The organism is Staphylococcus taiwanensis (genome assembly GCA_020544305.1).
Lineage (GTDB): Bacteria > Bacillota > Bacilli > Staphylococcales > Staphylococcaceae > Staphylococcus > Staphylococcus taiwanensis.
This window is the reverse complement of sequence record CP058667.1, coordinates 1,268,769-1,499,454: the sequence shown is the minus strand read 5'-3', so window position 1 is coordinate 1,499,454 and position 230,686 is coordinate 1,268,769. Positions and strand designations below refer to the sequence as shown.

The window sequence follows — 230,686 nt, the reverse complement described above, 5'->3', positions numbered from 1 at the left end:
GAAAAATGATTAAAACGCCAACCATATTCAATATTATGGGCCCATTAATTAATCCGTACAAATTAACATACCAAGTAATGGGAGTTTATGATGATAGTAAATTAAAAATGATAGCACAAACACTACGAGATTTAGGTCGACGTAGAGCGATAGTGTTGCACGGGGCAAATGGTATGGATGAAGCTACATTATCTGGAGACAATGAAATTTATGAAGTGAAAGAAGATGGATTAATTGAACACTATTATATCAACGCTAAAGATTTTGGGTTAAAACAGACTGATAATAGCGCGTTACAAGGTGGTAATGCTCGCAAAAACCGACACATAACGCTTGATATATTGAGTGGGCGAGACCGATCTTGTAAACGAGACGTAGTAGTTTTAAATGCTGCACTTGGTTTATATATTGCTGAAAAAGTAGAGACAATTGAGAATGGTATAAAGTATGCTCAAGATTTAATTGATACTGGCAGCGCAATGAAACAATATTTGTTGATGGGAGGCATTCCATATGACCATACTTGATGAAATTGTAATTTATAAGAAAGAACTGTTAAAAAATGGCTATTATAACGACAAATTGAATTCGTTAAAAAAGATAAGTTTCTCTGATAAACCAACATTAGAAAACGCTCTAAAATACAATAACACTTTAAGTTTAATTGCTGAGATTAAGTCCAAAAGCCCTTCTGTCGATGCATTCAACGATCGTAATTTAATACAACAAGTTATGGATTATGAACGTTATGGCGCACAAGCCATATCTATTCTTACTGATGAGAAATATTTTGGGGGTAGCTTTGAAAGATTACAAGAATTATCAGTTTGTACAAAGTTACCTGTACTATGTAAAGACTTTATCATTCATCCGCTTCAAATAGATGTAGCTAAAAAAGCAGGAGCTTCAATTATTCTATTGATTGTTAATATATTATCCGATGCAGAATTAAAAACATTATACGATGATGCTACTTCTAAAGGCATGGAAGTATTAGTTGAAGTACATGATAGTAATGAACTAGCTCGTGCATATCAATTAAATCCTAGAATAATAGGCGTAAATAATCGTGATTTGAAAACTTTTAAGACTAAAGTAGCGCATACAAATCAAATTTTAAAACATAAAAAAGAGGGCTACCTCTATATATCTGAAAGTGGTATTCATTCTGAGGATGATGTACAGCAAATTGTCGGAAGTGGCATTGATGGATTACTAGTAGGTGGAGCACTCATGAACTGTAATCATTTAAAGTCTTTTATTCCGTCTTTAAGATTGAAAAAGGTGACACTATGATTTTAAAATATTGTGGTTTTAAGTCTGAACAGGAAGTTTTAAATTGCATAGATTTAAATATAGATATGATAGGTTTCATTCACTATCCTAAAAGCAAACGGCATGTAACTCTAAATCAATTAAATGCGTTATCGCGTTTAGTTCCTAAGCATATAGATAAAGTAGCGGTATTAGTTAATCCATCATATCAAGAAGTTCAACAAATTATACAATACACTTCGATTAATTCAATACAACTTCACGGTGATGAATCATCTCAATTCATAAATAAAGTTAAGTTGAATTTTAAGAATATTAAGATAATTAAAGCATTACCAGCTAATGAAAGTTTGAAAATGAATCTCACCAAATATAAAAATGATGTTGATTTATTTATTATTGATACACCTTCAGAACATTATGGAGGCACAGGCAAATCATTTGATTGGCAACGATTGCGTCATATCAATATAGAGATTCCTTACCTTATTGCAGGGGGGCTAAGTGCTAGTAAAATTGAAAAAATTCAAAAGTTAAATATCAATTCGCATAGTGGTTATGACATTTCAAGTGGAATTGAAACGAATAATTATAAAGATAAATCTAAAATGATACAGATTATTAATCAAGTGAAAGGAGCAGTATAAATGACTAACATACAAACTGAAGTTGATGAATTAGGATTCTTTGGAGAATACGGAGGACAATATGTCCCAGAAACATTGATGCCAGCGATTATTGAACTCAAAAAAGAATATGAAAAAGCAAAACAAGATGATTCGTTTCAAAATGAAATAGCATATTATTTAAAAGAATATGTTGGGAGAGAAACACCATTAACATACGCGAAAGCATACTCTGAGAAACTTGGTGGTGCTAAAATCTATTTGAAACGTGAAGACTTAAATCATACAGGCGCACACAAAATTAATAATGCGATTGGTCAAGCCTTACTTGCTAAACGCATGGGCAAAAAGAAATTAGTTGCTGAAACTGGCGCAGGTCAACATGGCGTTGCAAGTGCTACAGTTGCTGCACTTTTTGATATGGAATTAGTTGTCTTTATGGGTAGGGAAGATATTAAGCGTCAACAATTGAACGTCTTTCGCATGGAGTTACTCGGTGCGAAAGTAGAAGCAGTAGATGATGGCCAAGGAACACTCTCAGATGCAGTGAACAAAGCACTTCAATATTGGGTGAGTCACGTTGATGATACACATTATTTACTTGGCTCTGCTTTAGGACCAGATCCATTTCCAACTATGGTCAGAGATTTTCAAAGTGTAATTGGAAAAGAAATAAAATCTCAAATAGTTGAAAAAGAAGGGCGATTGCCAGATGCAATCGTTGCATGTATAGGTGGTGGATCAAATGCGATTGGTACATTCTATCCATTTATTCAAGACGCTGTTAAATTATATGGCGTTGAAGCAGCAGGTAAAGGTATGAATACAGATAAACATGCACTTGCTATTGGAAAAGGAAAACCAGGCGTACTTCATGGTTCAAAAATGTACCTTATACAAGATGACCATGGGCAAGTAGAGTTAGCACACTCTATTTCGGCAGGATTAGATTATCCAGGGATTGGTCCTGAACATTCATATTATCATGATATCGGACGTGTTCAATATGAGAATGCAAATGATATTGAAGCTATGGAAGCACTCATCCGCTTCAGCAAAATTGAAGGTATTATACCCGCAATTGAAAGTGCACATGCGCTTAGTTATGTAGAAAAGTTAGCGCCAACTATGAAACAGAATGAAATTATAGTAGTAACGATTTCCGGTAGAGGAGACAAAGATATGGAAACAATTCAACAATATATGCAACAGAGAGGTGAAACGAATGACTAAATTATTTGTGCCTTATGTTATGGGAAATAAGCAATTTATTAAAAATGTAAAATTATTAGATAAGTGTGGGGCCAATATTGTAGAGATTGGCGTGCCATTTTCTGATCCAGTTGCTGATGGCCCGATTATAATGGAAGCAGGAAATAAAGCAATTAAAGAGGGGGTAACCATTGACTATATTTTCAAAGCATTAACAACGCACCAACATGAATTACAATGTCAATATGTATTGATGACATATTATAATATTATAGTATCTTATGGAGAAAAAGCATTTTTCAAAGAATGTGAAAATGCAGGCGTTTATGGTGTGATAATTCCAGATTTACCATATGAATTAGCAGAAAAGTTAAAAGTCAAAATAGCTAATATCAATGTGAAACTGATTTCACTTGTTGCAATGACTACAAGTGATGAACGTACTAATGAAATTATCAATCATGCAGAAGGCTTTATCTATACAGTGACGATGAATGCTACTACAGGTGAAAATGGTACATTCCATCCGGATTTAAAAGAAAAGCTAAAAAGAATTAAAAAGAAAGCGAATGTACCAGTAGTAGCAGGTTTTGGTATTAGAACTGTCGACCATGTTAAAGACATCGCTAATATTGCCGATGGTGTAGTCATAGGTAGTGAAATAGTTAGACGTTTTAATGAAGAAAATATAGACAAAACAGAACAATTTATTAGAGACATTAGAGCAACGTTAGATGAGTTTTAAGAGAAGGGGGTACCTTGGTGGAAATATAATTTCCAATCACCTTCATACCAAAGCCAAATTGAGCTTCTTCGACTTTTACTTTGTTTAGTATGATTAATTAAAGTGTAAATACACAAACGTGCATCTTTAGAAATTGATTTCCATTCAAAATCAACTACATCGTATTCAAATATAGCCAATGTATTAGATTTTAAATCAGATTGAGTAAACGTCTTTCCGGATTGTCCAATTTCTATAAAATCTGGATGAATATAATCTAAAAATGAATTTGTTTTACGGTTATTCGGGTCTAAATGAATGGCTTCATAATTAATCATTTGATTTATCTCCCTTATTGGTGAAATACAATAATTACTAAAAGTTATGATATTTAGCATGCTATAGAATATATAAAGGCTGTTTGTTATATTTAGGAGCGAACAATAAATTCAAAAGAGAATTGTGTTTCGCTCCTGTTTAGCGTGTAATACATATTTTTAGAAGATGGATAATTCTATCAAATAAATGGTTTGTATTTTAGTTTTATTCATATCTATTGTATACTTAACATGACTAGATATATATAAATTTTTATTAAAGATATATTTTAAAACTTTAATATATATGGTGAGCAAAAATCGAGATATAGATTCTTTAAATTAGGAGTTATAAATGATGAAGTTTACAAATTTAACAGCTACAGAGTTCGGTGCTTTTACTGATAAAATGCCTTATAGTCATTTTACACAAATGACTGAAAGTTATGAAATGAAGGTTGCTAATAAAACAGAAACTCATTTAGTTGGTATAAAAAATAAAGAAAATGAAGTTATAGCTGCATGTATGCTTACAGCAGTGCCTGTAATGAAATTTTTTAAATATTTTTACTCAAATCGTGGACCTGTAATTGATTATGATAATAAAGAACTTGTTCACTTTTTCTTTAATGAAATGACTAAATATTTAAAACAACATAATTGTTTATACCTTCGAGTAGATCCTTATTTACCTTATCAATACTTAAATCATGATGGTGAAATTACTGGTAATGCTGGAAATGATTGGTTCTTTGATAAGATGAAACAACTTGGTTTCGAGCATGAAGGATTTACTACTGGTTTTGATCCGATTAAGCAAATCAGATTTCATTCTGTCTTGGATTTAAAAGGGAAAACATCTAAAGATATCTTAAATGGCATGGACAGTTTACGTAAAAGAAACACTAAAAAAGTTCAAAAAAATGGTGTTAAAGTTAAGTTCTTAACAGAAGAGGAATTACCAATATTTAGATCATTTATGCAAGATACAACTGAAACAAAAGAGTTTCAAGATAGAGATGATAGTTTTTATTATGATCGTTATAAACACTTCAAAGATCGCGTATTAGTTCCTTTAGCTTATATGAAATTTGATGAATATATTGAAGAACTTCAAAATGAACGCGACACTCTAAATAAAGATTTAAATAAAGCTATTAAAGATATTGAAAAGAGACCCGATAATAAAAAATCTCTTAATAAAAAAGAAAATCTTGAAAATCAATTAGCAGCAAATCAACAGAAAATGGATGAAGCAACTAAATTACAAAATGAACATGGTAACGAATTACCTATTTCAGCAGGTTTCTTCTTTATTAACCCATTTGAAGTCGTTTATTATGCTGGTGGTACATCAAATGAATTTAGACATTTTGCTGGAAGCTATGCTGTTCAATGGACGATGATCAATTATGCAATTGATCATGGCATTGATAGATATAATTTCTACGGCATTAGTGGTGATTTTAGTGATGACGCTGAAGATGTTGGTGTTATTAAATTTAAAAAAGGTTTCAATGCAGATGTAATTGAATATGTCGGAGACTTTGTGAAACCTATTAACAAGCCTATGTATTCAGTTTATAAAACACTTAAGAAGCTAAAAAAATAAATTTAATTAGAGGGGAATAGACCAATATGAAATTTACAGAGTTAACAGTAAAAGAATTTGAAAACTTTGTACAAAATCCATCATTAGAAAGTCATTACTTCCAAGTAAAAGAAAACATCCAAACTCGTGAAAATGATGGCTTTGAAGTTGTGCTATTGGGTGTTAAAGATGAAAGTAATAAAGTCATAGCTGCCAGTCTTTTTTCTAAAATACCGACAATGGGAAGTTATGTATATTATTCAAATCGTGGTCCCGTAATGGATTATTCTGATCTAGGGCTCGTAGATTTTTACTTACGTGAATTAGAAAAATACTTACATCAACATCAATGTTTATATGTCAAAATTGATCCATATTGGATTTATCAAATTTATGACAAAGACATTAATCCACTTGAAGGTCGAGAAAAAAATGATGCAGTTGTAAACTTATTTAAATCGCATGGTTACGATCATCATGGGTTCACTACAAAATATGATGCTTCAAGTCAAGCGAGATGGATGGGTGTTAGTTATCTCAAAGGGGAAACACCTGATTCATTAAAAAAACAATTCGATAGTCAACGTAAACGAAATATTAATAAAGCGATAAACTACGGAGTAAAAGTTAGATTTCTTGGAAGAGACGAATTACACTTATTCTTAGATTTGTACCGTGAAACAGAAGCGCGTACAGGGTTTGTATCTAAAACTGACGAGTACTTCTATAATTTCTACGATACTTATGGAGATAAAGCGCTTGTTCCACTTGCATATATTGATTTAGATGAATACATAAAATCATTGCAAGATGCTTTAAATGATAAAGAGAGTCGTCGTGATCAAATGATGGCAAAAGAAAACAAAAGTGACAAACAACTTAAAAAAATTGCCGAATTAGATAAGCAGATTGATCATGATAAAAAAGAACTCTTACAAGCTAGTGAATTGCGTCAAACAGATGGCTCAATTTTAAATCTAGCATCTGGAATTTTCTTTGCGAATTCATATGAAGTGAATTATTTCTCTGGAGGTTCATCAGCAAAATACAATAATTATATGGGACCATATATGATGCACTGGCATATGATGAACTATTGCTTTGAACATGGCTATGATCGCTATAATTTCTATGGTTTATCTGGTGATTTTACTGAAGATAGTGAAGATTATGGTGTTTATCGCTTTAAACGAGGTTTTAATGTTTATATTGAGGAATTAATTGGAGATTTTTATAAACCAATAAACAAATTGAAATACTGGTTATTTAATACACTTAATAGCATTCGCAAGAAGGTAAAAAAACAATAAATTAATATTAACAAAGGTTGAGACAATTTATCTTGTCTCAACCTTTGTTAATTTTTGGCAATAATATATGAAGTTAAAGCATATATAATGAGCATTTAATTTACACAATTATCGCCAGGCGAAGCTACCATATCAAATTATATTAATAAGATTTATGTAGCACGCCTTATAATCGTAACGAGTGATAGAGACAAGTTACAATATAGTGTAGGTATTATTCTAAGATGTTAAAACATGTTGCTCCCTACAATTTAATATTACCATAAGTCGTGTTTTTAGCAATAATATTCCAAAACAAATTTATATTTTATTTTTTAAAATGTATTAAAAATTAAGTCTTAGCAAATATCATTTGATTTGAGGATTATAAAAGTATGCATCTCCTGAAAACGAAAACATTACGATTTATACTAATGGGTAGTACTGATTTATATATAAAATGATTAAATAGTCACTGTAATAGCAACATATAAATCAACACCCAAATAATAAGCATTAGTAGTCTAAAGATAATAACTACATGTTAATGTTAATACAAATACGGAAATAAATTTCTTAAGTTTTCATGTATTTAAATATTAACTGCTAAAAATTAAATAAACTAAAATAGTTTAATAGCTAAAGTTTATGAACATTAAATTGTGAATTTCAATCAATAATAATATGTGAGTTATGTATAATGATATGAATAAACGATTACAAATGCTCAGAAATCGTTCTGACAGCGTGTTAAATTACTAGAGTTTTAATTGTAATATATAAAACGACTATTTAGTTTACATAATATATATTATAGGAAGTTGTGTATTGAACTCCAGGGGACCTATTCTTCTATGGATTAATTCACTTCTGATTAAATAGCGTTTATGATTTTTTTTTTAGTTAATATATACTTACATTGATATCATTTAACCACAATATTGTTTTACATGCTAAACTATATACATACTTATATATAAAGGAGTTATATATGAATATCATATTAGATATTGACGGTACGATTTGTTTCGATGGACAACAAATTGATCAAGATATTGTCGATCGTTTACTTAGTTTACATAATATAGGACATAGAATTATTTTTGCTTCAGCAAGACCAATACGTGATTTATTGCCTGTTTTACCTTCACAATTTCACAGATTTACCCTTATCGGCGGTAATGGTTCTATCGTTTCTAACAATCATGAAATACATACACTTGCAACGATTCAGCCAATAGATTTTGAAGTGATTAAGCATGTTATAGATAAATATCATCTTCATTATATTGTCGATGATGAATGGAATTATGCTGCCGATGTTGATGCTACGAATGTTATTTTTCGGCGTCTAGATCCTCACCATTTAGCTCAGCAACTACCGATATCTGAAATAACGACACCAATTAAGACAATATTATTGAATATACCTGAGGACAATTTTAAAGCAATTGCAACGTATTTAAGCACACATGCGCCTAATTTATCACTTATCAATCATTCTGATGAATTTAATATCGATATTACCGCGCAACATATCAATAAATATACTGCTATTCTGCATATTCTTGGTGCTCAACCCACATATATTGCTTTTGGTAATGATCATAATGACATTGAAATGCTACAACATGCTGAAGTTGGCTATTTTGTTACTAATAAGTCAATTGATTCTTCTATTTTTGAAAATAATAATACAATACATCGCATCGCTGCCAATACAAAGTCAATTTGCTATACTCTAGATAGTCTGATACATAAAGACATTTAACTTCCATTGCTTCTACTATGCGACAATAGTTATTGATAAAGGCATAATTAAACAAAACTTATCATTGAAAATGATTATCATTTGCAAGTATAATGGTAATCAGGAGGTTTAATTATGAAAAATTCATTTAAATATATAGCTATACTCTTTTCATTAGTACTATTACTATCTGCGTGCGGAAAGGATTCAAATTCAAAATCATCTAATTCAAAAGATACGATTACTGTAAAAAATACATATGAATTTAAAGATAAAAATAACACGCACAATAAAGGAGAAATGAAAACTGAAAAAGTAAAGGTACCTGTTAATCCAGAGCGTGTTGCAGTGTTGGATTATGGTGCGTTAGATACTATGAAACAAATGGGATTAAAAGATAAAATTGTGGCTATTGCTAAAGGTAAAGGTGCATCATTTTTACCATCTTCCCTATCAGAATTTAAAGATGACAAGTACTTGAATTTAGGAAATCCTGGTCAACCTAACTATGATAATTTAGCAAAAGCTAAACCAGAAATTATTTTCGCGTCGTTTAGACAAGCACATACTAAAACGTTAGATGAAATGAAAAAGGCCGCTCCAAACGCCAAAATTTTATTTGTGAGTCCAGATAATGACCATTATATTGATTCTATAAAAAACAACACAACTATGTTTGGAAAAATTTTTAAAAAGCAAAATAAAGCTAAAGAACTTAATAGTAAATTAACTAAAAAAGTAGAAGAAACCAAAAAAGTGATAAATAATGATACTGTATTATTCTTAAATGTGGATGATAAAGGTGTTAAAGTGTTCGGCCCTACTGGTCGTTTCGGAGGATTCTTAAATAAAGATTTAGGAATTAAGCATGCTGATAAAAGCATGAAAGCCAATTCTGCTGGGAATACCGTTACATATGAATATTTAAACAAAGTAAATCCAGACAAATTATTTGTTATAGATCGTACGCAAAAAGGCAATGATAAATCATTACCATCAGCACTTAATAATGATGTGATAAATAAAATGAAAGCCATTAAACAACATCAAGTTTATCAATTTGAATCTAACGCCTGGTATTTCAGTGAAGGTGGAATAGAAACGACTATTGAGCAATTAGATAAAATTGAAAAAGCATTTAAAAACTAATCTCTAATCACATATATAAATAAACAGCAGTGGATAGATTCCCCACTGCTGTTTATTTTCTATCACGACGACGATACGTTTGATTATGATCGCTCTCGTATTTATGAATTTCTTTTTCTAATTGTTTTTGTTTACGTTCACGACGCCAATTTCTAGTGAAATACCATAATAAAAAGCTAATCAGTAAACTCATGATTGCTAAGAAAGCAGCATAACCTAGTAATGGTTGAAACGAAATGTCGTAAAAATTAGGTATAAAGAATGATAAAACGGCTAACACGACAAACGTTATTACAGCAGCTGAGAACCACTTTTTCAAAACAAGTGAACAAAACACTGTTAAAATAATCATTGCTACTATGGTAACCCACATATAAGTAGGCATATCAAAAATAGTCATGTCAATCTCCTAACATAATAAAATAATTCAATATTCACTATACAATATTGTGTATCTAAATTATACCCCCTTTATCTTGAAGAAGCACTCAGGCTAGAGGCTTAATAATGTGATTAAAATTAATATTATGTATAATGGTTGTGAAAGTTAGTTTAGGGAGTGATAAACATGACTACAGGACTACCATTTAGAAAAGATGTTCCTGAACAAGAAACATGGAACTTAATTGATTTATTTGAAAGTGATAAACAATTTTATGAAACGTTAGAAACTGTGTTGGATGAATCCAAAGCCTTTAATCAAGAATATAAAGGTAAAATTAAGGATGCATCCACTGTTAAAAAAGTTCTGTCTAAATTTGAAGAAATCTTAATTCAATTAGATCGTTTAGGAAATTATGCTGAATTGAGATTAAGTGTAGATACCGCAAATGCAGAAGCGCAAACGTTAAGTGCTAAATTATCAACGAGTTATGGGAAAATCACAAGTCAATTATCATTTGTAGCGTCTGAAATTCTATTATTACCTGATAGTGAAATTAAAAAGGCAATCGCTGAATCCGAGGTACCTCATTATTTAGAAAAATTGATTGAAAGTAAACCATATCAATTGTCTCCAGAAGTTGAGGAAGTATTGGCGAGTCTGTCCCCTACTTTTCAAAGTGCATACGAATTATATGGTACGACTAAAATGTTGGATATCGCATTCGAGACATTTGAGCATGATAACAGTACGTATCCAATGGATTATGCAACATTTGAGAATGAATACGAAGATAATCCAGACCCTGACTTTAGACGTAAAAGCTTTAAAAGCTTTAGCGATGCAATAAGAAAATATCAACATACTACTGCTGCAACATACAATCAACATGTTCAACAAGAAAAAATTGAAGCTGATTTAAGAGGATATGATTCTGTTATTGACTATTTATTGCATGATCAAGAAGTAACTCGAGACATGTATGACAGACAAATCGATGTTATTATGAGCGATTTGGCTCCAGTTATGCAAAAATATGCTAAATTATTACAACGTATTCATGGATTAGATAAAATGCGTTTTGAAGACTTAAAAATCTCAGTTGATCCTACGTATGAACCTGAAATATCAATTGAAGACTCTAAAGAATACATTCATGGTGCATTAAAAGTACTTGGGGAAGACTATATTAAAATGGTCGATAATGCATACGATGACCGATGGATTGATTTTGCTCAGAATAAAGGAAAAGATACAGGTGCGTATTGTGCAAGTCCCTATTACACTCATTCTTATGTATTCATTTCATGGACTGGTAAAATGACTGAAACGTTTATCCTAGCTCATGAATTAGGTCATGCAGGTCATTTTACACTTGCACAACAACATCAAAATTTATTAGATTCAGAAGCATCAATGTATTTTGTTGAAGCACCATCAACTATGAATGAAATGTTAATGGCGAATTATCTCTTTAGTAATAGTGATGATCCGAAATTTAAGCGTTGGGTCATTGGTTCAATATTATCACGTACGTATTATCATAATATGGTGACGCATTTGTTAGAAGCGGCTTATCAACGTGAAGTTTATCGTAAAGTAGATAACGGAGAATCCCTAACTGCACCTGTTTTAAACAACATCATGTTAGATGTTTATGAACAATTCTTTGGTGATGCGGTTGAACTGACAGATGGTACTGAATTAACGTGGATGCGTCAACCACATTACTATATGGGTTTATATTCATATATTTATTCTGCAGGATTAACGATTGGTACAGTCGTTTCAGAGAAAATTAAGCAAGAAGGCCAACCAGCTGTCGATGCTTGGTTAAATACACTTAAAGCTGGAGGAAGCAAGTCACCAATTGAGCTTGCTAAGATTGCAGGAGTAGATATAACAACTGAAGCACCACTTAAAGCAACGATTAAATATATTTCTGACTTAGTAAATGAGGTCGAAGCACTGACAAATGAAATAGAAAAAAATAATTAGTATTTAAAGAAGCCAGTAAATGAATTTATAAAAATCATTTACTGGCTATTTCTCTGGGATTATGTCTCGGACTCAATGTATCCTCTAATTTTGGGTTAATTTAGGATTAATGAATTGATATATATTATTTTTCGAAATGTTCTCCAGTGAAGTAGTAATAAACACTTTCAGCAATGTTTCTAACATGGTCTCCTACTCTTTCAAGATTTCGTGCAGCCAAATGAGCTTGACCTGCAACAAATGGATCGTTATCAATAAGATAAGTCGTATTAACAATATTAATATATAAATCATCGATATCTTTATCTCGTTCGATAATTTCTTTAAGTAGCGTAACATCTTCATGTTTTACGGCAGTGTTTAAATCTTGTAGCATTAACATTGCTAACTTACCCATCGTTTTTAAACGTGTTAATACATAATGGTCAGTGATTTTAACTCTTAGACGTATATGAGCTATATTTGTAGCATTATCCCCCATACGTTCGAAGTCTGTAGAAATCTTTAAGGCAGCCATCATCATTCTTAAATCAGTGGCAATCGGCTGTTGCTTTGTAATTAACATGATTACTTCTTCATTAATTTCATAATCTAAATTGTTAATCGTTTTATCTTTTTCAATAACTTCTCTAGCAAAATTTTTATCATCTTCACTTAACGACACCAATGCATTCTCAAGGTTAAAATAAACACGAAGACCAAGGCGACGAATATCTTTAATTAAATCGCCAAGTTGACCTTCGTATTTTTGTCTAATGATTGTCATAGACGAATATCAACCAAAACGTCCTGAAATATAGTCTTCAGTTTGTTTATCAGAAGGATTAGAGAAGATTTTATCAGTGTCGTCGTATTCGTTCACATAACCATTAAGGAAGAATGCAGTTTTATCAGATACACGTGCAGCTTGTTGCATGTTATGTGTAACCATAATAATAGAATAGTTTTCTTTTAATTCTTGTACTAGTTCCTCAACTCTTAATGTAGAGATAGGGTCTAATGCTGATGTTGGTTCGTCCATTAAGATAACATCTGGTTCAATCGCTAAACATCTCGCAATACAAACACGTTGTTGTTGTCCACCAGATAAACCATAAGCATTAGTGTGTAATCTATCTTTCAACTCATCCCAAATTGCAGCGCCACGTAAAGATTTTTCAACGATTTCATCTAATAGTTTCTTATCTTTGATACCGTGTGTTTTAGGGCCATAAGTGATGTTATCATAAATTGATTTTGGGAATGGGTTTGGTTGTTGGAATACCATACCAACATTCGTTCTTAATTTTTCTTTAGAATTTTCATCAAAGATATTTTGATCACGGTAAAGAATTTTACCAGCAGTTTTTACTGAAGGTACTAATTCAACCATACGGTTTAATGTTTTAATATAAGTTGATTTACCACAACCTGATGGCCCGATAATAGCAGTTACATTATTTTCTAAAATATCTAAATTGATATTTTGTAATGCGTGTGTATCGCCATACCATAAATCTAAATTTTGTGTAGAATATACTACTTTTTTATTGCTATCAGTTTCTTTATTATGTTGTACTTCGTTTGATGAAACTACTGTAGAAATAGGTTCTTTAGTTTGATCAGTGTGTTTTGCGACTTCTTGCTTTTTATCTTTAAGATTTGTATTTGCCATAATTAAAACTCCTTTATATCTGTAAGGTGAAATCCTTTATTAACCAGCCTCTGTACAAGTTAAATGTTCATTTCATCCTTCATTCCCTGATTTATGAGTAAAGTTAGTCGATTAATATTTTCTAGAGAATTTATTTCGTAAGAAAATAGCTACTGCGTTCATTAATAATAAGATGACAAGTAAAACAATGATTGCACCTGAAGCAACGTTTTGGAATTCAGCTTGAGGCATTTTAGCCCAAGTGTAAATTTGTGTCGGCAATGCTGTGAACATTGACATGATGCTTGTTGGCGTTGCTAATAAGATTGTAGGAATACCGATTAAAATTAACGGTGCTGTTTCACCTAATGCACGAGATAGAGATAGGATGAAACCAGTTAAAATACCAGGTAATGCTGCTGGTAATACTACACGTCTAATTGTTTGCCATTTATTTGCACCTAAGCCGTATGACGCTTCGCGGACTGAATTCGGTACTGCACGAATCGCCTCTTGGCTTGATACGATTATAATAGGTAAGATTAGTAATGACATTGTTAATGCTGCCGCGATAACACTATTACCTAAAGATAATGCTTGGATACCACCGCCACGTACGAATAAAGTTAAACCTAATAAACCAAATACGATAGATGGAACACCTGCTAAGTTAGAAATACTAATTTTTATAAAACTAGTGAAAAAGTTTGCTTTAGCATATTCTTCTAAATAAATGGCTGTACCAACACCTAGTACAATAGAAATTGGAATAATACTAACCATTAACCAGATTGTACCTGCCAATGCACCTTTAATACCTGCTTGTGACGGTGTTGAAGATGAGAAATTTGTGAAGAAACTTGGTGTTAAGTAACCTACACCTTTAACAAATGTTTGAACTAAAAGTGCAACAAGTACTAATAGTGCTATTACGATACATGCAAAGAATAACCATTTGTTTATTTTATTAGTCGTTCCACGACTTGAGATATTTTTTTCGACTTTATTTTGGTCAATGAGTGATTTTGCTTTAGGATTTGTAGTAGCTGTCATATTAATACTCCTCTCTGAAGCGTTTCGAAATCCAATAAGAAATTAAGTTCATAATCAACGTGAAGATAAATAATGTGAAACCAACAGCGTAAATACTGTAGTAAACATCTGAACCGAAAGTTGCATCACCAGTAGCAATTTCAACAATATAACCCGTCATTGTTTGAATTGAACTTGTTAAACTTAATGAAGCTGTAGGCGAACTACCAGCGGCTAATGATACGATCATTGTTTCACCGATTGCTCTTGAAATGCCTAATACGATAGATGCAACGACACCAGATGCTGCTGCCGGTAAAACAACTTTAGTAGCAACTTCAAATTTAGTTGAACCTAAACCATAAGCACCTTCACGAATTTTGTTAGGTACAGATGCCATTGCATCTTCACTCATACTTGTGATAACAGGAACAATCATAATACCTACTACAATACCTGGGCTGATAGAGTTGAAACTATCTAATGCTGGGATAATTGTTCTTAATACAGGTGTTACGAATGTTAATGCGAAGAAACCAAATACGATAGTTGGAATACCAGCTAAAATTTCTAGAATTGGTTTAATAATGCGTCGTGCTTTGTCGCTTGCGTATTCACTTAAATAAATAGCAGCGCCTAATCCAATTGGAACAGCAACGATTGTTGCGATAATTGTAATTTTCAAAGTACCGATAACTAATGCCCAAATACCATATTTAGGATCAGAACCAGTTGGATTCCAGTCTTTAGTGAATAAGAATTCAACGATAGATACGCGTGTGAAGAATGTTATTGTCTCAGTGATTAGAGTAAATAAAATACCGATTGTAGTTAGTATAGAGATAGCAGCTATAATTCCTAAAATAATGGGAACTATCTTATCACTGAACCCACCCTTTTTGGCGTTATTCTTAGCTATCATTTCTCTAACATTAGTTTCTGATGCCATATATAACCCTCTCTTTTTCTCCCAATAAATTTAAAAAAGTTGGAAATTGATAAGGTGATTTATGAGTTCAAATTAATTTAAAACGTTTAACAATCACTCATATATTTGAGAACAAGGTGGTAAAAATACCACCCTGTCATACCCCTTAAATAATTCCCAACCCTTTGATATTAATTATGATTATTTTTTATCTGATTTTTTATCATATTTATCTAATTCTTTAAGTTCATCTTTGTAAACTTTGCTTGGTGCAGCTACATAGCCAGCATCTTCAGCAGATTTACCTTTATCATCTAAAGTGAATTTTAAGAATTGTCTCATTACATCGTTATCTTTTAATGATTTTTCTTTAACATATAAGAATAATGGTCTACTTAAAGCGTAAGAACCGTCTTTGATTGTTTTCTTAGTTGGTTCAGTAGTTTTACCTTTGTCGTCTTTGATTTTAACTTCTTTTAATTTATCTTTGTTTTGTTCATAGAAGTTATAACCGAAGTAACCGATACCTTGTTTGTTTTTCTCAACTGATTGAACGATGACGTTAGTGTCTCCGTTTTTCTCAGCTTTGATATCACCTTTGTTCATTACTTCCTCTTCGAAGAAGTCATAAGTACCGTGACTTGAGTTTGGAGAGAATGCTTTAATCTCTTTGTTAGGCCAGCTTGAATTTACATCTTTCCAAGTTTTAGCTTCGCCACTGTAGATTTTTTTCAATTGATCTTTAGATAATTCTTTAACGAAGTCATTATCTTTGTTAACTGCAACGGTTACACCATCTTGTGCAATTTTGAATTCTTTATATTTAATGCCTTTATCTTCCAATTTTTGTTTTTCTTCATCTTTAATAGGTCTAGAAGCTTGAGAGAAATCAGTTTCGCCAGCGATGAATTTTTCAAAACCAGCACCAGTACCTGCTTGACCAGAAGAAATAGTTGCATTTGGATGATCTTTAGACCATTTTTCGTTTAATTTTTCAACGATTGGTGCTACTGTAGATGAACCTTCACCTTTTGCTTCACCTTTAAGATCTTTACCATCGCCAGATCCAGAACCGCCGCTATTTCCACCACCACATGCGCCTAATAATACCGAAGCGCCTAAAACAGTTGTACCAACTAATTGCCATTTTTTCATTAAAATATCCTCCTAATAAATAACCCAAAATGTTATATGTATTTCTTACAATGCTTATATTACATACCTTTTGTTAATATAAAATGGTTTAAATGTAAATATTTTGTTAAGATGACAAAAAATAAATACTTTTCATAAAAAAACTCTATATATTGAAAAAACACCTAGTCACTAAGGGAAGTACCTTAATGGCTAGGTGTGATGAAACATTCTATTTTATTTATACTTATGTGAAGAGAAAACGCCTATTTAAATAGAAGTAAGTCGTTTATTTTATTCTTCAACACGGCTCCAACCTTTTTTAGTAAGGGTTATTTTACCAGTTTCGATGTTAATAATTTTTTGTTTATAAAGGTGACCAATTGCACGTTTAAATGAACCTTTACTCATGTTAAATACTTCCTTGATTGCTTCTGGACTTGATTTATCCCAAAATGGTAATTCACCATCGTATTCTACTAATAAATCAAAGATAATTTGCCCATCATCATCTAAACGTTCGTGTGCTAAAGGTAAAAATGAACCATTTAATTCACCTTTATCATTATGACCGATAATACGTACGTCAACTTCTTCACCTAAACGTGGTTCTTCTTTTCGTTCAGATTCATGAACAAATATTTTGTAGCCGTCTTCTGATAATAAGAAACTACCTATACGTAATAAACGGTATGGTCTAGCTTTGATAAGTTCATTTTGCTTCGAATCATCTAATACTGGCGTGAACATATTCACTACGATTGTTTCACTCGCTAAACGCGCAAACATTTGGTTCTCTCTATCGATTCGTAATGTTACAAGAACATAATCTCCAACTTGTGGCCATAGCGACTTAACTTTTGGTAAATCTTCCCACGGTATTAGTACTTCTCTAGGCAATCCAACATCTACTCGTGCACCATCACGATCTGTTTTTAAAACTTTTGCAAAATCGTATTTATCTTTAGTAATGTCAGGCATATTTTGAGTTGCAAATAATTCGCCTGAACGATTTGGATATATGAAGAAACTATATTCTTCTCCTACTTCTAGTTCGTCTTCATCATTGATTTCAGATTGATTTAATTTTACTTGTTCATTATTCGGTCCTTTTAAAAGATAAGTAGAACCTTCTAATCCGACAACTTCTAAGAATTCTATTGAACCAACGATATCTTTATCTAATGCCATAATATTCTCCTTCAAGGGTTTGTATTCTTTCATATTATAACATGCCTTATTAAAACAAGCATTCACGTGTTTAGGTTCTCATTAGGTCGAAAGTACCATGAGAATATGATATAATTTTTGCGTTAGATAAACGATGAATAAAGGAGTAAATGCATGTTACAAGTAACTGATGTAAGTTTACGATTTGGTGATCGCAAACTATTTGAAGATGTAAATATTAAATTTACAGAAGGTAATTGTTATGGTCTTATTGGTGCGAACGGTGCTGGTAAATCAACATTCTTAAAAATTTTATCTGGAGAAATTGATTCTCAAACTGGCCATGTTTCAATGGGGAAAGATGAACGTTTAGCTGTCCTAAAACAAGACCACTTTGCCTATGAAGACGAACGTGTATTAGATGTTGTGATTAAAGGTCACGAACGCTTATATGAAGTAATGAAAGAAAAAGATGAAATCTATATGAAACCAGATTTCAGTGATGAAGATGGTATTCGTGCTGCTGAATTAGAGGGTGAATTTGCAGAAATGAATGGCTGGAATGCCGAAGCAGATGCAGCTTCCCTACTTTCAGGTCTAGGTATTTCAACAGATTTACAAGATAAATTAATGTCTGAATTGGAAAACAATCAAAAAGTTAAAGTGTTATTAGCACAAAGTTTATTCGGTGATCCAGACGTATTATTACTAGACGAACCTACCAATGGTTTAGATATTCCAGCGATTAGTTGGCTTGAAGACTTTTTAATTAACTTTGATAATACTGTAATCGTAGTATCCCATGACCGTCATTTCCTCAACAATGTATGTACACATATTGCCGATTTAGACTTCGGTAAGATTAAACTGTACGTTGGTAACTATGATTTCTGGTATCAATCTAGTCAATTAGCTCAAAAAATGGCTCAAGAACAAAACAAGAAAAAAGAAGAAAAAATGAAAGAGTTACAAGACTTTATCGCTCGTTTCTCTGCTAATGCTTCTAAATCAAAACAAGCAACAAGTCGTAAGAAACAATTAGAGAAAATCGAATTAGATGATATTCAACCTTCATCAAGACGTTATCCATATGTTAAATTCACACCTGAACGTGAGATTGGTAATGATTTATTATCAGTCGAAGGACTTTCTAAAACAATCGATGGCGAAAAAGTATTAGACAATATTTCATTTACGATGAATCCTAATGATAAAGCAATTTTAATTGGAGATAGTGAGATTGCGAAAACGACATTATTAAAAATTCTAGCTGGTGAAATGGAACCTGATGAAGGAACATTTAAATGGGGAGTTACAACATCTCTAAGTTACTTCCCTAAAGATAATTCAGAATTCTTCGAAGGTGTAGATATGAATCTAGTGGATTGGTTACGTCAGTATGCACCAGAAGATGAACAAACTGAGACTTTCTTACGAGGCTTCTTAGGTCGTATGTTATTTAGTGGTGAAGAAGTTAAGAAAAAAGCAAGCGTGTTATCAGGTGGTGAGAAAGTACGTTGTATGTTAAGTAAAATGATGCTTTCTAGTGCGAATGTATTATTACTTGATGAACCAACAAATCACTTAGATTTAGAGAGTATCACTGCAGTTAATGATGGCTTAGCATCATTTAAAGGTTCTATGATCTTCACTTCATATGACTTTGAATTTATCAATACCATTGCAAATCGTGTCATTGATTTAAATCCTAAAGGTGGATTATCGAAAGAAGTACCATATGAAGAATATTTACAAGAAATTGGTGTATTACAAAAATAATTCAAATCCTTCTTTACGCACTTCCCTATTATAAAATGAGGGAGTGCGTTTTTTACATCTAACATTGAGTAGAATTCGTAAGTACACATACATTAACTCAATGTTCATTTACGCTTTTTAATATATCTTTACAATCATATGGTAAAAAAACTTTTAATTTTTCAGTCTATTTCAAAAAATCACAATTATCGGTTTACAGACACAATTGCCTTATGTATAATGTAAAACATAGCAATTGAATAAGAAATTGATGAGGCGCATCAATCATGAGTATATATTAGATATACCGTCTGCAACGGCTAATATAGAAAGGGTGAGATGCCGAAACGGATGATAATCGCAGATAACATTCGTTGGACTTTATGGTTAAGAGCTGAAAGTTTGTCATTATTATTTAATAATGGAGTGCATCACTTGTATATAAATTATGAGCAAGTTCGCACATTCCGAACTTGTTCTTTTTTTATAGCGTGTGCCTCCCTACATTTTAGGAGGTAAAGTTTTGAAACGAAGTGTTTTAAAGTTCGGTGGTTCATCCGTCGCTGATTTTACAAAAATAAAAAATATTGCAGAAATGCTTAAAAACCGTGTGGATGACGGTGAACAATTAATCGTTGTTGTTAGTGCTATGGGTAAAACAACAGATCGATTAATGGAAAATGTATCAAATCTTACCACAACACCAAAAGATGAAGAACTTGCCCTACTTTTAACTACTGGTGAACAACAAACGGTATCGTACCTATCCATGGTATTAAATGATATCGGAGTTAGTGCTAGAGCCATGACTGGTTATCAAGCTGGAATTAAAACAATTGGGCATCATTTAAAAAGTAAAATTGCTGAAATCAATCCTGAAACGTTTGATAAAGCATTCGCTGAAAAAGATGTATTAGTCGTCGCTGGCTTCCAAGGTATTAATGATGCATTTGAACTTACAACGTTAGGACGTGGAGGTTCAGATACGACGGCAGTTGCAATTGCTGCAAGTAATCAAATTCCGTGCGAAATTTACACTGATGTTGATGGCGTTTATGCCACTGACCCTCGAATATTAAGCAAGGCAAAGCGTTTAGATTATGTATCTTATGAAGAAATGATGGAAATGAGTGCACTAGGCGCAGGCGTTCTTGAAACTCGAAGTGTAGAGCTCGCTAAAAATTATGATATACCACTGTATCTCGGTAGAACTTTATCAAATGTGAAAGGAACATGGATTATGTCAAGAACAGATTTATTAGAGAAAAAAGCTGTAACAGGTGTAGCATTAGATAAGCATATGATGCACGTGACAATAAGTTATCCCCTACCTGATAATCGTCTTTTAACTCAGTTGTTTACAGCATTAGAAGAAGGATCGGTAAATGTGGATATGATATCACAAATTGTAAATGTTGAAGGCTTGCAATTATCATTCTCAATTAAAGACAGCGATGTGCATCAAATTTCAACAATTTTAAGTAATCTATCTTCTACATTTGAGGCATTGGATTATAAACTTAATGAAGAATACGTTAAAATTTCGCTCATTGGTTCTGGTATGAGAGACATGTCAGGCGTTGCATCAAAGGCTTTTATTACATTGATTAATTCAAATATTCCATTCTATCAAACTACAACATCTGAAATTAGTATTTCATATGTGATTGATGCTAATAATGGAGAAAAAGCAGTTGAAGTATTATACGATGCATTTGATATTTAAAAATCAATATGCTATTTATAAATAATTTTTTTAAAATTCAAACAAAAGATATTGGAGTGACTTTTATGACAAGATTAGCAGTAGTCGGAGCAACAGGATTGGTTGGAACAAAAATGTTAGAAACAATTGATCGTAAAAACATCAAGTTCGATGAATTAGTATTATTTTCATCAGCAAGATCAGCAGGCAAAGAAATTGAATTTCAAGGTCAAACTTATGTTGTACAGGAACTAACAGAAGATGCAGCAAGTGAGAAATTTGACTACGTTCTAATGAGTGCTGGCGGTGGCACAAGTGCACAATTCGCCCCAATCTTTGAAAAGGCTGGCGCAATCGTTATTGATAATTCAAGTCAATGGCGCATGACTGAGGATATTGACTTAATTGTACCTGAGGTTAATCAACCTGAATTCAAACGAGGCATTATTGCCAACCCAAACTGTTCAACAATACAATCTGTCGTTCCATTAAAAGTATTGCAAGATAAATATGGTCTTAAACGTGTAGCTTATACGACTTATCAAGCGGTTTCAGGTTCTGGGGTTAAGGGTAAAAGAGATTTAGCCGAGGGTGCAAATGGTAAAGCGCCTGAAGCCTATCCACACCCTATTTATAATAATGTGTTACCACATATCGATGTATTTTTAGAAGATGGTTACACTAAAGAAGAACAAAAAATGATTGATGAAACACGAAAAATTTTACATGAACCTGATTTACGTGTAACAGCAACTTGTGCACGTGTTCCTGTTCAAGATAGTCATAGTGTTGAAATCGACGTTACGTTAGATAAAGATGCAACAGTACAAGATATTAAAGATTTATTTGATCAAGATAATCGTGTCGTATTAGTTGATAATCCAGATAATAATGAATATCCTCAAGCAATTAATTCAACTGGTAAAGATGAAGTCTTTGTTGGACGTATTCGACGTGATGATTCATTAGATAATACATTCCATGTATGGTGTACATCTGACAATTTATTAAAAGGAGCAGCATTAAATGCTGTGCAAGTATTAGAGCAAGTAATCAATTTAAAAGGAGCTAGATAATATGCCACATTTATTCGAAGGTGTAGGTGTAGCACTTGCTACCCCATTTACAAATAATGAAGTTGATTATAACGCATTAAAAAGACATGTAGATTTCTTATTAGATAATAATGTACAAGCGATTATTGTTAATGGAACAACAGCTGAAAGCCCTACGTTAACTGAAGATGAAAAAGAAAGTGTTTTAGAAGCTGTAGTTAAACAAGTTAATCATCAAGTTACGATTATTGCTGGTACAGGTACAAATAATACTACGAAATCAATTGAAGCGTCATTACGTGCGAAAGAATTAGGTGCAGATGCAATTATGTTGATTACACCTTACTATAATAAAACAAATCAAAGAGGATTAATTAAACATTTCGAAACAATTGCGAATGAAGTGAAATTACCAGTAGTGCTTTACAATGTTCCTTCTCGTACTAACATGACCATTAACCCTGAGACAGTTGAAACGTTAAGTCATAATCAATACATTGTTGCCATAAAAGATGCTACTAATGATTTCGAATATTATGGAGAAGTAAAAAAACGTATTAATCAAGATGAATTTGCACTCTATAGTGGTAATGATGATAATGTTGTAGAGTTCTTTAATCGAGGTGGCAATGGCGTTATTTCAGTAATTGCAAATGTGATTCCTAAAGAATTCCAGGATTTATATGATGCTAAACAAAGTGGACAAGATATTTCAACAGCTTTCAAACCTATTGGTACCCTATTAGATGCATTATCAGTGGATGTTAATCCTATTCCTATTAAAGCGTTAACAAGTCATTTAGGTTTTGGGGAATATGAATTACGATTACCACTGCTTCCACTAGAAGATGCAGATGCTAAAGTTTTAATTAAAGCTTATGACCAATTTAAAGCAGGTGAACATTAATGAAGATTTTATTAATTGGTTATGGTGCAATGAACCAACGTGTTGCTCGTCTGGCGGAAGAAAAAGGACATGAAATCATTGGTGTAATTGAACCGGAACATAAAGAAGCAACACCCTATCCCCACTTTGATCACATTGCAGATGCACAAAGTGAAGCGGATGTGGCGATTGATTTCTCTAATCCTAATTTGTTGTTCCCATTACTTGACGAAGATTTCAAGTTGCCATTAGTTATAGCTACAACTGGTGAAAAAGATAAATTGATTGAAAAATTAAATGAATTAGATCGCGAAATGCCTGTCTTCTTTAGTGCAAATATGAGTTATGGTGTACATGCTTTAACTAAAATTTTAGAAGCGGCTGTTCCACTTCTACAAGATTTTGATATTGAGTTGACTGAAGCACATCATAATAAAAAAGTAGATGCGCCAAGTGGAACACTTGTTAAATTATATGATGTCATTAAAGAATTACGCCAGAATATTACACCAGTATATGACAGACATGACCGCACTGAACAACGCACTAAAGACGAAGTTGGAATTCATTCCGTTCGAGGTGGAACAATCGTCGGTGAACATGATGTACTATTTGCAGGTACAGATGAAACAATAACTATTTCTCATAAAGCACAGTCAAAAGATATTTTCGCTAATGGAGCAATCACTGCTGCTGAGAAATTACTTAACCAATCAAATGGTTATTATACATTTGATAATTTATAAATTAGAAAATTTCTATCTATTAATAAGGAGAGACTTAAATTATGGTACAACACTTATCAGCTGAAGAGATCATCCAATATATTAGTGATGCGAAAAAATCAACACCTTTAAAAGTATATGTTAATGGACATTTTGATGGTGTTACATTCCCAGACACTTTCAAAGTATTTGGTTCTGAAGAATCTAAAGTTATATTTTGTGAAGCAGATGATTGGAAACCCTTCTATGAAGCAAATCAAAATGCGATAACTGAACTTGAAATTGAAATGGATCGTCGTAATTCTGCCATTCCACTTAAAGATTTAACTAATACAAATGCACGAATTGAACCAGGCGCATTTATTCGTGAACAAGCAATTATTGAAGATGGTGCTGTTGTCATGATGGGTGCAACAATTAACATTGGTGCTGTTGTTGGTGAAGGTACAATGATTGATATGAATGCGACTTTAGGTGGTCGTGCTACAACTGGTAAGAATGTACATGTGGGTGCCGGTGCTGTTTTAGCAGGTGTGATTGAGCCCCCTAGTGCCTCTCCTGTAGTTATTGATGATAATGTACTAATTGGTGCCAACGCAGTCATTCTTGAAGGTGTGCATGTTGGTGAAGGTGCGATTGTCGCAGCGGGCGCGATTGTTACTCAAGATGTGCCAGCAGGTGCTGTCGTTGCAGGTACGCCAGCTAAAGTTATTAAACAAACTTCGGAAGTTGAAGATTCTAAACGTGAAATTATTTCAGCATTAAGAAAATTAAATGACTAATGATATGCGTATTTAATAAGTGGCTGTGACGAAACTTACTATTATATAGCTACACTGCCATTTCACTGTAGCTGACTGAACTGAGAAGGCGCTTAATACAAGCTCTTCTCAGTTTTAGTTATTTACGGTGGTCTAGTTCTAGAATAATGAATCATTCTACCCTTTCACCCTCAAATGGGAACAATATTTTAAATTAAAGTCAGCTCATACATAGAAAGATGAAATAAGTTACAATATTAATAAGAAGATAATAAAAGTTAACAAAGGACTGATACGATGAGTGAATTAGAGTTTGTAACTAAACATAGAAGACATTTACATCAACATCCGGAATTAAGTTTACATGAATTTGAAACTACAAAGTATATTACACAGTTTCTTGATGAATTAGGCATATCATACGAGCGCCCTCTTGAAACTGGTGCAATTGCTTACTTAAAAGGAAATAGCGATCATACAATTGCTTTTCGTGCAGATATTGATGCGTTGCCTATTTTCGAAGAGAACGAAGTGGAATATCGAAGCCAAACGGACAATGTTATGCACGCATGTGGTCACGACGGACATACGACGGCACTCATGCTATTTGTTAAACGATGCAAGGAAATGTTTGATAAAGGAACACTGCCACACAATGTTGTTTTTATCTTCCAACCTGCCGAAGAAACTGGGGGCGGTGCCAATCGTCTAATCAAAGCTGGTGCTTTTAATAACTATCCTATTGAAGCTGTGTTTGGCGTTCACGTAAACCCTTTTGCAGATGAAGGACAAGTTGTTATTCGTGATGAAGAAATTACAGCTAGTGCCACTGAATATCGTTTCTTTTTAAAAGGATTATCAAGTCATGTCGCAGATAAAGAACAAGGTCACTCTTGTGGTGAAGCTATGTTACTTGTGTTAAATCAAGTTGGTCAAATTCAACAGTATCATCTTAATGGTTTAAAACGTAATATTGTTCATATGGGCCATTTCGAGGCCGGTGAAGCTATAAATACAGTAGCTAGCCACGGATATTTAGAAGGTACAATTAGAACGTATGATCCAAATGATTTGAATGTAGTTAAAACTCAAATGCATAAAATTGCTGAAAGTGTAAGCTTATTATTTAATGTGGATTGTGAAGTGAAATTTGAAGAAGGCTATCCACCTACGATGAATAGTCCTAAACTACGTGCAAGTGTAGAACAAGCAATTAATGCTGCGAATTTAGAAGTAATAGATAAACCCCTACCATTCTTATTTGGTGAAGACTTTAGTTTCTATGGCCAACAACTTGCGCCTGCTTACTTTGCATTTGTAGGTACACGAAATGAAGACAAAGGTTTTGTAACTGGACTTCATACGTCTCATCTTAATTTTGATGAAAAAGTATTAATCTATGTGGCAAATTATTATGAACAATTATTAATGCATTATGGAGAGGAGTAATTCACATTGACAGCAATATGGTCCGTCGATAAAGAAGCGTTTTTACAAAATGCTATTCAAGTTAAAAATGATAATTCAATTATGGCTGTGGTGAAGAACAACGCTTATCATTATGGTTTGGAGTTTGCTGTTACTTCTTTCTTAAAAGCTGGAATTAATACTTTCAGTACTACCTCTTTAAAAGAAGCCATTAAAGTACGAGAAATAGCACCTGATGCCACTATTTTCTTGATGAACGCTGTTTATGATTTTGAAAAAGTAAGACATTATCAAATTCAAATGACACTACCGTCATTAGCCTATTATTATAAATATAAGAATGATTTAAGTGGTATCAAAGTACATTTAGAATTTGAAAACTTACTTCATCGTTCTGGATTTAAAACATTAGAAGAAATTAAAGAAGTACTCAACGATCATCATAATAACTCAAATGAAGACAAAATGATTATTAGTGGCTTATCGACACACTTTGGTTACGCAGATGAATTTGATGTTCCAGAGTATGGTGTAGAACGAGAGGCTTGGATAAATGTGGTGAATGCATTGTTAAAAGATGGTTATCAATTTGATTTCATTCATGCGCAAAATAGTGCAAGTTATTATCGAGAAGGTCAAATACTTCTACCACATCATACCCATGCGCGTGTAGGCATTGCTTTATATGGTTCTCGTCCTTATAGTCTATTAGATGAAAATAGTATTAAGCAATCACTGACTGTTAAAGGTAATGTCATTCAAGTGCGTGAAGTGAATGCAGGAGATTATTGTGGTTATAGTTTCGCATTTGAAGCGACTCGTGATCACACACGATTAGCAGTTGTAGACATCGGTTATGGTGATGGCATTCTTAAATCAAGAGCTAAACATGAAGCGTTAATTAATGGTAAACGTTATCCCATACGTACTTTGATGATGAGTCATATGTTTGTCGAAGTTGATGATGAAGTCGATGCACAAGATGAAGTGATATTATATAATAACGATATACGCATTGATGAATATACATTCAAAGGTGTAGGCGCTAACTCAGAACAACTTAGTGCGATGAATCATGATTCTCTCATAAAGGAGTATAGATAAAATGGCAGTAAAATATAATGATTATGGTGAATTAACAATGGCAGGTACGAGTTTAAAGACACTTGCACAAAGCTTTGGTACCCCTACAATTGTTTATGATGAAGATGAAATCCGCAATCAAATGCGCAGATACCATAAAGCTTTTCAAAAAAGCGGTTTAAAATATAATATTTCTTATGCTTCTAAAGCATTTACTTGTATACAAATGGTTAAATTAGTACAAGAAGAAGACTTACAATTAGACGTTGTGTCTGAGGGAGAATTATATACAGCATTAGAGGCAAAATTTGATCCTAGTAAAATTCACTTCCATGGTAATAATAAAACAAAACATGAAATTCAATATGCTTTAGAAAATGGCGTTGGGTATTTCGTCATCGATTCACTTGAAGAAATTGAATTAATCGATAAATACGCAAGTGATACGGTGAATGTAGTCATACGTGTTAACCCAGGCGTTGAAGCGCATACACATGAGTTTATTCAAACAGGACAAGAAGATAGTAAATTTGGTTTGTCTATCCGTTATGGTTTAGCGATTGAAGCGGTTAATAAAGTACGTGATTCTAAACGATTGCATTTAAAAGGTGTTCATTTCCATATTGGTTCTCAAATTGAAGGCACTGAAGCAATGATTGAGACGGCTAAGATTGTATTAAAATGGCTACATGAAAATGATATTCAAATCGAATTACTTAACTTAGGTGGAGGTTTCGGTATCAAATATGTAGAGGGAGATGTAAGTTTCCCTATTGAGGAAGGCATCGCAGAAATAACTAACGCAATTAAAGTGGAAACTGAACGTTTAAATTATGAAGTGCCAGAAATAGGTATTGAACCTGGTCGTTCAATCGTTGGTGAAGCTGGTATAACATTATATGAAGTTGGCACTATTAAAGAAATTCCTAATGTGAATAAATATGTATCTATTGATGGCGGTATGAGTGATCATATTAGAACAGCTTTATACGATGCCAAATATCAAGCTTTATTAGTGAATCGTCATGAAGAAGCTAATGATACGGTAACGATTGCTGGTAAATTATGTGAATCAGGCGATATTATTATTCGCAATGCGAAATTACCTTCTTCTGTTAAACGTGGCGATTATTTAGCAATTTTATCTACAGGTGCTTACCACTATTCTATGGCATCAAATTATAATCAAATGCAGAAACCACCTGTGTTTTTCTTAAAAGATGGTAAAGCACGTGAAGTTATTAAACGCCAATCATTACGTCAATTGATTATTAACGATACTAAATAACAATTACCAATTTTAAAAATAATAGCTCTATAATAAATTGGACTGAGGACAAAATTCATCAGTCCAATTTTTATGTTTTGAATACAAAAATAGCGCAATTACCTCTATAATTATTAGCTACCAAACACAATAAAAAAGAAAGGTAATGCGCCTATGTGTAATTCTATATTAAATACATTAAAAGTTAAAGATAAAATCTATATTTTCAGACGAAGTGACTGAGAAAAAACATAAAGGACGAATGAGCATGTTTTACTTTGCCGAGCTCACTTATCAACCTACACATTGTGAAAATTGTTTAACTAAAAATGAAAATTTCTCTATAGTAAAAAATGGTAAGAAAACATCAACGATTATTTTACTTAAAATTATAGAAATGCCCGCTTAATTATAGAAATTATGATAATTTACGTAATCGAATTATTATAACTTCGCAACTATTTGCCTCAAACACAAAATAAGAGATTAAACAACGAAAGGTTGCTTAATCTCAATATTAGGACTCATCAGTCCGATTTGACGTAGAGCCAAAAGTAATCCTATCTTTTAGAATCAAAAAAAACACCCTACATCTTGGTAAGGTGTTACTAAAGTCAATATTTAACAATCTATTTATTATAGTTTTACAACGTTTGCAGCTTGAGGACCGCGGTCGCCTTCAACTACTTCAAATTCAACTGATTGACCTTCTTCTAATGATTTGTAACCATCTTGGTTAATTGCTGAGAAGTGTACGAATACGTCGTTTTCACCTTCAACTTCGATAAAACCAAAACCTTTTTCAGCGTTAAACCATTTAACTGTACCTTGTTTCATAATTCTGAAACCTCCAAGACTAAAATTCATTCAATATGCGTTATTCGCATATTACAAAAAATACATGTGACAATTATGTATCAATAACAGTGTGCTATAAATAACTCTTACAGATATTCTTTGCAATATGGAATAAAACTATTGCTTAAACCCAATTATATGTTAATTCTTACTAAATTGCAATACAATTATAGAAAATTACCTTTTAATTAATTATTGGTAGATTATAATAAACTTCTTTATTATTTAATACAATAAAACTATAAAATATTTGTAAATCTTCATCGCAATCTTCACAAAAATTTAAATCACAATTATTATAAAAAGCGTGAATATTGTACTTTCCTACAACATAATTATCATAAAAACGTTTACTTTTATTAATTAAATTTCTATAGTTATCAAGCATTTCATCATAGTTGTCAAACTGATGTTGTTCTATAATCTTATCTGTCCAGTCGCTAAATAACCACCATCCCTCGTAGTCAGCTCGAATCTTTGCAACTGTCCACATACATATTTCCCCTCTCAATTTAGCCTATAAATATTATTTTAACTTTTTTACATTTGAATTCAAGTTTAATGGCTCATACTTTTGACCGATAAGACAACCTTTTCAATAGTAAATATTAGTTTTTTAGTATAAAACTTCGTATAATATAAATAAGAGGTGATACTATGCAACTTAAACATTTACAAGTTTTTGGTACGGTTCAGGGTGTAGGTTTCCGTTATTATACACAAAGATTAGCAAATCAATATCATATTGTAGGAACAGTACAAAATGTTGAAGATTATGTGGAGATATATGCTCAAGGTGAGAACAAGGATTTAGAGCAATTTATCAATGCAGTCATTAATGGTGCATCACCTGCTTCTTCAGTAAATGATTATAAAATTGAAGATTTAGAAACTAGTAATCAATATACAGAATTCAAATCGATTTAATTATATAAAGGAAGATGTAATTTGAGATATAATATTTCTCGACTATTAGGCGTTATTGTAGGTATTCCAATAGCTATTATCTCATGGACGATTAGTGTCTTTGGTTTTGATCTCTCGTTCATCATTGATGGTTTAGTAGGTATTGGGATGTTTTTTATATCATACTTCCCTACTCAGAGATTGACGTCTAAAAAGTACTTGACTGAAATTGGATTGTCACGTAGAGATTATCGTTTTGTTAGAAATCAACTAAACCAATCACAAGATAAAATTAGAAATTTGCTAAAGTCGTTTGTTAATGTAAGATCTTTAAAAGATTTTCGACAAATTAATGATATATACAGAATTTCTAAATCAATTCATTTTGCAGTTAAACAAAGACCGGCTTTATTCTTCAAGGTTGAAAGTTTCTTTTACTCTCATATTGATAATGCATTAAACTTAATTGATTCCTATACTCGTTTGGCTAAAATGCCTAAAAAGACTTATGAAGAGAAACAAAAATTAGAGCAAACGCGAATCACTTTAGATGAAGTGAAACGTACTTTAATTGCTGATTTAAAGCGAATCAATGAAGATGATTATGAGCGATTAGATATGGAAATGGAACTTAATCGACTTGAGCAAAAGCGTCATAAAGATATTTAATTTAAAGAAATGGAGCGAATTTTTAAATGACTCGACAAGAACAATTTAACAACTCACATCCATTAGATGACTATATAGAACAACAAAGTCTTAAAGATTTAAATCATAATGGTAGTAATATGAACCTTACGCAACAAAATACCGTTGTTGAGGATTTTGAACATCAGTTTTCAGAAAAAGAATTAGAGAAAATAGACACTATAAGTAAACAAATTAAACCTTTAGATAATGAAGGTTTATTATCATTTGGCTCACATTTACAAGAAAATATGTCACAGTTTTCTCATCGAATGTTAGATGAAGTTCAAACCAAAGATGTTGGTCATGTTGGTGACTCACTAAATCAATTGATGTCTAAACTTAAAGCTGTAAATCCTGATGAATTAAATCCAGAAAAGCAGTCTAGATTAAAACGTTTATTTAAAAGAACAAAAGCTTCAATTAATGAAGTGTTCTCTAGAATGCAGTCTGTTAGCTCTCAAGTAGATCGCATTACGATTCAATTGGAAAAACATAAGCGTAACTTATCTAAAGATATACAATTACTTGATGGATTGTATGAGCAAAATAAAAATTATTTTGATGATGTGAATTTATATATAGCTGCTGCGAAACGTAGAAAGCAAAGTTTGCAAACCAATGATATTCCAAAATTACAACAACAAGCGGAACAATCTGGCAATCAAATGGATATCCAATCCGTAGCTGATATGGAACAATTTGTTGATCGTTTAGATAAACGTATTTATGATTTGCAGTTATCGCGTCAAATTGCAATTCAAACTGCTCCCCAAATACGTATGATTCAAAATGTAAATCAAGCTTTGGCTGAAAAAATTCAAAGTTCTATTTTAACTAGTATTCCACTTTGGAAAAATCAAATGGCTATTGCCCTAACATTAATGAGACAACGTAATGCAGTTACAGCTCAACGTGCAGTAACAGATACAACAAATGATTTGTTAACTCAAAATGCATCTATGTTAAAACAAAATGCAATTGAAACAGCCACAGAAAACGAACGTGGCATTGTTGATATTGAAACGTTAAAAACAACTCAAAATGACATCATTGAGACAATAGAACAAACGTTACAAATTCAACAAAATGGACGTCAAAAACGTCAAGAGGCAGAAAAAGAATTGGTTGGTTTAGAAAATGAATTAAAGCAACATCTTCTGTCAATGAAAAAAGAATAATTATACGAAAAAAGCACATCGCTCCCACTGGCCTGATGTGCTTTTATTATTATATTTGTAATAAATCCATATTATTCTTTTTGATAGACGATATGATTTTGTTTAACAAATTTAGCTACAATATAACCAATAATTGTTGCTATCGCAGCGATTGGCAACCATTCTAAAGAATATTGTTTTAAAGGTAAAGCATCAATAAAAGGCATTTTTACCCACCCATTAGTACTAATAACACTGAGTATTGAAACAATACTAACTACAATGAGTGGAATTTGTTGAGCAATAGGTTTCGTCGGAATAAAACGAGCAATTAAAATAAGTAATACCATTGTAATGGCTACTGGATAAATAATACTTAATACGGGAACCGACATGCCAATGACTGAGTTTAATCCTAAATTTGCTAAAATAAAGCTAATTACAGTAAAGAATATTGTATATATTTTATATGAAATTTTAGGAAATACACGATGAAAATATTGACTCACAGATACAATTAGACCACAAGCGGTAGTTAAACAAGCTAACGCGACAATAATTCCTAATAAGTATTTTCCAAAGAGACCAAAGCCACTCGCAGCCATCGTTGTTAAGAGATAAACCCCTACATTTTGGTTGTTGTTTGCTAATTCTTTTAAAGTGTTATTAGATAAATACATATGATTGCCAATATAACCTAATGAAACATATATAAAGACTAAAGCTACTGCTGCTATTAGGCCTGCCATCACGGTCTGTTTAAAAATTTGATTAGCATGTTTAACCCCTGTAGCTTTAATAGCGTTAACCACAATCATTGAGAAAGCAATCGCTGCAATTGCATCCATGGTCAAGTAGCCATCTGTAAAACCTTTTGAAAAGCTTCCAACAGTTGAACTATAGGCATCAGGATTGCCATGTGACGCTTTATTACCACTATAATCTACAAAGCCTTTTATAATCATTGCCAAGATTGTAATCAAAAGTAATGGCGTCAACAATGATCCGATTCGGTCGACAATTTTGCCAGGATTAATACATAAATACAACACAACTAAAAAATAAATTAAGGTAAAAATAAATAATGCCACATTACTATTTGTATGCGCAATTGGCGTAATTGTCATTTCGAATGAAGTTGAAGCTGTTCTTGGAATCGCAAATAATGGTCCAATCGTCAAGTAGATTATAACTAAAAAGACAATTTAAAATTTAGGAGAAATTTTATTTAGTGAACCAACATAACCTTGTTTATCAAGTGCGCCAACAATGACACCTAGTAAAGGTAAACCAATTCCTGTTAAACAAAATGCGATTACTGCTGGCCAAAAGTATTGCCCACTATCTTGACCTAAATTTGGTGGAAAAATCAGATTACCTGCCCCAAAAAACATGGCAAACAAAGTGAATCCAACTATCCATGTATTCTTATTCATAGAATTGCTCCTTTTTATGTATATGTTTGCAATAGTTAACATTCTAGCATAAAAAGGATTTACAAGTCTATGCAATTTCAGAAAATTTAAAAAGTTGATTTAAATTAAAATACAATAATATCTATAAATTAAAATGATTTTAAAAGTAATTTTTTCAATAAAGGAGATAAATGACTTGGTAAGTTTTCAACACCTTCAACGAATAGTGCGTATTGACCATATATATTATGGATGGTTTGTTCAATATCTTCAGTAATAGCATCTTGACTTAAAAAGACGTTAAACACTTCTATACCATACTTTCTTGCCATTTCTACAGCTTCGTAAGTATCTAAAATACCATCTTGTGCATAATTATATGCTGAGGGTTCTCCATCTGAAAAAACAATTAAAAAGCGTTGGTTATGACTTCTTCTTAACAAACGTTCGCTTGCGATGCGTATAGCTACACCGTCACGATTGTCATCTTGAGGATGCAATGCCATAATACGTGGGCCACTTTTTTCCATTGTAGAATAATCGTAATGAACGATTTCATCAATTATATTTGGTTGTTTATGATCATCAGAATCAAAAGCGTCTTCGTTGAATGCTAATATTTCATGTTTAACATTTAATGATTTCAATGTTTCATGGAATAATACAACACCTTTGATGGTTTCTTCCATTTTATCAAACATGCTTGCAGAGGCATCGATTAATAAAGTGAAAGTGGCATCAAACGTTTTACTTAAATCTTGTTTTTTATAGAACAATTTGTATTGATCATCAATAAACCAATTTGTTAAATCGCGTTGCAAGCGTCCTTTTGTTAAATTATGACGCTCATCCACATGCTCTCGATCAATCGTTTTCTTGATAATTTGAATTAAATCTTTTGTTTCTAATTGGACGTCTTTTTTCATATTTTGATATTCAGGGATATATTCTGGTTCTATGTCAGGCACTTTCCAGTCGATTTCGACATTTTCATTAATACCTTTAAGTGCAAATGACGTATTTTGACCTATTGAGCCGCCTTCATCATTATCTAATGTACTATCCGAACCACGCCCTTTTTTCGTCATCATATCAGTCATATCATCCGTAGAATCACCTTCACGTGCAGTGTCGTTATCGCTTATAACTTCACTGTTTTCACCTTCGTGTAATTCCATTTCAAGATAGGCGCCGCCTTCTGATTTACTATCTTGGGCGTTAGTTTCTGCTTCTGCTGATTCTGTGTCAGTGTCTTCTGATGTATTATCTTGCCCATCAACATTACTCGCATCAGTACGTTTTAGATCTTCAAACGACATTTCATGAATTGCTTCATATACTCTACGTGGAAGATGATAGTATTCATTTAACATATCTTTGTTTAACATATCATCAATTTGGAACATAATTCGTTGAGCTAGATACATATTATCTTCAGAAGTTTCATTTTGGAAAAAGTTTGGCAAATATTGAAACATATTGTTCAAAATATCATCTAATTGCGCATGCATCGTCGGTATATCAAAGAAATTTTGACTTAAAAATGCACGTTCTAAGTATAAAAACAATAAATCTGTATAAACAGTCTTCGTTTTATAAAATTTAATTTGTGATTCAGTATATGCCAAACGCGTTTGTAAACGTAAATCAATGAGCTTAGCTGTACTTGGACGTTCATTACGAATATGGTTAAATACGCGCATATCCTCAAGTAATCTAAAAAGTTGATGATAAAATTTAGGATGTTCAAATTCTTTCTCATGAAGTACCTCATTGACAATGGATTCATCCATCATTTGGTAACCATAAGCTGCTAATAAGACATCTGTTTTTAAGCCTGCATTTTCAACATGTGATGGACGATGAGACCAGAACCAACTCGTAATCAAAGTATTATTGATGGGATCATAATAAGGGAATTTTTGTATCTTAACTTGTGTTTGTTCGTTTTTTAGTAGCAAACGTGCTAAGTCTTGTAGCATCATGACTTGTTTAGCATCTAATTGCTCGTCATTGAATTTGATAAAACGATCACTCATATTAATCCCTCGCTAAAAGTTTAATTCTATTGCATTTTTAATCGCTTGTTGTTCACGTTCGTCTTCTAATTTATCAATAATTGTACGTTGAATCGCACGTTCGATTGGCATAACTGTGATTAAATCACTTAAGTCAATTAAAGCACGAATACTTGCAGCCTCTTCAGATATTTGTCCCTGTTTAGACATTGTACGTAAGTCTTCATTGAATTTAATGATTTGTGCGATGATTTTGTCGTCTTGTAGCTTACTTTGCTGTTTGATAACTTCTTTTAAAATGTCACCATCAATGTAATCAACTTGAATCACAACAAAACGGTTTTTTAAAGCTTCATTCATTGGTAAAGTCCCTACGTATCCTTCGTTGATGGCAGCAATAACGTTAAATCCTGGAGCAGCTTTTACCACTTCACCTGTAAAAGGATTAGTTAACTGGCGACGATAGTCTAATACACCATTTAAGATAGGTAAAGTCTCTGGCTTTGCCATGTTGATTTCATCGATATATAAAATATGGCCTTCACGCATTGCTTTAATAACTGGACCATCAATAAAAACAATTTCTTGTTGTCCTTGTTCATTCGTTTTAATTGTCTTGAATCCTAATAAACTTTCGGCATCTAGGTCAACTGAACAGTTAACCTGATGCATAGGGGTATTAACCGTTTGGCTAAGTGTTTCTGCTAATTTTGTCTTACCAGAACCTGTAGGCCCTTTTAATAAGATATTTTTATTTAAATTAAATAACGCTTGGGCATCATTGAATACTGATTCATCTGAATTGATATATTGATTATGTGCCATTTATTTATATGTCGCTCCTTTTTTGAAAAAATGAAAAATAGACCAAGAGTTTAAATTGAAACGTATTAATCGAACTAAAAAGAATAATAGCTCAATTAATGTAATTAGCAATTTATAACCCTTAAGTCTTATAAGTGATAATTTGATAGAGATGTACAAAAAGAAGTAGTAAATTAAAATTATACTTCTTTAAAATAATCTTTATAATAGCCACCAACTAAACCAGAATTATCAATAATTTGATAGTACTCTTCAGTTTCATTGATAACATCATATTGTTTACCAACAGTTAACATATCAGAAACTGTAAATTTTTTAGCATCTGTATTCGTAACTTCTACTTTTTTAATTGGTGTTCTTTCTTTCCATGTTTCATGTAACATAGCCATTTTAATATTCCTCCAATAATATAATTATTTATTATCCAAAGTATAAATGAATGAAATCCCGCTATTTTCAGTGATACGCAATGATTTAGAGTCGCCTTGATCCAATGTTTGATAAGGAATTCCGATTTCATCTAACGCTTGTTGAGCTTTAGAAAATGCTTCAGTTGAGTTTGCACTAAATTCAACTTGTTCAACGATTGCATCCTCTTTTAATTCAACAGCCTCATCAGGTTGATAAAGATGAATCTCCCCACCTAAACCACCTTCGCCAATTCTGAATACTTGAATGACTTGTTCAGGAAATTCAGTAGATTCATATTCAGCATAGTGTGTTAAGTTAAATACATTTTTGAAAATAGAAGCCGTTACAGGTAATTCATTAACTTTTATAATTACAGGTCCCAGTCCTTGAACTTGATGAAGCGGATTTACAGAACTTTCAAATGTAGGTGTTCCTAAACTCACACCTGTATTATGTTCATTTGAATAAATATCGAATATTTGATGATTATCATCTTTAAAGTTGAAATGTTTATTACCGTTTAGTTCGGTAATATCACTATATTCAATTTGATTTTCTTGTAAAATAGTTTGATATTCTTCTAATCCCGCATCACTTGGTGTTCTTAATCCAACACTAGCGATATGTTGGTTTTCATATTCAGTATTTGGCACTTCAACAAAATGAATTCGAGTACCTGGACTTAAATCGGCATCACCAAAACGTAAAGCTTGGTTTTTGGATGCTACGTTTAATCCTAGAATATCTTTAAATAATTTCTGTGATTTAGAAAGATCGCTTGTCCCTATTGTGACACTTCTAAGTCCACTCATGTATTGACACCCCTAATATTTGTCTTTTCTTAAATATTATAACGTATTTTGAATACGATTTATATGATGAACTATTGGGCATGCACAGTTTTAAAATAAGATAAGTTTACGAATGATATAAAATACACTTTGTAATATATACGTATTTATAATTTTATTATTAATATATCAATAATTTAACTAACCCCTCCCCTATCCTTTTATTTATTGAAAGGGGGACGTGATAATTCTTATTTATCTAATGATTTAATCTCACTTAACATTTTAATATAGTTCGTATTTTGCGAAAAGTGCTATTTAAGATGTTATTAATAAAATTATTAATCACATAATAAAGCTAATATTATTTACGGATTAACTATTTATTATCTACATTAGTTAGTTTGATGATAATAGAATTTATTGGTTAATGTTAATTAGTTTACATTTTCAATAGCAGGTTTGCGTTTTATTTTACCTAACGTTATTTATTAGGCCGTGTATGTTAAAATCCGTTTTAAAAATATTAGCCTCTATCTAAGTCAGTTTGCAATGTATTTCATTTTTGTACAATGAAATTGATTTAAAGCGTTTCTAAAGAATGCTTTTAAAACTGGGTTTGTTTATTGAAGTGAATCTCAAAATATCATGTCACAAACTAAATACTTAATAAACAGAATGCGAGAGTTAGGTTGATACTCTTTAAAGTACGTATACAACACTTAGTCTTCTATCTCGTCTATAATATTGAAAAAGCTAACAAAGCCATATTTACTTTGGCTTTGTTAGCTTTTATACAAATAACAATAATATATGAGGTTTTATTCCTTTAGGATTAGCTTTCTAGTAATAAATCTTCAGGACTTTCAATTAATTCTTTAATTGTTTTTAAGAATCCTACTGCTTCTTTACCATCGATGATTCTATGGTCATAGCTTAATGCGATATACATCATAGGTCTATTCTCAATTGTATCTTTATCAATCGCAATTGGACGAGTAATAATTGAATGCATACCAAGAATAGCAGCTTGGTTACCATTAATGATTGGTGTACTCATCATTGAGCCAAATACACCGCCGTTAGTGATTGTGAATGAACCGTTTACCATGTCATCTAAACCTAGTTTCTTATCACGTGCTTTAACAGCTAAGTCAGCAATAGCTCTTTCAAGTTCAGCAAAGTTTTTCTTGTCACAATCTCTTACAAATGGAACTAATAAGCCATCGTCAGTAGAAACCGCAACACCGATATCATAATATTGTTTAGTAATCATGTCATCGCCGTCAATTTCAGCGTTTACTTCTGGATATTTTTTCAATGCAGCTACAGCAGCTTTAGTAAAGAATGACATGAAACCTAATTTAGTTCCATCATGATCTTTAATAAATTGTTCTTTTTTACGTTTACGTAATTCCATAACATTTGTCATGTCAACTTCGTTGAAAGTGGTTAACATTGCTGTGTTATTAGAGACTTCTAATAATTTTTTAGCAGCTGTTTTCTTTCTACGTGACATTTTTTCACGAATAACTGGTTTATTAGGTGCAGTTGAAGATTTTTTAGATTCTTGTTTATTTGATTCGTTTGATTGTTTAGATGATTGTGATTGGCTAGGTTTTTGACTATTTTCTACATCTTCTTTACGTAAAACGTCATTACCTTTTCCAGATACTGAACTTAAGTCAACGCCGTTTTCACGCGCGTGACGTCGTGCTGATGGAGTTGCATTTACGCGTTGTTGATTAGAAGTATCTTCAGATTTTGTGGCATCCTCTTGGCTATCGTCTGAAGATTTAGAAGCATCTTCTTTTTCTTCTAAATTATTAGCGTCAGATTTAGCACTAGCGTCCTCTTGGTTACTTGATGATGCATTGCCGCTGCCTTCACCAACAGTTGCAATTACTTGACCAACTTCAACAGTGTCACCTTCAGAAGCTAATTGTTCTTGTAGAACACCTTCTTCTTCAGATACAACTTCAACATTAACTTTATCTGTTTCTAATTCAAGGATAGCTTCACCTTTTTCGACGCAATCTCCCACATTTTTTAACCATTCTGCAATGGTACCTTCTGTTATAGATTCTGCTAATTCTGGAACTTTTACCTCTGGCATGATATTTCCCCCTAGTTATTTTTAATGCTACTTTCAATAATTTTATTTTGAACAAGTTTGTGAATTTCTCCATCGCCTTCAGCCGGAGCTGCACGTTGGATTCTACCATGATAGCTTAAGTTATATTTATTACCTACAAGAGATTTTAAGTATGGATATACAAATAACCATGCACCTTGGTTTTTAGGCTCTTCTTGAACCCATGAAACTGTTTCAAGATTTGGTAATTCATTTAATACTTCTTGAATCTCTTCTTCAGGGAATGGATATAATCTTTCTACAGCAACTAAAAGAATAGAATCATCAGGATTTTTCGCTAAACTTTCTTTCAAGTCAATAAGCATTTTACCTGATGCTAAAATAACTTTAGTCACTTTCTCTTTATTAGCTTCTTCAACAATGATTGGTTTGAAGCGACCTGAAGTAAACTGATCAATTGGTTGTGCAACCGTCTTATTTCTTAATAAACTCTTAGGAGACATAACAATTAATGGTCTCATAGCTTCAGTACCTAAGCTTTTAGCTTGCGCTCTTAATAAATGGAAGTAGTTGCTTGAACTTGATAAGTTCACAACTGTACTGTTATTTTCAGCTGCAAGTTGCAAGAATCTTTCAAGACGTGCAGATGAGTGTTCAGCACCTTGACCTTCAAAAGCATGTGGTAAGAATAAAGTTAAAGCACTACGTTCTCCCCATTTAGCACGTGCAGATGACATAAAGTTATCAAATATCATTTGAGCCATATTTGAGAAGTCTCCATATTGTGCTTCCCAAATATTCATACTATTTTTATTTTCAACATTATAACCATATTCGAAACCAACTACTGCTGCCTCTGATAATGGACTGTTATGCACTTCAAATGTCGCCTTTTGATCTGGTACGTGATGTAATGGTGTAAATGTATCACCATTTTCTTCATCGTGTAGTACAGCGTGACGGTGACTGAATGTACCTCTCTCACTATCTTGACCAGTTAAGCGCACTGAAGTACCATCTTGTAAGATTGTAGCAAATGCGAGTTGTTCAGCTTGAGCCCAATCGACTAAACCATCTTCTTTTTCAAATGGCTCTCTGCGTTTTTCTAAGACCTTGTTTAGCTTTTTCAACACATGGAAATCATCTGGATAAGTTAACATCGCATCATTGATTTCTTTAAGATGTTCAAAAGAAAAGTCTTTTTCATCGCTTTGTAATGGTTGTTGTAATGACTCAGGTTTTTCCATATCTGGGTTGTCCATTTTGTCATTTTTATCGATTTTATCTTGTGCTGAACGCATTTCTTTTTGTACTTTGTCCATGACTTCGTCCATTTCTTCCTTAGAAATGATACCTTCATCTACTAATTTATTACCGTAGATAATTTCAACAGAATCATGTTTACGTATATTTTGATAAGGTAGTGGATTTGTAATAGATGGTTCGTCCATTTCATTATGCCCGTAACGACGATAACCTACTAAATCAATTACAAAATCTTTATGGAACTCTTTTCTGAATTCCATTGCAATATCAATTGCTTCAATTGTTGCTTCAACATCATCTGCATTTACGTGAAGGATTGGTACATCATAACCTTTTGCAATATCTGATGAATACGTTGTAGAACGACCATCTACTGGCTCAGTTGTGAAACCAATTCTATTATTTGTGATGATATGTAACGCACCACCAGTTGAATATCCATCAAGATTGCTTAAGTTCATTGTTTCAAAATTGATGCCTTGACCAGGGTACGCAGCGTCCCCATGAATAATAATTGGCATAGCTTTATGGAAATCTTGAGTCGGTCCACCAGCATGATGTGTATCATCTTGAGCTGCGCGTGTTTTACCGATTACAACTGGAGCAACAATTTCCAAATGACTTGGGTTATTCGCTAATGAAATACGTTGTTCTAAACCATATGAAGATGTTGTTTTAACACCACCTAAGTGATATTTAACGTCTCCCGTCCAACCAGCAGTTAATTTTAAACTGCCATCTTCAGGTAAAAACTTCATTGGATCAGTATGCATAAATTCAGAAATCATCATTTCATATGGTTTTTCGAGAACGTGAGTTAACACATTTAAGCGTCCTCTATGAGCCATACCAATTTGGATATTGTTAATTTCAACTTCAGCTGCACGTTTTAATGTATGTTGTAACATAGGAACTAATGTATCGACACCCTCAATAGAGAATCGTTTAGCACCAACGAAATTTTTGTGTAAATATTTTTCAAAACCTTCAACATGCGCTAATGTATCGAATAATTTCTTTTTCTCATCATTATTAATGTTAGCTCGATAAGGTGTTTCGATACGACGTTTTAGCCATGTACGCTCTTTATTATTATTAATGTGATTATATTCAAACGCAATCGGCCCTTTGTAACGTTTCTCCATACGTTCGATTGCTTCGTAGGCATTGTCGTAAATATCACTGAAGTGATCAGAGACAATGTCTGCTGAAATACTTTCTAAAGTTTCTTTATCTAAATTAAAATCTTCAATTTCTAATTTAGGAACATTCGTTCTTTTAGGAGCATTTATAGGATAGATATCAGCTTTAAGGTGACCATATTGACGAATATTGTCGATTAATCGCATAATGCGTTTGATTGTGTCATCACCTGCTGATGAACCACTCCCTTCAGTGGTAGGCTTAGCTTGAACACTAGCTTCACCGTTTTTAATCGTGCTGAAAAGAACTTGTAAATCATCTGGTACAGATGTCGGGTCTTGTAGATAATCATCATATAAATCTAACATAAGACCTAAATTTGCACCAAAGTTTACAGGAGCCTCCGTAACATCCTTGTTATCCTTTGCCATAGTATTACCCTCCACAAAATAGTTAAACCGCTTACAGGTCAATAATAGCACTATTTGAGTCATTGATAAAGTCTATTGACTGAATATTATGGAAAAATAAATCAATTAAGAAAATTAATATTATAATGATATTTTTTACATCAAATCAATTTTATTATTCAATCAAATTAACAATTCATATTAAAAAAGTAAAAGCGGCTAGTCCATAAAGATTGTATTTTTGGAGAAAACGAAATGTAGAGTGTTTGAGGCTAAAATAATATGATGAGGTTACATTGAAAATTTACAGTAGCTAACTAAATTGAGAAGACATTTATATGGTTTTTTCTCAACACTAATAACCCTTTCGGGCGGGACAAAAAATTCAAAATGAATTTTGTCCCAGTCTTATTTGAATATAATTTTAAAGGTTGTATATTTATTGATTTCACTATCTACGGTTATATATCCACCATATTGTTGAACAATTTTTTCAGCAATAGATAAGCCTAAGCCATTACCACCTTGATTTCTAGCGCGAGATTTATCTACCCTATAAAAACGATCAAATATAAATTCTTGATCATCTTTGGGGATACCTAGGCCATGATCAGTAATTTCTATGCTAGTTTGTTTATTACGTAGTTCTGTACTTATAGTGATATGCTTATTTTCTTTATCATATTTCATAGCATTATCTATAAAAATGAGTAACAGTTGTTCAAATTGGTGACGATTGATCTTTAATGTTAATGGTTTTTTTGATAAATTGACATCAAATTGATACTCAGGGTGTAATTGTTTTAATGAATTAATACGTGATTGTATTTCTTCGTTTATATTTACATCTTCAAACTCTAGAGCTTGGAGGTTTACTTTATCTTTAGTTAAAAGTAAAAGTTCTTCCACAAGTTTAGTAATTCGATTCATTTCTTCTAAAGAAATATTGAGCGATTCTTCTAATACGTCTGGGTCTTTCTTTCCCCATCTTTGTATCAAATTAAGATGACCTTGTATGATTTGTAACGGTGTACGTAATTCATGAGAGGCATCTTCTACAAATTGTCGTTGTTGATTAAAAGACTCTTCTATTTGATACATCATATCGTTAAACGTATCAATTAGATTATCAGTTTCTTCATAGTTGGTATTTAGTTCTAATTTCTTCTGGAAACCATCTCGACGAATTTGGTTCATTTTATTAGACATAGTTATAAGTGGCTTAGTTAATTGCGTAGAGAAAAGATAACTAATACCTCCTGTAATAATGGTTGCTAATAAACCAAATGCTATTGCGACAAAGTATAGTGAACGTACTACATTATTGTATCCCTCTAATGAGTGAACCAATATAATAAATCCTTCAAAATGATTACTGTGAATAGGTTCAATTATAACTAAGTATTGAATACCACTATTTCTAACAATCTGTACGTGTTTCGGATTGTCAATATTTAGTTTGGGTTTGAATGTAATGACATTTTCATTAGATGTTTGCATTAATTCTTTCCCATGCTTATCATATATTAACGCTTCTTCAAAATTTTCCAATGAAGCACTTAAATCTAAAGTAGAAATATTATGAATAGGTCTAGTTTCAAGTAAATTTGCTATATCACTTATACTATGTTCAGCTTCATCAATTTCACCGTTACGTAACGTGTCCTTTAAAAAGAAGATAATTACTAAACAAAATAAAATAATTGTACTGAACATAATTAAAGTGGTTATCATCATCCATTTATATTTTAAGGTCCGTCTTTTAATCATCTAATCACATACCCAACGCCACGAACAGTTTCAATAATCTTATCTTTTCCGAAAGGTTTTAATTTATTTCGTAAATAACGAATATAGACATCAACTACATTTGTTTCAACTTCACTATTATAACCCCATACATGATCAAGGATTTGCTCTCTTTGTAGAACATGATTGCGGTTTGTAGCTAAAAGATAAAGCAAATCATATTCAGTTTTTGTAAAGTCTAATTGATCACCATTTACAGTTACTTTAAACGCGTCAATATCAATTTGAATGCCATTTATATCAATAATGTCTTTTTGAGGTTGTCGTCTAAGAACCGCTCTGATACGTGCAAATAATTCTTCTATTTCAAAAGGTTTAACAATATAATCATCAGCACCATAATCTAATCCAGTTACTTTATCATATGTATCACTTTTAGCTGTAATTATGATAATTGGCGTTGATTGCTTTTGACGTACTTGTCGACAAATCTCAAGTCCATTAATGTTAGGTAACATTAAATCTAATATGATTAAATCGTAACTATTACTTAAAGCTTTGTCCAAACCATCTTGTCCGTCATATTCAATATCAACTTTATAATTATCATGTGTTAGTTCTAGCTCAAGGAAACGAGCTAAATTTTGTTCATCTTCTACGATTAGTATATTTGTCATTTAATCATACTCCTCTTTTTTGAAAATGTAGAAATCATAAAAATTAATAAAATTTAACTCACTTTTAAAAAGGTAATAAGCAATTTTAAAGGTTTACAATACCACAATATCAGACATATTTTAACACACTAAAGATTAGAAAATATGTATTCAGAAAAAAATGTAATATGAGCGTAAAAAATGAATGAATTTAATTGAGAATATTTCGCAATTATAATTGACAATCATTATCAATCATGTATAATAGTATTTGAAAATGATTATCAATACCGACTAAGACATTCCCCCCACATATATTTCGTTCTTATAGGATTGATCATTTTCAAGTTATTCCCCTTTTATATGCCCGTAAAAGACTAACGTTAAAGTTTCAAATTACTTTGAACGTTTTAATAAAAAGCAGTGAATCTAATGCCGAGGTTCACTGCTTTTTGATTTATATAAAAATAATTTTCAATTAATCGATAATAATGCTTCCACGTAACTATAACTTTAAAAATATAAAGCTCTTACAATTGAATTATTGTGTTACGGTCAAAATAATATAGTTATATGTTCCAGTTGAAAGAAGCATGATCAAAAAAAGAGAGATGCCATTCGAAGAATTAAACATCTCTCTAAAATAATTAATCTATATTAAGTGTACAATTGGTTTTTAAGTATTAATGTTGATAGAACAATACAGAATACGCCACCAATTATTCCTGCAATAACATCAGTTGGATAATGTACGCCTAAATACACTCTTGAGATAGAAATAAGTAGTATAAATAAAGCACATAACCCAATAATTATACCTTTGTTTATGCCAATCGTACGTCTACTTGCGATAAACATTGCACTACCAAAGAAAGAAGTAGATCCCATTGCATGACCACTTGGAAAGCTAAATCCTGAAATATCAATTAGACGCAATAAAGTTGGACGTTCACGGTCAAAGATATTTTTTAATAAAGGATTTAAAATACTAGACAATGCCATAACTATAACGAAAAATAATGTTTCAATCTTGAAACGCTTAAGCATTAGGTATGCAACAAGCATTAATGATAAACATACCATTGCCCATACTTCACCAATCTTAGTTGCACCTAGTAAAATAGAAGTCGTGATGAAACTTTCTGACGAATAAATGAACTCATAAACTTCGGTATCAATCCACTTTCCTAATCGAGACTCATGGAAAAATGCAATAATACCGAATATTAATGTGAAAATGATGAGCAAGGTAATTCGCTTTGTGCGATTCATTGTGAGTACCTCCTGACCTTATAAAGCGTCTTTCAAGATCTTGTTGAATAAGTCTTCTCTAGTATAACTTTCTTTATATGTTCCCATTTGTTTAACAATTGAATCACGATTGTGCTCAATATCTTTAAGTTGTTCTAAAAGTTTTACTTGTGTTAATTGATCTTCAGGTATCGTTCTACCGTACCCTTTTGATTCAAAGTTTTTAGCATTATCAATTTGATCGCCACGTGATTGGTCAAGTCCAAGTGGGATTAAGAGCATTGGAATACGTAATGTTAAGAATTCATAAATTGCATTTGAGCCTGCTCGACTTACTACTGTATCAGTAATGGCAAGCAAATCAGTTAATTCCTCTTTTACAAATTCAAATTGTACGTATCCTTTATTTTGATATGAATCATCAACTAAGCCATGACCAGTTAAATGAATAATTTGGTAATCTTGAAGTAAGGCATCTAAATTTTCACGAATAGATTGGTTTAGCTTTTTACTTCCTAAACTACCGCCCATTACTAGAAGGACTTTTTTATGATTATCAAAGCCAGTTAAATGATAGCCTTTGTCTTTATTACCTTCTTTTAAATCTTCACGAATTGTAGCCCCCACAAAATCAGCTTTGTCTTTTGGTAAATATTGAAGGGTATCTTCAAATGTTGTATAGATTTTTTTAGCAAATTTTAAAGATATTTTATTTGCTAATCCTGGAGTTAAATCTGATTCATGAATAATTGTTGGAATTTTTAATGAACGCGCAGCGATTACTACTGGTACAGACACAAATCCACCTTTTGAAAATAATAAATCAGGTTTTTCTTTTTTTAGTACTTTACGTGCATCAAGAACACCTTTTAAGACTTTAAATACGTCTTTTGCATTATTAACAGATAAATATCTACGTAATTTACCGCTAGATATTGGATAATATGTCACGTTCGGTAATTGAGATTCAATCATTTCACGTTCAATACCATCTTTAGATCCAATATAAAATGCTTCGTGGCCTTTATTTGTAGCTGTTGGAATTAGACTCAAGTTCACTGATACATGTCCAACGGTACCGCCACCGGTAAATGCTATTTTAGCCATAGTTATTAACCTCTATTCTTATATATTTTTATAGTATGCGTAAAATGGTGCGCCTCTATCAAAAGGATGATAATCCATTTCAGCTTCGCCAACTTTTTGGAAACCAAATTTCTCAAATAATCCTTGAGCTGGTTTGTTTAATGCAAAAGTATCAGTTAGTAAGACATGTACACCATGGTCTTCTGCTAACTTAACAGCAAAGTCAAATAGCTTTGTAGCTGCACCTTTATATTTTTGTGACCCTGCAAGTCTATGAATGACATAGGCTCCTTTTCGATCGACAGGCCATTCTAACTCATCATACCATTCTGATTGTTGTTGGTCGACCACAATAAAGCCATAAATAGTGTCATCTTCTTCTAATACGTAAAGCGTCTCGGTCTTAATGTCTTGTTCAAAATGTTCAGTTACTGGGTATTTGTCATCCCATTGATTGTTATTAAATTCTTTCATCAATGCTTTAGCTTCTTCTACTAACGTTTCAATCTGTGGAATATCGTACATTTGACTTAATCTAATCATTGGCTCTAAACACCTCTTTATTTTAATTTATTAAGTAATTTGTCAAGAACAGTATCTTCTTTGTTAGACTTTTCAACTAATAATTGAGTGAATTTCTCGTTTGTTTTTTTATCAAATTTGCCAGTTGAAGTCAAATGATTATCAGACTGGAACTTTTTAATAGCAGATTGTAATTCTGAATCAAATTGATTCGTCTCATTATCAATATGGTATCCTAAAGCGTCTAATCCTATCTTCATTGATTTGATATTTTTATTACTATCTCCCATAGAATAGGTTTTATCTGATGGAATAACCGAAATAGATTGATATTTAGGAGAAGCAATTTTTACATCTGGCTTAATTCCTTTCCCATGAATATAATGACCATCAGGTGTTAACCATTTCATTTGCGTATATTTGAGTAATGAACCATCTTTAAATTCACGAGTTGTTTGAACTATTCCCTTACCAAATGTTTTTGAACCATAAATTTTAGCTTTATCATAATCTTTCATAGCTCCAGTGAAAACTTCTGATGCACTCGCAGAACCCTCATTAACTAATATACTGACTTTCATATCTTTAGCTTCTTTTAAAGAATCGTTGGAAGTTTTAATTGATTCGGTGTCATTACCTTTTTCCAATTTAACTACAGTTTTGTTTTTATCAATAAAGATATTGGCCATTTTGACAGCTTCATCTAATAGACCACCAGGATTGTTTCTTAAATCTAAAACGATATTACGAACGCCATCTTTATGTGCTTTAATAATTGATGATTTAAGTTCACTTGCTGTGTTTTCTTGGAATTTATTAATAGTGAAGACGCCGATGTTACCTTTTTTCTTATACTCAACACTTTTAACATGAATTTTTCCACGTTTGATATTTATATCTTTCTCTTGAGAACCTCGTTTTATTGTAAGTTTAACGTTAGTTCCTTCTTTACCTCTTACCATTTTTACTACTTGGTCTAGCGGTTTATCAATAATAGATTTACCATTGACTTTCGTAACAACATCTTTGGGTTGGATACCTGCCTTTTCAGCGGGTGAATCTTTCATTGGACTAGTAATCATGATTTGTTTATTTTTCTTTTGCATTTCTGCACCAATTCCAACGAAATCACCTGATACATCTTCATTAAAACTCTTAGTTTCATCTTTAGTCATGTATTCAGAATAAGGATCTTTTAATTCTTTAACCATTCCATCTATGGCAGCTTCAGACAACTTACTTGAACTTTGCTTTTTATAGTAATCATTGTTAAGTGTCTTATAAGCGAACTCTATTTTTTTCATTTCTTGACGTTCGTCTTTTGTTAAACCACTTATTTTATGACTAATGCCAATTGTAGCAGCCACAGTTATAGCTGCTGTGACAAAAACGATGCCTAATAATAAAATAATAAAATGCCAAACTTTGAATTGAACTCTTTTTGCTGAAGATTTATTTTTTTGCTCTGATTCTTCCTTTTTATTACTATCGTCAGAGTTATTATTCATAAAATCACTTCCTCATATAACACATATGTATTTATTGTTAATCTTTTTGAAAAAAGATATTACTAGTATGTCGCTATTTTATAGCAAACGCAACTTATAAGAGCTACACAGCGTCATTTTAACAATCGATTGAATAAAGGAAAATTATTTATAATTTTTCAGGTTAATATAAAACCATATGCATATAAGTAATGCTTTGCTTAATCAAACACATAACTAGTTTAACTATTTATTTAGGATTCACGAAACGTTAAAAAGTCTGAGACATGTACTTTAAGTCTCAGACTAAAATGTAATATTAATCAAAATTTTAACCATTCTGTATATTCATCATATAAATCATCAAAAACAAACATTGGCAAAGTAATATCACTTTGCATTTCAATGTATTCTGATAATTTATTAAAGTCGCGCTCATGTTTAGGGAAAGATAAATCACGAAAGATTTCTTCGGCTAAATCACCTTTACTATCTTTACGACCTCTTGCAGTTAAAGCAAATTGATAAAATGAATGATCTTTCATTAGCTCATTGTCACATCAATTACTTTAGTTTCACCTTTGACTACGGCTTTTACATCATTAGTATGAATAGATTCAGTTTGGTCAGAGTTTGTAATGATAATTGGTGAAATAACATCTTTAGCATTATTTTTAATATATTCTAAATCAAACTTGAGAAGTGGGTCTCCAACTTGAACTGTATCTCCACTACTAACTAAGATTTCAAAACCTTCACCATCTAATTGAACTGTATCTAAACCAATATGAACTAAAATTTCTAATCCATTATCTGCTTTTAATCCAATCGCATGTTTAGTTGGAAAAACATTATCTACTTTGCCTTCAATTGGTGAAACGACTTCACCTTCAGTTGGATTGATACCGAAACCTTCACCCATCATTTTTTGTGCAAATACTGGGTCAGGAATATCTTCAATTTTTACATATTCACCTGTTAGTGGTGCATAAATTTCAATTTCTTTATTAACTTCTTTACCTTTACCAAATAATTTTTTAAACATTTATTGTCACTCCTATTTCTCAAAGTGTGGGATTAAATCGCCATAACCAAGTTCTTCTAATTTGTCATATGGAATAAATTGAATAGATGCAGAATTAATACAATAACGTAATCCACCACTTTCTTTAGGACCATCATTAAATACATGTCCCAAATGACTATTAGCATCTTCAGATCTAACTTCTGTTCTTATCATACCAAATGTTTTGTCTACAAGCTCAATGATTTCTTCATCATTGATTGCTTTTGAAAAACTAGGCCATCCACAATCTGACTCGAATTTTTCTTCGGAAGTAAATAATGGTTTACCAGAAATTTTATCTACGTAGATACCCTTTTCAAAATGATTCCAATATTCGTTTTGAAAAGGAGGTTCAGTACCATTTTCCTGTGTAACTAAATATTCCATTTCGTTAAGTTCACTTTTATCTTTTTTAATCATTCTGAGTCCCCCAATGTGATTCTATAAATGCCTTTCTACCTGATCCACGTTGGTATTGTTCATAATGAGTAGGATTTTTTTTATAATAATCTTGATGATAGTCTTCAGCTGGATAAAAATTCTTATATGGAAGAATTGGTGTGACGATTGGGTCCTTAAAGACACCTTCCTCATTGAGCTGTTGTATTTTTAATTCGGCTGCTTTCTTTTGTTGCTCATCATGATAAAAAATGGCTGGTTCATAACTTTCACCTCTGTCGAAGAATTGTCCACCCTTATCTGTTGGATCGAATGTTTTAAAATAAACATCCAGAATATTCTCAAAAGATGTGATTTCAGGATTGAAAGTGATTTGAACTGCCTCTCTATGCCCGGTTTGATTTGTGCATACTTGCTCGTATGTGGGATTTTCTACATCTCCACCACTGTAACCAGACACGACTTCGTCAATTCCTGGATATGATGTGAATGGTTTAACCATACACCAAAAACATCCGCCTGCTAGTGTTGCATAAGCCATATTACTACCTCCTCTATCATTATTTAAATTTACGATATTGTTAATAGAAATTAAAGTAATTTACTCATGATTATATCGCTATATCATTTTATAAATAGAAAGAAGTGATTTTAAATCGATTCACGTACAACGACAAGACCAATTGCACCTTTCCCAGTATGTGTGGAAATAACTGGCGTTGTTACGTTGACATCATAATCATGTTGACCAAATGCTTCATCAAATTGAACTTTAAGTTTTTCAACAAATTCAATAACATTAGCATGAGCTACACCTATCGATTTAATTTTGTGTTTATCAATAAATTCTGAAATTTCTTTCTTTAGATATTGTATGCTTGAATTTTGAGTCCGAGAATTGTGAACGATTGCTAAATATCCATCTTCAAGTGTACCGACTGGCTTAATCTTCATCATATTCCCAATGAAACCTTTCGTTTTGCTAATGCGGCCACCTTTTATTAACTGATTTAATTGTCCTATTACAACGAATAACTTAATGTTTTTTTGTAACTCTTTCAGTTGTTCAACAATTTCATTCGGAGTAAGATTAGTATTTATAAGTTCCACTAGACGTTGAATTTGATAGCCAAGTCCATAAGAAATTGATTTAGAATCAATAACTGTTACATTGGCATCAACCATATTACTAGCTTGAAGTGCTGTTTGATACGTACCACTTAATCCTGATGACATGTGGATACTGATAATTTCAACATCTTCTTGTCCAAGTTGATTATATAATTCAATGAACTTACCAATTGGTGGTTGGCTTGTTTTAACATCTGCATCTTCTTCAATACGTTGGATGTATTCCTCAGAAGAAATGTCTACTTGGTCTACATAAGATTTACCATCTATAGTTAAACTTAAAGGAATAACGTGTATATTATGAGTTGATAAATAGTCTTGCGATAAATCTGAGGTTGAATCGGTAACGATAATTTGTTTAGTCATAAAAGCCTCCGCAAAATCATTTTGAATTTTTATCTTTACGTATTAAATGTAAAAAGGTATGAGGAATAGTGTTTTTATCATCTAATATTCCTTCAATTGAAGATGCTACTTCCCAATCTTCAAATGTGTAAGGTGGAAAGAAAGTATCACCTTGATGTTTACCATCAACTACTGTGATATACATATCATCTACTTTATCTATCATTTCTTCAAATAGTGATTGACCGCCAAAAATAAAAATATGTCCTTCTAGATTATAAATGTCATCGATGGAATGAATGACATCTACGCCGTCAACTTTAAATGAAGTATCACGTGTCAACACTACGTTTCTTCTATTCGGAAGCGGTTTACCAATTGAATCATAAGTCTTTCTCCCCATAACTAAAGTGTTTCCAGTAGAAAGTTTTTTAACATGCTTTAGATCATTCGGCAAGTGCCAAGGTAAATCATTTTTATAACCAATAACACGTTGCTCATCATGAGCTACTAATATTGATAAAGTCATTGAATAACCTCCACGTTTATATTTGAACTTTTAATAAAGTAGTGTATATATACTAATTATATTATAAACCCTGAAAATGAATCATTTTATTGCTTATTTCATTTTCAAGGTTTAAAAATGAATCTCTTTCTTTAAACTGCAATAGGTGCTTTGATAGCAGGATGTGATTCATAGTCTACAATTTCTAAGTCTTCATAATTGATATCAAAAATAGATGCATCTGAATTAATCTTCAATAAAGGCGGTGCGAAACTCTCTCTTGCAAGTTGTGTTTGAACCGCATCAATGTGATTTGAATAAATATGTGCATCACCGAAAGTATGCACGAAATCACCCACTTCAAGATTACATTCTTTAGCGATTAAATGCGTTAATAACGCATAGCTTGCAATATTGAATGGGACACCTAGAAAAATATCGGCACTGCGTTGATAAAGCTGACAACTCAACTTTCCGTCTTGAACATAAAATTGGAACATAGTGTGACAAGGCGGTAAAGCCATAGTATCAATTTCGGTAGGGTTCCATGCCGATACAATATGACGTCTAGAATTTGGATTTTCTTTTATTTGTTGAATCACTGTTTTAAGTTGGTCAAAGTGATTTCCTTCTTTATCTACCCAATCTCGCCATTGTTTACCATAAACATTACCTAAATCTCCATGTTTTTTTGCAAAAGCATCATCATTAAGTATATTAGCTTTAAATTTTGCCATTTCCTGTTTGTAGATGTCTTTAAATGCTTCATCTTGGAGCGCTCTATGCCCAAAATTTGTCATGTCTGGACCTTCATAATCACTAGATTGAACATATTTTTCGAATGCCCATTCATTCCAAATATTATTATTATATTTAAGTAAATATTGGATATTTGTATCACCTTTAATAAACCACAATAATTCAGTAGCCACGAGTTTGAAAGATACTTTCTTTGTAGTTAATAATGGAAACCCTTGAGATAAATCAAATCGCAATTGATGACCAAATTTTGAAAAAGTTCCTGTATGCGTTCGGTCATCACGTCGATTACCTATGTCTAAGATTTCTTCACATAAAGCGTGATAAGCTGAATCAAATGGATTTAACATATAATTCATCTCCTAGAATTATTTATATTAACTTTCATTATACTAGAAAATCAGTACTTATAAAGTTAAAATAAAAAATCCAGATGATAAATTATCATTAAAAAGATAAATTTATATCTGAGTTTTTTATATAAGTATGATTAAAGATAGTTATTTAAAAATTGACTTAGCAATTTTCATCAAAGGCATCTTTGATATCCATACAAATATCTTGAATATCACGTCCTTCAATATGTTCACGAGGAATGAAGTGCTTTAATTCGTTACCTTTGAATAGTGCATAAGAAGGACTAGAAGGTACTTGTTGAATGTATTCTCTCATCGTTTGAGTCGCATCTTTATCTTGTCCAGCGAAGACCGTAATTTTATGTGTTGGTTTTTTATCATTTTGTTCTGCAACGGCAACAGCTGCTGGTCTTGCTAGACCTGCTGCGCATCCGCAAGTCGAATTAATGACAACGAATGTTGTATCATCTGCGTTAACATTTTCCATAAAATCTTTAACGTCCTCACTTGATTCTAAGCTCTTAAAATCATTATCAGTTAATTCAGCTCGCATTTGTTGAGCAAGTTCTTTCATATATTGTTCATAAGGATTCATCATTTTTCACTCCTAATATCTACTAATATTCTAAATTTAGTTAATTATTGCGGTTTGCTATTTGTTTCCAAACAGAGCCTAACGCTTCATCACCATTTTCAATCCTAGAAATCGCCATTTCAATTTGCAATTTTACTTCATATGCTTGATCATTAACATGTGCTTTTAAGCTAGGTAATTGCTCAGGTCCGCCTTCATCAAATATAAACATTGCTGCTCTCCAACGTACAATTTTTTGAGGATCATCAAGCGCATGTTCCATTTCTGGAAGTGCTTCTTTATAGCCAAGGTCACTTAAGCAATCGCCAGAAGTTCTTCTTACCGCAGGACTTTTATCATGAAGGCCTTGATATAACAGGGGTAATACTTTTTTATCTTCTAGCATTCCTATTAATACAACAGCTTGACGTCTAAGTGGTGCTTTTTCTTCTTTTAAAGCAAGCTCTAATAAAGATAAATCATCTAATGTTGGCTTCGGAAAATCTTTAAGCATACGTAAACGTGCTTTCCAATTTTCAGCTTGTTTATAATCTGAAATAGTAACATGAGTGTATTGTTGCTGTGGAACGATGATATCGGTAGCAAGTGCAGTTTCTACCAACTCATTTAATCTTTGTTCAGGATATAAAGCTACAATTTCCTCATAAACTTCATCCATAACTTGTTCTAAATCGCCATATCTAATTCCAAGATCTTGCCATTTGCGAAGAAAGACAATGTTATCGCCTTCTTTTTGTGCTTTGAGCATGCTATCAACAAAAATATCTGGTAATTGGCTGCGCTTTTCCTCATTAGTAGAAGTGAGTTTTATCTGATACGGAATCCCTTTAAACATAAGCGTTTCGGCTTTAATTTCACCAAAATGGTCATCTGGTGTATAGGAACCCTCTGATACTACCTCACTGTTTAATGTTGACGTTATATTTGGTAAGACTTCCTCCCAATCCGCTTTGGGCTGTTTATCAATTGCTAGGAAATCCATGACATAAAAGATAGATTTAACACCATCTAATGATAATAAATCATTAATGAATGTAGGCTGAGATTCATTCACTTCAGTATAAGTGTTAGATTTATTATCTTCTCTTTTTTTAGTCAATACAATTTTCATTGTATTAGGACTCGGTGTGGGTTCTACTCTTAATATTTCCATAAATACATATCCCTCTTTTATATATATGAATTAGTTAAAAGATGATTGGATTTTAGGTAGTACTTCATCCCAATTAGCAGTATCCTCTTTATCAACAGATATAAAATCCATAACATAAAAAACTGATTTTACACCATCGATGTCGAATAAACGATTAATAAAATCAGGTTGACCATCTTTAGCAGAAGTAAACGTATTTGATTTATTATCTTCTCTTTTTTGGTCTAAATTTATTTTCATAGTATTTTGATTAGGTGTTTCTTCGATTGATACGATTTGCATATTTAATAGCCTCCTATTGCAGTTCATTACCTAATTGTTTAATCTGTTTGCCAATTGAACATTCAGAAATACAAAAGTGATGTGCTTGCGTTTTACCTTCTGTTTTTCTGATATGTGTTTTAAGTAAACAATTGTCACAATAAGTATTCATTAGTTCATCTATTTTATCAATTGCATTTTGTTCGGAATGCGTAAGTATAACAGTCACTCCTTATATACTGTATTAACAAGTAATAATCATGGAGTCATTATAACTTACTTCACCCATTTTTTGAAATAATCGATTTTATCTACACTTGTTAAGCATAATGATTTACAAGTCAACTATTGCAACTACGATTATTTTACTATAAAATAATTAAGTTGTTTTTGCGGTTTCTAAACACCCGCATTATCAAAATTTAGGAGGATAATTATATGTATAATGAATTATTTGGTGTAGCTACGTTTTTAGTTACATTTATTTTAATGGTATTAATGTTTAGATGTTTCGGTAAACAAGGGTTAATTGCATGGGTAGCTATTGGAACGATTATTGCGAATATTCAAGTGATAAAAACAGTAGATATTTTTGGTATATCTGCAACGTTAGGTAATGTTATGTTTGCTTCTATATATTTGGCAACAGATATTCTTAATGATATTTATGGACGTAAAGTTGCTAAACGAGCAGTTTGGTTAGGATTTTCATCTACATTAGTGATGATTATCGTTATGCAAATGTCTCTTCACTTTATACCTGCACCCGAAGATATGGCGCAAAAATCTTTATCAACGATATTTGATTTAGTACCAAGAATTGCTTTAGGTTCAATCATCGCCTATATTATCGGTCAGCATGTAGATGTTTTTATTTTCTCAGCAATTAAAAAGATCTTTAGTTCTGACAAGACATTTATTATCAGAGCTTATGGAAGTACTATTCTAAGTTCAATTATAGATACTGCTTTATTTGTAACGATTGCTTTCGCTGGAAACCTACCGACTAGTGTCGTATTCCAAATCTTTATAACTACTTATTTCCTAAAATTAATTTTAACTATTTTTAATGTACCATTTGGATATATTGCGAAATCAATGTATCGTAAAGGTCATATTGATAAATTGGATAAAGGATATTGATGATTTGAGCAACCTGAGGTGTTTGTTAATGTCCCAGGTTTTTTAATCTAATTACTACGCTATTCAACGCAACTATAATTTGATAAGATTTATTTACTAACTATATTATTGAAAAGGTGCAATTTTAAATGGCGAAAATATACTTTGATGCAGCGACTAAAGGTAATCCCGGTCACAGTACCTGTGGCATTGTGATTAAAGAAGAAAATGAAAAGTATATATTCAAACATGATTTAGGCGTATTAGATAATCATAGTGCAGAATGGGCATCACTTATTCATGCATTAGAACATGCTCGAAAATTAAATGTAGACAACGCCCTACTATATACTGATTCAAAGTTAATTGAAGATAGCGTTAATCAAGGGTATGTGAAAAATGCTCGATTTAAGCCTTATTTTGAAAATATGGAAATTCTAGAACAAAGTTTCGAGCTTATGTTCATAAAATGGGTTCCAAGAGATCAAAATAAAGAAGCTAATCAAATCGCACAACAATATTTGTATAAAATTATGAAAAAATAAAATGATTTTAAGTAAGTAAATCTCCCCTATCTAAGTCATATTAGATAGAGGAGATTATTTTATTTTTATTGGGTACTAATTATTTGTTTTCTTTTCTTTTTCTTCTTGAAATTAACGCTATACCACCTATTAATGTTGAGAAAAGCGTAATAGCAGTCTTATTATCATTTGTAAGTCCTGTATTAGGTAGTGATTTTATTTTGTCTTTATTGTGTTTACTATCTTTAGCGTTTTCATTAAGGGCATTATCATCGTTAAAGCCATTATTGTCATGATTATTTTTAGTCAAATAACCAGTTTTGTTGGTATCATCATTGGCAATGTTTTTAGGGTTTCTACGTCCATTTTCATCTGAAAGATTTAAAGTTGCTTTAACTGGTTTAGATAGTGCACTATTTGGATGTTCTGCATTATCTGTCGCTTTAACCGTCACATCACCTTCTGGAATTGGAGTTTCAGGAATAATCGTTGCAAACCCGTTACCATCAGTTGTAGCATGACCAATCACATGTCCATATTTGTCTAGTAATTCGACAAGTGTGTAAGGATCAGTTGAAACTTTAACAGGTGTTTTTGTGTTAGCTTTATGAATCAATGTTGTATGAATCACTGGTTCTTTAGGTGCTGTAGTATCCGTTACTTTAATTGGATCTGAGTATGAACTATTCGGTGGTTGTGCATTATCAGTTGCTTTAATAATTATATTACCTTCTGGATAAGGTTTGGTTGGTGTGATAATTACATGTCCATTTTTATCAGTTTTACCAGAGCCAATCACGCGTCCATCTTTATCAATGATTTCTACATAAGTGTATGGTTCAGTGATAATTTCAATTGGATCTTTTGTACCAGCTTTACCATTCATACTACCTTTAACTACTGGTTTAGGTGGTGGTGTTGTATCGGTTGCTTTGACAGGTTTAGATATAGAACTGTTAGGACGTGTAGCATTGTCTGTCGCTTTTACATAAACATTACCTTCTGGAATTGGTTTAGTTGGTGTAATCATTGCATTACCTTTTTCATCAGTTACACCAGAACCAATAACATGAAAATCTTTGTCTAATAATTCCACTTTAGTGTTTGGGTCTGTTGATACTGAAATTGGTGTATAAGTGTTTGCTTTTCCATCGAGACCTGTATTCACCTTAGGCACTGTAGGCGGTGTTGTGTCTGTAGCTTCGATTGGATCAGATGTTGATGTATTTGGATGTTCAGCATGATCTGTAGCTTTAATTGTCACATTACCTTCAGGAATAGGTTTTGTTGGTGTAATGAGAGCATGACCATTTTGGTCTGTATCGCCTGTACCGATGAGTTGTCCATCTTTATTGAAAATGTCAATATGCGTGTTAGGATCAGTAACAACTTCAATAGAATCCTGTGTATTCGCTTTACCTGCTAATCCCCCAGGAACAGTTGGTTTCATTGGAGGTGTTGTATCGATAACGTTAACAGGTTGTGAAGTCGTACTATTCGGATGTTCTGCATTATCAGTCGCTTTTGCAAAAATTTTACCTTCAGGAATTGGGATATTAGGCGTTATTGTTACATGACCTTGATCGTCCGTTGTGCCAGAGCCTATAATATTACCATTTTTATCAACAATATCGACGTGTGTGTGGGGGTCGGTAGTGATTGAAATTGGTGTCAATGTTCCCCCTTTTTCAGAGATATCTGTATCAAAGGTTGGTGCATTTGGTGGCGTCGTATCTGTTGCTTTAACTGGATCAGAATATGAACTATTTGGTTCTTCAGCATTATCGGTGGCTTTAACATTAACGTTACCTTCAGGAATAGGTTTAATCGGCGTAATAAAAGCATGGCCAGTACTATCTGTTGTACCTGTTCCAATTACATTACCTTCTTTATCAACTAGTTCTACTTTAGTAAATGGATCGGTTGTTACTTCGACTGAGTCAGTTGTTCCTGCTTTACCGTCCAAAGTACCTAATACTGGTTTTGAAGGAGATGTTGTATCTGTAGCTTTCACAGGTTCAGAAAATGAACTATTCGGATGTTCAGCATTGTCTGTCGCTTTTGCAATTACATTACCTTCTGGAACAGGTCTTGTTGGTGTAACTGTTGCATATCCAGTGCCATCTGCAATACCTGTCCCTAAACTGTGTCCATCTTTATCAAATAATTCTACAAGTGCATGTGGTTCTGTTATAAGCGTAATTGGCCATTGCGTATTCGCTTTTCCAACTAAACTTGTTTCATAAGTCGGAACTACTGGAGGTGTCAAATCTGTAACCTTAACCGGATCTGAATAACTACTATTCGGTGTTTCTGCGTCATCCGTAGCTTTTGCTGTAATCGGTCCTTCATCTAATGGTTTGCTAGGAGTGATTGTAATGCGCCCAGAATGATTGGTCATGCCACTACCTATTAAGTGATTATCTTTATCAAACAACTCCACTTTAGTATCAGGGTCGGTAGTGATTTCTATAGGAGTTAGTGTACCTACTTTATCAACTAAATTTGTATGAATAATTGGTTTATCAGGCGGTGTTGTGTCGGTTGCTTTCTTAGGATCTGAAGTAGATGAGTTACCACTATCATCTGTTGCTACGGCCGTTACATTACCTTCAGGGATTGGTCTAGTTGGCACGATATATGCATGACCTTTATCATTTGTTCTAGAAGCTCCAAGCGGTTTATTATATTTGTCTCTTAATTCAATTCTTGTAAAAGGATCTGTTGTGACTTCGATGACAAATGGTCTATGTTGAGAATCAGTATTTAATGCTTCGACTGGGTCTGACGTCACACTTTCTGAACCACGTGTAGCTCTAGCTGAAACATTGCCTTTAGGAATCCATTGTTGTGGAACGATAGTGACATGACCAGTTTCATTAGTTCTTCCAGTACCCATTGTCGCACCATCTTTATCTAAAAGAGCTACGTCAGTATTTGGTGAAGTCAAAATCTCAATTGGTCTTTTTGTATTAGCTGCATCACCCACACTTGTAATGAAAGTTGGTTTAATAAGCGGTGCTTGCTGATCATTCGGTGTTGATGATGAAGTAGTTGTTGCAGCATTAAGTGGGTTATCAACTGTTCCAGTTACTACTCTATTAAAATCATTTTCATCTGAAGTAGTAGCTCTCTTTTTTCTAACATGCATATTTGATGGTTGATTTGATACACTCGAATCGTCATTAGCTTGTTGTTTATTGTTAATTTGTGTATTTAATTTAGCTTCTTTAATTGTGTCATTGACTTGATTTGATTGAATTTGACCTGTGGTATTTTTATTATCAGAAAGTTTAATTGACGTATTATTACTTTCTTTAATTGAGTTTTCATGATTACTATTCGTATGTTGTTGAGTGGAATTTGAATGCTCACTAGCTTGTGCATCATGGTTTACTCCTAAAAATACGAATGTCGCTACTAAGGTTGAAAATGTCCCAATTGCATACTTACGAATACTAAATTTTTGTAAATAATTATGTTGATTCATTGATGTATTAAACTCCTTTTATAGTTCTAATATTGAAAAAGAATCTTTAATTAAATTACTTTACTACGCTAATTAAAATTAATAACATGAACTTTCTAAAAAGTCATTGTTATATTCTTAGTTTAATTTAAAAACGATATTCAATATTAAAAAACTCTTATAATTTTATTATATCATTAATAATGGTATAAACGGAACACAATGGTAATGGTTTGTTATGATATTTTATTCCGTTCTTTTAGGAGACAATTAGAATAATGATAATAATTTATTTTAAACTGAAAATTTTAAAAAGCTAACGCCATTAGACGCTAGCTTGTACAATGAGCATATAAATTTAGGGATAAGTTGTGTGTGAAATATGTAATCATAACTATCAGCATAAAATAATTATTTAAAAATTTGAAGAAATGTATTTACCAGATACGTATAATTCGTGATCATTACAAATTGATAGTATGTGGTTTAATGAGTGGGCGTATGCCATATCTTTGTATAGTTGTTCTACTTCAAGAGGCACATCCGTATAAATCTCTGCTAACTGCTTTGATAACATTAAGTTATCTTTATCCGCAATGATTTTCTTTTGCTGTGAAGGTGTTAATTGTTCAATATTATTAAGCACTTCTTCAACGCTACCATAATTTTGAATTAATTTAATCGCTGTTTTTTCGCCTATTCCTTTTACTCCAGGATAACCATCAGCAGTATCTCCCATAAAAGCTTTGATATCGATAAGTTGAAGCGGATTCAATTGATACTCATCATTAAAGCGCGTTAAAGTATAACGATTATAAATTGAAAAACCTTTTTTTATTAACCAAACATCAACGTTTTTATTAATACATTGTAAAATATCTTTATCACCCGTGATGATATGAACTTCATTACTTTCAGACAATGATTTCGCTAAAGTGCCAATGACGTCATCCGCCTCATAATTAGGTACCCCTACATTAATAAAACCAAATTGTTCGGATACCTCTTTAACATAATCGAATTGTGGTATGAGCTCATCTGGTGGAGCCGGGCGATTTTGCTTGTATGAAGTGAACATGTCATTTCTAAATGTAGACTGACCCATATCCCAACACACAGCCACGTGAGTAGGATTAATATCATTAATCGCTGTAAAAATATGGCGAACAAAACCTTGCACACCATTAGTTGGTATGCCTTTTGAATTATACATAAATTGATTATGCAAGCTTGTAGCGTAGAAATGTCTAAATAGTAATGCCATTCCGTCTACTAATAGTACACGTTGAGTCATAAATTTTAATCCTTCTTCCTAATATAATAATGCTTTCAATTCTTTGTTAACAGATTGTAATTGTTGAATGAAAGAATCATCCATATTAAATGATAGTAATTCATCAATTTGTGATTGAATCTGCTCATCAAGTTGTTTAAATTCACTTTCTGCTTCTTTATTCATTGTTGATACATATTCTATTAAAGCATGTCTGAACTCACTTAATTGATTTTGTAATAAATTTAAAGTATTAACACTAATTTCTTCTTGAATTTCTCTTTGAGAATTAGGATTTAAAATCTTACGTTTTGTCAGTTGTTTAGGTAATGATGCTACCATATCACTCAAATCGATTCTTAAAAATGCCGTATCTGTGAAATGAGGCGCAATCTCAAATTCTGGTTGTATTAATACGTGAAGTTTATTTAATTTTTGCACGATAGGCGCCACTTGATCATCAAGTTGTTGGTTAAAATATTTCTTGATTCGTTCAATCAATAAACTTTGCTCTAAATATAGGCGTTGATGTATTTGATCAAGGAATGCTTTTGAAGAGATTTTCTTTTCAGCATTAAAATCACTATTTTGAGTCATTTGACTATTATAAACACTTTTTACATCATCTAATAATTGTAATTTTAAACGACCATTTAAATGATATATTTGGTCCTCAACTTCATTATTAGTATGTTGTTCGCTTGTCATCAACATTTGATTTGTTAACCGTTGTTTATGTTGATATTGTTCAAGAGCACTTTGGCGTTCTTCAATTTGTGTTTGATTTGAATGGAAATCATTAATCATTTCATCGAATGACATGCTTATACGTTCAAGCTGTGTAACCATTTGATCTTCTAAAATATTTCTTGATTCGACCTCGACGAATTGTTTAATACTATTACGCAATTGGACAATACCATCATCTTTACTTTGTAATGCTCGTCTACTCGAAACTGCGAAAATATCTGACTCTAAGTTAACTTGACGCAGTGCATCATTCACATAATCTTTCACTGCATTTAAATCATCATCATTTTCAGCTAAATCCGAAGCATTGATAACCATTTTGAAAGCTTGATTCTCATTAAGCTGATTCATATCCTTCATGTGCTCGATAAATGCTTTGTCATTATCAGTAAATGAATGATTAAAATAGCTTACATATAAAATTAAGTCAGATGAAGTTAAAATTTGTTCAGTTTCATTTGTATGACGTTGGTTATTTGAATGTAAACCTAATGAATCAACAATGATTTTATCTTTTAACCATTCAAGAGGTAAGTTGATATGCACAGTTTTCACAAAAGTAGCATATTCATCTTCTGCACTCCACTTTTTGATTTCGTCTTGAGTGATTGTATGTGTTATACCTTTTTCAAGCATATCCTTATAAAGTGTGTAATGTTTTTCCACTGCATTAACAAAAGCAAGTTGATTCTTTTCTAACTGCTGTTTCAAGGAATGAATATCGCTATTAATAAATTCATCTAATGATGCGAAAGATGTGTTATGATACTCAATAAGTTGATTTAATTCATCTAATAATTGCACATTTGTTTTGAGCGTAATTTTACTGTCTTCTCCATAAGACAATTCGGTCGTTGCAGCCGTTGTAGGGTTTGGAGAACTAACTAAATATTGGCCACCTAATAAAGCATTGATGAGGCTACTTTTACCAGCACTAAATGTACCGAAGACCCCTATCTTAACTACTTTATTATCTAATCGATTTAGTGTTTCTTGAATATCTTTTTTCGTTCTATCAAATAAAGGAACAGGTTCAATTAAGTTTAAAGCCTGTTTAATGTTAATTTTATTAGTAACCGATTTAGTGTTTGTATTTTCTTTAGCTTTTTTATTATTAATAGAAGTAGTATCTTTATTCTCTAGAATATAATTGGCTTCTGTACGACCAATGAGCTTATCTAATGAATCTTCCATATGAATATAATAATGACGATAATTCTCAGTAGTTAAAGATTCTTTTAAGTTTTGTAATTCAATATAATGTTCGTAAATTTGTAAATCGTCACTTGCTTCTTCCGATAAGTCAGCAGCTTGCGTATGATTAATTGCATTATCAAATAATGGGTTAGATTGCTTCTCAACAAAATTAGATATCGCTTTTAATACTTCATCGCTAAAGGTTAAAACATATGTATTACTAATACTCGTTTGATCTTGATATAAATTTGATACTAGAGTCGGATTTATTTCATAATGTTGATTTAATATGTCATTGTTGATATCTGTATTATTGATAAAACGAGTTAAGAAAGACATATCTTCTCGTAACGGTTGACGAATTTGTTGGTTCACTTTATCTTGTAATTTATTAATTACTATATTCAAACGACTTTCTTGTTCTTCTTGTTTCTTTTTCTTCTTATTTAAAAAGCCACCTACTTTGAAATCATCGCTCATACTCTCTAAATAATGACGAATATCTTCACGCATATCGTGTGTCATAATATAAGCATTCTCAAGTATATCTTTACGTTTTTGCTTTAAAAAGCTTAATAATTGGTCAGGGTTGTTAAGTAAACGTGCTTCTTCACTAACTGTTTGATTTTGCTTGAATTTAGCATAGTCTTGTTCAAATTCATCTTCGTTAATATTAAGTTGTTCTAAAATATCTTGAATCTCATTCTGAATATAACCCAATTGAGTTTCAGTAATGAAATTGACAGTTCTTTGAACGTAATCATCAATTAATTCTCTATGCTTATCCTTATCAACCAAGTAGTCTGATAATTCATTGATTTGGTTTTCAGGATGATCGAATTTAGATACGTAAAAAATCTTAGTTAATTGAATATCCCAATCTTTGATGGATTTATTTACTCTTTGTTTAAAAGTTTCAAAAGTGATTTCATCTTCATTATGCTTATCAATTTGATTAATAATGAAAATAACAGGAATACCTACATTATTCATGCGTTTCATAAATTGGAAATTAAGTGCTGATTGTACGTGATTATAATCTACTGTATAAAATAAGATATTACTTGTGTACATAAATTGTTCAGTTGTAGATTGATGCGTAGCTACGTTTGAGTCTACACCAGGTGTATCTTGTAAAGTGAATCCATTTTGAAATTTGGTAGAAGGAAAACTGATTTCGACTGATTCAACGTCTACATTTAAACGGTTCATTTGTTTAACTTCATCATAAGTTTTTAATTTAGTATATTGTTGATGTTCAAGATTGGCTATGATGCCCTCTTGATCAGCTACTGAAACAATTGCAGTGTTACTAGTTGTTGGTACAGGTGAACTTGGAAGGATATCTTGTTCAAGTAGTAAATTAATTAATGTAGATTTACCTGCAGAAAAGTGTCCCACAAATGAAGCGGTGTATTGATTTAAATAAACTTTTTTAATAACTTGGTTAATTGTATGTATCAAAGATGTATTATTAGATTTTTCTACTTCTTTTTTTAATTTATATAAAATATCTAATTGCTCGTTATTTGCCATGATTATACCCCTTTATTTCAATCCTCTCATTAATTCATAACGATATGAAAATACATCATCAATTATTTAAGTATGAATAAATATAATGACTTATGATGGAAACTTTTGTTTCTAATGTATATTACTTCATAAGTTATTGCCTTAAATGAAAGCAGAGTCTAAGACACAACTATCTTAGGCTCTTGTTTAGTATAAAAAATCAAAAATAGTACAAAGACTCATTGATTTCATTTATTAAATTTTATCACAATGGGAGTTTTAAACAAATATATAGCAATCATTACTTAAACCAAGCAGGTTTATCACCATCTGTATTCGGTTTGTTTACGCCAATATTTTGTTTTGAATATAATTCAGGATTTTTAGCAATACGTACAGCTAAATTAGCAATGCTACGTCTTGATACTTCAGTTCCTTTAAATTCAGTGTTTTTGTTAGTTATTTCATAATCAGTTTCATTTTTAAAAGTTAACCAAGCAGGACGGATTATAGTATAGTCAATATTTGAAGTTTCAATGATATCTGCTGCTTTACGATATTTTTTTAGTTTATCTCCAAATTGTTCTTTATTAAAAGCATTAAATTTAGGAGGTAGCTCATCATATATACCTGGTGCAGCAATAAAAATAAGACGTGTGACATCTTTTTTAGTCATTGCTTCAATGATGGCTTGAGCTTCGATGTCTAGAGACCCTGATAAACTTGCAAATACCACGTCAACATTGTCTAGAGCTTTTTCTAAGTCATTAACATTTTTGGCATCACCTTCATACACAGTTATTCGATTTGAAGCATAATCAGGTATACGATGTGCATTTCTTAAAAATAAATCTACATTAAAATTAGAATCCTCTAAGAAGATTTTAGTTGCCTCAATTGAGACTTTACCATTTGCGCCTATAATTAAAACTGTTTGCATAACATTCTCTCCTTACTAAGATGTAATTTAAAATTATAGTATCAATATAAAACACTCTTATTATCACTTTACATCAGTAATAATAAGAGTGCTAATGAATTGATTAATTTAATTAAATATTATCAAAGAAATTAAGAAAAATTTACAAATCTAATAAATATTATAATGAATAGTTAAATAATAAAGCGTATGAACTAATGTGGCTTTTTGCCCCAATATTGATAATAAGTACATTCAATATAACCATTAAATAATTTTCTTCTTTTTGTAGCTTTTCGATTTACTAAGTATTCAAATTCTTTATTACTAGTAAGTATATAAGTTGATAGAGCTGAATGCTGATTCATCAATTTTCCAATATAACGATACATTTCTTCGACTTCATCTCTATCGCCAATACGTTCACCATAAGGAGGATTTCCAACCAACGCTACTGGCTCATCAGTATCAATTGTAAGTGTATTCACATCTTTAACACTAAATTGAATAATATCTGCAAGTCCCACTTCTTCAGCGTTACGTTTAGCTATTTCTACCATTTCAGGATCGATATCTGAAGCGTAAACTTCAATTTGTTTATCGTAGTCAGCCTGTTTATCTGCTTCATCTCGCATATCATCGTATATGTTTGGAGGCATCAAATTCCATTCTTCTGATACGAAATCACGATTAAAGCCTGGAGCAATATTTTGAGCAATTAAGCATGCTTCAATTGCAATGGTCCCAGAACCACAGAATGGATCGATAAAGGGTGTATCGCCCTTCCAATTTGCTAGACGCACTAAACTAGCAGCCAATGTTTCTTTAATTGGGGCCTCACCTTGGGCAAGACGATATCCACGTCTATTCAAACCAGAACCTGATGTGTCAATAGTTAGTAATACGTTGTCTTTTAAAATTGACACTTCTACTGGATATTTAGCGCCACTTTCATTTAACCAACCTTTTTCATCATAAGCTTTTTTTAAACGTTCTACAATTGCTTTTTTTGTGATTGCCTGACAGTCAGGTACACTATATAGAGTTGATTTTACACTTCTACCTTGGACAGGAAATTGACCTTCTTTATCGATGATATCTTCCCAAGGTAATGCTTTTGTTTTTTCGAAAAGTTCATCAAATGTTTTGGCATTAAAACGACCGACTACGATTTTTACACGGTCAGCTGTACGTAACCACAAATTACATGTGACAATAGCTTTTGCATCACCTTCAAAGAATATTCGTCCATTTTCTACTTGTGTTTCATATCCCAGTTCTTGAATTTCTTTAGCGACAACGGATTCTAAACCCATTGGACAAACTGCTAGTAATTGGAACATTCACTTGTCTCCTTTTCAATAGCTTTATTTTTATGTTAACAGAGTTAATGATTTATGTATGTAAAAAAATAAAAGCTCTCCGATTAATGGGAGAGCTAAACTAGTCAATGATATTTCTGTAAGCCATGTTCTGTACCGTTGTACTCATCGCGTACACTAGTTGTACTGGTACGTCGGTGGTAACCATCTGTCTACATATCTTCATTTTCGAATGAAGACGTCTCGTTTATACGTTGAATTCCGCTAAACAAGTGCTCCTACCTAATTTGGATTGCTCACTCGAGGGGTTTACCGCGTTCCACCTTTTATATTTCTATAAAAGCTACGTCACTGTGGCACTTTCAAACTAATCTAACCATATCTTACGACTTAGGTTATTTCATTGCCGTCAAATTAATGCCTTGATTTATTGTTTCATCAAGCACGAACACTACAATCATCTCAGACTGTGTGAGCATGGACTTTCCTCTATATTGCTATAGCGATTACCCAAAATATCACTTTTGCGATTATATCACAATTTTTAATACTAAAACAGATATTTTCAATAACATACTGAAAATAATATGAAATTAAAATCAACATGTATCATGTCATACTAATTTAAATGAAAGGTTGTTGATGGTAATTATTTACCAAACACTGCTTTTTCTAAATTTGAAATTCTTTTAAGAATATCGACATTGCTATTTGTAGAACTAGCGTTGTTAGAAGAAAAAGACTTATTATCAGAAGGTCTTGATGTTGCTACTCTTAATCTAAGTTCTTCAACTTCTTTTTTTAATTTGTTGTTTTCTTCAGATAACTTTACTACTTCGTTGTTCATGTCAGCCATTTTTTGATAGTCAGTGATGATATCATCTAAAAAAGCATCTACTTCTTCACGACGATAACCACGAGCCATTGTTTTTTCAAAATCTTTTTCGTAGATATCTTTAGCTGAAAGCTTTAATGAAACATCTGCCATTTTTTTCCACCTCATTCGAAACTTTGATCTTGTTCCCACTGTAGGTCATTTATAAAATCAGTGAGTTCATCAAATGCCACAATATCACAAGTATAGTTTGTTTTATCCATAAAATCAACTAACATCCTCTTGAAGAATTTTGGGCTTCCCTCTTGTTCATCATCATATATTAGTAGTGACATATCGGAATGTTCTAACATGAACTGATCCGTTTGTTTAAATTGAAAAGCACCCTCATACTCCGAATGATGAACGCTTTCTATAAAATCAGCTTTTTGAACGATTTGATTATATTTAATTTGGTTATGCTCATTCCACTTAGAAATATGATTATAAAAAGGCGTGATGATACCTAATTTTAACTCAGGAAAGGTTGATTTTAAATCGATGACTACTTCCGCTGCCCATAATTCAATGCCGATTTGACCTTGTATAAGCACCCATTCTAATCCTTCATCTAAGTATTGTAGTAATTTATGCTTTATAAATTTTTTAAGATAAGTGACTTCTAGCATATCATCTTTAAAAATATTTAATTCAAAAGACTTGTATCCTGTAATATAAACCGTCTTCAAATTAGGTCACTCACCCTTACTTTAAATTTTGATAAATGTATTTTAAATCATAATTGACTGCTTTTAATTTCTCTGTAAACAATTTTCTACTCGTTTTATGAAAATGGCAATCAACAGATAGTTCTTTATAAGATTTAATTAATAAATCAAATTTCTTATCATTCATATATACTAATTCAATTATTTCTGATTTATTATCAATAATTGACTGTAGTTTTTTATCAATTTCTTGTGTATAAGGAACGACTACCTTATAAAAATCATAATCTTCATTAATTGTTTTAACCTTGTGAAAACATTCTTCAATAGTATTTAGCTCAAGTATTAATGATTCAATGACACGCTTCATAAAGTCGCCTCCTACTCCCAATTAATCTATCATATATTTAATATTATCGTCATGTAGTTTTATTTACTTAAATATTACAAATTAAGCGAAATATTGTTTTAACAGTTAAAGAACGTTAAAATAGAGAAGATTAATAATGAAAGACAAACAACTATATGGTAAATTACATAAATTCGTTTGATTCATTATTATCTATTATAGTTTGAAAAGTTTAGGCATTTAAATGATCAATAGTTTAAATGAAGTTGTTTCTATATGCTTAAATTAATTAGTACAATATTGATTTATCTATATTTACTAATGTTTTTATTCAAACTTGAGTGGTGAAGAAGATGAACTATCCCAATGGGAAACCTTTCAAGGGAAATACGACTAAGGTCGGAAGTAATACCCCAAAGCAATCTAGTAATATAGAATATGGTGGCCGTGGTATGACTCTTGAAAAAGATATTGAACTAACTAACGATTATTATTTAAACCATGGCAAAGCGGTTATTCACAAGAAACCTACACCTGTACAAATCGTAAACGTTCAATATCCTAAGCGAAGTAAAGCAGTCATCAATGAGGCTTACTTTCGTACTCCTTCAACTACGGATTATAATGGCGTATATAATGGCTATTATATTGATTTTGAAGCAAAGGAAACTAAAAATAAAACATCATTTCCTTTGAATAACATTCATGATCATCAAGTAAAACATATGAAAGATACGTTTCTTCAAAAAGGAATTGTCTTCTTAATCATAAGATTTAAAATACTTGATGAAGTATATCTATTGCCTTTTTCAAAATTTCAATTTTACTGGGATAGATATAAAAATGAAATAAAAAAATCAATAACGGTTGAAGAAATTAGAAAAAATAGTTACTATATTCCTTATCAGTATCAACCAAGATTAGATTACCTCAAAGCAGTTGATAAGTTGATATTAGATGAAAGTGAGGACCGCGTATGACGGAAAATAAAGGACCTTCTCAGTCTAAAAAAGATCAAAATGGGAAGTCCAAATCAAAAAAGAATAAGAGTGTAAAAAGAACGATTATCAAGATTATAGGCTTTTTAATTATTGCCTTTATCGTTTTAGTTCTACTCGGCATTTTATTATTTGCGTATTATGCTTGGAAAGCACCAGCATTTAACGAATCTAAATTGCAAGATCCAAAACCTGCTGAAATTTATGATAAAAACGGGGACTTGGTCAAAAAATTAGATAACGGCGCAAGAAGAGAACATGTTGAATTAAAAGATGTTCCAAAAAATATGAAATATGCCGTTTTAGCAACTGAAGATAACCGATTCTATGAACATGGTGCAATAGACTATAAACGTCTATTTGGAGCAGTTGGTAAAAACTTGACTGGCGGATTTGGTGCACAAGGTGCTTCTACTTTAACTCAACAAGTAGTTAAACGTGCATTCTTAACTGAACAAAAATCAATTGGCCGTAAAGCTCAAGAAGCTTACCTTTCATACCGTCTAGAACAAGAATACAGTAAAGATGAAATCTTCCAAATGTATTTGAATAAAATTTATTATTCTGATGGTGTTTACGGTGTTAAAGCTGCTGCTAAATACTACTTCAACAAAGATTTAAAAGATTTAAATTTAGCTGAAGAAGCATACTTAGCAGGTTTACCTCAGGTTCCTAACCTTTATAATATCTACGATAATCCTAAACAAGCTGAAAGTCGTAAAGATACGGTATTATATTTAATGCACTATCACCATAGAATTTCTGATAAAGAATACAAAGCAGCTAAGAAAATTAATCTAGAAGCTAACCTAGTTAAACGTTCAACTAAAGAACGTCAAATTGGTACAGATAATTCTGATTCAGAGTATGATTCTTATGTAAACTTCGTTAAGTCTGAATTAATGAACAACAAACACTTCAAGAATAAAAACATGAGCGATGTTTTACAAAGCGGAATCAAAATTTACACTAACATGGACAAAAATGTTCAGAAGACTTTACAAGATCGCATTGATAATGGTAATTACTACAAAAATGATGACCAACGAGTTGGTTCAACTATTCTTGATAGTAAAACAGGTGGCCTAGTTGCAATTTCTGGTGGCCGTAACTATAAAGATGTTGTTGATAACAATGCAGCAACAGATGCGCACTTAACTGGTTCATCATTAAAACCATTCTTAGCGTATGGTCCAGCTATTGAAAATATGCAATGGGCAACGAACCATGCACTTCAAGATGAATCAAGTTATTCAATCGATGGCGGTACTTTCCAAAACTATGACGGTAGTGGTCATGGTACAGTATCTGCATATGATGCATTAAGACAAAGTTTTAACATTCCGGCATTAAAAACTTGGCAACAAGTTAATTCAGATGCAGGTAAAAATGCAGTTAAAAACTTTGCCTCTAAAGTTGGATTGGATTACCAAAGTGATTTAGGTCCTTCTGATGTACTTGGTGGCGGTGCATCTGAGTTCTCACCTACTCAATTAGCTTCAGCGTTTGCTACAATTGCTAATGGTGGTACTTATAACAATGCACACTCAATTCAAAAAGTAGTCACAGCTGATGACGATACAATTGAATTTGATCACACAAGTCATAAAGCAATGAAAGATTATACTGCTTACATGTTAGCTGAAATGTTAACTGGTACATTCAAAGCATACGGTTCAGCTTATGGACATGGCGTATCAGGCGTTACAATGGGTGCTAAAACTGGTACAAGTACTTATGGTACTGAAGTTAACCAACAATATAACCTACCTGATAATGCTGCGAAAGACGTATGGATTAATGGTTTCACTCCTAAATATACAATGTCTATATGGATGGGCTTCAGTGAAATTAAAGAAGGTGGAACTAACTCATTCTTAGGTCACTCTGAACAAGAATATCCTCAATATTTATATGAAGATGTTATGTCAGATATTTCTTCAAGTAATGATGGTGACTTCAAAAAACCAGACTCTGTTAACGGTTCTAGTGCTGATGATTTATCAGTTAGTGGACATCCTGATAATAATACTACTAACCGAAAAGTATATGGTAGCAGTGGTTCAAGTGATAGTAGTTCAAGTAGCTCAAGTAATTCAAGCTCATCAAATAGCTCTGATAGCTCAAGCAATAGTAGTAATTCTAGTAATAGTACAACTACTAATAACTCAACTACTTCAAATGGTAATACTACTGGTTCAACAGCGACACAAGGCGCTAACTCAGTGGGTAGTAAATTATCAAGTCTATTCCATTTAAATAGTATCTTTAACTTTGATAAAGCATCATAAGTTAATAAGGAGCTTAGGCACATGCCTAAGCTCCCTTTTTATTGAGAAAAAGCTTTTTACACTCATATTTTGGACAAGATATATTCCTATAAATAGTTGAATGTAAAAAGCTTTTAATTATTTATTGCGACGATTTTTTCTAATTTGATAAGATGCATTCATTTTAATTAATTCTGTTTTTAAAGTTTTCATCTGACTATAACCCATAAAATGATATTTTCTTGCAATCATATAATTATATCGTTCTTCAAAATTCATTGGAACCACTGGATAATTTTCAAGATTATTAAAATTTATTATATCAATATCATTTATTTGCTTAAAAAATTGAATGATAAGATCAAAGTATTGGTCAATGAGCGGTTTAGCTTCAGGAGATTTTAATGCTCTATTTTTAGAAAAGTTATCAAGTTGTTCTTCAATAACCAAGAAATCTTGTTTAGTTATCATGTTATCAAGCTTCCTTTAATTGAGATTTCATACGCTTTTGCCCTTCTCTACAATCATCAAGCAACGGACATATATCACATTTTGGTTTTCTGGCTATACAATGATAGCGACCGAAAAAGATAAGTTGGTGATGACTTTTACTCCATCTTTTTTTAGGAATAATATCACACAATCTATCTTCCACTTGAGTAACATTATCTTTCCATCTATTAATACCCAATCTTTTTGAAACACGTTCAACATGAGTATCTACAGCTAAAGATGGCTCATCAAAGGCGACACTCATTACTACATTAGCTGTTTTGCGCCCTACGCCAGCTAAACTTTCTAATTCTTTATGAGTGCTTGGTATTTGTCCGTCAAATTTATCTAATAATGAGCAACATAACTTTTGTATATTTTTAGCTTTATTACGATACAAGCCAATGGAACGAATATCCTCTTGTAATTCTTCGATATCAACATTTAAATAGTCTTGGGGTGTTTTATATTTTTTGAAAAGTGAACGTGTAACTTTATTTACTAAATTATCTGTACATTGAGCAGATAACAATACAGCAATAGTAAGTTCAAAAGCATTATCGTGTTTTAACTCGCATTCGGCATCTGGAAACATATTTGCAATAACGTCTATCATTTCAAGTGCTTTTTTCTTACTTATCATCTAAAGTCTCTCCATTTAACCAATCAAATTTAGGGACGTGTTTAACAGTATGCGTCATTGTTGGTTTATTAAATTTTTCTCTAATTTTTTTAGATTCTTCAGTTGTAGTCACATTATTCTTTTTCCAATTTAATAATATACGATCAACGTATTTAAAACTTAATTTATCATGACTATACGCCTCGTCTAAGGCAGCTCTTATGAGTGAGAAATCATGTTGATCAACATCAATCCATTGGTTTAATGTTTCTATTTCATATGGTGATAAAGGTCGAGCAAATAGTTGTTCAATATATTGGAATAAATCTTTAAAGTTGAGTTGTGATTGCGTTTTTTTATTTTCAGATTGCTCTTGAGTTAGCATCATACTCAGTTTGTCATAAAAACTATCTAAATTCATATATTCAGTAAATTTACCTTCTTCATCCTTTTTAACTTGAAGTTCTAATAAATCTCTCTGGATTAAATTTTGAATAATGGAAGTAATCTCTCGAGGTTCCATCTCTGAACCTTTACTTAAGTAGTCTATGGATGGTTGTTTATTCGATGTTTCAGAGGCGTATATCAATTTAATTAAAATGACTAAATCTTTCTCGGACAGTCCTAAATCATTATAATGATCAAACAGTTCACGTCTTATAACGACCGGGCGTGTTTTAAGTTGAAATTTATCCAAGTGGTATACCTCCTTAATTAAAGTTTTAAAAAGCGTCCAGCCAAAAGAACCGACTGGACGACATTATATATATTTCTATTGCAGATATTATGGATATAAACGATTTAATAAACGTGGGAATGGTGCAGTTTCTCTTACGTGTTCAACGCCTGAAATCCATGCTACCGTTCTTTCTAATCCCAATCCAAATCCACTATGTGGAACGCTTCCATAACGACGTAAATCTAAATAGTAGCTATAGCTTTCTGTATCTAATTGATGTTCGTCAATACGTTGTTCTAATAATTCTAAATCATTAATACGCTCTGAACCACCAATAATTTCACCATAACCTTCAGGTGCAATTAAATCTGCACATAAAACGGTATCTTCATTTTCAGGATTTGGTTGCATATAAAATGGTTTGATTTTTGTTGGATAATTCGTGATAAATACAGGTAAATCGTAATGATTTGCAATTGCTGTTTCATGAGGTGCTCCAAAATCTTCACCCCACTCTATATCGTCAAATCCTTCTTCTTTTAAGAATTTGATTGCATCATCATAAGAGATTCTTGGGAATGGTGTTGCTACTTTTTCTAATTTACTAGTATCTCTATCAAGTGCTTTTAAATCTAATTTACAATTTTTAAGTACTGATTGAACAACATGAGCAACGTATTGTTCTTGAATTTCTAAACTTTCTGCATGATTTGTAAATGCCATTTCTGGTTCAATCATCCAGAATTCGATTAAATGGCGACGTGTTTTTGATTTTTCAGCTCTAAATGTAGGTCCAAATGAGAATACACGACCATGTGCCATAGCTGCTGCTTCCATATATAGTTGACCACTTTGAGATAAGAAAGCATCTTCGTCAAAGTACTTTGTATGGAATAGTTCACTTGTGCCTTCAGGCGCACTAGCAGTTAAAATTGGAGGATCAATTTTAGTGAAGCCATTGTCATTAAAGAATTCATAAGTTGCTCTAATAATTTCATTTCTAATTTTCATTACTGCATGTTGCTTTTTAGAACGTAACCATAAGTGACGGTGATCCATTAAAAATTCAGTACCGTGATTTTTGGGTGTAATTGGATAATCATGCGCTTCATGGATAACTTCAATTGATTTCACTTGCATTTCATATCCAAGATCTGAGCGATTATCCTCTGTGATAACACCAGTCACGTAAAGCGAAGATTCTTGAGTAATGTCTTTAGCAAGTTGGAATGTTTCTTCATCTACTTCAGATTTAACTACTACACCTTGCATGAATCCACTTCCATCACGTAATTGTAAGAAAGCGATTTTACCACTTGAACGTTTATTAGTTAACCAAGCTACTATTGTTACCTCTTGGTTAAGATGTTGTTTTGCTTGTTTAATCGTTGTTTTCATAACCAATCTCCTAATTGAAAATTCTTTTAATACAATACTTATTTATTTTAACAAATTAAATAGTTAAGTTCTAGCACATGAGCATCATATGCAAAGGATGTTATTGCTAATCAATTTACTTTTTATCTTGTTCGCGTTGAATATTATTGATGAGTTTACTAAATTGTTTAATGTCGCCTTTTTTCTGTGAGAAATTCTCTAAAGCTTGTGCAAAGAAATTTTTATAACTACTGTTAATTAAACGATCATCAAAAGAAACAATTAAGCCTTTATCATCTTCATTTCTAATTAAACGTCCAAGTCCCTGTCTGAAACGTGTTACAGCATCAGGTAAAACATAATCTTTAAATGTAGATTCAAATTCAGAATCCATTAACCAATGTTTCGTATTGTACTTATTCATGAATGGTAGTTTGGCAATCATAACACACTTAATTCCATTCGCTTGATAATCAAAGCCTTCAAAGAATGTAGACGTGCCAAGTAAAATTGCTTTATCAAAATTATTAAATTGTTGTACTATTTTATAGTTTTGATTTTGTTGTTGTGTTAAAACGACATAATCTTCAAATATTGGTAGCTCATTTAATAATTCTTGAACCATATGCATCATTCGATAACTTGTAAATAGGATTAAACACTTAGACTCAGTAATTGTCACATATTCTTGTATATAATCCACAATAGACGCAACATAATCTTCAATATTTTTAAAATTATAAGATGATACATCACTAGGAATGAAAACATTAGTATTTTTACGATTAGTTAATGAAGATTGAACTTGATACGTATTAAACTGAACATCTTCTTTAAACCAATTTTTAAAGGCATCAAATGAATGATTAAATGTTAGGGTACCAGAAATAAATGTTAAAGAATTAAATTTATCTAAAACTTGAGAAGTGAGGACGTCTCTGACTTCATAATCTTTAACAATAAGTCGAATGGTAGATTTTTGAGTTAAGTTTTTAATTGATAAGTATGCAGTATGATTGTCCTTTAAGCTTTGTTCAATCTGTCTATAACTATCATTGATGTAGAGTAACTGTTTACGAATAGATTTAATCGTTTTATGTGTCATGCCGTTAAATATTTCAAGTGTTTTATTAATTTTATCTACTATTAAATGCAAATCTTTAAGAATTTGAGATGTATCGAATTCAAATACATAATGATAACGGTGAATATCGTCGTCATGCACAACAGAATTTTGAATAATATCAAAAATATGGTTAAACAAATGCTCATTTAATTCATGAACTTCATTGAGATTTGTTTTTAAACCGAACACGTCAATTGGTGCTATATCTAGACGTTCTAGAATACGTTGTTGCTCTAAATGATCAATAACTTTAAGAAGTTTTTCATTTTCATTTTTACCTATCAAACCAAGCTGATATTTTAAATCTGAATAATTTAATTCATTTGTAACTTGGTTCAAGGCATAGTCTGGAAGACGGTGTGCTTCATCAATAATACAGTCATCAAATAGTTGGTATATAGAATTTTCTTGATCTGAATTAATAAGGTGTGCATGATTAGTAATACCGATTTGAATATTATGTGCGTTACGCTTGATATAATTGTAATAATGAATATCGTGTCTAACTGGCACATATGTTTCTACTTTTTGGTCAAAATACATTTTTTGACCACCTTTAAGATTTAAGTCTTGAATATCCCCAGTATTAGTCTCAGTGATCCAAATCAGTAGTTGCATTTTTAAGATATTTACTTCGTAATTGGTTGTTTCATCTTTTAATATTTGGCTTATTAAGCCTAACGAAATATAGTCATTTTTACTTTTTATTAAAGCAGCGTTAATTTTAAAATTTAACGCTTTATTTAAACTAGGTATATCCTTCTGAAGAAGTTGGTTTTGAAGTAATTTCGTATTTGTAGAAATCATTACATGACGACCTGTTTCTATGTTATATACTAAGGCTGCTAATAAGTACGCCAATGACTTTCCACTACCCAATGGTGCTTCAATCAGTGCTTTATCATTATGCATAAGTTGCTCTAATATAATTTCTGATAGATAAAGTTGCTGTGGACGATAAGTTAAATTTAATTCTTCAGTTACTGTTGAATAAAGATGTTTTAAAGAACCGTCAAAGCGAGTTTGTGGTGCTTTTAAATCAATTTGTTTCTTGTAAATAATTTGTTCAAATTGACCAAATTTAGCATCCAAGTCTACTTGTTTATGTTGTCTTACCATTTCAAATAAAATATTAAATAAATCATATTTTAGATTCTTACTTAAATAATACAATTGTTTAAGCGTATCGAGTGGTAGTTGCTCAAATTTATTAAAGGCCTTAATCATTAAATATGCAGTTGTTGTTGCATCTTCATCTGCTCTATGCGCATTTGTTAAAGGTATATTGTGGGACTCCGCTAATTCACTAAGTTGATAGCTTTTATCTGTAGGAAAAGCTATTTTAAATAATTCTAAAGTATCTAAGACCTTCTTAGGTTTAAAGTTTATATTACAATTCGCAAAAGCTTTCTGAATAAAATTCAAATCAAATTCAACGTTGTGAGCGACAAATATACAATCTTTAAGTTGATTGTATACATCATTTGCAATTTCATGAAAATAAGGTGCTTGTTCTAACATTGTCTCTTCGATAGATGTTAATGCTTGGATAAACGGCGGGATTTCCAAATCAGTACGAATCATCGAATGATACGTCCCTGATATTTTATTATCACGAACGAACGTAATTCCGATTTGAATAATTTCATCATGATCAAGTTGATTACCGGTCGTTTCTAAATCTACAACCGCAAAACTTGTATTTGCCATAATTACCTCTCCTTATCTCCATGTGTCATATTATATGTCTATATCTGCACTAATGAGACGACGAACTTCATTAGCATCATCTTTAACCATTAAAAAGCCATCTTTATCAATATCTACAGCTTCACCTACAAATTGTTGGCCATTTTCCGTGAATCGTAATTTACGATGCCATATATTCGATGCCTCAATATACTCTGATCTAATTGTTTCAAAAGACTGAGTTAAAAATTGGTTATATCGATAATTTATCGATGAAATAAGTGTTTTTAAAAATGCATAGCGCTCAATTTTAGTTGCACTATGTAATCTAATACTTGTGGCTCTATGTTTGATTTCTTCTGAAAAATCATCTTCTAAATGGTTGAGATTTATTCCTGTGCCACAAATAATTGCATCAATCGTATCATAATTCGCAACCATTTCAGTTAAGAAACCGCATACTTTTTTATCACCAATATAAATATCATTCGGCCACTTAATTTCAACTTTATCAATTGTAAATTCTTGAATTGCTTCTCTAATACCTAATGCAATAAATAAATTAAATTTAGGCATCATAGAAAATGGCACATTAGGTCTTAAAACTAATGACATCCACAAACCTTTACCTTTTGATGATGACCAGTTTCGATTAAAACGACCCCGCCCTAGTGTTTGTTCATCGCTTAGCACAATCATTGAGTCATTATTGCCAACGAGCTCTTGTTTAGCAATTGTTTGAGTAGAATCGACTGAATCATAAACTTTAACTTTAGAGGCTAATGGATTATCACTAAGTACATAAGACACAATACCACTATACCATCGATCAGGAAGTTGATTTAACTGGTGTCCCTTATGATTAATTGAATCAATTTGACAGCCATCTGCTTTCAGTTGATCAATCACTTTTTTTACTGCTGCTCTTGAGATATTTAATTGATCAGCAATGTATTGTCCTGAAATATATTCTAATTGATGATCATATAGCATGCGTATAACGTCTTGGCTATATTTTGACATTGTTGTTCACCCACTTTAAGATTTCTTGCTTTGTATTTTGTACCTTTTGTGTCACAACGGCACATTCGATTTCACGAAGCACTTCTTTCAACCAAGGCCCACTTTTTTTCTGAAAATAATCAATTAAATCGCTACCATTAACTACTATATCTTTACGCTGTTTTACTGGGAGTTGGCTTGTAACTTCTTGTATAGATTGAGGATTTAACACTAGTGGCGACCCAGTTTTGATGTGATTATCTTCAAGTATAAAACGAATAGAAAGAACATCTAAAATTTTTGCTTCTCCAAAGTCATATACAAACATCTTTAATGCCTCTTTAGTAGTTATTTTTGGTAGTTCAACAATTATTCTGTGATAAAGTTGAATATCTGTCTTTTCTTGATTACTCATCTTTAATGTAGTTAAAGATGATTGTGGTTGCTCTTTTGTGATAAGAATTGCTAACCAAAGTTCAAAACGAATCGAATCAGTAATTTCAGTCATTGACATATTCAATTCTTTGAAGAAAGGTACATAATTAAATAGATTTAACTGCAACATGTTATTATAGCTTTGATTCACATTCTTGCCAGTTATTAACTTTTTAAACTCAACGATAATGCGTTCAATTGATAAATGTTTAATGTCTGCAATTTGATTTTGCATTGCAAGAAAGGTTTCATTCTCTATAGTGAAATTTAATTGGGATTGAAAACGCAATCCTCTAATGATTCTTAAAGCATCTTCGCTGAAACGTTCTTGTGCAGTTCCAACTGTTCGAATGACGTGTTGCTCTAAGTCCATTTGTCCACCGAAATAATCATATACCTTAAAGTCTTTGTCCATTGCAATTGCGTTAATCGTAAAATCACGACGTTGTAAGTCTTCTTTTAAATTACGTACAAAGTAGACTTCACTTGGTCTACGATGATCAATATATTCAGCTTCAGCTCTAAATGTAGTTACTTCATAATTTTCTCCCAAATGTACAACATTAATTGTGCCATGTTCTTTACCGATTGGTATAGTTTTATCAAATAATGATTCAATTTCATCAGGTGTGGCACTCGTCGTAATGTCGATATCATGTATAGGTCTATTTAATAAATAATCTCTAACGGAGCCACCAACAAAATAAGCTTCGTAACCGTGTTCTTCAATTTTTTCTAAAATGGGTATTGCTTTTAAAAATAATTCAGTTCCCATATTATTCCTCTTCTTGATTTAACATTTTTCGATAATAGCATTCATATTGATCAGTGATTAATTCTGAAGCAAAACGTTCTTGAATATCTTCTAACATTGCAGTTTGAAACGTATGATATAACTTTTTATCGGTTAGTAGTTGAAGTGCATACCGACTCGCAGTTTCACTATCACCAATGTCAACAATGTAACCTGTTTGGTTATGTTTGATGACTTCTTTAATACCGCCAGCATTAGAGCCTATTGGTACGACACCAGTCTTCATAGCTTCAAGTAATGTGAGACCAAAGCTCTCTTTCTCACTAAGAAGAAGTACTAAATCAGCCATTTGATAAAATTCACTCACCTGATCTTGCTTACCTAAGAATAGTACATCTTCTTCGACTTTTAATTCTCGTGCTTTTTTACGCATATCAAGTAGTTCTGGTCCATCGCCTAATAACACAAGTTTACTTGGCAGTGCTTTATGGACTTTAGCAAAGGTTTCTAAAATAGTATCAATACGTTTTACTTTTCTAAAATTTGAAACATGAATTAAAACTTTTTCTTCCGGTTTAATTCCATAAACTTCTTTAAGTTTAGTATCATGACGTGTTGGAAATTCATTTTCCCGAACAAAATTATAAATTGGTATAATATCTTTATCAGTTTCAATAATAGACTTTGTTTGTTCAGCCAATGAACGACTGACACTTGTGACAATATCACTTTGTTCTATACCAAATTTGATTGCCCCTTTTAATGAATGATCATAACCGAGCACTGTAATATCAGTGCCGTGCAATGTAGTCATAATCTTAATATCTTTACCAGACATTTGACGTGCTAAAATACCACAGACCGCGTGTGGAACGGCGTAGTGCATATGAAGAATATCTAAATCATACTCTTTAATGACTTCTGATATTTTTGTACTTAAAGTAATATCATATGGAGGATATTGAAAGACGGCATATTGATTCACTTCAACCTGATGAAATATGATATTGGGTAGCGGTTTACGTATTCTAAACGGAATATTTGAAGTAATAAAATGTACTTCATGACCTCTTTCGGCCATTTTAATGCCGAGTTCCGTAGCTATAATACCTGATCCACCCATCGATGGATAACATGTTATACCGATTTTCATAAACACACCATCCTCCTTACTATAAATTATTTTCGTTCAAAACGATTTTTATCACGATGATTAAATTTTGCCATTGTTTCATCAAAACTTTCTGTCATATCTATATCTAATGAATTGGCTAAACAAAGTAGTACAAATAGATTGTCACCTAATTCAGCTTTAATTGAATTATCAGCTTCAGAGTCTTTTTTCTTTTTCTCACCATGAAAATGATTGATTTCTCTAGCAAGTTCGCCAACTTCTTCAGTTAAACGTGCTAGATTCGCTAATGGAGAGAAATAGCCCACTTTGAATTGACCAATGTATTCATCTACTTCATTTTGCATATCTTTCATTGATTTCATATTAAGACTCCTTTTTTAATGTTTCTTAATTAGTATATATCATATCGTTCAATCATGCATTTGATGAATTTCTTTCATGTGAAATTAAATTTATATTTAAAGAGGATATAAATCTTGTGAGAATGTGTATAGGTAGAAATAAAATAGTATTACATTAAAAAAGACAATTTCTATTAGATAAATAGAAATTGCCATTTTTATATAATATTTATGATTTTTTAATTCGTTTCATTCTCAAAGTATTAATTATCGCTTGCTCTTGCAATTAGAATAATTCTTACTAGTTCTGCTACAGCAGTTGCTGTTGCAGCTACATAAGTCATTGCTGCAGCTGATAACACTTTCTTAGCATGTTTATATTCTTTTTCATTTACTATATTTAAAGCTGTGATTTGTTTCATTGCTCTTGAACTCGCATCAAACTCAACAGGTAATGTTACGATTGAGAATAACACTGCAAGTGACATTAAACCAGCACCAATCCATAGTGCAGTTGACCCAAATGCACTACCTAATGCTGTAAGAATAATACCTAACATGATAATCATATAACTTAATGAACTACCTAGGTTAGCTAATGGCACTAATGCAGTTCTGAAACGTAAAAATGCATAACCTTGTTGATGTTGAATTGCATGTCCAACTTCGTGTGCAGCAATAGCTGTACCAGCTACTGAAGGTCTATCGAAGTTTGCAGGAGATAAACAAACCACTTTTTTGTTAGGATCATAATGGTCAGTTAAAAAGCCTTCACCTTTAACAACATCCACGTCGTAAATTCCGTTAGCATGAAGTATTTCTTCAGCTACCTCACGACCAGTTTTACCACTTGTTGATCTAACTTGCGAATACTTTTCATAATTTGATTTGACTTTGTGTTGTGCCCACATAGGAATGAGCATAATAATAACGATATATATTATATAAGACACGATTGACAATAATTCCACTCTCCTTTAATGATATTTTACTTACTCTTGCCTTTATAATCAAATAATTTAACCGTTAAAATTTTTTGAAGATAAAAATAAAGAATCAATGCGAATACGCTTAACCAAAAGGCAATATACCCTACTGTAACAATATGATTTGCTATAAAATGATAATATGGATATTTATCCAATATATAATCCACAAAATCATTATTAAATACCCAAATCATAGAAATAAATAATCCACTAATTGCTATTTTAAATCTTGGATAAAAATAAATGGCTTCTATTGCCATAATGCCATGACTCATTATCAAGAAAATATTCATAATAGTGATATCGTGTTCATAATGAATCATCATGATATTCATTACAACTGCCCATATTCCATATTTAATTAAGGTTACAAAAGCCAATGCTTCTATAATGGGATACTGCTTATTTAAAATTAGTCCTACAATCGCGAAGCATAAAAATAATGAGGCAATCGGACTATCAGGCACAAATGGTAAAAAATACCACTTTGTTTTAATAAGTTGATCACTATACCATATAAAGCCATATATGGTACCTAATATATTAAATAAAAGCAAAATTATGATACATGAGCGATGATAAAGTGTGAGCTCCCACATTTGTTTAAAGGTAGGCATAATGTTTTATTCCTTCACTTAAGAATTTAACGTGCTTGAAAAACATTCAAAATTTGTGATAATTGATAAAATTGTTCCCGATCTTTCATCTGAAGACTTAAATCAATATTTTGTTGCAATTGTTCGATGAGCGTATGTGCTTTATATGAATCAATTGATAAATGATAAATGTTACCAAGATATGCAGCATACTGTGATGAGTACATCAATTGTTGAATGATTAAGTCATTTAAACGTACGTCAACAGCCTCCTGACTATCAAAATGAATTAATATATCTATCGTTCCATCATAAGCAGTGATATATTTAAAAATTTCATTAGTATTCATAAGTATATGATTATTTTTAACCAATTTAATAGCAGAGGCGTTTGAACCTTTCAAACCAATTTCAAGCGTTTGATGATTACTGATTGTTTCGTTTACAAAATGAACTTGCTTTAATTTATTAGATGAAGATTTCAAATAATTTAAAATCCACACACTAATTCGTGATTTAAAATGATAATGAAACAAAGCGTATTCAATATAGCTTTGTTTCATATCTATAAGTGTTTGATTCAAATCACTCACCTACTTTAATAATCCATGCGATTTGCTTCTTCTTGCCAAGTGTCGTTACTTGGATCTATCTCTATTAATTCATTAAGAATTGATTTAGCTTGTTCTTTATATCCGATTTCAATTAGATAGAAATAATAGTCACTTAAGAAAGCACTTTGCGTTTTCATAGTTGGATAAGCTAATTCATAGAAATGTTGTGCTTCTTTATCACGCTCTTCTTGTCCAAATGCATATGCTAAGTGCCACATAAATACGGGGTCTAAATCTTCTTCGTCTACATATGATAGTAATGAAATAATTGCTTCAAAGTCTTCTTCATTACGGAATAAATCACTTAAAATAAGAAGCGGTTCATGGTAGGCATTATCTACTTCAAGCGCTTGTTTTAATAAGGATACACCTTCATTTGCATCACCATGTTCTATTTCTAAACTTCCAGTGGAAACCATTAATTCTTTATAAAATTGATTGAGTCGTAATCCTTCTTTACCTGTTTCTATTGCATCAGGATAGTTCTTTTCATTCTCGTATAGTGATTGCAAATATAAATAACCTTGAATGAAATCAGGGTCTTTTGATAACAAGCTAGTCATAATTTTAATAGCTTCTTGTGTAATATCATTTTTCTCATATGCGATTGCTTTTTTGAAAAAGTCTTCTGATGTCATTTCATCTTCATTAATTTCATCATAGAGGTTGATGGCATCACTGTAGTTACCACTTTGTAATGCACAATCAGCCATTCTAGCGAATAAATTAATGCCATTTACTTCATATTCACCAGTATCTAATACGACTTCATATTCACGAGTAGCACGTAAGTATTGTCCATCAAAGTATAACAACTCGGCTAAAGCAAAATGAATAATTGGATCATTTGGCTCTAATTCACGTGCTTCAGTAAGTTTATCAATCGCAACTTCTGTCATGTTGATTTGTTGATACAAATCAGCTTCTAGCATTAATTTTTCAGTTGATAGTTCAACTTGACTTAAATATTCTAATGCTTCATCAGTTTGATTTTCTGCCATAAGACCTTCAATAAAGTAGATTAATAGTTCACTTTCATCAGGATATTTATGATATAGGGTTCTGAACACTTCTAGTCCTTGAGGCGTTAAACCAAAGTTATATAAAGTTTCTCCTAATATAAATAAGGCATCATCATTATTAGAACCCAATGCTTCATTTACACGTGTATCTAAATTATCTAGTTTTTGAAGATTGATATCATCTATTAATTTATAGATATCTTCCATAGTGTATTATCCCTCATTTTCTAAAAGTTTTAATTTAGGCAAGAAACCAGGGAACGATACATTAACTGCATCAAATTGTCGAATTGTTAAAGGCTCACTACTTAAAAGTGACGCAATAGCAAGCATCATACCTATGCGATGATCTGTCAAACTATCAACTGTAGCTGCCATTTTAAATTCAGAAGGGCGAATAATTAGACCATCGGCAGTTGGTTGTAAATCAAAGCCTAATAAACCTAACATATCCGCAGTTGTATCAATTCGGTTTGTTTCTTTTACTTTCAGTTCTTCTGCATCTTTAATGATACTTGTACCAATAGCTTGCGTACATAATAATGCTATAATAGGTAGCTCGTCAATGGCTCTAGGAACAACGTCACCTTCGATATGAACAGGCTTTAAGTTAGGTGTATAACGTACGCGAATAGATGCAGTCGGTTCAGATGTTTGAGTAACATTTAGTAGCTCAATGTTACCTCCCATTTGTTCAACGATTTCTATAATACCTGAACGGGTCGGGTTTATGCCAACATTATGAATTGTAATATCACTTCCAGGTGTTATCAAGGCTGCAACAATAAAGAATGCAGCTGAAGATATATCTCCTGGTACGTTGAAATCATTCGCTTTAATATTTTGGATTGCATTTGATGAAGTCTTAATGACTTTTCCAGAAACCTCGATAGGAATATGATAATGTTCAAACATTGTCTCTGTGTGATTTCTACTAACATCAATTTCAGTTATTGTTGAAGTTTCTTTTGAAAATAGACTTGCAAACAAGATTGCACTTTTCACTTGTGCGCTGGCAACTTCCATTTGATAATCGATACCTTGTATTGAAGCGGGATTAATAATCAAAGGCGTGAAATTATGATCAATTCCTTCAATGTCTGCCCCCATTAATGATAAAGGCTTTAATACTCTATCCATAGGACGTTTACCTATTGAAGCATCACCTGATAATACACATTTAATGCCTAATCCACTAAGTAATCCTGCTAGTAAACGCGTAGTCGTCCCTGAATTACCCGTATATAAAGTTTGATGTGGTGTTTTAAAATTTTGATAACCAGGAGAATTAATCATAATTTTTTCATCTTCGATAGAAATTTCAACACCTAATAATTTAAAAATTTCTATCGTACGTTGGCAATCCTCACCTAATAGAGGTTTATAAATAATTGATTTACCTATAGCTAATGACGAGAGCATTATAGCTCTATGCGTCATCGATTTATCACCTGGAACTTCAATTTCTCCTTTTAATGGACCATGAATATCTATAATTTGTTCATTCGTCACGATTTTACACCTACTTTATTAAGCTCTTAAGTTCATTAAAAGCGTTTATTAAAATACTTTTTTCGACATGTTGAACAAGCGGTTTGCCTAAATCCTCAAGTAACACCATTTGAATGCCTTCTCCGTTATTCTTCTTGTCTGTCAGCATGTATTCATACATATCATTAAATTGCAATTGATGAATAATATCCAATGGATAATGAAGTTGCTTCGCATAATTAACGTAATGTTCTACATCGAATTGTGAATTAAACAACTTATTTGCAACAATAAATTGATAAATCATACCTATCATAATAGCGTGGCCATGTGGAATTTTATATTTATATTCGATAGCATGTCCAAACGTATGACCTAAATTTAAATATTTTCGCATATTAAGTTCTTTTTCATCTTTAACTATTATATCGAGCTTTGTTTTAATTCCTTTAAAGATAAATTGATCTATATCTTCTAATGATTGTAATTTTTCTTTTGTTGAAAAGTGTTTTTCAATATCTTCTACTGCTACTTGACCTGTCAGTAAGGCATGTTTATAAACTTCAGCGTAGCCACTCAAAACTTCATCATACGGTAATGTGTATAAGAAATCTAAATCATATATAACAGCTTTCGGTCTATGAAATGCGCCAATTAAGTTTTTACCATGACTAGAATTAATACCTACTTTACCACCTACACTTGAATCATGAGCGAGTATAGTAGTAGGTACTTGAATAAAATCCACACCTCTTAATAGTGTTGCAGCCAAAAATCCAGTGAAATCTCCAGTAGCACCACCACCAATTGCAACGAGGCACGTGTTACGTGTTAAATGATATGATAATAAATGCTCTAAAGTTTCTTGATACTGTACGAAAGTTTTCATTCTTTCGCCAGCTGGTACAGTTAACTTATACGTATTTGCAGTTTTTAATAAAGGTTCAAATTTATCTTTGAAATTGAAATAAACGTATTCATCAATGACTAAAAAAACTTTATCGTATTCTTGAATATAATCAAATAGTTCATCAAATGCTTGATGTTCAACAATAATTGGATAATTATTACTTTGGTATGTGGTTTGTAATTGCATATCAAAGCACCTCTTTTCTTACTTTAAATGAAAATCAAAATTCAATATTGAGTCTTCTGCGTTCTGCAATTTGTTCCTTAAGTTGATCAATATGATTTGATTGGAATTCTTCCAACAATGCTTTAGCAACTTCAAACGACACAACGTGTTCACACACAATACTTGCAGCTGGTACAGCACAACTGTCAGAACGTTCAATTGTCGCTTTGAAATCTTCTTTAGTATTTATATCTACTGAATTTAATGGTTTATATAATGTCGGTATAGGTTTCATAACACCATTCACTACAATTGGCATACCATTTGTCATACCACCTTCAAAGCCACCTAGATGATTTGAACCTCTATAGTATCCTCTTTCTGAATCGTATAAGATTTCATCTTGAATTTCACTGCCTGGCTTTTCAGCTGCTTTAAATCCTTCGCCGAAACTTACACCTTTAAAAGCATTAATACTAACTACACCTTGAGCAATTCGACCATCTAGTTTACGGTCATATTGAACATAACTACCAACTGCTACCGGCATATTTTCTACCATTACTTGTACGACGCCACCAATAGAGTCGCCTTCTTTTTTTGCTTCGTCAATTTTATCTCTCATTTTTTGTGCAATTGATTCATCAATTACACGAACATCATTTTTATCAATATTTTGCTTAAATATCTCTGGGTCATACAAGCTTTTATCTTTAACTCCACCAATTTCAACAACACGGCTATATATTTGTATATCTAATTGTTTTAGAAGAATTTTAGCAACTGCACCTACCGCTACACGAGCAGCAGTTTCTCTAGCTGATGAACGTTCTAGAACATTTCTTAAATCTCGATGATTGTATTTCATTCCGCCAACTAAATCAGCATGACCAGGACGTGGTTTTGTAATTGTACGTTTCATACTGTCTCTTTCTTCATCACTAATAGGTGCTATCCCCATAATATTTCTCCAATGTGTAAAATCATCGTTTTTTACTACAATAGTAATTGGGCTACCAAGTGTATAACCATTTCTCACACCAGATACGATTTCAACAGCATCCTTTTCAATTTGCATTCTTCGTCCTCTGCCATAACCGCCTTGTCTTTTGAACATTTCGGTATTAATATCTTCTGCTTTAATTTCTAAATTAGCAGGTACACCTTCAATAATTACAGTTAATTGAGGGCCATGTGATTCCCCAGATGTTAGATATCTCATGAGCATAAGCTCCTTTCCCTTTACTACGTTAAATTGTGATATGTGTATCATATCATATTCAACGTTGTAACTTAACTAGTTAAAAAGGTATTCAGACGTTTAATTGAATATTCAAACAAATGTTGGCCGTTCACTTCTTATTTTTAATAAAAAATAGAACGCTATCCAATAATACAAATTGTAGTTGTTAGCGTATATCTAACACAACCATTGTATTACGAAAAGCGTCCTGAAAATTATTTAATATTTATATGAAAAATTTATTCGTATAACCAAGTATCTCTTGTAGCTATATAATCGCTTAATTCGTCTTCTTTAAACCAAAGACCAATTTCTCTTTGTGCAGATTCAACTGAATCAGAACCGTGAATAACATTTCTTCCTACAGTTAAACCTAAATCACCTCTAATTGAACCAGGTGTAGCTTCAGAAGGATTAGTTTTACCGATGATATGTCGTGAAACATCTACTGCATCTTCACCTTCAACAACCATTGCAAATACTGGTGCAGAAGTAATGAATGAAATTAATTTACCATAGAATGGTTTATCTGTATGCTCTGCATAATGTTCTTCTGCTAATGATTGAGGTACTGTCATTAATTTAGCACCTACTAGTTTTAATCCTTTACGTTCAATTCTTGAAATAATTTCTCCAATTAAATTACGTTGTACAGCGTCTGGTTTAATCATTAAAAATGTTCTTTCCATAATTTAATATCCCCCTGTTTCATAAGTCCGACATTGTGAACTTAGATATGTATAAACATGTTATTTAATAGCTTAAAACCTGCTACTATTTAATAGTAACAGGTTGATAAAGCGCTTTCAATATTTTTTCATATTAAACATTTCGGGAACCCATTTTCTTAATTAATTTAATAAACAGATTCTGAGCATTAGGCTCTTCTAATTGATCTATAAGCGTTAATGCTTTATCCAAATACTTATCACTAATTGCTTTAGCTTCATTTATACTTTGAGAATTTTTGATATGTGCGATAAATGGTTCAAATTCTTTAGTACTAGAATGATGATTAAGTTTAGAAATTTGTTGTTTAAATGTACGATCTTTTCTCATTTCAAGTAAAACTGGAAGTGTAATGTGCCCATTCATCAAGTCACTACCAACAGGTTTACCTAGTTTCTTTTCAGTGCTAGTAAAATCCAATATATCATCAACAATTTGGAAACTCATACCAATGTAATGTCCAATCATTTTAAGTTTGCGCACAGTAGTATCATCAGCTTCAGACGTAATAGCACCAACTTCAGTACCTAATTGAATCAATAAAGCAGTTTTACGATTAATACGTCTTAAGTAATTTGTAATCGTTTGGTTACTGTTAAATTGATCTTGAAATTGGAATAACTCCCCTCGACATACATCTACTATTGAATTTGAAATGATATGATGAATTCGATTATCACGTATTTCGGATAAATGTTGTAACCCTAAAGCAAGTAAGAAATTCCCAGTTAAGATAGCAGTTGTAACGTCCCATTTTTTTACGATAGTTAAACGACCTCGACGTTTATCACTTTTATCAATGACATCATCATGAACAAGTGTAGCCATATGAATTAATTCTAAAGCTACGGCTACACGATAAGTATCTTCAGTATTTTTTTGTGGACCAAATTGACTACTGAGTATGACAAAAGCTGGTCTTACTCTTTTACCACCAGAAGAAAGTAAATGAAAGGTCGCCTCACGCATTACTGTATCACTACTTTGAATAGCTTGTTGTAGGCGTTTTTCTACATTTTTAATTTCATTATTCATGTTTAACTTTGCCACGTTAATCACCTTTTATTTAGTAGAACTTTTTTGTTTATAGCCTAGATGCATTGCAGCAACGCCACCTGTAAAGCTACGAATTTTGATTTTATTAAATCCAGCTTGTTCAAATAATCGTTTTAATTTTTCTTTATCAGGAAAATTAAACGTAGATTGTTGTAACCATTCATACTCTTCTTTAGATTTTGCAAATAATTTACCGAAAATAGGCATCACAAATTTAAAATATAATTTATAAACTTGTTTGAAGACTGGCATAGTAGGTTGACTTGTTTCTAAACATACTACCATGCCACCTGGTTTAAGCACACGATTCATTTCTTTAAGTGCTACAAGGTAATCTGGTACATTACGTAGTCCAAAACCAATTGTCACATAATCAAATGAATTATCTTCAAATGGTAAATTCATAGCATCTCCATGAACTAAATTAATATTATTCATATGTTTCGTTTTTTCTTTTCCAACTTCAAGCATATTCTCACTAAAGTCTAATCCCGTAACTTCACCGTGCGCACCCACAGTTTTACTTAAAGCAATCGTCCAATCAGCAGTACCGCAACAAACATCAAGTGCTTTACTTCCCACTTTAACATGCATATCTTTCATCACATGTTTGCGCCATACTTTATGTTGTTCAAAGCTAATGATGTTATTTAAACGATCATATTTTTTTGAAATATTTTGAAAGACTGTATGAACTTGTTCTTTCTTTGCATTATTATCAGCCATTATAATTACCTCTACTTTTTATATATAACTTTGTTTAATTTCTTGTAAAAATTGATAGCCATCATTCTCATTATAATTTTTTAAATAAGATGGATAATATGATTCCACATTACTAAAAAGTTGTTTGAAAATAGCTGCTTCTGAAATAGTTTGGCTACTGAAATGAGACAATGTAATATATGGGAATATTGTTTCAATTTCAATGACCATTTTATAAATATCATTTACTTCTGAAGCGTGATGATGTAATGAAGATTTTAATTCATTTGATTTAACTATAGCTTTACTCATTGCTAATTGAAAAGCAGGATCATTAATATTAGCTAGTAATGTATAAAAATGAGCACTCAATAAATCTCCAATCAATATTGACTTCTTTGATAATTTATTATGTGAAATTTCATCAAGATGTTTCATTGAAGTATCGATAGTGAGGCAAGCAAGTTTAGCATTCTCAGGAATATCATAACTATCTAATAAATCACTTAGGTGAGTGTTGATATCAATTGTTTCATAGTCATTAATTCCCTTAAGCCTTTGATTGATTTGTCTATTTAATATGCTTAATGTTCTTTCCATGTTTACACCTCACGTTATTATCACTATACATCTTAACATTATATGAATAAAAATAAAATATAGTGATTTCCGTGATGAGCATTTGAATTATTGTTTAATTAAAACGTATGCATGTTTGCTTTGATTATTCAAATCCTATATATAAATGAATAATGCATAAAATTATCATATGTATAATAAAAAAAGCCCTGTATAGGGCTTTTTAAGTAAATTATTTAACAGCATCTTTTAATGCTTTACCAGCTTTAAATGCTGGAACTTTACTTGCAGGAATTTCGATTTCTTTACCTGTTTGAGGGTTACGTCCTTTACGAGCAGCACGTTCACGTACCTCAAAGTTTCCGAAACCAATTAATTGAACTTTTTCACCTTTAGAAAGTGAGTTTTGAATTGATTCGAAAACAGCATCTACAGCTGAACCAGCTTCTTTTTTAGTTAAGTCAGCTTGTTCTGCAACTGCATTAATTAAGTCAGTTTTATTCATTACGAGTTCACCTCCAGATGAATGATAATGATATCTTTATATCATTATGCTATGACTTTAACACAATGATTAATGTTACCGCAATGATTTATACACTCAAAACACTGAAATATCAGTATTTTATACTTAAAATTGCGAAAATTTTTCGATAAAGTGTAAATTTATACTTTATTCAGCTTTTTTATCGCGCCCCATTAAATCTTTAACACTATCTTTAACAGGTTTATCTTCAAATAAAACTTTGTACAATGCATTTGTAATTGGCATATCTACATGTTGTTCTTTTGCTAAATGATAGACTGAATTAGTTGTATTAATTCCTTCGACAACCATATTCATTTCATTTAATGCTTCTTCAGTAGTTTGGCCTTTTCCTAATTTATAGCCTAAAGTGAAATTACGAGAATGAGTAGAAGTACAAGTAACAATTAAGTCACCAATACCCCCTAGACCTAGGAAAGTCATAGGATCTGCACCTAATTTTTCTCCTAATCTACTTATTTCAGCTAAGCCACGTGTCATTAGTGCAGCTTTAGCATTATCACCGTATCCCATTCCAGCTACGATACCACTAGCAACAGCTATTATGTTTTTTAAAGCACCGCCTAGTTCAACACCAACTAAATCGTTATTTGTATACACACGTAAATAATCATTCATAAATAAATCTTGAATAAGTGCGCTTACCTTTTCATCTTTAGACGATGCCGCAACTGTTGTAGGTTGTTTAATCACAACTTCTTCAGCATGACTTGGGCCTGATAAGACACCAATACCGCCATTATGTGCTTCAGAAATAGAATCCTCTATCATTTCAGATACACGTTTGAAAGTTTCGTTTTCAATACCTTTAGCTACATGAATGAAAGTCTTTTTAGAATTAATCATAGAGTCAATTTGACTTGTTACTTCACGCATAGCTTTAGTTGGCAATGCCATTAAATAAACATCAGTAAAATCAACAGCCTCTTGTAAATTACTCGTTGCTTTAATACTACTATCTAATTTTGCATCTTTTAAATAACGTTTATTTTGATGATGTTCATTTAATTCTTTGACGCTTTCTTCATTTTTGCCCCACATTAAAACGGTGTGACCATTTTCAGCTAAAACATTAGATAACGCGGTACCAAAGCTTCCCATACCAAATACAGTTATTTTAGTCATATTCTAATCTCCTTTTTAATTTCTTCTTCTTGGAATGATATGAATAGGCGTTCCTTCAAATCCAAATGCATGTCGAATTTGGTTTTCAAGATATCGTTTATAAGAAAAATGCATCAAGTCAACGTCATTTACGAAAACAACAAATGTAGGAGGTTCAATAGCAACTTGAGTTGTATAGAATACATTTAAACGACGACCCTTATCTGTAGGTGTTGGATTCATTGAAATGGCATCAGTTACTACTTCATTTAGAGTAGAACTTTGCACACGTTTTTTATGATTTTCACTAGCTTCATTAATATATGGGAATAATGTACGTAATCGAGTACCTTCCTTAGCTGAAACAAACGCAATTTGTGCGTAATCTAAAAATTGGAATTCATTTCTTACGTCATCTGCGAATTTTTTCATTGTATTACTGTCTTTATCGACAGTGTCCCATTTATTAACCACTATTACAATTGCTTTACCTTCTTCATGTGCGTAACCAGCTACGCGTTTATCTTGTTCAATAATGCCTTCTTCTGCATCAATAACAATTAATACAACATTTGAACGCTCAATAGCTTTAAGTGCACGTAAAACAGAATATTTCTCAGTTGATTCATATACTTTACCTTTTTTTCTCATACCAGCTGTGTCGATTAATACATAATCTTGACCGTCATAACTATATTCTGTGTCAATCGCATCTCTGGTTGTACCGGCAACATTGGACACAATAACGCGTTCTTCTCCTAAGATAGCGTTAACTAGACTAGATTTACCTACATTAGGACGGCCAATAATTGATAAGCGAATCGTATCGTCATCATATGGATCTTCTACATCTTCTTTAAAGTGTTTTACAACTTCATCTAACAAATCCCCTAAACCCAGTCCATGAGAACCAGAAATTGGGTATGGATCTCCAAATCCTAATGAATAGAAGTCATAAATATCTCCGCGCATTTCAGGATTATCGACTTTATTTACAGCTAGAACTACAGGTTTTTTTGATTTGTATAACATTTGAGCAACCATTTCATCACTTTGAGTTAAGCCTTCTCGTACATTAACCATAAATATAATGACATCTGCTTCGTCTATAGCAATTTCAGCTTGTGCTCTAATTTGTGTTTGAAAAGGTGCGTCTCCTATTTCAATTCCACCAGTATCAATAATGTTGAATTCATGTGTTAACCATTCGCCTGATGAATAAATTCTGTCACGTGTAACACCTGGCGTATCCTCAACAATAGAGACACGTTCACCTACTACTCTATTAAAAATTGTAGATTTTCCAACATTAGGCCTACCTACAATTGCTACAATAGGTTTCGTCATAAGCTAACTTCCTCTCTTTCTAAAATCTATATAATTTTATCATATGACCTAACGATTTAAAACAAAGTATATATTTATACGTAGATATTTAAATAAATTAAGCACATTTTATAATAATTCTTTGATTAACTGAAAACAAATTATGTATAATCAATTACCATCTATTTAATAAGTATAAATAAAATTTTTGAATAACAAAAATAAAAGGTTGAGACAATCTATGTCTCAACCTATAACTTTGAAGAATCAATGTTAATTAAAATTTTAAGTTTTTAAATTTATCTCCGAAAACATCACCAAGTGTAGGATTATCTTCATCATTATCATTACTTAAGTAAGATTGAGTTGTTGCATCATCGCTCTCAATTACATTTTCATTTGGTAATGTTGCTTTAATTGATAAAGAAATTCTTTCATTATCTTCATCAATGCCTAAAATTTTAACACTGACTTGTTGTCCTGGTTCAAGTTTTTCACTAGGTGTACCAATATGTTCATGTGCAATTTCAGAAATATGAACTAAGCCTTGAACACCAGGGGCAATTTCTACAAAAGCACCGAAGTTTGCTAGACGTACTACTTTACCTTCAATTACATCATTTTCATGGAATTGTCCTTTAATACTTTCAAATGGAGTTGGTAAAGTGTCTTTAATTGATAATGAGATACGTTCAGTATCTTTATCTACAGATTTAACTTTCACATCTACTTCTTGACCCACTGAAACTACATCTTCAGGAGAGTTAACGTGTTCATGTGAAAGCTCAGAAACGTGAACTAATCCATCAACGCCACCAATATCGATAAACGCACCGAAGTTAGTTAAACGAGCTACTTTACCTTTGATGACATCGCCTTCATTAAGAGATTCTAATAATGAAGCTTTTTTAACATCATTTTCAGCTTGTTCTACTGCTTTACGGCTTAAAATGACTCTATTATTTTCAGGATCTAATTCTTCGACTTTAATACGAATGGTTTGTCCATCAAATACAGAGAAATCTTCAATGAAATCTGTTGAAATTAGAGAAGCTGGTACGAAACCACGTTGACCAACGTCTACCACTAAGCCACCTTTAACTACTTCAGTAACTTTTGCTTCAATTACTTCTTCATTATCAAGCTTTTCTTGTAAATATTCATATGATTTTTCAGTTTCAAGTTGACGTTTAGATAAAATATAAGCACCAGAGTCATTTTCTTCATCAATTTCGATTTTAGTGACGTAAGCTTCTATTTCATCACCTTGTTTTACCACTTCATTAGGGTTCTCGATATGATGAGTTGACAATTGGCTAATTGGGATAATTCCATTAAATTTACCACCATTAATATGAACTACGACTTGTTTATCCTCAACTTGTTGAACTTCACCAGTGACTTTGTCACCTTCTTTAATATCATTAATCATTGATTCATTGAATTCTTCAGTCATCTTGTTTGCCTCCTTATACACTACATAACTATAACATCTTACAAACTGACATAATTGTCAAGAAATTCCCCTTTAGTTTCATAAGTTCTTAAAAAAATTATCAATTCTTAAAAATATTTAATATTAAACTAGCAGTATTTTAAATTAAAAATTTATAAATTTTGATGAACGTTGGGAAATCTTATAAGATTTTAAAAGTGATTGATTATTTACACTTACAATTATATAGAACAAAAAAAGCTATTTAAAATATTTCGCACTTTTAATCAATTGCAAAGCAAAATATAATAAATAGCTAAAATAGATATTATAAATTATTTACTAAATTTAAAATTTCATCTGTCACTTCTTCAATTGTTTTACTTGTCGTGTCAACAGTGATTGCATCATCAGCTTTTCTTAATGGTGAAATTTCACGATTCATATCATAATGATCTCTTTCTTCAATTTCATTTTTTAATTGAGATAAAGACGATGGAATGCCTTTACTCTCATTTTCTTTTTGACGTCTTTCAGCTCTTTCTTCCACAGAAGCTATCATATAAACTTTTAATTCAGCATCTGGTAATACAACAGTGCCGATATCTCTCCCGTCCATTACAATTCCCTTTTTAGCAGCTAAATCTTTTTGCTTTTCAACAGCAAAAGTACGAACAGGCTCTTTAGATGCGACATATGATACATTTTGAGTTACATCATTTTCACGTAAAAAATCTGTCACATCATGATTATCTAAAATAATGCGTTGCCCTTTATTCGTATCATAAGTTAATTCTAGAGAAGTATTATCAACGAGTTGTTTAAAATCTTCTGGACGATTTAGTTTTAAATATTTATAAGTAATCGCACGATACATTGCTCCAGTATCAACATAAATCATTGATAATTTACTAGCTACTTGTCTTGCAATCGTGCTTTTTCCTGCTGCGGCAGGACCGTCCAAAGCGATATTAATTGAGTCCATATTATTATTACCCTTCCTTGTTGTTTTATTTGTATTATTTTATCATAAATATGTAATTTAAAAATAGGAGGAATCTAATGAAGAAACTTTTGATCATACATACTGGTGGAACTATTAGTATGTCACAAAATCAATTAAGTCAGGTCGTTACGAATGAGGTTAATCCTATATCTTTACATAAAGATATCATAAGTCAATATGCTGTAGTTGATGAAATTCATCCATTTAACGTACCTTCCCCTCATATGACTATACAACATGTTTTGGAAATTAAAAATATTATTACTCAATCAATTAAAGATTATCATTATGATGGCTACGTTATAACACATGGAACAGATACTTTAGAAGAAACTGCATATTTATTAGATTTATTGTTAGATTTAGATTTACCAGTTGTTATTACAGGAGCGATGCGATCATCGAATGAGATAGGATCAGACGGACTATATAATTTTATTTCTGCTATAAGAGTAGCTTCATCAACTGAAGCACATGATAATGGCGTAATGGTCGTATTTAATGATGAAATACATACAGCTAAAAATGTTACAAAAACACATACTTCCAATATCAATACGTTTCAAAGTCCCAATCAAGGACCATTAGGAATCTTAACAAAGAATAATGTACAGTTTTATAATCATCCATATAAGCAAACTTCTTATAATTGGGTTAATAATGAGTTGAATGTTCCATTAATTAAAGCGTATATGGGGATTCAAAGTGACATATTTAATTTTTATGCGAATCAGAACGTGGATGGAATTGTGATAGAAGCTTTAGGACAAGGTAATTTACCGCCTAGTTGTTTGGAAGGAATAAATGCCTGCTTAAGCTTGAATATTCCTATTGTGCTCGTTTCACGCTCATTTAATGGTATTGTCAGTCCTGTCTATGCATATGAAGGTGGTGGCTATAATCTAGCAAATAAGGGTCTGATTTTTTCAAATGGTCTCAATGGGCCTAAAGCGCGATTAAAACTACTTGTAGGACTCAGTAATGAGTTAATTGGAGAAAGTTTGAAGGACTTTTTTGAAAAACAATATTGATGACGCTATTTCTTTAGAAAAATAGAGTTGTAAATTTGCATATTTATATATTAAATCTGCAGATAAAAAAAGAGGTTGGAAACTAAAGCATTTGAATATCCTAGGATACTCTATTAGTACCTCCCAGAAGTAAAATTTTCGATAAAGTTCCTAAAATAGGTGAATCAGTTTTACTCGTTTTGGGATACTACTTAAATCCTAAATGCCTTTTAATTCCTACCTCATTTATTTTTATTAACTTTCTAAAGGTGTTTGTTTTTTACTGAGAATGCTTTGTGTAATGATACCGCCATGGTATTTACCATTTTCAATAAAAATAGCGTTGTTATCATTACCGGCAGCTATTACTCCTGCTATATAGCAATTTTCAACATTAGTTTCAAAGGTTTCTTTATTATGAACAGGTGCAGTTCCAAATTCATTTGTATTAATTTCAATACCAATGGATTTAAGGAAATCATAATCAGGATGATAACCAATCATTGCGAAAACATGGTCGTTAGGAATTTCTATCATTTTGCCATTTTTTTCGTAAATGACACTGTTCTCAGTAATTTCAAGAACATTTGCATTAAATTCCATTTTAATTTTTTCATGATTTACGAGTGATTCGAAATTTGGTAATATCCATGGTTTAATGGCTGCAGAGTATCGGTCACCTCTGTATAAGACTGTGACATTTGCACCTGCTTTTTCTAATTCTAATGCTGCATCGACAGCTGAATTTTTACCGCCTATTACAGTAACATCTAGGTTGAAATAAGGATGTGCTTCTTTAAAGTAATGTTGTACTTTAGATAATTCTGCTCCTTTAACTTCTAATTCATTATGTTGTCCATAATAACCAGTTGCGACTGTTAAAAATTTACATTCATAGACATCCTTAGTTGTGGTAATTGTAAATTTGTTATCAATTTTTTTAACAGTAAGTACTTCTTCAAAAGCATGAACATTTAAGTTATGATGTTTCACTACTTCTCTATAATAAACCAAGGCTTGATTACGTCTGGGTTTACTTTCTTCTACAATAAATGGAATATCTCCAATACTCAACTTATCACTAGATGAAAAGAAGGTTTGATGTGTTGGATATTTATAGATTGCATCCACTACATTGCCTTTTTCAATTACTAGAGTTTCAATTCCTTTTTTCTTCTGCTCAATAGCAGCACTTAAACCGCATGGGCCTCCGCCGATAATAATACTTTCTATGCTTTTCATGTCATTGGCCTCCTTTAATCACCCATATATTATAGCAGTTCGTCCTTTAATTCTAAATAGAATAGCATTTTAATTTAAGATAATAATTAAATTAAGCATTGCTGTCTATAAATTAAAATAAGACTGAAACATAAATGTTTCAGTCTTAAATCTTACAACTAAATGATTATTTTGGAATTACTAATTTTTGACCATTAGTAATATTGTTGCTAGATAATCCATTAGCTTGTTTTAATTTATTAACGTTTTCTACAGTACCTTCACCATAATATTGAATAGCAATTCTATACAAGTTTTCATTTCCTGAAACTACATGTGTTTGTTGTCCAGAAGTTGAATTGTTTGATTGATTACTATTATTTTGTGAATTACCGTTTGTGCCTTGTGAATTAGAGTTGTCACTACTACTAGCACTATTTGAAGAGCTAGTAGAATTATTATCTGATGCATTTGAATTGTTTTTAGAAGAATCTGAAGTTGCATTATTATCAGATGAATTACTATTAGCGTCGCTTGAAGCACTATTAGATGAACTATTATCACTATTGGCTTTGTCGCTTGAATTATCTTTTGAAGATTTATCTTTATCACTATCGCTGCTAGATGCTTTGTCTTTATTGCTACTATCTGAAGCTTTATCTTTATCTTTGTTGCTATCTTTATTTGCAGTTTGTTCAGTCTTATCTTTGCTAGCCTGGTTATTATCTTTATGGTCATTATTTAAGTACATACCAATAAAGATTGCTAATGCAGCTAAAATTAATAATAAAGCAATTAAAGGAAGTAGAATTCCAGCTAAACCACGTTTCTTTTTACCATTATGAGCTTGGAAACCATCATTATCATCATTACGATTATGTCTATTATTATGGTCATTGTGATGATTGTCGTTATGATCGTTTGAATGGTTCTTTTTATGTTTAGAAGCAGCAACGCCAGCGGCACCAGCAGCACCAGCTACGCCAGCACCAACAGCGGCTTTCTTGCCTTTGCTTCCTTTTTTATGGTCACGGTTATCATCATGATGATTATCTTCATCTCGAAGTTTATTTGTATCATTATCATATTTATCATCATGATTTCTATCGCCATCATGATGATGTGAACGATTTTTGTTATGTTTAGAGGCAGCAACGCCAGCGGCACCGGCAGCACCAGCTACGCCAGCACCAGCAGCGGCTTTCTTACCTTTGCTTCCTTTTTTATGATCATCTCTAGAATGATTTTCTTCACTATTATAATCTTCATCATGTTTATGACGATGATTGTCATTGTAATCTTCATCATCATGATGCTTATCATCACGATATTTGTTATCACGATTTCTATCGTCATTACGTTTTTTATTATGTTTAGAAGCAGCAACGCCAGCGGCACCAGCAGCACCTGCTAAACCAGCGCCAGCTGCAGACTTTTTACCTTTATTTCCTGAATGATGTTCATCTCTTGAAGGATTATCATCATTATTATAATCTTTGTCACGATTATTATGATTTAAATCTTTATCATTGTAATTTTCATCATCGCGATAATCCTCTTGAGGACGATTGTTTCTACTATCATCTAATCTATTTTTTCTATTAACTTTTCCTCTTCTTCGAGCACCACTTGCACCAGCAACACCTGCTAATCCAGCACCTGCAGCTTCTTTCTTACCAATTGAATCGTTATCTTTTTCATTAACATATTCATTATCACGATTGTTATAATTTCTAGAATCATCATCATGGTCACGGTGACGTCGATCATCTTCATTTAAATCATTATTATCATACTCATCTTCATCATAATGATGATTCGCTCTATTATTGTTATTAGAACGCAACGCATCATATTCATTGTTGTCTTGAGATGAGGTTCTATTATTTGGATAATCATGATTATTATCTAAATGATCATCATTTTGATTATGTACTTTATCAAAAGATTTTTCATCATAGCGATCATCTAATGAGCCAACATCATTAGAATCTCTTTCTGGGTCATTAAATTTTCTGTTTTTATTTGTTGCTTGATTACGTCTTCTTTGACGTCTTTGTGCATTTCTAGGTGGGAATTGTTGATCTGATTGTTTTTCAACATTTTCTGTGTTTTCATCAGAATGGTCGGTTGTTTGTTCGAATTTATCATCAGAGTCAATTGACTGACGATTCTTTTCAAAGTCATCTCTAAAATTATTAGACACGCTCATCATCCTTTCTTAATCCAATATTTTTATATCACATACTATATACCCCAGAGAGCGTTGAATATGTATCATTTTTAATATTTCTTTTAAAACATGAACTATTTTAATTATATCCTCAAAATTTTAATTAAGTAAAGAAAAGTAACTATGCTTTAAATAAATTATTTAATTTTTCATTATAAGTTAATTTACGTTTTACTTTTTTTCTGTTTACTATTTTTAAAGGTTTTAAATCAGAGTCAATGTCGCAACACTGTGCTTGCTTTTCAGGAATTTCACCGAAAAATTCCAACAAATAACTTCTTCGACATTGATCTAAATGTGTGTAACCTAGAATTCGTTGATAACCTAATTTCTTTCGAATCATAGAAGTTTTAAATATGTTTTTAAGTTGTTGTACTGAGTATTTCTTATTTAGGATATCTAAGATATCTTGCTTTTGTGGCGGTAAAAACGCACCTAATTCATAAGCATCTATATCCTCTGTAATGATTGCATCATTAAATAAAAGTGTTTCGAGAATAAAACTATCATCAGGTTGATATAAACTAATTGCTTGACTAGGCTTTCCATCCCTTCCTGCACGTCCTATTTCTTGAAGGTAATTTGAGGGGCTAGTTGGTAAATGAAAATGAATTACGGTTCGAATATCTTTTTTATTCACTCCCATTCCAAAAGCGCTAGTTGCAACAATTACCGGTATGAAGTTATTGATAAATTGGTGTTGAACTGTATGTCGCTCTTGATAAGATAAATCACCATGGTATATACCTGTTAGATAACCATGTTGATAAATGATTTTAGCTAATTCTAAACATATTTTTTTAGATGAAACATAAATAATCGTAGGACCAGAATAATCTAAAAAATGAAGTAACCATTTTATTTTAGCGTCATCATCAGAAAAATTAATATGTGAAAAAGAAATGTTTTCACGGTTCATAGTTGTTTTAATTGATTCCAATTTTACTGAGAGTATGAATGACAAATCGCTTTCAAGATGTGGAGGTGCCGTAGCAGTTAAAGCTAAAATTGTTGCACGCTTAAAATGTTTTGTGACTTCTCCAATTAATGCATAATGGGGTCTAAAATCGTATCCCCATTCAGATAAGCAATGTGCTTCATCTAAAACAACTAAACCAAAATTAATATATCGAATCAGTTTGAAATTTTGTGGTTGCAAAATAAATTCTGGACTTAAAAATATAAAGCGACTACTAGATAATAACTTAATATTTTTTTGCTTTTCATTTTCATCCATGCCTGAATGAATACATGAAACGAACTTTTCACCTTGAGATTTTAACTGCATAACTTGATCATCCATCAAAGAAATTAACGGTGAAATAATTAAAGTAGGTTGCTGTTTAATATATGTTGGAAGTTGATAACACAGACTTTTACCACTTCCAGTAGGCAAAATTCCTAAAGTATGAGTATTATTTAAAACACTCTCAATAATCTCTTTTTGTCCAGGATTAAATGAAGTGTAACCAAACCATTTATTTAATTTTTCTTCAAGCAAATAAATCACCTCTCTCAACTCCAACGATGATTAATTTAATTTGGAAATAAGTCAATTCTTCAAATTGGTTCTTATAATTTTTTAAACGTTGCCCTCTTTGATTACAATAATATGTTACAAAATTACGTATTAGCGTTTCATCAATATAGTTTTGATAGTTTGAGTAATAACCTTTGATAAATAATTCTAGAACATGATCTTCAATTGTATTTATTTTTACATTCTGAATGACGGAAACTTCATCCATTGATAAGCCTTGCTCTAATTGATGAAACGTTGTAGCTGTTTTGTTTAATAATGATGGTAGTATCATTGTGTCTGATAATAATGGAAATTTTTCTTTTTGCTCAAGTGCAAACATCATCTCTACTAAATTATTAAGTTCAAAAATATATAAATCAGATACCGAAACGTTTTCTATCATGCTAATCTGTTGTCTCGTATACATTGGTTCTTCAAAACCTTGTAAGTAGTAATGTAAGAAACAACGTCCCTCACATTTATCAGAAATGATTTCAAATAAGTTTATAAGCTCTTTCTTTAAATCTTCAAGCCTATTGTTATTTATTATATTTAAATATAGCTTTTTAGCTTTTATATGTACATTACTATGTTGGGATACTGGTATAAAGTCTAAGTGACTATTTAAATAATGAGTGATAGTTTGAACGAGTAGCTGAATACAATTAAATGTATTTTGTAAACTATCATAAGTCACTCTTGGATGAACTTTTATTTGGATAGTTTGTCCCACATCGGGTTCTATATATCGCTCGAAAGACGGATATTTTAATTTAGGTAAACTATGATATAATGATAAAAGTTGTTGGGAACATGCATCAAAGAAAGTTTGATGTGATTTTTTTCCACTTAAAATATTATATATACTTTTATTGGTTTTATAATCAAAAGCATGACTTGATGCGTAATTGATAATTGAATGCATTGATGAATCCTCGCTTTATAGAACTAATAAAATACAAATAAAATTTATCGATGTCTTAGTTAACATTTGTTATACTAGTGTAGCATTTTTATCAAAGGAGGCGAAGAAATTGGCAAAGTATACAATCGTTGATATGGATACATGTATTGCTTGTGGCGCTTGCGGTGCTGCAGCACCAGACATTTATGATTATGACGACGAAGGTATTGCTTTCGTAATCCTTGATGATAATCAAGGTACTGCTGAAGTACCAGAAGAATTATATGAAGATATGGAAGATGCACTCGAAGGTTGTCCTACAGATTCAATTAAAATTGAAGAAGAACCATTTGACGGTGATGCATTAAAATTTGAATAAATTTAATCATAAAACTGGTTAGCACCTCTTACTGTAGACAAAATACTTCAGTAAGAGGTGCTAATTTATTTAAGTATATTTTTTAATCGTTTGTATAAAAGGATAAAGATAACTGAAATGATAATGCCTTTAATGATATTAAAAGGTATAATTCCAGAAAGAATGATTACTTTCAAGTTGTTAAATACATCACCTAAATTAAATATCATGCCATATAAAGGTAATAAAACAAAATAATTCAGTATGCTTAGTATAATCGTCATCACAATTGTACCAATAGCAAGACCTATGATAAGTTGGCGATTAGAACTTGAATGATTCGTACGACGTTTGGCTACATAATAAGCAGATAATAAAAAACTTATTCCTGCTAAGAAATTAGCTACAGGACCTACTGGGTCACTCATATTGAATAAAAAGTTCAGTATATTTTTAATAAGTGCAACAATTATTCCTGCTACTGGACCTAGTATAAATGTAGCTAATAATGTTGGCACATCACTGAAATCTAGTGTTAAGTATGGTGGTAAAAATGGTAGCGGAAATTTAATGAAAGTTAAGATAAACGCTACAGCACTTAACATACTAATTGTGATAAGACGTTTGTTTTGTTGCATATTAAATTTTCTCCTTCCATTCATCTTACTTAGAATAGGAGATTATTTTGCACAACAAAAAAACCTCCATCTTCTCCCATCCAGACTATACTGTCGGCTTCAGATTTACACTGAATCAGCCACTTCAAATTGAAGCGGGTCGCAGGCTTAATTTACTGCCGGTTGGGAATCACACCCTACCCCGAAGATGAATTTCTTTAATTTTTAATTTAATTTTAATATTACATTAAGCAACATATATATGCAATAGCGTTGCTCATTCACTAAAAAAACGCTCTAATGAATGAGTATTTCATCAATCATTAGAGCGCTATAAAATATTAGTAACTTTGATTAGGTTTAGGTAATTGAATAATGAACGTAGTCCCTTTATTGACTTCACTTTCGACTGAAATTAAGCCACCATGCTCTTCTATAATCATTTTACAAATAAATAAGCCTAAGCCAGTTCCTTGTTTACCTCTCGTTCTAGAGGCTTCGACCTTATAAAATCTATCGAAAACAAGTTCCAAATGTTCAGGTGCAATACCACTTCCTGTATCACTGATATAAAGTGTTTGATATTGTTCGTCTGAAGAAGTAGTGATAGTAATAGTATCCCCAGGTTTGGTATATCGTGTTGCATTATCAATCAAATTCGTTAGTACTTGATCGATACGATCGGCGTCATATTCCCATAGCTCATTATTTACATCTGGAGATAGTGACATATTCAACTCTAAATCTTGAGCTTGTTGGCGATACTTAACTTGCATTTTCTCTAGTAATGGTAAAATGGGTTGCACTTCTTTATTGACCGTCAAACCTTCAGCATCCATACGTGCAACATTTAACAACTCATTAACTAATCGATTTAATCTTTGAGTTTCATCGAGAACGATAGATAGGGATTCTTTAATTTCGTCAGGTTCAGTTACAATGCCGTCTACTATAGATTCGGTGTAACCTTGTAATAAAGAGATTGGTGTACGTAACTCATGCGATACATTTGCGATGAAGTCTTTTTTCATTTGATCTAAATTGTGTTCATTAGTCATATCTCTCATGATAACGACCACACCACTTCGCCCATCTTGTTGAATTCGTTCAATATAAGTCATGATGACAACATAATATTTAGCATTAAATTCATATTCTTGGAATTCTGTTCCTTTAGATATGAATGTAGCTTCAATTTGTTGTTCCAATTCATGGAAAGTATCTTTATCTATCGAAGTTATAATGTCATCAGCCATTTTGTTAGACAACATAATTTCACGATTATCATTTATGCCTAATACACCTTCCACCATAGAATTAATTAAGCTATCTCGAATATTTTTTTGAGTAGAAAGTGCTTCTACATTCTCTTGAATTTCATTACTCATATGATTAAAAGTATATGATAATTCTCCAATTTCATCTTTAGTTGTAACACTAGTTTGTTGAGAATAGTCTCCATTAGCGACATTAATGGCTTGAGTTCTTAAATGTCTCAATGGTTTTGTGATTCTATTAGATAAAAAGAATGCGAATACTGTAGATATTGCAATAAATATAATAGCTGTAATTAAAATGATAATCGTTATAGCATTATTAGTATCTTCAATAGATTTTAAATCTTGGTAAATAAAAACAGCACTATATTTAGATTTAGCATTATCTTGCGCTTGCATAGGATAGCCTAAAAGGATATAAGAATGTGAATTGCCATCATTACTAATCGTAATATTTTGAGTTGTGGATTTTCCTTTAGTAAACACTTGACTAAAGTTATGGTTATTATGAATTTCTTCTAGCATTTTATTTTTAGTTTTACTATTAGAATTATCAGGTTTAGTGTTTTTATTTGCCATAATAATAACCCCACCTGAGCCATCTATTAATTGTTGGCTATGTTGTATAGCTAATGCTTTATTGTCTGCATGTTCTACTAAATGGCTTATTCTTGAGGCATCTTCTCTTATGGCATTCTCAGTTTGTTGAGTATAGTAATATTGGATAAAGGTGATTAAAGCAGCACTCAATAAAATTAAAACTGTAGTTACTATAAACAGAATAGTTAACCACAGTTTTACAACAACACTATTTAGTCGGTTCGTCACTTGATTTTACCTCAAATTTATAACCAACGCCCCAAACAGTTTGAATCATGTGTGCAGCATCTGCAGAAACGCGATTTAATTTTTCTCTTAAACGTTTAACATGAGTGTCTACAGTTCTTAAATCACCATAAAATTCATAATGCCATACTTCTTTTAATAGTTGTTCACGATCAAATACTTTATTAGGTGTTTTTGCTAAATATATCAATAATTCATATTCTTTAGGTGTTAAATTAACTTGTTGGTTATCAGCTAAAACGCGATGTGCGTCATTATCAATAATTAAATGGTTAAATTCAATCACATCTCTTGCATGAGGTTCGCTTTGTTCTGGTTTTGAAGACTGAGTTCTACGTAATAAAGCCTTAACTCTTAAGACTACTTCTCTAGGCGAGAAAGGTTTAACTATATAATCATCGGCACCAGACTCGAAACCTTCTACCCTATTTGTCTCTTCTCCTTTAGCAGTTAACATAATAATTGGAGTATCTTTATGCTCACGTAACTTAGATGCTATTTCAATACCATCCATCTCTGGTAGCATTAAGTCTAAAAGTATGCACGCATAGTCATTTTCAAGCGCAAGCTCATAAGCTTCTTTACCATCACTTGCTTCTTGAATCGTAAACGATTCTCTTTCTAAATAGAGTTTGAGTAATCTTCGTATTCTATCTTCATCGTCTACAATTAATATTTCGTTTGTCATATTGTTTTTACCTCCTATACATGCTCATTACTTCACTTATTATAGCATATAGCGTACTTGAAAGCTTTAGATATTAACTATCTTTGTGAAAAAAATAGCAAGTGAAATTTTGTTAAATTAATTTCACCTGCTATTGAATTATAAGTGTATATTATTTTCCATTCTCAGCCATATGTCGTAAAACTTTTACTTCATGTGGAGTCAATACTCTACCTTCACCAGCATTCAAACCTTTTAAATCAAGATTTCCAAATTGAATGCGTGTAAGCTTGTCCACTTTATGACCAAAATGCTCAAACATACGTCTAACTTGTCTATTTCTACCTTCACTAATTGTTATTTCAACAAGAGTCGTATTTTTTTCTTTATCTTGTTTTTTAACCTTAACTTCAGCTGGTTGAGTGAAACCATCTTCTAATTGAATTCCTTTTTCTAATGATCTAACTTCTTCACGCATTAAGTAGCCTTTTAACTTAGCTATATATTTTTTTTGAATATGATATCTAGGATGCGTCATCAAATTAGTGAATTCACCATCATTTGTAAGTAATAATAAACCTGAAGTATCGTAGTCTAAACGTCCCACTGGGTAAATACGCGTTTCTAAATCATCAAAATAATCAGTCACAACTGTGCGCCCTCTATCATCTGATACACTCGTAATGACTTGAGTAGGTTTATAAAATAAAATATACATTTTATCTTCTTGTTCGATTTTAATGCCTTCAACTTCAACTGTATCGGAAGCTTTAACCTTCGTTCCTAATTCAGTTACAATATCGCCGTTGACTTTAACTTTACCTTCTGAAATTAGCGTTTCTGCTTTTCTTCGTGAAGTGTAACCACTATTAGCGATGCGCTTTTGAAGTCTTTCTAATTCTTTACTCATTTTGAGTCTCCTTTTTGATTTACTAAATTACTAAAGAAGTCTTCCATTTCTTCTTCATCTTCTTCAGTTGTAGGTAAATCTTCTAATTTTTCTATTCCAAATACATTTAAAAATAAATTTGTTGTTTGCAAAAGATGGCTACGAGAAGTTTCTACATCTTTCGCTTCGATTAATCCTCGTGCAATTAACGTTCTTACCGCACCATCAGAGTTTATACCTCTTATCATTTCAATATCACTACGAGTTAAAGGTTGATTATAGGCAATAATTGACAAAGTTTCCATTGCAGCTTGCGAAAGTTTCATATTTGATTTTTGTTCAATTAGTTGTTCTATATATGATGTAGCTTCTTTTTTAGAAGTTAAAATATATGTTGTTCCAAATTTCTGGATCATTAGACCAGGTGATTGATATGATGCAACTAATTCGTTCATTGTTTCCTTATTAACATCTAAAATTTCAATTAATTGCTTCTCATCAAGTCCTTCATCTCCTGCTGTATATAATAATGCTTCAAGAATTCCTATATTATCCAATATTAAAATTCACTCCCCTAATGATGTTGATATCATCGAAACTTTTTGCTTGTTCTATGTTTATGAGACCAGATTTTGACATTTCAAGTATCGCAAGGAAGTGTGTGACCACTTGTTCAATTGGTTCATGAAACGTAAACAAACTAAAGAAATTGAATGAAGCGCAGTGTTTTAATTGAGAAGACACTTTTTCTGTAGCTTGCTGAATTGTAAACGTTTCTTTAGTAATTTGGACTGACTTTGGAGTATTAAGTGCTACTCTGTTTTTTACTCTTTGATAAGCTACAATTAGTTCGGTCAAATCAATGGTTTGATTTTCATCCCAAGTGATATCTTTTTCAAGGTGAGATAAATCCGTTGGATGTTTGGTGAAATAATGCTCGCGCTCTTTCTTCATATCGTTAAGTAGTTCAGTATATTCTTTATAATTTTGATACTCGATTAATCGCCCTACCAATTCTTCTCTTGGATCTTCTTCTAATTCATTTTCTATATCATGCTGAGGCAATAGTAATTTACTTTTTATCATGAGCAATTCTGAAGCCATAACTAAGTATTCACTTGCTAAATTTATTTCTAGTTGCTTCATCGCATGAACATATTGCATATATTGCTCAGTTAAAGACTTCATGGGTATATCATAAATATCAATTTCATATTTTTGGATTAAATGGAGTAACAAATCTAATGGGCCATTGAAGGCGTCTAATTTCACTTCATACATATTTATCTTCCTCATACTAAATCTATATCGTGCATATTTTACTAAAATATTATAGCATGAATGACATAAACATTTAAATTAAGGATGAGATGAATTGGAAGAGGCTTTGTTAGATTTTTATTATCATTTTCATAAATATCAACACTACTTTCTTTGCCATGATATATTAGAAGAAGCTTGGAAGATGAATCCTAATTATTCAAAAAATGACGGCATTGTAAGTTTAATTTTATTTTCCACAGCAATGTATCACTATAGACGGCATAATTATAAAGGTGCTTTGAAAAGTTTTAAAAAATCATTGACTACTTTCCTTAATGCTAGAGATAAAGTATTACTAGGCCTTAATGAAGAAGCTTTTGTGAAACAGATAAAACAGCAAATTAAAAATGTATATCATAAAAAGAACTTTGTACCTATACAATTACCAATGACTGAAGAAATGTTTAATAAAATTTATTACATTTATCCAGATTATACATTCAATGAATTATCAATTTCAGATAGCTATATTGTTCATCACCATAAATTAAGAGATAGAAGCGATGTAATCAATGCCAGACAACAAGCTTTGATAAAAAAACATAAAAAGTAGTGGTAAGGATAAGTTGATAAACTAAATCCTTACCACTACTTTTATTTTTTATGCTCTAGGATGGAATTGATTATACATTTGTCTAATTTGAGTTTTAGAAACATGTGTATATAATTGCGTCGTCGAAATATCTGAATGACCTAACATTTCTTGTACTGCACGTAAATCAGCACCATTTTCAAGAAGATGTGTAGCAAAAGAATGTCTTAATGTGTGTGGCGTCAGTGTCTTCGTAATGTTTGCTTTTAATCCATATTGTTTAATCATTTTCCAAATACCTTGTCTTGTTAAGGCTTTACCGTGCATATTTAGAAAAAGAACATTTGTTATTGTTTTCTTTAATAGTTGCGGACGAACAGTATTGATATAGGTATCCAAGTATTCAATGACTGTATCTCCTAATGGAATAATTCTTTCTTTGTTCCCTTTACCAAATACCTTTACGAAACCCATAATAAGATTAATATCATCGATTTCAATTTGAATTAATTCTGAAACTCGCATACCTGTAGCATATAATAATTCAAGAATTGTACGATCTCGATAGCCATTATTTTTATTTAAATCAGGTGTTTCTAATAATTGAAGTACTTCATCTACTTCTAACACATCAGGTAATTTTTTTTCATATTTGGGTGTTTCAATTAACACAGTTGGGTCTTTAGCAGCATACTTTTCACGCAGTGCAAATTGATGAAAACTGCGAATCGTTGATATAAAACGTGCTACTGATTTTGATGAAGCACCCTCATCAATGAGATGGCCGAGACACTCTTGAATGGTTTGTCGATCTATAAAATCTATGTGCGCAATTTTTTGTTCATTCATATAGGTTTGATATTTTTTTAAATCACGTCTGTAAGCACCGATGGTATTTTCACTTAGACCTTTCTCAATTTGAATGAATTTTAAGTATTCTTCAATAATTGTATCCATTTCAACACCTCAATTTGTATGGATAATTTACAATATGTATTATTAATAAATAAGACCAAGACAATGTTTTAGTTGCCTTAGCCTTAATTGAGTCTAGTTAAAATAATTCTATTTTCCTTTAGCTTGGCATTCAGCACATACACCATGAAATGTAAGTCTGTGGTCAAGAATTTTGAAATTATATTCAGACTCAACTCGTTCTTCGACTTGTGGAAGTAAATCTTCGTGAATTTCATCAACTTTACCGCATTCCATACATACTAAATGATGATGGAAATGTTTGGCGCCCTCTTTTCTTAAATCAAAGCGTGCTACACCATCACCAAAGTTAATCTTATCGACAACTTTTAATTCTGCTAAAAGCTCTAGCGTTCTATATACGGTAGCTAAGCCTATTTCAGGAGCTTTGTCTTTAACTTTTAAGTAGACATCTTCAGCACTAAGATGATCTTTTTCATTTTCAATTAAAACACGAACGGTAGCTTCTCGTTGTGGTGTTAGTTTATATGAAGATTGTTGTAATTGTTGTTTTACTCTATTTAATCGTTCTTCCATGGGAGCGACACTCCTCTATTAATAATTATAATCATTTTAATTTGATATTATTTCATTTATTAAATTACCAATAATTTTAGAAAAACGCAAGTTAAAACCTAATCTAAATTAGAATGATTATAATTTAATAACACATATTGTAAACCAATAATTGTTTTAGCATCTTCGATTTCTTGACTATCGAGTAATGATTTTATTTCAGAAACCGGTACTTTATGTAATTCAACAAATTCATCTTCATCAAGATTTAATTGCCCTTCGCTAAGATTATTAGCAAAGTAAATTGTTAATTTTTCATTTGAAAATCCTGGAGAACCATACATATTTGTTATGAATTCTAATTCATTTGCAATATAACCTGTTTCTTCTTCTAACTCTCTTTTAGCTGCTTCTTCCCTTTCTTCATCTTTTTCAAGTTTACCTGCAGGAATTTCAAGAAGCGGTTTTTCCACTGGCTTACGAAACTGTTTGACGAGTAAAATCTCGTTATTTGGCGTAATTGCACACACTGCTACAGCACCATTGTGATAGACTAGTTCACGTTTTGAAGTATTACCGTCAGGTAATTCAACATCGTGTATTTCTAAGTCTATAATTTTGCCATTGTATATTACCGTTCTATCAAAAGTTTTTTCATCAAATTTCATTAAATTCACGTCCCTTTTAATTCTTTGTATAAATTGATAAGATGAATGCGTTACCTAAAGTGTATCGAAAGGAGATTGGACATGCAAAAGAATATTTTAAAGAGTGGCATCGAAATTTCAGAGTTAGGTTTAGGTTGTATGAGTTTAGGCACTAATTATAAAGAAGCTGAACCGATTATTGAAAGCGCGATTGAAAATGGAATTACTTATTTTGATACAGCTGATATATATGATAGAGGGGTAAATGAAGAGATTGTTGGTAAAGCGTTAAAAAAATATCAAAATAGAGATGACATTGTAATTGGTACGAAAGTGGGTAATCGCCCGACCGATGATGGTGGCACTACATGGGATCCTTCAAAAAATTATATTAAAGTGAGTGTCAAAGGTTCTTTAAAACGACTTGGTTTAGATCATCTAGATTTATATCAATTACATGGAGGTACTATTGATGATCCATTAGATGAAACAATTAGTGCGTTTAATGAATTAAAACAAGAAGGCATTATTAAAGCCTATGGTATTTCTTCAATTCGCCCTAATGTCATAGATTATTACTTAAAACATAGTGAAATTGAAACGATTATGTCACAATTTAATTTAATTGATAATCGTCCTGAAAGTTTATTAAATGATATCCATGCGCATAGTGTGAAAGTATTGGCTCGTGGACCAGTATTCAAAGGTTTATTAACTTCAAATAGCGTTGATGCTCTAGATCATAAGTTTAGTGATGGTATTTTTGATTATAACCATCATGATTTAGGTGAAACAGTTGCATCAGTTAAAGAAATTGAAAGTAATTTAAGTGCCCTTACATTTGAATATTTAAAATCTCACGATGCACTAGGTTCTATTATTGTTGGTGCTAGTTCTGTACAACAGTTGGAAGAAAATGTTAGTAATTATCATAAACATGTAAGCTTAGATCAGGTTAAAGCGGCACGTGAACGTGTTAAGAATATTGAATATACGCAGCATTTAAAATAAAGTTATCATAAAATAAATACGTGATCATAATGCAATATGATTGAAATTCTTTTTGGTTTAAAAATAAATGACTAGGATTGAGAAAGTATAACTGTATACTTCTTCAATTCTAGTCTAATTATATTTAAGGTCTCATTAAGTTTTGAAAATGAAATTAATTAATATAGTCTTTTATATTGTTGAAACTGATTTTTATCCAAACTCTCAATTGAAACATTCATTACTTCTCCCCTAATAACTACGTCATGAAATCGAGAATGAATAAATTCTTGTTCCGTTTTTTCAAGAGCATTAAAATATTCACTACCTAATAAATCAATGATTGTAAACAAAGTTAAAGGTTTAATAGTGTTAATATTTTCTACTGCCTGTTTTACATCCTTATTTACACAACAAAGCATTTTTATTCCCCCTTTAGTTGGTTAACTTTTATTTCTAAATAATGGTGTAAAATACTTTTCAATTGTTCTAGGTGCTAATTGATATAGTTTTAGCATGTTATGCATCCAATGTGGCTTATTTATTTCCGATTTTTGTTTAATCATCCCTTTAACAATTTCATTCGAAAATTGCTTAGGATTTATCATTATTGACTCGTATTTTTTAGCATAGTTTAAACTTGGATCTGCTTTTTCATGAAAAGGGGTTTGAATTGGGCCAGCGTTAACAGCCATAATATGATAATTAGGTTCCTCGATTCTTAGTGCATTTAATACTGCGTTCAAAGCCGCTTTAGATGCACCATAATGAGAAGCGTTTGCTTGTGTAACGAATGCAGCTTGACTAGAAATAGCAACAATCGACGCTTGGTTAGCAAGTAATGGTCTTAAAGATTGAAAAATTAAATTGAAACTAATGAGATTAACTTCATATGTTTCAATCATTTCTGAACTTGAATGTTGGCGAATTGATTTAAAATAACCTAACCCTGAACTATAAATTAAACCATGTATCGGGCATTCTATTAATTTAGCAATCTCAATAATTCTTTCTTTATCTAATAGATCGCATTGAATCATAGTGACTTTGTGCTTATAGTCACCGAAATCAATTGCATCATATTTAGCATTGTTTCGTGCGATGATTGTTACTAAAGCGCCCCTGGTCAGTAATTGCTTAACGATTTCTAGACCCAGACCACTGGTGCCACCTGTTACTATATAATGCTTACCAATCATAATATGTTCCCCTTTCAACTCGTTGTATTCATGTTAACTTATTCAGTGTTATTGTTAAAGCAATATAAGCGGTTTTTATAGGTTTAGCTAAGCTTATAAATTCGGACTAACTTTTTGTAAAAAAGAGTTCATGCAGAGGAACACCTGAGCTAAAGCTCATGTGTATAGTCGAACTAACTTTTTGTAAAAATGCGTTCATGCAGAGGAACACCTGAGCTAAAGCTCATGTGTATAGTGATGCTAAATTTTTATTTTAAAAATAAGCATCACTTATATGTTACTATGGTGGTATAAAATGATGTGCAAAGGTGATGATGTCGATGAAAATAGTATTTTATGGTGCAGGAAATATGGCTCAAGCCATTTTTAAGGGTATTATAGAGTCTAAAATGTTAAATCCAGACGATATTTATTTAACAAACAAATCAAATGAAGAAGCCTTAAAAAAATTTGCTGAGGAGCTTGGAGTTAAATATAGTTATGATGACGAGGCATTATTAAAAGATGCAGATTATGTATTTTTAGGAACAAAGCCTTATGATTTTGAAAAAGTAGCTGAAAGAATCCAACCTTATATTACTGATGATAATCGCTTTATTTCATTAATGGCAGGTTTGACAATTCATTATATTCATGAGCAACTAGGCGTTACTAATCCCATTGCTCGAATTATGCCAAACACAAATGCTCAAGTAGGACATTCTGTAACTGGTATTAGTTTTTCAGGTAACTTTGGCCCTAAATCCAAGGATGAGGTCATCGATTTAATAAATGCATTTGGATCGGTCATTGAGGTTAAAGAGGATCACTTACATCAAGTTACTGCCATAACAGGAAGCGGTCCAGCTTTCTTATACCATGTATTTGAGCAATATGTTAAAGCTGGTACAGAACTAGGTTTAGAAAAGAATCAAGTAGAAGAATCAATTAAAAATTTAATTATTGGAACAAGTAAAATGATAGAACGTTCTGATTTAAGTATGGAACAACTACGAAAGAATATTACTTCTAAAGGCGGTACAACTCAGGCTGGTCTAAATGCATTAGATCAACATGATATTGAAGGAATATTCAAAGATTGTTTAAATGCTGCGGTAAATCGTAGTGTAGAGCTATCTAAAAATGAAGATAACTAACAATTTATCAAAGCACCCACATGACAATTAATTTAGTGATGTGGGTGCTTTATTATCTAGTATTATATTTTAAAAGTTTGGAAATCTTTGACAAATTCAAAATTTGGTGTGCTCATTCTTGATTTTAAATTTTGATTTATTTCTTCTATATCATCTTGATTATAGCGATTGCTCAAATGCGTAATTAAACTTTTCTTAACATTCGCATGTCCAATGAGTAAAAACACATCTTCAATGTGACTATGGTGATAATTATTAGCTAACGTTTTATCTCCTTCTATATACGTTGCCTCATGTACCATCACATCAGAGTTTTGCGCAATAACATATTCATTTTTACATGGTTTAGTATCTCCAAATATAGAAACGATTGGTCCTGGTTTTGCAGGGCCTTTAAAGTCACTCGAATTAAAAATTTGACCTTCATGTTCAAAATTATCGTACATTTTAACTTCTTGATATTTTGGTCCAGGATCTAAACCAATTGCTTTCAATGCATCTACATTAATTGTTCCAGGAGTTGTTGGAGATTCAATGCGATACCCATATGAAGGTATTCCGTGGTTCAAGAGTTTGGCTGACACTGTAAAACCATCATGATGATATGTAAAGTTATTATCAATTTCAATATATGTGATTGGATAATTGAGATGAGATTCTGATAATTTTAAATTGGTTTCTATAAATTGTTGTAGTCCTGTGGGTCCAATTAAAGTTAACGGCTTGTCTTCCCCACCTTGAAATGATCGACTCGTTAATAAACCAGGTAAACCGAATATATGATCGCCGTGCATATGCGTAATAAAAATATGATCAACTTTACCGAGTTTAATGGAATGATGCAAAATTTGATGCTGGGTTCCTTCACCGACATCAAACAACCATATCGTATTTGAATAAGGTTCTAGGTTTAGCGCAATCGCTTGTGTATTTCTATCTTTGGTTGGTAACCCCGCGCTCGTACCGAAGAATGTTATTTCCATGCATATGCCTCCTTTTTCTTCAATATATTTTATCATATGTACTAATGATTGTTATAATGAGAAACAAAATAAATGAATTTAACTTGATATAAGGTATAATAAAGTTATTAAAATATTAAATTGTGCGTCGTTTAATTTTATCCTAGTTCTAAATTTTTTAGTGCGTTTAGGCAAATTGGTATGAAGCGGTGCAAATTTATCTTATAATAATGAAATCATAGCATTTTAAGAATTGAGGTTTTGAAGTTGAGTAAACAAACTAAACATATCCCTTGTTTAATTACTATTTTCGGTGCAACCGGAGATTTAAGTCATAGAAAATTATTCCCATCGCTGTTCCATCTGTTTCAACAGGATAATTTAGATGAACATATCGCAATTATTGGTATTGGACGACGAGACTACACAAATGAGGTCTTTCGTGAACAAGTAAAAGCATCTATTCAAACGCATGTTAAAGATACAGAGCAAATAGATGAGTTTATGGAACATGTTTACTACTTTAAACATGATGTTAGTGATGAACAAAGTTATTATTCATTATTGGATTTCTCTAATGAATTAGATTCGAAATATCAATTAAAAGGTAACCGTTTATTCTACCTAGCAATGGCGCCTCAATTCTTTGGTATTATTTCCGATTATCTAAAATCATCAGGCCTAACTGAAACGACTGGATTTAAACGTTTGGTAATTGAGAAACCTTTTGGTAGTGATTTAAAATCAGCAGAACAATTAAATAATCAATTACGTCAATCTTTTAAAGAAGAAGAAATCTATAGAATTGATCATTATTTGGGTAAAGATATGGTTCAAAATATCGAAGTATTACGTTTCTCTAATGCCATGTTTGAACCACTTTGGAACAATAAATATATTTCAAATATTCAAGTAACATCATCAGAAATTCTTGGCGTTGAGGATCGTGGTGGTTATTATGAATCAAGTGGTGCACTTAAGGATATGGTTCAAAACCATATGTTACAAATGGTTGCTTTACTCGCAATGGAAGCTCCTATTAGTTTAAATAGTGAAGATATTCGTGCTGAAAAGGTTAAAGTACTTAAATCATTAAGAAAACTTGAATCAGAAGAAGTTAGACAAAACTTTGTTCGTGGTCAGTATGGTGAAGGTTATATTAATGGTGAAAAAGTCAAAGCTTATCGTGATGAGGATCGAGTTGTTGAAGATTCTAATACACCTACATTTGTTTCTGGTAGATTGACAATTGATAATTTCCGTTGGGCTGGCGTACCATTTTACATCCGAACTGGTAAACGTATGAAATCTAAAACAATTCAAGTTGTGGTCGAATTTAAAGAAGTTCCAATGAATCTGTATTATCAAACGGATAAATTACTTGATTCAAATTTATTAGTCATTAATATTCAACCTAATGAAGGTATTTCGCTTCATTTGAATGCTAAGAAAAATATTCAAGGAATTGATACTGAACCTGTTCAACTATCCTACGCAATGAGCGCACAAGATAAAATGAATACAGTAGATGCATATGAAAATCTATTATTTGACTGTCTTAAAGGTGATGCAACCAACTTTACTCATTGGGAAGAATTAAAATCTACATGGAAATTTGTAGATATTATTCAAGACGAATGGAATATGAATGAGCCTGATTTCCCTAATTACGAATCTGGTACTAATGGTCCACTCGAAAGTGACTTATTACTTAGTCGAGATGGTAATCATTGGTGGGATGATATTCAATAATTTAATATAATTTCTAATTTACGAGGTAAGCCACATTATTATTGTGCCTTGCCTTTTTCAATTTATTTTGATGAAAATTTTGAAATATAGCACATGTTAAGATGTATAATTTGAAAAAATAAGGTAAAATATGAGTTAATGATTGTAAATTTATTGGAGTGAAAGTTTTGGACGTTATCAAGCAGATACAACAGGCAATCGTATTTATAGAAGACCGTTTATTAGAGCCTTTTAATTTGCAAGAGTTGAGTGATTACGTTGGTCTTTCTCCTTACCATCTCGATCAATCATTTAAAATGATTGTTGGACAATCGCCTGCAAGTTATGCACATGCAAGAAAAATGACTGTTGCAGCTAAAGAAATGATACAAAGTACATCGCGATTAGTTGATGTTGCGAAAAAGTATAATTATCAAAGTTCTAATGATTTTGCTAATGACTTTAGTGATTTTCATGGAATTTCACCTATTCAAGCATCTACTAAAAAAGATGAATTAAATTTGCAAGAGCGCCTATATATTAAATTGACTACTACAGAGCGAGCACCTTACCCATATAGATTAAATAGTACAGATGATATAGCACTAGTAGGTTATGTACGATATATTGAAGCAAAAGATTTATCTAATCCGTACAAAGTTCCTGATTTTTTAGAAGATTTATTTCTTGATGGTAAAATAAAAGATTTGAAAAGGTACAATGATATAAGCCCATATGAGTTATTTGTAATTTCTTGCCCGCTAGATGAGGGAATGGAACTATTTATTGGTGTTCCTAGTGATCGTTATCCCTCTCATTTGGAAAGTAGATTATTACCAGGTCGACATTATGCAAAGTTTAATCTTCAAGGTGAAATAGATTATGCTGTTAATGAAGCATGGTATTATATTGAATCAAGTTTACAACTTACTTTACCTTATGAAAAAGACAGCTTGTATGTCGAAATTTATCCTTTTGATATCTCATTTGAGGACCCATTCACTAAAATTCAATTATGGCTACCTATTGAACAAGAAAATTATGATTTAGATTAAAAGATTAAAAGTTAAAAAGAAGCGGGAATCTCTGATATTCGATCAGAAATTCCCGCTTAACTTATTTAAAGTTCTATGACAAATGCTTCGTATGGTTTTAAGTTATTGATATCAATGTTAGAACTGTAATTATGAAGTTTTACTGAATCAGTTGATAATTCAAAAGAAATGTTTAGTTGTGCAGGATTATCTGTTAAATTACCCGCAATAAGTACTTTTTTATCATTATATTGACGTATATATGCAAAAACTTTTTCATTGTCTGCATCGATTAAATCAAATGAACCATATGTGTATAAGTCATCTGATTTTTTTAATTGTATTAGTGATTTGTAGAAATTTAAAACTGAATGCTCATCATCAAGTTGATTAGCCACGTTTATAGTTTTATAGTTAGGATTTACTGGGAACCAAGGTTGTCCTTTCGTAAACCCACCGTTAATCGAATCATCCCACTGCATAGGTGTTCGTGAATTATCACGATTTTCCATTTTATATTTATCTAGTAGCGCATTAACATCGCCACCTTGTTCTTTCACGATTTGATATTCATTTTTAACAGCAACATCATTAAAAGTTTCAATACTTTCAAACGGGTAGTTTGTCATACCTATTTCTTGCCCTTGATAAATAAAAGGTGTACCTTGTTGTAAGAAATACACAATGGCATGACTAGTAGCTGATTCAAACCAGTACTCTTTGTCATTACCCCAAGTTGAGACACGACGTGGTTGGTCATGATTCTCTATGAACAGTGCATTCCAACCAATGCCTTCTAGTCTCTTTTGCCAACGATTTAAGACATCTTTGTAAGCTTTAACATCAAATTGAGAATCACCCGTACTCCATAAGCCTAAATGTTCAAATTGGAAGATCATATTGAATTTACCTTTATCAGTGCCAACCCATTCTTCTGCATTATCTGGATTAACGCCATTTGCTTCACCAACAGTCATAATATCGTATTGACTTAATGATTTATCCTTCATTTCTTGAAGCCAATCTTGTATACCTGGTTGATTCATATCGACCTCGAAAGCTGGTGCATATTTTTTCCCTTCAGGAACTGGTAAATCACCAGCTTCAAATGTTTTCTTAATATGTGTAATCGCATCAACTCGGAAACCATCGATGCCTTTTTCAAACCACCAATTCATCATATCGAATACGGCTTCACGTACTTCTGGATTGTCCCAATTTAAATCTGGTTGTTTTTTACTAAATAAATGGAAATAGTATTGATCAGTTGTTTCATCAAATTGCCAAGTTGATCCGTTAAATATACTTTCCCAGTTATTAGGTTCAGAACCATCAGATTTAGGATCTGCCCATATATACCAATCTCTTTTTGGATTATCTTTACTCGACTTAGATTCTATAAACCAAGGGTGTTCATCGGAAGTATGATTAACTACTAAGTCTAGAATTAATTTCATTCCTCTATCATGTACCCCTTTTAGTAGTTGATTAAAATCATGCATCGTTCCGAATTCGTCCATAATATCCTGATAATCACTAATATCGTAGCCATTATCATCATTGGGTGATTTATACATAGGACTTAACCAAATTACATCAATACCTAAGTCTTTCAAGTAATCTAATTTCTCGATAACTCCTGGCAAATCTCCAATGCCATCATTATTGCTATCATTGAAGCTTCTTGGATAAACTTGATATGCAACTGCTTCTTTCCACCAATTTTTATTCATTATAATTTACCCCTTTCAATTTGCTTAGTTGAATCTCTAATCACTATTTGCGTTTCAATTTCTTTTTTTGAAAATGAGATTGGTAAATGGTTTAATTTATCAATAATAATATTACCTGCTTCCTTTCCTAATCGTTCTGGATTAATACAAACGCTCGTTTGCGATGGTGCTGCATTTTCAGTGAGAAATGAAGTATTAAACGTTGCTGTCTGGATTTGGTTTGGTACATGTAATTGTTGCTCATAGAGCACTTTAAGTAATTGCATATTTACCATTGCATCAGAAGTTATAATCATTGTGGGTTTAAAATGATTATTGCCTATACAGAATTGTTTAATATATCGCGTTAAATCAGTATCGTTTTTAATTTCTAAGATTTGATATGCGATTTGATGTTTATCACAGAATTGTTTAAACCCATTAGTCCTATCTTCAGAAACAGCATAATTTCCATCTTCTTTTATAAAAAGCATTTTTCGATGTCCTAGGCTAAATAAATAGCGTGTCAAATTATAAGATGCGATCACATTATCATTATCCACTTGAATGATATTGTCATAATTAAGTGATTTACCAACAATAATATAAGGTACTTTCTGTTCATTTAATAACTGCTCTATTTTGTCTTGATATAATGAATATAATAATATGAAACCATCGACACTTTTTGACAATATCATGTTTTTAACTTCCATATAGAGGTCTTCAATATTATCTGACACTGTCATTCTGGTTGAGTAACTCCTTTGATTACATGCCTGATTGATTCCATTTAAGACATCGCCATTAAATGGATTTTGTCTTATTACCTGGGCTGAACTTTTCGCAATTAAACCAATCGTTAATGTTTTGTTTGTAATTAATGACCTTGCTGAATGATTTGGCGTATAGCCCAATTTAGTCATTGCTTTCTTTACCTTAGCTGATGTTGCTTTACTTATTTTCGGATTGTTTTGTATCACACGTGACACTGTTGAAGTTGAAACGTGTGCTTCTTTTGCTACATCTTTAATAGTAACCGTTTGATATCACCACACAGTAATCATTTATAGAGTTGAGTAAGCGGTTTCACCTCTTATGAGTCTATCGTAATCATTTATTTATAGTAAGTCAATGAATTTATGCAATCGATTGCATTAAAGTATAAAAAAAAGCGAACTTTAGTAGCTCGCTTCTTAGATTGTATATTATTTAACTTATTCTTCTACCCAATGTGTATGGAAGACGCCTTCTTTATCTTTACGTTCATACGTATGTGCACCGAAATAATCACGTTGAGCTTGGATTAAGTTTGCAGGTAAATCTTCAGAACGGTAACTATCGTAATAGTTTACGCTTGCTGAGAATCCTGGAGTTGGTACACCATTACGAACACCTGTTGCAACTACATCTCTTAATGCATCTTGATATTCAGTAACGATACCTTTGAAATATGGATCTAATAATAAGTTCTGTAATTCTGAGTTATTATCATAGGCATCTTTAATTTTTTGTAAGAATTGTGCGCGGATGATACAACCTTCACGCCAAATCATAGCTAAGTCGCCTAATTTTAAATTCCATTCGTTTTCTTCGCTTGCTTTGCGCATTTGGGCAAAACCTTGTGCATAAGAACAAATTTTACTCATATATAATGCTTTACGAATTTTTTCTAAGAATTCTTCTTTGTCACCATTAAACTCTGCTTTAGGACCATTTAATTCTTTAGAAGCATTTACACGTTCCTCTTTAATTGATGAAATGAAACGAGCAAACACTGATTCAGTAATAATTGTTAATGGAATACCTAATTCTAAAGCATTAATAGATGTCCATTTACCAGTGCCTTTTTGTCCTGCTGTATCTAAGATTTTTTCAACTAATGTTTCATTATCATCATCTAGTTTAGTAAAGATGTCACCTGTAATTTCAATTAAATAACTTTCTAACTCACCAGCATTCCATTCTTTGAATGTTTTAGAGATAGCTTCATGAGACATGCCTAATAAATCTTTCATCATAGCATAGCTCTCTGCGATAAGTTGCATATCTGCATATTCAATTCCATTATGAACCATTTTAACGTAATGACCAGCACCATTTGGTCCAATATATTCTACACATGATGCACCATCTTTTGCTTTTGCAGCAATTGCATCTAATATATCACTTACTTTGTTATAAGCTGCTTCTTGGCCGCCAGGCATTAATGAAGGACCAGTAAGTGCTCCTACTTCACCACCAGATACACCCATGCCGATAAAGTTAATACCACTTTCGGCCAATGCTTTATTACGACGAATTGTATCTTGATAATTTGTATTACCACCATCGATTAAAATGTCATCATCATCTAATAATGGAAGTAAACTATCAATTGTTGCATCCGTTGCAGGACCAGCTTTAACCATTAATAAAATTTTGCGTGGTTTTTCTAATGAATTAACAAATTCTTCTAAAGAATATGTTGGGTGGATTTGTTTACCTTTAGATTCATTAACCATTTCATCTGTTTTTTCACTTGAACGGTTGAATACAGATACGCTATAACCACGTGATTCAATATTCCAAGCAAGGTTTTTTCCCATTACGGCTAAACCTACTACACCTATTTGTTGAGTCATATTACTTACCTCTCTCATTCAATTTTTCAATAGTATTGTATCATAAAATTTGAAATTTCTTTACTAAACTAATCTGTTATTAGTTACTAATTCAATGATTTTAATTAATTGTTGTGCTAATAAATTTAGTGATTGAACAGATATACGCTCTGATGTGGTGTGGATATGTTCATAGCCTACGCCTAATATAACAGTTGGAATACCGAAAGTATTAATAATACTGCCATCTGATCCACCACCAGCAATAACAGTGTTGCCTGTTAAGTTTAATGCTTTCGCACTGTTAATCGCATATTGAGTCACTTTTGCGTCATCCTGAAGTTTGAAACCAGGATAGCTTTTTTCAATTTCTACTTTGGCTTGTCCACCTAATTCATTAGCAGTTGTTTCAAATACTTCTTTCATATGTGCAACCTGATTGTCTATACTTGTATTGTCATGTGAACGTGCTTCGGCTTCCAGTATAACTTCGTCAGCCACTATATTTGTTGCAGAACCGCCGTGAAATTTTCCGATATTTGCGGTAGTATTGCCATCTATTTGGCCCAATTTCATTTTACTTATTGCTTTTGCAGCAATATTAATTGCACTCACACCCTCACTAGGCGTACTTGCATGAGCAGTTTTACCATGTATTGTGGTTTTAATAACCATTTGTGTGGGTGCACCAACTACCGTTGTACCAACAGGTTTACTTGCGTCTACTGCATAACCGAATTCTGCATCAATCATATTTTGATCTAACTCTTTAGCACCTTTTAGGCCAGACTCCTCACCAACCGTAATAATGAATTGAATTTGACCATGTTCAATATTATTTTCATTTAAATATTGAATGGTCTCTATAATAGCAGCTAAGCCAGCCTTATCATCTGAACCTAAAACAGTAGTGCCATCAGAATATATATAACCATCCTCTTTTACCTGTGGTTTAACATCGATACCAGGTACCACGGTATCCATATGACTTGTAAAGTAAATTTTAGAAACATCTTGTTTATTGCTAGTAGCAGGTAATGTACAAATAAGATTGTTGGCACCCAACCACGCTTTATCTGAAGCGTTATCTTCAACTACGTCTAAACCTAATTTTTTAAATTTATCTTTTAAAATAGGTTGAATTATTTCTTCATGACCAGTTTCTGAATTAATTTGAACTAAATTTAAAAAAGTATCAAGTAAGCGTTGACTATTTATCATATGTTAAAACTCCCTTCTTGTATAAGTTCTATTTTAACTAACTTTCAGTATTATCAAAAATAAATTGATTGCCATTTGTATTGAAATCATATATGGTTAATTTATATATATTACTGATTAATATCAATATAATAACTGATTATGTTTATTTTAATAAGGAGCGTCATATATTGAATAATAAAGTATTAAGAATCATTATAATTGTAATGTTAGTCGCTATTGTCGCTGCGTTACTACTTACAAGCTTAGTGCCATTAATGCATTAATGAGTTTGATAAAATATAAAAAATAGGCTAAGACATGTGTCTTAGCCTATTTTTATATTCAAATTTCACTATGTAATCTTAGTGAGCCAAATTGTGATTTGATAGTTAAATATTCTTCTAATTCATTTAAAATTTGCATCATACTTGCTCTAGACTTTAAAGTTTCATGCGTTTTCGGTAAAGGTAATTCGTCTAGCGATAAGCGTATCTCATAGAGTGAGTGTAAGCGTAATACTGTATAATCGTTACTATTTACATTATCACCTATTTCAGCCATTAAGTGTGATACATCATTTATAAGTGGATCATCAGCTGTTATTTGATGTAACAATGGTTGAATTCTACGCAATAATTCTAGTTGTTCTTGTCGCATATCAAAATAATGATAGTATGAATTTTCATTACGTACAAAATGATTTTTAACATCTCTAAACGCAATAGATTTGGCTTTACGAATGTCGAGTTGAAGTTTATTAAAAGATATATTTAAATCTTTATCATAGTTGGTACAGGCATCACTGTATAGTTTAAATATATTTTTAAAGCCAGATTCGATTTCTTTTTTTAAATTAAGTAAAGATTTATCTAAACTTGGCATAATTAAATTCATTATAAAAGCAATTCCTAAACCTACAGAAAGTAATAGTAGTTCGTTGATGATAAGATGTAGATTGATTGCTTTTGCATTAAACACATGTAATAAGATAACGCAACTGGTTACAACGCCCTCTTGTACTTTTAACATTACTGTAATAGGTATAAATAATAATACGATTAGTCCAAGTACTAGGGCATTTTGACCTAATAAACTAAATACCAACGACCCAAACAATAATATTAAAATACACGATACAAAGCGAGAAACAATTGCTTGTACAGAATGTACTTTCGTATGTTTAATAGATAAAACAATAAGGATAGCACTTGATGCATAGTTATCAAGTCCCATCCATTTTGCTAAGATAACACCGAGTGTTATACCTACCGCAGTTTTAAGCGTTCTAAATCCAATCTTATACGGATTTAACTTTAACATTGGTAAGTACCTCTTATCTTTCTTCACAGTATTTATCGAATAAACCTTGTAACTGATTAATAACATCCATTACATCATGGCCTTCGATTTGATGACGTTCAATCATTTCAGTGATTTTACCATCTTTAATTAATGCAAATGATGGACTAGAAGGTGCATAGCCTTCAAAATAATCTCTTGCCTGTTGAGTAGCTTCTTTATCTTGTCCAGCAAATACAGTAACGAGTCTATCTGGTAATTTATCATAATGAAGTGCATGGGAAGCCGCTGGGCGAGCAATTCCTCCTGCACAACCACAAACTGAATTTACCATTACAAGAGAAGTTCCATTTTGTTGTAATACTTTATTAACTTCATCAGCAGTTGTTAATTGTTCATAACCTGCAGATTCGATTTCATTACGTGCTTGGTCTACTACACCATTCATATATAAATCAAAGTTTAAATCCATATGATTCACCTTTCACTCTATAATTTATTTAATGCTATTTTACTAATTTAAAGTTGATAGTTCAAATAGCTTGTCTGAACCCCACATTTATAATTAATAAATATTTGTATTTTCAATAGAGTATTGTTCAATACGTTTTTTCACTTGTGACATAAAGCGACCAGTTTGAACGCCATCTAAAATACGGTGATCAATTGAAATGCATAAATTAACCATACTTCGAATTGCAATCATATCATCAATTACGACTGGTTTTTTTACAATTGATTCAACTTGTAATATAGCTGCTTGCGGATGGTTAATGATTCCCATAGATGAAACTGAACCAAACGTGCCAGTATTATTAACTGTAAATGTGCCACCAGACATATCATCTTGAGTTAACTTGTTTTGACGTGCTTTATGAGCTAAGTCGTTAATCTCTCTGGCAATACCTTTAATTGATTTTTCATCCGCATGTTTAATAACCGGAACATAAAGTTTATCTTCATCTGCTACTGCAATTGAAATATTAATATCCTTATGAAGTACAATTTCATTACCGTTCCAACTACTATTTAATAGAGGGTTTGCTTTTAAGGCTTCAGCTACAGCTTTAACGAAGAATGCAAAGAACGTTAAATTATAACCTTCATTATCTTTGAATGATTTTTTATAATGATTTCTAGTTTTGACTAGATTTGTAGCATCAACTTCAACCATCATCCATCCATGTGGGATTTCTGTAACACTATTAACCATATTTTGAGCAATAGCCTTGCGCACACCTTTAACTGGTATAGATTGTTTAGATTGGTTCAACGCATTTGATGCATTCATTTCTATTCCTGATTGTAGTGGTTCAACATGTTGTTGATTGTTTGAAGTAGAAGTATGCTTACTTGATTGAATATATGTCTCAATATCTTTTTTTGTCACTCTACCTTCAAAGCCACTACCTGGCACTACTGACAAATCTACGTTATTCTCAGAGGCTATTTTAAATACTACCGGAGAAAATCTGCCATTATTCGGTTGAGACGATTGTATTGAATGGTCGTCATCATTATTTTTGACATCATTAATATTATCATTTTCATAAGATAAAGTGTCTTCGCCATTTAAATTAACATCATGCTTAACGTCGCTATTATTTGTATTGGTACCATTAGACGCATTGGATGCATTCTCATTCGCCGTTTCAATTTTGCATATAACATAATCCACTTGAACCGTTTCGCCCTCACTGACACTAATCTCAGTAATTATACCTGATACGGTAGAAGGCACTTCTGCCGTTACCTTATCTGTTACAACTTCACATAATGGCTCATATTCATCAACATGGTCGCCGACAGATACTAGCCATTGTTCGATTGTTCCCTCGTGGACACTTTCGCCTAGTTTAGGCATTTTTACATCCATTATTTAACCTCCTTAAAATTGAGCAAGTTCTCGCATCTTATCTAAAATTTTATCTGGATTCATCATCAACTCATTTTCAAGATTAGGAGAAAATGGCATTGAAGGCACATCTGCACCTGCTAATCTCATAATAGGAGCATCAAGGTCGAATAAACAATGTTCAGCTATTATAGCTGATACTTCTGACATAACGCTGCCTTCAAGATTATCTTCAGTTACTAATAAAATCTTGCCATTCTGCTTAGCACGATTAATGATGGTTTGCTTATCTAATGGATAGACTGTACGTAAATCCACGACTTCAACACTAATACCATCTGATGCTAAAATGTCAGCAGCTTGAAGACAATAGTTGACACATAAGCCATAGGTAAAGACAGTAATATCAGAACCTTCACGTTTGATATCCGCTTTTCCAAGTGGAACAGTGTAATAATCTTCTGGAACGTCTTCTTTTAAGAAACGATAAGCTTTTTTATGTTCGAAGAAAAGCACTGGATCATTAGATTCTATTGATGATAATAATAAACCTTTAGCGTCATATGGAGAAGATGGAATAACAATTGTTAAGCCAGGCGTAGAAGCAAAAATGCTTTCAATACTTTGAGAATGGTATAAACCACCATGTACGCCTCCACCAAACGGTGCTCTAATTGTAATTGGGCATTGCCAATCATTGTTAGAACGATAACGCATTTTAGCGGCTTCACTAATAATTTGGTTCACTGCAGGTAATATAAAATCGGCAAATTGAATTTCCGCAATAGGTCTTTTCCCCATCATCGCAGCACCGATAGCAGTCCCTACTATATTAGATTCTGCTAATGGTGTGTCAATTACTCTTTCAACACCATATTTTTCTTGTAAACCACGAGTAGCACCAAAAACGCCACCTTTACGACCTACATCTTCACCCAAAATGAAGGTATTTTTATCCGATTCCATGGCTAAGTCTTGTGCTTGTTGTATAGCTTCAATATAGCTCATTTTAGTCATTTCCAATACCTCCTTCTGGATCGTATACAAATTTATATGCTTCATCAACTGAAGGATAAGGTGCCTGTTCTGCATCTTTTGTAGCTTGATTAATGATTTCTTTATGTTCTTCTTCAAGTTCATCTAACCAAGATTGATCGATAATGTTTAGGTCCAACAAGTAATCCTTAAACTTGAGATTACAATCAAACGTTTTTAATGATTCACGTTCTTCTTTAGAGCGATATGTATCATCATCATCTGAAGAATGAGGTGTCATTCGACTGGTTACGGCTTCGATTAATGTTGCACCTTCTCCATTAAGTGCTCTCTCTCTAGCATCTTTCATAGCTTTATACATAGCTATTGGATCATTACCATCTACGGTTTCACCATGAATACCATATCCTAAAGCTCTATCAGATAATTTTTCAGCAGCATATTGCAAAGAATCTGGAACAGAAATGGCATATTTATTATTAATTATGACACATACAAATGGTAATTTATGAACCCCTGCGAAGTTTAAACCTTCATGAAAATCTCCTTGGTTTGAACTGCCTTCACCTACCGTAGCTGTAGCAATATTTGATTTTTTATCCATTTTCAAAGCTAAGGCAGCACCTACTGAATGAGGGATTTGTGTTGCTACTGGAGAACTTTGAGACAAAATGCCTTTTTCACGATGACTAAAATGTGAAGGCATTTGTTTACCACCAGAATTTATATCGTCTTTTTTGCCAAAAGAAGCTAACATTGTGTCATAAGGTGATATGCCCATGTATGTAACAAATGCTAAATCTCTATAATATGGTGATGATATGTCTCCTTCTTGCATTGCATAAGCCATACCGATTTGTGTAGCTTCTTGTCCTTGACCACTTACAACAAACGGAATTTTTCCTGCACGATTTAATAACCATAAACGTTCATCAACTTTTCTTCCTAAATCCATCCACTTATATATTTGTTTTAGGTCTTCTTCAGTAAGGCCGACTGATTTATAATCAATCATTATTGTGTTTCCTCCTTATTAAACGTGTATTGCTCTGTTTTCGATTTTAAGTCCCAACTCCATTAATACTTCAGATATAGATGGATGAGCATGTGTAGTAAGACCCAATTCTAATGCTGAGCCATTCATAAATTGTAATAAAGCAGCTTCATTAATTAATTCAGTGACATGTGGTCCTACCATATTTATACCAATGATTTCACTGTTACTTTGATTAATAACTACTTCACAAAATCCTTTATTATTTGAAGATTCTTCAATAACTGCTTTACCTATTGCATTAAAAGGCACTTTAAATGTGCGCGCATTAATCCCTTGTGCTTTTGCATTTTCTTCATTTAAGCCTATAGAAGCTATTTCTGGATATGTGTATACGCATTTTGGCATTTTATTATAATTTAATGGAATGGACTGTCCCGTAAACATATGTTCAACAGCATTAATCCCTTCCTTAGATGCCACATGTGCTAATTGTAATTTACCAATACAGTCACCAGCTGCATAAATATGTTTGTCTTCTGTTTGTTGAAATTGGTTAACCTCAATATGTCCAGAATGACTTAGCTTTACTTTAGTATTATTTAATCCAATGTCATTAGTATTAGGTGCACGCCCAATGGCTACTAGTACTTTCTCTACCTCAATATCAATTTTATTTTTAATGTAAATTGAAACCCTATTTTCATTTCTCGAAATAGAGTCTTCATTTAATTGACAATTTTCATAAAATTGAACGCCTCTCTCCATCAAATTTTCTTTAAGGAAATTTGAAGTTTGAGTACTTTCACTAGGTAAAATTCGTGGTCCAGCTTCGATAACTGTGACATTTGATCCTAAATCGATGAGTAATGATGCAAATTCAAGACCAATAATCCCACCGCCAATGATTGCGATATTAGAAGGAATATCAGTCATCTCAAGTAAATCATCGCTAGTAATGATTTGGTTATGATCTACTGGTAAGAAAGGTAGTTCACTGGGCCTTGAACCAGTCGAAATTAATACATATTGGTTAGGTAAAAGTTCTGATTCGCCATTTTCATATTCAACTGATATCGTTCCACTTTGTGGAGAAAAAATAGATGTACCCATTATTCTTCCAATTCCATTGTAGACATCAATGTGATTTTTTTGCATAAGACTATTAACGCCTTGATACATTTGTGAAACAATCTCGCTTTTACGGTCCATCATTTTAGAGAAGTTAATGGTAAAATTTGGAACATCAACTCCAAAATCTGATGCTTTATTCACAGTACGTACTACTTCTGCTGATTTTAAAAGTGATTTAGTTGGAATACATCCTCTATGCAAACATGTTCCACCTAATAAAGATGTTTCAACAATAGCAACTGTTTTACCTAATTGAGAGGCACGAATTGCCGCTACGTATCCAGCAGTTCCACCACCTAATACAACTAGGTCATATTGCTTTTCAGCCATATTTTTGCTCCTAACTACTTTAAACTTAGGTATATAATTTAAGTAAAATCTAGAAGGTACAATATTAAATCATAAAATTAAATTTAATATTGAGGACTAACAAGACTTTTAATACCAAATAGTTTAAGTTAAAAATTCGTCTTAATTTAATTCAATTAAGTATTTAAATTGTAATACTTATATATTTTACATCAATTTTAATTATTTATAAATTTGAAATTATAATTGGACTGTTAATTCTATATACAAGTTGAAATTTCTATTTTCTTCGATTTTGGGCAATCATTTCTTTTGCATTTTCACGTGTTAAGTCTGTTACGCTAGCTCCCGAAATCATTCGTGCTATTTCATCTACTTTATCATCATCTTGAAGTTCTTTAACTTGAGTCGTAGTTCGGTCATCGAGTGAAGCCTTACTGATTAATAAATGATGATCACTCATTGAAGCAACTTGTGGCAAATGAGAAATACAAATGACTTGAATATATTCTGCGATATCTCTCATTTTTTCAGCCATTTTTTGAGCAGCTTGACCAGAAACTCCTGAGTCAACTTCGTCAAAAAGAATAGCAGTTTGACCACGAGATTGAACAAAAATACTTTTTAATGCTAACATGATTCTTGATAATTCACCGCCAGAGGCTATTTTATTTAAACTTTTTAACGGTTCACCTTTATTAGGGCTAATTAAGAATTCTACAAATTCAATCCCCTCTATAGTTGGTGTTTCTAATGGTTGGAAAGAGATTTCTAAATTAGCGTCTTTCATTTGTAAATTTTGTATTTCAGCTACTATGTGATCTCGTAGTATCCTTGCGACTTCACGTCGTTCTTTAGAGAGAGACTTGCCGTATTTAATAACTTGTTGGTATAAATTTGAAATCTCTTCTCGCAATTGAGATGTACTTTCTTCATAATTCTCAATTTTAGAAATTTCATTTTCAAGTTTATCTTGATATTTAATTAATTCATTAATGTCCTTGCCATACTTACGTTTTAAATTATTAAGTAAATTCATTCGTGATTCAAGTTCATTAAGCATTTGCTCGTCGAATTCTGTATTTGACATTTCATCATATAATTCATGTTTAGCATCTTCCAATGTATAGTAAAACTGATCAATATCCTCTTTCAATTTACTAAATTTATCTGGAAGAATTTCATCTATTGATTGCAAATGATTGCTTAATTCATAGAGTCTATCTGGTATCGCATGCTCATCTGTTAACGTAATATGAGCATTATTTAGAGCTAAACTTAATTTTTCAGAATTTTGAATTCTACGAATATCAATTTCAAGTTGTTCTGACTCACCATCTTTTAATGATGCTTCTTTAAGTTCTTCAAATTGAAACTTCATTAAATCTAATCTTTGTAATAATGCTTGATCAGCTGATTCAAGTTCTTCTAATTCTTTTTTCTTATTTTTATATTCATTAAATATTTGTTGATACTTATCTTTAGTTTTTAAATATTTATCTTCTGCATAATCGTCTATGAGTTTAAGATGATATTTTTGTTTTAATAAAGTTTGTGTTTCATGTTGACCGTGTATATCTAATAGCTCTTGCATTACTTTACGTAAATCTTGAAGTGTAACGATTTGATTATTTAATCTACAGATACTTTTTCCAGAACTAAAGATTTCCCTCTTAACTAATAAAAAATCTTCATCAATGTCTATATCTAACTCATGGAGTATATTGATAGCATCTTTACTATTATCAATATCAAATATGCCTTCAATAACTGCTTTCTTTTCACCATGTCTAACATAATCTGATGAAGCACGCATTCCAATTAATTGACCAATAGCATCTATGATGATTGACTTCCCAGCTCCAGTTTCACCACTAAGTACTGTCAATCCATCTGAAAAGTGTATTTCTAATTCATCAATAATTGCAAATTGTTTTATTGATAAGGTTTGTAACATGAAATCATCGCATCCTTATAATAAATTGAAAATTCTAGTTTTAATTGTATTACTTGCTTCCTCATCTTTACAAATTAAAAGGCAAGTATCGTCACCACATATAGTACCAAGCACTTCCTCCCAATCAATTTGATCAAGAATAGCACCAATAGATTGTGCATTCCCTGGTAAAGTTTTTAGTACTAGTAAATTGCCAGTACCTTCAATGTTTACGAATGAATCCATGAGATATCGACCTAATTTTTCTAACGGATGATATTTACGGTCATTAGGTAAACTATACACATATTGACCTGAAGGGGCAGGCACTTTAATTAATTGTAGTTCTTTTATATCACGTGATACAGTTGCTTGAGTAACATTAAGGTCGTATTCATTTAGACGTTTAACAAGTTCATCTTGTGTTTCAATCTGTTCACTTGAAATAATTTCTCTGATTTTAATATGTCTCACTGATTTTTTAGCCATTATGAACACTCCTGGTTTCGAATATTTATACATTGATTTTAACACAATATATATACAACGACTACTAAAGTTGATTCACACAAAAGACTGTCATGACTATATTTTATATTAATATTTTTAATGATAATTCCTTTTGAAAATAGAGTATATCACTATATTTATGTATAAATTTATAAATATAAATGCAAAAAGTTAATAATAATGCACCTCTCAAGTTAGCATCATTTGTCCAACTTAAGAGGCGCATCAATAATTGATCAACTTTAATTTTTAATTATGTTTAGTGATCACGGTTATAAAATAATTCAACGATATCAAGTAACGGTTGAATGTCATAATTAGGTGCAAGTTCATTAACAGAATCAATTGCAGCATTTCTATGATAGTCTAATTTACTTTCGGCGCCATCTTTACCAAGGAGTGACACATATGTACTTTTATGATTTTCAAGATCGCTACCTACTTTTTTGCCTAATTTAGATTCATCACCATAGACATCTAATAAATCATCTTTAATTTGAAACATCAAACCTAAATGTTCACTAAATTCATCTAATGCTTTTAAAATAGTAGTGTTTGCTTTTGCTATGTCTGCTGCACTTAAAATAGCGAACTTAAGTAATGCACCCGTTTTAGCTTTATGTATTTTTTCAAGTGTAGCCAAATCTACGGGTGTATTTTCACTTTGCATATCAAGTGTTTGTCCACCAACCATGCCAAGATGACCACTATCATGAGCCAATCTAGATATTAATTTAATTTTAACATCATTATCTAATAATTGGTCATTTGCTATTAATTCAAACGCTTTAGTTAATAGTGCATCTCCTGCTAAAATGGCTTTCCATTCACCATAAACTTTATGATTAGTGAGCTTGCCTCGTCTATAATCATCATTATCCATCGGAGGTAAATCGTCATGAATCAGTGAATACGTATGAATCATTTCTAAGGCCAGTGCAGTTTGTTTGCCTTTTTGATAATTTTCATTCAAAACATTTAGAGTTATAAAGACAAGTAAAGGTCGAATTCTTTTTCCACCTGCATTGAGTGAATATTGCATACTTTCTTCCAAATTAGTATTTAATGGCGAAGTTTCAATCACACCGTCAAGATCATTATTAATTTGTTCAATTAACTTATTCATTGACATTTTTGTCATTATCTTCATCCTCTGCTTCATCTTTAATTAATTGATTCACTTTATTTTCAGCATCTTTCAAAGTTGTATCACAAGCAGCTGATAATTTCATACCGCGTTGATATAAATCTAAGGACTCTTCTAAAGAAACAGTTTCATTATCTAATTTTTGAACAATATTTTCTAATTCTTGCATCATTTCTTCAAAACTTTGTTGTTCTTTACTCATCTTCACACCTAACTTTCTTAACGATAGCGTCAATACTTCCATCTTTCATAGATAATTTAATATTATCGTTTTCTTTTAAATCATGAGTACTCGTAATTACTTTATCATCTTTGTTAACTATAGAATACCCACGTAGCATTGTGTTAGTTGGACTTAAGTTGTCTAATAGCTCAATTTTACTCTTAAGTTCAGTTTTATTTTTATCAATATTTTTTAATGTAATATTGCGTAGACGTTCTTGCTGACTCGTTATATATTTTTGATTTCGAACGATAGAATGACTTAGATTTTTAATATTAAAGTGTTGTTTTAAGACTTTAACTTCATATTTTTTATTTTCAATCTTAGCGTATACTAATTGCTTTAATTGTTTTTCTAAATCATCTCTTCGTTGTAATTGTTGATCATATAATAGTGATGGCTGTTTAAATTTATAATATGAAGAAGTATGATTTAATTGTTTTCGTTGTTTATCTAAGAATTGTTTTATATGTTTTGTTAATGAAAATTGATATTGTTTAATTTGTTGCATTAATTCATATTGATCTGGTGTTGCAATTACAGCAGCTTGAGTTGGAGTTGCTGCCCTTACATCAGCAACAAAATCACTTAATGTGAAATCTGTTTCATGGCCAACAGCAGATATAATTGGCGTTTTACAATTATAAATTGCTTTAACTACTTCTTCTTCATTAAAATTCCATAAATCTTCAATTGAACCGCCACCACGACCTACGATAATCGTATCGACCCCAAGCGTATCTGCCTCTTCTATTTTAGAAATAATATCATTTTTAGCATTTTCGCCTTGTACTAGTGTGCTTAATGAAATTTTTTCAACTAAAGGATATCTACTATCAATTGTAGAATGGATATCTCTTATTGCTGCGCCAGTGCTAGCAGTTAAAATAGCTATTTTCATAGGAAATCGTGGTATGGGCTTTTTATGTTCATTATTAAAATAGCCTTCTTTAGTTAATTTTTGTTTGAGTTGTTCCAATTTTTGGTACAAATTACCTATACCGTCTAATTCCATTTTATTAACATAAATTTGATAATTTCCACGACGTTCATATACTGAAACTCGAGCTTCTAGAAGTACTTCGTCACCCTCTTTAGGTTCAAATGTAAGTTTGGATGCACTTCCTTTAAACATCATCGCACTAATTACACTGCCTTTATCTTTAACATTAAAGTACAAATGGCCACTTGAATGCTTTTTGAAGTTAGATAGCTCACCCTTTAATAAGATTGATTGCAAATGTGGATCTTGATCAAACTTATATTTAATATATTTTGTTAAAGTTGTTACACTTAGATATTCAGACATTGTCATCACTCAAATTAATTATTTTATATTACTCAGTACGCCATTGATAAATTTGTAATGATCATCATCACTAAATTGTTTTGTTAATTCTACTGCTTCATTGATGATTACCTTAGGTGGCGTTTCACTATGAAGTAATTCGAATGTAGCCATTCTTAAAATGATACGATCTGTTTTTAATAAACGTTGAATTGACCAATCTTTTAATTTAGGTTCAATTGTTTCATCTAGTACAGGTTCATGATCTTTAACGCCAGTTACTAGCCAATGAATAAAATTAAAATCCAAGTCTGGATAATCATCTTTTATAAAATTAATCGCTTCATTTATGGTTAGATCAGTATTTTTCATTTCTAACTGAAATAATGTTTGAAACGCTTGTTTTCTGGATTCTTTTCGACTCATAACAAACTCCTTAATAAATGTTTGGTATTAAATTACTCTGCAGTAATGTGCATGATGTGAACGTTAATTTCTTTTGGTTCAATAGCAGTCATTGTTTTAATTGAGTTAAATATTGAGGATTGGACTTTGCTAGCAAATTTTGAAATTTTAATGCCATGTTTAATAGAACAATATACGTCTATTTGAATACCATTTTCTTTAGTATCAATTTTCAAATTTTTATTTAGATTTTTACGACTAACTTTTTCAATGTTGCTATTTTTCAATTCTGCAAAATGCCCAGTTACGCCATCTACTTCAGAAACTGCAATACTAGCAATTACAGAAATGACTTCTGGCGCAATTTCAATTTTGCCTAGGTTAGAATTAGAATAATCTGCTACATTTACCATGAGATTTAACCTCCTACTCGTTATCATCCATAATATTATATTTTTCTAAGAAATTAGTATTGAAAGAACCACTTCTAAATATATCATTATTCATGAGTTTAAGATGGAATGGTATCGTTGTATCAATTCCTAAAATTAAATACTCACTTAACGCTCTGATACCTGTCATAATCGCTTCTTCTCTAGTAGGTTCATGAACAATTAATTTAGCTACCATTGAATCATAATATGGTGGAATTGTGTAATTAGTATAACAAGCTGATTCGATTCTTACACCGTAGCCGCCTGGTGCTAAATATTGTGTAATTTTACCTGGAGAAGGCATGAAATTTTTGTATGGATTTTCAGCGTTGATTCTGTATTCAATTGCATGTCCATTTATAGAAATATCTTCTTGAGAATAAGGTAGGGCTTCACCCATGGCTACTTTTAATTGAAGTTTCACTAAATCTATTCCAGTAACCATTTCTGTAACTGGATGTTCAACTTGAATACGAGTGTTCATCTCCATGAAGTAAAACTTATCGTCATTTAAATCATAGATAAACTCTATCGTGCCAGCGTTTTCATAATTAACAGCTTTAGCAGCTCTAACAGCAGCATTACCCATCTCATGACGTTGTGCATCTGATAAAATTGGTGAAGGAGATTCTTCTACTAACTTTTGCATTCGTCTTTGTATTGTACAATCACGTTCGCCAAGATGAATAACATTACCAAATTGATCTCCAATCACTTGAATTTCGATATGGCGGAAATTTTCAATGAATTTCTCAAGGTATAATCCACCATTACCAAAAGCAGTTTCAGCTTCTTGTTGAGTCATGCGATATCCGTTTTCGAGTTCCTTTTCATTACGAGCTACACGTATACCCTTACCGCCACCACCAGCAGTAGCTTTAATGATGACTGGATAACCAATTTCATTAGCAATTTTTTTAGCATCTGATATTGATTCTACTAGGCCGTCACTTCCAGGGACAACGGGAACATTTGCAGCAATCATTTCCGCTTTTGCTATATCTTTGATTCCCATTTTTTGGATAGATTCAAAGCTCGGTCCAATAAATTTCAATTGGCAAGCTTCGCATAGCTCTGCAAAGTCTCCGTTTTCTGCTAAAAATCCGTAACCAGGATGTACGCCATCACAACCAGTAGACGTAGCAATGGATAAAATATTAGGAATATTTAAATATGAATCTTTAGACTGAGTTGGACCGACGCAATATGCTTCATCAGCAATTTGAGTATGTAGTGCGTCTTTGTCTCCTTCAGAATAAATAGCTACTGTTTGTATGCCTAAATCATGACATGCTCTAATAATTCTAACCGCAATCTCTCCACGGTTAGCTATTAATATTTTTTTCATTATTTCACCTTAAATAACGGTTGGCCATACTCTACCATTTGCCCGTCTTCTACTAGTATTTCTACAATTTCACCTGATACTTCAGCTTGAATTTCATTAAATAGTTTCATAGCTTCAAGAATACAAACCGTTGACTCATTCGTTACTTTGTCACCTATTTGCACATAAGCATCTTCTTCAGGTGATGGAGACTTATAGAATGTCCCTACCATAGGTGCGTTGATTGTTTCATAGTTTGAATCATTAGTTGAAGTACTTTCTGTACTGTCAGTCAAAGCTTCATCATTTGTTGGTGATTGTGCTGAAGTTGTATTTTGTGGTGCAACCATTGGTGCAGCTTGTTGCGTATATTGAGGCGTAATAATTTCTGTTTCCTTTTGTTTTTTTAAATTAACTACGCTTCCTTTATTATCTTCAATGTTAATTTCAGTTAAACTTGATTGATCAAGAATTTCGATTAATTCTTTTATTTCTTTAAAATTCATAAGTTACTGACTCCTCGACTTAGTTTTCATCTACCAATCTATTTTACTTGACTGTAACTACCAATTCAAGCATGTCTCATTATCATAGTGACAGTTCTTATCAAATGTATGTTTTTACATACATAATTTAAAGTAATTACTTGGTACAATTAATATAGTTATGATATTAAAAAAATAAGTCTTTCTAATAGATATCAGAAAGACTTATTTCTATGAATAATAAATTAACCTCTAGAGATGTAGCTACCATCACCAGTGTTAATTACTAAAATATCGCCTTCATTGACGAATAAAGGAACATTTAAAGTATAACCAGTTTCAACTGTAGCTGATTTAGTAGCACCTGTAGCAGTATCGCCTTTGATACCAGGTTCAGTTTCAGTTACTTCTAATTCAACAGTTTTTGGTAATTCAACTCCAATCATTTCGCCTTCATAAGATTGAATTTGAACTTCCATATTAGCTTTCAAGTATTTTAATTCGTCTTTTAAATAATCTGCAGATAATTCAGTTTGGTCAAAAGTTTCATTATCCATGAACACGTGATTATCACCATCAGCATATAAATACTGCATACGACGATTTTCAATTAGAGCTTGCTCAACTTTTTCACCTGCTCTAAACGTTTTTTCTTGAATTGCACCAGTTCTTAAATTACGTAATTTAGAACGTACAAAGGCTGAGCCTTTACCTGGTTTTACGTGTTGGAAATCAATCACTTTCCAAATACCATTATCTACAGAAATAGTTAAACCTGTTTTAAAATCATTAACCGAAATCATTCAGTTTCCTCCTCAATTATACGCTTTCTATAAAATAATAAGGTCTTTTGTGCATTTAGTAAAGACTTCACAACCATTTTCAGTGATTAAAATATCATCTTCAATGCGTACCCCACCAAGACCTTCTACATAAATACCTGGTTCAATAGTAACACAATTATTTACTTGAACCGTACCCTTTGCATTTTTAGATAACAATGGGCCTTCATGAATATCTAGGCCTATGCCATGACCTAACGAGTGACCAAATTCAGCACCGTACCCATTAGATTCGATATAACTTCTAGATAATGCATCTGCTTCACTAACAGACATGCCAGGTTTAATTTCATTTATAGCTTTAATTTGTGATTTTAATACAATATCATAAATTTCACGCATTTTAGCGTCAGGTTCACCAATAGCAAAAGTTCTAGTTATGTCTGAACAGTAGCCTTGATAATATGCTCCAAAATCTAAAGTTATCATATCACCTTTTTCAATTACCTTATCACTAGCTACACCATGAGGTAATGCACCTCTATGGCCTGAAGCGACTATTGTATCAAATGAAGGACCATCTGCTCCTAATTCTAGCATTTTACTCTCAAGTTTTGCTTTTAATTCTTTTTCAGTCATTCCTGCTTTGGCGGTTTTTAAGATATAATTGTAAGTATCATCCACAATTTTTGCTGCAATTTTAATTTTATCTATCTCATCAGTGGTTTTAATTTGTCTGAGATCCTCAATAGTTTCACCAATACTAATAAAATTAGCATTAGATTGATTTAATAATTGGAAAGTATCATAGCTTACTAGGTGTCCCTCGAAACCAACTTTTTTTAAATTATCATGATTAATTAATGAAATAAGTTCTTCTATTAGACCACCACTTCGTTTAACAATTTCAAAATGATTCGCTTGTTTGGTTGCTTGATCTATGTAACGGAAATCTGTAATTAGTTTTTGATAGTTGCGTGTTATTAATAACGCACCACTTGTACCAGTGAAATCTGATAAATATCTTCTATTGTAATCAGATAAAATCACTAAAGCGTCTAATTGATATTTGTCTAATACTTCATGAATCTTAGTTAATTTATCCATTCTTATCACCTCTAGTATAACGTTTGTACATTTCCTCTATTTACTTTAAAATAATAGCATAATTATTTTATAAATAAAGAGATTTTGATTTAGGGAGAGTTTCATGAAAAAATTAATAGTTATATTAGGAGCGTCATGCTTATTGGTTGGTTGTGGCTCCCAAAATTTAGGACCTTTAGAAGATAAAACAACCAAATTAAGAGATGAAAATCATGATTTAAAATTAGATATTCAACAACTAAATCAAGATATAAGTAATCAAAAATCCCAAGTAGAAGGATTAAATAAAGACAAAAAAGATGTTTCTAAAACCGCGGATAACGATAAAGAAGCTAAATTTTTAGAAGCGTCATCGCAATATTATCAAAGTATTACTAAAGTTATTAGTGATTATAATCAAATTGATTTAAGTAAAAAGAAAAAAGAAGATAAAAAACAAAACGCTGAAAAACTAGATTCGATTTCAAATGATATTGATAATGCATACAGTAAATATAGAAGTGCTGTCTCATCTAAAAACTTAACTGGAAATAATAAACAAGAAGATAAAAACATTCGTCAAATAAATAAAGATTTACAATCATCTTTTAAAAATATTAAAAATGGATATGAAAATAATGATAAGAATAAATTGAAACAAGGGCAAACTAAATTATCGCAAATAAATATGTCTAGTAATTCTTAGTTTAGGAGTTTTAAAATTGAAAAAAATTCTATTTTATTTTGTATTAATCATTGCAGCAATAGGTTTAGTTTTAAATCTAAATATATTTTTAATGTCCTTTGCAAAGACGATTTTCACTTTCGTTATTCTAGCTATTATTATTTATTTGATATATTACTTTTTCTTTTTAACTGAAGAGCAAAGAAAATACCGAAGAGCTGTTAGAAAATATAAAAGAAAAAAACGAAAATAACTATAACAAGTATTCAGTAACAATCATTAGAGGTTTCTATTGATACTTTGTTGCCATGTATTAATTAAGGCTGAGACAATATTAAATTGCCTCAGCCTTAATTTGTTTATTTTTTATATAGCCATTCATCTGAACGATACTTATCTTCTAAATCTTTAACTTCTTGTAATTGCGTATCAGAAAGTATAAGTGGCTTGAAATCTATATTTAAACCTTTTTTAAATCCTTCTTCAAATGCTTTTTCCATTTCTTCAATTGTAATGTGTCTATCAGAGATATCATTAATTGCTACAGCTTTATCAACAAAAGCTTTTTTCATTTTATCTTTTAAACGATCATTTTTAAATTTAAACATATCGAAAAGTTCATCTACATCAACATCTTGTAATAGTGATCCATGTTGTAAAATAACGCCTTTTTGACGAGTTTGAGCACTACCGGCGATTTTACGTCCTTCAACCACTAACTCGTACCAACTTGGAGCATCAAAACATACAGCACTTCTTGGTTGCTTCAATTTTTCTCTTTCTTCTTTAGAACGTGGAATTGCAAAATATGCTTCAAATCCAAGAATTCTAAAACCTTCTAATAAGCCTTCAGAAATTACTCGATAAGCCTCAGTAACAGTAGATGGCATATTAGGATGCGATTCAGAAACAATAACACTATATGTTAGTTCTTTATCGTGTAAAACACCTCTACCACCTGTTTGACGTCTAACTAAACCGAATCCTTTTTCTTTGACTTTATCGATATCAATTTCTTTTTGTAATCTTTGAAAATAACCTACAGATAACGTCGCAGGATCCCAAGTATAAAAGCGTACTACTGGATCAATTTCTCCTCTAGAGACAAAATTTAATAATGCTTCATCCATCGCCATATTATAATAAGGGTCGTGGCTACCTGTGTTTATAAAATTCCAAGTTTCAGTCATAAAAAAACTCCAATCACAACATTTAATCATTTTTTAAATAATATAATAATTTATATCAAATAATACTAAAAAAACACTAAAAAAAATTTTGATAAATTTAGCTATCAGCCTTATAATTATAATATCGGTTAATTAGGGAGGATGCAATATGAATGTATCTTTGATTATAGCTTTGGTTATTATAGTCTTAATAATTCTTTACATGCTAGGAAATTGGTTTATTAACAAACGTGCAGTGACTGAATTAGACCAAAATGATTTTCATAAAGGTTTAAGAAAAGCACAAGTAATAGATGTGCGTGAAAAAGTAGACTATGACTATGGACATATTAATGGCGCACGTAATATTCCAATGTCAATGTTTAGCCAAAGATATCAAGGCTTAAGAAAAGACCAGCCAATATATCTCTGTGATGCAAATGGTGTTGCAGGATATCGTGCAGCTCGTATTCTGAAAAAGAATGGTTACAAAGATTTATATTTACTTAAAGGTGGATATAAAAAATGGACTGGCAAAATTAAAACAAAAAAATAATCAAACATATGATTTGCTCTTAGAGAATATAACTCTAAGAGTTTTTTTATTAATAGTATCTAAATAATTATGAAAATAAAACCACCAATTTCGTACATGAAATTGGTGGTAAAATTAATTATTATTCTTTTTCTTCATGAAGGTTTTCAAATTTTAGTACTGGTTTACGAGCAGCTTTTGTCTCATCTAATCTATCAATGATAGTAGTATGAGGTGCTTCTAAAACAGTATCTGGGTTATTTTTAGCTTCTTCGGCAATTTGAATCATTGCATCAATGAAGTAATCTAATGTTTCTTTAGATTCAGTTTCAGTTGGTTCAATCATCATACCCTCTTCCACGTTAAGTGGGAAGTAAATAGTTGGTGGATGTACACCAAAGTCTAATAGACGTTTAGCCATATCTAAAGTACGTACACCGTGCTCTTTTTGTTTAGAACCACTAAGAACAAATTCATGTTTACAATATTGTTCATATGGAATTTCATAATGCTCTTTAAGGCTAGCTTTAATATAATTGGCATTAAGTACTGCTGCTTCAGAAACTTCTCTTAATCCTTCAGCACCCATTGTTCTAATATAAGTGTATGCTCTTAAATAGATACCAAAGTTACCATAGAATGGTTTTACACGGCCAATAGAATTTTTAATATCATTGTCGTATTTAAAAGTATCGCCGTCTTTAATAACCATTGGTTTAGGTAAGTAACTAGCTAATTCTTTTTTCACACCTACTGGACCAGAACCTGGACCACCGCCACCGTGTGGGCCTGTGAAAGTTTTGTGTAAGTTTAAGTGAACAGCATCAAAGCCCATGTCACCAGGACGTACTTTATCCATAATGGCATTTAAATTTGCACCATCATAATATAAAAGACCTCCTGCTTCATGTACGATTTCGCGGATTTCCATAATATTTTTTTCGAAAATTCCTAAAGTATTAGGATTAGTTAACATGATAGCAGCTGTATTTTCATTTACAACGCGTTTTAAGTCATCAATGTCAACTTCTCCACGTTCGTTTGATTTAACAGTAACAGCTTTGAAACCAGCAAAAGAAGCTGACGCTGGATTTGTACCATGAGCTGAGTCAGGTACAATAACTTCATTACGATGTCCTTCACCATTATTAAGATGATAAGCTTTAAATATCATTAATGCAGTCCATTCACCATGTGCACCTGCTGCTGGTTGTAATGTAACTTCATCCATACCGGTAATTTCTTTAAGTTCTTCTTGTAAACTATAAATAATTTCTAAAGAACCTTGTACCTGTTCTTCTTCTTGTAATGGGTGAGATTCTGCAAATCCAGGAATACGTGCAACTTTTTCATTGATTTTAGGATTATACTTCATTGTACAAGAACCTAAAGGATAGAAACCTGAATCTACACCAAAGTTTTTATTAGATAATTCAGTGTAGTGACGAACTAAGTCTAACTCAGCCACTTCAGGAAATTCAGCTCTATTTTTACGAATAAATTTATCATCTAAAATATTTTCAACTGGATCTGTCTTAATATCACTTTGAGGTAATGAGTATGCATATCTATCTGCTCTAGATCTTTCAAAAATTAATGGACTTGATTTACTTACTACCATTTAGCTCACCAGCTTTCTTAACAAATGTATCAATTTCATCTTTAGTTCTTAATTCAGTAACAGCAATTAGCATGTGATTTTCAAAGTCTTTAGAAGCTTCTCCTAAATCAAAACCACCAATAAATCCTTCATCAACTAATTTTTGATTAATTTCTTTAATTGGCTTATCAAATTTAACAACGAACTCGTTAAATGACATACCTTCTAAAACATTAAAACCATTTTCTTTGAATTGATTTTTTGCATAATTAGCATGTTCTAAGTTTTGAACTGCAATATCATAAATACCTTGTTTACCTAAAGCAGACATAGCAATAGATGATGCTAATGCATTTAAAGCTTGGTTAGAACAAATATTTGAAGTTGCTTTATCACGACGAATATGTTGTTCACGAGCTTGTAATGTTAAAACAAATCCTCTATTACCTTCATCATCTTCAGTTTCACCAACTAATCTACCAGGTACCTTACGCATTAATTTTTTAGTTGTTGCAAAATAACCACAGTGTGGACCACCAAATTGTGTAGGAATACCAAACGGTTGAGTATCTCCAACAACAATATCAGCGCCAAATGTTCCTGGTGGAGTAAGTAATCCTAATGCTAAAGGATTAGCATAAACAATAAATAGAGCTTTTTTATCTTCAATAAATGAATGAATTTTTTCTAAATCTTCAATTGAACCATAGAAGTTAGGATATTGTACTGCTACAGCTGCAGTTTCATCATCAACTGCTTTTTCTAACTTGTCTAAATCAGTAATCGTTCCATCTAAGTCTACTTCTACAATTTCAAAATCTTCACGTACTTTTACGTAAGTTTTAAGAACTTGAAGTGCTTGATAGTGAAGACCTTTAGAAACAACTATTTTGTTTTTCTTAGTATGATTAAATGCTAAGATACACGCTTCTGCAAAGCTTGTAATACCATCGTACATTGATGAGTTAGCAACATCCATGTCTGTTAATTCACAAATAAGTGTTTGGAATTCAAAAATAGCTTGTAATTCACCTTGAGAAATTTCTGGTTGATAAGGTGTATAAGCCGTATAGAATTCTGAACGTGAAATCATAGCATCAACTACAGCTGGTGCATAATGATCATAAACGCCTGCTCCTAAGAATGAAGCATGTGTTTCTTTAGTAACGTTTTTGTTAGCTACTTTATTTAGTCTTCTTAATAAAGTTGTTTCAGCTTCGCCACTAGCGATATTTAAGTCCCTGTTTAATAAAATATCTTCTGGCACATCACCAAATAATTCGTTAATAGATTTAGCACCAATCGTATCTAACATTTCTTTTTTATCTTTTTCAGTTAATGGTATATAACGATGACTCACAATACACACCCCTTAATTATTTTTCAATTTGATTTTTCTTAACAATTTTAGCTTTAAGTTGTTTTTTTCTAACTTGTACTAATAATTCGCGTCCCATTTCGAATTCATCACGTTTAATAATTGCCATAGCAATTGATTTACCAGAAGATGGAGATTGTGTCCCTGAAGTAACTTCCCCAATTTCATTACCATCAAGATCTAAAACCGCAAATCCAGTTCTAGCAATACCTTTTTCAAGCAATTCTAGGCCAACAGTTCTACGCTCTGAACCATTTTCTTTTTGGTCTTTTAGTACTGATTTACCAATGAAATCTTCTTCAATTAATGGTTTGGCTGCAAATGCAATTCCACCTTCATAGGGAGTGATTGATTCAGTTAAATCTTGACCATGTAATGGTAAGCCAGCTTCTAATCTTAAAGTGTCTCGAGCACCTAATCCACATGGCACAACTTTATGTTCTATAAAGCCGTTCCAAATATCTACTGTGTCTTTTGAATTACAATAAATTTCAAAACCGTCTTCACCTGTATAGCCAGACTGAGATAAAATAACAGTTTTACCAAATAGTGTTACGCCTTGTTTAAAATCAAATGGTTTCATTTCACTTACGTCAATATCTACTAATTCACTCACTAAATCTCTTGCTTTAGGACCTTGGACAGCTAACTGACCATATTGATCAGAAAGGTTTGAAACTTCAACATCAAATTTAGAAGCATGTTTTTGAACCCAATCAAAGTCCTTATCTGTATTAGCAGCATTCACAATTAATAAATAATCATTGTCACCTAATTTGTATGTTACTAAATCATCAATAATACCGCCTTCTTCATTACATAAAGCAGTATACTGAGCTTTAGTATCAGTTAGGTTATTAGTATCATTTGAAAGTAAGTATTGGACAAATTTACTAGCATCATTACCTTTAATTGAGATTTCTCCCATGTGGCTTACATCGAACATACCAACTTCATATCGAACTGCATTATGTTCTTCTTTGATACTTGTAAATTGAACAGGCATAGCCCATCCACCGAATTCTACTATTTTAGCACCACTATCAACATAATTTTGATATAATGGTGTTTTTTTTAATTCGCTTGTCATTTGAAAACCCCCTATTATTTTTATAAAAAAACAGAGTAGCCAAAGCTACCCTGTTTATACACTTAATCCAGGAATGCGTAACAGTATTATCCTTTTGCCTGAGAGTTTCGTATAATTACTTGCACCTTCGGCGATAAAGACATTTAAAACTAATAAAGTAAATATCTTTATTCTCTCTAATACTGATCAACCGCAAGTTAAATAATTTATAATATCATTATAAATTTCTTTGATTGTTTTATCACTATTCACTTTCATGAATGCGATTTCATTATATCTTGAAACCCTTGATAAATACAAGTTTTTTAATTGTATTTTAGTTTTATTGTTAGCATTAGGTCTGTGTACATCATTCATGATTCTATTGTATATAGTTTCAATATCACAATCTAACCAAATAACGTTTTGTTGTTGTTTTAACAAATTTAAAGAATCAGTATTCTCAATAATACCTCCTCCAGTTGCTATGACATCGTACTTCTCAATACTTTCCTTAAAATATCGATATTCAAGACTTCTAAAGCCATCTTCTCCAAGGTTCTCGAAAATTTCAGGAATTGTTTGGTCTTCTTTTATTTCAATATATATATCTAAGTCGATAAAAGAATATTGTTGTTCTAATGATAAATATTCACCTATTGTACTCTTTCCAGTTCCCATAAAACCTACTAAAATAATTGGATGCTGCAAACTCATTAGTTGAATCACCTTTTTTCTAATAGCTCACTAATAACTCGATCATAGTAGTTATTAATATTATGAATTGTTTTCAATTTTAAACTATATTGAGATGTATAAAAAGAGATTAATGATAAATAAATAAGAAAAATTAGCAGTGTATAGCTACTTAAAAAGCCATTTAAATTATAGGTAAATTGTTTTCTCATAGTAATTATTTTTCTCCCCAATTTTTAGGTTTAATAATATTATTTCTGAATTTAACCTGTGAAAGTGAGCTTCTAAGACATTATTTAAAAAGGTTATGTTACCTCTTCGGTTAGATTCATAAATGATTTTGTGATTTTTAAATTTTAGGTAATTATCCTTACCATTAGAATGAATTAATATAGTACTTTGGTTAATCAATTGAAAAGAAACTTTTTTAGATTTAGTGATGTTGTTTATATCTACTTGGAAAAATGCAAATTCTGTTTGATTTATGTCATATGATTCTTTTAAATAATAATTTGCAATTTTATATATATTAGGCATAAGTGTAAAAATCATTATGGCAATTGTTAAAGATAAAGCCATTTCAATAAAAGTGAAAGCTTTAATTTTTAACTGAAATGCATATTTTAATTTTTTTATATGAATTATAGTTACAAATAGATGCTTGAGTAAGTTTAATTTCATTATTTTCGATTTTAATCCCTTTTAATAATTCAGTTTTAGTGTAATGATGTGCGGCTGTAATAATGGCATATTTCATATCTAATAAATCATATTGTTTTCTTATATTTAAAGTTAATTGTGTTAATAGTGGAATAAATACAGTAAGGATAAGCATAGTAGTTAATAATCCTAGAAGACTATCAGCTAAAAAGGTTGCTTTATAATTAAATTTTGACATATCGAATACGCCCTTTATCAATGTGAAAAATAATTTTAAATGAAGATTTATTCATTTTTAGGATAAGTGATCCAAAATGATTGATTTTTCCTTCTTTGTTAAAAGTGATGCTGTGAATCTTTGAAATTGAAGTGATTTTGCCATTATTTAATTTAATATTATATTTCTTACCTTTTTGTTCAATAACTGAAATTTTTGTAGCATTTGTAGTTAATATTAATGTAATGGATTGTTTGTCTCTAATTGCTTTTGATTTTAAATAATCAAATTTGGAAATTAATTTTTTTACTTCTAATTCATCAGTGATTAAATTAAAATTTGAAGATTTAGTAGAATAGACCGTAATTTGAATTAACACAATAAGTATTAAAATTACTAGTAAGCTCTCAATCATTGTAAAAGCTCTAAGTTTATTAACTTGCAACTGCTTCACCATTGGTAATTGAAATAGTTTCTCCAGACTTACAATTTTTTTGTCCTTCCTTAATCATTCCCTCATTAACCAGATCATTAATGCTTGATGGGGCTCTGTTATTTTTTAGAGTGTAGGCTTCTATTTGACTATTGATCATTTTAACTTGTGCCTCACAGCCAGTGGATTGTATATGAGCAGTTTGTTTCGCTATATTAGGAATGATTAAAACTAATAGAACGCTTATTATTAATAATACCAACAACATTTCAAGTAGAGTAAAAGCTTTAAACGTTTTAAATTGATGTATATATTTCTTCATTTTTATAACCTCTTTAGTTAATATTTTGCATAAGTTGAAACATAGGCAACATTATTATCATATAGAGACTGATAATAAAAATTCCTAAGCAAACGAATATAATGGGTTGAATAATCTTAGTATGTCGTAACGCTTTTTCTTGGAATCGATTTATAAGTATGTGACTATACAGTTTAAGTTCGACGTCTAATTTTCCGCTTTTTTCACCTTGTTTAACAAATTTTATTAAATCTTTTTGAAAACATGGAAATTTTTCAAGACTATCAGCTAAACCAACGCCATTATTAATACTTTCTAACAAATTCCCACCTAAATATTTCAGAAAAGGATTTTTAGTTTGTGAATTATAAATTTGAACAATATCTTGTAAGCTAATACCATTTTTATAAAATAAAGATAAGTCATTTGAAATTTGATATGTTTTTAAAATTTTATAGTAAGTATTAAAAATAGGAAGTTTAGAAAGTAAGATTTGCTTTTTTGATATAGGATAATGTGATTGAATTAAAAATAGTAGAAGTGATAAGAAGATTAACAATAGAAAAGTTAGTAAAATAAAAATGGGTAGAGAAGAAATGAATTGAGTAAGAATTTTTTGAAATAATGATAATTCGATATCCATCGTGGAATATAATTCTTTAAATTGAGGTAATACCGTATAATTTAAAACTATTATCATGCCCAAGAAAATACAAATAAGTATTGAAGGATACTGAATAGCTTTAATAATTCTTTTTTTGGCATTAAGATTCGTTTTTAAATATTTAATTGCTTCTATAAGAGAATCTTCTATATTTCCATACTGTTGTGCGAAGTAAATTTGCGTTGTCACAGAATTCGAATATCCAATTAAGCTTAAAATATCATAACAAGTTTGACCAGCTTTTATATTTTCAATTATTTTCCTCCCAAGATTTTTATCTTTATATTTAAAATATAAGTTTAAAAATTCAAAACACTCTAGTAATGTAAAGCCATTTTTTAAAAGTGCGACAAGATTTTCGAGTAGCATAATTTGTTGGGTTGCATTTAAATTATTAGTGAAAAACCTAAATATATTTATTTGCAATTTCTTCACATATGGTACCCTCTTTCGATAATGAAAGTAATTTGTCTCTCAAATTATTAAAACTTTTTGGTAATGTATTGTTGTGTTCAAAAAAATACTGGATTTGCTTTTGATCAATCAACTCACAAACAAGTTTTCGTTGATTGTTCAATGTAGTTATTAACCTTTGATTAGATATTAAATTAATAGATTGAGATATTTCTTGTATACTTATTCCCATCTCCATTAATCTCAAAATTGCACCTTTACAATTGTTAGAATGCATTGTAGATAGTACTAAATGACCGCTTAAACTTGCCTGTATCACACATTTTGCTACTTCTGCATCTCTAATTTCTCCAATCAATATAACATCAGGATCACATCTAAGAATTGCTTTAAATGAATTTAAATAATCAATACCTGCTTTTTTATTTATTGAAATTTGAGTAACTCCTCTTAAAATTTGTTCAACAGGATTTTCAATAGTAATCACATTTAAATTTAACTCTTTATAGGCATATAAAACCATTTGATACATTAATGTACTTTTACCAGATCCTGTTGGACCAGTAAAAAGAATAAGCCCTTGCTTTTTATTCATTAAGTGTTTAAAATCCCTAAAGTCTTTAAATTCTTTTTTAACTTGAAAATATTGCGGAATAATTCTTATTACACAACTTTCTGAACCTAAAGATAAAGGCAAGGTAGAAATTCTTAGATAATAAATAGATTTAGAATGATATGTATATCGTCCACTTTGAGCAATTTGATGTGTTGAAACATCAAGACCAGCTTTAAATTTCATATATACTAATAATTTTTGATAAACCGTTATCTTAAATGTCTCATATAATTCTAAATAATCATTAACTCTAAATTTGATATGAACTTCATCTTCACTTGGTATAAAATGTATATCACTCGCATTTCTTGAAATAGCTTTGTTTACTATCTCTTGAAATAATAATTTCATAAAAACACCTCCTACATTTATAAACGTAGAAGGTGTTGAAATTACTTTATTTTATTGGCCGTCTAAAAAAGGATTAAATTGCTCATCATCGACAGTTGTGTATTCGCCATGTCCAGGGAATAAAGGTAAATCTCCATCCAGTTCAAATAATTTATCTTTAATTGAGTCCACTAATGTTTCATAGTCACCACGATATAAATCTGTGCGACCAATACCATTTCTAAATAGTGTGTCCCCTACTACTGCAAATTCATCAAATACAAAAGTTAAACTACCAGGGGAATGACCTGGTGTATGGAGAACATTAAACTTAAAGTTTTCAAGGTTGAAAGGCCCTTCTTTAAGTTCATTTGGTTTCGCATCACTAGTTAATAAAGGCATACCATATTGTTGAAATTTAGCTGAACCATTTTTATTAGGATCAGTTAAAAAATCAAATTCTTCTTTATGCATAAATAAAGGTACATTATATTTTTGTAGTATCTCATCTAATGCGCCAATATGGTCAAAATGAGCATGGGTTAATAAAATTGCTTTTAATGGTTTATTGATTTGATTCAGTTTTTTAATTATTTTGTCTGCTTCTCCAGCTGGATCAATTAATAATACACTATTATCATCTTCAATAAAATATGCATTAGTATCAACTAATCCTAATGTTAATTTTGAAATTCTCATTTTATTCACCTTGATTTTCCAAATGTTTTTGGACAGATTTTAGTTTATCATTCATTTTGCGTGACTTATCTCTTCTATCATCTATACGTAAATTTGTACAAACTCTATCTATACCTTTAGAAAATGGAAGTTCATGTATAGTCTGAACAACTTCGAATAAATCCTTAAGATCACCTTCTATAAGTGTATTCATAGGTGTTAATTGGTAATCAATTTTACCTTCTTTTTTGAATTCTTCTAATTTCTTTTGAATTTCTGCAATATACTTACTAACACTTGGCCCTTCTGTTCCTACTGGAATAATAACTACATCAACTATAGCCATTATTTAACACCATCCTTCTCTAAAATATATGTTTTGATTAAACCAGCTGCTCCAGTAATACCAGCATCATTACCTAACTTAGCTTGAACGATTTCAGTATCCTTTTGAGCTGGTGTAAATGTTAAATTATGATAGTCAGTTTTAATGTTTTCGATTAATATTAAACCTGCTGTCGACATTCCACCGCCAAGGACTATATATTTAGGATTACTTGTTGCACTAATAATACTACATAGATATGCAATATGATTAGCAACTTTTTCAGTGATAAAAATACAGAATTGATCTCCAGCTTTAGCTGCATCAAAGACAGCTTTAGCTGTTACTTTATTTTCTTTTATTAATGGAAGTATAGAAGATTTAAACGTTAATTTAGGGTAATAAAAATTAACTAAATTAACGACACCAGTAGCTGAAGCTACCGTTTCAATACAGCCAGATTTACCACAATTACAATTAAAACGTTGATCAAAGTCTGTGCGAATATGGCCTATTTCTGCACCTGAACCATTATGTCCGTGAACAAGCTCACCATTAGAAATGATTCCACCACCAAGACCAGTTCCTAGTGTAATTGCAACGACATCATCTGCACCATGTCCGGCACCTTTATGTTTTTCCCCTAAGGCAGCTACATTAGCATCATTATCTACATATACCGGGCAATCTATAAATTGATTGAAAATCTCTCGTACGTTTACATTACTTGGCCAATGAAGGTTTACTGCTCCATTCACTATACCAGTTTCAAAGTCTACTGGACCAGGTACTCCAATTCCTACGCCAATGACATCACTAATATTTAAATCATGCGTTGGTAATTTTTCTTCAAAAGAGGTGTAAATGTTTTTTAATAGCGTATGTCCTGTATGGTCAGATGTATCAGTTTCAATTGACCATTTATGTAATTGTTCTAAATTAGCGTCAAAAATGCCTAATTTACAAGTTGTTCCGCCAATATCAGCTGCTAAAATAATATTTTTCATTTATGCTCATTCCCTCTCTGGTTAATTATTAAAATACATTTTAGATAGTCATCTTTAGATAATAATTCATAATTGTACAAGGACTTTATTTCTTGTAACATCATCTCATGCATGTCTTTGGGATCTTTAAAATAGATAATAAATCCATATTTCTTTAAAAGTTGAAGGACATCATAAAAGTTATTGATTTCCCGATTCATTTGTTTTTTTTCAACTCTTTTTCTAAATTTTTATAATCATTATCATTTGAATTAATCTTAACCGCCTTTTTAACATAACTTAATGCTTTTTCATTATCATCAAGTGCTCTATTTGCAATTGCTAATTCGTAGTTAAGTAATCCTGAATTAGGATGGTTTTTCAATCCACGTTCCCAATCTGCCATGGCTTCTGCTCTTGAACTAGTTGTTGCAGTAATTAATCCTTTTAAATAATAAGTACGATCATCATCATAACCTTTATCAATAGTATGATTAACAATAGAATTTGCTTCTTTATAATCATAATTTACCATAGCATCTTCAATTAATTTATCATAAATATTTTGCTCTTTAATAGTGAAAATACGTACTTGTAGGGCCACAAAAATAACTAAAAGTAATATTAGGAATAACCAAAACAAATTACGATTTTCGTGAAAATAATAGCCTATTAAAGTTATTAATACACCACCAATAAATCCTCCAAGATGAGCCATGATATTAATATTGGACATAAATAATGATAAAACTACTAATATAAGTAATGCAATCAACATTTGCCCGATTAATTTTTTGTCGAAATTTTTACTCACATACATCATCGCAAATATTGCTCCAATTAAGCCAAATATAGCACCACTTGCACCTACTGACACAGTATGTAAATTAAATGACAATGATATAAAGTTTCCTAAAAGACCGGATACTAAATATATACCTAAAGTTTTAAATGGACCAACAATTGACTCTACAATTTTACCAAAAATAAACAATGATAACATGTTCATCAATATGTGCTCAAAATTAAAATGCAAAAACATTGAGGTGATTAGTCGATACCATTCACCATGTACAACGTTAAAGTGAACTAAGCCCCCCACGTCTAAGAGCTTTACATCTGAAAAGTGATTAAAATATAAAATCATGACTAACCATATTAATACATTTATTGTAATTAATATATAAGTCATAGGTGTAAAAGTCATCATATATCTATCTATAGGATTTTGTGTCAAAACGCGTTTTCTATAGTGTGTTGACGATTTATTATCTTTTCTAGTGAAAATGGTTGATAAAATTACGTTAGGATAAAGTTTCTCTACGTCTTTATCATTTGAAATGAGATTATACTGAAACTTTATTGGATGAGTTTCTGTGAATTCGTCTAAAGTATAATCTTTGTCTACAAAATAAAAATATTCAAAAGTTTTAGGATTAAAACCCAAGGTATTTTCTATTTGCTCAAAGTTTTCTTTAATTTTGGCTTTATCAAATCTAATTTCTTGAGTAGAGGTTATGTCTTTTCTAAAAATAACTACTTTGTTTTTATGTTTATTTGTCAACCATACTTCATTTTCATTTTTTTCAATATTTATTATTTTATAATTAAAATATCTAATCCAATAAAATATTGACTTCCAAAAACGTTTTTCAATATCCATTAATTCCTCCAAAATCTATGTGTTATAAATAATTAATTTATCCACAGGTTGATCATGATTTTCTATATCAAATTGAGTTAATTGAAAATCGTAAATTAAACTTAAGGTGTGGGCGGTTGAGTGACTTAAAAAACGGTCATAATAGCCACCACCATAGCCAACTCTGTAACAATCTTCTCTAAAAGCAACACCTGGAACAATAATTAAATCCAATTGATCTGTTGTTTCTGTATCTTCATTGACAAAATAAATACCTTTTTCATCTTTTTCTATACAGGATAAGTTTTTAATTTCTTTAAAATTCATATCCTTAGATTCGTAATTAGTATTGGGTACAAACATTCTTTTATTATCCAATAAAGCAGCTTTAATTATTTGATATGTATCTACTTCGTGAGGCATTGATAATACGATTCCAATTCGATTAGAATTTTTATACCAATTGTCATTAAATAACTGCTGTTTTAACCAATTGTCTGCATGAACTTTCTTAGTTTTATCAAAACTTTTCATTTTAGATAGTGTATTTTTACGAATATCTTTTTTTATCATTAAATCCCCACTCTCTACACACTACATATATTATAACGTTATTAAAAGATGATGTCATTTAGATGAAATAAAAAAAGGCTTTCTGATTTGATCAGAAAGCCGTTAGCTGAATATCAGCTTATTATTTAGTTTCACGGTGTAAAGTTTGTTTGTTATCACGTGAACAATATTTTTTCATTTCAACACGTTCAGGATTGTTTCTTTTGTTTTTAGTAGTGATGTAGTTTCTGTCACCACATTCAGTACAAGCTAATGTTACGTTTACGCGCATGTTAATTCCTCCTTACCTTTTCTAAATACGACTTTATTATCATACCACTTAGCACATTAATTGAAAAGTACTAATTATTTAAGCTTTCAAAATACAACACAAATTTTATCTAATAGTTAATGTTTTTTCTAATTACTACTTTTTATCTTTAAAATAATAATTAATAACATCTCTACCTAAATCTCCACCATTTAACCATGGTGGTGGTACCGGTTGGTTTGTATAAACAATAGAGAAAGCTAATTTTGGATTTTTAATTGGTGCATAACCAATATACGTTGAGTTAACTCTTGATTGGCCATTTTGATAAACTTCAGCAGTACCTGTTTTACCTGCAGAAGGCACTTTAGTATTACGGAAACTTGCATAACCAGTTCCATCTTTTTCATTAAATGCCATTTTAAATCCATTTTGAACTTCTTTTATTTCTTCATCAGAATTATTTACTTTATTAAGAACATTACCTTTAATTTTTTGTTTTACAGGTCCTATATCATCACTATTCGTTGCATCATGTATTGCTAAACCAATATGTGGTTGGATTCTATAACCATTATTAGCGATTGTTGATATATATTGAGATAGCTGTAATGGTGTATAAGTATCGTATTGACCAATTGCTAAATCAAGATAATTACCTGAATTGGTTGTTAAAGGTTCTATTTGTCCTATTGTTTCATTAGGTAAATCTATACCAGTTTTAACACCTAAACCAACTTGGTTAAGACCTTTTCTTAATTTTTGTCCTGCATCCGTTATATTATTAGGCAAACTCATTCCATATGAATAAGGATCACCTGCTAATTTTAAAGCAGTCTTAAACATGTAAACATTAGATGAGTGCATAAGTGCTTCTTCATCATTAATTCGAACTTTGTCATTTTTGTTGAAATAAGAACGTTTTGTCAATCCACCACTAAAGTGTAATGGTTCATCAATCATTTCTTCTCCAACTTTGATAGCTTTATTTTGGTAACCTGTTAATAGTGTACCGCCTTTTACTGATGAACCTACTGCAAATTGACCAGTAAAGTTACCTAAATCATAGTCAGTCATTTTTCCATTTTTATCAATTTGTTTACCTGCCATGGCAAGAATATCACCATTTTTAGGATTTTGTACTACAATAAGCGCATTGTCCATATCAGTTGCGCCTTGACTACGTAAGGTTTTTATTTCACTCTCTAATAGAGATTCGACTTTTTTTTGTAAATCAATATCAATGGTTAGTTGTAAATCATCACCTCTAGACCCTGGATTTATAACTTCAGAATTGATGACTTTACCTGATTTATCAGTGGTATATTTCATTTCTTTCTTTTTACCACGTAAAATATTCTCATATTGATATTCTAAATAAGATTTACCTACTCGATCATTTCGAGAATACCCTTTAGCCAAATATTGTTCAGTTAATTCTTTAGGAATACCTTCAGCTGGTGTTGAAACACTTCCAAAAATACTTCTTAGTGTATCACCGTATGGATAACGGCGGTCCCAATCCATTGATGTATTTACGCCAGGAAGTTTATCAAGTTGTTGTGAAACTGCTGCGTATTCTTTTTCAGTAACATCTTCATTTTTAATTGTTTGTGGATCCATTGTAGACCCAGCTGACATTTCTCTGTAAATCGCTAAAATTTGTAGATCTTTTTTAGACAAACTATTTAATTGTTTATCACTTATTTTACTATATAATTGTTTGTCATATTGATCCTGTGAAATACTGCCATCATTTAACATTGAAGTTTCTTTTTTCATTAATTTAGTTACATCTTCAGGATGCTTCTGAATCCAATAATCTTGCTTATCTCTTTTTGTTATTTTATTGGTTTTCATAGTAATTAATTTTGAGAGACTTTTTGCAGTATTTAACATATCTTTTTGACTTGTTTTTCTAGAACGTGTATATGTAATTGCAAGTTTTGATGCATTATCTACTAAAACTTTACCATTTCTATCAACAATTCTTCCTCGCGGTACTGATTCATTGACAGTTATGTTCTCATCATTTTTTACTAATTGACTATAATGTGAGCCTTGTGCTATTTGTAAATATCCTAGCCGTAGAACTATAATTCCAAATATTAAAATTATTACTCCAAAAATAAAACTAATTCGTTGATTCATAGTTTGCTTTATTTTTTCATCATTTGATTTTTCCTTTAACCTTTTAAGCAAGATAACCTACCTCAATTATTAAACATGTTTACTTATAAATGATATATGAAATTTATATTTATTACCATCATTTTAATAAAAAAAGAGCGAGTTAGAAATCAATAATATGTAAAATTTTTATTTTTTATTAACTGAGTTCAAAAAAATAAAAAACCTAAGACAATGAATGTCTTAGGCTAGATGTTAAATAGTTACTTTTAAATTATTTAGCAGCGTTGTATAATTCGTCAACTTTTTCCCAGTTAACTACGTTCCAGAATGCACTGATATAATCTGGACGTTTGTTTTGATATTTAAGATAATAAGCATGTTCCCAAACATCTAATCCTAAGATAGGTGTTTTGCCTTCAGTTAAAGGATTGTCTTGGTTTGGTGTTGTAACGATTTCTAATTGACCGTTATTTACAACTAACCATGCCCAACCTGAACCAAAACGAGCAGCTGCTTTATCAGCAAATTCTTTTTTGAATTCATCTAAAGAACCCCATTGTTCTTTAATTTTATCAACTACAGTTCCTTTTTCTTCAGAGTTAGGAGTTAATAATTCCCAGAATAATGAGTGGTTTAAGTGTCCACCGCCATTATTACGAACAGCTGTTTGAATATCTTCAGGTACACTATCTAAATTTGCAACAATTTCTTCGATTGATTTAGATTCAAGGTCAGTACCTTCAACTGCAGAGTTTAATTTTGTAACATAAGTGTTGTGATGTTTGTCGTGGTGAATTTCCATAGTTTCTTTGTCAATATGTGGTTCTAATGCATCTGCTGCATATGGTAAATTTGGTAATTCAAAAGCCATAATTAATCATCCTCCTAAAATTTCGATACGTTCATCATAACAAGTTGTTAATTAATCAACAAATCATTTGCTTGCAACTTATAATTAATATACTTATTATCTTGTTACATATTTAATATATCTCAAATGGATAGCTTTTAAACATATAATGCACTGATTATTAAAAAATTATAGTTAAATCAGACTAATGACCTATAAGTAAGCATGTATATATTCATTATTTATTGATATTTATATTTGAAGTTTGAAAATGTATTAAAAGTAAGAAAAGAGAGCTCGACACGTATGATGTCTCACTCTCAATTGGTAAATTTATGAAATTGCTATTTAGTATTTTTATTATGACAATTTTCACATATGCCATAAACTTCAAGTTTATGAGTATGAATATCTACATTAGGTAGGAAATTTTTAATTTGTTCAATTGGGCAATAGTCAATTATTTTAGTATCTCCACAATTTTCACAAATAAAATGATGATGGTGATGATTCATACAGGCAATTCTAAACTTCATTTCACCATCTAACTCTGTGCTCTCAATAATATTCAAATCCTTAAATAAATGTAAATTTCTATAAATAGTATCAAAAGAAATACCTGGATAATCTTTATCAAGTTGTTGTTGAATATGTTTAGCGTTAACGTATTTGTCTTCTTTCACAAATACATTTATCATATCTTCACGTTTTTTTGTATATTTTAAACCATTATCTTTTAAAATTTTAATTGCATCATTAGTATTCATAATTTAATGCCCCTTTTTAAACCTTACAATTGACTTTTGATATAACATTGTAAGTCCTAATAATAAAACTAATAAGACTACAATAACACCACCTGGTGAAATATTCATATAAAAAGCAAGAATTAATCCTACAATTACTGAAAACTCGCCTATAGCGACACTTAAAATAATAAGTTGCTTAAAACCTTTAGTTATTCGCATTGCGATAGCAATCGGCAAAGTTATTAATGCACTAACTAAAAGAATCCCTACCACTCTCATTGAAGCAGATATAACCATCGCTACAATAACGATAAATAAAAATTGAATCCATTTGGGGATATTTATTACCTTACTGTATTCTTCATCAAATGATAAAATGAATAACTCTTTATAAAATAATATAATAAATAATAATACTATAATAGAAATAACTACAACTGTCATTAAATCACTAAGGCTAACTGCACTAATTGAGCCGAATAATAAACCAACAATTTCTTGATTGAAACCATCAGCTAAAGATATGAAAATAGCACTTAATGCTATCCCAGCACTCATAATAATTGGTATTGCTATTTCTTGATAATTAGAATATGAAGTCCTTAATTTTTCAATTAATAGGGCCCCAACTATCGCGAATAGAATTCCAAACCACATAGGGTTAATTATAGCTAATGCAGGGGATATTGTTAATACGAACATTCCAAATGAAATGCCCCCTAGCGTTACATGACTTAAAGCGTCAGCGATTAAAGATAATCTTCTAACAACAATAAATGCGCCAATTAAGGGTGCGATAAATCCAATCAAAATACCACTTAGTAAAGAGTATCTCATGAAATCAAAATTTAATAGGGCTTCAATCATGAATATCACCACTAATTTGTTTTCTTATAAAATTCATTTTAAACTCCTAAATTTATTAAATTTTTTATGATTCACAACATTCTCTGTCATGTTGATGATCTACAAATTTTACAGGATGACCATAAATTTTTGATATCTCAACTTCATCCAATTTTTTAAATTCTTCAGTCGAACCGTGAAAATGTAAATGTCTATTGAGACATGCGACTCTAGTTGCAGTATCAGCTACTACCCCGATGTCATGTGTAACTAAAATTATAGTTATTCCTTCTTCTTTCAAATGTTGTAAAGTTTCATAAAATTCACTTACATGCTTAGCATCAATTCCATTCGTTGGTTCATCTAAGACTAAAACTGAAGGATTAGAGATTAAAGCACGAGCTATTAAAACTCTCTGTTGTTGTCCACCTGATAGTTCAGCTATATTTTTATTAATTAAATGGTGAATATTTAAACGAGACAAAACATTATCAACTAATAATTCATCGTTTTTATTAAATCTTTGAAATAATTTTTTTGTTTTTGTTAATCCACTCAACACAACTTCTTTGACACTGGCTGGAAAGCCAGCGTTAAATGCGGTGGCTTTTTGAGATACATAGCTGATTTTTAATGCTGATTGATTATTTTTTTTATATGATTTACCATCAATGAAAATTTCACCTTTTTGTAATGGCAATAAACCTAAAATTATTTTAAGTAAAGTTGATTTACCAGCTCCATTAGGACCTACAATAGCCAGAAATTCACCTTTATTAATTTGAATATTAATATTTTCAAGAACTTGTTTGTTATCAAAATGATAATCAATATTTTTTAATTCAAAAACAGGTTGTAGCATTTTTTCACCTCGAATAATACTATACAGTTTACAGTATATTTTGTAAATAGTAATGTTTACGACTTGAAAGAAAAGGGATAACATAGAAAATGATGAGATAGATTCTTAAATAGAATTCGTATCTCATCATAACTTTTATTATTATTGTTGTAAGATTTTTTCTTTTAAATTCTCATCAAATTGTTGTGATTTTAGCATTTCAATTTCAAATTTATAAGGTGGTTTTTTATTCTTCTTATCTTCACCTACATATGGTGTTTCTAGGATTTTTGGGATATCTTTAAAAACATCATGATGTACTACATAATTAAGTGCATCAAATCCTATATGTCCGAAACCAATATTTTCATGGCGGTCTTTATGTGCACCTTGTTCATTTTTACTATCGTTCACATGAACAACTTTAATACGATCTAATCCAATAATTTTATCAAATTCATTTAACACGCCATCAAAATCTTCTTTAATATTGTACCCAGCATCATGCGTATGACAAGTATCGAAACAGATTGATAATCTATTATTATGTGTTACGCCATCAATAATACGTGCGATCTCCTCAAATGTTCGCCCTACTTCAGAACCTTTTCCAGCCATAGTTTCCAAAGCAATGCGTACATCATTGTCATGAGTCAAAACTTCATTTAAACCTTTGATAATTTGGTCGATACCTTTATCAGCACCTGCGCCCACATGTGCACCTGGATGTAATACGATATCTTTTGCTCCTAATGCTTGTGTACGTTCAATCTCACTTTGTAAGAAATCAACACCTAATTGAAATACTTCTGGCTTAGTCGTATTAGCGATATTGATTATATAAGGGGCATGTACAAGAATATTTGATAAGCCAAATTCTTTCATAGCTTCATGGCCTTTTTCAATATTTAAATCTTCAATACTTTTTCTTCGTGTATTTTGTGGCGCACCAGTATAAATCATAAATGTAGATTCACCAAATTTATGTGCTTCTTCAACTGAACCTTGTAACATTTTTTTACCACTCATAGATACATGTGATCCAAGTAACATACGATTCACCTATCCTTTTTTATTATTTTTTCTCTGTTGTCGATTTTGTCTTTTACTATATTGTTTACGTTCTTGACGTTTCATACGGTCTACTTCTTGTTTAAATTTCTTTTTGTAACCTGGTTTCACTTTATTTTTAGATTTGCTTCGCACTTTATGTTTAACTTCATTTGTTAAATGATCGTCTTTTCGCTCACGCTTACGACGTGTATTGTGAGCCTTGATAGGAGTTAATTCTCCATTTTTCACATCAACGTTTTCAAAGTGGTAACCTTTATCTTCAATTAAAGCGATATTGTGTTCTTCATCAGGACTATATAAAGTAATTGCTACGCCTTTATAATTACCTCTACCTGTTCTACCTACTCTGTGAGTAAAGAAATCGATGTCATTCGGCACATCAAAGTTAATGACATGACTAACACCTTCAATATCAATACCACGAGAAGCTAAATCACTTGCGATTACAAATTGAAATTCTAAATTTCGAATACGCTTCATTTGTTGTTTGCGTTCTCGAGGAGATAATCCGCCATGAATCATTCCCACTTTAATACCAGCTTGGTTTAGTGAATTAGCAAGTTCATCAGCATTATCTCTACTATTACAAAAAACGATACATAAATAAGGATTAAGTATATCTATTAATTGTAGTGTTTTATCTACTTTTTCTGTACCTTTAGTTGGAATTAAATAGAATTCAATGTTTTTCTTATTTTGAGATTTAGAATCTACTTCTACATATTCAGGATTACTTAAATATTTATTTAAAAACGGTTGTAAAGATTTAGGAATGGTAGCACTAAAAACGGCTATATGCGCATTTTCATCTAAACGTGAAGCTATTAAATCTACATCTTCAATTAAGCCTAAATCAATCATTAAATCAGCTTCGTCAACAATTAAATATGATGCTAGATGTACATGTAAATGTCCAGTTTGCGCTAAATCATTGATTCTTGTCGGAGTGCCAATAATTAATTGAGGTTGATTATTGGTACGTTGTCGATCTTTCTCAATATCAGTACCTCCTATAAATAGACTCACTTTAACTTCTTCTTTAAACCTTGCCAAGTGACTTGCAGCTTGATAAAGTTGTTGAGCTAATTCTCTCGTAGGAGCAACTACGATTGCTTGTGGTTCTTTAGTATTTATATCGATTAAATCCATTAAAGGTAATAAAAAAGCGTGAGATTTGCCTGTACCTGTTTGAGATTGACCGATTAAGTTTGTTCCTTTTTTTATTCTAGGAATAATCCTATTTTGTATTTCTGTTGGTTTATTAAAATTTAAATCTTTTACAGCATCAATGAGTGTAGCATCTAAATTAAATAATTCAAATGGATGTTTTGTCATTCATTTGACCTCCTTTAAGTATTCATGTTGTTAATAGTGTTTATTTATACATAATTAAATGGATCTGTATTGATATCAGAAGCTTCAATGACAACTTTTTCACTCTGTTCAAATAACCATTGATTTAATAAATCTCTAAGGCCATCGCGCATAACATATTCACTATAATGATTGATATCTAATACGTTAATACCATTTGTTTTAGCATCAAGAGCGTCATGGTGTTTGATATCGCCTGTTACAAAAATGTCTGCCCCTTTTTCAAACGCTAACGTTTCGAATCCAATACCTGCGCCACCTATAACAGCTACTTTTTTTATTATTGCATTGGTATCACCAGCAAATCTTACGCAAGGTAATTCTAATGATGTTTTTGCTTGTAATACAAAATCTTTAATAGACATCGGTTCATTTAGTTCACCAATTTTACCTAATCCGTAATTCGCGGATTTAGTCATTTTGATAAAATCATAAACAGGTGTTTCATAAGGATGATTATTAATAATAGTATTTTCAGCAATGTGAAGTTGGTCAGAATCAATCATAAATTCAATTTTTACTTCATTAACATATTCAATACTATCAATTTCACCTATATGTGGATTCGCTTCACCAATCGGTTTAAATTGCCCTGTGCCTTCCGTTTCAAAAAAGCAATATTCATAATTTCCTTCTTTAGCTAAACCGGCTTCATCTAAGCTATTCTTAAACGACTCCACTTCTTCTTTAGGAATATAAGTTTGTACTTTGTAATAAACAACTTCTTCAGTATTTAAGAAGCGAATATTTTGTAAATTTAATTTTTGCGCTAACATCTCATTTACACCATCTATATGATTATCTAGATTTGTATGCAATGCAATTATATTTATATTATTAGATATAATTTTGCGAATTAGCGCCCCATAACCATCATCAGTAATAGACTTTATGCCTTTAAAAATAAGTGGATGGTGAGCAACGATAGTATTGTAGCCTTTCATTATAGCTTGATCAACTATCGCATTAGTACAATCAAGCGTTGTAAGTATACCAGTAATTTCACTTTCATTACTACCAATTAATAACCCTACATTGTCCCAACTTTCAGCAGTTTTTAATGGAACATTTTTATCAATAATTGACATTAATTGCTTAATTTTCATTTAAAAGCACCTCTTTTATTAAAGACATTTCATTTTCTATTTCTTTTAGTCTCTCATGATGTACTTCTGAATTCAATTGATTACGAATGTGTTCTAACGCCTTTAGTTCATGGTTCCATTTTTTATAAAAAGTTTCATTTTTATGTTTTAATAATTCCGGACCAAATTTAAGTTCGCTTTTGTTCAAATTCAAATTAGAATTATCATATTCAGCCACGACTATCTCATATATATGTCCTTTTTCTTCAATTATGCTCTCACTTACAATGCTATAATTTAACATTTCTAATGTTTTTCGAAGAACTTCAGTTTGAATATTACTTTGTAAGATTAATCGTGGCTTATTTGATAATTTAGATTTACCCTCGCTAAGAATTTTTGCGATAAGAGGACCTCCCATACCACAAATAGTAATATTGTTTATGTCATCAGCATTATTAATAACGCTCAAACCATCACCTAATCGAACGTCAATCTTACTATTGAGACCATTTTCAGCTACATTTTTTTGCGCGGCTTTAAAAGGACCTGAAATTACTTCTCCAGCAATGGCATATTCAATTAAGTTTTCCTTAATGGCATAAATGGGTAAGTATGCATGATCTGATCCGATGTCTGCTAATTTTCCAGGCTTAAGGTAATGACTGACCTGAGTTAGTCTTTGATTTAAAGTTATCATAGAAATCTCCTTTATCTAAAAAAAGAGACTGGGACATGTGAAGTGTCTCAGTCTAATGTACGTTTAGTCTTTGGACAAGAAAATTAAAACAATTAATCATCGTCTTTGATTTCTTAAAATCTTATTTAGAGACTGACTAAATTTGAATTAATTATATAAGGAAGTGGAACAGAATTCTTTTTAAATTCGTTGTAACCCCAACTTGCTTAACTTGTAAAATCACTTTCGTGATTTTTTGTGTTGGGGCCCCGAACCCCAACTTGCTTAACTTGTAAAATCACTTTCGTGATTTTTTGTGTTGGGGCCCCGAACCCCAACTTGCTTAACTTGTAAAATCACTTTCGTGATTTTTTGTGTTGGGGCCCCGAACCCCAACTTGCTTAACTTGTAAATCACTTTCATGATTTTTTGTGTTGGGGCCCGAACCCCAAACTGTTTAGCTTGTAAAATCATTTTCGTGTTTTTTTGTGTCGGGCCCCGAACCTCAGCTTTCATTGCTTATAAAATCACTTTCGTGATTTTTTGTGTTGGGGCCCCGAACCCCAAACTGTTTAGCTTGTAAAATCATTTTCGTGTTTTTTTGTGTCGGGCCATGAACCTCAGCTTTCATTGCTTGTAGATTTCTTAGTGAAATTCTCTTTGCTGGGGCCACGCCCACCTCCGCAAGAATGACTAGAACTGAGAAAACTTGATTTAAGCGCCTTCTCTGTTCAGTCAGCTACTGCGAATTTGCAAAATAACATTATTATGTTATTTATGTCCCAGGTTCAAGTTAATATAGTAAAATACCTTAAAATTTAGTCCATAAAATCTTTAAGACGTTTACTACGACTTGGATGTCTAAGTTTTCTTAACGCTTTAGCTTCAATTTGTCGAATACGTTCTCTAGTTACTCCAAAAACTTTACCAACTTCTTCTAATGTTCTTGTTCTACCATCATCTAATCCAAATCGTAAACGAAGAACATTTTCTTCACGATCGGTAAGTGTATCAAGGACGTCTTCTAATTGCTCTTTTAACAATTCATAAGCGGCATGGTCAGAAGGACTCTGAGCTTCTTGATCTTCTATAAAATCGCCTAAGTGACTATCATCTTCTTCACCAATAGGTGTTTCCAATGATACAGGTTCTTGTGCAATTTTTAGAATTTCGCGTACTTTTTCAGGTGGCAAATCCATTTCTTCACCGATTTCTTCAGGTGCTGGATCTCTACCTAAGTCTTGTAGTAATTGTCTTTGTACGCGGATTAATTTATTGATTGTCTCAACCATATGAACTGGAATACGAATGGTACGTGCTTGATCGGCGATGGCTCTAGTTATCGCTTGTCTAATCCACCAAGTAGCATAAGTTGAGAATTTAAAACCTTTACTAAAGTCAAATTTTTCTACTGCTTTAATAAGTCCCATGTTACCTTCTTGAATTAAATCTAAAAATAGCATGCCACGGCCAACATATCTTTTAGCGATACTTACTACTAAACGTAAGTTAGCTTCTGCAAGACGAGATTTTGCAATTTCATCTCCTTTTTCGATACGTTTAGCAAGTTCAATTTCTTCTTGAGCGCTAAGTAAATTTACACGACCGATTTCTTTTAAATACATTCTCACTGGGTCGTTAATTTTTACACCTGGAGGGGCACTTAAGTCGTTAGGGTTTAATTTTTCATCAGTATCTGAACTATCTTTTTCATTTACTAAACTGATGTCATTATCGTTTAATTGATCAAAGAAATCATCCATTTGATCAGAGTCCATATCAAAATTTTGTAATTTTTCAGCTATTTCTTCATGGCTCAGATGGCCTTCTTTTTTACCTTTATCAATTAATTGTTTTTTAACATCTTCTAATGTTAAAGTCGGATCAATTGTTTGTTTTTTAATTTTAACTTGGTTATCAGACATGAAAAGGCCTCCCAATTTTAATGTATGCTTTCAATCAAGATATTTAATTATATAATATTTCTATATAATCAGAAAAGTATAAATAAAATTTCAGAATAATATTAACACTTTAATTTTTGTTTTTAAATGATTTATGGAATTTTAATTTCACATTATAAGAGTATCTAATACTTTTAAAGCTATATTCCACATTTACCCGTTAAAAGCGCATAATAACCATTATACAATAATGGTTATTAAATAGGAATACTATAGGAATAGAAATTTATTTCAAATTATAGTATTTACATTCTTTGTTTATTTTTTTTCACAATTTGTTCTAGATAGTATTTTTGCAATTCTAAATCACCAATTCTAGCAGCCTCACGCAATTTATGATTTAATTCTTCAATAGTATCTTCATATTTGTCTTCATTAATTACAGCCATGTAATCTTCAATCTCACTATCATATGGCTCTTCATTAATATCATAATTATCTAAAGCTATAATTGCATCTCGAATATCATCATTATCCGTATATAAAATAATATCGCTGATTAAGTATTTGTCATTTTCAGCATAAAATTCTTTTAAAATAGCAAATATACGCTGGAAAAATTTATTTGTAAAGTCGTTATCCTCGAGTTGCTTTTGATAATTTAAAAACAAATCTTTATCATACATAAAATGTTTGAGCAGTGCTCTTTCTGCTTTCTCATGCTTGTTTAAATTTGTAAATATAGTCGTAACTGTTTGTTCATTACCTATATAAGCATCATCATATATATAATTATCAGGAAATTGTGGCGCGTTAGGAATGTTTTGTTGGTGAGCGACATCCCCGTGTATTGTGTTTGGATCTACGTTAAATATATCCGCTACATCATGAATTACTTTCTGTTGAAGAATTTGTGAATGCATCATTGCAATATCCTGCGTAGCTTCTTTTAAATAACGTTCATAAGCTAAATCATTGTTAATAATTTCGTCTTTATGACTATTGACTTTATATAGTATGAAAGATTTCTTTTCATTATTAACAAAATTTAAAAATTTATCATTGCCATATTTAGTAATATATTCATCAGGATCCATATCTTTAGGTAATTGTACAACAAATACATTTAAGCCTTGTTGTAATAAATGTTGACCTGTTTTAATTGTTGCTTCTTGACCAGCAAAATCACCATCAAACATCAATGTTACGTTAGACGTTAACTTTTTAAGAACAGTCATATGCTCATCAGATAGTGCAGTACCCATACTAGCAACTACTGCTTTTAAGCCAGAATAATCTGCCTTAATAACATCCATAAATCCTTCTAATAATATAACTTCATCATTTTTACGAATAGATTTCCTAGCGTTATCTAGATTATAGAGTAATCTTCTTTTCTGAAAAATTGGCGTCTCAGGGCTATTTAAATATTTAGGCTCTTGATTATTATAGGTTCTACCAGAATAGCCTACAATTCTACCTTGAGCATTTTTAAGGGGGAACATAATTCGATCTCTGAAACGATCATAATAACTAAAATTCTCTTCATTACGGGATAATAAACCAGCTTCATAGGCTAATTCAATGTCGTAGCCCTTTTGTTGTAGAAAATCATGACAGAAATGAGAATTATTAGGGGCATAGCCGATTCCCCTAGCTTTAATTAAATCTTCAGTAAAACCTCTATTCATAAGATAGTTTAAAGCTTCTTCACCTTCCACAGATTTCATTAAGGCATATTGATAATATTCTTGAATTAATTCATGCATTTCAATCATATTTAAGTCGTCAGTAGCAATTTGAGTTGATTTATTACTATAATCGCCTACATCAACATTTATATTTGCACGTTCGCCTAATTCCTTTACAGCCTCAACAAAAGAAATATCTTTAATTTCTTGAGTGAATTGGAATACGTTACCACCCTTTTTACAACCAAAGCAATGGCAAATTTGCTTATCTTCTGAAACTGTGAATGAAGGTGTTTTTTCGTCATGAAAAGGACACAAACCAATATAATTGCGTCCTCTTTTTTCTAACTTTACATATTCACTAACTAAATCCAATATGTCCGTTTTTTCTTTAATTTCATTTATTACTGACTGTTCGATACGCAAAATAAATCACCTTTAAATATTAGTCAAAATATTATACCTTTAATCACTAAAAATTAAAATTATTTTGCTTGTTGTTCTATTAAATGGATAACATCATTTGCAGTTTCTTCAATTGCTTTGTCAGAAACATCAATAACTGAACAACCTATTTTCTCAACGATTTCTTCAAAATAATTAATTTCCTCTTGTATTCTAACCTCATTGGCATACCTAGCTGTGTCACCTAAACCTAGCTGTTTTAATCGTTGTTTTCTAATACGATTCAACTTTTCCTCGCTAATTCTCAAAGCAATACATTTAGATGGATCAATCTCAAATAAAGTCTCTGGAGGTGTTACTTCAGGGACAATAGGTACATTCATTACTTTATAACTCTTATGTGCTAAATACTGGGATAATGGTGTTTTAGAGGTTCTCGATACACCTATAAGTACAATATCTGCTTTAGGTAATCCTTTAGGGTCTTTACCATCATCATATTTTACAGCAAATTCTATAGCATCTATTTTTTTGAAATAGGCATCATCTAATCGATGAACCCTTCCAGGTTGATTGTATGGATTTTCATCAAAAGCATTGTTTAACAGGCCCATTAACGGACCCATAATATCAACAGAATTCAATTCATATTCTTGAATTTTATTTTCCATATATGTTTTCATTTCTGGTTTTACAAGTGTATAAACAACAATAGCTTGTTTATCATTAGCAACTTGAATTACCTCATCAATATCGTTAATCGTTTCAATATAAGGATATCTTAAAAATTCATGTTTACATTCTTTTGGGTTAAACTGAGAAATACACGCTCTTGCTACTAATTCAGCAGTTTCTCCAATGGAGTCAGATGCGATGACTATCTTTATATTTTCCATCGTTCGTAATACCACCTATTCTTTAAATAATGATACAAATAATTTAGATATAGTTGTTTTAGAGATTCTTCCTACGACTCGATAATGATTATTATCTTTCTTTTTAACGATTGGAATAGAATCTATTTCTTTCTCAATCATTTGATTTGCTGCATAAATGACTAACTCATCCTCTTCCAAATATGTTAAATTTGGCATACGCGACATGTTGACACTAATAGGCATAGTGTGAATGTCTTCCCCTATCATAGACGCACGTAATAAATCTTTTCTTGAACAAACGCCAATGAAATTATTCTGCTTATTTGTGATAAATAAAGTGCCAGCATCTTCAAGAAATATAGTACATATCGCATCATAAACCGTCATATCTTCTTTAACAATTACTGGAGGTGACATATAATCTTTAACTACGTACTGACGTAATTTATCGCTCATAAGTTTATCTTTTGATTTACCTGAATAATAATATCCTACGCGTGGTCTCGCTTCTAAAAAACCTGACATAGTTAATATAGCTAAATCTGGACGGAGTGTAGCACGGGTTAGATCTAATTTTTCAGCAATATGTTCACCAGTAATAGGCCCCCCACTTTTAACAATTTCAATTATTTGTTCCTGTCTTTTACTAAGTTCTATAGGTCTTCACCCCTTTTTACTTATATTCTATTATACCTATTTATTTATCTGCCTACAAATGTATATAAATCCTTGCTATTAGATATTTAATCCATTAAAATATTGGTAAGCGAGTTAAGGATGGTGAAAGCTTAACATTAATAATTTGGCCTAATAATAATTTAAATAAGAGCGAGTGTCTACACTAATTTGGGTGGAACCGCGGGTTAAACTAAGGTAAAACTATATATTTATATATAGCTAATAATATTAACTCGTCCCAAGATGATAACGAATGTACTAGTGCATTTGTATATTGTCTTGGGGCGTTTTTTGTATTTAATAAGGAGAGATTATATGGTTAAAGATATGGATACGATTGTTTCATTAGCAAAACACAGAGGGTTTGTTTTCCCTGGTAGTGATATTTATGGTGGTTTATCAAACACTTGGGATTATGGTCCATTAGGTGTTGAATTGAAAAATAACGTTAAAAAAGCTTGGTGGCAAAAATTTATTACACAATCACCTTTTAACGTAGGTATTGATGCAGCAATTTTAATGAACCCTAAAACTTGGGAAGCATCAGGACATCTAGGCAACTTCAATGACCCTATGATTGATAATAAAGATAGTAAAATTCGCTATCGTGCGGACAAATTAATTGAAGATTACATGCAAAAAGAAAAAGGCGATGAAAACTTTATCGCAGATGGATTAAGTTTTGATGAAATGAAACGTATTATTGACGATGAAGGGATTGTATGTCCTGTAAGTGGTACTGCCAATTGGACTGATATTCGTCAATTTAACTTAATGTTTAAAACCTTCCAAGGTGTTACAGAAGATTCAACAAATGAAATTTTCTTACGTCCTGAAACTGCACAAGGTATTTTTGTAAATTACAAAAATGTACAACGTTCAATGCGTAAAAAATTACCATTTGGTATTGGACAAATCGGTAAATCATTCCGTAATGAAATTACGCCTGGTAACTTCATCTTTAGAACAAGAGAATTCGAACAAATGGAATTGGAATTCTTCTGTAAACCTGGTGAAGAAATTGAATGGCAAAATTATTGGAAAACATTCGCTAGTCAATGGTTAAAAGATTTAAACATTAACGAAGAGAATATGCGTTTACGTGACCATGATGAAGAAGAATTATCACATTACTCTAACGCAACTACAGATATTGAATACCGTTTCCCATTTGGTTGGGGTGAATTATGGGGTATCGCGAGTCGTACAGATTTTGACTTGAAAAAACATAGTGAACACTCTGGCGAAGACTTTAGATATCATGATCCTGAAACTAATGAAAAGTATGTACCTTATTGTATCGAACCATCTTTAGGTGCAGATCGTGTTACATTAGCTTTCTTATGTGATGCTTATGAAGAAGAAGGCGTTGAGGGTAGTAAGGATGCACGTACAGTAATGCACTTCCACCCTGCTTTAGCACCATATAAAGCTGCCGTATTACCTTTAAGTAAAAAATTATCAGAAGAAGCGATTAAAATATTTGAACAATTGAGTGCTAAATTTGCAATTGATTTTGACGAATCTCAATCAATTGGTAAACGTTATCGTCGTCAGGACGAAATTGGTACGCCTTATTGTATTACTTTCGACTTCGATTCATTAGAAGACAACCAAGTTACAGTTCGTGACCGTGACTCTATGGAACAAGTTCGTATGCCTATTTCTGAACTTGAAACTTTCTTAGCTGAAAAAGTAACATTTTAATTAGTATAAAATAAGCCTCGATACGACAGTTGCCGTATTGAGGCTTATTTTTTAATGAATGAAGAATTTTAATGATTTACTGTTCTAATCGTTTAAGCTGGTTAATTAATTTTTGACCTTTAAAATACATGCCAGCATATTCTCTATAAAGCATAATTAATAGTTCAGACATTTCGTCTAAAATGGTTTGATTAATATTAAACTGATTCATTTTATCGATAGGTAATTTTTGAAGTATATCTAGTAGATATAATGTTTTATTAGAAATTTTTAGTGCATGCGGATCTCTATATAATTCACTTTCGGTTATCGTTCCATCAAATACAAAACTAAAAGCAACTAATTTAGATTGGTCTGTAACACCTGATATTGCTGAACGATTGAAAAAAGCGGTGAATCCAAATCGATTCATGCATTTCAGTAATACAATGATAGACATTAATTGAGCAGAGTCTCCACTTGTAATTTTGCTTAGTACAAAATTAAGCAATTGATAATGATATGGTGAAACTTCATCACTATCCATTGAACGATCTATTGTTTCAACACATAATGTTGCATAACTGCTTTTGAAAATATCTAATCGCAAATCATAATGTTGGTTAATTACATCGATTGAACTTAATGTTCCCATACCTTTCCACTTATTATAAATAAATAAGCCATACACAAATAATTGCGTATGGGCTTGGAGACCGGTTTTTGATTTCTTAGCACGTCTTACCATTAATGGAATTTTCGCACCATGCTCATTTAATATTGTGATAATTTTATCAGATTCACCATAATCTACTGATTTAATAATAATCCCTTTTTGACGTTCGAGCATGTTTTACCGGCCCCTCCTTTACTGTTTAATCAATCTTGGTCTTCTATGTACCCCATTTGACGTATAAAATTAACCTTATTACGCCAATCTTTTTGCACTTTCACCCAAAGCTCAAGGTATACTTTTGAGCCTAATAACATCTCTATATCATGTCTAGCTCTTTTACCAACTTCTTTTAGTTTTTTTCCACCTTTACCAATGACAATTCCCTTTTGTGAATCACGTTCGACGAATATTGTTGCTTCTACTCTAACACGCTCTTCACTTTCTTTAATCATTCGGTCAACATTGACACCGATTGCATGAGGAATTTCTTCACTCGTAAGATGTAATATTTTTTCACGAATAATTTCACTAACAACAAATTGTTCGGGGTGATCTGAAATTTGATCATCTGGATAATATTTAGGTCCTTCTGGTAAATACGTTTTTAGAACATCAATGAAATGATCGACATTTAACCCTTCTAATGCAGAGATTGGTACTATTTCAGTGAAATTCATATATTTTTGGTATTGTTCAATTCTAGGCATCAACGTATCTGGATGCACCAAATCGATTTTATTTAAGACTAAAAACACCGGCGTCTTAACATTTTTCAGCATCTCCATAATGTATTCATCGCCACGACCAATTTCTTCATTTACATTAACCATAAACATAATAGCATCAATTTCAGATAATGTATTTTTAGCTACTCGCATCATATAATCGCCTAATTTATGTTTAGGCTTATGAATACCTGGCGTATCTAAAAAGATAATTTGAGCATCATCTCTTGTCATGACACCTTGAATTTTATTGCGCGTTGTTTGTGCTTTGTCAGACATAATGGCAATTTTATGTCCGATAACTCTATTCATAAATGTAGATTTACCTACATTTGGTCTTCCTATAATTGAAACAAATCCTGACTTATGTTCTGTCATTTATTCTAAATCCTTTCCTGAAAAGCCATGTGGTAATAAATCTGCCACAGATGACTCAAGTAGTTCTCCCTTATGATTAGTCATATAAACTGGCATATCATCATCACACAATTCTTTTAAAACTTGTCTGCAAGTTCCGCAAGGTGAAGAAGGTTTATCTGCGTTCACAGTAACTGTAATTGACTCAAAGTCTCCTGGACGATATCCTTCTGAAATTGCAGCTACTAAACTTGATCTTTCCGCACAAATTGAAGAAGGATAGGCCGCATTTTCAACATTAGCACCATAGAACGTTCGCCCATCTTTTGTTTTTAAATAGGCACCTACTTTAAACTTACTATAAGGTGCATAAGCACGTTGTTGTGCTGTCTTTGCTTCTTGAAAATAATGTGATTGATAACTCATCTGACCCATCCCCTTTTTCAATCAAAAAATATGTGGTAAAAAAATGATTAACCCGATAATTAATGCAAATATAGAAACAAGCATCACGCTAAATGCAGCGATATCTTTGGCTTGTTTAGCGAGTTCGTGATACTCCATGGTTACTAAATCGACAACACACTCAATAGCCGTGTTTACAGCTTCTAATGTTAAAACTAGAAAGATAGCTAATAAAATAAACATCCATTCAATACTATTTAATTTTAAAATAAAACCTAATAAGATAGTTATTAATGCTATGACAATATGAAGTAAATAATTATGATCTTTTAGAAGAAGCGTTTTAAATCCATCAAACGTATATTTGAAACGTTTTAGTTTATTAATCTCGAGTCAGTCCATATGCGTTTAGTATAGTATCTTGACGACCGAACATCTCTTTCTCATCTTCTTCGTTCATATGATCATATCCTAATAAATGTAAGAAACCGTGAAGGGCTAAAAAACCTAATTCACGTTCAAATGAATGGGCATAAGCATTTGCCTGTTCCTCAGCTACATCTGTACAAATAATTATATCACCGAGCACTCTAGGGATATCTAAACCAATAATTTCAGGTTCATCTTCTTCAAGCGCAAAAGAAATCACGTCGGTTACTTTATCTTTGTCTCTATACATACGGTTAATCTTTTGAATCTCATTTTTATCCACAAAAGTTACCGAAAGTTCAGCGTCTTCTTCAATTCTTTCTTGTTCTTTAGCAAAGCTAAGTAAGTCATCAATCTGTTGATACCATTCATCTTTAACGAGTTCTGTATGGTCATTAAAATCAATTGTAAACATTTAGATGTCTCCTTCATAGCGATCAATAATTTTACTTACCAATGGGTGTCTAACAACGTCAGTTTGGTCTAATTGCATTATATTTATTCCTTTAACACCATGCAATTTTTTAACAGCTTCTTTTAAGCCACTTTTAACACCTTTAGGTAAATCTATTTGTGTTTGGTCTCCAGTAACTACCATTTTTGAACCAAATCCTAATCTAGTTAAGAACATTTTCATTTGAGCGTGCGTCGTATTTTGAGCTTCGTCAAGTATTACAAAAGCATCATCTAATGTTCGTCCACGCATATATGCCAAAGGAGCAATTTCAATCGTACCACGTTCAATAAAACGGGCAGTTTGTTCTCTTCCTAGAACCGTATTCAAACCATCATATAATGGTCTAAGATAAGGATCAACTTTTTCTTTTAAATCCCCCGGTAAAAATCCTAAAGACTCACCAGCTTCAACAGCTGGGCGTGTTAAAACAATTCGTTTGACATTGCCTTTGCGTAGTTGTTTAGCTGCATATACTACAGCTAAAAATGTTTTACCTGTTCCAGCTGGGCCAATTCCAAAAACTAAATCATTGTTTTTCATTGCATTGATGTATAAACGTTGCCCCATTGTTTTTGCACGAATCGTCTTACCAAATGCATCCTTTGTTATTTCTTCATCGTATAGGTCTAAAAGGTGTTGTATTGTATCATTTTCTGCCATTTTAATTGCAGCTTCAACATCTTTTAACGTAATTGAGTTTCCCAATTCAATTACTTTTAATAAGTTTTTTAGAACTAATTCTGCTTTTTCAACATGCGCCAATATTTGGCCTTTAACAGCAATTTCTTGTCCACGCGCATGTATCTCGACATTAAATGCTTCCTCAATTGCTTTTAAATGCTCGTCATTATTTCCAATTAAAGCTTGAGAATGATTTATGTCATCTATTTGAATTATTCCTGGCATACAAGAGCTCCTTTTCATAATTGCAATATTATTTTCATGTTATTATCTATACTTGAATCTCACTGCATATATGTTTGCGTGATAAATTCTCTCAATCTATTTTGAAACAAATTTGAAAATATAGTAATAATACCTTTCATATAAATTTTACTAAACTATAGTTAAGTATACAAATTTAAATGACTTAGTGTCGTAACTAATATGTACTTATAATATTATAATGATATTAACTTTTAATGTTAAATATTATCTTATAATATAAAAATTTGCATTTTGATAATGCTTATTCATGATCATTATTGAAGTTACTCAATTGATTACGTATCATCTATAAAAACAATTTGCATTGTATAAAAATAGGACCGAAAAAGTTGGATTTTTCGGTCCCATTTATAAGTATTTACAATTGTTTAGGTTTATTAAGCACCTCTTGCCACATCAAGCCATTAATAATTGGATCATTATCAAATTGGAAACGTTGATGCGTCATATCTTGTTCAATTGATTTACTATTGAGTAATTGCTTTAATCTAAAACGTTTTGTACGTTCTGAAAGATTTTTATCATTGATAATCTCACGAGCTTTATTTTCAATTCTTGAAAGTTGCTTTTCTTTTTCTCGATCAATCTCAGCACGAACTGTATATAAATCATCAACTAACTGATTTTCCAATTCTTGTATTAACTTTTTAGAATCTCTATCAGTTCCACGTGTTGATGTTGTTTCTCTCGGTTGACGTTCAACTTCACGTCGATTTTGTCTAAAGTTTCGTCCAATTTCTTCGGGTTGCTTTTCCTCAATGATTTCTTTCTCAAGATTTTTATCGCGATATACACGTTTTTGATGATCTCTATTAATTTGCTTTTTGTGTTTTGGAGAAGGTGCTTCACCTGTTAATTCTTTTTCTAAATTACTAAATGTCTCTTCAATTTGTTCGAAGAAACCTTTTTCTTTAGTAGGCTTTTGAGTTGTATTTTTACGTTGCGGTGGCCTTTGATTCTTACGCTGTTCATGACTCTTATCCCGCATTGCACTTACTCCAGTAACAATAACAGATATTATAAAAATAATAATACCTATATTCATTTAATCACCCCTTGTGTTTTACTTTGGTGATTCGTCGTCATTTTGCTCAGTACGTTTATTAATTGCGTTTCTCATGCCAGTATCAGCTTCAACATTTTTAAGATTGTAATAATCTTTAACTCCCATATTACCCTCACGTAAAGCTTCAGCCATAGCTAGTGGTACTTCAGATTCAGCTTCAACAACTTTGGCACGCATTTCTTGTACGCGTGCTTTCATTTCTTGTTCAGAAGCCACAGCCATTGCACGACGTTCTTCAGCTTTAGCTTGGGCAATATTTTTATCAGCAAGTGCCTGTTCAGTTTGTAAATCAGCACCGATATTTTTACCGATATCTACATCAGCAATGTCAATAGAAAGAATTTCGAAAGCAGTACCTGAATCTAATCCTTTGCTTAACACTGTTTTAGAAATATTATCTGGATTTTCAAGAACTTGTGTATGATGTTCACTTGAACCGATAGTAGAAACAATACCTTCACCTACACGTGCAATAATTGTTTCTTCTCCAGCACCACCTACTAGTCGAGAGATATTGGCACGTACTGTAATTCTAGCTTTAGCTTTTACTTCAATACCATTCATTGCGACACCAGTAATAAATGGTGTTTCAATTACTTTAGGATTTACTGACATTTGAACTGCTTCTAGTACGTCACGTCCAGCTAAGTCAATTGCTGCCCCACGTTCGAAAGGTAGATTAATGTCTGCACGTTGAGCTGCAATGTTTGCATCAACTACTCTATCAACATTACCACCTGCTAAATAATGTGATTCTAATTGATTGGTAGTTAAATTTAATCCAGCTTTATGTGCTTTTATTAATGGGCCAATAACTTTACGGGGAGATACTCGACGTAATCTCATTCCCACTAATGTACCTATGCCAACTTTTACACCAGCTGCAATAGCAGATATCCATAATCCAACTGGAACAAACGAGAATAAGACTAATAAAGCTATGACAATAATTACAGCAATAACGATAATACCTAAACCTAACATTTAATCGCTCCTTTATGTATTTTCTGTTTCTCTAACAACAACTCTACTACCTTCAACTTCAAGAATTTTAACTTTTTTATTTCTAAGAATAAATGCACCGTCTGAAACTGCGTCAATTCTTTCATCGTTTAAAGTTATAATTCCTGCGGGTCTTAAATCTGTAATAGTAGTTGCTATTTGTCCTACTAAATGAGAACGATCATCGTGAGATCTATAGCCTGCTTCAGTATTTGTTGAATCTTTTAACACAACTTTATCTAATAAAGGAATCTTCTTTTTAAATATTTTTACCAATATTACCCATTCGATAATTGTTAAAATCGATGCGCATACTACATTAAGTAGCATTAATAGTATATTATCTCCAAGCATTATTATACTCAATATGATTAAAGTTATTCCAATAAATCCTAATATGCCACCAATGACAAACAATTCAATGATGACTAAAATCGCACCAACAAAAAATAATAAAACTGATATTATATTAACATCGCCACTAATTAAGAATCCTAAAAATAAAACTAAAAGTGATAATACCGCAATAATACCTGCAAAGTTAACTCTTCTTGAATATAGTTGGTATAAAAAGCCAACAAATATGATGCAAGTCAAGATTAACGATAATAATGGGCTAGTTATGATATTTGAGAAGTTAGACATCCAATTAGTTGATAAAATTGAATTAAAAAGCATATGTATTGCATTGAAATAGTTCACAATTTCACCTCGCTCTCAATTCAGATTATACATGAATACAGTACGTTATAATAGTGTTTGACGAACTTATTTAAATCAAAATAAAAAACTCTCGATTAGCTTAGCTAATCGAGAGCATATATATAATTAATATTCTTGTTGAGGGAGTCAACAGAGCTATTAATTATTTGAATTTACGTTTACGTGCAGCTTCTGATTTCTTTTTACGTTTTACGCTTGGTTTTTCGTAAAATTCACGTTTACGTACTTCTTGGATAGTACCACTTTTAGACACTGAGCGTTTAAATCTACGTAAAGCATCTTCAAGTGATTCGTTTTTACGTACTACTGTTTTAGACATCTGTATTTCCCTCCCTCCAAATATCAACGGAACTTTAAAGTCAATTATCACATAGTGCTTAGAACTATGCTTTACTTAGTATAATATATGAATTTATTGTGGTCAATTGCAAATTATTATAATTTTTAAAAATTATAATAGTACGCCTTCTTCTGATTTATTAGACGCATGATCCACAATTCTAATGACTTTACCAATATTAATTGGATAATCAGATTTAAGAATTTTAACTTTAACAATTTGTCCAATTAGTGATTCGTCTGCTTCAAATTCAACTTTCATATAATTATCGGCATATCCTACTAGAGTACCTTCTTGTTCACCTGATTCTTCAGGGATTACCTCTAATACTTCGTTTTCGAATTTAGAAGCATATTCTTTCGCCAATTGATCACTTAAGGCAATTAATTTATGGACACGTTCATTTTTAACATTTTCATCAATTTGGTCATCCATTCGAGCTGCTGGTGTACCAATTCTTGGTGAATATGGGAAGACATGTAACTCAGAAAACTTGTGTTTCACAATAAAGTCATAAGTTTCTTGGAATTCTTCTTCAGTTTCACCAGGGAAACCAACTATAACATCACTTGTAACCGCTAAGTCAGGTAAAGCATCATGTAGTTTGGTTAATCTTTCTGAAAAGTGTTCCATTGTATATTTACGTCTCATACGTTTCAATACCGTATCAGAACCGGATTGTAGAGGAACATGTAAATGTCTAACGACTTTATTTGATTGTTTTAATACACCAATCACTTCATCTGTCAATTGACTAGCTTCAATTGAAGAAATACGGATTCGTTCTAAACCTTCAATTTCTTCTAAATCACGCAATAATTGAGCTAGATTATAATTTTTTAAGTCTTGACCGTATCCACCAGTGTGAATCCCTGTTAAGACGATTTCTTTATACCCAGCATTTACTAATTGTGTTGCTTGTTCTACTACTTTTTCTGGGTCTCGTGAACGCATTAAGCCTCGAGCCCAAGGTATGATACAGAATGTGCAGAAATTATTACAACCTTCTTGAATTTTAAGAGATGCTCTTGTTCTATCAGTGAAATAAGGTACATCTAATTCTTCATAGGTACGATTCTTCATGATATTACCTACACCATTAATTGGTTGACGTTCTTCTCTAAATTGATCAATATACTCTAATAATTTATGTCTGTCTTGAGTACCGACAACAACATCAACCCCAGGAATTTCCATAATTTCAGCTGATGACGTTTGTGCATAACAACCAGTAACACATACAACTGCATCTGGATTCTGACGAATTGCACGTCTAATAATTTGTCTACTCTTTTTATCACCAGTATTAGTTACCGTACAAGTATTAATAACAAATACGTCTGCATTTGTTTCAAATTCTACTCTATCATAATTAGCATCTTTAAATAATTGCCAAATTGCCTCAGTTTCATAATGATTCACTTTACAACCTAATGTGTGAAACGCAACTGTTGACATATAATTCACCCCATTAATTCTTTTTCAAAACTTATAGCACTCAAAGCATAGAGTGGTGCAGTTTCTGCCCGTAAAATTCTAGGACCAAGGCCAACATTAACACTTACATCTTTAAATAAATCAATTTCATTCTCAGAAAATCCGCCCTCAGGTCCAAATATAATTAATATGCGATCGTTAGTTTTAAATTTTTGTAACGTTTTTTTAAAAAGACTAACTTCCCCACGTTTTGCCTCGTCTTCATATGCTAATAAAATATAATCATATTGATTAATAGTATCATATATTTCATTTAAATTCGACTTGAAACTAATTTTAGGAATGATTAAACGATAGCTTTGTTCTGCAGCTTCTTTAATAATCTTTTGCCAGCGCTCTATTTTTTTGCTTACTTTATTAGTTTGAAGTTTAACAATTGATCTATTCATTTCAACTGCAATAAAGTTATTTGCACCTAATTCTGTTGATTTTTGAATTAACCATTCATATTTATCAGCTTTAATTAATCCGCTACAAATTGTGATATCGTAAGGTAGTTCGGTATTGATCTGTAATTGATCTAACAATTTAATTTCGATTGCTTCATTTGTAATATCTGCAATTTCAGTTTTATAGGCTACTTTGTTGTTAAATGTAACTATAATTTTATTACCAATCGTATTACGCATTACATTAGTTATATGATGTATATCTTCTTTACTTGTTATAAAAAAACGCTGATTTTCATCAGCGTTTTGGTTAATAAAGTACCTTTGCAACTTATTCACTCACTTTCTGACCAACGATACAAACCCAACCGTTGTCATGATTAATTGATACAATATTAAAGCCTACACGCTTCATATGAGATAAAATTTCTTCATGCTTTTCCTCAATAATGCCTGAAGTGATAAAATATCCTTCCTCATTTAGTGTATTATATGCATCTTCAATCATTTCATCAATAATGTGAGCTAAAATATTTGCAATTACTATATCAAATTTTTCAGTTTCATCTTGTAATAAATTACCTGGTACAGCTTCAATTGCATCTTCGCAATTATTCTTTTTAAAATTATCTTTAGCAACTTTTACAGCCATCTCATCAATATCTAAGGCTTTAATTCTTTTAACTCCGAGTAAATGACTTGCAATACTTAAAATTCCAGAGCCAGTGCCGACGTCTATAACTGAGATTTCAGGTTGAATATATGTTTCGATGGCTTTTAAACACATACTTGTAGTTGGATGATCCCCAGTTCCAAAAGCCATGCCAGGATCAAGCTCGATACATAATTCAGAATCAGAATCTTTGGTATAATTTTCCCAACTTGGTACGATAGTAAATTTTTCTGAAGCTCTAAAAGGATGAAAATAATTTTTCCATTCATTTTCCCAATCAACTTCAGCAATACTATTTTCAGAAAATTGCACAATTTGTTTATCAATTAATTCAAGATTCAATATATCTTCTTTAATGCTATCAGCTAATGATTGTGTATATTTCAATTCATTAAAGTAAGCTTTCAATCTAACCCCTTGTTCTGGATAATCTTCTTTTTTAAGCTCATAGATTTCACCAAATTTATCTGCTGGTTGGTTTATTAAATCATCAGAATCTTCAATAACTACTCCGTTAGATCCATAGTTTTCTAAAATGTCTGTAACTAAAGGTTCTGCCTCATGGTTTACAACAACTGAAAGTTCTGTCCAGTTCATTTATTATTCTCCTTTAAAGAATTTACGCGCTCTATCTTTAAAATTAGATGGTTGCTCTTCTACAGATTCGCCACTAATTTCTGCAAATTCTCTCATTAGTTCTTTTTGCTTATCTGTTAATTTAGTAGGTGTTACAACTTTTATATTAACAAATAAATCACCATGACCATAACCGTGAACATTTTTTACACCTTTATCTTTTAAGCGAAACTGCTTACCTGTTTGTGTTCCTGATGGGATTGTTAACATAACATTGCCATTAAGGGTAGGTACTTTAATTTCATCACCTAGAGATGCTTGTGGGAAACTAATATCTAGTTTATAGAATAGATCGTCTCCATCTCGTTCGAACTTGTCAGAAGGTTTCACACGAAAGACAACATATAAATCACCGTGAGGGCCACCATTTTCACCTGGAGTACCTTCGCCAGCTAAACGTATTTGTTGATCATTGTCTACACCTTCTGGGACAGTAACTTCTAATTTAACTGTTTTGTTTTCTGTACCTTTACCATGACAAGTTGGACATGGTTCTTCAAATTCTTGTCCAGTACCATCACATTTAGGGCAAGTTTGTTGTGTTCTAACTCTACCTAAAATAGTGTTTTGTTCAACGGATACATGACCAGCGCCATTACAATAACTACAAGTTTTTTTACTTGTACCAGGTTTAGCACCATCACCATTACAAGTATGGCAGGTTACATCTTTACGTATTGAAATTTCTTTTTTAGTTCCAAATACAGCTTCTTCAAATTCAAGTGTCATTGTATATTGTAAATCATCACCCTTACGTGGCGCATTAGGATCTCTTTGTCGTGATCCCCCAAAGAATGAACTGAAAATATCTTCGAAGCCGCCGCCACTGAAGCCGCCAAAGTCTTGTCCACCAAATCCTTGACTACCGAATCCTCCTTGAGGACCATCATGACCAAATTGATCATAGTTGGCGCGTTTATTATCATCACTTAGTACCTCATAAGCTTCAGATATTTCTTTGAATTTCTCGTCAGCACCTTCTTCTTTGTTTATATCTGGATGATATTTTTTTGATAACTTACGGTAAGCTTTTTTGATTTCATCTTTAGAAGCACTTTTACTAACACCTAAGACTTCATAATAATCTCTTTTAGCCACAGTCATCTCTCCTTTTTTATATTTAGAATAATTTAATATAATGTTGTAATTATAAAATAAAAAGTCAAAGCCAATGTTCAATTGACTTTGACTTTTTGGCTGACATTTATAACAGTTAGCTCATCTAGCAAACTTTATAAACAATTAGCAATTATTTTTTATCTTCATCGTCTTTAACTTCTTTAAATTCAGCATCTTCAACATTACTATCATTACCTGATTGTTGTTGATTACCATCTTGAGCTTGTTGTTGAGCTTGTTGATATACTTTAGCTGATAAATCTTGAATTACTTTTTCAAGTTCTTCTTTTTTAGCTTTAATATCATCGATATCTTGACCTTCAAGCGCAGATTTTAAAGCATCTTTTTTACTTTCAGCATTAGATTTATCTTCTTCACTAATATTTTCGCCTAAATCAGAAATTGTTTTCTCAACTTGGAAAACTAAGCTATCTGCTTCGTTACGTAAATCAACTTCTTCTCGACGTTTTTTATCAGCTTCAGCATTTTCTTCAGCGTCTTTAACCATACGATCAATTTCTTCGTCAGATAATGCAGAGCTAGATTGAATAGTGATGTTTTGTTCTTTATTTGTACCTAAATCTTTAGCTGTTACGTTAACAATACCATTTTTATCGATATCGAAAGTCACTTCGATTTGAGGTACACCACGTGGAGCTGGTGGAATATCAGTTAATTGGAATCTGCCTAAAGTTTTGTTATCAGATGCCATTGGACGTTCACCTTGTAACACGTGAATATCTACTGCTGGTTGGTTATCGGCTGCAGTTGAATAAACTTGTGATTTTGATGTTGGGATAGTTGTGTTACGTTCGATTAACGTATTCATACGACCACCCATGATTTCGATACCTAATGATAGTGGTGTAACGTCTAATAAAACAACGTCTTTAACATCGCCAGTGATTACACCGCCTTGGATAGCTGCACCCATTGCTACTACTTCGTCAGGGTTAACACCTTTGTGAGGTTCTTTACCAATTTCTTTTTTAACTGCTTCTTGTACTGCTGGAATACGAGTTGAACCACCAACTAAAATAACTTCATCGATTTCAGAAGTTGATAGGCCTGCATCTTTAAGTGCTTGACGTGTAGGTTCCATAGTTCGTTTAATTAATGAATCAGCTAATTCTTCAAATTTAGAACGTGTTAAACTAATTTCTAAGTGTAATGGACCATTTTCTCCAGCAGAAATAAATGGTAATGAAATTTGAGTTTGAGATACACCTGATAAGTCTTTTTTAGCTTTTTCAGCTGCGTCTTTAAGACGTTGTAACGCCATTTTATCTTGTGATAAGTCTACGCCATTTTCTTTTTTGAATTCAGATACTAAGTAATCAATGATAACTTGGTCAAAATCGTCACCACCAAGTTTGTTATCGCCTGCTGTAGATAGTACTTCGAATACACCGTCACCTAATTCTAGGATAGATACGTCAAAAGTACCGCCACCTAAGTCAAATACTAATACTTTTTGATCTTGTTCTGTTTTATCTAAACCATAAGCTAAAGCTGCTGCTGTTGGTTCGTTGATAATACGTTCAACTTCTAAACCAGCAATTTTACCAGCGTCTTTAGTTGCTTGACGTTCAGCATCATTGAAATAAGCAGGAACTGTGATTACAGCTTTATCCACTTTATCTCCAAGATAACTTTCTGCAGTATTTTTTAAATTTTGTAAAACCATTGCAGAAATTTCTTGAGGTGTATATGATTTACCTTCAATATCCACTTTATAATCAGTACCCATATGACGTTTAATTGATTGAACAGTATTTGGGTTTGTGATTGCTTGACGTTTAGCAACTTCACCTACTTGTGTTTCTCCATTTTTAAATGCTACTACTGATGGTGTAGTTCTAGCACCTTCAGGATTTTGAATTACTTTAGGTTCGTCGCCTTCTAATATAGCCACACATGAATTTGTTGTACCTAAGTCTATTCCGATTACTTTACTCATAATATAATTCCTCCAATTAGTTATTAATTATAATGGTATTTTCATCAATTTATTGATTTACTTTAACCATAGATGGTCTTAAAACTCTTTCCTTTAATTTATAACCTTTTTGTAGTTCTTGTGTAATTTCGCCAGATTTGAAATCTGGATTGTCATCTTGAACTACTGCTTGGTGGAAATTAGGATCAAATTCTTGTCCTTCTGATTGAATTTCTTCAAGACCATTTTCTTTTAAAGCTCTTAAAAGGCTTTCATGAACCATTTGAACACCTTTTTGCAATGATTTAAATGATTCCTCATCGCCTTCAATTTGTAAAGCACGTTCAATATTATCAATAGTTGGTAGAATATCTGTTAAAACGCGCTGAGCTTGATATTTTTTATTTGTTTCATTTTCATTTTGAATTCTGCGCTTATAGTTTTCAAATTCAGCATATAATCTTAAATATTTTTCTTCATTTTCATTAGCTTTTAATTGTAATTGCTGAATTTCTTCATCTTTAGGATCAACTGTTTTTTCCTCAGGGTTTTCTTCACTCTCATTATTCTCAAGTGAATCATTATTTTCTGAAGTTGTGTTATCAGTCTTCTCTACTGTTGAAGTTTCTTCTGTATGAACTTCGTTTTCTTCAGTTTGTTCAGCATTACTTTTTACTGATTCATCTTTTTCTGTCATTCTATACCCTCCAATACAATTACAATTGAACTTACCAAATCTGGTTAAGTAATTGAATCACATTTTGATAATGCATCGCAGTTGGTCCAATAACCGCAATTTGCCCTTTTAGAGAATCATCAAAGTGATATTGACTAGTAACTATTGAAATATCACTTAAAGACTCATCAATTTCCTTTCCAATTCTAACATTTATATCTGATGTAGTAATGGTTTCAAGTAAGTCAGTAATTTTTTCAGATTCAATGTATTGTAGAATTGGTTGAATTGATGAAACATTTGATTCATTTAACGCATCAATTAGTTTAACCTTTCCACCCATGAAAATGCTATTACTTTGTTTGCGAATATGAGATTTAATAAATTTAAAAATATCCACTATAAATTTTTCCTCATCTGTTGAGGTAGCAAACATTTTAATTTTATCAATATGATTCAAAGTCATATTGATATTATTCTCATTGATAAAGTTAGATATTGCATTTAATCTATAAGTGTCTATAGATATTGATGGATTAAAATGCAAATGCTCAACATAACCTGAATTATATATAATAACTAAAACTATAATTGAGTCATTTACGCGAATTAAATGGACATTGTTTATGTTATCTTTATTTGGGTCTGGACGCACAACTAACGTCGCATAATGAGATTTCATTGATAATTCATTTGCAAAATAACTTAATGCTGAAGATATATCATAGTGATTCTCAATCAATAGTTGATTTAAACGTTGAATTTTTATTTGATTTTGATGAGATGTTTGTTTTAACAATTGATTGACGTATAATCTAAAACCTTCTTCCGAAGGAGAACGTCCCGATGAAGAATGTGTTTTCTCTAAAAAATTTAATTCTTCAAGTTGTTTCATTTCATTTCTAATGGTTGCGGGACTTACATCTAAACGATGTCTATCAATCAAGGTTTTAGAACCAATAGGTTGTCCTAAATCAACATAATCTTCAACAATTGCATTTAAAATGCTTAATTGCCTTTCTGTAATCATGTTCTCACCTCATTAGCACTCGTTTATCTCAAGTGCTAATTATAATTTATCAAATTGGTCAAAGTAAGTCAACGTTAAAGCATTATAATTTTAAAATTTCTAGTTATTTAATAAGAAAGCTTCAAATACTTCATTTCCAATCACTTTGCCTCTCTCAGTAAGATAGATATAACCTTCATGTTCTTGTAGTAGCTTTTTCTCTTTCAGTTCATTTATCGTTTGACCAAATACATTTTCTAAAGGCTGATCAAATTTTAAAGCGAACCTTTCTCTACTAACGCCTTCATTCATTCTCAACCCTAAAAACATTTCCTCTTCCATTCTTTCTTCGTAAGTTGGAAAATTACTACTTAAAATTGGTCTTTGGTCTTTATTAATTGCGTTAATGTAATGTTGAACGGGGTTTAGATTAGTATACCGTTCTCCCTGTACATATCCACTTGCACCAGCTCCAAAACCATAATACTCTTCATTTAACCAATATACTTTATTATGTTCAGATTGATGTTTGGCTTTAGCAAAATTAGAAATTTCATATTGTTCAAACGGTGTATTACTTAGTTTTTGCATTAAATATTGATACATTTCAGCTCCTAAATCTTCATTGGGGAGTTTGAGCTGTCCTTTTCGATACAAGTTATAGAATTGTGTTTTAGGTTCTAAAATTAAACCATAACTTGAAATATGGTCAATATTCATTTGCAGCGCTAGATCTAAGCTCTCTGAAAAGTCTTCTAAAGTTTGATTAGGCAAATGATACATTAAATCAAGACTTATAGATTCGATGCCTGCTTTCCTAGCGTTATCCACTGCATGGTAAATATCATTAGTATTATGCGTTCTCCCTAAAATGTTTAATAACTCGGGCTTGAAGGTTTGTACTCCCATTGAAATTCTATTAACCCCATAATCTTTTAACAATTTTACTTTTTCAAAGGTTAATTCATCTGGATTCGCTTCAAAACTAAATTCACCATTAATAGTGAATGTTGAAGTTATTGCTTTTAATAATCGCTCTAATTGATTCTCACTTAGCGCTGTAGGTGTACCACCACCTACATACATTGTTTCTAAATTTCGAAACTTGCTAGTATTCATTTCCTTTATAAGTGCTGTTAAATATTGATCTACCGGTTGTTTATCAATAAAATATTTATTAAAGTCACAGTATGTACATATCCGCACACAAAACGGTATGTGTATATAGGCACTTTTAACCGTCATCATTACACCTTCATTTTAAATAGATTCATACAAAAAAGAGGCTATGAGACATATTCAAAATTTAACAGTAATAATTAGTAATGCTTTATTACTTTGTCTGTTAAAATCATCATAAGATTAAAAAATAATATTATCATATGATGAATGTATATATCTCGACCTCTTTTTAAATAACTTATTCGTCGTCCATTTTTAGAACTGCTAAGAAAGCATCTTGTGGTATTTCAACATTACCTACAGCTTTCATTTTAGCTTTACCTGCTTTTTGTTTTTCTAGTAATTTTCGTTTACGGCTAATATCACCGCCGTAGCATTTAGATAATACATTTTTACCCATTGATTTGATATTAGTTCTAGCCACAATTTTTTGTCCGATAGCTGCTTGAACAGGTACTTCGAATTGTTGTCTAGGAATTAGTGTTTTAAGTTTCTCAACTAAAGATTTACCTCTCTCATATGCGAAATCTCTATGAACAATAAAACTTAATGCATCTACTTTATCTCCATTTAATAGGATATCCATTTTCACTAAATTACTTTCTTTATTTTGAATAAATTCATAATCAAATGAAGCGTATCCTTTTGTGTTAGATTTTAATTGATCAAAGAAATCAAACACTACTTCTGAAAGAGGAATTTCATACACGATATTCACTCTAATATCATCTAAATAATCCATATTTATAAATTGACCACGTTTACGTTGACATAATTCCATAACGGCACCTACGTAATCATTTGGAACCATCATTGTTGCTTTTACATATGGCTCATAAATAGCTTCTATTTTATCTCTTTCAGGCATTTGAGCTGGATTATCAACTGTTACTTCAGAGCCATCTTTCATAATACATTGATAAATAACAGACGGTGCTGTAGCTATTAATTCAATGCCAAATTCTCTTTCTATACGCTCTTGTATAATTTCCATATGAAGCATACCTAAGAAACCTGTTCTGAAACCAAATCCAAGTGCTTGTGAAGATTCAGGTTCAAACTCTAAAGAAGCATCATTTAATTGTAATTTTTCTAGAGCCTCTCTCAAATCGTTATAATCTTTATTTTCTATTGGGAATAAACCACAATAAACCATTGGATTCATTTTTTTGTACCCTTTTAGCGGTGTTTCAGCAGGTCGTTCAGAATGGGTGATTGTATCACCAACACGAGAGTCATCAACATTTTTGATGCTAGCAATTATATAGCCTACATCACCCACTGTTAACTCCTCAACCGGTAGTTGTTTGGGTGTATTAATGCCCACTTCACTCACTTCAAATTCTTTGCCAGTTGCCATCATTTTAATTCGATCTCCAGCTTTCACTACACCTTCCATTACTCGAATAGAAGATATAACACCTCTGTAAGGATCGTATTCTGAGTCGAAAATTAATGCTTTAAGCGGCGCACTTGGGTCTCCCTCAGGTGGTGGAACAACTTCAACAATCTTTTCTAAAATTTCTTCAATGCCGATATTAGATTTAGCACTGGCCAAAACGACATCATCTTTATCTAAGCCAATAACATCTTCTAATTCTTGCTTCACTCTTTCCGGTTCAGCTGCAGGTAAATCTATTTTATTAACTACAGGTAATAATTCTAATTCATTGTCGAGAGCTAAATATACATTAGCTAATGTTTGTGCTTCAATACCTTGAGCGGCATCCACTACTAATATAGCACCCTCACATGCAGCTAACGATCTTGAAACTTCATATGAGAAATCAACATGACCAGGAGTATCAATTAAATGAAAAGTATATGTTTGACCATCTTTTGCTTCGTATTTTAAACGAACAGCATTTAGTTTAATTGTAATACCTCTTTCTCTTTCAAGGTCCATAGAATCTAATAACTGATCCTGCATTTCTCTAGTTTCAACAGATTTCGTATTTTCTAAAATTCTATCAGCTAAAGTTGATTTACCATGATCAATATGAGCAATAATAGAAAAATTTCTTATATTTTCTCTTCTGTTATAGCGTTCTTGCATATCCATAACTTATCATTCTCGCTTTCATAAATTTAGCCCGTATATGTATACATCTTTGATATAATATCGTTTTTAATATTTAATTGCAATCATTATATAGATAGTAAAATATTATTTTCGTATTTAAAGGTTATCATTTTTAAACGAACTTTGTAATCTTGTATGGTTTAATTATAAAGTGTTGTCTTTTGCTTTCCAATAGCTAATAGTTATTTATTATATTAATCATTAACTATCTCTAATTAATGATTGCACAAACATGTTTGTTTTGATAAAATATTTCTTGTTGTAATCAAAATAAAATTTGATATGCTAAAGATCACTTTTAGGAGGTGACAATAATGCCAAATATTAAATCTGCTATTAAACGTGTTAAAACAACTGAAAATGCTGAATCTCGTAATATTTCACAAAAGAACGCTATGCGTACTGCAGTGAAAAATGCTAAATCAGCAATCGCAAATAATGCTGATAACAAAGCTGAATTAGTAAACTTCGCTATCAAATCAGTTGATAAAGCGTCTCAAAGTAACTTAATTCATTCAAATAAAGCTAATCGCATTAAATCACAATTAATGTCATCAAGTAAATAATTAATTCAAAGGCTGAGACATCTCTTTAGTTGTCTCAGCCTTTTTTTATTTCTGATTCTAATACAAACTATTAGTCTAAAGTGCTAAATATTAATTAATTATAAAGATAAAATAAACAATTCTAATATTAGTTGTTTATCCATATATGATGATTTTAATTTGTAATCTGTTTCTGCACAATTATCAATGATATTTAATAATTGATGTAATTGATAATGACGTACTTGGCCAAGTGCTAATTTAACTCTATATGGATGTACATTTATTGTTTTAGCGATTTGTTGCCCACTATATCCCTTTTGAGCTAATATTTTACATTGATAGTACAACCTGTAATTACTGGTAATTAAAGCAAGTAATTTGATTGGTTCTTCTTTCATAACTATTAAATCTTTTACTAACTGTATAGCTTTTTCTTTTTGTCCTTTTTGAATGTATTCAGTTAATAAAAAGACGTTCTGTTCTAAACTACGATTAATAATCAAACTTACATCATTCTTATTTATCGTCGTCCTATCACCTAAAAATAAAATAATCTTATCAATTTCTTGTACAATAACGTTAAAGTTAATTCCTGTAAGTTCAATAAAGAGGTTTAGCGCATCTTGTTTGATGTCTTTATAGTTTTCATGTAATTTATTTTGAATCCATGCTTTCATTTCTTGTTCTGACATTTGTTCTACTTTTGAAAGTTGACTAGTTTGCTTTAAGGTTTTAGTTAATTTTTTTCTTTCATCTAACTTACCATTATAAATTTCAAATATAATTAAATTATCACCATCATATTTCTGTAAAAATTCAATTACTTGTTCATTATTAGGAGTAATATCTTTAGTTACCTTTTCACCTGTAAAAATAAATGAATTCTTGACAATAATAGCTTTTTTCTCAGAAATAAATGGCAAGGTTAAAGCCTCTTCAATGATAGATGAAATATTTGTTTCATAAAGATTAAATTTTATGTAATTGAAATCATCTTTTTCTTCTTTAAGAAAATTATAAACAACCTCATTGCTTTTCTTTTCAACTAGTTCTGGCACTTCACCGTATATAGCCACTATATTATTTCCCATTTAACGAGCTCCCTTTCAAAATATCAAGCGTTTAAATATTATATCACGGTAATAGGAAGTATCACTAGTATGTAAGATTTAATGAAAAGATAATTCTAAATTTCTATCAAGATCAATTGAAATCTCACCCTTATCTTGAGTGTTTAAAATTTTACTATTTACATCTTGTAAATTTTTAATTGTATTTTGACTAGGAATATTGTGCTTATTACTTTTGCCACTTGAGATAATACTTATAGTTGGTCTTATTAAATCTATAAATGTTTTTGAGCTACTTTCTTTACTTCCATGGTGACCAACTTTTAATACATCAATTTTGGGCAACTCGTATTTTTTTATCAAAAGTGCTTCATTATTCTTTGTAGCGTCACCCATCAGAAGCAAATGATAGGTCTTATAGTTAATTAGTATGATGAGGCTTTGTTCATTTTTGTCTTCACTTGTAGGAATATAGCTATGTAAAAATCTTATTTTACTTGATTTTAAACTTAAATCATTGATTTCACTGGCATCGAATAATTCAATATTATATTTTTTACACATTATTTGAATATTAGTTAGTTCTTTTTCTGTGAAACTTGGCAAATTTATATAAATTGTCTTAATCTTTATTTGATTTACGATGTATGATAACTCTCCCATATGGTCAGCGTGAGGATGCGTTATTATGAGATAATCAATTGTTGAAATGCCTTTTCGTCTTAAAGTTGGTAAAATATGATATTTAGATATGCTATGATTATTATATTTTCCGTAAAGCGTTTTTTTGCCACCTGTATCAACCATGACAGTCTCTTTTTGTTTAGTTTGAAATACTAAACTATCACCTTGTCCAACATCTAAAAATGTAATTGTTGTTGATTGGGGACTCGTACCTACTAAAATTAGAATGATTAAAGTAATGATAATAATACAAGTTAAAATAACCTTTTTATGGGATATAAGAAAGTACAATAGAAAGAAAAGGAAAAAATATAAAAACAATTCAAGTGATGAATGAGGATAAATAAAAACTTGATAAAATTTGAAATGCAAAAAGAAATTAAGTAATTTATCGTGTAGTTCGAAAACTTCATTAACGATTGCATTCAATATATTAATATTATTGAAAAAATGATAAATCATGAAAGTCATTATTGCCAATGGAAAAAGTACGAAACCATAAAATGGTACATATATCATATTTGTAAATAATCCAAGCCATTGTAATTGATTAAAATGATAGATGCTTATTAAAGAAGAAGATAATTGTGCTACTAATGTTATTAATAATAGATTTTGAATTGAAGAGCGTTTATTTAAGAGGGGTAATATTAATATAATAAATAAAGAAATTAAGAAAGAAAATTGAAACCCGATGTCATAAATTAGATTTGATGAAAAGATAACCATTATAATAAATACTAAACCTAAAACATCAATAAGTGTCTTTTTTGTGTTTGTTAAAATTAAAATGATAATTGTAGATAATATTGCTCTTAAAGCACTTGGTGCTAATCCTGAATAAAATGCAAAGATAATTAGTGAAATTATAATTAGAATATTAATTAATATTTTAGGGATATTGAATCTTACTAACGATTGATAAATTAAAAAAGATATTGTTGCAATGTGTGATCCACTAACAGCTAAAAGATGATAAATGCCAATAGATTTTACATCATCTAAATAATCAGGATTTATATCGCTCATTTCACCAGTAATCAGAGCAATAATTCTTTCCGGGTGCTCTAAAGATGTTTGATGTAATTTATTATTAATATATTTCAAATGAAGGTCAATGAAAGAAATTCTATTATTATTTTTGCAAGTATTTGAAAATATGTTATTGATAGTCACGTAAATATTTTGGTTAATCATATTTGTTACTTTACCTTTTATCATACAAGACTTATTTTCAAGAGTACTTGATGAGATTGATTTAGCTATTAAATTAAAATGATAAGTCTCTCCTTTATAATTAAAGTCCCCTTTCAATTGCTGCCCAATTTGCTTTATCTGACCACTAAATTGCACTTGTCCATTAATTAAATTATGATTTTGAAAATAATTAACCCGAAAATCGTTCATTTTATCATTGTATTGAATTAATAAAATTCCAGCTATAAAAGTTAGGAGCAACATTGATATACTGAATAATTTAAAACGCTTTTGAACACAAACTAATATGATGATTGAGATGATAAAAATCGAAAAAATTCTTAAATGTACCCATAAAATACCGGACAGTAAAGATAATGCATAATAAATCATAAATTTAATTTCTCAAATACTGAGCAACTTTTTCTGCAGAGAATGATATTTTTTGATAATCAATACCAGCTTGAGTTAAAAGTTTAATAGCGTATTTATGGTTATGATAGTCTTGAGCATAATATATCTGTTTAATACCAGCTTGAATAATAGATTTAGTACAATTGAGACAAGGGAAATGTGTCACATATATTGTTGCACCCTCGGTAGATACACCCTGTTTAGCACACTGTAATAACGCATTCATTTCCGCATGAATTGTTCTTATACAATGCCCATCTTCCATTAAACACCCTTCATCAATACAATGTACCTCTCCAGCTACAGAGCCATTATAACCACCTGCTATGATTCTATTATCTTTGACAATCGTAGCACCGACTGAAAGTCTTTGGCACGTAGAACGTAAAGCTAATAAATGACTTTGTGCCATAAAATACTCATCCCATTTAAGTCTTTCCATGTAATTCAACTCCTGTTTCGTATTAACTATATGTATTATAAATTAAGATAATTTCATAGCCAATCATATTTTATTTAGACTATAAAATAATCTTTTATTTTATCAAAAGTTTTATTCCCTATCCCCTTAATATTTTTTAAATCTTCTACGCTCTGAAAATGACCATTAGTTTGTCTAAAGTTTATTATTTCTTTAACTTTAGTTGGACCCACACCTGGGACTTTAAGTAAATCATTTTCACTAGCAGTATTAAGATTTACCTTATCGCTATTATTAGTTAATATCTTTTTGTTAGTAGATGTATTATCTTGTTGGCCATGATTTGAAGCAACTATATTTAGATCATTTTTATCATTTATATTAGGAATAAATATCATTTTTTGGTCTGTTAATTTTTCAGATAAATTTATTGTAGATACATCGGCTTCTTTTAAAAGCTTTGCTTTTTCTAATACATCTTTAACTCTATCATCACTTTGCATTTTATAGACCTTAGGATGTTCAACTGCACCTTTTATATCTACATATATGACTTTATTATCTTCTTGATTTATCGAATTATTTGTATCATGACTGTGGTTACTTGATTTTTGCAAATTCCCATTTTTAGTACTATTATCAAACGATTTGTTAACTGTTGATTGTGAATTCATTATCGATTCGTCATTCTTTTGTGAGTAAAAATAAAAAAATGAAAGAGCGACTAGGATAATTGTAATTAATATAATTTGAAATTTCCATTTTAATATAAAATTCAATAGTTCAGTTTTATTTTCAAACAAAAAACTCATCTCCTTATATGTATAAACGTTTAAGGAAATGAGTTTACTTCATTTATTTATATGCGATAAAAAATAAGCGATCGCCCTTTTCATCATGATTATTAAAGTCAAAATCTACAAATGTTTTTATTTTAGTAAAACCTATTTGTTGTAATAATTTAAGATACGTATTCTTTTCGAAGGTTCTTTGATAGTGAGATTCATCAAATCGAATGTAGTAACCTTCTTCATTTTTAATAAAAAAACTCATATCATGATATACACTATTAGGTTCTTCGCCAGATATAGCTTCCCAGGCTAAAAATGTTGATTCATTTTCATCAATATAACATTGATTGTTAAATAGTGTATTCATTTTTGTAATAGTGTGAACATCAAATATAAAAATACCAGATTCATTTAAATGAGTTATAACATTATTAAATGTCATAACTACTTCCTCAATATCTGGTAAATAATTCAGGGAATCACAAAATATTGTTATAACATCAAATTTAGTATTTAATGAAAAATCGGTCATATCACCTTCTAACCAATTAACATGATTAGATTTATTCGCAGCAATGGCCAGCATATCAGTGCTTAAATCCATTCCTGTAACCGAACCAATAGAAGTAAGTCGAGTAGTTAAACTACCAGTACCACAACCTATATCTAAGATATTAGGCTTAGAATTAAATGATTGTGTTAAACTACTCACTATATCAAACCATTTATCATAAGGTTGATCCTGTGTTAACTGGTCATAAACTGAACTCATTTCTGCGTATTGTGTCATTTAATAAACAGCCTGACCATATGATTCTATTGGAGCATCTTGATATAGCTTCTCAATATTGTAATAATTTCGTTCATCTTTATGGAAAATATGTACAACTACATCGGCTAAATCAATTAAAACCCATCTAGCACTTTGATAACCTTCCATACGTTTAACATCAATATTTTGCTCATGAGCTGCTTCTTTAACTGCTCTAGCAATTGATTGAACTTGACGTTCATTATTACCATGACACACTACAAAGTAATCAGTCATATCACTAATACCTTGCATATTTAGAGAAACAATATCTTCTGCTTTTTTATTTTCTGTCGCACTGACAGCAATATTTAATAATTCTTCTGAATTCATTTAATCATCCTTTATTCTTTGATCACTATAATTATAATAGTTTAGACATGAAATCGTAGCACCGTAAACTGTAATATCTTTACTAATTAGGAAAAGAACTGTACGCTTAGATATTTCATAAATTGTTTTATCTAAGCTACCTTGATTGTATGCCATATCCCTAATTTCTTCAACTCCTGGGGTTTTTCTACCAGGTTCAATATAATCGGCTATGAAAACAAGTTTCTCTGTTTTAGTCATTTCTTTTCTGCCAGTTGTATGGTTTTTAATGGCTAAAAGCACTTCTTCATCTTTCACATTGAACTCAGATTCCATAATTGCAGCACAAACAGGTCCATGTAAAATTTCAGAACCATAGCTTAATAGCTCACTATCTAAATCATGCTGTCTGACAATTTGATACATAGTACTTAAATCATCATATTTGCAATAATCATGTAATATTCCAGCTAACTCTGCTTTATTTTTATCTCCATCATATATCTCAGCAAGTTTTACGGCAGTTTCTGCAACTCTTAAAGAATGCTTATAACGTTTTTCTGGCAATTTTTCTTTAATGAGTTCGACAGCTTTTTTAATCTTCATAAATAGAATCCTTCCTCTCTAATATAGTTTGAAATACTACGAGGGACTAAAATATTGATTGATTCATTATTTTTAATTCTTTGTCTAATCATTGATGAACTTATGTCCATACGAGGTATAGTAATTGAAATCATGTTGTCTTCAACTTCTTGCATATCAACATCTCTATTAACTATCACAAAAGTGATTAATTGTTTCACCTTTTTGATTTCGTACCATTTGTCGAGTTGATTATATTGATCTGTTCCTATTACAAAATAAAACTTAGCATCTGGTTCTTGGTTAACTAATTCTTTAATGGTTTCATAAGTGTAGCTTTGACCTTTTCTAATAAGTTCAGCATCACATATTTCTCCAAAATTTAATTCTTTAATTGCCATACTAATCATTTCAATTCTATACTCAGCATCTAAATAATCATCATGTTTTTTCAATGGTGCCATATAACTTGGTAAAAAATAAAATTTATCAGGTTTGATTGCGTGATAAACTTCATTAGCAACTAATAAATGAGCAGTATGAATCGGGTTGAATTGTCCACCATATAGAACAATTTTTTTAGTTTTCATATTGTTATGGTAAAGTTATCTGTTTATTTTCTTGAGATTCTTTATATATAACAATCATAGAGCCGATAACTTGTACCACTTCACTACTAGTCGCTTTACTAAGAGTATTTGCTAAATCATTTTTATCATCAAAATTATTTTGTAATACATGAATTTTAATTAATTCACGATTTTCTAAAGTATCTTTAATTTGAGAAACCATATTCTCATTAATTCCAGCTTTGCCTATTTGAAAAATCGGATCAATATTGTGGGCTAAACTTCTTAAATATCTTTTTTGTTTACCAGTTAACATATTATTCTCCTTTTAATTTTTTTAATACTGCATATATCATTTCTTCTATATTCGGTTGTTTACCTGTCCAAATTTTAAAACTTTCGGCACCTTGATATATAAACATATCAAGTCCATTGTGAATTTGATTTCCCCGAAGCTCTGCTTGTTTTAAAAATGGAGTTTTATAAGGAACGTATACAATGTCACTTACTAAAGAATCAGGTGCTAAATTTTTTAAGCTAATTATCATATCATTATTATTAGCCATACCAGCTGGTGTTGTATTAATAATGATGTCGAATTCATCTAAATGACATTCAGCTTGGTTTAATGAAATTGCATTAATATCAATATCCCATGAATCAAAGCGGGACATTGTTCTATTAGCTACGGTTAGCTTAGGATGTACGTAACGGCTTAATTCATTTGCTATCCCTTTACTAGCACCACCAGCACCGAGAATTAAAATATATGCATTAGATAAGTCAGGATACACTTGTTTTAACCCAGTTACATATCCAATTCCATCAGTGTTATAACCTATCCATTTATTATCAATGATTTTAACAGTATTAACTGCACCTACAGTTTTAGCTTGTTCATCAATGTCATCTAAATATGGAATGATATTTTCTTTATGAGGAATTGTGATATTGAAACCATCGATACTATTTTCCTCTATAATTTCACGTATTTGATGTATATCTTTGCTTGGAATGTGTAAAGCTTCATATGAGTCATCCATATTTAAAGATGTAAAATTTGCTTTATGCATTATTGGTGATAATGAATGGTCTATTGGGTCACCTATTACTGCATACTTCATAATAATAACCACCCTACATTATTGAATTACGTAAAATAACATCCACATTTTTAGGTACACGAACAATCATTTTTGCACCAGCTTCTATAGTAATAAATCCTAGACCTGAAATCATAACATCTCTTTTATCTTTACCTGTTTCAAGTCTAACTGCTTTAGTTTCTGCCATGTCAAAATGTTCAGGATTATTGGGAGGCGTTAAAACATTACCTATTTGAGTACGCCATAAATCATTTGCCTTTTCAGTTTTTGTACGATGAATATTTAAATCATTTGAAAAGTAACATACAAGAGGTCGCTTACCTCCTGAAACATAGTCTATTCGAGCTAATCCACCAAAGAATAACGTTTGACCTTCATTTAATTGGAAAACACGTTGTTTAATTTCATTTTTGGGTACGATAGTTTTTAATTCTTTTTCAGTAACATAATGTGTCATTTGATGCGCTTGAATAATGCCCGGAGTATCATACATAAATGTTTTCTCATCTAAAGGTATATCAATCATATCTAGTGTTGTTCCAGGAAATCTTGATGTTGTAACAACATCTTTTTCTCCAACACTTTGCTCAATTAATTTATTTATTAAAGTTGATTTACCTACATTAGTTGTACCGACAATATACACATCACTATTATCTCTATGTTTGTTAATGGCTGATAACAAGTCTTCAATCGCCCAACCTTTTTGTGCAGAAATTAAGACTACTTCATCGGCTTCAAGTCCATATTTTCTAGCTGCCCTTTTCAACCATTCTTTTACACGTCGTTTGTTAATTTGTTTAGGCAAAAGATCTAATTTATTCGCAGCTAAAATCACTTTTTTATTACCAACAATACGTTTTAAAGCATTAATAAATGATCCTTCAAAATCAAATACATCAACTACATTAACTATGATGCCTTTACGATCTGCTAGGCTATTTAAGAGATTTAAAAAATCATCACTATCCATACCAACATCTTGAATTTCGTTGTAATTTTTTAATCTGAAGCAACGTTGACATATAACATCTTCGCGAAAAAGATTGTGTTCAGGTACATAACCTGGTGCATTTTTATCTTCAGATTGTAGCGGTGCACCACAACCAATACATTTAAGTGTTTCGTTCAATCAATTTTCCTCCCATGTAATATAGCCTTTATTTTTAAAATAATTTAATAGACGACGTTCAATAATACGATTGAACTTTGTAATAAATCCATCTGTTCGTTTAACTGGTACAACCATAATAGTATATAAACCGTTACGATTACCGCCAAAAACATCCGTTAACATTTGATCGCCAATTACTATCGTTTCTTCTGGCTTAATATTCATGTGTTTAATCGCTCTCTTAAATGATTTACCCATAGGTTTTCTAGCTTTGAAAATAAAATCTACATTTAAATCTTTAGAAAAGCTGGATACGCGATTTTCATTATTATTTGATACAATTGTGATTGTAATGCCTAATTCATTGGCTCTTTTAAACCACTCTTGTATTTCAATAGTTGGTGACTCGACATCCCAACCAACTAATGTGTTATCTAAATCTGTGATAATGCCTTTGAAACCCGCTTTTGCCAATTTTTCAATATCGATTTGAAAAACAGATTTTACATAGTCATTAGGCATAAAATATTTTTTTATTAATCCCATTTAAATTTCACCTTTTATTTAATTTATAGTGTTTCAACAAGCTGCGCTACAATGATACTTGATGATTGAGCCGCTTGTCCTAAAAATTCATCAAATGAAACGTCAGCTTCACCATTTGCTAAATCAGAAACCGCACGCGTTACAATAAATGGCACTTTGAATTGATAACATGTTTGTGCTATAGCGGTAGCTTCCATTTCAACGGCCATTGCTTTAGGAAATTGACGCTTAATGTGCAGACGTTGATCAACACTACCTATAAAGCTGTCACCACTAACAATAGGTCCAATTTTCGCGTTATAATGATTATCAATAATCACTTTTTCGGTAATCTTTAATAACTCTTTATTAGCTTCAAATTTAGCAGGCATTTGAGGTATTTGTCCATACTCATACCCAAATGCGGTAGCATCTGCATCATGATAAATAACATCATCACTAATTAACATGTCCCCAACAGCTAAGCTTTCATCCAATGCTCCGGCAGAACCTGTATTGATAATTAACTTAGGATTAAATTTTTCAATCAATAACGTCGTCGAAATGGCAGCATTGACTTTACCAATTCCACTTTGAGTTAGCACGACATCTTTATTATTTAATTGTCCTCGGTAAAATTTTACGTGAGCAATAGAAATTTCACTCATATTTGTTAATTTATCTTTTAATATAGCTATTTCTTCTTCCATAGCTCCTATTATTCCAATCATATTTACACCTCAATCATTTTCTTAGCACTTGCTATTTTATCATATATTTTTAATCATCACGACAATGATTATTTAGAATCTCATATTATATGAATGCCTTTTATATCAATTATAAATAAAAAACTCTACATTCATTTGAATGTAGAGTTCGTGGTTTTAACCTTTCCACAATGTTGCTAAATCTTGTAGTGAGAATATACCTGTGATTATCGTAACGATGACAGCAACTATACCAAATACTAGCATCCATGTTGGGTGTTTATAATCACCAACAACAGATTTCTTTCGACTTGCTATAAGAATTGCACCTAATGTTATAGGTAAAATCCAACCATTAATTGCACCAGCAATAATAAGTAAACTAATTGGTTTACCAATAAATAAGAATATTAACGTAGATACTACAATAAATACAATTACTATCAAGTTATTTTTATTAAATAATGATTTATGTAAAGTTTTTAAGAATGTAGCACTAGTATAAGCAGATCCAATAACTGATGACATCGCAGCAGCAAAGATTACAATTCCAAATATGTTTTTACCAATTGGTCCAATTGCGTGTTCAAACACAGATGCAGGTGGATTATCAGCACTTAGTGTAACACCTGTTACTACTACACCTAATACTGCTAGGAATAATAATGTTCTCATAATTCCAGTAGTTAAAATACCAGCAATTGCAGAACGATTTACAAACGGTAAGAACTGTTGGCCTTTCATTCCAGAATCAAGTAGTCTATGCGCGCCAGCAAATGTGATATAACCACCAACGGTTCCGCCAACTAAAGTGATAATTGGTAAAATTAATTTGATTGGATGTTCTGGTGCAAATGTGTGAACTAATGCATCACCATATGGCGGGTTAGACACAACCATTACATATGCGACTACTAAGATCATTACAACACCTAGAATCATCGATACAACATCCATTATTTTTTGACCACTTTTACTAACAAAAATTAAAATTGAAAATACCGCGGTAATTGCTGCACCCCATTTGATGTCTAGACCAAACATAGCATTTAGTCCTAAACCTGCACCAGCAATATTACCAATATTAAATGCAAGACCCCCAAATGCAATTAATATAGAAATTAATGTACCTAATCCAGGCATTACTTTATTAGATACCTCTTGACCACGTAAGCCAGTCACAACTAAAACACGCCAAATATTAATTTGTGCCCCAATGTCAATGATAATCGAAATTAAAATTGCAAATGCAAAACTGGCATAAAATTCTGCGGTAAATACAGCTGTCTGAGTAAGGAAAGCTGGACCAATTGCAGATGTTGCCATTAAAAATACAGAACCATATAATAATCGTCTATGACTCTTAGTAAATTTAAATTCTTTCTCATTTGATTTTACTTCTTGATTTGAATTTTGTTTTAAATTTTCTCCCATGAATGGACCCCCTTATAAGGACTGAATATCAATGCCTTCTTTCGTTAATTTTTCTCTAATTTGTTGTACAAATTCTAATGCATGAGCGCCATCGCCGTGCACACAAATTGTATCTGCTTTCAAGTCAATTTCTTTACCATTTTTACTTGTAACTTTGTTGTTCATTACCATTTTCAAAACTTGCTCAAGCGCTTCATCAGTGTTAGTGATTACTGCATCTGGTTCTTTACGACTTACTAATTGACCATTATCTTCATAACGTCTATCTGCAAAAACCTCTGATGCAGTTTTTAATCCTAAAGTTTCAGCTTCTGATATTAATAAAGTATTTGAAAGTCCGACTAAAACAAGCGATGAATCAAAATAGTAAACTGCTTGAGCAATAGCATGTGCGATAGCTTTATCTTTAGCACCCATGTTATAAAGCGCACCATGAGGCTTAACATGGTTTATACGTGTATCATGAACTTTACAAAAAGCATCTAATGCACCTAATTGATAAACAACTAAATTATAAATTTCATTTGGTGAAATATCCATGTTACGTCGACCAAAACCCTTTAAATCTGGCAAGCCTGGGTGTGCACCTATACCTACACCATTGTCTTTAGCTAGTTTCACAGTGTCATACATAACATTTTCATCGCCTGCATGAAATCCACAAGCAATATTAGCTGAAGTTATTAAAGGAATGATATCTTTATCTCCACCAAATGAATAATTTCCGAAAGCTTCGCCTAAATCACAATTTAAATCTACTTTCATTATAGCTCAACTCCTTTAATAATTTGATGTTTTTCAAGGAATTTTATATCAACCTCACTTGCATCAGTATCAGCATACAATGGGTAACTTAAAACAGCATATAAGAAATCAGCTGTAGTAGTGAATCCTTCAATTACCATTTCATCAAGTGCTACCTTTAGTTTCTTGATTGCTGACTTACGATCCGTATCTTTAACAATCACTTTAGCTACAAGTGAATCATAATATGGTGATACTTGATAACCTGGATATAATAATGAATCCACTCGAATATTAAATCCTTGTGGTAAATGTAATTTTTTTACTTTACCAGGTGTTGGTTGGAACTTTTTCTCAGGATTTTCAGCGTTAATACGTGCTTCAATAACATGACCATTAAATACAACATCTTCTTGTGAAAATGGTAACTGATCGTGTTGCATTAAATATAGTTGTGCTTGCAGTAAATCACGGTCTGCACGCATTTCTGTAACCGTGTGCTCTACTTGTATACGTGCATTCATTTCGATAAAGTAGTGCGCATCATTTGTTACTAGAAATTCAATTGTACCTGCACTACGATAGTTAGAAGCTTTTGCGACTGCTACGGCGTCATCACAAATTTGTTTTCTTCTTTCTTCAGTTAGTGCTGCACAAGGAGATTCTTCAATCAACTTTTGATTTTTACGTTGTACTGAACAATCACGTTCACCTAAGTGTACATAATTTTCTTTTCCATCACCTATAACTTGAACTTCAACATGCTTAGCTACTGGAATGAATGCTTCTACATATACTCGATCATCATTAAAGTATTTTTGACCTTCACTTTTGGCTTCTTTCAACATTTTTTCAAGTTGTTCAGGTTCTTTGACGATTCTAATTCCTTTACCGCCACCACCACTAGCTGCTTTCAACACTAACGGATATCCAATTTTTTCAGCTAAACTTTTAATTTCGTCTACAGATTCAACTGCACCTTGAGATCCTGGAATAACTGGTACACCCGCTGAGTCAACTGTTTGACGCGCTGTGATTTTATCTCCCATCATTTCCATAGTTTTTTTACTTGGACCTATAAAATGTATATCATTTTCTTCTACTTTTTCAGCAAATGTAGTGCTTTCAGATAAAAAACCATAACCTGGGTGAATTGCATTTGCACCAGTTATTTCAGCAGCACCAATAATACGTTCGATATTCAAGTAACTATCTAAAGGATTAGCTTCACCAATACAAACTGCTTGGTCAGCAAGACTAACGTGCAAACTTTGTTCATCACCTTTAGCATAAATTGCCACGGTTTCAATGCCCATTTCTCGACAAGCTCTAATAATACGAACCGCGATTTCTCCTCTGTTTGCTATTAAACAACGATACATTAACCTGTCCCCCCTTATTTAACTTTTACTAACACTTGATCATATTCAACGTTTGTGCCGTGGTCGACTACAATATCTATGACTTCACCATCAATATCACTAGTGACTTCATTCATTACTTTCATTGCTTCAACATATCCTATAACGTCGCCAGCTTTGATTTTATCGCCAACTTTAATTTGAGGGTCAGTTAATTCTTTACTATCTTGTAAAAAGAAAGTACCGACCATAGGAGAAGTGATTTCTTGTGATTGTTCAGTTTGATTGGATTCATTTTCAGATACTTCATTATTAACAGCTTGATTTGGTATAGTTTGAGAAGGTGCATTAGCAGTATTTTGAATTTGATTATCTTCTGTAAAATCTAACTCTAATTCATTTTTACTATCTTTAAATTTAAATCTTTTTACTCCATTTGATTTAACTAAATTAATGACTTCTTCTATCTTTTTAATATTCATTATTTATTCCTCCTCGATAATTTTAGATATTTTATGTGATGTATTACGTATAGATTGCATACTAAATATTGGTTGGGTTTCGATGCTATTCAATAAATTGTTGAAATGTTCATCGAATTCATTTAATTTTTCTGATGCTTCTTTGACAGAAATCCATTTAAATTGAATTGTGTTGCCTGGCTTAAATTGTGCCAATTTTTTCAAATCTAATTGACTGACCGTAGCTATTTTAGTATAACCACCGACCGTTTGTTTATCATTTAGTAAAATAATTGGATTACCATCATTAGGTACTTGTATACTTCCTAAACCTACTGGCTCCGAAATGATATCAGCGCCATTGTCCGGTGGAACAGTCTCACCAATTAATCGGTAACCCATTCTATCTGACTGGTCAGAAATTTTATATTCAGATTCAACCAATCTATTTTTCTTTTCAATAGAAAACGCGTCAATTTGCGGACCTTTAATAATATGAATGATATTATCTTCTGGTACTGCCTCATAATCTATCGTTTTACCTAAATTAGATTTATAGTTATCATTTTGACTAATGTTGATTATATCATTCTTTTTAAGTGTTCTTCCTTGATACCCACCCACTTTGCTTCGGGTGTGAGTAGAATAACTACCAGCAACTTGTTCAATATCTAAAGGATTTCCAAAGAATATATAGCCTCGAGCTCCTTTAATTGATGCACCGATTTCTAATAAATCACCTTTGTTAGCTAGGATAACTGTGTTGTTATCAATATTTTGATTATTTAATTTCGCACCAAATTGACCACCCGTTAAAACGAATGTGTTATTACTTGTAAATTGAATTGTTGGACCAATTACAGTGTATTCCAATGAAGGTCCGTTATTATGAATAAGTGCTTGTCCGATTTCATAGCTATATACATCCATGGCTCCAGCACTTGAAAAACCTAAATGTTGATAACCAAAGCGTCCTTTATCTTGTACAGTAGTGAAAAGACCTGGTTTAATAATTTTAATTCCCACTTCGAGTCACCCACTTTTCTTTATCAAATCTATTTTCAGCAATTTCTGTTTCGATTTCTCTAAAAGTTGATTCATCAATTGGGTAAAATTTTATATAATCTCCAGCTTCGTATAACGTCATTGGTTCTGAAAATTGATCAAATACTTTTAACGGTGTTCTTCCAATTATCTGCCAACCACCTGGAGAATCAGATGGGTATAATCCAGTTTGATTATTAGCGATTCCAACTGATCCAGCAGCTATTTTCACCCTAGGTTCAGATCTTCTTGGTGTATGTAACTTCTCGTCTAATCCTCCTAAGAAAGGAAATCCAGGCATAAATCCTAGCATATAAACCAGATATTCGTTGTTAGAATGTATATCAATAACTGTTTGAACATCTAAATTATTATGATTAGCAACCTCTTCTAAATCAGGGCCGAAATCATTATTGTATAGAACTGGTATATGTATCACTCGTTTTTGATTATTTGATTCTGATTTTGAAACATTTAAATTATCTAAATCTAACTGATTTATTAACTGTTCATATTCAATCAATTCATTATTAAAGTTAATCATAATAGCTCTATATGACGGTATTATGTCTCTTATAGCAGAGATATTTTTTGAAAGTATGTATTGTGTTGTTGCATTTACATCTTGATAATTAGTTTCGCTAATTTCTTCTTTAAAATAAAGCAATATTGATTGCTCATTGATCACTTTAATATCCAATCTTTTGCCGCCCCCTTTAAAGCTATAGATATCTAATATTATCGAATTTTAACAAGATAATAATATCTTATTGTTAGAAAATCAGAATATTTATAAAAATTATAACATCTAGATATCATATTTGTTTAATAAGACTTTCAAATTAAGAATAATAAAAAAGTAAGGACAAAATGTAATCGCTTACTTTATTGTATTTTCAACTCTTATTCAGTTTTATTCACAATGTTATTTAAGCATATAAAACTAATTTTGTCATGAAAAAGTTATAAATTTTAAATAAATTTGACGATATTTATTAGGATATTTGTAATTTTATACGTAAAAATGACACAAATAGACTATATTTATCTAATAATTCAAATTTAAACAAAAAACTTCAAAAGCTAAATGAATTTACTTAGCTTTTGAAGTATTGTAATTCTATTTGATATCTACAATTTTAACATTGATTTCTCCACCATTTGGTAATGGAACGCGAACTTCATCTTTCAAACTTTTACCAATTAAAGCTTTAGCCATTGGAGATTCATTTGAAATTTTACCTTTGAATGCATCAGATTCAGCAGAACCAACAATTTGGTAACTTTCTTCTTCATCACCAGGTAATTCAATGAATGTTACTGTTTTACCAATTTGAACAACATTATTATCGCCAGTATCTTCAATAATTAAAGCGTATCTTAGCATATGTTCAATGCGTTGAATATCTTGTTCAATAAAGCCTTGCTCATCTTTGGCTGCGTCATATTCTGAGTTCTCAGAAAGGTCACCAAATGAACGTGCTACTTTGATTTTTTCGACTACTTCAGGTCTTTTTACTGTTTTTAATTCTTCCAATTCTTGTTCTAATTGTTCATACCCTTCTTGAGTCATTGGGTATTGTTTTTGATTTTCCATTATGTCATCTTCCTTTTCACATTATTTAAGTTAAATTGGCCTTTTTAATATTAAAATAATACTATTTAGATAGATACTTTAAGGCTATTTATTGCTTACTAACAAGCGTTTGGATTTTGGTTGTCATAATATCAATGGCTACTTTATTACTACCGCCTTCAGGAATAATAATATCAGCATATTTTTTAGTAGGTTCAATAAACTGATTATGCATTGGTTTTACAACATTTAAATATTGATTGATTACTGATTCCATTGATCGTCCACGCTCTTTAGTATCACGTACTAAACGTCTTAGAATTCTTAGGTCGGCATCAGTATCAACATATATCTTAACATCCATCATATCACGTAAAGTTTTGTTTTCTAAAGCAAATATACCTTCTACGATAATAACATCTTTCGGTTCAAATGCAATTGTTTCATTACTTCTTGTATGATTTGTGTAATCATATGTCGGTACTTCTACAGCTTGACCATTGCGCAAATCCTTTAAATTTTCAATTAATAAATCATTATCGAATGCAAAAGGATGGTCATAGTTAGTTTCTAATCTTTCTTCAAAAGTTAGATGAGATTGATCTTTATAATAATAATCTTGGGCAAGTAATGCCACGCTGTGCCCTTCTAAATTCTTCATAATTTCATTAGTCACTGTAGTTTTTCCAGAGCCTGACCCACCGGCAATTCCGATTATTGTTGTATTCGCCATTATCCGATTTCCTTTCTTAACATGTTGTTTGGATAAATTGGTTGATCTACTTTTATTTGTACGATTTGTAGAGGATGTCTAGCTGCATCTAGACTATTTCCCTCTTCATCATAGATGGCTTCCACGACTTGTCTGAAACTATCAATTTCAGGCCCGAAGAATTCAATCTCTTGGCCAGGTTTAAAGTGGTTTCTTTGTTGCACCGTTGCGATTTTACTTGTTTCATCATAATCTAGAACTAAGCCACAAAAATCATAAGGTGATTTTTTATTTTGTTGTACGCCGAACATTTGCTCTTCGTATCCTGGCGTACCTTCAAAGAAAGCAGGTGCAGTATCTCTGTTTGCACATTTATCTAATTCAATTAGCCATTCTGGATTGATTTCAAAATGCTCTGGATCTTCTGCGTATGCATCGATTACTTTTCTATAAACAGATACTACAGTAGCAATGTAATGTATCGATTTCATACGTCCTTCAATTTTTAATGAATCAATTCCAATATCCATCATTTGTGGAATAGACTCTATTAATTTTAAATCTTTCGGACTCATTGCAAAAGGAGTAACATCACCATCTTGATAAAATAAATCAAGCTCCCCATCTTCATCAACCGATAATAAATCATAGTCCCAACGACAACTTTGACAACATCCACCTCTATTGGAATCTCGTGCAGTCATATGATTACTCAAAGTACAACGTCCTGAGTATGCAATACACATTGCACCATGAATAAAAGCCTCTATTTCAATGTCGACATTTTCTTTCATTTCTTTCATTTCCATTGCACCAGTTTCACGTGCTAGTACGACACGATCTAATCCTTCTTCTTTCCAATATTCCACTGCTTTATAATTGGAAAGTGATTGCTGTGTTGATAAATGAATCTCTAATTTTGGAGCTACGCGTTTACATGTTTCAATAATAAGTGGATCAGCTACAATTATACCTGCAGCACCTGTTGATTCTAAAGACTGTAAATAATTTTCTAGTCCATCAATATTTTCATCATGAGCAATGATATTAGTCGTTACATAGATTTTAGCATCATAACGTTTCGCAAAATCTACGCCTTCTTTTATTTCTTCAATTGTAAAGTTATCTGCATTCGAACGTAAACCATATTCTTGACCTCCAAGAAATACGGCATCTGCACCATAATGTACAGCTATTTTTAATTTTTCTAAATTACCAGCAGGCGCCAATAATTCAGGTTTTTTAATTTTAACTTTTGATTTTGAATTTATCTCAGTAAGAGTTTTCATTTTAGCGCCCCTTTCTTAGTAAACCGTTTGTTTGTATAAAAAGCCTTCATCGAATGGACGATGTTCAGGCTGAATATCTTCAATTGGGTCGACCAACATAAATTTTTCATCTTCATATGTCTCAGGATCTTCATTATATAAATCAATGGCTTCTCGATATTGCGCAGTAACTACATTAATATATTCTTCGCTTTGTAAAATTCCATCTATTTTAAATGAATCAATACCGGCTTCAAATAAAGGTTCTAATTCTTCAATGAGACAAATATCGTTTGGTGACATAATATGTGTACCATTAAAGTCCTCGAAAACAGGATACTTATTATCACGTTCTTCATCATATAATAATAATTCTTTTTGATCTCCATTACGTTTGATTTTCATTTGTCTATCTTGGAAAGTATAGTAGTTACCTAGCAACATGCGCTTTGATTGAAACATGCATGTCATTCCATGAACTTGAACTTCAATTTCGACATGGGCATTTTCTTTAATATTTATAATTTCATCTAAATTTAATTCTCGTGCCAGTACAGCTCTATTAGCGCCACGTTTTCCCCAATAATTACATTGGAAATAGTTAGTAACTATCGTTTCAGCATCCCAATTAAGTGGGATTGGGTCTTCATGATGTTTAACATACATTACGACAGCTGGATCACCAAATATAATACGATCAACTTTAATTTGATGTAAGTAATTAATATAATCTTCTAAAGCATTTAAATGATAATTATGGAAAATTCCATTTACAGCAACATAAATTTTTTTATTATTGTCATGAGCTAAGTTAACTGCTTTTTGTATATCTTCGCGATTAAACTCCCCTGGTAATCGTAACCCAAATTTTTCTTCACCAATAACAAACGCATCTGCGCCGATATCTATCAATGTTTCTAAATGAGCTAATGATTTAGGAGTAACGAGTAATTCTGTCATATTCATTCTCCTTTAATAGATATAGCTAATCCATCATCCATATTTATAAAATTTGTTTGATAATTGTCTTGTTCCATAAGCCATGTATTGAATTTTTGCACTTTTTTAACCATTTGTTTTACATTTCTTGAACGTACAATATCAATATTGGATACAAAACCATGATATAAGACATTATCAGTAATAACTAAACCACCTTTTCGTAGTAAAGGTGTAAAGTATTCAAAAAACTTTTTTGATTGTGCTTTAGCTGCATCAATAAAGATAATATCATATTCTACATTATTTACTTTATCTATTTGTTCTAGAGCATCTCCTTCGATTAGACGAATTTGATCCTCATACCCATAGTTTTTATAATTGTTTTTAGCTTGAAGAATCATTTCTTCATCTCGTTCAATAGTCGTAATTTGAATGTCATTTGAAATTGAAGCAAATTGCATTGAACTATATCCTATCGCTGTACCTATTTCTAAAATATTTTTAGCATTATGAATTCTAATTAATTGTTTAATCATTTCTAGAGATAGTCTATCAACGATTGGCACGGCATTTTCGACTGCATAATCCCTTAGGACTTCAATTTCATTATCTGTTTTTTTATGTATTTCTAATAAATACTTTTGATTTGTTTCCATTAATTTACTTCCTTCTAAAATACAAAAATGACATTAAAAAATAAACCAGTCTTGTAATTACTCACACATTTAAATCGAAATAACTTTTGAAATTTTATCTTATATTAATTGCGACTGATTTTATTAATTATGATTTTTATGTGTCTATAAGAATTTAACTTTAAGTATTTTACCATATTTTCAAGTTAAATTTAAGATGAAAAGATTAAAAAGCATTAATTTGTCAAGTTATAAATAAAAAAAGTTGAGACAATTTAAATTTGTCTCAACTTCTTAATTTGAAGTGTAATTATTCTTCCATGTTAGTATTGACTACTTCTTCAACCATATCCCATTCTTCATCTGTTTCGATTGGAACTAATTTACCACCATCGCCAGATTCATCTGGTTCATTGATCATAGGAATTAGTTCAATCATATCGTCGTCATCTGATTGTGCGCCTTCTTCGGCTAAAATAACATATTCTTTTTTGAATTCTGGATGATAGAATTCTAACATCTTACGATATAAAACTTCATTTCCTTCTTCATCAAATAATGTTAATAATTCTTCCTCGTTACTTATATTTAAATCAACATCATTAATATGCTCGTGGTTATGATTATGTTCAGTCATTATTTAATCTCCTTTATTGGATAGAATCTAAATAGCCTTGCAATATAAATACTGCTGCCATTTTATCAATTACTTTTTTTCTTTTTTCTCTTGAAACGTCAGCTTCAAGTAATGAGCGTTCAGCAGCCATTGTGCTCAAACGTTCATCCCACATTATAATTTCTATCTGGGGTAAGCTTTCTTGAAGTAACGCTTTATATTTTAACGAGGCTTCGCCACGAAATCCAATAGAATTGTTCATATTTTTAGGTAACCCTATCACTACTGTACCAACATTATTTTCTTTAATAATAGATACAAGCTTATCAATGCCAAATTCCTCTTGTTCCTCATTAATTCTGAGAGTGTCTAATCCTTGGGCTGTCCAACCCATCAAGTCACTAATAGCTATACCAACCGTTTTGCTCCCTACATCTAAGCCTAAAATCTTGTGTGTTAGCATAACCTATTGTTTAGTCTCTTTTAAATAATTTGAAACGAGTTCTTCCATGATGACGTCGCGATCAATATGACGGATTTGATTTCGAGCATCATTTTGACGTGGAATATAGGCTGGGTCACCTGATAATAAATAACCCACTATTTGATTAACAGCATTATAACCTCGCTCTTCTAATGTTCGATGTACGTTCGTTAATACTGCTTCAACGTTCTTTTTTGGAAGTTCATCATAATCAAACTTCATTGTTTTATCAATATTATCCATAGATGCGACACTCCTCTATAACGAATTATCTTACACATACTAATTTTACACTAGTTAGATATAAAGTTATAGTTTTTTAATGTAATCTTTAATAAAGCGTAATGATTCTGAGATATTTTCAGGTTGAGTACCGCCACCTTGAGCCATATCAGGTCGACCGCCACCTTTACCCCCAACGATTGGAGCCATGTTCTTAATGATATCTCCGGCTTTAATTTGATTCGTTTGTTCTTTTGGCACTGTAGCTATAAGTGAAACTTTACCTCCAACATTACTAGCTAAGATAATAATAGCATCTTGTTGTTTTGATTTAAAATCATCCATCGTTTGTCTGATTTCTTTTGGATTAGATACTTCTACTTCAGTTGCTAAAACGTTGAAACCATTTATTGTTTCAATTTGTTCATCTATATTACCCATTTTCAATGTTGTAATTTCTTTATTACGTTGCTCAAGTTGTTTATGAAGATTTTTCTCTTCATCTTGTAATTGAACGACTTTGTCTAGCACTTGGTTGTCTGATTTAACTTTAACTTGATTTTTAATAGAATTAAATTTATTTTGTATTTCTTCTAAATATAAAAATGCAGCTTTTCCGGTTAACGCTTCAATACGTCTAACACCTGCACCAGTTCCTGATTCGCTTACTATTTTGAAAAGTCCAATTTCTGCAGTGTTGTCTACATGAATACCACCACAAAGCTCTATTGAGAATGGCGCCATATTTACTACACGTACGACATCACCATATTTTTCACCGAATAAAGCCATGGCACCCATTTTTTTAGCTTCATCAATTGGCATTTCTTGAATATGAACTGTAATACCTCGCCAAATTTCTTCATTCACACGTCGTTCTACTCTATCAATTTCTTCTTGTGTCATCGGACCAAAATGAGAGAAGTCAAAACGTAAACGTTCACTTTCTACTAATGAGCCGGCTTGGTTAACGTGTTCACCTAAGACTTCTTTTAATGCTGCATGAAGTAAGTGAGTGGCACTGTGATTTTTTTGAATATCTTTTCTTTCGTCTCTATTTACACTTGCATCCACTTCACTATTAACTGTAACTTGACCAAATTGAATGACGCCTTGATGCAGATTTTGACCATTCGGTGCTTTTGTTACTTCTTGAACTTCAATTTCAAATTGCTCATTTCCGACTGTACCTTTATCAGCAACTTGTCCACCACTAACAGCATAGAACGGTGTTTCTTTAAGAATAAAATAGATTGTTTCGCCTGCTTCAGCACTCTCAACAGCTTCTCCATTAAAAATCAAATCCGTTAATGTTGTTTGATAATCAGTTGTTTCATAACCAACAAATTTACTTTGTGTAGTGATGTTTTTTAATACTTCACTTTGGATTTGCATTGATTGAGAACTTTGACGTGCTTCTCGAGCTCGTGTACGTTGTTGTTCCATTTCTTTTTCAAATGTAGCCATATCTACAGAAATACCTTCTTGACTAGCTAATTCTTCAGTTAATTCAATTGGGAAACCATAAGTGTCATATAATTTAAATGCATCAGATCCATTAATTTCTTTTGTAGAAGATTTAGCTTTAGAAATTAAGTCGTTTAAAATTCTTAATCCTTCTTGAAGTGTTTCATGGAAACGTTCTTCTTCTGATTTAATAACACGTTTAATGAAGTCAGCTTTTTCCTTAACATTTGGATAATATGGTTCCATGATTTCTGCAACAATATCCACTAACTTATACATAAATGGTTCATTAATGTCTAAAGTTTGACTAAATCGCACGGCACGACGAAGAAGACGGCGTAAAACATATCCTCGACCTTCATTGGCAGGTAAAGCGCCATCAGCGATAGCGAAAGCAATTGTTCTAATATGGTCAGCAATAACTTTAAACGCTATATCTTGTGTATCATTCTCTAGATATTTTTTACCTGATACTGCTTCAACTTCATTGATAATCGGCATAAACAAATCAGTTTCATAGTTCGTACGAACATTTTGAGAAACTGAAGCCATACGTTCAAGACCCATACCAGTATCAATATTTTTATTAGGAAGTGGTGTATAAGTATTGTCTTTATTATGATTAAATTCACTAAATACTAAGTTCCATACTTCTAAATATCTTTCATTTTCTCCACCTGGATACATTTCTTCAGCTGGATCATCTTGACCATATTCGTCCCCACGATCATAGAAGATTTCTGTATTAGGACCAGAAGGACCTTCACCAATATCCCAGAAATTGCCTTCAATTCGAATAATTCTACTTTCTTCTAAACCTATCTCTTCATTCCAAATACGATAAGCTTCTGTATCTTCCGGATGAATAGTGACATATAATCTTTCTGGTTCCATTCCCATCCATTTTTCACTTGTTAGAAATTCCCATGCAAAATGAATTGCTTCTTTTTTGAAATAATCACCAATAGAGAAATTTCCTAACATTTCAAAAAATGTATGATGTCTTGCAGTAAATCCGACATTTTCGATATCGTTCGTTCTGATTGCTTTTTGAGAATTGACAATTCTTGGTTTTCTAGGTGTTTCACGACCATCAAAGTATTTTTTTAATGTTGCGACACCAGAATTAATCCATAATAATGAATCATCATCAATCGGTACTAACGGCGCTGAAGGTTCAACCATATGTCCTTTTTCAACGAAGAAATCAATATATTTTTGACGAATTTCACTAGCTTTTAAATTTTTCATTTCTTTCACTCCTATACCATCTTAATTTTATAAAATTATAGAAAAAAAGAACGTTCATCCTCGAAAGGGACGAACGTTCTCGCGGTACCACCCTAGTTAAAAGAATGTTGAAAACAATCGAAAATCAACCATTCTTATCACTTCATTACATTATGAAAATGACACGAAGTAGCGTTCAACAATTTACTTTGTACTTCTCACCAACCAGTACATCTCTAAAAATAGTTTAAAATTGCCTACTCATCTTCATGTGAATTTAAATTTATTTTAAGTATTTTTCGACCAAATGTCAACGCTCAACAAAATCATAAGGAGAAGTTTCGCCCATATTTATCATAGGATTAATTTGGTAAATCGTAGCTTCACTTAAGACGATATGATTTTGATCTTCTTTTTCAATGGAATGGTCTCTCGTATCAATATTATCTTTATTTACGTTGAATATGTCATCTTCATCTTTTATCACTTGCTCATGAGTAGCGTCAATTTTAAAATACGCTAGAATTAATTCACAAAGTTGTGTGTGACGTGCTTGTCCTTGTGTATTTAAACCCATATCAAATGCTTTAGGATCGCCTAGTAGAACAAGAGATTGTTTTGCACGAGTAAGTCCTGTATATAAAATAGGTTTTTGTAACATTCTAAAATATTGCTTTACAATTGGCATTATGACTATCGGAAATTCAGAACCCTGTGATTTATGAATCGATGTACAATAGGCATGTGTTAATTCAAGTAAATCCTGTCTTGTAAAGGTGATTTCATTTCCCTCAAAATCAACTACCAGTACATCTTTATTTAGAGCATTTTCTTTCGCCCAAAAGATTCCAACAATAATGCCTATATCGCCATTAAATATATTATCGTTAGGCCGATTGACTAATTGTAATACCTTGTCTCCTTTACGAAATTTGATATCACCGAACTCTATTTCTCGTGTATCATCTTCCTTAGGATTTAAAATATCTTGTAATACTTGATTTAATCTCTTTATGCCAGCACTACCTTTATACATTGGTGCTAACACTTGAATATCGCTCATATCATAACCTTTGTTGACTGCACTTGCGACTACTTTCTCAACAACTGAAGGAATTTGTTCTACACCGCAATTGATAAAGCTTCTATCATGAAAACGTTGTGATATGTCAATAGATTCTCCGTGCTTCATACGATGTGCCAAGTCTATAATACTGGAACCATCTTGTTGACGATATACTTCGGTTAAATTAACACGTGGAATAGCTTTAGAATCTATTAAATCTTTAAAAACTTGACCTGGACCAACTGAAGGTAATTGGTCTTCGTCTCCAACAAACACAATTTGTGCATCTAAAGGAACTGCACTTAAGAATTGGTGAAATAACCAAGTATCTACCATAGACATTTCATCAATAATAATTAATTTAGCTTTTATTTCATTGTCCAATATATCTTCGGGCTGTGTATCTTGATTCCACCCTATTAAACGATGAATAGTCATCGCCTCTAGTCCGGTTGATTCTTGCAGTCGTTTGGACGCACGGCCAGTCGGCGCTGCTAAAACAACGGGATAATCATCATCTTGGTAATCTGCATAATTTAAAGATAATCCATGAATTTCAGCGTATAGCTCTACAATCCCTTTTATTACTGTTGTTTTCCCTGTGCCTGGTCCACCGGTTAAAAGCATTACTTTAGAATTTATAGCAGTTTGTAATGCTTCTTTTTGTGAAGGTGCGTAATTCACATTATTGTTATCCTCAATTTCGCCAATATGTAACTGTAAATCAGACTGTTCTATTTCTTTCAGTTTATTTTTGTATGTTTTAATACGGTACAAATTCTGAACACTTTTCAACTCAGAATAATATAAACTAGGAATGGCGACACGTTGGTTATCAAAAATTAATTTGCTTTCTTCAGATAAATTTTGTAAAACTTCTTCTAATTGTCGATGCTCTATTGTTTCCCCTTGACGTTTGTCACTTAGCATTTCTTGAGTAACTTCAATAACATAGTCATATGCTAAATAAGTATGACCCTGTTTAATACATTCTTCTTCCAAAGTAAATAGTAATCCAGCTTTCAATCTTTCTTGATCATTGAACGCAATACCATTATTTCTAGCTAGTGTATCTGCCTTTTGAAAACCAATACCCTTTACATCATATACAAGTTGGTATGGATTTTTCTCAAGGACTTGAAGTGTTTCAGATTGATAAAACTGGTATATTGCCATTGATAATTTAGGACCAAAGCCTAAATCGTGTAAGCGGATCATAATTTTTTCTGACTCTTGATTAGCCTGTATTTGTTCAGCAATTTGCTTTTGCTTCTTTTTTGGAAGACTTGGAACATTTTCAAGTACTGTAGCGTCATTTAAAATATCATTAATAGCATTTTCACCGAGTGTATTTACTATATTTTGAGCAGTCTTTTTCCCGATACCCTTAAATAAATCACTAGATAAGTAACTTACAATCGCATCTTTTGTTTGAGGAATCTCTTTCTCGAATGTGTCAGCCTTTAATTGTTTACCATATCTAGGATGTTCTACAACTTGACCCTTAAAAGTATATACGTCACCCTCTACAATATTAGGAAAGAAACCTACGACTGTTGGCAAATTACCAAAAGACTCATTGGTTTCTATCGTATCGACTTTGAGCACAGTATAAAAATTATCATTATTTTGAAATAAGATAGCATCAACTGTACCTTTTATCATTGAATAATCAAATAATGTAGGGTCTGACATATTACTCCTCCTCGTTTTTTAAAGCCTCAAAAGTACTTTTAGCATGTTGACTTAATAAATGCTCTGGATCAATATGAATGGCTTGTTCAAAATAGGCTATTGGCAAGTCAATATCTTCTGTGAGCATATATGAAGCTAATCCCAAATTGTATAATGCATCAACGTGTCTAGAATCAATTGCTAATACAATTTTCAATTGATCTATAGCTTGTTCAAACATTTCTAAATGGCATAGTACTAGACCATATTGAAATTGTACCTCCGCATCTTTAGCGTTGTCTTGTTCAGCAGCTGTCATAAAGAATGGCAGTGCTTCTTTATGTGCATCAAGCTGATTAAATGACATTCCAATCATATAATTAGTATCAACTTTATCCATATTATTTTTTGAAGCTAATTGGTATAGTTTTATGGCGTCTTGGTACTTCCCTTGATCATAATATAAGTTAGCTAAATTATAGTAAACGGCACCATTCTTGTCATCTAATGTAATTGCTTTTTGGAAAAACCGTTGTGCTTTTTCGACTTCACCTACATCTGCTAAAACAATACCCGCATTAATATAATTTTCCACTGTTTTAGGTTCATCTTCTATATTTTGAAATAATGCTTTTAATGCATCTTCAAGTTTTCCATCTTGAATCCATTGATAGATAGTTTCTTGACTTGTTACCACATTATCAACTCTTTTCATTTTAAAATGGTTAATGTACTTCATTTTGGTTAAATCAAAGTAAAAAATAAATAAGTGGAACAGAAATCAAATGTTACTAAATTGATTTCAACGTTCCACCCTATTTACTATTAGATTTAAACAACATAACTTAATTGACCAGAATTTTTAAATACATCATCAATAGTAGCGCCACCTAAACAAACGTCGCCGTCATAAAAAACGACAGCTTGTCCTGGCGTAATCGCACGCACAGGTTCATCAAACGTAACTCTAATTGAATGTTCATTTTCTTTTTTGACGAAAACTTTAGTGTCTTTTTGTCTATATCTAAATTTAGCAGTACATTCAAATCCTGTTTCTAAGTCAACAGGATTTACAAAAGATACGTCTGATGCAATAAGGTAATCGCTATAAAGCGCATTATGATTAAAACCTTGTTCTACATATAAAACATTGTCTTTTAAATTTTTACCTACAACGAACCATGGATCCCCATCGCCACCTATTCCAAGGCCATGACGTTGGCCAATAGTGTAATACATCAAACCTCCATGCGTTCCCATTTTTTTACCATCTAGTGTACGCATTTCTCCAGATTGTGCTGGTAAATATTGAGATAGAAATGTTTTAAAGTTTCGTTCGCCAATAAAACAAATACCTGTAGAATCTTTCTTTTTAGCTGTCGCTAAATCTTGTTCTTCAGCAATTTTTCTAACTTCTTTTTTCTCTATATCGCCGATTGGAAACATTACTTTAGATAGTTGGTCTTGTGATAATTGATTTAAGAAATAAGTTTGATCTTTGTTATTATCCACACCTCTAAGCATTTCAACATGACCGTCTTCATGTCTACGAATTCGGGCATAGTGACCTGTTGCCACATAATCTGCACCAAGTTTTAGTGCATGTTCTAAAAATGCTTTGAATTTAATTTCTTTATTACACATTACATCCGGATTAGGCGTACGACCTTTTTTATATTCATCCAAGAAATAGGTAAATACTTTATCCCAATACTCTTGTTCAAAATTAACAGCGTAGTACGGAATACCAATTTGATTACATACTGCGATGACATCATTATAATCTTCTGTCGCAGTACAAACGCCATTTTCATCAGTATCGTCCCAATTTTTCATGAAAATGCCAATTACGTCATAGCCCTGTTCTTTTAACACATGTGCAGTAACTGAGCTATCGACGCCACCAGACATACCAACAACTACGCGTATATCTTTATTAGACAATATTATTCCTCCTTAAATTTATGATATATTTTGTGAATTTCAGCTACAATATATTTAATCTCATATTCAGTTGTTTGTTCATTAAAACTAAAACGAATTGAATGTTTAGCACGTTCTTCATCTTCATACATCGCCGCTAAAACATGTGATGGCGTCGTTGAACCGGCTGTACATGCAGAACCTGAAGATACATATATATTTGATAAATCTAACAACGTCAACATTGTTTCAACATCGATAAATGGAAAGTATAGGTTTAAAATATGACCTGTTGTTTCAACCATAGAACCATTAACTTCAAATGGTATCGCGCGCTCTTGTAAACTAACTAAAAATAGTTCTTTTAGTTGCATTAGATGTACATTATTGCTATCACGATTTTCGTCAGCAAGTTCAAGTGCTTTTGTTAAACCAACAATTTGTGCTAAGTTTTCAGTTCCAGCACGTCTTTTAGTCTCTTGTTCGCCACCCAACTGTGCATATTCAATAGGTGTATGTTCTTTAACTAATAACACACCTACGCCTTTAGGACCTCCAAATTTATGCGCAGTAATACTCATAGTATCAATTTTAAAATCCTCAAATTTTATATCAAAGTGGCTAATTGCTTGCACTGCGTCAACATGAAGTAATGCATTTGATTCAGCTACCAAATCTTCAATATCATAAATTGGCTCAACTGTGCCAACTTCATTATTAACGAACATAATAGACACGAGTATCGTATCGTCAGTTAAAGCTTCTTTAAGTTGGTCTAAATCGACCTTACCTGTATCATCAACATCTAGGTAAGTGACATCGTAGCCTTCTTTTTCTAGTTGTTCAAATACATGTAAGACAGAATGATGCTCAATCTTAGTTGTAATAATATGATTACCTAAATGCTCATTGGCATAGACTAATCCTTTAATCGCAGTATTATTAGATTCAGTTGCACCACTTGTAAATATAACTTCGCTCGTTTTAGCGCCTAACAAATTAGCCACTTTTCTACGTGATTCATCTAAATAGCGACGAGCATCTCGTCCAATAGTATGAATAGATGATGGATTCCCATAATGCGATTGATAGATGGTCATCATGGCATCAACGACTTCAGATTTAACCGGGGTAGTAGCTGCATAGTCAGCATATACTTCCATTATTTAGTACACTCCTCACAATATTATCAATGTTCCTATAATAGCACCTGGCAGGTAATTTTTCTAGATAGTTGTTTGTAAATACATGTTCAATTATCTCTATTTTAACATTCTTAAATGCATTAATTTAATATATTTTTGAGAAATCTATATTGAAAATAAGAACACATATTTAACATGAGCAATTTAATAACTGTATTTAAATATACTTGTTAAACTAGTCAATAGTAAAATACAAAGGAGACTTTATAGATGTCTAATATTAAATTATCTGCATTAAATTTAGTACCTATTAAAGAAGGTCAAACTGATAAAGATGCAATAGAGGATATGGTAGCACTTGGTCGAAAATTAGATCGTCTTGACTATGAAAGATATTGGATTGCTGAGCACCACAACGCACCAAACTTAGTAAGTTCTGCTACCGCTTTATTAATCCAACATACGCTAGAACATACTAAAAATATTAAAGTTGGTTCAGGTGGCATTATGTTACCAAACCATGCACCTTTAGTTGTTGCTGAACAATTTGGAACTATGGAAACCCTTTTCCCTAATAGAGTTAATTTGGGTTTAGGAAGAGCGCCTGGTACAGATATGATGACAGCGAGTGCGTTAAGACGCGATCAACATAACGGTGTCTATGAATTCCCTGAAGAAGTAGAACAATTACAAACATACTTTGGACCGGGTAATAAACAAGCGTATGTACGTGCATATCCAGCTGTAGGCAAAAATGTACCCTTATATATCTTAGGTTCGTCAACTGATTCAGCCCATTTAGCTGCACGTAAAGGTTTACCTTATGTCTTTGCGGGTCATTTTGCGCCACAACAAATGAAGGAAGCTATACAAATATATAAAGAATTGTTTGAACCATCAGATGTCTTAGATAAACCATATATGATTGTGTGTTTAAATGCGATTGTTGCTGAAACAGATGAAGAAGCAGAATATTTAGCAAGTACTCTGGCACAAGTATTTATAGGAATTGCACGAGGAAGAATGCAACCAGTTCAACCACCTACAAATGATTTGCAAGGTTTGTTAACGCCTAGAGAATATGAAATGTCAAAACAAAGATTTGAAGATTCATTAATAGGATCTGAAGCTACTGTTAAACAAAAATTAGAATCATTTATCGAAGAATATGGAGAAATAGATGAACTAATGGGTATTAGTTATATTTATGATCAAGACAAACAATTTGAATCATTTGAACGTTTAAAAAATGTAGTAGAATCTTTAAATAAGTAATTTAAAAACGACCAGAGAGCCTGGGACATAAATAATATGATGATGCTATTTTGCAAATTCGCAGTAGCTGACTGAACTGAAAATGCGCTTAAATCAAGCTTTTTCCAGTTCTAGTCATCCTTGCGGGCGGGGCCCCTACAAAGAGAATTTCACTAAGAAATTCTACAAGCAAAGCAAGTTGGGAGTGGGACGACGAATTTAAAAAGAATTCTGTCCCACTCCCTCTCCTACGATTAGTCAAGTATTTAAAAATAAAATAAGCATTACTTAACTAAACCGTTCAATTTTAATTTTTTGAATAAGGTGTTAAACTATATTTGATTGTACGTTTGGCTAATGTGGGGACATTTGATAATCGTACAATTTCTGATTCATTATCAGATAATGAATCGTTTTTAATAGTCGATTTATACAAGCGATGACGGCAGTCTTATGAGATTTCTCATTAGGCTGCTTTCTTAGTTTGTAGTAATAATCGACGATATGATTATCATAGTTACGCTGGCCCCGTATAATATTCATCACTATCCAAAATAATAATTGTCTAGCTTTTTTATTTCCCCGCTTATTAATTGTATCTCTATAATGAGTGCTACCGGATTGATATCGTTTGATATCAATACCTACATAAGCATTTAATTGTTTGTTTGTCTTAAAGTGAGTAATATCTCCTAATTCTCCGATTAACATAGCTGCTGTTAATTCTCCAATACCAGGAATAGATTGTATAATTTTATAACATTCCAATTCTTGTGCCAGTTCAATCATTTCCTTATCTAATTGGAACAACTGTTCTATAGAATCTTTTAATTGTTGAATCAATAATTGAACTTTTTCACTAAAAAGGAAGAAGCTTTAACACTTGGATAGCTTTCATGCGCTATTTTAAATAATTTTTTAGCATAGTTTCCTGCTTTTCGAGTAGATAACCCTTTCTCTGTAGAATTAAAAATATTTGAGATTAAAGTATCTTTATCTTGTTGTTGAACAAAACTAGGATGTGAATAAATTTTTGCGATATTGAGAGCAATCATTGAATAGCGACTTTTAAATAATTTTTCTAAACCTGGAAAAGTTTGATGAAGTATTTCGATAATCTGTATTTTTAACCGATTTTGATTTTTTTCGATTTCAAGATGAAATCGAGTACGTTCACGTAATTCAAAGTAAATTTCATCTTTAGTATTTAAACTATTAGTGGATTTTAAAGTGAGTCCTAGTTGTGCTAATTTATGAGCATCAGAGTGATCCGTTTTCCATGACCTTAGAGAATTTGTTTTAAATTTCGCTTCTAATGGGTTCATTTCAATATAATTCACATGGTTAACCTGACAAAATTGAACTATACCTCTTGAATACACACCGGTAGATTCAAATATAAGTTGAGGTTGATTAAGTTTTTTTAAGTATTTAAGTAACTGATTATAACCATTTTTATTATTCTGAATTGTAAATTCCTTTTGGAATTTATCTTCAAAATAATGTGCGATGACGCTCGTTCTTTTAATAATATCAATGCCTAAATAATCCACGTAATTCCTCCTTAATTGTTTTGAGAAGCTGAAACTTTACTTAACCTTTCTCATTTCACTTTCCTCTACACGGCTTCAAGAGCCCAACATACTACAAACGAATTTCAAAAGGCGAGAGTAAAGCTGACTCGTTTTTAATACGGATTTAAAATCCAAGGGAGCGTACAGTCTACTTCTCTCTACAACTATAAAAAACAGCTGTGAAGAAATCTATCGTCATAGATTTCTTCACAGCTAATCTTAGTATGTTTTAATTATTTAGTTACAATTAATCTTTTTAGTACTCACGGACAATTTCGATTAATTATTAGCTTTTTAAATCTTTCAAAAGTAATAATAACAATTGAAAAATACATAAAAAAGAGTCTGGGACATAATTCCTAGAGAAATAGCCAGTAAATGAGTTTTAACAAATTCATTTACTGGCTTCTTTATTTACAATACTCCGTATTGTTGGCTCGCTTTCTTAGGGGACAGCTTCAGCCTGTAGTCTTCAGCTTGTCCTGTTCCCTCAAGAGTCTCGCCAAAATACTTTGTATTTATATGTAATTTTACATTGTAATACTTTAAAAAAATAAAGCACTTTCGTATAATTTAATAAACATCACTAAACTAAATTAACGAGGTGCCTTATGTATAAAAATTATAACATGACTCAACTTACTCTACCAATGGAAACTTCAGTTCTTATCCCCACAAATGATATTTCACGACATGTAAATGATATTGTTGAAACAATTCCTGACAATGAATTCGACGAATTCAGACATCACCGTGGTGCAACTTCGTACCATCCTAAAATGATGTTAAAAGTGATTCTATATGCCTACACACAATCTGTATTCTCAGGTCGTAAAATAGAAAAAATGCTTAATGATAGCATCCGAATGATGTGGCTATCACAAAATCAAAAACCTTCTTATAAAACAATTAATCGATTTAGAGTAAATCCAAAAGTAGATGCTTTATTAGAATCTTTATTTATTCAATTTTACAGTCAGTGTATAAAACAAAATCTTATAGATGATAAAGCTATTTTTATTGATGGTACAAAAATTGAAGCAAATTCCAATCGATATACATTTGTATGGAAAAAGAGTATTCAAAACCATGAATCAAAGATGAATGAGGATTCTAAAGCCCTCTACCATGAATTGGTAACCAATAAAATCATACCGGAAATCAAAGAAGATCATGATAATGAATTAACAAAAGAAGAAATAGATTTGATTGGTAGTCATTTAGATAAAGAAATCGAAGATTTAAACCAACATATCAACAATGAAAAATGTACTAAAACAAGAAAACAAATACGTCTCAAAAGAACTAAAATCAAAAAATACAAAAAGCAAATCAATGATTATTCTGAGCGAAAGTATCGATACGAATTTCAAAAATCTATTTTAAAGGATAGAAATAGTTATTCTAAGACAGATCATGATGCGACATTTATGAGAATGAAAGAAGATCACATGAAAAATGGACAACTTAAGCCAGGGTATAATTTACAAATAGCGACAAATTCCCAATTTGTTTTATCTTATAATGTGTATCAAAATCCAACGGATACTAGAACGATGATTCCATTTTTAAATTCAATTCAAGAGACCTACGGTCATTTACCTGAATATATTGTAGCTGATGCAGGTTATGGTAGTGAATCAAATTATATGGCAATTATAGATGACTTTAATCGAACGCCACTCATAACATATGGAATGTTTATAAAAGATAAAACTAAAAAATATAAAAGTGACATCTTTAATACTCAAAATTGGGACTATGACGAAATTAATGACGAATTCATTTGTCCGAATAATAAACGGCTAGGTTTTAAAAGATATGCCTATCGTCATGATAAGTATGGTTACAAGCGAGACTTCAAATTATATGAATGTGACGATTGTTCAGAATGTCCTCTGAAAAATCAATGTATGAACTTCAATTCAAAAACAAACAAAAAAATAATGAAGAATTATAACTGGGAATATTTTAAATCCCAAATTAACAAAAAGCTTTCAGAACCAAAAACAAAAAATATCTACAGTCAAAGAAAAATTGATGTGGAACCTGTTTTTGGATTTATGAAGGCTATTTTGGGTTTCACTCGGATGTCTGTCCGAGGACTCAATAAAGTCAAAAGAGAACTTGGTTTTGTATTAATGGCACTTAATATAAGAAAAGTAGTAGCTCAACGAGCTGAAAATAATCAAAAAATTTATAAAAAAGACAATTTCTATATTATTTCAATAGAAATTGTCTTTTATTCACTTATCCAAGAACTTTATGTCCCGGACTCCTAAATAGATAAATAAATTATTTATCGTCTTTATCTTCTTTTTTATCACTGTCGTTACCGCCAGTGTATTCGTTGATTTTATCTTTAGCTTGATTTACTTGTTCGTTATCGCTATCTTTAAATTTATTTGCTGCATCTTTCGCTTTATCCATGAATCCCATAATGAAATTCTCCTTTCAAATTTAAGCATTATTTTTTAATGATTAAAATTGTGTTTTTATCAGTAATACGACGGATGTATTAAACTGTTGTAGTATTGTAATACCCCACCGTCATTTTCTAAAACATGCTTTAGGAAAATTTTTAAATATAGAACATATAACCATCTAATTGGTCATCAGTTTCAACATATTCAGCTAAATATTTTAAAGTAGTATTATCTAAAACTTCTCTTACTGCATCTCTCATGCGTAGCCATAATTGCTTTTGAGCAGGTGGTTCTGATTCAATGCTTTCAACAATAGTAATAGGTCCTTCTAATAAGCGAATAATATCGCCTGCCTTAATTTCGTCAGCTGGTACTCTTAGTTGATAACCACCTTTAGCACCACGAACACTTCGAATTAATCCAGCATTTCTTAAAGGGCCAACTAATTGTTCGAGATATAAATCACTCAAACCATTTTCTTCAGCAATGGACTTTAATGATACACAACCTTGACCTTCCCTTTTAGCAAGGGAAATCATTAAAGTTAATCCATATCTCCCTTTCGTTGATATTTTCATAACATTACCTCACTTAATTCGAATAGTATATATTCCCATTCTAGCATTTTTTCAGTTAAGATAGTAATAGAAAGGTGTGAAAATCGTGACTACTGAACCTTTAGCTTCAAGAATGAGACCTACAAATATAGATGAAATTATTTCACAACAACATTTAGTTGGTCCTAGAGGCATTATTAGAAGAATGGTTGAAACAAAAAGATTATCATCAATGATATTTTATGGACCTCCAGGAATTGGTAAAACGAGTATTGCCAAAGCTATTTCTGGTAGTACTGAATATAGATTCAGACAACTTAATGCAGTAACAAATTCTAAAAAAGATATGCAAATGGTTGTTGAAGAAGCCAAAATGTCTGGACAGGTAATATTATTACTTGATGAAATCCATAGGCTAGATAAAGCTAAACAAGATTTCTTATTACCACATTTAGAAAATGGCAAAATTGTATTAATTGGTGCAACTACTTCAAATCCATATCATGCTATTAATCCAGCAATTAGATCTCGTGCACAAATATTTGAATTATACCCATTAGATGATAATGATGTAAGAACAGCACTAGATAGAGCCTTAAAAGATAAAGAACGTGGCTTGAATCAGTATAATCCAAGCATTGATGAAGATGCGCTTGCGTATTTTTC

At 31.6% G+C, this 230,686-nt stretch carries 228 protein-coding genes, 1 other RNA gene, 3 pseudogenes and 2 riboswitches (2 of these 234 only partly in view); of the genes and pseudogenes, 42 read left to right on the top strand and 190 right to left on the bottom strand.

Going from position 1 to position 230,686, the window contains the following annotated elements; genetic code table 11:
- The 5 genes in view from trpD to HYI43_07125 are tightly spaced (each overlapping or abutting the next) and all read left to right on the top strand, a layout consistent with a single transcriptional unit that may run on beyond the window.
- Positions 1 to 527, top strand: the 3' portion of a protein-coding gene (gene trpD, locus HYI43_07145; GenBank protein ID UDI78327.1) for an anthranilate phosphoribosyltransferase. 487 nt of this gene lie to the left of the window's left edge; the window shows 527 of its 1,014 coding nt (coding positions 488-1,014); the start codon falls outside the window, past its left edge; it ends in the stop codon at positions 525 to 527.
- A complete protein-coding gene (gene trpC, locus HYI43_07140; protein ID UDI78326.1) occupies positions 514 to 1,296 on the top strand; it encodes an indole-3-glycerol phosphate synthase TrpC in 783 nt (260 codons plus the stop codon). The genes trpD and trpC overlap by 14 nt, the downstream gene beginning before the upstream one ends.
- Positions 1,293 to 1,922, top strand: coding sequence for a phosphoribosylanthranilate isomerase (locus tag HYI43_07135; GenBank protein ID UDI78325.1), 630 nt, complete (start codon positions 1,293 to 1,295; stop codon positions 1,920 to 1,922). Before trpC ends, HYI43_07135 begins: the two co-directional genes overlap by 4 nt.
- Positions 1,923 to 3,134 (top strand): tryptophan synthase subunit beta, encoded by a 1,212-nt coding sequence (gene trpB, locus HYI43_07130; protein UDI78324.1) that lies wholly within the window; start codon positions 1,923 to 1,925, stop codon positions 3,132 to 3,134.
- Complete coding sequence (locus tag HYI43_07125; protein ID UDI78323.1) at positions 3,127 to 3,858, top strand: tryptophan synthase subunit alpha; 732 nt, start codon at positions 3,127 to 3,129, stop codon at positions 3,856 to 3,858. Before trpB ends, HYI43_07125 begins: the two co-directional genes overlap by 8 nt.
- Here HYI43_07125 and HYI43_07120 read toward each other — a convergent pair.
- Positions 3,855 to 4,175 carry a hypothetical protein gene (locus HYI43_07120; GenBank protein UDI78322.1) on the bottom strand — a complete coding sequence of 107 codons (321 nt, stop codon included), beginning with the start codon at positions 4,173 to 4,175 and terminating at the stop codon, positions 3,855 to 3,857. The genes HYI43_07125 and HYI43_07120 overlap by 4 nt on opposite strands.
- Positions 4,176 to 4,512: 337 nt before the next feature.
- Between HYI43_07120 and HYI43_07115 the strand changes: the two genes are divergently transcribed.
- From HYI43_07115 to HYI43_07100, 4 genes are all read left to right on the top strand, one after another.
- Positions 4,513 to 5,766 carry an aminoacyltransferase gene (locus HYI43_07115; GenBank protein UDI79283.1) on the top strand — a complete coding sequence of 418 codons (1,254 nt, stop codon included), beginning with the start codon at positions 4,513 to 4,515 and terminating at the stop codon, positions 5,764 to 5,766.
- A 26-nt stretch (positions 5,767 to 5,792) separates the two neighbouring features.
- Positions 5,793 to 7,055 carry an aminoacyltransferase gene (locus HYI43_07110; GenBank protein ID UDI78321.1) on the top strand — a complete coding sequence of 421 codons (1,263 nt, stop codon included), beginning with the start codon at positions 5,793 to 5,795 and terminating at the stop codon, positions 7,053 to 7,055.
- Between the two features lie 970 nt (positions 7,056 to 8,025).
- The gene (locus tag HYI43_07105; GenBank protein UDI78320.1) at positions 8,026 to 8,805 is read left to right on the top strand and encodes an HAD-IIB family hydrolase; all 780 of its coding nucleotides are present in this window, start codon (positions 8,026 to 8,028) and stop codon (positions 8,803 to 8,805) included.
- 114 nt (positions 8,806 to 8,919) lie between these two features.
- Positions 8,920 to 9,933 (top strand): ABC transporter substrate-binding protein, encoded by a 1,014-nt coding sequence (locus HYI43_07100; GenBank protein UDI78319.1) that lies wholly within the window; start codon positions 8,920 to 8,922, stop codon positions 9,931 to 9,933.
- A gap of 52 nt (positions 9,934 to 9,985) precedes the next feature.
- On the opposite strand, the gene HYI43_07095 is transcribed toward HYI43_07100, so the two are convergent.
- Positions 9,986 to 10,333, bottom strand: coding sequence for a hypothetical protein (locus tag HYI43_07095; protein ID UDI78318.1), 348 nt, complete (start codon positions 10,331 to 10,333; stop codon positions 9,986 to 9,988).
- Positions 10,334 to 10,501: 168 nt separating this feature from the next.
- Between HYI43_07095 and pepF the strand changes: the two genes are divergently transcribed.
- Positions 10,502 to 12,313, top strand: a complete 1,812-nt coding sequence (gene pepF / locus HYI43_07090) for an oligoendopeptidase F (GenBank protein UDI78317.1) — start codon at positions 10,502 to 10,504, stop codon at positions 12,311 to 12,313.
- A 124-nt stretch (positions 12,314 to 12,437) separates the two neighbouring features.
- Here pepF and phoU read toward each other — a convergent pair whose 3' ends face one another.
- The 6 genes from phoU to cvfB all read right to left on the bottom strand — a co-directional run bounded on the left by phoU (position 12,438) and on the right by cvfB (position 18,231).
- The gene (gene phoU, locus HYI43_07085) at positions 12,438 to 13,079 is read right to left on the bottom strand and encodes a phosphate signaling complex protein PhoU (protein ID UDI78316.1); all 642 of its coding nucleotides are present in this window, start codon (positions 13,077 to 13,079) and stop codon (positions 12,438 to 12,440) included.
- Positions 13,080 to 13,088: 9 nt separating this feature from the next.
- Entirely contained in the window at positions 13,089 to 13,967 is an 879-nt protein-coding gene (locus HYI43_07080) for a phosphate ABC transporter ATP-binding protein (protein UDI78315.1), read from the bottom strand.
- A gap of 111 nt (positions 13,968 to 14,078) precedes the next feature.
- Positions 14,079 to 14,999 carry a phosphate ABC transporter permease PstA gene (gene pstA, locus HYI43_07075; GenBank protein UDI78314.1) on the bottom strand — a complete coding sequence of 307 codons (921 nt, stop codon included), beginning with the start codon at positions 14,997 to 14,999 and terminating at the stop codon, positions 14,079 to 14,081.
- 1 nt (position 15,000) lies between these two features.
- Positions 15,001 to 15,927, bottom strand: coding sequence for a phosphate ABC transporter permease subunit PstC (gene pstC / locus HYI43_07070; protein UDI78313.1), 927 nt, complete (start codon positions 15,925 to 15,927; stop codon positions 15,001 to 15,003).
- Between the two features lie 180 nt (positions 15,928 to 16,107).
- Complete coding sequence (locus HYI43_07065; GenBank protein ID UDI78312.1) at positions 16,108 to 17,061, bottom strand: PstS family phosphate ABC transporter substrate-binding protein; 954 nt, start codon at positions 17,059 to 17,061, stop codon at positions 16,108 to 16,110.
- 273 nt (positions 17,062 to 17,334) lie between these two features.
- A complete protein-coding gene (gene cvfB / locus HYI43_07060; protein UDI78311.1) occupies positions 17,335 to 18,231 on the bottom strand; it encodes an RNA-binding virulence regulatory protein CvfB in 897 nt (298 codons plus the stop codon).
- A 153-nt stretch (positions 18,232 to 18,384) separates the two neighbouring features.
- On the opposite strand from cvfB, the gene HYI43_07055 reads away from it, so the two are divergent.
- The 10 genes and pseudogenes from HYI43_07055 to HYI43_07010 all read left to right on the top strand — a co-directional run bounded on the left by HYI43_07055 (position 18,385) and on the right by HYI43_07010 (position 29,281).
- Positions 18,385 to 19,989 carry an ATP-binding cassette domain-containing protein gene (locus tag HYI43_07055; protein UDI78310.1) on the top strand — a complete coding sequence of 535 codons (1,605 nt, stop codon included), beginning with the start codon at positions 18,385 to 18,387 and terminating at the stop codon, positions 19,987 to 19,989.
- Between the two features lie 502 nt (positions 19,990 to 20,491).
- Positions 20,492 to 21,694, top strand: coding sequence for an aspartate kinase (locus HYI43_07050; protein UDI78309.1), 1,203 nt, complete (start codon positions 20,492 to 20,494; stop codon positions 21,692 to 21,694).
- 65 nt (positions 21,695 to 21,759) lie between these two features.
- Positions 21,760 to 22,749 carry an aspartate-semialdehyde dehydrogenase gene (locus tag HYI43_07045; protein ID UDI78308.1) on the top strand — a complete coding sequence of 330 codons (990 nt, stop codon included), beginning with the start codon at positions 21,760 to 21,762 and terminating at the stop codon, positions 22,747 to 22,749.
- 1 nt (position 22,750) lies between these two features.
- On the top strand, positions 22,751 to 23,635 hold the full coding sequence (locus HYI43_07040; protein ID UDI78307.1) for a 4-hydroxy-tetrahydrodipicolinate synthase: 885 nt from the start codon (positions 22,751 to 22,753) through the stop codon (positions 23,633 to 23,635).
- The gene (locus HYI43_07035) at positions 23,635 to 24,360 is read left to right on the top strand and encodes a 4-hydroxy-tetrahydrodipicolinate reductase (protein UDI78306.1); all 726 of its coding nucleotides are present in this window, start codon (positions 23,635 to 23,637) and stop codon (positions 24,358 to 24,360) included. Before HYI43_07040 ends, HYI43_07035 begins: the two co-directional genes overlap by 1 nt.
- 41 nt (positions 24,361 to 24,401) lie before the next feature.
- On the top strand, positions 24,402 to 25,121 hold the full coding sequence (dapD, locus tag HYI43_07030) for a 2,3,4,5-tetrahydropyridine-2,6-dicarboxylate N-acetyltransferase (GenBank protein ID UDI78305.1): 720 nt from the start codon (positions 24,402 to 24,404) through the stop codon (positions 25,119 to 25,121).
- 276 nt (positions 25,122 to 25,397) lie between these two features.
- A complete protein-coding gene (locus HYI43_07025; GenBank protein ID UDI78304.1) occupies positions 25,398 to 26,549 on the top strand; it encodes an amidohydrolase in 1,152 nt (383 codons plus the stop codon).
- Positions 26,550 to 26,555: 6 nt separating this feature from the next.
- Positions 26,556 to 27,632, top strand: coding sequence for an alanine racemase (locus HYI43_07020; protein UDI78303.1), 1,077 nt, complete (start codon positions 26,556 to 26,558; stop codon positions 27,630 to 27,632).
- 1 nt (position 27,633) lies between these two features.
- On the top strand, positions 27,634 to 28,899 hold the full coding sequence (lysA, locus tag HYI43_07015) for a diaminopimelate decarboxylase (GenBank protein UDI78302.1): 1,266 nt from the start codon (positions 27,634 to 27,636) through the stop codon (positions 28,897 to 28,899).
- Positions 28,900 to 29,052: 153 nt separating this feature from the next.
- Positions 29,053 to 29,281 (top strand): annotated as a pseudogene (locus HYI43_07010) (ISL3 family transposase).
- A 233-nt stretch (positions 29,282 to 29,514) separates the two neighbouring features.
- Here the strand turns inward: HYI43_07010 and HYI43_07005 are convergent.
- Positions 29,515 to 29,715: a cold-shock protein gene (locus HYI43_07005; protein ID UDI78301.1), complete on the bottom strand. Its 201-nt coding sequence runs from the start codon at positions 29,713 to 29,715 to the stop codon at positions 29,515 to 29,517.
- A gap of 205 nt (positions 29,716 to 29,920) precedes the next feature.
- The gene (locus HYI43_07000; GenBank protein UDI78300.1) at positions 29,921 to 30,229 is read right to left on the bottom strand and encodes a DUF1033 family protein; all 309 of its coding nucleotides are present in this window, start codon (positions 30,227 to 30,229) and stop codon (positions 29,921 to 29,923) included.
- Positions 30,230 to 30,393: 164 nt separating this feature from the next.
- Between HYI43_07000 and HYI43_06995 the strand changes: the two genes are divergently transcribed.
- The 3 genes from HYI43_06995 to HYI43_06985 are packed head-to-tail and all read left to right on the top strand — an operon-like array spanning position 30,394 to position 32,510.
- Positions 30,394 to 30,663, top strand: coding sequence for an acylphosphatase (locus HYI43_06995; GenBank protein UDI78299.1), 270 nt, complete (start codon positions 30,394 to 30,396; stop codon positions 30,661 to 30,663).
- 21 nt (positions 30,664 to 30,684) lie between these two features.
- Complete coding sequence (locus HYI43_06990; protein UDI78298.1) at positions 30,685 to 31,311, top strand: 5-bromo-4-chloroindolyl phosphate hydrolysis family protein; 627 nt, start codon at positions 30,685 to 30,687, stop codon at positions 31,309 to 31,311.
- Between the two features lie 26 nt (positions 31,312 to 31,337).
- The gene (locus HYI43_06985) at positions 31,338 to 32,510 is read left to right on the top strand and encodes a toxic anion resistance protein (protein UDI78297.1); all 1,173 of its coding nucleotides are present in this window, start codon (positions 31,338 to 31,340) and stop codon (positions 32,508 to 32,510) included.
- A 71-nt stretch (positions 32,511 to 32,581) separates the two neighbouring features.
- Here the strand turns inward: HYI43_06985 and brnQ are convergent.
- From brnQ to HYI43_06865, 24 genes and pseudogenes are all read right to left on the bottom strand, one after another.
- A pseudogene (gene brnQ, locus HYI43_06980) lies at positions 32,582 to 33,925 on the bottom strand (branched-chain amino acid transport system II carrier protein).
- Between the two features lie 128 nt (positions 33,926 to 34,053).
- Complete coding sequence (locus tag HYI43_06975; GenBank protein UDI78296.1) at positions 34,054 to 35,943, bottom strand: VWA domain-containing protein; 1,890 nt, start codon at positions 35,941 to 35,943, stop codon at positions 34,054 to 34,056.
- 12 nt (positions 35,944 to 35,955) lie between these two features.
- Positions 35,956 to 36,747: a MoxR family ATPase gene (locus HYI43_06970; GenBank protein ID UDI78295.1), complete on the bottom strand. Its 792-nt coding sequence runs from the start codon at positions 36,745 to 36,747 to the stop codon at positions 35,956 to 35,958.
- Positions 36,748 to 36,926: 179 nt separating this feature from the next.
- Positions 36,927 to 37,130: a hypothetical protein gene (locus HYI43_06965; GenBank protein UDI79282.1), complete on the bottom strand. Its 204-nt coding sequence runs from the start codon at positions 37,128 to 37,130 to the stop codon at positions 36,927 to 36,929.
- Between the two features lie 30 nt (positions 37,131 to 37,160).
- Positions 37,161 to 37,970 carry a VOC family protein gene (locus tag HYI43_06960; GenBank protein UDI78294.1) on the bottom strand — a complete coding sequence of 270 codons (810 nt, stop codon included), beginning with the start codon at positions 37,968 to 37,970 and terminating at the stop codon, positions 37,161 to 37,163.
- Between the two features lie 814 nt (positions 37,971 to 38,784).
- Positions 38,785 to 40,065: a dihydrolipoyllysine-residue succinyltransferase gene (gene sucB / locus HYI43_06955; protein ID UDI78293.1), complete on the bottom strand. Its 1,281-nt coding sequence runs from the start codon at positions 40,063 to 40,065 to the stop codon at positions 38,785 to 38,787.
- Between the two features lie 11 nt (positions 40,066 to 40,076).
- Positions 40,077 to 42,884, bottom strand: a complete 2,808-nt coding sequence (locus HYI43_06950; protein UDI78292.1) for a 2-oxoglutarate dehydrogenase E1 component — start codon at positions 42,882 to 42,884, stop codon at positions 40,077 to 40,079.
- Positions 42,885 to 43,271: 387 nt separating this feature from the next.
- The gene (locus tag HYI43_06945; protein UDI78291.1) at positions 43,272 to 44,633 is read right to left on the bottom strand and encodes a HAMP domain-containing sensor histidine kinase; all 1,362 of its coding nucleotides are present in this window, start codon (positions 44,631 to 44,633) and stop codon (positions 43,272 to 43,274) included.
- Complete coding sequence (locus HYI43_06940; protein ID UDI78290.1) at positions 44,630 to 45,289, bottom strand: response regulator transcription factor; 660 nt, start codon at positions 45,287 to 45,289, stop codon at positions 44,630 to 44,632. Before HYI43_06940 ends, HYI43_06945 begins: the two co-directional genes overlap by 4 nt.
- Positions 45,290 to 45,925: 636 nt before the next feature.
- Complete coding sequence (locus HYI43_06935; GenBank protein ID UDI78289.1) at positions 45,926 to 46,540, bottom strand: phosphatase PAP2 family protein; 615 nt, start codon at positions 46,538 to 46,540, stop codon at positions 45,926 to 45,928.
- Positions 46,541 to 46,558: 18 nt separating this feature from the next.
- Positions 46,559 to 47,626 (bottom strand): undecaprenyldiphospho-muramoylpentapeptide beta-N-acetylglucosaminyltransferase, encoded by a 1,068-nt coding sequence (locus HYI43_06930; protein ID UDI78288.1) that lies wholly within the window; start codon positions 47,624 to 47,626, stop codon positions 46,559 to 46,561.
- 18 nt (positions 47,627 to 47,644) lie between these two features.
- Complete coding sequence (locus tag HYI43_06925) at positions 47,645 to 48,148, bottom strand: GNAT family N-acetyltransferase (GenBank protein UDI78287.1); 504 nt, start codon at positions 48,146 to 48,148, stop codon at positions 47,645 to 47,647.
- Between the two features lie 17 nt (positions 48,149 to 48,165).
- The gene (locus HYI43_06920) at positions 48,166 to 49,635 is read right to left on the bottom strand and encodes a S41 family peptidase (GenBank protein ID UDI78286.1); all 1,470 of its coding nucleotides are present in this window, start codon (positions 49,633 to 49,635) and stop codon (positions 48,166 to 48,168) included.
- A gap of 302 nt (positions 49,636 to 49,937) precedes the next feature.
- Positions 49,938 to 50,159, bottom strand: a complete 222-nt coding sequence (locus HYI43_06915) for a YozE family protein (GenBank protein ID UDI78285.1) — start codon at positions 50,157 to 50,159, stop codon at positions 49,938 to 49,940.
- The gene (locus HYI43_06910) at positions 50,159 to 50,659 is read right to left on the bottom strand and encodes a PTS glucose transporter subunit IIA (protein UDI78284.1); all 501 of its coding nucleotides are present in this window, start codon (positions 50,657 to 50,659) and stop codon (positions 50,159 to 50,161) included. Before HYI43_06910 ends, HYI43_06915 begins: the two co-directional genes overlap by 1 nt.
- Before the next feature lie 12 nt (positions 50,660 to 50,671).
- On the bottom strand, positions 50,672 to 51,100 hold the full coding sequence (gene msrB / locus HYI43_06905) for a peptide-methionine (R)-S-oxide reductase MsrB (GenBank protein ID UDI78283.1): 429 nt from the start codon (positions 51,098 to 51,100) through the stop codon (positions 50,672 to 50,674).
- Positions 51,093 to 51,620 (bottom strand): peptide-methionine (S)-S-oxide reductase MsrA, encoded by a 528-nt coding sequence (msrA, locus tag HYI43_06900; protein ID UDI78282.1) that lies wholly within the window; start codon positions 51,618 to 51,620, stop codon positions 51,093 to 51,095. Before msrA ends, msrB begins: the two co-directional genes overlap by 8 nt.
- A gap of 110 nt (positions 51,621 to 51,730) precedes the next feature.
- Positions 51,731 to 52,576: a DegV family protein gene (locus HYI43_06895; protein UDI78281.1), complete on the bottom strand. Its 846-nt coding sequence runs from the start codon at positions 52,574 to 52,576 to the stop codon at positions 51,731 to 51,733.
- 16 nt (positions 52,577 to 52,592) lie between these two features.
- A complete protein-coding gene (locus tag HYI43_06890) occupies positions 52,593 to 53,084 on the bottom strand; it encodes a dihydrofolate reductase (protein UDI78280.1) in 492 nt (163 codons plus the stop codon).
- Between the two features lie 131 nt (positions 53,085 to 53,215).
- A complete protein-coding gene (locus HYI43_06885) occupies positions 53,216 to 54,172 on the bottom strand; it encodes a thymidylate synthase (GenBank protein UDI78279.1) in 957 nt (318 codons plus the stop codon).
- Positions 54,173 to 54,338: 166 nt separating this feature from the next.
- Positions 54,339 to 54,773 carry a BrxA/BrxB family bacilliredoxin gene (locus tag HYI43_06880; GenBank protein UDI79281.1) on the bottom strand — a complete coding sequence of 145 codons (435 nt, stop codon included), beginning with the start codon at positions 54,771 to 54,773 and terminating at the stop codon, positions 54,339 to 54,341.
- A gap of 40 nt (positions 54,774 to 54,813) precedes the next feature.
- On the bottom strand, positions 54,814 to 55,926 hold the full coding sequence (locus tag HYI43_06875; protein ID UDI78278.1) for a conserved virulence factor C family protein: 1,113 nt from the start codon (positions 55,924 to 55,926) through the stop codon (positions 54,814 to 54,816).
- A gap of 30 nt (positions 55,927 to 55,956) precedes the next feature.
- Positions 55,957 to 56,208 carry a NifU N-terminal domain-containing protein gene (locus HYI43_06870; protein UDI78277.1) on the bottom strand — a complete coding sequence of 84 codons (252 nt, stop codon included), beginning with the start codon at positions 56,206 to 56,208 and terminating at the stop codon, positions 55,957 to 55,959.
- A 13-nt stretch (positions 56,209 to 56,221) separates the two neighbouring features.
- On the bottom strand, positions 56,222 to 56,416 hold the full coding sequence (locus HYI43_06865; protein UDI78276.1) for a zinc-finger domain-containing protein: 195 nt from the start codon (positions 56,414 to 56,416) through the stop codon (positions 56,222 to 56,224).
- A 209-nt stretch (positions 56,417 to 56,625) separates the two neighbouring features.
- Between HYI43_06865 and HYI43_06860 the strand changes: the two genes are divergently transcribed.
- Positions 56,626 to 57,330 carry a queuosine precursor transporter gene (locus HYI43_06860; GenBank protein ID UDI78275.1) on the top strand — a complete coding sequence of 235 codons (705 nt, stop codon included), beginning with the start codon at positions 56,626 to 56,628 and terminating at the stop codon, positions 57,328 to 57,330.
- A 128-nt stretch (positions 57,331 to 57,458) separates the two neighbouring features.
- Positions 57,459 to 57,854, top strand: coding sequence for a ribonuclease HI family protein (locus HYI43_06855; GenBank protein UDI78274.1), 396 nt, complete (start codon positions 57,459 to 57,461; stop codon positions 57,852 to 57,854).
- Positions 57,855 to 57,933: 79 nt separating this feature from the next.
- On the opposite strand, the gene HYI43_06850 is transcribed toward HYI43_06855, so the two are convergent.
- The 9 genes from HYI43_06850 to HYI43_06810 form a co-directional block, all read right to left on the bottom strand.
- A complete protein-coding gene (locus tag HYI43_06850) occupies positions 57,934 to 61,323 on the bottom strand; it encodes a YSIRK-type signal peptide-containing protein (protein UDI78273.1) in 3,390 nt (1,129 codons plus the stop codon).
- 394 nt (positions 61,324 to 61,717) lie between these two features.
- Positions 61,718 to 62,596, bottom strand: coding sequence for a 5'-3' exonuclease (locus HYI43_06845; protein UDI78272.1), 879 nt, complete (start codon positions 62,594 to 62,596; stop codon positions 61,718 to 61,720).
- 18 nt (positions 62,597 to 62,614) lie between these two features.
- Positions 62,615 to 66,058: a dynamin family protein gene (locus tag HYI43_06840; protein ID UDI78271.1), complete on the bottom strand. Its 3,444-nt coding sequence runs from the start codon at positions 66,056 to 66,058 to the stop codon at positions 62,615 to 62,617.
- A 280-nt stretch (positions 66,059 to 66,338) separates the two neighbouring features.
- Positions 66,339 to 66,977: an SDR family oxidoreductase gene (locus tag HYI43_06835; protein UDI78270.1), complete on the bottom strand. Its 639-nt coding sequence runs from the start codon at positions 66,975 to 66,977 to the stop codon at positions 66,339 to 66,341.
- Positions 66,978 to 67,171: 194 nt separating this feature from the next.
- Complete coding sequence (locus HYI43_06830) at positions 67,172 to 68,299, bottom strand: class I SAM-dependent RNA methyltransferase (GenBank protein ID UDI78269.1); 1,128 nt, start codon at positions 68,297 to 68,299, stop codon at positions 67,172 to 67,174.
- Positions 68,300 to 68,413: 114 nt separating this feature from the next.
- An RNA gene (rnpB, locus tag HYI43_06825) (RNase P RNA component class B) lies at positions 68,414 to 68,796 on the bottom strand.
- Between the two features lie 131 nt (positions 68,797 to 68,927).
- Positions 68,928 to 69,266 carry a cell division regulator GpsB gene (gene gpsB, locus HYI43_06820; protein UDI78268.1) on the bottom strand — a complete coding sequence of 113 codons (339 nt, stop codon included), beginning with the start codon at positions 69,264 to 69,266 and terminating at the stop codon, positions 68,928 to 68,930.
- Positions 69,267 to 69,277: 11 nt separating this feature from the next.
- A complete protein-coding gene (locus tag HYI43_06815) occupies positions 69,278 to 69,841 on the bottom strand; it encodes a DUF1273 domain-containing protein (protein UDI78267.1) in 564 nt (187 codons plus the stop codon).
- Positions 69,842 to 69,857: 16 nt separating this feature from the next.
- Positions 69,858 to 70,190: a DUF1798 family protein gene (locus HYI43_06810; GenBank protein ID UDI78266.1), complete on the bottom strand. Its 333-nt coding sequence runs from the start codon at positions 70,188 to 70,190 to the stop codon at positions 69,858 to 69,860.
- A 332-nt stretch (positions 70,191 to 70,522) separates the two neighbouring features.
- Here HYI43_06810 and recU point away from each other — a divergent pair, with 332 nt between their 5' ends.
- Positions 70,523 to 71,149 (top strand): Holliday junction resolvase RecU, encoded by a 627-nt coding sequence (recU, locus tag HYI43_06805; GenBank protein UDI78265.1) that lies wholly within the window; start codon positions 70,523 to 70,525, stop codon positions 71,147 to 71,149.
- On the top strand, positions 71,146 to 73,458 hold the full coding sequence (locus HYI43_06800; protein ID UDI78264.1) for a penicillin-binding protein: 2,313 nt from the start codon (positions 71,146 to 71,148) through the stop codon (positions 73,456 to 73,458). Before recU ends, HYI43_06800 begins: the two co-directional genes overlap by 4 nt.
- A gap of 117 nt (positions 73,459 to 73,575) precedes the next feature.
- Here HYI43_06800 and HYI43_06795 read toward each other — a convergent pair whose 3' ends face one another.
- The 25 genes from HYI43_06795 to HYI43_06675 form a co-directional block, all read right to left on the bottom strand.
- Positions 73,576 to 73,908, bottom strand: a complete 333-nt coding sequence (locus HYI43_06795) for a hypothetical protein (protein UDI78263.1) — start codon at positions 73,906 to 73,908, stop codon at positions 73,576 to 73,578.
- Positions 73,909 to 73,912: 4 nt separating this feature from the next.
- Positions 73,913 to 74,572 carry an endonuclease III gene (nth, locus tag HYI43_06790; GenBank protein UDI78262.1) on the bottom strand — a complete coding sequence of 220 codons (660 nt, stop codon included), beginning with the start codon at positions 74,570 to 74,572 and terminating at the stop codon, positions 73,913 to 73,915.
- Positions 74,562 to 75,248 carry a DnaD domain-containing protein gene (locus tag HYI43_06785; protein UDI78261.1) on the bottom strand — a complete coding sequence of 229 codons (687 nt, stop codon included), beginning with the start codon at positions 75,246 to 75,248 and terminating at the stop codon, positions 74,562 to 74,564. The genes nth and HYI43_06785 overlap by 11 nt, the downstream gene beginning before the upstream one ends.
- Positions 75,249 to 75,335: 87 nt before the next feature.
- Positions 75,336 to 76,628: an asparagine--tRNA ligase gene (gene asnS, locus HYI43_06780; GenBank protein ID UDI78260.1), complete on the bottom strand. Its 1,293-nt coding sequence runs from the start codon at positions 76,626 to 76,628 to the stop codon at positions 75,336 to 75,338.
- Between the two features lie 115 nt (positions 76,629 to 76,743).
- Positions 76,744 to 79,443 carry a DEAD/DEAH box helicase family protein gene (locus tag HYI43_06775; protein ID UDI78259.1) on the bottom strand — a complete coding sequence of 900 codons (2,700 nt, stop codon included), beginning with the start codon at positions 79,441 to 79,443 and terminating at the stop codon, positions 76,744 to 76,746.
- A gap of 30 nt (positions 79,444 to 79,473) precedes the next feature.
- Complete coding sequence (locus HYI43_06770; protein ID UDI78258.1) at positions 79,474 to 80,445, bottom strand: biotin--[acetyl-CoA-carboxylase] ligase; 972 nt, start codon at positions 80,443 to 80,445, stop codon at positions 79,474 to 79,476.
- A complete protein-coding gene (locus HYI43_06765; GenBank protein ID UDI78257.1) occupies positions 80,432 to 81,634 on the bottom strand; it encodes a CCA tRNA nucleotidyltransferase in 1,203 nt (400 codons plus the stop codon). The genes HYI43_06770 and HYI43_06765 overlap by 14 nt, the downstream gene beginning before the upstream one ends.
- 1 nt (position 81,635) lies before the next feature.
- The gene (gene bshA, locus HYI43_06760) at positions 81,636 to 82,766 is read right to left on the bottom strand and encodes an N-acetyl-alpha-D-glucosaminyl L-malate synthase BshA (GenBank protein UDI78256.1); all 1,131 of its coding nucleotides are present in this window, start codon (positions 82,764 to 82,766) and stop codon (positions 81,636 to 81,638) included.
- 26 nt (positions 82,767 to 82,792) lie between these two features.
- On the bottom strand, positions 82,793 to 83,110 hold the full coding sequence (locus tag HYI43_06755) for a nucleotide pyrophosphohydrolase (protein ID UDI78255.1): 318 nt from the start codon (positions 83,108 to 83,110) through the stop codon (positions 82,793 to 82,795).
- A 242-nt stretch (positions 83,111 to 83,352) separates the two neighbouring features.
- A complete protein-coding gene (locus HYI43_06750; GenBank protein ID UDI78254.1) occupies positions 83,353 to 84,051 on the bottom strand; it encodes a zinc metallopeptidase in 699 nt (232 codons plus the stop codon).
- Between the two features lie 26 nt (positions 84,052 to 84,077).
- Positions 84,078 to 84,695: a DUF1405 domain-containing protein gene (locus HYI43_06745; GenBank protein UDI78253.1), complete on the bottom strand. Its 618-nt coding sequence runs from the start codon at positions 84,693 to 84,695 to the stop codon at positions 84,078 to 84,080.
- A 26-nt stretch (positions 84,696 to 84,721) separates the two neighbouring features.
- On the bottom strand, positions 84,722 to 85,258 hold the full coding sequence (locus tag HYI43_06740; GenBank protein UDI78252.1) for a YpiB family protein: 537 nt from the start codon (positions 85,256 to 85,258) through the stop codon (positions 84,722 to 84,724).
- 14 nt (positions 85,259 to 85,272) lie between these two features.
- Entirely contained in the window at positions 85,273 to 86,517 is a 1,245-nt protein-coding gene (locus HYI43_06735) for a tetratricopeptide repeat protein (GenBank protein UDI78251.1), read from the bottom strand.
- Between the two features lie 6 nt (positions 86,518 to 86,523).
- Complete coding sequence (gene aroA / locus HYI43_06730; GenBank protein ID UDI78250.1) at positions 86,524 to 87,822, bottom strand: 3-phosphoshikimate 1-carboxyvinyltransferase; 1,299 nt, start codon at positions 87,820 to 87,822, stop codon at positions 86,524 to 86,526.
- A 10-nt stretch (positions 87,823 to 87,832) separates the two neighbouring features.
- Positions 87,833 to 88,897 (bottom strand): 3-dehydroquinate synthase, encoded by a 1,065-nt coding sequence (locus HYI43_06725; protein UDI78249.1) that lies wholly within the window; start codon positions 88,895 to 88,897, stop codon positions 87,833 to 87,835.
- Positions 88,898 to 88,931: 34 nt separating this feature from the next.
- Entirely contained in the window at positions 88,932 to 90,098 is a 1,167-nt protein-coding gene (gene aroC, locus HYI43_06720; GenBank protein ID UDI78248.1) for a chorismate synthase, read from the bottom strand.
- Positions 90,099 to 90,358: 260 nt separating this feature from the next.
- Entirely contained in the window at positions 90,359 to 90,808 is a 450-nt protein-coding gene (gene ndk, locus HYI43_06715) for a nucleoside-diphosphate kinase (GenBank protein ID UDI78247.1), read from the bottom strand.
- 133 nt (positions 90,809 to 90,941) lie between these two features.
- Positions 90,942 to 91,898, bottom strand: a complete 957-nt coding sequence (locus tag HYI43_06710; GenBank protein ID UDI78246.1) for a polyprenyl synthetase family protein — start codon at positions 91,896 to 91,898, stop codon at positions 90,942 to 90,944.
- Positions 91,899 to 91,910: 12 nt separating this feature from the next.
- Positions 91,911 to 92,630 (bottom strand): demethylmenaquinone methyltransferase, encoded by a 720-nt coding sequence (locus tag HYI43_06705; GenBank protein ID UDI78245.1) that lies wholly within the window; start codon positions 92,628 to 92,630, stop codon positions 91,911 to 91,913.
- Between the two features lie 18 nt (positions 92,631 to 92,648).
- Positions 92,649 to 93,209 carry a heptaprenyl pyrophosphate synthase subunit A gene (locus HYI43_06700; protein ID UDI78244.1) on the bottom strand — a complete coding sequence of 187 codons (561 nt, stop codon included), beginning with the start codon at positions 93,207 to 93,209 and terminating at the stop codon, positions 92,649 to 92,651.
- A 211-nt stretch (positions 93,210 to 93,420) separates the two neighbouring features.
- Positions 93,421 to 93,693, bottom strand: a complete 273-nt coding sequence (locus tag HYI43_06695; protein ID UDI78243.1) for an HU family DNA-binding protein — start codon at positions 93,691 to 93,693, stop codon at positions 93,421 to 93,423.
- Between the two features lie 168 nt (positions 93,694 to 93,861).
- The gene (locus HYI43_06690; protein ID UDI78242.1) at positions 93,862 to 94,860 is read right to left on the bottom strand and encodes an NAD(P)H-dependent glycerol-3-phosphate dehydrogenase; all 999 of its coding nucleotides are present in this window, start codon (positions 94,858 to 94,860) and stop codon (positions 93,862 to 93,864) included.
- A 15-nt stretch (positions 94,861 to 94,875) separates the two neighbouring features.
- Positions 94,876 to 96,186 (bottom strand): ribosome biogenesis GTPase Der, encoded by a 1,311-nt coding sequence (der, locus tag HYI43_06685; GenBank protein ID UDI78241.1) that lies wholly within the window; start codon positions 96,184 to 96,186, stop codon positions 94,876 to 94,878.
- 256 nt (positions 96,187 to 96,442) lie between these two features.
- Positions 96,443 to 97,621 carry a 30S ribosomal protein S1 gene (gene rpsA / locus HYI43_06680; GenBank protein ID UDI78240.1) on the bottom strand — a complete coding sequence of 393 codons (1,179 nt, stop codon included), beginning with the start codon at positions 97,619 to 97,621 and terminating at the stop codon, positions 96,443 to 96,445.
- A 307-nt stretch (positions 97,622 to 97,928) separates the two neighbouring features.
- Positions 97,929 to 98,585 (bottom strand): (d)CMP kinase, encoded by a 657-nt coding sequence (locus tag HYI43_06675; GenBank protein ID UDI78239.1) that lies wholly within the window; start codon positions 98,583 to 98,585, stop codon positions 97,929 to 97,931.
- Positions 98,586 to 98,662: 77 nt separating this feature from the next.
- Here HYI43_06675 and HYI43_06670 point away from each other — a divergent pair, with 77 nt between their 5' ends.
- Positions 98,663 to 99,637: an asparaginase gene (locus tag HYI43_06670; protein UDI78238.1), complete on the top strand. Its 975-nt coding sequence runs from the start codon at positions 98,663 to 98,665 to the stop codon at positions 99,635 to 99,637.
- A gap of 234 nt (positions 99,638 to 99,871) precedes the next feature.
- On the opposite strand, the gene ypdA is transcribed toward HYI43_06670, so the two are convergent.
- From ypdA to HYI43_06650, 4 genes are all read right to left on the bottom strand, one after another.
- A complete protein-coding gene (gene ypdA, locus HYI43_06665) occupies positions 99,872 to 100,858 on the bottom strand; it encodes a YpdA family putative bacillithiol disulfide reductase (protein UDI78237.1) in 987 nt (328 codons plus the stop codon).
- A gap of 166 nt (positions 100,859 to 101,024) precedes the next feature.
- A complete protein-coding gene (locus HYI43_06660; GenBank protein ID UDI78236.1) occupies positions 101,025 to 103,049 on the bottom strand; it encodes a LysM peptidoglycan-binding domain-containing protein in 2,025 nt (674 codons plus the stop codon).
- A gap of 142 nt (positions 103,050 to 103,191) precedes the next feature.
- Positions 103,192 to 104,571 carry an ATP-dependent DNA helicase RecQ gene (locus tag HYI43_06655; protein UDI78235.1) on the bottom strand — a complete coding sequence of 460 codons (1,380 nt, stop codon included), beginning with the start codon at positions 104,569 to 104,571 and terminating at the stop codon, positions 103,192 to 103,194.
- Positions 104,564 to 105,517: a helix-turn-helix domain-containing protein gene (locus HYI43_06650; GenBank protein ID UDI78234.1), complete on the bottom strand. Its 954-nt coding sequence runs from the start codon at positions 105,515 to 105,517 to the stop codon at positions 104,564 to 104,566. Before HYI43_06650 ends, HYI43_06655 begins: the two co-directional genes overlap by 8 nt.
- A gap of 109 nt (positions 105,518 to 105,626) precedes the next feature.
- On the opposite strand from HYI43_06650, the gene HYI43_06645 reads away from it, so the two are divergent.
- On the top strand, positions 105,627 to 105,875 hold the full coding sequence (locus tag HYI43_06645; protein UDI78233.1) for a ferredoxin: 249 nt from the start codon (positions 105,627 to 105,629) through the stop codon (positions 105,873 to 105,875).
- Between the two features lie 65 nt (positions 105,876 to 105,940).
- Here HYI43_06645 and HYI43_06640 read toward each other — a convergent pair whose 3' ends face one another.
- From HYI43_06640 to HYI43_06615, 6 genes are all read right to left on the bottom strand, one after another.
- Positions 105,941 to 106,492 (bottom strand): ECF transporter S component, encoded by a 552-nt coding sequence (locus tag HYI43_06640; GenBank protein ID UDI78232.1) that lies wholly within the window; start codon positions 106,490 to 106,492, stop codon positions 105,941 to 105,943.
- Between the two features lie 64 nt (positions 106,493 to 106,556).
- A riboswitch (FMN riboswitch) is annotated at positions 106,557 to 106,685 on the bottom strand.
- Positions 106,686 to 106,812: 127 nt separating this feature from the next.
- Complete coding sequence (locus HYI43_06635; GenBank protein UDI78231.1) at positions 106,813 to 108,576, bottom strand: HAMP domain-containing protein; 1,764 nt, start codon at positions 108,574 to 108,576, stop codon at positions 106,813 to 106,815.
- Positions 108,557 to 109,282 carry a response regulator transcription factor gene (locus tag HYI43_06630; protein ID UDI78230.1) on the bottom strand — a complete coding sequence of 242 codons (726 nt, stop codon included), beginning with the start codon at positions 109,280 to 109,282 and terminating at the stop codon, positions 108,557 to 108,559. Before HYI43_06630 ends, HYI43_06635 begins: the two co-directional genes overlap by 20 nt.
- 151 nt (positions 109,283 to 109,433) lie before the next feature.
- Positions 109,434 to 110,171 carry an rRNA pseudouridine synthase gene (locus HYI43_06625; protein ID UDI78229.1) on the bottom strand — a complete coding sequence of 246 codons (738 nt, stop codon included), beginning with the start codon at positions 110,169 to 110,171 and terminating at the stop codon, positions 109,434 to 109,436.
- Entirely contained in the window at positions 110,168 to 110,707 is a 540-nt protein-coding gene (gene scpB, locus HYI43_06620) for an SMC-Scp complex subunit ScpB (GenBank protein UDI78228.1), read from the bottom strand. The genes HYI43_06625 and scpB overlap by 4 nt, the downstream gene beginning before the upstream one ends.
- On the bottom strand, positions 110,700 to 111,431 hold the full coding sequence (locus HYI43_06615) for a segregation/condensation protein A (protein ID UDI78227.1): 732 nt from the start codon (positions 111,429 to 111,431) through the stop codon (positions 110,700 to 110,702). The genes scpB and HYI43_06615 overlap by 8 nt, the downstream gene beginning before the upstream one ends.
- 94 nt (positions 111,432 to 111,525) lie before the next feature.
- Between HYI43_06615 and HYI43_06610 the strand changes: the two genes are divergently transcribed.
- Positions 111,526 to 112,026: a DUF309 domain-containing protein gene (locus HYI43_06610; GenBank protein UDI78226.1), complete on the top strand. Its 501-nt coding sequence runs from the start codon at positions 111,526 to 111,528 to the stop codon at positions 112,024 to 112,026.
- Between the two features lie 48 nt (positions 112,027 to 112,074).
- On the opposite strand, the gene xerD is transcribed toward HYI43_06610, so the two are convergent.
- From xerD to HYI43_06595, 3 genes are all read right to left on the bottom strand, one after another.
- On the bottom strand, positions 112,075 to 112,962 hold the full coding sequence (xerD, locus tag HYI43_06605; protein UDI78225.1) for a site-specific tyrosine recombinase XerD: 888 nt from the start codon (positions 112,960 to 112,962) through the stop codon (positions 112,075 to 112,077).
- A gap of 108 nt (positions 112,963 to 113,070) precedes the next feature.
- A complete protein-coding gene (locus HYI43_06600; GenBank protein UDI78224.1) occupies positions 113,071 to 113,517 on the bottom strand; it encodes a transcriptional repressor in 447 nt (148 codons plus the stop codon).
- A 98-nt stretch (positions 113,518 to 113,615) separates the two neighbouring features.
- Positions 113,616 to 114,164 carry an NUDIX hydrolase gene (locus tag HYI43_06595; GenBank protein ID UDI78223.1) on the bottom strand — a complete coding sequence of 183 codons (549 nt, stop codon included), beginning with the start codon at positions 114,162 to 114,164 and terminating at the stop codon, positions 113,616 to 113,618.
- Between the two features lie 81 nt (positions 114,165 to 114,245).
- Between HYI43_06595 and HYI43_06590 the strand changes: the two genes are divergently transcribed.
- Positions 114,246 to 115,154: an aldo/keto reductase gene (locus HYI43_06590; GenBank protein UDI78222.1), complete on the top strand. Its 909-nt coding sequence runs from the start codon at positions 114,246 to 114,248 to the stop codon at positions 115,152 to 115,154.
- Between the two features lie 158 nt (positions 115,155 to 115,312).
- Here the strand turns inward: HYI43_06590 and HYI43_06585 are convergent, their stop codons facing one another.
- Positions 115,313 to 115,555 carry a hypothetical protein gene (locus HYI43_06585; GenBank protein ID UDI78221.1) on the bottom strand — a complete coding sequence of 81 codons (243 nt, stop codon included), beginning with the start codon at positions 115,553 to 115,555 and terminating at the stop codon, positions 115,313 to 115,315.
- 21 nt (positions 115,556 to 115,576) lie between these two features.
- Positions 115,577 to 116,332 carry an SDR family NAD(P)-dependent oxidoreductase gene (locus HYI43_06580; GenBank protein ID UDI78220.1) on the bottom strand — a complete coding sequence of 252 codons (756 nt, stop codon included), beginning with the start codon at positions 116,330 to 116,332 and terminating at the stop codon, positions 115,577 to 115,579.
- Positions 116,333 to 116,652: 320 nt separating this feature from the next.
- Between HYI43_06580 and proC the strand changes: the two genes are divergently transcribed.
- Entirely contained in the window at positions 116,653 to 117,468 is an 816-nt protein-coding gene (proC, locus tag HYI43_06575) for a pyrroline-5-carboxylate reductase (GenBank protein ID UDI78219.1), read from the top strand.
- A 62-nt stretch (positions 117,469 to 117,530) separates the two neighbouring features.
- Here the strand turns inward: proC and rnz are convergent, their stop codons facing one another.
- Positions 117,531 to 118,451 (bottom strand): ribonuclease Z, encoded by a 921-nt coding sequence (rnz, locus tag HYI43_06570; protein ID UDI78218.1) that lies wholly within the window; start codon positions 118,449 to 118,451, stop codon positions 117,531 to 117,533.
- 246 nt (positions 118,452 to 118,697) lie between these two features.
- Between rnz and HYI43_06565 the strand changes: the two genes are divergently transcribed.
- Positions 118,698 to 120,182 carry a glucose-6-phosphate dehydrogenase gene (locus HYI43_06565; protein UDI78217.1) on the top strand — a complete coding sequence of 495 codons (1,485 nt, stop codon included), beginning with the start codon at positions 118,698 to 118,700 and terminating at the stop codon, positions 120,180 to 120,182.
- 167 nt (positions 120,183 to 120,349) lie between these two features.
- Positions 120,350 to 121,216, top strand: a complete 867-nt coding sequence (locus HYI43_06560; GenBank protein ID UDI78216.1) for an AraC family transcriptional regulator — start codon at positions 120,350 to 120,352, stop codon at positions 121,214 to 121,216.
- Positions 121,217 to 121,281: 65 nt separating this feature from the next.
- Here HYI43_06560 and HYI43_06555 read toward each other — a convergent pair whose 3' ends face one another.
- The 4 genes from HYI43_06555 to HYI43_06540 all read right to left on the bottom strand — a co-directional run bounded on the left by HYI43_06555 (position 121,282) and on the right by HYI43_06540 (position 126,731).
- Positions 121,282 to 122,928: an alpha-glucosidase gene (locus tag HYI43_06555; protein UDI78215.1), complete on the bottom strand. Its 1,647-nt coding sequence runs from the start codon at positions 122,926 to 122,928 to the stop codon at positions 121,282 to 121,284.
- Entirely contained in the window at positions 122,928 to 123,890 is a 963-nt protein-coding gene (locus HYI43_06550) for a LacI family DNA-binding transcriptional regulator (GenBank protein ID UDI78214.1), read from the bottom strand. Before HYI43_06550 ends, HYI43_06555 begins: the two co-directional genes overlap by 1 nt.
- A 234-nt stretch (positions 123,891 to 124,124) precedes the next feature.
- Positions 124,125 to 125,531, bottom strand: a complete 1,407-nt coding sequence (gene gndA, locus HYI43_06545) for an NADP-dependent phosphogluconate dehydrogenase (GenBank protein UDI78213.1) — start codon at positions 125,529 to 125,531, stop codon at positions 124,125 to 124,127.
- A 63-nt stretch (positions 125,532 to 125,594) separates the two neighbouring features.
- Positions 125,595 to 126,731, bottom strand: coding sequence for a M20/M25/M40 family metallo-hydrolase (locus HYI43_06540; protein ID UDI78212.1), 1,137 nt, complete (start codon positions 126,729 to 126,731; stop codon positions 125,595 to 125,597).
- Between the two features lie 170 nt (positions 126,732 to 126,901).
- Between HYI43_06540 and prli42 the strand changes: the two genes are divergently transcribed.
- Positions 126,902 to 126,997 carry a stressosome-associated protein Prli42 gene (prli42, locus tag HYI43_06535; GenBank protein UDI78211.1) on the top strand — a complete coding sequence of 32 codons (96 nt, stop codon included), beginning with the start codon at positions 126,902 to 126,904 and terminating at the stop codon, positions 126,995 to 126,997.
- 58 nt (positions 126,998 to 127,055) lie between these two features.
- Here prli42 and HYI43_06530 read toward each other — a convergent pair whose 3' ends face one another.
- From HYI43_06530 to HYI43_06450, 17 genes are all read right to left on the bottom strand, one after another.
- Complete coding sequence (locus HYI43_06530) at positions 127,056 to 128,033, bottom strand: aromatic acid exporter family protein (protein ID UDI78210.1); 978 nt, start codon at positions 128,031 to 128,033, stop codon at positions 127,056 to 127,058.
- Positions 128,034 to 128,046: 13 nt separating this feature from the next.
- Entirely contained in the window at positions 128,047 to 128,484 is a 438-nt protein-coding gene (locus tag HYI43_06525; GenBank protein UDI78209.1) for a BrxA/BrxB family bacilliredoxin, read from the bottom strand.
- A 93-nt stretch (positions 128,485 to 128,577) separates the two neighbouring features.
- A complete protein-coding gene (locus tag HYI43_06520) occupies positions 128,578 to 129,888 on the bottom strand; it encodes a 2-oxo acid dehydrogenase subunit E2 (protein UDI78208.1) in 1,311 nt (436 codons plus the stop codon).
- 12 nt (positions 129,889 to 129,900) lie between these two features.
- A complete protein-coding gene (locus HYI43_06515; protein ID UDI78207.1) occupies positions 129,901 to 130,884 on the bottom strand; it encodes an alpha-ketoacid dehydrogenase subunit beta in 984 nt (327 codons plus the stop codon).
- Positions 130,877 to 131,878: a thiamine pyrophosphate-dependent dehydrogenase E1 component subunit alpha gene (locus HYI43_06510; GenBank protein UDI78206.1), complete on the bottom strand. Its 1,002-nt coding sequence runs from the start codon at positions 131,876 to 131,878 to the stop codon at positions 130,877 to 130,879. Before HYI43_06510 ends, HYI43_06515 begins: the two co-directional genes overlap by 8 nt.
- A gap of 18 nt (positions 131,879 to 131,896) precedes the next feature.
- Complete coding sequence (lpdA, locus tag HYI43_06505) at positions 131,897 to 133,321, bottom strand: dihydrolipoyl dehydrogenase (GenBank protein ID UDI78205.1); 1,425 nt, start codon at positions 133,319 to 133,321, stop codon at positions 131,897 to 131,899.
- A gap of 259 nt (positions 133,322 to 133,580) precedes the next feature.
- Positions 133,581 to 135,257 (bottom strand): DNA repair protein RecN, encoded by a 1,677-nt coding sequence (gene recN, locus HYI43_06500; GenBank protein UDI78204.1) that lies wholly within the window; start codon positions 135,255 to 135,257, stop codon positions 133,581 to 133,583.
- 15 nt (positions 135,258 to 135,272) lie between these two features.
- Positions 135,273 to 135,725 (bottom strand): transcriptional regulator ArgR, encoded by a 453-nt coding sequence (gene argR, locus HYI43_06495; protein UDI78203.1) that lies wholly within the window; start codon positions 135,723 to 135,725, stop codon positions 135,273 to 135,275.
- Positions 135,726 to 136,005: 280 nt separating this feature from the next.
- A complete protein-coding gene (locus HYI43_06490) occupies positions 136,006 to 136,887 on the bottom strand; it encodes a polyprenyl synthetase family protein (protein UDI78202.1) in 882 nt (293 codons plus the stop codon).
- Complete coding sequence (locus tag HYI43_06485) at positions 136,865 to 137,095, bottom strand: exodeoxyribonuclease VII small subunit (protein ID UDI78201.1); 231 nt, start codon at positions 137,093 to 137,095, stop codon at positions 136,865 to 136,867. Before HYI43_06485 ends, HYI43_06490 begins: the two co-directional genes overlap by 23 nt.
- Positions 137,088 to 138,425: an exodeoxyribonuclease VII large subunit gene (locus HYI43_06480; GenBank protein ID UDI78200.1), complete on the bottom strand. Its 1,338-nt coding sequence runs from the start codon at positions 138,423 to 138,425 to the stop codon at positions 137,088 to 137,090. Before HYI43_06480 ends, HYI43_06485 begins: the two co-directional genes overlap by 8 nt.
- 18 nt (positions 138,426 to 138,443) lie before the next feature.
- A complete protein-coding gene (nusB, locus tag HYI43_06475; protein ID UDI78199.1) occupies positions 138,444 to 138,830 on the bottom strand; it encodes a transcription antitermination factor NusB in 387 nt (128 codons plus the stop codon).
- Between the two features lie 32 nt (positions 138,831 to 138,862).
- Entirely contained in the window at positions 138,863 to 139,222 is a 360-nt protein-coding gene (locus tag HYI43_06470) for an Asp23/Gls24 family envelope stress response protein (GenBank protein ID UDI78198.1), read from the bottom strand.
- 13 nt (positions 139,223 to 139,235) lie between these two features.
- The gene (gene accC, locus HYI43_06465) at positions 139,236 to 140,591 is read right to left on the bottom strand and encodes an acetyl-CoA carboxylase biotin carboxylase subunit (protein UDI78197.1); all 1,356 of its coding nucleotides are present in this window, start codon (positions 140,589 to 140,591) and stop codon (positions 139,236 to 139,238) included.
- Entirely contained in the window at positions 140,591 to 141,076 is a 486-nt protein-coding gene (gene accB, locus HYI43_06460; GenBank protein UDI78196.1) for an acetyl-CoA carboxylase biotin carboxyl carrier protein, read from the bottom strand. Before accB ends, accC begins: the two co-directional genes overlap by 1 nt.
- A 224-nt stretch (positions 141,077 to 141,300) precedes the next feature.
- Complete coding sequence (efp, locus tag HYI43_06455) at positions 141,301 to 141,858, bottom strand: elongation factor P (GenBank protein UDI78195.1); 558 nt, start codon at positions 141,856 to 141,858, stop codon at positions 141,301 to 141,303.
- A 27-nt stretch (positions 141,859 to 141,885) separates the two neighbouring features.
- Complete coding sequence (locus HYI43_06450; protein UDI78194.1) at positions 141,886 to 142,944, bottom strand: aminopeptidase P family protein; 1,059 nt, start codon at positions 142,942 to 142,944, stop codon at positions 141,886 to 141,888.
- Positions 142,945 to 143,047: 103 nt separating this feature from the next.
- Here HYI43_06450 and HYI43_06445 point away from each other — a divergent pair, with 103 nt between their 5' ends.
- Complete coding sequence (locus tag HYI43_06445) at positions 143,048 to 143,629, top strand: hypothetical protein (protein ID UDI78193.1); 582 nt, start codon at positions 143,048 to 143,050, stop codon at positions 143,627 to 143,629.
- 338 nt (positions 143,630 to 143,967) lie between these two features.
- Here HYI43_06445 and HYI43_06440 read toward each other — a convergent pair whose 3' ends face one another.
- On the bottom strand, positions 143,968 to 144,798 hold the full coding sequence (locus tag HYI43_06440; GenBank protein UDI78192.1) for a lipoate--protein ligase family protein: 831 nt from the start codon (positions 144,796 to 144,798) through the stop codon (positions 143,968 to 143,970).
- Positions 144,799 to 144,946: 148 nt separating this feature from the next.
- Here HYI43_06440 and HYI43_06435 point away from each other — a divergent pair, with 148 nt between their 5' ends.
- The gene (locus HYI43_06435) at positions 144,947 to 145,333 is read left to right on the top strand and encodes a rhodanese-like domain-containing protein (protein ID UDI78191.1); all 387 of its coding nucleotides are present in this window, start codon (positions 144,947 to 144,949) and stop codon (positions 145,331 to 145,333) included.
- Positions 145,334 to 145,454: 121 nt separating this feature from the next.
- Here HYI43_06435 and gcvPB read toward each other — a convergent pair whose 3' ends face one another.
- The 30 genes from gcvPB to HYI43_06285 form a co-directional block, all read right to left on the bottom strand.
- Positions 145,455 to 146,933 carry an aminomethyl-transferring glycine dehydrogenase subunit GcvPB gene (gene gcvPB, locus HYI43_06430; protein ID UDI78190.1) on the bottom strand — a complete coding sequence of 493 codons (1,479 nt, stop codon included), beginning with the start codon at positions 146,931 to 146,933 and terminating at the stop codon, positions 145,455 to 145,457.
- Positions 146,920 to 148,272, bottom strand: a complete 1,353-nt coding sequence (gene gcvPA / locus HYI43_06425; GenBank protein UDI78189.1) for an aminomethyl-transferring glycine dehydrogenase subunit GcvPA — start codon at positions 148,270 to 148,272, stop codon at positions 146,920 to 146,922. The genes gcvPB and gcvPA overlap by 14 nt, the downstream gene beginning before the upstream one ends.
- A gap of 16 nt (positions 148,273 to 148,288) precedes the next feature.
- Positions 148,289 to 149,380 carry a glycine cleavage system aminomethyltransferase GcvT gene (gene gcvT / locus HYI43_06420; GenBank protein UDI78188.1) on the bottom strand — a complete coding sequence of 364 codons (1,092 nt, stop codon included), beginning with the start codon at positions 149,378 to 149,380 and terminating at the stop codon, positions 148,289 to 148,291.
- A gap of 76 nt (positions 149,381 to 149,456) precedes the next feature.
- Positions 149,457 to 149,570: riboswitch (glycine riboswitch) on the bottom strand.
- On the bottom strand, positions 149,567 to 150,076 hold the full coding sequence (locus HYI43_06415) for a shikimate kinase (protein UDI78187.1): 510 nt from the start codon (positions 150,074 to 150,076) through the stop codon (positions 149,567 to 149,569). Its footprint overlaps the riboswitch before it by 4 nt.
- A 168-nt stretch (positions 150,077 to 150,244) precedes the next feature.
- The gene (locus HYI43_06410) at positions 150,245 to 150,634 is read right to left on the bottom strand and encodes a hypothetical protein (GenBank protein ID UDI78186.1); all 390 of its coding nucleotides are present in this window, start codon (positions 150,632 to 150,634) and stop codon (positions 150,245 to 150,247) included.
- 19 nt (positions 150,635 to 150,653) lie between these two features.
- Positions 150,654 to 150,953, bottom strand: coding sequence for a hypothetical protein (locus HYI43_06405; protein UDI78185.1), 300 nt, complete (start codon positions 150,951 to 150,953; stop codon positions 150,654 to 150,656).
- A complete protein-coding gene (locus tag HYI43_06400) occupies positions 150,940 to 151,389 on the bottom strand; it encodes a hypothetical protein (GenBank protein UDI78184.1) in 450 nt (149 codons plus the stop codon). The genes HYI43_06405 and HYI43_06400 overlap by 14 nt, the downstream gene beginning before the upstream one ends.
- Positions 151,367 to 151,687 carry a prepilin-type N-terminal cleavage/methylation domain-containing protein gene (locus HYI43_06395; protein ID UDI78183.1) on the bottom strand — a complete coding sequence of 107 codons (321 nt, stop codon included), beginning with the start codon at positions 151,685 to 151,687 and terminating at the stop codon, positions 151,367 to 151,369. The genes HYI43_06400 and HYI43_06395 overlap by 23 nt, the downstream gene beginning before the upstream one ends.
- Before the next feature lie 13 nt (positions 151,688 to 151,700).
- Positions 151,701 to 152,765 carry a type II secretion system F family protein gene (locus HYI43_06390; GenBank protein UDI78182.1) on the bottom strand — a complete coding sequence of 355 codons (1,065 nt, stop codon included), beginning with the start codon at positions 152,763 to 152,765 and terminating at the stop codon, positions 151,701 to 151,703.
- On the bottom strand, positions 152,737 to 153,711 hold the full coding sequence (locus tag HYI43_06385) for a type II/IV secretion system protein (GenBank protein ID UDI78181.1): 975 nt from the start codon (positions 153,709 to 153,711) through the stop codon (positions 152,737 to 152,739). The genes HYI43_06390 and HYI43_06385 overlap by 29 nt, the downstream gene beginning before the upstream one ends.
- A 51-nt stretch (positions 153,712 to 153,762) precedes the next feature.
- On the bottom strand, positions 153,763 to 154,389 hold the full coding sequence (locus HYI43_06380) for an MBL fold metallo-hydrolase (protein UDI78180.1): 627 nt from the start codon (positions 154,387 to 154,389) through the stop codon (positions 153,763 to 153,765).
- 1 nt (position 154,390) lies between these two features.
- Complete coding sequence (locus tag HYI43_06375; GenBank protein ID UDI78179.1) at positions 154,391 to 154,714, bottom strand: MTH1187 family thiamine-binding protein; 324 nt, start codon at positions 154,712 to 154,714, stop codon at positions 154,391 to 154,393.
- Positions 154,714 to 155,700, bottom strand: a complete 987-nt coding sequence (locus HYI43_06370) for an ROK family glucokinase (GenBank protein UDI78178.1) — start codon at positions 155,698 to 155,700, stop codon at positions 154,714 to 154,716. Before HYI43_06370 ends, HYI43_06375 begins: the two co-directional genes overlap by 1 nt.
- Positions 155,697 to 155,900 (bottom strand): YqgQ family protein, encoded by a 204-nt coding sequence (locus HYI43_06365; protein ID UDI78177.1) that lies wholly within the window; start codon positions 155,898 to 155,900, stop codon positions 155,697 to 155,699. Before HYI43_06365 ends, HYI43_06370 begins: the two co-directional genes overlap by 4 nt.
- Positions 155,897 to 157,342, bottom strand: coding sequence for a rhomboid family intramembrane serine protease (locus HYI43_06360; GenBank protein ID UDI78176.1), 1,446 nt, complete (start codon positions 157,340 to 157,342; stop codon positions 155,897 to 155,899). Before HYI43_06360 ends, HYI43_06365 begins: the two co-directional genes overlap by 4 nt.
- A gap of 15 nt (positions 157,343 to 157,357) precedes the next feature.
- Entirely contained in the window at positions 157,358 to 157,894 is a 537-nt protein-coding gene (locus tag HYI43_06355) for a 5-formyltetrahydrofolate cyclo-ligase (GenBank protein UDI78175.1), read from the bottom strand.
- A gap of 121 nt (positions 157,895 to 158,015) precedes the next feature.
- Positions 158,016 to 158,165 carry a 50S ribosomal protein L33 gene (gene rpmG, locus HYI43_06350; protein UDI78174.1) on the bottom strand — a complete coding sequence of 50 codons (150 nt, stop codon included), beginning with the start codon at positions 158,163 to 158,165 and terminating at the stop codon, positions 158,016 to 158,018.
- A 135-nt stretch (positions 158,166 to 158,300) separates the two neighbouring features.
- Positions 158,301 to 160,346, bottom strand: coding sequence for a penicillin-binding protein 2 (locus HYI43_06345; GenBank protein UDI78173.1), 2,046 nt, complete (start codon positions 160,344 to 160,346; stop codon positions 158,301 to 158,303).
- Positions 160,347 to 160,548: 202 nt separating this feature from the next.
- The gene (locus HYI43_06340; GenBank protein ID UDI78172.1) at positions 160,549 to 161,148 is read right to left on the bottom strand and encodes a superoxide dismutase; all 600 of its coding nucleotides are present in this window, start codon (positions 161,146 to 161,148) and stop codon (positions 160,549 to 160,551) included.
- Positions 161,149 to 161,471: 323 nt separating this feature from the next.
- On the bottom strand, positions 161,472 to 161,894 hold the full coding sequence (locus HYI43_06335) for a transcriptional repressor (protein UDI78171.1): 423 nt from the start codon (positions 161,892 to 161,894) through the stop codon (positions 161,472 to 161,474).
- A gap of 3 nt (positions 161,895 to 161,897) precedes the next feature.
- The gene (locus HYI43_06330; GenBank protein UDI78170.1) at positions 161,898 to 162,743 is read right to left on the bottom strand and encodes a metal ABC transporter permease; all 846 of its coding nucleotides are present in this window, start codon (positions 162,741 to 162,743) and stop codon (positions 161,898 to 161,900) included.
- A gap of 64 nt (positions 162,744 to 162,807) precedes the next feature.
- The gene (locus HYI43_06325; GenBank protein UDI79280.1) at positions 162,808 to 163,599 is read right to left on the bottom strand and encodes a metal ABC transporter ATP-binding protein; all 792 of its coding nucleotides are present in this window, start codon (positions 163,597 to 163,599) and stop codon (positions 162,808 to 162,810) included.
- 126 nt (positions 163,600 to 163,725) lie between these two features.
- On the bottom strand, positions 163,726 to 164,616 hold the full coding sequence (locus tag HYI43_06320; protein UDI78169.1) for a deoxyribonuclease IV: 891 nt from the start codon (positions 164,614 to 164,616) through the stop codon (positions 163,726 to 163,728).
- Between the two features lie 9 nt (positions 164,617 to 164,625).
- The gene (locus HYI43_06315) at positions 164,626 to 165,972 is read right to left on the bottom strand and encodes a DEAD/DEAH box helicase (GenBank protein UDI78168.1); all 1,347 of its coding nucleotides are present in this window, start codon (positions 165,970 to 165,972) and stop codon (positions 164,626 to 164,628) included.
- A 44-nt stretch (positions 165,973 to 166,016) separates the two neighbouring features.
- Positions 166,017 to 167,117, bottom strand: a complete 1,101-nt coding sequence (locus tag HYI43_06310; GenBank protein ID UDI78167.1) for a Nif3-like dinuclear metal center hexameric protein — start codon at positions 167,115 to 167,117, stop codon at positions 166,017 to 166,019.
- Positions 167,107 to 167,796, bottom strand: a complete 690-nt coding sequence (locus tag HYI43_06305) for a tRNA (adenine-N(1))-methyltransferase (protein UDI78166.1) — start codon at positions 167,794 to 167,796, stop codon at positions 167,107 to 167,109. Before HYI43_06305 ends, HYI43_06310 begins: the two co-directional genes overlap by 11 nt.
- 797 nt (positions 167,797 to 168,593) lie before the next feature.
- A complete protein-coding gene (gene rpoD, locus HYI43_06300; GenBank protein ID UDI78165.1) occupies positions 168,594 to 169,700 on the bottom strand; it encodes an RNA polymerase sigma factor RpoD in 1,107 nt (368 codons plus the stop codon).
- Positions 169,701 to 169,984: 284 nt separating this feature from the next.
- A complete protein-coding gene (dnaG, locus tag HYI43_06295; GenBank protein UDI78164.1) occupies positions 169,985 to 171,796 on the bottom strand; it encodes a DNA primase in 1,812 nt (603 codons plus the stop codon).
- Between the two features lie 59 nt (positions 171,797 to 171,855).
- Entirely contained in the window at positions 171,856 to 172,671 is an 816-nt protein-coding gene (locus HYI43_06290; GenBank protein ID UDI78163.1) for a kinase/pyrophosphorylase, read from the bottom strand.
- Between the two features lie 15 nt (positions 172,672 to 172,686).
- Entirely contained in the window at positions 172,687 to 173,310 is a 624-nt protein-coding gene (locus HYI43_06285) for a helix-turn-helix transcriptional regulator (protein ID UDI79279.1), read from the bottom strand.
- 336 nt (positions 173,311 to 173,646) lie between these two features.
- Here HYI43_06285 and HYI43_06280 point away from each other — a divergent pair, with 336 nt between their 5' ends.
- Positions 173,647 to 175,038 carry a glycine--tRNA ligase gene (locus HYI43_06280; protein UDI78162.1) on the top strand — a complete coding sequence of 464 codons (1,392 nt, stop codon included), beginning with the start codon at positions 173,647 to 173,649 and terminating at the stop codon, positions 175,036 to 175,038.
- Positions 175,039 to 175,114: 76 nt separating this feature from the next.
- Here HYI43_06280 and recO read toward each other — a convergent pair whose 3' ends face one another.
- The 19 genes from recO to lepA all read right to left on the bottom strand — a co-directional run bounded on the left by recO (position 175,115) and on the right by lepA (position 193,327).
- Complete coding sequence (gene recO / locus HYI43_06275) at positions 175,115 to 175,867, bottom strand: DNA repair protein RecO (GenBank protein ID UDI78161.1); 753 nt, start codon at positions 175,865 to 175,867, stop codon at positions 175,115 to 175,117.
- Positions 175,868 to 175,896: 29 nt separating this feature from the next.
- The gene (gene era / locus HYI43_06270; protein UDI78160.1) at positions 175,897 to 176,796 is read right to left on the bottom strand and encodes a GTPase Era; all 900 of its coding nucleotides are present in this window, start codon (positions 176,794 to 176,796) and stop codon (positions 175,897 to 175,899) included.
- Positions 176,797 to 177,201 carry a cytidine deaminase gene (gene cdd, locus HYI43_06265; GenBank protein UDI78159.1) on the bottom strand — a complete coding sequence of 135 codons (405 nt, stop codon included), beginning with the start codon at positions 177,199 to 177,201 and terminating at the stop codon, positions 176,797 to 176,799.
- Positions 177,202 to 177,222: 21 nt separating this feature from the next.
- Positions 177,223 to 177,567, bottom strand: a complete 345-nt coding sequence (locus tag HYI43_06260) for a diacylglycerol kinase family protein (GenBank protein ID UDI79278.1) — start codon at positions 177,565 to 177,567, stop codon at positions 177,223 to 177,225.
- Positions 177,563 to 178,024, bottom strand: coding sequence for an rRNA maturation RNase YbeY (gene ybeY / locus HYI43_06255; GenBank protein UDI78158.1), 462 nt, complete (start codon positions 178,022 to 178,024; stop codon positions 177,563 to 177,565). The genes HYI43_06260 and ybeY overlap by 5 nt, the downstream gene beginning before the upstream one ends.
- Entirely contained in the window at positions 178,025 to 178,972 is a 948-nt protein-coding gene (locus HYI43_06250; GenBank protein ID UDI78157.1) for a PhoH family protein, read from the bottom strand.
- Positions 178,973 to 179,372: 400 nt separating this feature from the next.
- Positions 179,373 to 180,059 carry a hypothetical protein gene (locus HYI43_06245; protein UDI78156.1) on the bottom strand — a complete coding sequence of 229 codons (687 nt, stop codon included), beginning with the start codon at positions 180,057 to 180,059 and terminating at the stop codon, positions 179,373 to 179,375.
- An 18-nt stretch (positions 180,060 to 180,077) separates the two neighbouring features.
- Entirely contained in the window at positions 180,078 to 181,064 is a 987-nt protein-coding gene (gene floA / locus HYI43_06240; GenBank protein UDI78155.1) for a flotillin-like protein FloA, read from the bottom strand.
- A gap of 12 nt (positions 181,065 to 181,076) precedes the next feature.
- The gene (locus HYI43_06235; protein UDI78154.1) at positions 181,077 to 181,760 is read right to left on the bottom strand and encodes a serine protease; all 684 of its coding nucleotides are present in this window, start codon (positions 181,758 to 181,760) and stop codon (positions 181,077 to 181,079) included.
- A 187-nt stretch (positions 181,761 to 181,947) separates the two neighbouring features.
- Positions 181,948 to 182,124 (bottom strand): 30S ribosomal protein S21, encoded by a 177-nt coding sequence (locus tag HYI43_06230; protein ID UDI78153.1) that lies wholly within the window; start codon positions 182,122 to 182,124, stop codon positions 181,948 to 181,950.
- 132 nt (positions 182,125 to 182,256) lie between these two features.
- Entirely contained in the window at positions 182,257 to 183,603 is a 1,347-nt protein-coding gene (mtaB, locus tag HYI43_06225) for a tRNA (N(6)-L-threonylcarbamoyladenosine(37)-C(2))-methylthiotransferase MtaB (protein UDI78152.1), read from the bottom strand.
- A gap of 5 nt (positions 183,604 to 183,608) precedes the next feature.
- Entirely contained in the window at positions 183,609 to 184,361 is a 753-nt protein-coding gene (locus tag HYI43_06220) for a 16S rRNA (uracil(1498)-N(3))-methyltransferase (GenBank protein UDI79277.1), read from the bottom strand.
- A gap of 1 nt (position 184,362) precedes the next feature.
- Positions 184,363 to 185,301, bottom strand: a complete 939-nt coding sequence (prmA, locus tag HYI43_06215) for a 50S ribosomal protein L11 methyltransferase (protein ID UDI78151.1) — start codon at positions 185,299 to 185,301, stop codon at positions 184,363 to 184,365.
- A 3-nt stretch (positions 185,302 to 185,304) separates the two neighbouring features.
- Positions 185,305 to 186,438: a molecular chaperone DnaJ gene (gene dnaJ / locus HYI43_06210; protein ID UDI78150.1), complete on the bottom strand. Its 1,134-nt coding sequence runs from the start codon at positions 186,436 to 186,438 to the stop codon at positions 185,305 to 185,307.
- Between the two features lie 151 nt (positions 186,439 to 186,589).
- Positions 186,590 to 188,419 carry a molecular chaperone DnaK gene (gene dnaK, locus HYI43_06205; protein UDI78149.1) on the bottom strand — a complete coding sequence of 610 codons (1,830 nt, stop codon included), beginning with the start codon at positions 188,417 to 188,419 and terminating at the stop codon, positions 186,590 to 186,592.
- Between the two features lie 49 nt (positions 188,420 to 188,468).
- Positions 188,469 to 189,095, bottom strand: a complete 627-nt coding sequence (grpE, locus tag HYI43_06200; GenBank protein UDI78148.1) for a nucleotide exchange factor GrpE — start codon at positions 189,093 to 189,095, stop codon at positions 188,469 to 188,471.
- Positions 189,096 to 189,126: 31 nt separating this feature from the next.
- Positions 189,127 to 190,104, bottom strand: coding sequence for a heat-inducible transcription repressor HrcA (gene hrcA / locus HYI43_06195; protein UDI78147.1), 978 nt, complete (start codon positions 190,102 to 190,104; stop codon positions 189,127 to 189,129).
- A gap of 99 nt (positions 190,105 to 190,203) precedes the next feature.
- Positions 190,204 to 191,328, bottom strand: a complete 1,125-nt coding sequence (locus tag HYI43_06190; GenBank protein ID UDI79276.1) for an oxygen-independent coproporphyrinogen III oxidase — start codon at positions 191,326 to 191,328, stop codon at positions 190,204 to 190,206.
- A 175-nt stretch (positions 191,329 to 191,503) separates the two neighbouring features.
- Positions 191,504 to 193,327, bottom strand: a complete 1,824-nt coding sequence (lepA, locus tag HYI43_06185; protein ID UDI78146.1) for an elongation factor 4 — start codon at positions 193,325 to 193,327, stop codon at positions 191,504 to 191,506.
- A 335-nt stretch (positions 193,328 to 193,662) separates the two neighbouring features.
- On the opposite strand from lepA, the gene HYI43_06180 reads away from it, so the two are divergent.
- Positions 193,663 to 193,914, top strand: a complete 252-nt coding sequence (locus tag HYI43_06180) for a 30S ribosomal protein S20 (GenBank protein UDI78145.1) — start codon at positions 193,663 to 193,665, stop codon at positions 193,912 to 193,914.
- Positions 193,915 to 194,012: 98 nt separating this feature from the next.
- Here the strand turns inward: HYI43_06180 and holA are convergent, their stop codons facing one another.
- From holA to HYI43_06020, 32 genes are all read right to left on the bottom strand, one after another.
- Positions 194,013 to 194,987: a DNA polymerase III subunit delta gene (gene holA, locus HYI43_06175; GenBank protein ID UDI78144.1), complete on the bottom strand. Its 975-nt coding sequence runs from the start codon at positions 194,985 to 194,987 to the stop codon at positions 194,013 to 194,015.
- A gap of 78 nt (positions 194,988 to 195,065) precedes the next feature.
- Entirely contained in the window at positions 195,066 to 197,240 is a 2,175-nt protein-coding gene (locus tag HYI43_06170; protein ID UDI78143.1) for a DNA internalization-related competence protein ComEC/Rec2, read from the bottom strand.
- 4 nt (positions 197,241 to 197,244) lie between these two features.
- On the bottom strand, positions 197,245 to 197,703 hold the full coding sequence (locus HYI43_06165) for a ComE operon protein 2 (GenBank protein UDI78142.1): 459 nt from the start codon (positions 197,701 to 197,703) through the stop codon (positions 197,245 to 197,247).
- Between the two features lie 74 nt (positions 197,704 to 197,777).
- On the bottom strand, positions 197,778 to 198,485 hold the full coding sequence (locus HYI43_06160; protein UDI78141.1) for a helix-hairpin-helix domain-containing protein: 708 nt from the start codon (positions 198,483 to 198,485) through the stop codon (positions 197,778 to 197,780).
- A gap of 52 nt (positions 198,486 to 198,537) precedes the next feature.
- Complete coding sequence (locus tag HYI43_06155) at positions 198,538 to 199,263, bottom strand: class I SAM-dependent methyltransferase (GenBank protein ID UDI78140.1); 726 nt, start codon at positions 199,261 to 199,263, stop codon at positions 198,538 to 198,540.
- Positions 199,264 to 199,617, bottom strand: a complete 354-nt coding sequence (gene rsfS / locus HYI43_06150) for a ribosome silencing factor (GenBank protein ID UDI78139.1) — start codon at positions 199,615 to 199,617, stop codon at positions 199,264 to 199,266.
- Positions 199,618 to 200,202 (bottom strand): bis(5'-nucleosyl)-tetraphosphatase (symmetrical) YqeK, encoded by a 585-nt coding sequence (gene yqeK / locus HYI43_06145; protein UDI78138.1) that lies wholly within the window; start codon positions 200,200 to 200,202, stop codon positions 199,618 to 199,620. It lies immediately after the preceding gene.
- Positions 200,199 to 200,771 carry a nicotinate-nucleotide adenylyltransferase gene (locus HYI43_06140; GenBank protein UDI78137.1) on the bottom strand — a complete coding sequence of 191 codons (573 nt, stop codon included), beginning with the start codon at positions 200,769 to 200,771 and terminating at the stop codon, positions 200,199 to 200,201. Before HYI43_06140 ends, yqeK begins: the two co-directional genes overlap by 4 nt.
- A 4-nt stretch (positions 200,772 to 200,775) precedes the next feature.
- Positions 200,776 to 201,066, bottom strand: a complete 291-nt coding sequence (gene yhbY / locus HYI43_06135; protein ID UDI78136.1) for a ribosome assembly RNA-binding protein YhbY — start codon at positions 201,064 to 201,066, stop codon at positions 200,776 to 200,778.
- A 1-nt stretch (position 201,067) separates the two neighbouring features.
- A complete protein-coding gene (gene aroE / locus HYI43_06130) occupies positions 201,068 to 201,874 on the bottom strand; it encodes a shikimate dehydrogenase (GenBank protein UDI78135.1) in 807 nt (268 codons plus the stop codon).
- 13 nt (positions 201,875 to 201,887) lie between these two features.
- On the bottom strand, positions 201,888 to 202,988 hold the full coding sequence (gene yqeH, locus HYI43_06125; protein UDI78134.1) for a ribosome biogenesis GTPase YqeH: 1,101 nt from the start codon (positions 202,986 to 202,988) through the stop codon (positions 201,888 to 201,890).
- Complete coding sequence (locus tag HYI43_06120) at positions 202,989 to 203,516, bottom strand: YqeG family HAD IIIA-type phosphatase (protein ID UDI78133.1); 528 nt, start codon at positions 203,514 to 203,516, stop codon at positions 202,989 to 202,991.
- A 23-nt stretch (positions 203,517 to 203,539) separates the two neighbouring features.
- Positions 203,540 to 204,226 carry a 5'-methylthioadenosine/S-adenosylhomocysteine nucleosidase gene (gene mtnN, locus HYI43_06115; GenBank protein ID UDI78132.1) on the bottom strand — a complete coding sequence of 229 codons (687 nt, stop codon included), beginning with the start codon at positions 204,224 to 204,226 and terminating at the stop codon, positions 203,540 to 203,542.
- Between the two features lie 156 nt (positions 204,227 to 204,382).
- Entirely contained in the window at positions 204,383 to 205,639 is a 1,257-nt protein-coding gene (locus HYI43_06110; protein ID UDI78131.1) for a divalent metal cation transporter, read from the bottom strand.
- A 12-nt stretch (positions 205,640 to 205,651) separates the two neighbouring features.
- Complete coding sequence (pxpA, locus tag HYI43_06105) at positions 205,652 to 206,404, bottom strand: 5-oxoprolinase subunit PxpA (protein UDI78130.1); 753 nt, start codon at positions 206,402 to 206,404, stop codon at positions 205,652 to 205,654.
- On the bottom strand, positions 206,404 to 207,765 hold the full coding sequence (locus tag HYI43_06100; GenBank protein UDI78129.1) for an acetyl-CoA carboxylase biotin carboxylase subunit: 1,362 nt from the start codon (positions 207,763 to 207,765) through the stop codon (positions 206,404 to 206,406). The genes pxpA and HYI43_06100 overlap by 1 nt, the downstream gene beginning before the upstream one ends.
- A 14-nt stretch (positions 207,766 to 207,779) precedes the next feature.
- Positions 207,780 to 208,226 (bottom strand): acetyl-CoA carboxylase biotin carboxyl carrier protein subunit, encoded by a 447-nt coding sequence (locus HYI43_06095; GenBank protein ID UDI78128.1) that lies wholly within the window; start codon positions 208,224 to 208,226, stop codon positions 207,780 to 207,782.
- Positions 208,227 to 208,229: 3 nt separating this feature from the next.
- On the bottom strand, positions 208,230 to 209,231 hold the full coding sequence (locus HYI43_06090; protein ID UDI78127.1) for a biotin-dependent carboxyltransferase family protein: 1,002 nt from the start codon (positions 209,229 to 209,231) through the stop codon (positions 208,230 to 208,232).
- Positions 209,221 to 209,949 carry a 5-oxoprolinase subunit PxpB gene (gene pxpB / locus HYI43_06085; GenBank protein ID UDI78126.1) on the bottom strand — a complete coding sequence of 243 codons (729 nt, stop codon included), beginning with the start codon at positions 209,947 to 209,949 and terminating at the stop codon, positions 209,221 to 209,223. The genes HYI43_06090 and pxpB overlap by 11 nt, the downstream gene beginning before the upstream one ends.
- A gap of 420 nt (positions 209,950 to 210,369) precedes the next feature.
- Positions 210,370 to 210,846, bottom strand: a complete 477-nt coding sequence (greA, locus tag HYI43_06080; GenBank protein ID UDI78125.1) for a transcription elongation factor GreA — start codon at positions 210,844 to 210,846, stop codon at positions 210,370 to 210,372.
- 88 nt (positions 210,847 to 210,934) lie between these two features.
- A complete protein-coding gene (udk, locus tag HYI43_06075) occupies positions 210,935 to 211,558 on the bottom strand; it encodes a uridine kinase (protein UDI78124.1) in 624 nt (207 codons plus the stop codon).
- Entirely contained in the window at positions 211,558 to 212,826 is a 1,269-nt protein-coding gene (locus HYI43_06070) for a U32 family peptidase (protein ID UDI78123.1), read from the bottom strand. The genes udk and HYI43_06070 overlap by 1 nt, the downstream gene beginning before the upstream one ends.
- Before the next feature lie 15 nt (positions 212,827 to 212,841).
- The gene (locus HYI43_06065) at positions 212,842 to 213,765 is read right to left on the bottom strand and encodes a U32 family peptidase (GenBank protein ID UDI78122.1); all 924 of its coding nucleotides are present in this window, start codon (positions 213,763 to 213,765) and stop codon (positions 212,842 to 212,844) included.
- Positions 213,766 to 213,767: 2 nt separating this feature from the next.
- Positions 213,768 to 214,403, bottom strand: a complete 636-nt coding sequence (locus HYI43_06060; GenBank protein UDI78121.1) for an O-methyltransferase — start codon at positions 214,401 to 214,403, stop codon at positions 213,768 to 213,770.
- 289 nt (positions 214,404 to 214,692) lie between these two features.
- Complete coding sequence (locus HYI43_06055; GenBank protein ID UDI78120.1) at positions 214,693 to 215,019, bottom strand: DUF1292 domain-containing protein; 327 nt, start codon at positions 215,017 to 215,019, stop codon at positions 214,693 to 214,695.
- A 13-nt stretch (positions 215,020 to 215,032) separates the two neighbouring features.
- Positions 215,033 to 215,461, bottom strand: a complete 429-nt coding sequence (gene ruvX, locus HYI43_06050) for a Holliday junction resolvase RuvX (GenBank protein ID UDI78119.1) — start codon at positions 215,459 to 215,461, stop codon at positions 215,033 to 215,035.
- A gap of 3 nt (positions 215,462 to 215,464) precedes the next feature.
- On the bottom strand, positions 215,465 to 215,725 hold the full coding sequence (locus HYI43_06045; GenBank protein ID UDI78118.1) for an IreB family regulatory phosphoprotein: 261 nt from the start codon (positions 215,723 to 215,725) through the stop codon (positions 215,465 to 215,467).
- A 66-nt stretch (positions 215,726 to 215,791) separates the two neighbouring features.
- Entirely contained in the window at positions 215,792 to 218,422 is a 2,631-nt protein-coding gene (alaS, locus tag HYI43_06040) for an alanine--tRNA ligase (protein UDI78117.1), read from the bottom strand.
- A gap of 289 nt (positions 218,423 to 218,711) precedes the next feature.
- Positions 218,712 to 221,162, bottom strand: a complete 2,451-nt coding sequence (locus HYI43_06035) for an ATP-dependent RecD-like DNA helicase (protein UDI78116.1) — start codon at positions 221,160 to 221,162, stop codon at positions 218,712 to 218,714.
- Between the two features lies 1 nt (position 221,163).
- Positions 221,164 to 221,856 (bottom strand): tetratricopeptide repeat protein, encoded by a 693-nt coding sequence (locus HYI43_06030; GenBank protein ID UDI79275.1) that lies wholly within the window; start codon positions 221,854 to 221,856, stop codon positions 221,164 to 221,166.
- A 116-nt stretch (positions 221,857 to 221,972) separates the two neighbouring features.
- Positions 221,973 to 223,085 carry a tRNA 2-thiouridine(34) synthase MnmA gene (gene mnmA, locus HYI43_06025; protein UDI78115.1) on the bottom strand — a complete coding sequence of 371 codons (1,113 nt, stop codon included), beginning with the start codon at positions 223,083 to 223,085 and terminating at the stop codon, positions 221,973 to 221,975.
- A 2-nt stretch (positions 223,086 to 223,087) separates the two neighbouring features.
- Positions 223,088 to 224,227, bottom strand: a complete 1,140-nt coding sequence (locus HYI43_06020) for a cysteine desulfurase (protein UDI78114.1) — start codon at positions 224,225 to 224,227, stop codon at positions 223,088 to 223,090.
- 252 nt (positions 224,228 to 224,479) lie between these two features.
- Here HYI43_06020 and HYI43_06015 point away from each other — a divergent pair, with 252 nt between their 5' ends.
- Entirely contained in the window at positions 224,480 to 225,484 is a 1,005-nt protein-coding gene (locus tag HYI43_06015; protein ID UDI78113.1) for an LLM class flavin-dependent oxidoreductase, read from the top strand.
- Positions 225,485 to 225,817: 333 nt separating this feature from the next.
- Here the strand turns inward: HYI43_06015 and HYI43_06010 are convergent.
- Positions 225,818 to 226,830 (bottom strand): annotated as a pseudogene (locus HYI43_06010) (IS110 family transposase).
- An 818-nt stretch (positions 226,831 to 227,648) separates the two neighbouring features.
- On the opposite strand from HYI43_06010, the gene HYI43_06005 reads away from it, so the two are divergent.
- Positions 227,649 to 229,319: an IS1182 family transposase gene (locus tag HYI43_06005; protein ID UDI78112.1), complete on the top strand. Its 1,671-nt coding sequence runs from the start codon at positions 227,649 to 227,651 to the stop codon at positions 229,317 to 229,319.
- Positions 229,320 to 229,332: 13 nt separating this feature from the next.
- On the opposite strand, the gene HYI43_06000 is transcribed toward HYI43_06005, so the two are convergent.
- Both HYI43_06000 and HYI43_05995 read right to left on the bottom strand, forming a co-directional pair.
- Positions 229,333 to 229,476, bottom strand: coding sequence for a hypothetical protein (locus HYI43_06000; protein UDI78111.1), 144 nt, complete (start codon positions 229,474 to 229,476; stop codon positions 229,333 to 229,335).
- Positions 229,477 to 229,618: 142 nt separating this feature from the next.
- The gene (locus HYI43_05995) at positions 229,619 to 230,041 is read right to left on the bottom strand and encodes an Rrf2 family transcriptional regulator (protein UDI78110.1); all 423 of its coding nucleotides are present in this window, start codon (positions 230,039 to 230,041) and stop codon (positions 229,619 to 229,621) included.
- Positions 230,042 to 230,126: 85 nt separating this feature from the next.
- On the opposite strand from HYI43_05995, the gene HYI43_05990 reads away from it, so the two are divergent.
- On the top strand, positions 230,127 to 230,686 hold the 5' end (the start) of the coding sequence (locus tag HYI43_05990; protein ID UDI78109.1) for a replication-associated recombination protein A. It continues 709 nt past the right edge of the window; only the first 560 of its 1,269 coding nucleotides appear in the window; the start codon lies at positions 230,127 to 230,129; the stop codon falls past the right edge of the window.

Bases quoted from the DNA above. Each gene is read 5' to 3' on its own strand.
- HYI43_06765 (UDI78257.1), bottom strand. From the start codon at position 81,634: ATGGGAACTGAATTATTTTTAAAAGCAATACCCATTTTAGAAAAAATT.
- HYI43_06000 (UDI78111.1), bottom strand. From the start codon at position 229,476: ATGGGATTCATGGATAAAGCGAAAGATGCAGCAAATAAATTTAAAGAT.
- recO (UDI78161.1), bottom strand. From the start codon at position 175,867: ATGCTCGAACGTCAAAAAGGGATTATTATTAAATCAGTAGATTATGGT.
- dnaK (UDI78149.1), bottom strand. From the start codon at position 188,419: ATGAGTAAAGTAATCGGAATAGACTTAGGTACAACAAATTCATGTGTG.
- der (UDI78241.1), bottom strand. From the start codon at position 96,186: ATGACGAAACCTATTGTAGCAATTGTAGGTAGGCCTAATGTTGGAAAA.
- HYI43_06045 (UDI78118.1), bottom strand. From the start codon at position 215,725: ATGGATAATATTGATAAAACAATGAAGTTTGATTATGATGAACTTCCA.
- HYI43_06745 (UDI78253.1), bottom strand. From the start codon at position 84,695: ATGCCTACCTTTAAACAAATGTGGGAGCTCACACTTTATCATCGCTCA.
- HYI43_06235 (UDI78154.1), bottom strand. From the start codon at position 181,760: ATGCTTTTTAATTCAATTTTATCAACTAATTGGATGTCTAACTTCTCA.
- HYI43_06660 (UDI78236.1), bottom strand. From the start codon at position 103,049: ATGAGCGTGTCTAATAATTTTAGAGATGACTTTGAAAAGAATCGTCAG.
- bshA (UDI78256.1), bottom strand. From the start codon at position 82,766: ATGAAAATCGGTATAACATGTTATCCATCGATGGGTGGATCAGGTATT.
- trpC (UDI78326.1), top strand. From the start codon at position 514: ATGACCATACTTGATGAAATTGTAATTTATAAGAAAGAACTGTTAAAA.
- xerD (UDI78225.1), bottom strand. From the start codon at position 112,962: ATGGATACAATTATTGAAGAATACTTAAAATTCATTCAAATTGAGAAA.
- lpdA (UDI78205.1), bottom strand. From the start codon at position 133,321: ATGGCTGAAAAGCAATATGACCTAGTTGTATTAGGTGGTGGAACTGCT.
- rsfS (UDI78139.1), bottom strand. From the start codon at position 199,617: ATGAATTCAGAAGAATTATTAAATATTGCTGTCAGTGCGACAGAAAAT.
- HYI43_06110 (UDI78131.1), bottom strand. From the start codon at position 205,639: ATGGGAGAAAATTTAAAACAAAATTCAAATCAAGAAGTAAAATCAAAT.
- dapD (UDI78305.1), top strand. From the start codon at position 24,402: ATGGTACAACACTTATCAGCTGAAGAGATCATCCAATATATTAGTGAT.
- HYI43_06935 (UDI78289.1), bottom strand. From the start codon at position 46,540: ATGAATCGCACAAAGCGAATTACCTTGCTCATCATTTTCACATTAATA.
- ruvX (UDI78119.1), bottom strand. From the start codon at position 215,461: ATGCTAACACACAAGATTTTAGGCTTAGATGTAGGGAGCAAAACGGTT.
- HYI43_06510 (UDI78206.1), bottom strand. From the start codon at position 131,878: ATGATTGATTATAAATCAGTCGGCCTTACTGAAGAAGACCTAAAACAA.
- HYI43_06250 (UDI78157.1), bottom strand. From the start codon at position 178,972: ATGCCAGGAATAATTCAAATAGATGACATAAATCATTCTCAAGCTTTA.
- HYI43_06020 (UDI78114.1), bottom strand. From the start codon at position 224,227: ATGGAAGTATATGCTGACTATGCAGCTACTACCCCGGTTAAATCTGAA.
- lysA (UDI78302.1), top strand. From the start codon at position 27,634: ATGGCAGTAAAATATAATGATTATGGTGAATTAACAATGGCAGGTACG.
- HYI43_06640 (UDI78232.1), bottom strand. From the start codon at position 106,492: ATGCAACAAAACAAACGTCTTATCACAATTAGTATGTTAAGTGCTGTA.
- HYI43_06055 (UDI78120.1), bottom strand. From the start codon at position 215,019: ATGACTGAACATAATCATAACCACGAGCATATTAATGATGTTGATTTA.
- HYI43_06880 (UDI79281.1), bottom strand. From the start codon at position 54,773: ATGAATCCTTATGAACAATATATGAAAGAACTTGCTCAACAAATGCGA.
- HYI43_06170 (UDI78143.1), bottom strand. From the start codon at position 197,240: ATGATTTATTATGCATTATCTTTACTGTCCGGTATTTTATGGGTACAT.
- HYI43_05995 (UDI78110.1), bottom strand. From the start codon at position 230,041: ATGAAAATATCAACGAAAGGGAGATATGGATTAACTTTAATGATTTCC.
- HYI43_06555 (UDI78215.1), bottom strand. From the start codon at position 122,928: ATGAATAAAAATTGGTGGAAAGAAGCAGTTGCATATCAAGTTTATCCA.
- HYI43_06840 (UDI78271.1), bottom strand. From the start codon at position 66,058: ATGGCAAATAACGAGCAATTAGATATTTTATATAAATTAAAAAAAGAA.
- HYI43_06100 (UDI78129.1), bottom strand. From the start codon at position 207,765: ATGTATCGTTGTTTAATAGCAAACAGAGGAGAAATCGCGGTTCGTATT.
- yqeK (UDI78138.1), bottom strand. From the start codon at position 200,202: ATGAAGATTAAAAAAGCTGTCGAACTCATTAAAGAAAAATTGCCAGAA.
- HYI43_06895 (UDI78281.1), bottom strand. From the start codon at position 52,576: ATGACTAAACAAATTATCGTTACCGATTCAACCTCAGATTTATCGCAA.
- HYI43_06180 (UDI78145.1), top strand. From the start codon at position 193,663: ATGCCAAATATTAAATCTGCTATTAAACGTGTTAAAACAACTGAAAAT.
- HYI43_06485 (UDI78201.1), bottom strand. From the start codon at position 137,095: ATGAGTAAAGAACAACAAAGTTTTGAAGAAATGATGCAAGAATTAGAA.
- HYI43_06070 (UDI78123.1), bottom strand. From the start codon at position 212,826: ATGAAAACTCTTACTGAGATAAATTCAAAATCAAAAGTTAAAATTAAA.
- aroC (UDI78248.1), bottom strand. From the start codon at position 90,098: ATGAGATATCTAACATCTGGGGAATCACATGGCCCTCAATTAACTGTA.
- HYI43_06410 (UDI78186.1), bottom strand. From the start codon at position 150,634: ATGGCTTTATCTTTAACAATTGCCATAATGATTTTTACACTTATGCCT.
- rpmG (UDI78174.1), bottom strand. From the start codon at position 158,165: ATGCGCGTAAACGTAACATTAGCTTGTACTGAATGTGGTGACAGAAAC.
- HYI43_06230 (UDI78153.1), bottom strand. From the start codon at position 182,124: ATGTCTAAAACAGTAGTACGTAAAAACGAATCACTTGAAGATGCTTTA.
- HYI43_06600 (UDI78224.1), bottom strand. From the start codon at position 113,517: ATGGAAGAACGATTAAATAGAGTAAAACAACAATTACAACAATCTTCA.
- HYI43_06435 (UDI78191.1), top strand. From the start codon at position 144,947: ATGAATGTATCTTTGATTATAGCTTTGGTTATTATAGTCTTAATAATT.
- HYI43_06775 (UDI78259.1), bottom strand. From the start codon at position 79,443: ATGGCAAATACAAGTTTTGCGGTTGTAGATTTAGAAACGACCGGTAAT.
- HYI43_06155 (UDI78140.1), bottom strand. From the start codon at position 199,263: ATGACACAATACGCAGAAATGAGTTCAGTTTATGACCAGTTAACACAG.
- HYI43_06490 (UDI78202.1), bottom strand. From the start codon at position 136,887: ATGACAAAAATGTCAATGAATAAGTTAATTGAACAAATTAATAATGAT.
- proC (UDI78219.1), top strand. From the start codon at position 116,653: ATGAAAATAGTATTTTATGGTGCAGGAAATATGGCTCAAGCCATTTTT.
- HYI43_06855 (UDI78274.1), top strand. From the start codon at position 57,459: ATGGCGAAAATATACTTTGATGCAGCGACTAAAGGTAATCCCGGTCAC.
- HYI43_06755 (UDI78255.1), bottom strand. From the start codon at position 83,110: ATGAAATCAATGAAAGATATGCAAAATGAAGTAGATGAATACATTGGT.
- HYI43_06450 (UDI78194.1), bottom strand. From the start codon at position 142,944: ATGGATAAATTAACTAAGATTCATGAAGTATTAGACAAATATCAATTA.
- HYI43_06975 (UDI78296.1), bottom strand. From the start codon at position 35,943: ATGAGTGATCGTTTTATCAAATTCAATGACGAGCAATTAGATGCTAAA.
- HYI43_07065 (UDI78312.1), bottom strand. From the start codon at position 17,061: ATGAAAAAATGGCAATTAGTTGGTACAACTGTTTTAGGCGCTTCGGTA.
- floA (UDI78155.1), bottom strand. From the start codon at position 181,064: ATGTTAGGTTTAGGTATTATCGTTATTGCTGTAATTATTGTCATAGCT.
- rnz (UDI78218.1), bottom strand. From the start codon at position 118,451: ATGGAAATAACATTCTTCGGTACGAGCGCGGGGTTACCAACCAAAGAT.
- HYI43_06615 (UDI78227.1), bottom strand. From the start codon at position 111,431: ATGTATGAAGTGAAATTAGACGCCTTCAATGGCCCATTAGATTTGTTA.
- HYI43_06320 (UDI78169.1), bottom strand. From the start codon at position 164,616: ATGTTACTTGGATCACATGTATCTATGAGTGGTAAAAAAATGTTACAA.
- HYI43_06395 (UDI78183.1), bottom strand. From the start codon at position 151,687: ATGAAGAAATATATACATCAATTTAAAACGTTTAAAGCTTTTACTCTA.
- HYI43_07045 (UDI78308.1), top strand. From the start codon at position 21,760: ATGACAAGATTAGCAGTAGTCGGAGCAACAGGATTGGTTGGAACAAAA.
- lepA (UDI78146.1), bottom strand. From the start codon at position 193,327: ATGGATATGCAAGAACGCTATAACAGAAGAGAAAATATAAGAAATTTT.
- HYI43_06470 (UDI78198.1), bottom strand. From the start codon at position 139,222: ATGGTAAATGTAGCAGATTATTCTAATTCTAACCTAGGCAAAATTGAA.
- HYI43_06915 (UDI78285.1), bottom strand. From the start codon at position 50,159: ATGAAAGATCATTCATTTTATCAATTTGCTTTAACTGCAAGAGGTCGT.
- rpoD (UDI78165.1), bottom strand. From the start codon at position 169,700: ATGTCTGATAACCAAGTTAAAATTAAAAAACAAACAATTGATCCGACT.
- alaS (UDI78117.1), bottom strand. From the start codon at position 218,422: ATGAAAAATTTAAAAGCTAGTGAAATTCGTCAAAAATATATTGATTTC.
- HYI43_06835 (UDI78270.1), bottom strand. From the start codon at position 66,977: ATGCAAACAGTTTTAATTATAGGCGCAAATGGTAAAGTCTCAATTGAG.
- accB (UDI78196.1), bottom strand. From the start codon at position 141,076: ATGAATTTTAAAGAAATAAAAGAATTAATCGAAATTCTTGATCAATCA.
- HYI43_06015 (UDI78113.1), top strand. From the start codon at position 224,480: ATGTCTAATATTAAATTATCTGCATTAAATTTAGTACCTATTAAAGAA.
- HYI43_06140 (UDI78137.1), bottom strand. From the start codon at position 200,771: ATGAAAACTAAAAAAATTGTTCTATATGGTGGACAATTCAACCCGATT.
- HYI43_06405 (UDI78185.1), bottom strand. From the start codon at position 150,953: ATGTCAAAATTTAATTATAAAGCAACCTTTTTAGCTGATAGTCTTCTA.
- HYI43_07080 (UDI78315.1), bottom strand. From the start codon at position 13,967: ATGGCAAATACAAATCTTAAAGATAAAAAGCAAGAAGTCGCAAAACAC.
- msrA (UDI78282.1), bottom strand. From the start codon at position 51,620: ATGGCTTATGCAACACTAGCAGGCGGATGTTTTTGGTGTATGGTTAAA.
- HYI43_06700 (UDI78244.1), bottom strand. From the start codon at position 93,209: ATGGAAAGAACATTAAGCATATTAAATAGACAAATCAATCAAAGGCTT.
- HYI43_06315 (UDI78168.1), bottom strand. From the start codon at position 165,972: ATGACAAAACATCCATTTGAATTATTTAATTTAGATGCTACACTCATT.
- HYI43_06950 (UDI78292.1), bottom strand. From the start codon at position 42,884: ATGGCAAAGGATAACAAGGATGTTACGGAGGCTCCTGTAAACTTTGGT.
- HYI43_06875 (UDI78278.1), bottom strand. From the start codon at position 55,926: ATGGAAATATTAAGAGTAGAACCCACACCGAGTCCTAATACAATGAAA.
- HYI43_06380 (UDI78180.1), bottom strand. From the start codon at position 154,389: ATGAGAATTTCAAAATTAACATTAGGATTAGTTGATACTAATGCATAT.
- efp (UDI78195.1), bottom strand. From the start codon at position 141,858: ATGATTTCGGTTAATGATTTTAAAACAGGTTTAACTATTTCTGTAGAT.
- HYI43_06310 (UDI78167.1), bottom strand. From the start codon at position 167,117: ATGAAAATTAAGCAATTAATGTCAATTATTGATAAAAATGTTCCATTA.
- nth (UDI78262.1), bottom strand. From the start codon at position 74,572: ATGATAAGTAAGAAAAAAGCACTTGAAATGATAGACGTTATTGCAAAT.
- HYI43_06415 (UDI78187.1), bottom strand. From the start codon at position 150,076: ATGAGTTTGCAGCATCCAATTATTTTAGTAGGTTTTATGGGAACTGGA.
- HYI43_06945 (UDI78291.1), bottom strand. From the start codon at position 44,633: ATGATTAAAAGACGGACCTTAAAATATAAATGGATGATGATAACCACT.
- ypdA (UDI78237.1), bottom strand. From the start codon at position 100,858: ATGAAAAGCATAGAAAGTATTATTATCGGCGGAGGCCCATGCGGTTTA.
- HYI43_06925 (UDI78287.1), bottom strand. From the start codon at position 48,148: ATGATTAGATTAAGTCAAATGTACGATATTCCACAGATTGAAACGTTA.
- HYI43_06795 (UDI78263.1), bottom strand. From the start codon at position 73,908: ATGATAACTAAACAAGATTTCTTGGTTATTGAAGAACAACTTGATAAC.
- HYI43_06920 (UDI78286.1), bottom strand. From the start codon at position 49,635: ATGAATAATAACTCTGACGATAGTAATAAAAAGGAAGAATCAGAGCAA.
- msrB (UDI78283.1), bottom strand. From the start codon at position 51,100: ATGATTAAAAAAGATAAAAGTGAACTTAACGAAATGGAATATTTAGTT.
- HYI43_06870 (UDI78277.1), bottom strand. From the start codon at position 56,208: ATGCAAATCGTATCAATCGAAGAAACACCTAATCAAAATACTATGAAA.
- HYI43_06540 (UDI78212.1), bottom strand. From the start codon at position 126,731: ATGATAAATAGTCAACGCTTACTTGATACTTTTTTAAATTTAGTTCAA.
- pstC (UDI78313.1), bottom strand. From the start codon at position 15,927: ATGGCATCAGAAACTAATGTTAGAGAAATGATAGCTAAGAATAACGCC.
- HYI43_07035 (UDI78306.1), top strand. From the start codon at position 23,635: ATGAAGATTTTATTAATTGGTTATGGTGCAATGAACCAACGTGTTGCT.
- pepF (UDI78317.1), top strand. From the start codon at position 10,502: ATGACTACAGGACTACCATTTAGAAAAGATGTTCCTGAACAAGAAACA.
- HYI43_06580 (UDI78220.1), bottom strand. From the start codon at position 116,332: ATGATTGGTAAGCATTATATAGTAACAGGTGGCACCAGTGGTCTGGGT.
- HYI43_06830 (UDI78269.1), bottom strand. From the start codon at position 68,299: ATGTTCCAATTACTAGCAGTTTGTCCAATGGGTTTAGAATCCGTTGTC.
- HYI43_06810 (UDI78266.1), bottom strand. From the start codon at position 70,190: ATGAAGCGTGTCATTGAATCATTAATACTTGAGCTAAATACTATTGAA.
- pxpA (UDI78130.1), bottom strand. From the start codon at position 206,404: ATGAAAGTAGATTTAAATTGTGATTTAGGCGAAGCTTTCGGAAATTAT.
- HYI43_07125 (UDI78323.1), top strand. From the start codon at position 3,127: ATGACTAAATTATTTGTGCCTTATGTTATGGGAAATAAGCAATTTATT.
- HYI43_06525 (UDI78209.1), bottom strand. From the start codon at position 128,484: ATGGATTTAAACTTTGATTTATATATGAATGGTGTAGTAGACCAAGCA.
- mtnN (UDI78132.1), bottom strand. From the start codon at position 204,226: ATGATTGGAATAATAGGAGCTATGGAAGAAGAAATAGCTATATTAAAA.
- HYI43_07120 (UDI78322.1), bottom strand. From the start codon at position 4,175: ATGATTAATTATGAAGCCATTCATTTAGACCCGAATAACCGTAAAACA.
- gndA (UDI78213.1), bottom strand. From the start codon at position 125,531: ATGACTCAACAAATAGGTGTAGTAGGTTTAGCCGTAATGGGAAAAAAC.
- HYI43_06630 (UDI78230.1), bottom strand. From the start codon at position 109,282: ATGACAAACGAAATATTAATTGTAGACGATGAAGATAGAATACGAAGA.
- HYI43_06400 (UDI78184.1), bottom strand. From the start codon at position 151,389: ATGGTGAAGCAGTTGCAAGTTAATAAACTTAGAGCTTTTACAATGATT.
- HYI43_06590 (UDI78222.1), top strand. From the start codon at position 114,246: ATGCAAAAGAATATTTTAAAGAGTGGCATCGAAATTTCAGAGTTAGGT.
- recN (UDI78204.1), bottom strand. From the start codon at position 135,257: ATGTTACAAACCTTATCAATAAAACAATTTGCAATTATTGATGAATTA.
- aroE (UDI78135.1), bottom strand. From the start codon at position 201,874: ATGAAGTATGCAGTAATAGGTGACCCAATAGACCATTCATTATCACCA.
- HYI43_06910 (UDI78284.1), bottom strand. From the start codon at position 50,659: ATGTTTAAAAAATTATTTGGTAAAGGTAAAGAAGTTAATAAAGAAATT.
- HYI43_06330 (UDI78170.1), bottom strand. From the start codon at position 162,743: ATGATTGAAGCCCTATTAAATTTTGATTTCATGAGATACTCTTTACTA.
- rpsA (UDI78240.1), bottom strand. From the start codon at position 97,621: ATGACTGAAGAATTCAATGAATCAATGATTAATGATATTAAAGAAGGT.
- HYI43_06770 (UDI78258.1), bottom strand. From the start codon at position 80,445: ATGTCAAAATATAGCCAAGACGTTATACGCATGCTATATGATCATCAA.
- HYI43_06675 (UDI78239.1), bottom strand. From the start codon at position 98,585: ATGGACTCAATTAATATCGCTTTGGACGGTCCTGCCGCAGCAGGAAAA.
- era (UDI78160.1), bottom strand. From the start codon at position 176,796: ATGACAGAACATAAGTCAGGATTTGTTTCAATTATAGGAAGACCAAAT.
- nusB (UDI78199.1), bottom strand. From the start codon at position 138,830: ATGAGTCGAAAAGAATCCAGAAAACAAGCGTTTCAAACATTATTTCAG.
- trpB (UDI78324.1), top strand. From the start codon at position 1,923: ATGACTAACATACAAACTGAAGTTGATGAATTAGGATTCTTTGGAGAA.
- HYI43_06860 (UDI78275.1), top strand. From the start codon at position 56,626: ATGTATAATGAATTATTTGGTGTAGCTACGTTTTTAGTTACATTTATT.
- HYI43_06690 (UDI78242.1), bottom strand. From the start codon at position 94,860: ATGACTAAAATAACTGTATTTGGTATGGGAAGCTTTGGTACCGCGTTA.
- greA (UDI78125.1), bottom strand. From the start codon at position 210,846: ATGGAAAATCAAAAACAATACCCAATGACTCAAGAAGGGTATGAACAA.
- HYI43_06035 (UDI78116.1), bottom strand. From the start codon at position 221,162: ATGTCAGACCCTACATTATTTGATTATTCAATGATAAAAGGTACAGTT.
- HYI43_07105 (UDI78320.1), top strand. From the start codon at position 8,026: ATGAATATCATATTAGATATTGACGGTACGATTTGTTTCGATGGACAA.
- HYI43_06850 (UDI78273.1), bottom strand. From the start codon at position 61,323: ATGAATCAACATAATTATTTACAAAAATTTAGTATTCGTAAGTATGCA.
- HYI43_07040 (UDI78307.1), top strand. From the start codon at position 22,751: ATGCCACATTTATTCGAAGGTGTAGGTGTAGCACTTGCTACCCCATTT.
- HYI43_06340 (UDI78172.1), bottom strand. From the start codon at position 161,148: ATGGCTTTTGAATTACCAAATTTACCATATGCAGCAGATGCATTAGAA.
- hrcA (UDI78147.1), bottom strand. From the start codon at position 190,104: ATGATTACAGAAAGGCAATTAAGCATTTTAAATGCAATTGTTGAAGAT.
- HYI43_06940 (UDI78290.1), bottom strand. From the start codon at position 45,289: ATGACAAATATACTAATCGTAGAAGATGAACAAAATTTAGCTCGTTTC.
- asnS (UDI78260.1), bottom strand. From the start codon at position 76,628: ATGAAAACAACGATTAAACAAGCAAAACAACATCTTAACCAAGAGGTA.
- HYI43_06065 (UDI78122.1), bottom strand. From the start codon at position 213,765: ATGACAGAATTACTCGTTACTCCTAAATCATTAGCTCATTTAGAAACA.
- HYI43_06800 (UDI78264.1), top strand. From the start codon at position 71,146: ATGACGGAAAATAAAGGACCTTCTCAGTCTAAAAAAGATCAAAATGGG.
- HYI43_07095 (UDI78318.1), bottom strand. From the start codon at position 10,333: ATGACTATTTTTGATATGCCTACTTATATGTGGGTTACCATAGTAGCA.
- HYI43_06335 (UDI78171.1), bottom strand. From the start codon at position 161,894: ATGAATACTAATGATGCAATTAAAATTTTAAAAGATAATGGTTTAAAA.
- HYI43_07110 (UDI78321.1), top strand. From the start codon at position 5,793: ATGAAATTTACAGAGTTAACAGTAAAAGAATTTGAAAACTTTGTACAA.
- recU (UDI78265.1), top strand. From the start codon at position 70,523: ATGAACTATCCCAATGGGAAACCTTTCAAGGGAAATACGACTAAGGTC.
- HYI43_06280 (UDI78162.1), top strand. From the start codon at position 173,647: ATGGTTAAAGATATGGATACGATTGTTTCATTAGCAAAACACAGAGGG.
- HYI43_06385 (UDI78181.1), bottom strand. From the start codon at position 153,711: ATGAAATTATTATTTCAAGAGATAGTAAACAAAGCTATTTCAAGAAAT.
- HYI43_06985 (UDI78297.1), top strand. From the start codon at position 31,338: ATGACTCGACAAGAACAATTTAACAACTCACATCCATTAGATGACTAT.
- HYI43_07025 (UDI78304.1), top strand. From the start codon at position 25,398: ATGAGTGAATTAGAGTTTGTAACTAAACATAGAAGACATTTACATCAA.
- gcvT (UDI78188.1), bottom strand. From the start codon at position 149,380: ATGACAAGCGAATTAAAAAAAACACCATTATATCAAAATTATGTTGAT.
- HYI43_06885 (UDI78279.1), bottom strand. From the start codon at position 54,172: ATGTTAAATCCATTTGATTCAGCTTATCACGCTTTATGTGAAGAAATC.
- HYI43_06445 (UDI78193.1), top strand. From the start codon at position 143,048: ATGAAAAAATTAATAGTTATATTAGGAGCGTCATGCTTATTGGTTGGT.
- HYI43_06305 (UDI78166.1), bottom strand. From the start codon at position 167,796: ATGATAACTTTAAATCAAAGACTAACTCAGGTCAGTCATTACCTTAAG.
- yhbY (UDI78136.1), bottom strand. From the start codon at position 201,066: ATGTTAACTGGTAAACAAAAAAGATATTTAAGAAGTTTAGCCCACAAT.
- HYI43_06530 (UDI78210.1), bottom strand. From the start codon at position 128,033: ATGTTAAAGTTAAATCCGTATAAGATTGGATTTAGAACGCTTAAAACT.
- HYI43_06245 (UDI78156.1), bottom strand. From the start codon at position 180,059: ATGAATATAGGTATTATTATTTTTATAATATCTGTTATTGTTACTGGA.
- HYI43_06370 (UDI78178.1), bottom strand. From the start codon at position 155,700: ATGAAAAATATTATTTTAGCAGCTGATATTGGCGGAACAACTTGTAAA.
- HYI43_06845 (UDI78272.1), bottom strand. From the start codon at position 62,596: ATGACTCAACGTGTACTATTAGTAGACGGAATGGCATTACTATTTAGA.
- HYI43_06725 (UDI78249.1), bottom strand. From the start codon at position 88,897: ATGCAATTACAAACCACATACCAAAGTAATAATTATCCAATTATTGTT.
- HYI43_07135 (UDI78325.1), top strand. From the start codon at position 1,293: ATGATTTTAAAATATTGTGGTTTTAAGTCTGAACAGGAAGTTTTAAAT.
- ndk (UDI78247.1), bottom strand. From the start codon at position 90,808: ATGGAAAGAACATTTTTAATGATTAAACCAGACGCTGTACAACGTAAT.
- HYI43_06005 (UDI78112.1), top strand. From the start codon at position 227,649: ATGTATAAAAATTATAACATGACTCAACTTACTCTACCAATGGAAACT.
- HYI43_06120 (UDI78133.1), bottom strand. From the start codon at position 203,516: ATGGGATTAATAAAAAAATATTTTATGCCTAATGACTATGTAAAATCT.
- HYI43_06585 (UDI78221.1), bottom strand. From the start codon at position 115,555: ATGCTTTGTTGTGTAAATAAGGATGTAAAACAGGCAGTAGAAAATATT.
- HYI43_06965 (UDI79282.1), bottom strand. From the start codon at position 37,130: ATGTTACATGAAACATGGAAAGAAAGAACACCAATTAAAAAAGTAGAA.
- HYI43_06355 (UDI78175.1), bottom strand. From the start codon at position 157,894: ATGATAAAAAAAGATATTCGTAAAAATACACTATCTAAAATGAAAAGT.
- prmA (UDI78151.1), bottom strand. From the start codon at position 185,301: ATGAACTGGACAGAACTTTCAGTTGTTGTAAACCATGAGGCAGAACCT.
- sucB (UDI78293.1), bottom strand. From the start codon at position 40,065: ATGCCAGAGGTAAAAGTTCCAGAATTAGCAGAATCTATAACAGAAGGT.
- gpsB (UDI78268.1), bottom strand. From the start codon at position 69,266: ATGGCAGATGTTTCATTAAAGCTTTCAGCTAAAGATATCTACGAAAAA.
- HYI43_06650 (UDI78234.1), bottom strand. From the start codon at position 105,517: ATGCATTCAATTATCAATTACGCATCAAGTCATGCTTTTGATTATAAA.
- HYI43_06360 (UDI78176.1), bottom strand. From the start codon at position 157,342: ATGGATATTGAAAAACGTTTTTGGAAGTCAATATTTTATTGGATTAGA.
- pstA (UDI78314.1), bottom strand. From the start codon at position 14,999: ATGACAGCTACTACAAATCCTAAAGCAAAATCACTCATTGACCAAAAT.
- HYI43_06960 (UDI78294.1), bottom strand. From the start codon at position 37,970: ATGAGTGGACTTAGAAGTGTCACAATAGGGACAAGCGATCTTTCTAAA.
- HYI43_06480 (UDI78200.1), bottom strand. From the start codon at position 138,425: ATGTCTGAATATCTAAGTGTAACAACTTTAACAAAATATATTAAATAT.
- HYI43_06190 (UDI79276.1), bottom strand. From the start codon at position 191,328: ATGACGGTTAAAAGTGCCTATATACACATACCGTTTTGTGTGCGGATA.
- HYI43_07100 (UDI78319.1), top strand. From the start codon at position 8,920: ATGAAAAATTCATTTAAATATATAGCTATACTCTTTTCATTAGTACTA.
- cvfB (UDI78311.1), bottom strand. From the start codon at position 18,231: ATGGCATTAGATAAAGATATCGTTGGTTCAATAGAATTCTTAGAAGTT.
- mtaB (UDI78152.1), bottom strand. From the start codon at position 183,603: ATGTCAACAGTTGCGTTTCACACATTAGGTTGTAAAGTGAATCATTAT.
- HYI43_06995 (UDI78299.1), top strand. From the start codon at position 30,394: ATGCAACTTAAACATTTACAAGTTTTTGGTACGGTTCAGGGTGTAGGT.
- udk (UDI78124.1), bottom strand. From the start codon at position 211,558: ATGGCGAATACAACAATAATCGGAATTGCCGGTGGGTCAGGCTCTGGA.
- accC (UDI78197.1), bottom strand. From the start codon at position 140,591: ATGAAAAAAATATTAATAGCTAACCGTGGAGAGATTGCGGTTAGAATT.
- HYI43_07055 (UDI78310.1), top strand. From the start codon at position 18,385: ATGTTACAAGTAACTGATGTAAGTTTACGATTTGGTGATCGCAAACTA.
- gcvPB (UDI78190.1), bottom strand. From the start codon at position 146,933: ATGGTAGTAAGTAAATCAAGTCCATTAATTTTTGAAAGATCTAGAGCA.
- ybeY (UDI78158.1), bottom strand. From the start codon at position 178,024: ATGTTTACAATTGATTTTAATGACCATACAGAACTCGTTAAAGATGAA.
- HYI43_07005 (UDI78301.1), bottom strand. From the start codon at position 29,715: ATGAAACAAGGTACAGTTAAATGGTTTAACGCTGAAAAAGGTTTTGGT.
- phoU (UDI78316.1), bottom strand. From the start codon at position 13,079: ATGACAATCATTAGACAAAAATACGAAGGTCAACTTGGCGATTTAATT.
- argR (UDI78203.1), bottom strand. From the start codon at position 135,725: ATGGCTAAAAAATCAGTGAGACATATTAAAATCAGAGAAATTATTTCA.
- HYI43_06705 (UDI78245.1), bottom strand. From the start codon at position 92,630: ATGGCTGATAATAATGCAAAGAAAGAACAAGTTCATACAGTCTTTCAA.
- HYI43_06695 (UDI78243.1), bottom strand. From the start codon at position 93,693: ATGAATAAAACTGACTTAATTAATGCAGTTGCAGAACAAGCTGACTTA.
- HYI43_06930 (UDI78288.1), bottom strand. From the start codon at position 47,626: ATGGCTAAAATAGCATTTACCGGTGGCGGTACCGTTGGACATGTATCA.
- HYI43_06970 (UDI78295.1), bottom strand. From the start codon at position 36,747: ATGGCACATAATCAATATATCAATTCAGATGAATCAGTATTCAATGAT.
- HYI43_06890 (UDI78280.1), bottom strand. From the start codon at position 53,084: ATGACTTTATCAATATTAGTAGCTCATGATGAGCAACGTGTTATTGGT.
- HYI43_06375 (UDI78179.1), bottom strand. From the start codon at position 154,714: ATGGCTATAGTTGATGTAGTTATTATTCCAGTAGGAACAGAAGGGCCA.
- HYI43_06365 (UDI78177.1), bottom strand. From the start codon at position 155,900: ATGAATCGGGAAATCAATAACTTTTATGATGTCCTTCAACTTTTAAAG.
- HYI43_06440 (UDI78192.1), bottom strand. From the start codon at position 144,798: ATGACTGAAACTTGGAATTTTATAAACACAGGTAGCCACGACCCTTAT.
- HYI43_06165 (UDI78142.1), bottom strand. From the start codon at position 197,703: ATGGAAAGACTTAAATGGGATGAGTATTTTATGGCACAAAGTCATTTA.
- HYI43_06520 (UDI78208.1), bottom strand. From the start codon at position 129,888: ATGGATGTAAAAATGCCTAAACTAGGCGAAAGTGTCCACGAGGGAACA.
- HYI43_07000 (UDI78300.1), bottom strand. From the start codon at position 30,229: ATGTGGACAGTTGCAAAGATTCGAGCTGACTACGAGGGATGGTGGTTA.
- HYI43_07115 (UDI79283.1), top strand. From the start codon at position 4,513: ATGAAGTTTACAAATTTAACAGCTACAGAGTTCGGTGCTTTTACTGAT.
- HYI43_06595 (UDI78223.1), bottom strand. From the start codon at position 114,164: ATGAAATTTGATGAAAAAACTTTTGATAGAACGGTAATATACAATGGC.
- holA (UDI78144.1), bottom strand. From the start codon at position 194,987: ATGGGAAATAATATAGTGGCTATATACGGTGAAGTGCCAGAACTAGTT.
- HYI43_06670 (UDI78238.1), top strand. From the start codon at position 98,663: ATGAAGAAACTTTTGATCATACATACTGGTGGAACTATTAGTATGTCA.
- cdd (UDI78159.1), bottom strand. From the start codon at position 177,201: ATGAGTTATCAATCACATTATTTTCAAGAAGCAAAGACAGCACAACAA.
- HYI43_06030 (UDI79275.1), bottom strand. From the start codon at position 221,856: ATGAAAAGAGTTGATAATGTGGTAACAAGTCAAGAAACTATCTATCAA.
- HYI43_06095 (UDI78128.1), bottom strand. From the start codon at position 208,226: ATGAATATTAAAAAGATAGAAGAAGTCATTAATTTAGTTAAATCAAAT.
- HYI43_06060 (UDI78121.1), bottom strand. From the start codon at position 214,403: ATGGAAACAAATCAAAAGTATTTATTAGAAATACATAAAAAAACAGAT.
- HYI43_06625 (UDI78229.1), bottom strand. From the start codon at position 110,171: ATGAGTAAAGAATTAGAAAGACTTCAAAAGCGCATCGCTAATAGTGGT.
- HYI43_06735 (UDI78251.1), bottom strand. From the start codon at position 86,517: ATGGAAGATATCTATAAATTAATAGATGATATCAATCTTCAAAAACTA.
- grpE (UDI78148.1), bottom strand. From the start codon at position 189,095: ATGACAGAAAAAGATGAATCAGTAAAAAGTAATGCTGAACAAACTGAA.
- HYI43_06290 (UDI78163.1), bottom strand. From the start codon at position 172,671: ATGGAAAATATAAAGATAGTCATCGCATCTGACTCCATTGGAGAAACT.
- HYI43_06515 (UDI78207.1), bottom strand. From the start codon at position 130,884: ATGACTAAAATGAGCTATATTGAAGCTATACAACAAGCACAAGACTTA.